Below are 230,686 nucleotides of genomic sequence, written 5' to 3' on the forward strand. Positions count from 1 at the left end.
AAGATTTTTCCGTTTACCTGGGACGCGGTGCGCTTTAACGGCAAGCTGATTGGTTATCCGATCTCGGTTGAGGCCCTGTCGCTGATTTATAACAAAGACCTGCTGCCAGAACCGCCGAAAACCTGGGAAGAGATCGCCGCGCTCGACCAGAAAATGCGCAAGCAGGGTAAAAGCGCCATCATGTTCAACTTGCAGGAACCCTACTTCACCTGGCCGCTGCTGGCCGCAGGGGGTGCCTATGCCTTTAAATACGCTGATGGTCACTACAACGTGAAGGACGTGGGCGTGGATAATGCCGGTGCCAAAGCCGGGATGCAGTTCCTGGTGGATCAGGTGAAAGCCAAGACCCTGAATGCCGATACCGATTATTCCATTGCCGAAGCCGCATTTAATAAAGGCCAGACCGCCATGACCATTAACGGTCCCTGGGCGTGGAGCAATATCGATAAAAGCGGCATTAATTACGGCATCACGCTGCTGCCAACGCTGAAGGGTAAACCGTCGAAAGCGTTTGTCGGCGTACTGAGCGCCGGTATTAACGCCGCCAGCCCGAACAAAGAACTGGCGAAAGAGTTTCTGGAAAACTACCTGCTGACCGACGCCGGTCTGGGTGCGGTGAATAAAGATAAGCCATTGGGTGCCGTCGCCCTCAAATCCTTCCAGCAACAGCTGGAGAAAGACCCGCGTATCGCCGCCACCATGAGCAACGCCCAGAACGGCGACATTATGCCTAACATCCCGCAAATGGCGGCCTTCTGGTATGCCATGCGTACTGCGACCCTCAACGCCCTGAGCGGTCGCCAGACCGTAGACGCCGCGTTAAAAGACGCCAAAGCACGTCTGACCAAGTAATTCCCACTACCAGAGCCGGAATGATCCGGCTCGTCACGGCTGTTAAGGAAAACCGAATCATGTCAGGAAAACCGCAATCGGGATGGCAAAGCGCAGTGTTGAAGAGCCTTCTCGTCGGGATCTGCTGTCTGCTGGTCGGCTATCTTCTGGTGCTGATGTATGCCCAGGGTGAGTACCTGTTTGCGCTGGTCACGTTGATTATCAGCGCGGTCGGCATCTGGATTTATGCCAATCGCCGCGCCTATGCCTGGCGCTATGTGTACCCCGGTATTGCCGGGATGGCGCTGTTTGTATTGTTCCCGCTGGCCTGTACCGTCGCCATTGCCTTCACCAACTACAGCAGCACCAACCAGCTGACGCTGGAACGGGCGCAGCAGGTGTTGCTCAGCCGAGAGTACCAGGATGGCGCGGGGTTAAATTTCTCACTGTTTTCGGCGGGTGAACGCTGGCAACTGGTGTTAACCGATGGGGAGAGCGGGCAAACTTTTGTCTCAGCGCCCTTCTCCTTTGGTGGTGAGCAGTCGCTTAAACTGACCAGCGCCCCTGCGCCTGGCGGTGAACGCGCGACGCTCAGGATCATCACGACCAACCGCCAGGCGTTGAGCCAAATTCATGCCGAACTGCCTGATGGTCGTCAGCTGGTGATGAGTTCTTTACGCCAGTTTTCCGGCACCCGCCCGCTTTACCAGTTGAATAACGATGGGGCGCTGAAAAATCAGCAAAGTGGCGTGCTTTACCGGGCAAACGGTACCAGTGGCTTCTATCAGGCCCGCAATATCGATGGCAGCTGGGGTAGTGAAAAACTCAGTCCAGGTTTTACGGTGAATACCGGCTGGAAAAACTTTATCCGTGTCTTTACTGACGCCGGGATTCAGAAGCCGTTTCTGGCGATCTTCGGCTGGACGCTGATCTTTTCGCTACTGACGGTAGTCCTGACGGTGGCAGTGGGCATGGTGCTGGCCTGCCTGGTGCAGTGGGAGGCACTGAAAGGCAAAGCCATCTATCGCGTGCTGTTGATCCTGCCCTACGCAGTGCCCGCGTTTATCTCGATCCTGATCTTCAAAGGGTTGTTTAACCAGAGCTTTGGCGAGATCAATGTGATGCTCAAGGCGCTGTTCGGCCTGCAACCGGCATGGTTCAGCGATCCTTTGCTGGCACGATCGATGCTGGTGATCGTTAACACCTGGCTGGGCTACCCCTACATGATGATTTTGTGCATGGGGTTACTGAAAGCGATCCCGGATGATCTTTATGAGGCCTCCGCGATGGACGGTGCCGGGCCGTTGCAGAACTTCTTTCTTATCACCCTGCCGCTGCTGCTGAAGCCGTTGATGCCACTGATGATCGCCAGCTTTGCCTTTAATTTTAATAACTTTGTGCTGGTACAGCTGCTGACCAATGGCGGCCCGGATCGGATTGGCACCACCACCCCGGCGGGCTACACCGACCTGCTGGTGAATTACACCTGGCGCATCGCTTTTGAAGGCGGCGGCGGGCAGGACTTTGGTCTGGCAGCGGCGATTGCCACCCTGATCTTCCTGCTGGTGGGTGCGCTGGCGGTGATCAACCTGAAAGCTGTGCGGATGAAATTCGACTAAGGAGACGTTATGGCTATGGTGCAACCCAAATCGCAGAAGCTGCGCCTGTTGCTGACGCATTTGCTGCTGCTGATCTTTATCGCAGCGATACTTTTCCCGCTGATGATGGTGCTGGCAATCTCACTGCGTGCCGGTAACTTTGCCACCGGCAGCCTGATTCCGGATCAGGTGTCGTGGGAACACTGGCGGCTGGCGCTCGGTTTTAGCATTACCCATGCGGATGGCAGCGTGACGCCACCGCCCTTTCCGGTGCTGTTGTGGTTGTGGAACTCGATAAAAATTGCGGCAATCAGCGCGCTCGGCATCGTGACGCTCTCCACCACCTGCGCTTATGCGTTTGCGCGCATGCGTTTTGCCGGACGCGCCAGTCTGCTAAAGGCCATGCTGATTTTCCAGATGTTCCCGGCGGTGCTGTCGCTGGTCGCGCTGTACGCGTTGTTTGATCGGCTGGGTCAGTATCTGCCGTTTATTGGTCTGAATACCCACGGCGGCGTGATCTTTGCTTATCTCGGTGGCATTGCGCTGCACGTCTGGACCATCAAAGGCTATTTCGAAACCATCGACGGCTCGCTGGAGGAAGCGGCAGCGCTGGACGGTGCAACGCCGTGGCAGGCTTTCCGGCTGGTGTTATTACCGCTGTCCGTGCCAATTCTGGCGGTGGTTTTTATCCTCGCCTTTATCGCGGCGGTTACCGAGGTGCCGGTTGCCTCGCTGCTGCTGCGCGATGTTAACAGCTACACGCTGGCGGTCGGCATGCAGCAATACCTCAACCCACAGAACTACCTGTGGGGTGACTTTGCCGCAGCGGCGGTGCTTTCTGCCATCCCGATTACGCTGGTGTTCCTGCTGGCTCAGCGCTGGCTGGTCAGCGGTCTCACGGCGGGAGGCGTCAAAGGATAAGTCTTCATCATTGCGTTGCCACTGCTTCCTCAATGTTCACTGCCATTGAGGGATTGAGCGTCTTTGGCGGCCTGCGGGCCGCCTCTTTTCTTTACGAACGCAAAAAATCCTGCCAGCGACGCGTCAGATAATTATGCTCATCCATCACCGAGTTCCACACGGCGATATGGCTCATCCGCTGTTCATAACTGCCACCATCGCGGCTTTCTCCCTGCGGAATCAGCGGAGCACCCCAGGCGTCATACAACATTTCTGCGGCGGGCTTGCCGCCATACCAGAAATCCCACTCGGCCGAAGAGAGATGCGCCTTGCTGCGCTGTGGATTGGAGATGTAATACCCCTGACGCGCCATCACCGCCCCCGGCCAGCCGGATTGCCACCAGTTAAGATACGCATAAGCGGCATCTTTAATTCTGCCGGTGGCGCAGCGAGACAAAGACATGCCGCCATACCAGGCGCGATAGCCTTCGCGCGGATGCGCCATTTTATAGCCACGCTGATGGAAATGATGACGAAAGTAGATCGGTGCCCACAGGCTTTGTACTTCCACCTGGCGGTTCTCAATTAAATCGCACGCCTGCTCCTGGCTGGCCCAGAACGCCGCAAAATGGCCCTGGCGATTCAGACGCGTCAGTTCCTGGGCGAGGGTATCAATTTCTTCCAGTGTCAGATTGCCGGTGTTGGCGAAACGCGCCAGTCCAGCCCCCTGCATCGCCAGCGCGGCATCCAGCCCCCCCATGGCGGCATCTTCCTGCAACGCTACCTGGCCGGTAAGTGCCGGATGCAATAACCAGCTCCAGCTCTCTTCCTCTTCGCGCAATGCGGTGGGCAGACGATCGACGTGATAAGCAAAGCTATCGGCGTTATGCGTCAGCGGCAGCATACTGATACGGTCGCTCGGCTGGCTGCCGAGATGCAAATCACGCTGCACATACAAACGCTGTGATGGCACGCTGCCATCTGCCAGTACACCATCATTTTGCAGGGTGCCGGTCTTGGCCAGCGCATTGACTTCGTCCCAGTACGTCAGCCGTTTAATCTCCAGCGGCTGGATGGCACGCGCTGGCCAGACGAAATCGATATTGTGGAACCATTGATCGTAGAGATCGTAACTTTCGGGATGCATGACGGCGATTCGCTGCGCATCTTCCACGCTACGCAACATATATTCGATTTTAATGCCGAGATCCTGTTCCGCACGCACGCGCAACATCTCCAGCAACGTGACGGAGGTTCCGAGCACACGTAAGGTCAGCTGGTCATTGACCACTGCCGCAGAATTCATACCGTTATGGCTCCTCAAACGCCCGCAGAGTGCGACTGAACGCCTGTTGCAGACGATCGGCCTCCAGACCGCGCAAAATAAATACCAGTTTTGAACTCTCCAGTTCACCGGGCCAGTCAGCCAGATGCACCGGCGGATGCAGCGTATGCTGCACGCCATGAATCACAATGGGCGCGCTGCTGTCGCTCACGCGTAAAATGCCTTTCATTCGCAACACCGTACGGCCATGGCAATGTAATAGCATTGACAGCCAGATAGCAAACGCTGGCCAGTTTATCGTCTGGTGCAGGGTGATCACGCAGGTTTGCGTAACCGGATGTGAAGTGCTGTGCGCAACCGGGGTCAACGTGACATTGTCACTGGCGCAAGTACCCAGCCAGCGGAAGCGTTGCTGCCGTGACCCGCGGGTAACTGTTTGACTAAACAGGCTGAGCGGATCGCGCAGTGCCTCTTCGGTATCGTTCAGTTGTGCCAGTGGGTTGAGCTGACGTAGCCAGGCCAGCATGTCTGTACGCGCCTCTTTCGTTACCCTGTCACCTTTACTCAGCAACAACTTATCTGCCGCGCTGACCTGAGCCAGCCACTCGGGCTGGGTATCAGCCTGCAGGGTTGCGTGTTCCGCATCCACCAGCGTGACCAGTGTCCCCTGGGTGAAATGATGTTGCAGCTGGCGATCATGCAGCAGCGTTGACAAAATCGGTGAAGGATCAGCCAGCCCGGTGGTTTCCAGAATCACCTGTTTGAACGGCGGGAGCTGCCCGCGCGCGCGACGTTCATAGAGATCGAGCAGCGCGGTTTTAAGTTCACCGCGAATCTGGCAGCAGACACAGCCACTGGGCAGCAGCACCGTATCGGGCGCAACTTCATTAAGCAAATGATGATCAATGCCCACCTCACCAAACTCATTCACCAGCAGCGCAATATCATTCAGATTCTGCTGCGCCAGCCAGCCTTTCAGCAGCGTGGTTTTGCCACTGCCGAGAAAACCGCTCAGTACATGCAGGGGTAACTTCTCTTCGTATTGCATCAGCCCTCCAGCGCCGCCAGCCAGTTTTCATCGAGTGGATCAATGGGCCGCCGCATCATCTTTTCCGCTTCTTTCCACAACACATCCAGCGAGTTGACCAGCGTTTGCTGACCGGTCGGGCTGGCCAGCAGCCAGCTGTTGTGAAACTCCGTCAGGGATAACCGCCAGGGTTTAAGCGCACGATTGAGCAGCGCCAATTGTTGCAGGCGTAGCTGGCGGGCGGGCAGATCCTGCCGCAGTGGATCGCTCCACTGCGGCCCGTTATCAAGCAGACCGCAGACTCCACACATCATTGCCTCCGTTACGGCATCACATCGCCGGAATTCGGTCCCAGCGTCTGGCCGACAAACAAATTGCCGCCCGGCTCACTTGCCAGCAGCAAGGCCACCGGTGCCACCTCTTCCGCCTGGCCAAAACGCCCCAGCGGCAGCTCTGCCGCCTTCGCCTGCTTCCACGCCTGATTGATGCCATCAATTAACGGGGTTTCAATCGGGCCGGGCGCGATGGCGTTGACCAGCACGTTATCGGCGGAAACCTCCAGCGCCAGAGATTTAGTAAAACCGATCACACCCGCTTTAGCTGCGGCGTAATGACACAATTCAGCACCGCCTTTAATGCCCAGCTGCGAAGCGATATTGATCACCCGCCCCCAGCGCTGGGCCAGCATCGCTGGTAGCGCGCGCTGTGTGGCTAAAAATACGCTGCGCAGATCGACAGCCATCATCTCTTCCCACATTGCCAGCGTGATCGCCGTACAACGTGCCTGGGTCAGCATACCGGCGTTATTCACCAGAACATCAATGCCGTCAAAGCGCGCAATACAGTCGTCCACGCCCGCGGTGGCTCCGGCGATCTCACCGACATCCGCCACCACGCCATGACAATCGGCACCGAGTTGCTGGCAGTGCGCCACCCTCAGCGCGAGTTTGTCGCTGTCGCGATCGGTCAGTACCAGCCGCGCACCTTCGCGCGCAAACAGCTCAGCAATGGCAGCACCAATGCCGCTGGCGGCACCGGTAATCACACAGCGTTTATTTTGCAGTTGCATCACGGCTCCTTAGTCCGGCCAACGCACAGTCAGCCCACCATCCACAATCAGGCTTTGCCCGGTGAGATAGCTGCTCTCTTCACTGGTCAGAAACGCGATCGCTTTGGCGATTTCTTCCGGGCGACCCACGCGTCCCAGCGGGATGGCTCCGGCAGCCTTTGCCAGCCCTTCCGGACCCAGTGAATTCTGCTTATCCAGCGACTGAGGCGTTTCGATCAATCCCGGAATAATGGCGTTGCAGCGTACCCCGCGCGCAGCCAGTTCTACAGCCAGAGAGCGGCAGATGCCTGGCACCGCAGCTTTCGCTGCGGCATAGTGGGCATGATCCTGCCAGCCGTAGACACCACCGGCGATGGAGGAAACGGCAACCAGGCTGGCTCCGGCGCGCAGATGGGGAGTGGCGGCGCGGAAGCAGCGCATCACCCCGGTCAGGTCAACATTAAGCATGTCGTCCCAGCGTGTATCGCTCATTTCTTCAATCGGCGCACGACGCAAGATTCCCGCATTCGCCACCATATAATCGAGGCGACCAAAGTGCGCCACACCCTGCGCGATAAAGGTATCCACCGAATCCGTTGTGGCGACGTCGAGCGGCAACCAGATGGCATCACCACCCGCGGCTTCCACCTGTGCCGCAGCGATCGCCGGATCGTGCGGATCGGCAGGGTAGTAACCGGCGATCACCCGTACACCACGTTGTGCATACAGCGTTGCCAGCGCCAGGCCAATCCCGCTGGCGGCACCGCTAATCGCGGCGACCGGTTGTGTTGAGACAGAATCTTGCATGGTTATTCCTTAAACTGAAGTCACAGCAGCGCGCGAGCCCGCACGCTGAGGCGCGTTAGCCCGCGCGAAGAACATGATGATGCCGGAGATAAAGCACGGCACAGCCCCGAACCACAGCGCAGCATCCTGCCAGTGGCCGCCGCTGCTCAGGACGCTGGTGGTACCGACGCCAGCGATAATCGCGCCGACCGGTCCCATCGCACCAATCAATGCCCCGGCGGTAGCGCGGATGGCGGTCGGGAAGCTTTCACTGATAAAGAACAGCGCCGCCGCGTAAGGACCGATAAGGAAAAACAGGCCAATGCTGTAGAGAGCGACGATAGTGGCGAAGTTGTCCGGGCAGTAGAGCATGGCGGCAAAGGAGACCCCACCCAGCATCCAGCCCACCGCGATGGTATTACGACGGCCGAAGCGATCACCAAGCCAGCCGTGTACCAGGTAGCCACAGTATCCGACGAGGTTGGACAGGATCAGAATCAGCAGCGAACTGTTAAAAGACACGTCGTGGGTTTTGGTGATCACGGTAGTACCCAGCACGCTGAAAATCTGAATGGCGAACCAGTTGATCAGAACCGCGCCGCCCAGCACCAGCGTGGCACGCAGCGAGGGACCACGAAACGCCGCCGCTATGCCCGCGTTATGCTGTTCGTCATAAGAAACCTGATAATCCGCCGCGACCTGACGCGCATCGCTATCGTGACCTGAAGCGCGTAGCTGCTGGATCTTTTTCTGTACCTGAAACTGCGGGGTTTCTTTCAGCTTCAGCGCCAATACGGCAATCACCAGCGACGGCAATGCGGCGAAGATAAAGCTGCCCTGCCAGCCGATAACGGGCATCAGAATCGCGGTCAGCGCTGAAGCCACCAGCGCCCCGACCGGCCAGCCGCCCTGCACCAGGCTATAAACGAAACCTTTGCGTTTGTTGAGTTTTGGATCATCCAGCGCGGTATACAACTCGGAGAGATAGGTCGCGTTAACGGTTTGCTCGGCATAGCCCAACCCGGCGACAGAGCGAATCGCAGTCAGTGCGCCTTTACCCCAGGCACCGCCCACCGCCGTCAGCAGTGAGCACAGCGCCGCACCGCCCACGGTGATGACAATCCCCATGCGACGACCGAGACGATCCACAAGCGGGCCAATCGCCAGGGCAATCACCGCTCCGCCAACGGCCACCCAGGTGGCGATTTCCGCCTGCTCGACCTCGCTCCAGCCAAAATGGCCGCCGATTTCCGGCAGCAGCGTGCCAAACAGGATGAAATCATAAACAGCAAAAACCCAGGCAAAAAAAGCAATCCAGGTGGCAAATTTTACATCCCTGATGGTCAACTGCTGCGGCTGCCAGCCATTTACGGAGATTTTTTTAAAGATGCTCATAGCGCTATCACTCTGTCAGGGGTCAGGTCACCCTAAATGGTGACCCTACGGGTTCTTGTAGGGAGCGCATTAATGCGCTCCGGGGTCAGCGTGGTTGGCGCTGTTTAAAGTCATCGGCGATTTCATCAAAGGTGACGAAACGCACTCCTTCATGGCTGCGGATGTACTGAATCAGACGCTCCAGCATCAGTAACACCTGCGGGCGGCCTGAAACATCGGGATGGATGGTCATGGTAAAGACGGCGTAGTCGTTTTCGCGGTAGACCCAGTCAAACTGGTCACGCCACATCTCTTCCAGATGACGCGGATTGACGAAACCGTGGCTGTTGGGCGATTTTTTGATAAACATCATTGGCGGCAGATCGTCGAGATACCAGTTGGCGGGGATCTCCACAAGGTCGGTTTCCGCGCCGCGTTCCAGCGGCTTCATCCAGGCATCGGGATGCTGGCTGTAATCGATTTTGGTCCAGCTATCCCCGACGCGAACGTAATAAGGATGGAAATCGTTATGCATCAGGCTGTGATCATATTTGATCCCTTTCTTCAGCAGTAACTCATTGGTGACATTGCTGAATTCCCACCAGGGCGCAACATAACCGGTAGGACGTTTACCCGCCAGCTGAGTGACCAGTTCGATGCTGCGATCCAGCACCGCTTCTTCCTGCGCCGGTGTCATGGCGATGGGGTTTTCATGGCTGTAACCGTGAATACCGATTTCGTGTCCGGCATCCACCACCGCTTTCATCTGTTCCGGGAAAGTTTCAATGGAATGTCCTGGAATAAACCAGGTGGTACGCAGGTTTTGCTCGGCAAACATCTTCAGCAAACGTGGTGCGCCCACTTCACCGGCAAACAGCCCGCGTGAAATATCATCCGGCGAATCTTCCCCGCCGTAGGAACCGAGCCAGCCTGCAACGGCATCAACATCCACACCAAATGCGCAAAGGATTTCTTTGGCCATATCTGCAACTCCATAAATGTACATTTAAATAAATATCCATTTAGTGTTTGCAATAGGGATGCCAGGATCTTTGTAACGGATGGGGGCTAGTATGATGACTGGAAATTAATATAATTTAATCAATGTCTTGAGTAATCTGTATAATGATAAATGCCAGGATAGTGGCGTTTTTGAGATGACATCTTAAAGATGTACATTTGTAGTTATGATCCATTACTGTGCGGATTGCACCAGAACTGTGCCTCAGCGCTCGCGGCTTTGCAGCCCGTCAGGATGTGATAATGTAGCGCGATGAAAACAGGACCGATGAAATGACAATGCGGACAAAAAGCTCCCCGGCAGCGACAGAAGAAACTGCCTCTGCGCGCTATGAAGTTATTCGCCAGCTTTTATATACCGTGCTGAAGCAGAAACGCGTGCCGCAAGGCCTGGTATTACTGGAAGGCCCGCTGGCGCAGCTGTTTGGCACCAGCCGCGTGCCGGTTCGCCGTGCGCTGAGTTTGTTACATGATGAGGGGCTGATTGCCCGTTTCGAAGGCCGTGGCTTTATCGTGGCGAAGGAAGCGCAGGAAGTGGAACCGCTGCGCATCGCCCTGACGCGCGAATTACTCGGGCTGGATGAGCAGGAAGCGCTGGTGGATACCCGCAGTACCGGGGAGAAAGTGCTGGAGAACCTCCAGGTCGTGCTTTCCACCGCCATGGTGTTTGGTTGTTATCAGGTGGATGAACAGCAAGCGGCGCAGCATTACAACATCAGCCGCGCGGTGATCCGCGAAAGCCTGATGCGTCTGCGTGATAAAGGCCTGGTGGAAAAAGAGCCCTATTCCCAGTGGCTGACCGGTCCGCTGACCGCGCGTGAAATTGCCGACCATTTTGAAATTCGCGCCAGCCTTGAACCTACGGCGTTGCGCAAAGCAGGCCGTCATCTGGCGGTGGATTGGCTGACGGCATCACTGGAAAAAGCGCAGAAATTCAAAGGCAAACAATTGACAGCCGCCGAGCTGGAATTGCTGGAGGAAGATCTGCACGTGCGCTGCCTCGAACCGGCAGGCAATAAGCTGATGATGCAGATTCTACGACAGAATCAATCCCCCTTTATTGTCACCCGTATCTTTTATGATTTACTCGCCATCCCGGTGGAAACCGCGATGCTGGAGGAGCACAGCCTGGTGTACGAAATGTTGCTGAAAGGCAACTGGGAGCTGGCCGCGGCTTGTCTGCGCGACCATCTTGAACGGGCGCAGGTACGTACCCTGCAACGCCTGAAGGTTCTCTCGGTGCTGCCGGTCCCTGCTCTGCCGTCATTTATGGAGCGTCGTTGAAAATATCCATTTTTGACGGCCCAATAGCGCAATAAATTGTGCCGCTACAACCTGGTGCGATATTGGGCTGTTTTTACTTAAGATGTGATCGTTTTCTCATCAGAGCGCATAACTATTCTTGTATGGTAGTAGAACAAAACTCACCTGCAGGTAATAATTATGTCTTCCTCTGCTGTAACTTCGACCCAGGCTTCTCAGACAACAGATACCTCATTAATTAAACGGGTTGCCGGGGCATCAGCCATAGGCACTGCGGCGGAATATTACGATTTCTTCGCTTACGGTACTGCTGCGGTACTGTTTTTCGGCCATCTGTTTTTCCCCAGCCACGATCCCCTCGTCAGTACTCTCGCCGCTTTCGCCACTTATGCGGTAGGTTTTCTGGCGCGTCCGATTGGCGGCATCGTGTTTGGTCATATCGGCGATAAAGTTGGTCGTAAAAAAGCGCTGGTGGCGACTATTCTGATCGTCGGCCTGGGGACTTTCTGTATCGGGCTGCTGCCAACCTACGAAAAAATTGGCCTATGGGCACCAGCGTTGCTGATTCTGATTCGTCTGTTGCAGGGATTTGGCGTGGGTGGTGAACAGGCCGGGGCCGTATTGATGACGGCAGAATATTCACAATCTTCACGCCGGGGTTTCTTTGCCAGCTGGGTGCAGATTGGCGCACCAGTCGGCTTTCTGCTGCCGCTGGCGTTGTTTGCCATCCTTAACGCTACGTTATCTGCCGATCAGATGATGGACTGGGGCTGGCGGGTACCTTTTCTGTTAAGCGCGCTGCTGGTGATCGTAGGGTTATTTATTCGCCTGCGCATTGATGAATCGCCGGTCTTTGCCGCCATTCGTGCCACTAAAGCAGCAGAGTCACGCCCACTGAAAGAAGTGATTCAGGGAAATCCGCGCCTGGTGATCAACGGCGTGGCGGCCAAATTGATCGAAGCCTGTGCTTTCGCCCTGTTCACGGTGATCATCCTCGCATGGGGTAAAGCCAACCAGATCGATGCCGGTATCCTGATGAATAGCATGATCGTTGCGGTGATTCTGGAAGTGTTCTCGATCCCGCTGATGGGAGCGTTGTCCGATAAAATCGGCCGCAAACCGGTGTATATGATTGGTGCGTTGCTCATCGTGTTATCTATCGTGCCGTTCTTCCTCGCACTGTCACAAAACAGTTACTGGCTGACGCAAATCGCCATGATTGTGGCGCTGACGCTGGGCCATAGCATGTGTTACGCCCCGCAGGCCTCCTGGTTCCCGGAACTGTTTCCCACACACATTCGCTGTAGCGGCATCGCGGTGATCTGGCAGGTCGGTTCTTTGATCGGCAGCGGCGTGCTGGGGCTGGTGGCGGTGAAGATTCTGCAGGCAACCGGTGGACACTGGTATGGTCTGGCGATTTATGTGGCGGTGCTTGGGGTGATTTCCGTGATTGGCCTGCTGCGACTGCCAGAAACCGCACCCGGTCGGCGCAATGGAGAATATCAGGAGTGGCAGCAACATTGATGTTGTCAGGGCGGCACGGCAGGCACCGCCATCGTGACAACGTCACATAATTACCAACCGATAATACGCGACCAGCTTAACGGCTGGTCATTTTCCGCCTGTAACACCTGATATTGCTGATGCATGGCGGCAGTGGCACAGGCGTGATCCGGCAAAATACGCACGCGTGAACCCACCGGGAAGTCCTGCACGCTCAGGCTCCCCCTTGCTGGTAAGGCGATGATGCCGTGTTCCTGATTGGTGGTGCTGAGGCAGACATCTAAAGGGTTTCCCTGCATATCACACACCAGCCCGTAACCATAATCCACCGGGCCCGCTGCGGTGCCACGATCGCGCGACATCGCCATCCAACCGGCATCGACAAAGACCCAGTTTTTCTCAGCGTTGTGACCAATCACCGTGCTCACCACCGACAGAGCAATGTCCTGCTTTTGGCAGACGCCGACGTTATGCATAACCAAATCAAAAGTGGTAAACACACCGGCGCGCACTTCGCTGATGCCCTCAAGTTCTTCAGCGTAATGCGCGGTGGGCGTTGCGCCGACGCTGAGAATCGGACAGGCAATGCCCGTATCGCGAACCCGGCGCGCGGCGAGACGAATGGCGTCGCACTCATTACGCGCAGCCGCACGAATCGCCTCTTCACTACGACAGTTGTAGGATTCACCGGCATGGGCCAGCAGTCCACGCACCACCGCGCCCTTGCCTTCCAGCTGCTGTGCTATTTGCAACAACACCTCGCTCTCTGGAGGAATGCCACCACGGTGACCATCGCAGTCGATTTCGATAAAAACTGAAAAAATGACGTCATGCTGGCGGGCGAACTCCGTCACCGCCTGCGCCTGTGCGGGCGTATCCAGCAGGATATGCAGATCCACGCCCTGCTGCATCAGGCGCGCCACGCGCGGCAGTTTATGCGGCGCGATACCAACCGCATACAACAGATTGCGATACCCCGCCGCCGCAAAACCCTCAGCTTCTGCCAGGGTGGATACAGTTGCTGGATGTTCATGATCCTTCAGGAGATAAGTGGCGGCAGCCACCGAGCGCAGCGTTTTCAGATGCGGGCGGACTACGCTGCCAAGGTTGGTGACACGCTGATATAACCGATCAATATTGCGCTGATAACGCGCTTCGTCGATCAGTAAAAAAGGCGTTTCAAGTTGATGAAGCCAGTCGGGGGTCAATTTCACGGACATCTCCTGCGGAATGAGTACGCTGAAGCAACCAGGTCAAGCGCCTGGCCCTGAAATGACAAAATATATAAAGTTAGACAAAAAGTCTATTCCATTCGGGCATCCACGATGCCCGCCTTGAGATTATTTTTTGCCTGGCAGGGAGACGCAAAGCAGACCGGCAACAATCAATCCGACGCCAGCCAGACTGCTCCAGCGGAAGGTTTCGCCAAACACCGGCAATGAGATCGCCGCCAGCCAAACCAGCACATAACTGATACTGAGCAATGGATAGACCCGGCTCAGTGCCAGATGACGCAAAGAAAGCATCCAGCACAGCATCGACAGTGCATAGGCGCTCAAACCAATAAACAGGAATACCAGCGGTTGCGGATGCTGCCAGAGTATCGGGGTGAAAACATCCGGCCAGGCCGGAAATTGCAGCATCGCGCTACGCATCAGCAATTGCGCCAGTGACACCAGCACCACACTACATAACGCCAGTCCATAGCCTTTCATAGATGACTTCCCATCAGCGCCACGCCTGCCACAATCAGCAAGGTGCCAAAAATCTGACGCGCGGTGAACGTTTCCCGCCAGATCAGACGGGCGGCGCAGGCGACCAGCACAAAGTTGAGGCTAAGCATCGGATAGGCCACCCCAACCGGAACCAGGCGCAGTACCGCCAGCCAGATCAGCATGGCCACGCCCAGCAGCAGCATGCTGAGCGCAATCCACATCAGTAAACGTGCCTTGCCGTAACGTCTGCCAATATATGCCGCCTGTTTCTGGCAAAGCTGCGCGATGCAGCTCAACAGGCTAACCACCAGGATCAATAAAAGGCTCATGGCAGCGAATTATACCCGTAATAAACCAGTCGCCCCTGGCGATAAACATAATCAGGTTTCGGCAAACCGGGATCCGGGTCAGCATTGACAGACGACATCATCAGCACCAGTGAAACTTTACCGTGCTGACGATGCTCGGCCAGCCAGTTAGCGAAGGCATCCGCTGATACATAACGTTGCTGTGCATCCGGATAGTGCAAGCCGTATTCCACTTCACCCTGCTGATCGTAGAGAAAAATATCGCTACGCTGCACTTGCCATGCCACCGCAGAAGCAACGCCTGGTCCATTAGCCAGAATGTAACGGCTGTCGGCCAGCTGCCCGGCAACCACATTCATAAAGCTCTGGGGTTGTTTGGAATCACGCACCTTGTCCGGGATGGCAAACCCAATCACCAGCGCCAGTACCAGTGGGCAAAACGCGGCCAGCTGCCAGTTGCGCCGACTCAACGCACCCGCCAGGCCCCAGCCACCAAAGGCCAGCACACCCAGCAACAGCTTATAATGCTCAGTCACACTGAAAGGAGGACGGTGTGCAACGCCCCACGGTGCCAGCACCACAACCAGTGCCAGGGCCGCGATGCCGCCAAACACTATGTTGATCCAGGCATTCGCTTTCAGCGCTTTGATCACCTGCGGCGTCATGCTATGTGCGTAGTGCGCCATCATTAGCGCCAGTGGCGCAAAGCACGAAAGAATGTAGGTTGGCAGTTTACCTTTGGCAATGCTGAAGAACAGCAGCGGCATCAGCACCCAGCTCAGCAGGTAACTTAACCCCGCCTGCTGACGACGTTGACGCCAGCCCTGAATCAGTGCGCCTGGCAGCAGCCCCAGCCACGGCAGTGAACCCGCCAGCAGCACCGGCAGGTAATACCAGAATGGTGCTTTATGCTGCGCATCAGATTCAGCAAAACGCTGGATGTGTTCAACCCAGAAAAAGTAATGCCAGAAATCACCTTGCTGACGATAAATCGCCAGTGACCAGGGGGCACTGACCAGCGCCGCGACCAGCACAGTCAGCGGGCCAAAGCGCAACAGCTCGCCAAACCGACGTTGCGCGATGGCCCAGGGCAGAATCGCCAGCACCGGCACCGCCAGCGCCAGAAATCCTTTGGTCATAAAACCCATGGCACAGGCGACACCCAGCAAAACATAGCCGACGAGCCGCTGCCGCGTGTCACTGGCCTGAGCTACCAGCCAGTAACTCGCCATGGCTGCTACCAGCCACAACGTCAGGATCGGATCGAGTACCGCATAGGTCCCGACACCGTAAACCAGCAGCGAGGTGAGGAAAATGATGCTGGCGCTCAATGCCACCGCTCGGTTGGCGAATAACCGGATGCCAAGCCAGAACACCAGCAGTGCCGAGAGCGTGGTGCTGATAATGGAGCCAGCACGGACGCCAAAATTCGTATGCCCAAATAGCAGTTGCCCAAGGTTATTCACCCAGTAGCCCGCTATCGGTTTTTCGAAATAGCGCAGGTCAAAAAAGTGCGGCGTCACCCAGTTACCGCTGACCAGCATTTCCCGGCTGATCTCCGCATAACGGGTTTCATCTGGTTGCCATAAGGCGCGGAATTCGATGGGGATAAGGTAATAAAGCGCAAATACAAACAGAAGCAGAGCCGTTTTGGTGCCAGTACGCATCCGTGGTTACCTGTATTGTTCTTGCTGGCAGCCGAGCCAGCCTTCGCGTCCGGGAATTTGTCCGCGCACGATGTTGCCAATTGGCAACGTGCTTAAATCGTCAGGTAGCAGTTCACTGAGCGGACAGAATTGAATGCCCAGCTTTTCCGCCCGGGTAAGTAATTCTGCAAACGCCTGATGTCCGACAATCCCTTCCACCTCTGCGTGGATAGTGTAAACCGCGGTATCTCCTGCCTCGCGCAGATGATCAAGCAGGTAGTCATTAAAATCAATCGCGCTGACTTTTGGACCAACCACTTCATCCCAGGTGGGTAACGTCACCGGAATCTGCACCGTACCCAGCGTACCGTCACTCAGACGCGGCAGGAACGGTCGGGTACCACGACAATCGCTGTTGTAACGAAAGCCAAATTGTTGTTTTGCTTCGACAACCCGGCTATCGGCACGCCAGCCAGCTACCGCCGAACAAGTGACATTGTCACCAATTATCGCTTCCAGTGCTTGCTTTCCACGGGCAATTTCTTCGACTAATCGCTGCTCCGGCCACACCCCTGCCCAGGTTTGCCAGGCAAAATGGTCCCAGGCGTGCAAGCCGACCTCATGATGATCCGCCGTCGCGCTGATGATTTCCTCCAGACCACGGCCAATTTGCTTCCCCGGCCAGGCGGTACCGGCCAGCAAAATGTCCCAGCCATACAACGATGCTGCGCGTGAACGCAGCATTTTCCATAAAAAGCGCGGCTTCATAAGACGCCACAAGTGGCGTCCCATGTTGTCCGGCCCGACGCTGAAAAAGAAACTGGCCTGCACCTGATGCAGACTAAACAGTTCCAGTAGCGCAGGTACACCCTGTTGTGTACCGCGCCAGGTATCGACATCAACGCGCAAGCCTACTTTTTTCATGACTTCTCAGCCTGCAACTCAACGGTGCGCAGGAAGAAGTCGAGGGTGTTGTCGATGGTGATATCCATCTGCACTTCTGGCTTCCAGCCCAGCAGACGACGGGCGTTTTTGATCGACGGCTTGCGATGTTCAACGTCCTGATAACCTTTACCGTAGTAGCTGCTGCTTTCCACTTCGCGGAAACCGGCAAACGGCGGGAACTGGCTGCGCAGCGGATGGCGTTCAAAGCTCGCCAGCAACTGCTCGGCCAGTTCTTTGATGCTGGCTTCGTTATCCGGGTTACCGATATTGATAATCTGTCCATCGCAATTATTTTGCTTGTTCTCGATAATACGGAACAACGCTTCCACGCCATCACGGATATCGGTAAAGCAACGTTTCTGCGCGCCGCCGTCAATCAGTTTGATCGGCGAACCTTCCACCAGATTAAGGATTAACTGGGTGATAGCGCGCGAGCTGCCGATACGTGCGGCATTGAGGTTATCCAGACGCGGACCCATCCAGTTAAACGGACGGAACAGGGTAAAACGCAGTCCCTCTTTCTCACCATAGGCCCAGATCACGCGGTCCAGCAGCTGTTTGGATACGGAATAGATCCAGCGCTGTTTGTTGATCGGTCCCACCACCAGATTGGAGTTATCCTCATCAAAATGACCATCGGTACACATGCCGTATACTTCTGAGGTGGACGGGAAAATGATGCGTTTTTTGTATTTCACGCAATCACGGATGATTTTCAGGTTTTCTTCAAAATCCAGTTCGAACACGCGCAGCGGATTGCGGGTGTACTCAATTGGCGTGGCGATCGCCACCAGCGGCAGCACCACGTCACATTTCTTGATGTGATACTCAATCCACTCTGAGTGAATGCTGATATCACCCTCAACAAAATGGAAGCTCGGGTGACCCAGGAAACGGCTGATCGCATCAGAGCTGATGTCCAGGCCGTAAACTTCGAAGTTGTCATCTTCCAGCAAACGTTCAGTCAGGTGGTTACCGATGAAACCATTCACACCGAGGATCAGCACGCGTGTGCGACGTTTCACCGCAGCAACCGGCTTAGAGTAGAGCAACGCACTCGGCACCATACCGAGGCTTTGCGCCAGCTGGCTGCCGTTCATATAGACGCCGTTCTCGCTCTGTCCGGTGATCACTTCCAGCGCACCCTCACCGCAGGCGATCAGGAAAGGTTCAACCGATAATACGGTGCCTGGTTTGGCACCGTGTGCAGCAGGATGAACGCGCCCTTTCCACACGATAAATTTCACTGTGCCGGCATAACCAAAAGCGCCAGGCCAGGGATCGGTCACAGCACGAATCAGGTTATTGATTTCCTGCGCAGGACGTGACCAGTCGATACGTCCATCTTCCGGCGTGCGGCGACCAACCACCGTGGCCTCGCTCTCATCCTGCGGTTGGGCGTTGATCTCGCCGCGTTTCATCGCTGGCAATACGCTTTCCAGCAGCTGGGTGGCGCTCAGCACCAGCTTGCGATGCAGCGTCAGCACATTGTCCTGCTCGTCAATCTGAACACGAACCTGAGACACGATATCCCCGGCATCGGCGCGTTTTACCATACGATGCAGGGTTACGCCGGTTTCGCTCTCGCCATTGACCAGTACCCAGTTCAGTGGCGCACGTCCACGGTATTTCGGCAGCAAAGAACCGTGCAGGTTATAAGCACCGAGACGGGCGCTGTTGAGAATTTCGTCGTTTAGCAGGTTACGGTAGTAAAACGAGAAAATGATTTCCGGCTCCATCGCTTTGATGCGATCAACCCATAACGGATGATTGACATCATCCGGGGCATAGACCGGGATGCCCTGTTCTGCGGCGATACGAGCAACCGAACCAAAGAAGTGGTTTTCATTAGCCGCGTCCGGATGAGTGAAGATAGCACTAATCTCGAAGCCAGATTGCAGCAGGGCATTAATACCTGCACAGCCCATGTCGTGATAGGCGAAGACGATGGTTTTCATTGCTCAATTTCCTGTACAGATGCATCTTTTTGCGGATGGATAACACGTTGAATAAAATAGCGCGGACGAGCGCGGACATCGTTGTAAATCCGGCCAATATATTCGCCGAGAAGTCCCATGCCGACGAACTGCGCGCCAACAAACATAAACAGCACGGCAAACAGCATAAAAACGCCATCGCCTGCCCAGGCTGCGCCGAGGAATAAGCGCAACACAATCAAAATTAAAGAAAAGGCAAAACCGGCCAGCGCAATTATGCTGCCCACCACACTCAACAGACGCAGCGGCGTGGTGGTCAGACAGGTCACCAGGTCGTACATCAGGTTAATCAAACGCATAAAGCTATATTTGGAATCACCAAATTCGCGTTCAGCATGTTTAACCGGTAACTCAATGGTGCGGCGGGCAAAGGTGTTTGCCAGGATAGGAATAAAGGTACTGCGCTCGTGGCAATTCAGCATGGCATCAATGATATGACGGCGATACGCGCGCAGCATACAACCGTAATCACCCATGGCTTTGCCCGTCACACGTTGAATTAAATGGTTAATGGTGCGGGATGCCCGGCGGCGAAACCAGCTGTCCTGCCGGTTCTGGCGGACGGTGCCTACCACGTCGTACCCTGGCAGGGCAGCGGCAACCAGATTCGGGATCTCTTCCGGTGGATTCTGTAAATCCGCGTCCAGGGTGATAATCAGATCGCCGCTGACATGGCTGAAACCCGCCATAATCGCGGAGTGTTGACCATAGTTGCGGTTGAGCAACACGCCAACTACGTGACTGCCAGGCATATCGGCAGCATCGGCGATCATTTCCCCGGAACGGTCACTGCTGCCGTCATCGACCAGCAGGATTTCATACTCCAGATTAATGGTGTCGCAGGCAGCGTGGGTGCGGCGTATCAGCTCCGGCAGGCTCTCTTGTTCGTTGTAGACCGGGATCACCACGGACACTTTACGAATCGGTTTTTCTTCCAGCATTTCAGACTCCGGCTAGCGTGCGCAGCGCTTTGATGACCCGCTCAACATCATCATCAGTCATATCAGGGAACAGCGGAATGGAGCAGATGCGGTCGCTGTTCCATTCAGTATTAGGCAAGGACAGTTGCGGATACTGCTCGCGATAATATTTGTGGGTATGGGCGGCACGGAAATGCAGGCCAGTGCCGATATCTACGGCTTTCAGCGCTTCCATCAAACCGTCACGGCTGATACCACAACGCGCCTCATCAACACGAATAATAAACAGATGCCAGGCGTGCTGATGTGACCATGTGGGTAATGCCAGCGGCAGGAACGGCGTATCAGCCAGTTCAGTCAGGTAGCGCTCTGCAATGGCTTTGCGACGGGCATTGATGTCAGCCAGTTTTTTCAGTTGTACCAACGCAATGGCGGCACTGATATCGGGCAAATTGTATTTAAAGCCAGGCATGATCACTTCAGCCTGCGGCCTGCGGCCGTGGGTATGGCGATCGTAAGCATCAACACCCAAACCATGAAATTTCAGGCTGCGAATGCGGTCTGCAAGGTCGGCATCATCCGTCACCACCACGCCACCTTCAGCGCAGGTAATATTTTTAATGGCATGAAGTGAAAAGATGGCTGTACCGACATGCCCGACATGACGCCCTTTGTAAAGGGTGCCAGCGGAATGGGCAGCATCTTCAATTACCGTAATGCCGTGACGCTCACCGATCGCGCGAATCGCATCGATATCGGCTGGGGCACCGGCGTAGTGCACGGGAATAATGGCGCGTGTGCGGGGTGTAATAGCCGCTTCAACCTGCTCAGGCGTTACCATCAGTGTGTCACGATCAATATCGATCATCACTGGCGTCGCACCCATCAGGGTGATGATGTTAAGGGTTGAAACCCAGGTCTGTGAGGGGGTAATAACTTCGTCGCCTGGCTTAATGCCCAGCCCCATCAGGGTTACGTGCATACCTGCTGTGGCGGAACAGACGGCGATCGCATGCTGGTTGCCGGTCAATTGGCAAAAGGCTTGCTCCAGGGCGGCACATTGTGGACCGGTGGTAATCCAGCCGGATTCAAACACCGCTTTAACCGCTGCTAATTCTTCTTCACCCAGCGAAGGGCGAGAGAATGGGAGAAAAGACATGGATTAGCTTCCTTAATGTGTAATGCCTTTCACTTCATAAGGGTAAAAAACATAGCCAGAATGATGATATGAAAATGTTATGTTTAACGGGCTATATCTCTATGAGTTCACCAGATAAACAATTAGTACAGCATGTTAGACTTCGCAAATAATTCTCACATTTTGAAAGCATTAGAGACATTAGGTTGTTTCTCTATAGACCAAAATACGATGGAAAACTTAACGGAACATTAAATAGAGTGCAGATGTAGTCACTTTTCAGACTAACGTTGAAGCTTTGTAGAAAAACCGGAGCCAGATCACGCTGTTTTCTGTTGGGAAAAAATGAGGTGCCATCGGGGTTTCACGACGATTCATCGCTGCGGCTTAGCGATTAAACCGGTATTGATGAAGCTGTGATGTTTCTGAAAACAACTGTTTAGGAGATTAACTATACTGTTCTTAAGGGAAAACTAAGGAAATTCTATTATGCTGATTTACTTAGCTTTTACTTAACCACAGGCACGGAGGTAGTTGCCGTGAAAACCGATACCGACCGTCTCTCACAAGCCGCGCTGCGTCGTCATCATATTGGCGTAAAAACAAAAGGATTGCGCTTCCGCGGTGCGCTTTATGTGTTTCGCTACAACGCCGGGCACTATGATGTATTTCTGGACAATGCGCGCGTAATGCAGCTGGAAACCAGCAATGTGCAGGAAGCGATCCAAATGTTTAAGCAACAGCAGTGACCCCGGCCACTGCTTGCTGAAGATTGTCGGACCCGGATCTGAAAACTCTATGTAACTTGCTGTATGCGTGATGTTGTCCTCGCCTTCGCTGCCCAGCTGGAATAGGGTTGAAAAAACAAGGTGAGGAGTTGCACATGGAATGGTGCTATGGATTGATCGCTGGACTGTGCGCTGGCAGCGTTATTAATGTTATTGCTTACCGATTACCACAACGTCTACTTAATCCGGACACAGGTCCTGACCCTTTCCCTTCCCGTTCGCATTGCCCCGGTTGTAAAAACATTTTGTACTGGTACGACAATATCCCCTTGTTAAGCTGGCTATTGTTACGCGGTAAATGTCGTCATTGTCACCAGTCAATCAGCATCCGTTACCCGGTGATTGAACTGATTACTGCTTTATTAAGCTTGGTGATGTGCAGCTTACTGCCGTTTACTCCGCTGCTTTTGGCAGCGTTGTTATTAAGCTGGACGCTACTGACGTTGTCGATCATTGATATCCGCGACTACTTATTGCCCGATGCACTTAGCCTGCCTTTATTATGGGGCGGTTTACTCCTGCATTGCTTCGCCCTCCTCCCTGGTACGTTGGACGCCGCCGTGTCCGGCGCAGTAGCGGGCTATACCAGCCTGGCATTACTGTCATTGGGTTATCGAAAGCTGCGCCATACCGATGCGCTGGGGATGGGAGATGCAAAATTACTGGCCGCACTAGGCGCATGGCTGGGCTGGGAGCCTTTATCGATTGTGCTTATTATCGCCTGTTGTGGCGGCCTTTTATTTGGCTTAATTTCCAGAATTTTGTGGCAGCGAAGTTTTTCTCGCCCCATCGCTTTCGGTCCGTGGCTATCTCTCGCTGGCATAAGTCTTTTTATTAACTCGATTATTTAATAAGCACGTCATACATCCATGATAAAATAATCGGCCATTTCTTCAGCAAATCCCTGATTCGTATATAGAAGTAATAAACAATTCTAAACAAAATTAATCATTGCCCCCCAGGGTAAAAGGCTCTATATTGGCCGCGTTTTTTTCACAGCTGATAGTTTTTTGTTCAATTAACCAACCGGTGCGCTTTTCCCGCCGTCGGTTGTAGGAGAGATATGATGACGGATAAAGTCCGTATTGATAATTTTGGTGCCAACTCATTCAACGGAAACAACGACGAGTTCTTAGCCCGTCAGGCTGAGTTCGAATCGAATGTCAGGAGTTACCCGCGCAAATTACCTTTAGCGATTGCCAAAGCGAATGGCGTATGGATTACCGATGTTGAGAATAAACAATATCTTGACTGCCTGGCTGGCGCAGGAACTTTGGCTCTGGGTCATAACCACCCGGAAGTTCTGCAAAGCATTCAAAATGTCATTACCAGCGGCTTGCCGTTACATACACTCGATCTGACGACTCCCTTAAAAGATCAGTTCTCTGAATCCCTGCTGTCACTGCTGCCGGGTCAGGGTAAAGAATATTGCCTGCAGTTCACCGGTCCTTCAGGGGCTGATGCTGTTGAAGCTGCACTGAAACTGGCTAAGAAAGTGACTGGCCGTAGCAGCGTGATCAGCTTCTCTGGTGGTTACCATGGTATGACCCACGGTGCGCTGTCGGTAACCGGTAACCTGTCACCGAAAGAAGCGGTTAACGGCATGATGCCGGAAGTCCAGTTCATGCCTTATCCGCATCAGTACCGTTGCCCGCTGGGTCTCGGTGGTGAAGCTGGCGTGAAAGCGCTGACCTACTACTTCGAAAACCTGATCAACGACGTTGAAAGCGGCGTGCGTAAACCTGCTGCTGTGATCCTGGAAGCCGTTCAGGGTGAAGGTGGTGTGAACCCGGCACCGGTTGAGTGGCTGCAACGTATCCGTAAAGTCACCCAGGAACACGGTATTCTGTTGATCCTTGACGAAGTCCAGGCGGGCTTTGCCCGTACCGGTAAATTCTTCGCCTTCGAACACGCTGGCATTGAGCCGGATATCATCGTGATGTCAAAAGCTGTGGGTGGCGGTCTGCCACTGGCGGTGCTGGGCATTAAGAAACAGTTCGACGCCTGGTCACCGGGTCACCACACTGGCACCTTCCGTGGCAACCAGCTGGCAATGGCTACCGGTCTGACCACCCTGAAAATCCTGAAAGAACAGGATATCGCTGGCAAAGTTGCCGCACAGGGCGAATGGCTGAAAGCGCAGCTGGCTGAAATGCAGAAGCGTTACCCGGTAATCGGCCATATCCGTGGCATGGGCATGATGATCGGTATTGAGATCGTTAAACCAAACGAAGCCGCTGACCACATGGGTGCTTACCCGGCTGATGGTGAGCTGTCTGCCCTGCTGCAGAAAAAATGCTTCGAGGCAGGTCTGATTCTGGAACGTGGTGGTCGTCATGGTGCGGTTCTGCGTCTGCTGCCGTCGCTGCTGATCACCAACGATGAGTTGGCGATTTTCCTTGATAAATTTGAGCAGGCGCTTCTGGGCGCAGGCATCAAACCTGTTTGATCCGGAAGAGTTAGATGACTGAAGTAAACCCGATTCTGGCCGCTTCTGCCCAAAGCATTGAAGCGTACCAGCAGGCGATTGCCCAGAGCAGCGCCGCGGTTGTGCAGTGGCTGAAGCAGCCTGAGATGTATCAGGGCAAAACGGTTGCCGAACTGCGCGAGCGTATCAAGCTCGACTTCAATCCGAATGGCCTGGGCAACCAGGCCGCGATTGAACGCGCGATTGAATACTTTCTGAAAGACAGCCTGTCGGTGCATCACCCACAGTGCGTGGCGCATCTGCACTGCCCAAGCCTGGTCGTTAGCCAGGCGGCAGAAGTGCTGATTAACGCGACTAACCAGAGTATGGATTCCTGGGACCAAAGCCCGTCAGCGACCGTCATCGAGATCAAACTGATCGAGTGGTTGCGTGCACAGGTTGGCTACCCGGCTGGCGATGCGGGTGTCTTCACCAGCGGCGGTACCCAGAGCAACCTGATGGGCCTGATGCTGGCGCGTGATGCGTTTTATGCGCGTCAGGGTCACTCCGTGCAGCAGGATGGCGTCACTGGTGATCTGCGTAAGATCAAAGTGCTGTGCTCCGAAAATGCCCACTTCTCGGTGCAGAAGAACATGGCTCTGCTCGGGCATGGCTACCAGTCGGTGGTTCAGGTGAAATCCGATCGTTTCGCCCGTATGGATGTTAACGACCTGCAAGCCAAGCTGGCGCTGGCGGACGCCAACGGTGAACAGATTCTGGCGATTGTAGCCACCGCAGGCACCACCGATGCCGGTGCGATTGACCCACTGCGTGAAATTGCCAGTATTGCGGCTGAACGCAACATCTGGGTGCACGTTGATGCAGCCTGGGGCGGCGCCCTGTTACTGTCAGAGAAGTATCGTGATTACCTCGATGGCCTGGAGCTGGTGGATTCCGTTACTCTCGACTTCCACAAGCAGTTCTTCCAGACCATCAGCTGCGGTGCGTTCCTGCTGAAAGATGAACGCCACTACGAGCTGATGCGTTATCAGGCAGCTTACCTGAACTCTGAATTCGACGAAGAGCAAGGTGTGCCGAATCTGGTATCCAAATCACTGCAAACCACGCGTCGCTTTGATGCGCTGAAACTGTGGATGGGCCTAGAAGCACTGGGTCAGAAACAATATGCAGCGATTATTGATCACGGCGTAACACTGGCGCAGGAAGTGGCAAAATATGTTACTGACCTGCCACGTTTCGAGCTGGTCATGCAGCCGCAACTGGCAAGCGTGCTGTTCCGCTTCCGTCCTGAGCAGCTGGCTGCCAGTGGTGATGCGGCAGTTGCGCTGTTCAACCAGCGTATCGGCGATGCCCTGCTGGAATCTGGCCGCGCCAACGTGGGTGTAACCGAAGCGGATGGCATCACCTGCCTGAAGCTGACGCTGCTTAACCCAACCGTTACGCTTGAGGATGTCAAAGTCCTGCTGGCGCTGGTGGAAAAGACTGCGGATCAGTTGCTGGACGCATAATTTTTGCGTGATACAAAAAGCCGGGAACGGATAACCGCTCCCGGTTTTTTATTGCCAGAAAAATGATATGACTATTTATGGCTGCGCGTTGCCAAATTTGATTTTAACACCTGCGGGAATTTCACCACCAGGTCCATATTTGACAATCATTGACTGATTTTTTAAATTAAATTCAAGCCTGGAGGCCTTAGGGTGGTGCTTCTTGAATTGTGCAAAAATACTGTCAAATGTTTCCTTCTTTTCTATCCCATTGAAAGTTATTTTTTGTCCCGTCGTAATATATTCCCCGTTTCCTGCAAATTTCCTCATCCAGTAAGGAACCGGCTGCTGGCGCAGACCGGGCCAAAAATTTATTCCCCTAACCCCGCTATTAGCCGGAGCTTCGTAAGAAACATAGGATGTGACAGGATGAAGGTTTAGTGCGGCCCTGACCTCATTATCATTGCGACTGTAACAAAATGCACCAATAACAACATCGTTTTCGCCCGCATTCGTTATGATATTACCAACCTTGCCATTTGCATATTTAGGACCTGAAATGTCATGAATTTCGATGCGATCTTTATATTCTGGGGCCAACGTCTGAGTCCATTCCCAGTCCTGCTGTGAAAAACGGGTTGCGCTATCGGAGCCACGCCCCCCATATGTCCGAATGCCATCCGCGTTGCCATGCGTCCCCGTTAATACATGAATCTTACCCTTTCCTGCAGGGTCATGTTTTAAAATATCAAGAATCTTATTCTGTGTAATAATACCATTGGTTTCATGATTTGTTAAAAATATTCTTGCATCGTTCTGATTGAGTTCTAATGAGAGGAACTGCGCATTAGTGCAATATTTCTCTGCCGCCGCAGCTTCATTAGGATACATTATAATGTCTATCCCATTCCTCGTCGTTTTCTTAGCAGTAAAGCTACGATTACTCCGTTGCACCATTTCATCAAGATAATTACTAAATGTTTCCACTTCCTGATGAGCAGTGGCTGGCCTGAGTTTTATATCAGCGACGGTTTTATTTATTTCTGCCTCCAGCTCACTTTTATTGAAATGTTCCAATGCGCTACCGCCACTGTGCATTACAGCTGCGAGGACCAACGACCATAAGGCTTCGCGGGTATAGGCCTCAGCCAAATCGGGATCTTCAGCCCATTTTGCCTGCACCAGCGGAATGAGAACCTGTGCTATAGAGGCAAATGCCGCTAATTCTGGCCCCATTTCCGCAGTAACAGCAGTCAGTAGAAACTTCGCTCCTTCTAGATAGTCCTGAACTTTTATCTCCATTGAAGATCTCGTCAAATCATCCATATTGATATAAAGACGTTCCTTCAAACCATTAAATAAAAAATCTTCTATTTTTGTTGTTTCAGCATTACTTTTAGTAAAAACGAATTTGGCTTCCTTTGGTTTGACAAATCTGGCAGCCGGGCTCAAGAACTTCAAGAGTTCTTGTATAAAACTGGGTTCAGCTGAGGGTCTGCCAACCAGTCCCGCCTCGATCTTTTTCTTTAATTCCGGATTATTTCGAAAAAATTGATTAACATCGACACCATACTCGATGTCCACTGCTTTGAAAGACGGATCGAGACTGTATAACCGTCCCTTATTTGCATTGGTTTTATCCGGAATAATAAACATCCCCGCCACAGTATGATCACCAAAAACAACCGGCCTTGCCCGTGACAGGTCACGATTAATTTCTGCGGATTTCAGCTCTGGATCATCCGAACGCCGGTTAAATGCAAACGCCAGTTTAGCTCGCGCATTTAAGTTTTTCTTATATTTGGTGACTTCCGTATAATTGTCCATCTTATCAATAAAGGCAATCTGAAAGTCGCTCCACATCCCATTTTCGAGTTCATCTTTTAAACCCTGAGGGTAGTCATCAGGGTAATGTACAGTATATTCATTAATACTGAATCCACTTATTTTATGTATTTTTTCATGAATATTGTTAGCAGCCAGATCACCTGGAGCGATCTGAAGTAAATCAACCCCATCACTTGTCTTTGAATTACGCAGACCACCCAGTGACCAGACTGCAATATAATCACATTTTATTCTTTCCGGATTAATGCCATGTTTCTGGTAAACCGAGACAAGCCATTTATTTCTCACAGCAGCTGCTCTATCAGTTAAATCAAGCTGAAATGGTTTTGGTGTCCCGGTGAATTTTTCGCTGTGATAGTGTTCGCCATGATGCTTAATCAGCATCTCAGCCCTTCCTTTATATATTTTCCTTCTCAAGATGCTTTCATAATCCGCGCCAAACAATTTTAACATTGGCTGATCTGATTTTAGCGCGTTCCCCCCAACATCACCATTTTTCTGCAAACGTTTTTTGACCTTATTTTTATCATCAAGAGATAATTCATTATTATTCCATTGCGTTTGCAGTTTCTGAAACCTTCAACAAGATTCTTGTAGTCTTCTAATTTAAAAAATCTGGCATTATTTAACCTATCATCATCATTAGCGTTTTTATTAATCAATTGCTCCGTGATGCCCATCTCTTTATCCAGATCATCGCGTAGTTTTTCCAGTTCACTTTGATTTTTGATATTGACTTTTTTAAAACCAGGGATTTTAAGTTCATCGTCATTAAGAACAGGTGCTGCATTTTGCACCGACGACTGATTGTTTAGGGCGCTGGGTAATACCCGGAAACCGGAGAAGTTGCTATCTGTTATCTCACTCCCGGTCCTTACATGCACATAAAAGCTTAACCCATCATGGGATAGATGCTTACCCGCATGATTAGCGGTATCCCGTTGGACATATGGAGTGCGTAGATGCAAACCCTCCACGAGGGCCAAATTTTTGCCAGTGTCATTCCATGCGTTTTCCTCATTATCCTCCGTCCCCTCCAGGTGCAGCATTTCATGAAGCAGCATAATGCTTACCTCGTGGTCGCTATTCGCTAAAGCATCGCGGCTGATAAAAATACGGTTGAGCGGATCACCTTTTACCACACAGGCGGCAAAATCATCTTTACCCGGATCTATTATCACCAGTTGGTTCTGATTAGCTCCTCCTGCCTGGTAGCTCTGGACTCGCTCGATCAGCGCATTCACTCTGTCGGCATAATCCTTTGGCTCTACCCCTAACTGACTGAAGTAGGCCGTTTCCGCCGGAGATAATCCTTTCTCCAGCTTATTTTTCACATTGTTTAACATGGCCAGCGCGCTTGACAGTCCGTTGTCAATTTTCGCGCTCTCACCAGACTGCATTGCCGCACGCCCACGGCTGATGATGCTGGCAACGTCATTGACTTTATCTTCGCCAGCGTCGCCCTCACCGATATATGACTCATTGTTCGTCTGTAGCTGTTCCAGCAATTCAACGCCACCAGTAAGAACATCTTTGCCAAACTCCGCTATCATAATGCTGGCGACCGACATCATTTCCTTATTAGCGAAATTGCGTGAAGCCGATTCCAGCGTATAAGCAAAACCGTTTTTGTTAATATCGGATAGCATATTGAACGCATGAACGAGGACTCTGGCTGTGGGGGGTAAAAATTGTTTGCCCTGAGACAGGAAAATAAATTTTGTGCCTTTAGCTATTTCTTTTATCTGAGTATTCGATGGTAACGCGTAGCACGGCATTACAGAGGTTTTCATTTCACAGTTACGCTGATATACCTTATTAATGAGTACCGCAGTGGACAAACAGCCCCGGACCAGAGTCCACGGGCTGCTGACTAAGCCCCCCATCAGACCGAAATTCATCCCCTCACCGAAGATTTCACGGGCAATAGCGCTAACCGCAGTGTCACCCAGCCCGGCAAGACCGGTATCGGCGAAGAGATTGGCCCATTCCAGCCCCGGTTCTTGCTGGATAGCCCGATAATCACGGGGCAGTATCTGTTTACCATCACGGTTCAGCTCGTATTCATGGTAAATCATTTTGGCATACGCTTTTTTGTCAAAGGTAGTGCCGTCATCTGCGGCAATGCGCTCCGCCTCCTTTCTTACCAGATCATCCCTTTGTTTCGGCTTCAGTCCCATCCCTTCGGTAAGGTTCGACAAAAACTTGCCATGGAATTTCGCCAGCCTTTGCTCAATACCAAAAACTTCAGGTTCCCGATGCGTGACCTTCCGTAGCGCCGACTTTACTGTTCGATTGGCTTTTTCGGCGAGTTGAGGGATTTTGAGCGTGTCTTCTTCGAGTCCGGATAATTTATCCATAGAAAAAGAGAGTGCAGCGGTTTCTGTTGCCACTTTTTCCGCGTCATCAAGTGCTTCTTTATTCTCTGCAAGACAGTGAGGGATATCTTTAGTAATGGTTTGCCACAGCGCGTCCAGTTTTTTATTGTGCTGTTTCCACTGTGCTCTGCCTTGCTCGGATGCGAGATTTTCCTCAGTGCCCTGTTCATTACGCAGTTGCAGCACGTCATCATATTCTTTTTTACATTCCTCCTTCATCGCATTCAGTTCAGCCTGAGTTTCTGCAAAATGGCTTTTGACGAGGGACACGGCATTTTGCACTGCAGCCTGGCGCAGCTTCATTTTGTTACAGGCTGCTGTGCGCTGATCGGATGGGGTACTAAGTGTGCAAACATTTTTTTTCTGCGTCTTTCGGCCGGCAATAGTCCCGGCTTTCTTAGCTTCCCCCTGCAGTATTCCCACATGCCTTTCCAGCTCGTATAAAGAAGTGAGTAGTCCGGCACTCTTTACCTCCATCAGGTCATTCAGTTTTTTCCCTTCCGATGCAGATGACTTCATCCGGTCATACAACCCCACCACCTTATTAGCACCTTTCAGCGTCAGGCCACTGATGGCCGTTCCGGCGGTCTTTAATTGTGACCTCACGTATCCGTCAAACTCGTACTGATCTCCGACATTCGCATCGCCACCCGGCTTGTATTCACCGAGTTTTGCAGAAGCGAGACTTAGCTGGCGCCATAATTGTTCCGTCAACGCAGCAACTTTATTCCCTTCAGCAAAAGTCACTTCGCAGGACTTAACGTTTTGCAGTTGCTCAATAGCCCTTTCCAGCACCGCGCGCTGGGTTTTTACCTCGTTAATTTTTCCCGGTACGACGCCGGCACCTTCCAGGGCGCGATAGGCGGTGATGGCTGCGGTAGCCACTGGTTTTAGATACTGCGCAAGGTCTTTTGCCTTAACACGTTCCTTCGGGTCGGGGTGCTTTTCCAGATCCTGGGCGAATTGAAGTTTTGGTTCCAGCAACTGGCAGAGTTGCCTGACCAATCCGATAATGGTACCCGCTTCGCCTTTAAGTATGTCAGGCTGAACCTTGGCCAATTCTTTAAATTTTTTATTTGCGTTGCGGATACAAATATGTTCCCGCAATGTTCCTTCTTTAAGTTCTTTTACTTCTTCTTTCAGGTCAGCCTGTATTGTCTTCCAGTCATTTTTGCAGAATGCGTCAAGCGCCATACGCAACTTTCCGAGTTGCATCGTGAGCCTGTCAGCAGGCCACAGCGCAGCCTGCCTGCTTCTTTTTTCCACTCCCTTCAGAGCGACCTTCAGGTTCTTTCTTGCGCCTTCAATTTTATCCAGCAACCAGATTGCATCGTTATCGGTCGCCGCTTCCCGGACAAATCTTTTCGCCTCGACGAGATTCTCAATAGCGTTAACAACGTCGGTGAGTGCCTCACAGGCGTTCAGTCGCTGCTTTTTCTCATCCCCGCTCATTTTACTGGCGACATCTTCCGAAACCTGAAGGGCATCAGAACATTTTTTTAGCAGATCTGTAGCAACAGCCACCATGCCGCGTGCCGCCAGCAACGGCGCCATCTTATCCACTCGCTGTTTAAGCCCGATACCGGCATCTACCAGATGCTGGTGATTTTTTCCACCCAGATTTCTGAATTCATTGGCTATATTGATGTGATGTGCATGTTCTTTTGTGCTCATTAAATGCTGGGGTATTTTATTTTTTAGTTGTGAGAATAAATCTGATAATTGGCTATCACTCAGACTGAGCTGGTTGAGTAATTCGTCCAGTTTATCCAGGACTTCATGCTGAAACGCGCTGTTTTTCTCAGAGGCAGGCTCCGTACGCTTAAATTCAAGTTCCTGGTGGCTATAATCTTTCAGTACGTCGCACAGCTTCTGCAATTGTTTATCAGTAAGGTGCGTATTTAATTCACCCTGGGTCAATAAACCGGCCTTACAGAGGCGCTGCTGCAATTCTTCATCATGATTCAGACATAAATTAAGTAAGTCGGCTGCTGCTGCTCCAGGCCAACTTTTTTGACTTGCGGCAAAATTGCTGAGAGACGCGCATACGAGGTTTGAAGTAAAGATATCCTGGGAACTGTTCGCGTTACTTTTACGATTACCCGAGACAGGGGTGATTGGGTTTACATTCAGTTCTGGCGAACTTGAGTGCACTAGGTGATTCATGGAGAGCATCGGTACGTTTCCATAGAAAGAAGTTATTAATACCTGGCAATTTATGCCAATGCATCTGAACTTTCTTTCGAAAAAGCACCGATATTTATATGTTTTGTCTTTAGAAAAAAACAGCGCGATAAATCACGCCGTTACACTACACCGCTCCTCTTAACGATTCCGCGCCAGTCCCTGCTGAAACGGGTGAAAAAGACGGTAGATCAGTTGCTGAGCACATAATATGGCGTGGTGCGCAAAGCTGGCGATAATATAAAAATGGTGTTTAAAAACATCCTTTTTTATTTCGTACAGACAATCAAAATATTAAAAGAAAAGAATTGGGTACATTGAGGCCAGCCGCAACAATATAAAGAGTGGCGGGGATCACTCCCCGCCGGTTGCTCTTACCTGGGTTCGTAATCCATGACTGCAGCAACCTCCATGTGGCTGGTTCGGATTCGTACCTCACAGAGGTCTTTCCTCGATACCAGTATGGCGGCTATGACCGCCCCTAATACGATGGTGGCGATGAGGATCGCCCTATGCTGCTTCATGGTTGCTTCTCCTTGCCTTTCGGCGCGTAAGAGGCTACCTTTATGTTGTCGAAGCATAAAGATGGGCCTCAAGTTGATTTATAGTCACTTGGGGCTTTTCTCTTTCTGCCGTCGGCAAATGCTTAAGGCAGAAAGCCTCAAGCACCCGGCGCGATTCTATGCCAACCATCTGACTTAACCAAAATTTTTCTTATATCCCGCTTCGGCAGTCCGTCCTTTTGTCATCGTTTTGCGATCCACGACCGACTTTTTTCCTGCGCTTTAACGATTCCGCGCCAGAAACTCACTCAACCGTGCCAGTCCCTGCTGCAACTTGTCCGTTGACGAAACCGCATGGCACCAGCGTAGCCAGCCGTTTCCTTCAGGACCAAACGCGGCACCCGGTGCCAGACCCAGAGCGCTCTCCCGTACCAGCCGTTTCGCCAGCGTGGTGGTATCGTCAAATCCTTCGATGCGGAAGAACGCATACATACCACCACCGCTTTCCGGCACGCTTACGCCCGGTAATTCCCGCAGGCCATTTACCAGAAACTGATAGCTGTGCGCCAGCTCGGCGCGCAGGCTGATGATTCCACTTTCACCGCCAAGTAGCGCCGCCTGGGCTGCACGCTGACAAGGTTCGAACAAACAACTGGTATTGAACTCAATCAGTTTACCCAGAGCATCAATGATGGATGGCGGAGCCACTACCCAGCCGACGCGAAAACCGGTCATCAGCCAGGCTTTGGAAAAGGTATTTACTGAAATCAATCGATCTTCCGGCGTCGCATAATCCAGAAATGAGGGCGCGTAATGGCGGTCGCTGGCATAGATCAAGCGCTGATAGGCGTCATCACTGAGGATCCAGATACCGTGTTTACGGCAATGCGCGAGTATCGTCTGAACTTCCTCATCGGTGATGGTCCAGCCGGTAGGGTTACCTGGTGAGTTGATAATCAGCATACGCACATCAGGCGTCAGCGCACTCAGCAACAGGTCCATATCCAGCGCCCACGCGCCATCTTGCACTGTCAACGCCACACGTTCGACAGAGGCCCCGAGGATCTGTGGGATCTCTACCACGTTCGGCCACACTGGCGTGATCGCCACCACCTTATCCCCCGGTGACAGCACCGTTTGCGCCACCAGCATCAGGCCGTTAATTCCGGCACTGGTAATCGCCAGCTGATCGCTGCTGATAGTATGACCATGCAGCTGGCTCAGATAATCGGACAACGCCTGGCGCAAATAGGGTCGCCCGAGATTCTGGATATAACGGGTCTCCCCCTGCTGAAGCGAGGTGATAGCCGCATCGGTAATAAACTGTGGCGTGGGTTTGTCGGATTCGCCAAACCAGAAGGCGAGCATATCGGGACGATCCATCCCTTCATTGGCAATTTCGCGGATGAGCGAGGGTGAAATCTGGCTGATAGTGTTGCGCGAGACGAGGGGAAAAGACGACTGCATGAAAAAACCTCCAACGATTATCCCTGTTTAACTGTTATTTCAATACATAGCACCCACCTGGTATACCACGCAGCGCAAAAGTTCAGGAATAGCAATTTTGTCTGGCTGAGTTGTCATTCAGTTCACGCACATAATCGATAAACGCCTGTAAGGGGGCGGGGATCAGGCGACGATCGTTATAGTAAAGCCATAACCCGGAAAAACTGAGCCACCAGTCGGCCAGAATCGGCTGTAGCTGCCCACAGGCGAACGCCGGTTGTAACCAATCTTCAAACAAATAAACGATGCCCACACCGGCGATGGCCGCCTGCACAGTTAAATCCATCGCCGCCCCAATGCTACAGGTTAAGGGACCATTGGGTTGCAGACGCAGGTTTTCACCGTCGCGGGCAAACTCCCATTCCGCCATCACGCCTGTGGCGTAACGACCGCGCAGGCAACGATGTTGCATCAGATCGCGGGGATGTTGCGGGATGCCATATTGCGCCAGATAACCAGCCGCCGCTGCGGCGGCAAAGCGCTGGGTGCGTGGTCCAATTGGCAGCGCCACCATATCCTGCTCCAGATGGTCGTCATAACGGATGCCAGCATCGCAGCCGTCGCGAAAAATATCCTGCACGTTACTTTCAGCGACGATTTCCAGCTGAATATCCGGATAGCGTTGCAGAAAACCAGGCACAATCCCTGGAAGCACCAGGCGTGCTGCACTAACGGGCACATTCAGGCGCAATGTGCCGCCCGGCGTGTTGCGAAAACGGTTCAATGCATCGAGCGCCGCATCCACCTCATTCATGGCCGGTAGCAGGCGAGCCATCAAGGCCCTGCCCGCTTCGGTCAGCGCGACGGTGCGAGTTGTGCGATTAAACAAACGCACGCCCAGTTGCTGCTCAGCACGTCGCACGGCATCACTCAAACGCGAAGGGTTGCTGCCGGTCATGCGAGCAGCTTCGCGAAAGCCTCCGGCTTTGGCTACCGCCACCACGGCGTGTAATAAGGCAATATCTAATGACATTGTGCGCCACTCCGTACATTGTGTCCTGATTTCACCGGATAGTTGCACAGCCCAACCCCCGTTACAATCTTCAGACACCCTATGACGGAGGTTCTTATGTCTCATCCCGTAATGACTTACCCACTCGGCGACCGCAGCGTGAATCGTCTCGGCTATGGTGCCATGCAGTTGGCCGGGCCGGGCGTGTTTGGTCCGCCACAAGATGAAGGGCGCGCCTTACAGGTGCTGCGAGAGGCGATTGATGCCGGTGTTAATCATATCGATACCAGCGATTTCTATGGTCCCCATGTCACCAATCAGCTCATCAGAAAAGCGCTCTATCCCTATGCCGGGGATCTGGTGATTGTGACTAAAGTCGGCGCGCGTCGTGACCAGCAAGGCGGCTGGTTACCGGCTTTTACCCCAGCGGAGCTGACACAGGCAGTGGAAGATAACCTGCGCAATCTGGGCCTTGAGGTGATGGATGTGGTGAATCTGCGCGCCATGTTTGATGTGCACGGTCCGGCTGAAGGTTCTTTGGAGGAACAACTCACTACACTTATCAAACTAAAAGAACGCGGGCTGATTCGACATATCGGTTTAAGCAATGTTACGGCGAAACAGGTGGCTGATGCCCAGGCCATGACTCCAATTGCCTGTGTACAGAACCTCTACAATCTGGCTAACCGCAAGGATGATGCGCTGGTGGATCACCTGGCAGCGCAGGGCATTGCTTATGTGCCCTTCTTCCCGCTTGGCGGCTTTTCGCCGTTGCAATCAGAACAGTTGACGGCGGTGGCAAACGAGCTGAGTGCAACGCCTTTGCAGGTCGCTCTGGCATGGTTGCTGCAACGATCGCCGAACATCTTGCTGATTCCGGGCACCTCTTCGCCAGAACATCTAAAACAGAATCTGGCAAGCGCCGGGCTGCAACTGTCGGACGACATCGTGGCAAGGCTGGAGGGACTGGCCGCAGCCTGATCCCTCGGTTTTTGTCTGGCTCTAAGATAAATAAATCTCTTTCAGCCGCTTTTTGAAGGTTTGAGGATCATGCTGCTGGCGGATCCTCAATATTGCCTGCGCTGAGCGCTGGTTGATACTTTCCGGGTCATGCAGGACATCAGCAATATATCCTTTTAGCTGGCTGACCACGCTATTCCTGATTGTCTGTTTAGCTTGCTCAGAATCGACAGTAAATTCATACATATCATTCAGTTTGTAATCAATAAGCCAGCCGGTGGTCGGTGGATTAATTTCTGGTAATGCACGCACATTGGTGGTTATTACCGGACAGCCACACGCTTGCATTTCCAGCACGGAAAATCCGTAAGTGTCCTGCCAGGTGGGAAGCAGGCCAACATCCGTCTCTTTTAATAATGCAATAACAGACGAATTGGGTAATGACCCGGAATGCTGGAAGAAAGGCCATTTTTTGATTAACCCTTCGATTTGACTGTAGAATTCCTCGCGATCCTGATATTGACGGTGGGCTATATTATGTTTGCGTGACAGATCACCAATGATATTCACCTTTATACGATCAACATTGATGATCCCCTCATTTGCCAGTTCAGAAAACGCCATCACCACTTCGGCCCCACCTTTGCGGTAAAACTCATTGCCGATAAAGGTAAAAGTGACCTTCTCTCCGGTGACTTCACGTCCTTTATCCGTCAGTAAAGGCTGGGGTGGGTGCATCACGCATAGCTTTGCCGCGATAACATCTTTTACCGCCGGGAAAGCGTCCAGCAGCTTCAGCTGGATATTGCTGGTGGCTTCAGAAATGGCAATCAATTGGATGCATTCTTTACGGGCCGCAAGCTGCATCAGATTATGAAGTTCGGGATTGTCTGTTTTGGCTACGCCTGCAACTGGCAGGACACGCGGAATTTCGGTTTCGAAGGTCGAGACCCAGCGGTCCGACGTTCGGGCAACTTCATTAAAAAGATGAATGATATCCGCATCATTCGCCGCCAGACCGGGAACAGGTTGAAAGACAAATATCTTATTTTTCTTCAAAAATTTCTGACGCAGGGCATTGATGTAAAGATATATGTTTTTCTTTTTCAAATTCACATAATTGTTTTCAGAATCCACCATTATGTTTCTTTTTTCCGGGTAACCATCACTACTCACTACAATTTTCATCAATCCTCCTTAACACTTGACGAGTTTATAAGAATTAAAAAATCGCCAGTAAGACAGTTATAAAATAATTTCGTCATGAGTAAAGGCGTTACGGGAAAATTAGGAAAAGTAGTAGTAATTTGCCTGAGAAGTATTAACAGGATGATAGAACCATGTGTAAATTATTTTTCCAACGATCAAACTGTGCCAGTAGATAATGTGGAATGTCAGCATGGGCTGACATTCCGACCGGCTTAGCGCCCTTTCTTTTTCCGTCCTGGCTGGGTAAAACGCTTGCGTGATGCCGGATGAGCTTCTGTTTTGTCGCCTTTCTTCGGGCCATTGCTCACGGGTTTGTTCGCGTTGCTGGTCTTTGCCGGGGCTTTTTTCGTTGCCTTATCTTCTGAAGACGAGTTTTCAATCAGCTTAAACAGGTCGATCAATTCATCATCGGTCAAATCGCGCCACTCACCGAGCGGCAATCCTTTCAGATTGACGTTCATGATGCGGGTGCGCTCCAGTTTGGTGACTTCAAAGCCGAAATGTTTACACATGCGGCGGATCTGACGATTAAGCCCCTGCACCAGCGTGATACGAAACACAAAGGTCGATTCCTTCTTCACTTTGCATTTTTTGGTCACGGTACCGAGCATGGGGACACCCGCGCCCATACCGACAACAAATTCGTCGGTGATCGGTTTATCAACCGTCACCACATATTCCTTTTCGTGGTTGTTGCCAGCACGCAGGATTTTGTTGACCAAATCACCATGGTTGGTGAGGAAAATCAGTCCCTGCGAATCTTTATCCAGTCGGCCAATCGGAAATACGCGTTTGCTATGGTTGACGAAATCACTGATGTTATCGCGCTCGCCTTCCTCCATAGTGGTGATGATGCCCACCGGTTTATTCAGCGCAATCAACACCAGATCGTCGGCGTCACGGGGTTCAATCAGCTGACCATTCACTTTAACTTCATCACCGGCAAACACCTGAGCACCCACAGTGGCACGTTTACCGTTGATAAAAACGTTGCCCTGCTCGATGTAACGATCGGCATCGCGACGCGAGCAAATGCCGCTTTCGCTGATGTATTTATTAAGGCGGGTGGATGAGTTGGTCAGCATGGTTCCTCCGAAAAAAGAAGCGGACTATACAACAACCTTTGGCTTTCTGTGAGTGCTTTACGCAAAAGATGTAACACAGACGCTAACGCTAATCTGTGGCCTGAATCGGCCAGGCGGACTGAGCTTTGATTTCCTTCAGCACAAATATACTTTGCATCTCTTTAATACCCGGCAAGCGCCGAATCACCGACATGGCAAAATCAGCATAGCGATCCATATCGGCAGCAACCACCTGCAATAAAAAGTCAGCATCGCCACCGATGCTGTAACAGGCAACGACGTTATCCAGTGCGGTCACTTCTGCCTCAAACTTTCGCGCCTCTGCCTCGCTGTGGCTGTCGATAGTGACGCAGACGAACACCATCATGCTAAGACCAATTTTCTTGCGGTTAAGTACAGCGCGATATCCCTGAATGACTTCATCCTCTTCCAGCTTGCGTACTTTGCGCCAGCACGGTGACGGGGACAGACCAAGGGTGTCGGCGAGAGTTTGATTGGTCATTCGCGCGTCGCGCTGTAACTGTTCGAGAATCCTGACATCTGTCTTGCTGAGAGCCATAAGAGAATTATCCTTTCTTTCTGTAATCATATAAGGGCAGATTTTGCCTTAATTTAGGAAAATCCAGGGTTATTCAGCAAGCACTTTTCCGGCCAGCTCACGCACAATATCGCCTTCAGCAAACGCAGGAGTAAAAAATGGAATTCGACGCAAATGTGCATCGTTGCACCCTGGTCATTGATCAACAGTTACCCGCCGGGCTGGCGATGAATGCTGCCAGCGTGATTGGCATCAGTTTTGGCAAATTAATCGGTAATCTGGTGGGGCCGGATATGCGCAGCCAGGATGGTTTCATTTACCCTGGGGTGATTTATGCCCCGCTGCCGGTGTTGCTGGCAGAGGGTAATTATCTGCGCGAACTACAGCAAATCAGTGGCACAGACCCGGAGATCTTCAGTATGCCCTTTAGTGCGCTGGCGCAATCCTGTAAAACTTATGATGAATATGGTGAACGCATCGCCACCGCGCATAGCGAGCAGATTGAGCTGGTGGCGATGGGATTAATCGGGCCAAAGAAAAAAATTACCCGTCTGACGGGAAATCTGAAACTTTATCGCTAACACGATAGCGGCGTTACGCTTGTAACGCCGCCAATCCGTCACGTTCGATCAGCGTACGCAGCGGCGCAAACAGCGGTTGCGGCAGTTGCTCCGGCGCGAACCAATGCCAGCCTTCGCATTTTTCCGGTTCAAGGCACTGCGGCTCGCCGTGGAGGCTGTGTGCCACCATAAACAGCGTGATGTAGTGTTTTTGCACTTCGGGGAAAACATCACTGACGAATGCGCCATTCTGCAAGTCATGCAACTGCAATCCGGTCTCTTCCTCAGTTTCACGGCGTGCACATTCTTCCGGGGTTTCACCAAATTCCAGATGCCCGCCCGGTGCGGACCAGTCACCCGCACCGTGGCTGCCTTTACGTCGTCCCAGCAACAGTTTCCCGTTACGGAAAATCAGCACACCGACACCAATTTTTGGCGACATCATTATTTCCTCATTAAACGCAGGTATTATTCCACCCCAATCGGTTGATAGCCCTGCCATTCAGGACGGAACGGCGTGCCATTGGCGTCCGGGGTCAGATGCACAAACAAGTTACCTACTTTATCCAGCAGCAGACAATCATCCACATCCTTAAGATTGTCTTTGTGCTGATGATCTGCCCCCTTCAGCAGGTTTTCCAGTCCTTTTGCTTTGGCCTCTGCGGCATCTTTAGCGACGAACAGGTCGAACGCGTGCAGCTCCGCGAGATTGGAAGGATGGTAAGCCCCGGCATTAACAAAGAACAGTCGCTGGCTATCGGTGGTGGGCTCCGGCGACAGGGAGATACGGTAACCATCCGCCCAGGTGATGCGGGCATAACCATCGATATGGATCTTATCTGCATCGCCAAACCAGGCTTCACGCAGTGCGGGCCAGGCCTCCTCAGGTTGTTCTGCAGCTACAAACTGGATGTCATGCACTTCAATGTTGGATTTTCCGGCATTGCCACCGACATAAAACATAAACAGATTCACGTAGTCATTTCCTTGTGCTGAATGTAAATGGAAAAGATGCGTTATAAAGCATGGTATATATCGATACAACTGTTTCGTGCCGATACCATGCCCGGCTATAGCCCAGGTCGAAAACGCAGCGCCATCCCCATCAGCAACACAATCCCCGCGCTCATAAGGATCCAGGCACTGTCCAGCGACGCTGCGTGGTCACGTACCACTCCGGCAATCAGCGGCATTAGTGCTGCGATCAGATATCCACCGCCCTGTACAAAAGAGAGCAATGCCCCAGCCTGTTCTGCTGTTTGCGCATGGTCAAGGGTGACAATCAGGGAAAGCGGGAACAGCGCGCCGATACCGAGTCCAAGCAGCAATGTGGGCAGCCAGGCCAGCGTACCACCGAACGTGATCAGGCAAATTAATCCACCCAGGATCAAGGCCAGAACCAGCAACAATGGACGGCGGCGATCGGGAAAACGATGGATTAACGCCGAAAGCACAAAGCCTGCAGCCACCTCAGTCAACGTTAACGCTCCCAGGACATAACCACTTTGCTCAGCGCTCCAGCCATGCTGCTGATAAAACGGCGGCAGCCAGGCCAGTACCAGCGTGTAGGCTGCGGTGCCGATGCCAAAAAACACCATCAACAGCCAGGCGCGCGCGGCATTGATCGCCTGTGGGTATTTTGCCGCCACGACCGGAACCGATAATGGCAACACTCTTCCCCACAACAATAAAGCGACCAATGCGGGCAGTGCCGGTAGCGCCAGCACCAGTGTTAAGCCCTGCCAGGATGCCAGCGGAACGGCACTGACGGCAGCCAGTGCCGCACCCGCCATAATCCCGGTGGTAAACAGCGCCATCAGCGTACTGGCTTTGGCGCTGAAGCAACGTTTAATCAACGCAGGCATCAGCGCCTGGATCATACCAATCCCTGCACCGGCCAGCAGCGCACTGGCAATCAATACAACAGATTGCAGGGCCAGACCGCGTACCAGACAAGCCAGCACCAGCAGAGTCAAACCGAGAGCGATACCTTTGCTCTCCCCGACGGTGCGCAGCAGGCGCGGCCCAGCCAGTGCAGCAACCCCCATCATAATCACCGGTAAAGTCGTCAGCAGGCTAATCTGTGTAGCACTAAGATGGGCATCCTGTTGCAGGTAAGAATAAAGCGGCCCCAGCGCCGCCATCACCGGTCTGAGATTCAGGCCGATGATAAAAACCACTAAAGCAAACAACCCGATTGCGGGTAAGGTACGTTTCACATTGCTTCTCCGTTGATGATTTATCTTAACGTTAAGATAAGTGGCGAAGAAGAAATAGCCCAACCGCACAAAGCAACACAGTAACCACAACAAGTGAGGGGAAAAGTGGCGGATCACGTCGATTTTGTGACACAACAATGGGCCAGCGCGATGCCTGAGCTGGATGCATCATCCATGGCGATATTCGGTCGTATGCTGCGCATCATGAAACATCTGGCGAAAACCCGTGCCGAGGCACTGTCCCACTTTGGTTTTCGTGATGGAGAGTTTGACGTGCTGGCCACACTACGCCGGGCGGGCTCCCCCTTTTGTTTATCGCCGACGCAGTTGTATAAATCGTTGCTGGTCACCTCCGGCGCGATGACGAATCGTCTGAATCACCTTGAAGAGGCGGGACTGATCGCCCGGGTCGCTGACCCGCAAGACAAACGCAGTACCCTGGTCGCACTAACAGTGGCCGGGCGGGAGAAAATCGAGCAGGCATTGCTGGTGCATACGCAAACGCAAAATACGCTACTGGCCGCACTGGAACCCGCGCAGCGGCAACAGTTGTCAGCCCTGCTCAGCCAGCTGCTGGTCGCCAGCGAGCATAAGACGTAACTAAACTGCTCAGTCATGTGTCAAAATATGAATTCATTCGCGCTTTTATACGGACAGGATATGCAGAATAAATTTGCTCCTTCACAGATTCTTCTCCACTGGCTGACATTTTTCCTGGTGGTCATTGCCTATTGCACCATGGAGTTTCGCGGGCTGGCAACGCGTGGGTCCTGGCAGGGTTTTACGATGATCATCGGTCATTTCAGTGCAGGAAGCTGTGTTCTGGTGCTGATGTTATCGCGCGTGATGCTACGTTTTCGTCATCAAAGCCCGGCCATCGTGCCAAAGCCAGAGGGCTGGCAAACCGGTCTGGCGCATTTGATGCATCTGGGGTTGTACCTGTTTTTTATCGCACTGCCGATTCTCGGTATTCTTTCACGCTTTTATCTGGGACGAACCTGGTGGTTGTTTGGTATTCCGATGCCGGTCAGCGCTGAGCCCGACCCGGATTTTGCCGATATCCTGACAGGATTGCATAAAACGCTGGCACCTTACGGTTACTGGCTGGTGGGAATCCATGCGGTGGCAGCGCTGACCCACCACTATCTGATGAAGGACAACACCTTGCTGCGCATGATGCCGTCCCGACGCTCACGCTGACCTTAGCTGGCTGGCCGGGCGGCCAAAGTAACGTTGGAACGCCACGCTAAAATTTCGGGGATGCTGATAACCGACCTGCCAGGCCGCCTGCGCTACCTGATACCCTTCCTCCAGCAGTCGATGTGCCTTCTGCATCCGCAGTGCCAGTAACTTCTCGCCGGGTGTGCAACCAAAGTGCTGCTGAAAGCCTTTTTTCAACTGGTATTCACTCAGGCCCGCGGCCAGCGCCAGCGTCGCCAGGGTAACAGGCTCCGCCAGATGCCTCTGCATCCAGTTATGCGCCTGCTCTAGCCGGTCGATATCCTGAGGATGGAGTTTCTTCGCCTGCGCTGCCGCCGGTTGCAGTTGATGGCGATGTAACGCCAACAGATTCAGCGCCTGAATCTCGCGCAGCAGTGGATCGGGCTGCACCTCGTTAAGTTGTGCGGTGGTGGCGTGACCAAACAGGCTGAACAGATGGCGTTTCAATTGCGGCTGATGCAACAAATTCTCTGCCGCATCCTCTCCGAGATAACGCTGCACGCTTTCAGCATTCAGCACCAGCCGCAGCTGTTGCACCCGCTCCCCCGCACGATATAACCGTTCGCCACTACTGTGCTGAAAACTGGTGACGGTAAGATGGCCCGCCTGGAACAACACTTCATAACCGGAATCGGCACGGAAACGTGAGCTGCCCAGCAAACCGAAGGTCAGTACCAGCTGCGGCGTGTTTCCGGCTGGCTGGGAGCTTTCTGCCAGCGCTTTTAACGGCTGATAATCAGACTGTACCAGCCGTATCCCACTGACCAGGCTGAACTGCCGCGAACGAAAAACCCCCGCGCCGGGCTGGTGTTCAATCCATGGCTCATCGCCACCTGGGTTCCGTTGCATCGTTTTCGCCTTCACGCAGAGTCAAATCGCCGTTTCGCAGACCAATGAGAATAAATTGCATTGGCATGAAACGCTAGTCTGTAGCCATCACCGTTGCTTTGGAGACAATCATGCCATCCCCGTTACCCTTTCTTGATAATCTGCTGGCGCAACACGCCCTGAGTGGCGCAGTGGCTCTGGCCTTTGAACACCAGCTGTTTGATTTTCTGACGCGGAGTGCCGATGCCACTGCCGTCGCGCAACATTTTGGCTGGCAGCCAGAGCCGGTCGGACACTGGCTGCGTTTGCTGTGGAGTGGTGAATTGTTGCAGCAACAGGCGGAGGGTTACCGTACCCACCCCGACGCCCAGGCATATCTGTGCCGCAGCGGTACGCGTTATATCGGCGATGCCTGGCGTTATCGTCAGCAGTTGTTGCAGCAGTTTGCCCGCCGACTGCCCGATCTGCTGAACCGCAGCACGCCACGCAGGCAGGACCCGCTGGAGATAGACACCGCCTGGGCCGATGCTGCCCTGAGCCAGATTGCGCAGGAACAACGCGCCCTGAGTGGCGACACCGCCTGTACCATCGCCAGCGATCTGGCTGATTTTCAGCGCCCGGCCCAGCTACTGGATATGGGCGGGGGCCCAGGATTGATTACGCTGGCGTTAGCAGAGCGTTTTCCGCAGCTCTCCGGGGTGGTGCTTGACCTGCCCAAAACCGCGACCGTGGCGCAACATAATATCGAACGCGCAGGTTTAAGCGCGCGCTTCCGCGCGCTTTCACAGCTGCCGGAAACGCAGCAGGTTGACATCATCTGGTGTTCATCATTGCTGTACTTTATGGAGGATAGTCAGGCGATGTTGCAGCAGTTGTTCCGCCGTCTGAAGCCGGGAGGTTTATTGATTAGTGCCCATGCAGAAGTGTCTTCCGACCCGGCTGAGGCGCGTCAGATATTGCCGTTTTTCACACCATTGATGATGCGTGGTTACAGTGTCACGAATGAAGGTGAGTTAACGCAGCAATTACAGCAGGTGGGATTTACCATCGAAGCGATTAAGCGGCTGCAACCCTTCCCGATGTCGCCGCTGAATGTCCATCTAGCGCGTAAGCCTAAAACGTCAGACTAAAACTGTCATCCAGCAGCGCGAAGATCTCTTCATCAGGCAGACCATTAGCCAGCGTCAGGCTGAGCCAGTGTTCTTTATTCATATGATAAGCCGGATAGATGCCCGCCTGCTGGCGCAGCGACCCGCTCAGTTCCGGGCGGGTTTTGATGTTCATCACCTGCACCACCGCGCCATCCGGCAGTCCCAGTTTGTGGCTCTCCAGTGGGAAAACCACGGCAAACCACTTACGATGACGCGGATGACGCAGCACCGCGTATTGCGGATTGGTTTTCCAGGGATAATCAGGTTCGACCTGGTATTGCTGGTTAACCCAGTCAAACAATTGCTGGCGATTCATGCTTCACTCCTGTGGGCAAAAAAAATCGTGGCGCGATGGCCACGACTTTACCCACTTCTGACTTATCAGGCCAGATGAAAGCGCCCTACCGTTTGCGCCAGCTGAGCAGCCTGATCTTCCAGCGAACTGGCCGCTGCTGACATCTGCTGCACCAGTGCAGCGTTCTGTTGTGTGGTGCCATCCATTTCGTTGACCGCAATGGTCACCTGGCTGATCCCCCGCGCCTGCTCATCTGAAGCAGTGACGATTTCGCCGATAATAGTGCGCACCGAGTGCACTGCCTGAGTCATCTCCTGCATGGTTTTACCGGCATCCTGTACCAGCTGAACACCGCTGCCCACCCGCTGGCTGGACTCTTCAATCAGCGCAGCAATTTCTTTCACCGCATTGGCACTGCGCTGTGCCAGGTTACGCACTTCTGAAGCCACCACGGCAAAACCACGGCCCTGTTCACCGGCACGCGCCGCTTCTACGGCAGCGTTAAGCGCCAGGATGTTGGTCTGGAAGGCAATGCTATTGATGATGGCGGTGATGTCGCCAATCTTTTTCGCGCTGTCGTCAATTTGCGCCATGGTTTGCACCACTTCACCCACCAGCGCTTCACCACGGCTGGCGATGTGCGTGGCATTGTCGGTGAGCGTGGTGGCCTGATGCGCATTAGCCGCGTTGTGTTTCACCGTAGCGGTGATCTGCTCCATGCTGGCGGCAGTCTGCTCCAGTGCGGCGGCCTGTTGTTCGGTGCGGGACGCGAGGTTAAGGTTACCGCTGGCGATTTCCCCCGCCCCCTGACGTACCGACGCGCTGGCATCCTGAATCTGTCCCACAATGTCACGCAGCTGGTTTTGCATGGTGTCGAGGGCATAGAACAGGCTGCTGGTATCGCGTGATTTCACTGCAATAGGGTTATCCAGCTTACCATCGGCAACCGCCAGCGCGATGGTGGCGGCTTCCAGCGGTTCACCACCAATTGGCTTCAGCACTTTACGGCTGAACAGCAGGCCGAGCAGCGCGCTCACCAACAGAATACTCAGCACCATCAGCACGATGGCGTTGATCAGCTGGCGATTGGCAGCGGCCATCACTTCACTGACCGGGGCGACGACACCGAGATACCATTTCTGGTCACTATTGCCGATGACAATGGGTTGCCAGGTCACCAGCGCATCGGCTCCGATGATATCGTCGTGACGCTCAATGACGTCATTACTGAAATTGTTGGTGTTACCTTTCCAGAGCTTGCTGGTGAGGTTTTTGTCTGGATAAGAAACCACGTTTCCGGCGCTGGAAAGCAGCATTGCGTAGCCAGTACCTTCCCAGGGTTTGATTTTATTGACCCGCTCCTGCAACGAGGCCAGCGAGATATCGGAGGTCACTACGCCCCACAATTTCCCCTGGCTGACAATCGGTGCCGCGACGGAGGTCAACAGCGTAGGCACACCATTGTAGGCATAGCTATAGGGTTCGATCAGCGTGTCCTTCTGGCTTTTCTGCGGTTGCAGATAATAATCACCCTGCCCTGGGGTCAGATAGGAAGCCAGTGGATGCATATTGAAGTTGCCAGATTGGTCACGATCAACGAACCAGGCATAACGCCCTTTCGGTGCCTGACCCGGTTTATCGGCAAACTCGGCATCGCGTCCATCAAAGGCGTTTTCTTCCATGATCACGGAGACGGAAAGGTAGCTGGGATTGTCGCGCAGCGTCGATTCCATCATCTTGTCGATGACTTTACGATCCTGCACACCTGCGCCGGGCAGCGCGATAATACTGTGCCCCAGGTTATGCGCCACATCACGCGCATAGCTGAGATCCTGCTGGATTTGCAGCGCCTGACTTTGCGCAATTTGTTGCAGATAATTTTCTGCCAGCGATTTTTGTTCGTGGCTGGATTGCCAGTTAAGCACACCGATCGTAACAGTAAAGCCGAGGGTAATGGTTAAGGCGCCCGTCAGCAGCATTTGCGTGCGGGTGCTCATTTTTTTCTTATCAGACAGTCGTTTGGCCATGCTGGCGCTCCTGGAGTTGACACTTTCCGGTAAAAAGAACCACTCCCTGTGCACACACATTCCTTCGAATAATCTATCGGCGGGGTCTGGGGGAACTTGATGGCCTGGCAGGTCTGATCAGTGGATGAGTTAAATATTCATGTATTCAAACAGGAGAAGTGCAGAATCTGTTTGCTCCATGTCAGGATCCCCTATGCAGTCCAATATTAGAAAAATTAACATCCCTCTCCTTTTTCGTTTTCTATCCCAAACTTGAAATGAAGAAAACCATGCAAGGTGCGTGAAGGGCAACAGCAAGAGGTTAACATGGGTTCATCACTGTTCAGCAACACCCCCTCACTCCAGGTCATTGACGGGCGTGGGCGCACGATATGTTGCGTTGAGTATTATCGCCATCCCGACACACCAGACCATACTGCGGTATATGTCACCCGCCACCTTCACAATACACGGGGCCTCGTGCAGAGCGCTGACCCGCGTCTGCATGAGATTGCTATGGCGAACATCGTGTGGCAGCGGAGCCTGACAGGCAACGTACTGCGCACACAAAGCGTCGATTCCGGTACTGGCGTAACCCTGAATGATGCAGCCGGAAGACCATTGATGCTGGTGGAATACATCAACACCGATGGGAACGGGCAGGCAGACCTGAAAGAGTCGGTCACACGTATTTTTACCTATGAGGGCAGCACCCTTCCGGGACGACTGCTCAGTGTGGCGGAGAGACTGTCGACAGGAACGACTCAGGTGACCGAACGCTTACTGTATGCTGGCAATACTGACGTGGAGAAGGGTCTGAACCTGGCCGGGCAGTGCATTAGACACTACACACCGTCCGGGCTGGAGCGGACGGAGAGTATGGCATTGGGCGGAGCCAGACTATCGATAGCGTACCAGCAACTAAAGAATGCTGATAACCCAGACAAGATCGCCGACTGGCAGGGAGAGGATGTCACGGTCTGGAACGAACAGCTAGCGGCAGAGACATATTTTACCCTCACCACAGTAGCAGCCACTGGCAACGTGCTGACCACCACCGATGCGGCGGGCAACCGTCAGCGCCTGGCGTATGACATAGCAGGTCGGATGTCGGGCAGTTGGCTAACATTAAAAAGCGGCATCGAGCAGATTATTAGCAAATCCATGGCCTACACCGCAGCGGGACTAATACAGCGTGAGGAACACGGCAATGGGGTGGTGACAACATACTCCTGGGAACCGCAGACACAACGCCTGACTGAGATGAAGACGGCGCGCCTGCAAGGTCATCCCGCCGGTGCGAAGCTGCTTCAGGATCTGAACTGGACTTATGATCCGGTCGGAAACGTGACACAGGTTACGGACGAGGCGGAAGAAACACAGTTCTGGCGCAACCAGAGGGCAGTACCAGAGAATACGTATACCTACGACACACTGTACCAACTGGTAAAGGCCACCGGACGTGAGATGGCGAATGCCGGTCAGCAGAGCAGTCAGTTACTTTCGACCAGCGCTCCATTTACGACAGATTATTCTGTTTATACGACTTACAATCGCATTTATACCTACGATAAAGCGGGCAACCTGACACAGATACAGCATGCCTCACCTGCTACCAATAATCGATATACCCTCACTATCACCATCAGCAACCGCAGCAACCGTGGCGTACTCAGCTCATTGACAAAAAATCCGGCGGACGTTGATAGCTTCTTCACGGCAGGCGGGCTGCAGATGCAACTACAGCCGGGACAAACATTGATCTGGACACCCCGTGGTGAACTGCAGAAAGCAACACCCGTGGTTCGTGATGGCGCAGCAGGTGACAGCGAGAGTTACCGCTACGATGCGAATCGCCAACGTACCCAGAAGGTGAGCATACAGAAAGCAGGCGATAGCATGCAGGTACAACGGGTGTTGTATCTGCCATTCCTGGATCTGCACACTACAAGGAATGGCAACAAGGAAAAAGAGAATCTTCAGGTCATCAAATTGGGAGAAGCGGGTCGTGCGCGGGTACAGGTACTGCACTGGGAGAGCGGACAGCCGATGGCCATCAGTAATGATCAATTTCGTTACAGCTATGGCAATCTCATCGGCAGCATCTGTCTGGAAGCAGACGGCGACGGCAATATCATCAGTCGCGAGGAGTATTATCCTTACGGTGGTACGGCTGTCCTGACAGCACGAAACCGGGTAGAAGCAGATTACAGGACAGTAAGGTACTCGGGCAGAGAACAGGATGCGACCGGACTGTACTACTACGGCCATCGCTATTATCAACCCTGGGCGGGACGCTGGCTGAGTGCCGACCCGTCGGGTGCCGTTGATGGACTTAATCTTTTCAGGATGGTCAGAGATAATCCGCTAACGTTGCTGGACAATGACGGGCTGGAATCAACAGCACCAGCTGAAACCGGAAAATATAAGATAAATGTTGGAATTAAAACAATCATCGCATCAAAATTAGCGCGGAGAAAAAGCAGGATAAGTGTTTATGATGAAGAGAAAAAAAACTATGTGTCATCGAAAGAGTTTAAAGTTGTTGAATTAAATGACCAGGATGCGGAGGGTTTTCTATTTGGTTCTGATGAGCTCGTGGACAACGTCACGAAATTTCATAAACAATATAAAGATATACAGAAAAATCGCAACGAATTAAGCGATGCACAAAAAACCAATATTGGTCTTGGCGTGGAGATCGCTAGCTATATGATAAAATCCACTGCCGGATTAGTGGATGATGAAAAGAACATCATGGAAAACAGGTTCTTATCAGGAACCCGCCTGAGTCCGGATTTTACAACAGGCAAAAAATACTTTGCATTGATGCGAAAAAAAGACAAAGACGTATTTGAAGGAAGAAAAATTTATGGCCTGGTTGAGGCTCAAACCTATACCTACCATAAAGAAGGCAATAAAACAGATATCATTGTTAACTTTGCGCTTGCTAACCCGAAAACACAGGTTCCAGCGGCTGCGGGTGAGATAATAGATCCTGAATTTCAGGTTAAAGGTGTTGGCTCCTACTTGTCACTGCGTAGCCTGGGCATATTAATGAAACAATATAAAGTCAGGAGCATTACGACCGAAGCAATTAATGTCAGATCAGCCTCCATTGTGAAAAAATTCGGGGGAATAAAAATTTCAGATTAATTTCACAGGCAACATAGTTTGAAACGCGCGAGAAATAGTTCTGCCGTATTGGCGCGGCAAACAACACCGCGCCAATTCATAAACCTGATTATTTAAAACTGTCACTCGCCGCTTTGGCGATGGCGATTTCATTCGGGTTGGCTGAGCCACTGACCCCCACCGCACCCAGCGTATTGCCCTTCCACACCACCGGGGAACCGCCGCCCAGCGGGATAACGCCCGGCAACGTGGCGATAGCGGGTTCTTTGCCATTGGCGCGATCCATATATTTGTCGGTTGGCGTGCGGTACAACGCCGCAGCACGCCCCTTCAGAATCGATGAATCAATACAGCCGACCGGGGCATTGTCCATACGCTGGAACGCCAGTAACTCACCTGACTGATCCAGTACCGCGATACAGACATTGGCATTCAACGCATGGGCTTTTTCCTGCGCTGCGGCAATCAGCTTCTGCGCGTCACTCTCTGTCAGAATGGTTTGCGTGGTAACGGCCTGTGCGCCCGCCGCACCGAACAGAGCGGCACTCAGCAGCGCCAGAGACAGGATCTTTTTCATTTTCAATCACTCCATAATAAGGGAGCCAGATCGCGGCTCCCGTGGATTACCCGCGCCGACGGCGCAGAAGATAAATTAACCACAGCAGTACCATCACCGCGACAACAGCGCCAGCGATAGTTAGAGGTTGGGCGTAACGAATCAGCCAACTGCCGCTCTCACCCTGCAATGTCTGGCTGACATCGGCGCTGGTGATCGCGTGCTGTGGATTGCCAAAGCTGGTGGAGACATAATTCGCCACTTTCGCCAGCTGTTCCTGACTAAACTGAGTACGGAATTCCGGCATAAAGGCGTGCCCGGCGGCAGTATTGCGATCCACCCCTTCGGCGATAGTCATGATCAGATTGGCCGGGTCAGCAGCCAGCACCGCCGAAGATCCCACCAGCGACGGGTAAAAGTGCTGCGCATCGTGCGTACCCCGACCATCGCTGGCGTGGCAGGTGGCACAGACTCCGTTATAAAGCTGCGCACCGCTCATGGCATCCGCTGAGACATAATCATTGATGTCATCTTTCATGCCGGTTTCAATTGCCGACAGCGGCGTACTGGCAGGGGCAACGGCTGGCGCTTTGCGATCGCCACCGCCAATGGCGGGCACCTGCTTCAGATAGCGCGCAATGGCTTGCAGATCACTGTCATCCATTTTTGAGAACGAATTCTGGACCGCCGTACCCATCTCTCCGGCTGCAATCGCTTTACCATGCAGCGCGCCGGTGCGCAGGTAGGTTTCGATTTCGGTTACGCTCCAGTCACCAATCCCGGCTTTAGCATCCGGCGTGATGTTCGGCGCACTCCAGCTACCCACTTTTCCGCCGGAGAGGAAACGATCACCCTGTTCCGCCATCATGCCGTTACGCGGCGTATGGCAGGTGGAGCAGTGTGCCAAAGTGCGCACCAGATATTCACCGCGTTCAGCACTGCCTGCTGCCGCATCGCTACCCGGCACGGCGCTTTTATCGAGGAACATCAGGTTCCACATCGCCATCACCGGGCGGAAAGAGAACGGGAATGGCAGATGGGTTTCCGGCGCCGGATGATCATCCGCAGGAACCCCCAGCATCAGGTAAGAATACAGCGCGTGGATATCCTCGTCTGACATGCCAGCAAACGCGGTATAAGGCATTGCCGGATAGAGATAATGATTACCCGGCGCTTTACCCTCACGCATCACCGCAGTGAAATCGGCGAGGCTGTAGTTACCAATACCGGCACTTTTGGATGGCGTGATATTCGAACCGTAAATCATACCCATCGGCGACTGGATGGCATAACCACCGGAAAAAGGCTGGCCGCTTTGTGGATTGCGATGGCAGGCGGAGCAGTCACCGGCGGTTGCCAGATATTCACCGCGTTTTACCAGATCTGGCGAGGCGTCCTGCGCCAGACTTACGCCGCTCAGCAGCAACAGGCTGGCGCTGGCGATGCGAAATAAACTATTTAAGCGCATCGGTCAGATCTCCCTGGCAATGGTATCGGCCATACGGATCGCCAGAGCGATACCGGTCAGCGTCGGGTTAACGGTTGCCGAAGTGGGCATTACGCCAGTGGTGGCGAGGAACAGATTCGGGTGATCCCAGCTGCGACAATGGGCATCGACCACCGAGTCCTGGCGGTTATCGCCCATAATGGTGGTGCCCATGATGTGGTACTGGTTACGCCAGCCAGTGGGAGCCTCAATCACTTCGCCGTTAAACGCCTGCAAAAAGTTGGCAAAGTCCTTGTATGCCTGCGGGCGCATGCCACGCACGTAACTGTCGAGATGATAATTCACCTTGAGCATCGGCAGGCCGATGGAATCTTTACGGTCGTAATTCGGCACCACGCGGTTGGTCGGGCTGGGCAGGGTTTCGCTCATGGTACTGATATTCATAATGCGCGAAGCACGATCGCGGATGGCATCATCCAGCGCCTGGCCCATCATGCCTTGCTTGAGTAACGGCACCGTCACATCAACGTTGGGTACCAGGTTACGCAGCGAATAACGAATGGCGGAATGCTGTGCACGGCTGGCCTCATCGCGACGATTGGCGATAGTGCCATGCTGGACCGAACCACGACCGGTCCACAGCGGTTCATCAGCCAGGAAAGTCAGGCTCAGCCCGGTGTGGTCCATCAGATTACGGCCCACCTGATCGGAACTGTTGGCGATGTCATTCATCAGCAGCAACTTCGGCGTTTCCAGCCCGTGTGCCGCCACCACAAACACCTTCGCGGTGAGACGGGTGTCTTTACCATCGGGCTTGCGATAGGTCAGTGCGACAATTTTATTGCCCGCGCCCTTCTCCAGCTTCCAGGCAACACATTCGGTTAGCAGCTTCACACCCAGCGCTACTGCCTTATCAACATGCATATCACCGGAGTACATCGCACCAATCGGGCAGATCGGCTCGCAGTTGTTATTTCCGGCACAGGCCGGGCGGCCATCGTAAGGACGAGAGACGCGTGCATGAGGTTCATGCACCACCTGATAGCCCATCGGGCCGAGTTTGGCCTGCATGCGCTGCACCATATAAGGTTTCGCTTCCGGCGGCAGCGGATACTCGGCAGATCGCGGGGGATAATGACCACGCCCCTGGCCGCTCTGATCCTCTTCACCGGTGCCCACTACGCCAATTTCACGTTCGGCTTTGACATACCAGGGTTCCAGCTCGCCATATTCAAACGGCCAGTCGCGCCCCACGCCATAGACGCTTTTTAGTTTGAAATCATTGGGTAACAGACGCCAGCAGGCGGATGCCCAGTGGCGGGTACTGCCCCCGGCCACGCGCAGGTAGCTGGTGACATACTCAAAATCCTCATCCCCTTTGGCATCGATATAGCCTTCGGTGTAGGAGTTGGGTGCCCAGGGCAGATTCGGGTACGGTGCGCACCAGTTACGTTTACTGGCACCGTTGCGGTAGTTTTCCACCACTTTCCAGCGTGGGATATAGGGTCCGGCTTCCAGCATAATCACCGACTTACCCGCTTTAGCCAGCTGGTAAGCCGCATTGGCGCCGAGTGCGCCGGAGCCGATGATCACCACATCAGCATCAAATTCGCTCATTTTGTTTTCCTGCTCACGTTTCTTGTTATGTGTTGTTGTGCTGCGCCAGCAACGCCTCGGCTTCCACGAGGGTTTTGGCTTTTCCCTGAATCATTAACAGCCACGGGGCATCCGGTTCTTTGATGGTGCTGGCAGCAACGGGCGAGCGATCGCCCCAGGCGCGGATTTCTGCCGGCATCGCGGGCGGATTAACACCCGGTGGCACTTCGGCCCAGTAATCACCACCGGCACGCGCGTAGGTAGGGCGGATGGTGTGATCGCGCGTGGGTTCGTACATCAGTGCGGACAGAAAGGTGACAAAATGCGCGTCATCCACCGCTTTGGTGGTAGAAGGATGACCGGTGTAGCCGAGATACCACGGTGAAATAATGGTCAGCGCGGTTTTAACCTCGTCATCGCTCAGCTGAGCGACAATCTGTTCACGATCTTCGCTGTGCAGCGCATTCAGCCGCGTCATCAGGCTGGCGAGCTGGACGGGGAATGTGCTGTCCTGCTGGCACAGTAAGGTCCACAGGCGTTCGGTGATACCGATATCCAGCCCGCGTCGCCCGGTGAGCAACTCACTGGCACGCAGCAGCAAGGCGGCACCACTGTCCGCCGGAGCCGCCAGCAAAGGCTGCATCGGAATAGCGACAATAACCGGTGTCGCCATCATCAGTTGTAAAAAGCGTCTTCTTTCCATTTTCAGCTTCTCACGCTAGCCAGCATTCAGGGCCGACAGCGCCCCTTTCGCAGCTTCGGCATCAACATTGCCATCCGGCGTACTGACGCCAATCGCCCCCACTACCACACCATTGAGTTTCACCGGCTCGCCGCCAGGCAACGGCACCACCGCCGGGTTACCCAGCATCCCGATATTCCCTGCCGCGATCTTCTGCTGGAAGCTGGCAGTCGGTACGCCGAACGCCGCTGCGGAATGGGCTTTTTTCGGTGCCAGCTCGCTGTTCGCCAGCGTCGCACCATCAAGACGGTCAAAGCTAATCAACTGACCAAAGGGATCAACCACTGCGACCACGCCACCAATCTGATGGCTACGGATGATTTGCTCAGCTTTTGCCACCAGCGACTGTGCCTGCTGATGCGTGAGTATGGAAACCTGGTTAACCGGTTGGGCAGCCTGCGCAGTGGCACAGATCAGTCCGCTGCACAGCAGCGCTGTCGGAATCAATTTCATGATGGGATCCTGAAATAATGGGTTAAGGGATGTTAAGTATTTTGCCCGGTCAGCTACGGACGAAGCGGCGTTGCAACAGATGGTCGAGGCTCCATTTGCCGCCACCATGCAGGCACAGCAGCAGGAAACCGGCGGCACAGGAGATGTTTTTCAGCCACACCATCAGGTGTGCATGGCTGTAGCCCTGGTAGAACAGGAAACCCGCAACCACGGAGAAAACCGCCATAAAAATCGCTGTGAAACGGGTGAGGAAACCAAGGGCAATCGCCAGTCCACCGCCGACTTCCAGCAGGATTACCAGTGGCAGGAAAAAGCCTGGCACGTTGTTACTGGCCATCAGTTGCAGGTTGTCGCTGTAGTGGGAAATTTTGTCGACGCCGGAGGTAAAAAACAGGCCGACGGCCATCACCCGACCGAGGACGGCAAGCAGATCTTTGGACTGATTCATAATGTAACCATTCTGATATGTAGTTGTTAATGAACCAGACAGTACATTTTAAATCTTTACTAACTTTTACCATTTCGTGCTGACACAAACGGGCTGTTTTTTTGCGCGGGCGCGCGAATGGCACAATTTTGTACCGGAAGAAGTAAGCAATTGTTTCTTTTGTAACAGGCGGTTGAGAGCAGAGTTTGAAGTCGATCACACTATAGGCTCGCGTCAAAACCTGATGATGCGCTGTCACACAATGCTGATTTCTGAAGCCTCACGGCCCGATTATTTAACAAAAAGCGTTAGCCAATATGCAGGTATTGATGTCATCAGAAAGTGAACAAGTTGTTAACGCAGTATGGCGCGCAGTTTGCCGTGATTTTGCCCACATTTCTCCCGCTAAAAATACCGATAAATTCCCGACAGGAATGAATTCATAACTAACACAGAATATTTTTTATCAGTCTCCGATGCCAGGATGACGCTAAACCCTATCGGAGAACCATCATGACTTATCGCTTTCTCGTGACGACCACGAGCCTCGGCCAGGGAGGCCGCAACTTACTCGCTGACGCCCATTGCGTCGTGGATTATCTGGACAACGCCAACGATGCGGCGGAAGTGGAACGTCGGATGAGCAGCGTGCCTTATGACGCGGTGATTTCACGTACGGTTGAGTTAAGTGCCAAAGCGATAGCAGCCTGTCCGACGTTAAAAATCATCTGCAAACACGGTGTTGGCGTAACCAATATCGATGTTGAAGCCGCGACCCAGCAGGGAATCCCGGTACTGACAACCCCGGCGACTAACGCGCAATCGGTCGCGGAACTGACGCTGGCGCTGATGCTGAACTGCGCGCGCCGTCTGCCATTCTTCCAGCATGAAGTGGCTGCCGGTCGCTGGACGCGCAGCGGTGACGGCGAAGAGTTGCAGGGGAAAACGCTCGGCCTGGTAGGCTTCGGTGAAATCGGCCGCCGCGTAGCGCGTGTTGCACACGCCATCGGCATGCAGGTGGTATTTTTCGATCCGGCCATTGCTGCCGATGCCGATTTTGCAGGCGCACAGCGCTGTGCATCACTGGACGATTTACTGCCGCTGGCTGATGTGCTGAGCCTGCATTGCCCGGTGACGCCGAAAACCCGCCAGATGATCAATGTGAACTCGCTCGCACTTCTGCCGCAAGGTTCCATCCTGATTAACACCGCACGCGGCGAGCTGGTGGATGAGGAAGCACTGGCAACGGCGCTGCAAAATGGGCAGCTGCGCGCGGCGGCGCTGGACACCGTGGCCCAGGAGCCGCTGGCCGCCGATCATCCCTTCCGCGCCCTGCCGAATCTGATCATCACCCCGCATATTGGCGGCTCCACTCCACAGGCGCTGGACGCTGTGGCGCAAAGCGCGGCTCGCCAGTGTCTGGACTGGCTTGATAACCAACACATTCACCTTCCTGCTTGCGTTAATCCGCAGGTGCTTAACCGGAGTTAACTTATGACGATGCGAAGTGACTGGCCGATTGGCTATTTTATTGGCGAACGTGGCCCACAAATTGATAATGCTCTGCTTGCAGCCTTCCGCCAGCTGCCGGTGCCCAATATTGGTGACTCAATGGGCCGTAGCGTCGGCGCATTAGGGCTGACGGCCTATCACAACGATCCGCAGCTGGTACTGTGTGGTCCGGCATTGACGGTGAAAGTTCGCCCCGGCGACAACCTGATGATCCATAAAGCGATCGAACTGGCACAACCGGGCGACGTGATCGTGGTGGATGGTTCAGGTGACCTGACCCAGGCGCTGATTGGCGGCCTGATGCGCACTTCAGCAATAGCGAAGAAGATTGCGGGTTTCGTCATTGACGGCGCAGTACGCGATCTTAACGAATGGGCCGAAGGTGGCGTGGCGGTCTGGGCGCGGGGTAACACGCTGCGCGGCCCCTCCAAAGACGGCCCGGGAGAAGTGAACACCACGGTGCACTGTGCCGGTCTGGTGATTTCCCCTGGTGACCTGATCGTCGCCGACGCTGATGGCGTGATCGCCATTCCGCATGACGAGCTGAGCGTACTGCTGCCGCGCGTACAACAACATGCACAGCGTGAAGAGAAAATCCGTGCCAGCAATCTCGCCGGAACCAACGATCCGGAGCGGTTTAACGCGATTCTGCGTGCCAAAGGTTGTCCGTTATAACGTATCAGAACCGTAGCGGCGCAATTTATCGCGCCGCTACAGGCTGTCCAGAACACCTGCGCGTTCATCATTATAAAAACAGTGGAGTACCCTACCGTGCTTAAGAAAATTTCACTGAGCGAGTCGTTACCGCCACCGATTACCTGGCGTGACAATTTCACACCAGAAGAAGGTAAAGCCTTTGGTGCGCAGCTTTCCGCGCGACTGGAACGATTACCGGCCGCCCGCCCATTATGGCTCATTATCTTTGCGCTGGCCCTTGGCGGCTGGTTCGAAGTTTATGATGTGTTTCTCACCGCCTATATCGGGCCAGGCATGGTACGTGAGGGAATATTCACCCACGGCAGCCATAGCTTCTTTGATCCCAGCAGCCTTGGGGCATTTGTGGCAGCCATGTTCCTCGGCGTTTTTCTCGGTACGTTATTGATTGCCAATCTTGCGGACCGGATGGGACGCCGCAAAGTCTTCATCATCGCCTTGCTGGTGTATGCCATCGCCAGCGGCATTATGGCCTTCCAGCATCATCCGTATGCCATTGTGTTCTGGCGAATTATCTCGGGGATTGGTGTCGGGGCTGAGCTGGTTACCATTGATGCTTACGTATCAGAATTCATTCCGGCACGTCTGCGTGGCCGTTCATACGCGTTTGTGCAGGCGATTCAATACACCTCGATTCCGACTATCGCCTTTTTGTCATGGCAACTGGTGCCACTGGCTCCATTTGGGCTGACCGGCTGGCGCTGGGTGGTGTTATTTGGTTGCATTGGCGCGGTGATTGTCTGGTTAATCCGTATGGGACTGCCGGAAAGCCCGCGCTGGCTGGTAGAGCAAGGTCGCTACAAAGAAGCTGAAGATATCGTACGCCGCCTCGAAGCAAAGGTCGCCAAATCGACCGGCGCGGTATTACCTCCCGTTAACATCGAAGCACTGAAACCAGTGGAGAATGTCCCCGCAGTGAAAAATGAGATGTGGCGTCCCCCCTACCGTCGCCGCACCATCATGCTGCTGGTGTTCAACTTCTTTCAGTCAATTGGCTACTACGGCTTTGCCAGTTGGATCCCGACCCTGCTGGCAGCGAAAGGTGTCACCTTCACCCATAGCCTGCTGTATTCGTTCCTGATTGCGTTTGCCAGTCCGCTGGGACCGCTACTGGCCATGACCTTTGCTGACCGTATCGAACGTAAATGGCTGGTGAGTGGATCCGCGCTGGCGATAGCGCTGGTGGGCACGGTGTTTTCCTGGCAATCGCAGCCAGTGATGCTGGTCACCCTCGGTCTGTTGCTGTCGCTGGCCAGCACCTGTATGACTTTCTCGTATCGCGCCTATCAGGCGGAATTGTTCCCGACTCGTTTCCGTGCCAAAGCGATTGGCATGGTCTACTCAGTAAGCCGCATCAGCGGCATGCTATCGGGCTTTACCATCGCCTGGGTGCTGCACGAGATGGGGGTGGGTTCCGTGTTTATGGTGATCTCCACCGCGATGGCGATTGTGGTATTCACCATCGGCATTTTTGGTCCGCGCACCCTGAATCGTCGTCTGGAGGAGATTGCCTCCTGATGTCAGGTTTGGCAAAAATTGCGCAAATTGCCTGATTTGATCGCAATTAAAACATCAAGGGGATGCTTGCATTCCCTTTTTTGATCCAGCGCAAAAACATTCAGCGCATCTCCTGTCAGCTTATTCCTCACAGGGTCTTCACACCCACATAACAAGAGGATACGAAGATGAGCACTAAAGTGACTTTGGCAGGCGTGTTATTGGTCTGGCTGGTGTATGTCGGCTGGATGGTGAATTACTATGCAGGTACTTTCTCGTTGTTTACCCATTGATTGGTGTAGTGGCGTAATTTATCGTGCGCGGTTCACCCCCGCGCGATAAATTGCATCGCGACAAAGCGTGGCAAAAAAACGCCTGCCATTACCCAATTTATCGCATGGTGTTCAGATAAAAAATCGCATCATCTCTCATTTTAAATTCAATTAAACGTGAAAATTTCAGGCTAAAATCGCCAGTAATGAGTAGCCCCATTCACCTGGCACGGCAGCAAAAAGCATATCAAATCGCAATAATTACAATGCCTTTCCCGGTAATTAAGCATCTGAAACACCCGGATTAACATACTGCGAAAATCAGGGAAAATTCATTACTGAAGCGCAGATGAGTGTGTTTACACTGCTTGAAGTTGAAGAGTTACCGCTCGTTCAACACCTCAGTCAGTGACCAATCAAACATTCATCTACCGAGAGGTTCGTTATCATGCGAATACAAACTCCCTATTCCCATCTGACAGCACATCTGGATAGCGTATTTTTTGATGAGACATCATCGAGATATAAAACAAATCAAACAATTAAGGACTTCTGTAAAAATCTAACAAAGGTTATGAACACTGGCGTAAGTTATAATAAATTATTATCAAATTCATCAAAAAGTCGTATTCGTGGTGATTTCTCGCATATTAAAAAGTTGTCAAAAAAGATTCCCGTGGCAGAAGAGGAAGTTATTGCCAATATAGAAAAAGCAAAGTCTCAGGGTGAGAACCTGACTTTCTTTACTAAAACACAGTCAAAAATATCTGATGATATTAATAAACTTCAGTGTCTAATTAAAATGGCGGATTTTTTGACCCTGGGATTACGTCATCCCGACCCATCCTCTGTTACTGCTCCTGATGGTAAACTTATTACTGCATTAGCTTATTTATACGAATTTATTGATGACAGAAAAGTTTTTAATTATTTCTCGATCCATGGGCATTATCAGCTTCATGCCCCTCGTCTTCCGCAAAATAATCAGGTTGTTAATCGTGTGCTGCCCTCTGCCCCTGCCGCTGACGATCATTATTTAATGGGTCATCACAGTGGAAGAACCCCTGGTGAAGCCCCTCCCACCTACGAGCAGGCTATGCAACAAGGGCAAAATCAACGCATGAATGCCTATGCAAGTAGCCATTATCCCCGACCCGGCTGGTCAATGAACCGAATATGATCTACTATTCGACTCATTATGTGAGCCGAATAACCATCCTTATCGGCTCGAATTCCGGGCCGAATAAACGTTCCATTCAGCTCAAACACCGTAAAATGTTCGTGACGTTACATCCCTTCGACGATGGTAATGGGCGCATCACGCGCGCATTGACCGACCTGGCTCTGGCGCAGGCTGACAGTCAAAGTATTCGATTATATGCCATGTCGGCATCTATTCTGGCTCGCCGGTCTGATTACTACCGCATTTTGCAGGAGACACAACGCGGGGAGATGGATGTGACAGCCTGGCTGGCATGGTTCCTGGAGGTGCTCAACGACAGTCTTGAACAAGCCCTGGTCGTGGTAACTCGTATCCAGCAAAAAGCCCGCTTCTGGCTGAATCATCAGGGAACCGCGCTCAGCATGGAACAAACGAAGGTGCTTAATCGCTTGCTGGATGGCGGTGAGCAGGGCTTCGTGGATGGCATTAGCACAGGTCAGTATCAAAAAGCGGCAAAAGTGAGCAAATCCACGGCAACACGCCATTTGAACGAGTTACTGGAGAAGGGCTACCTGGAGAAACTTCCGGGCGGTGGCCGCAGCACTCGCTATCACATCAAACATTAATGCAGAAACAACAACGCCGTCATAAACGACGGCGTTGTTTCATATCAGGCGACCTTTACGGCGCGAACTTTCTTTTCCGGTGCATCGGCTGCCACTTCTACGGCATCATCCGCTTCGGCTGTTTCAGCTGACGCAGATTCTTCGGCATTCACCGGTTCTGGCAACTTGCTGGTGCGCAGAATGTGTTGCACCGCGTCTTTCTGCTCAGCCAGCTGCAGGCCCAGAGCCTCCGCCTGGCTTTCATCCATCTCTGGATTATTTTGCAACAGCCAGTCAGTAAAGGCATCTGCCATATCGAGCATCTTGTCCCAGGCATCTGCGTCTTTTTTATTGGCAAACGTCATTTTCTCTTCACCCTTTCTGACCACAACATATTTGGTTTCGACTGCCATGATGCACCTCGTTAACTGTATTTATATACAGTATATTCCGAATTATCGTTGCAGGGCAATGGCTTTTTGCCCGTCAGGCGATCAATTCCTGCAAAAAATCCGCGAGTGCTTTACGCGGATCATCCTCTTCAGACACGATCATCTCAATCCCCCACTGCCCCAATACCTCTTTTGCCACCGGATTATTACGGTTGGTAAACAGGTAGGATTTGGGCCGTGCTGACGCCAGACCGGTTCGTCCCCACATTTTCGTCAGCCGATAAAATAACAGACGGATATTAAAATCACTGATGCTGTAACCGACAAACAGCACCGAATTCCCCATCACATCATGCGTCAGCTTAATATCCAGCGGGGAATCAAAATAGAGTCGTTCAAAGTAGCTGCTTTCGTCCAAAACAATCGAGGTATCATCATCGAAATCACCGTGTAATTTGATGATATGGCGCTTATCTTCCGTCAATGACACCAGGTCAGCCGCGTTAGCCACTTTGCTGTAAGGTACATTATGCGCTTCGTGCGCCATCTCCAGCCAGCGATCGTAATTGGTGGTGTAAATCCGCGAGAAATTACCCTGAGTGATCATGGTATGAATTTCTGAACTGCGCACATCAATATCCGGGCGATGCCACTCGCGATCCATCCAGCTACGCAGCGGACCCAGTGACCCTTTACGTTGTTTGTAATACTCCGCCAGCGAAAGATGGGTGCCGTAGGTATTGAAGATCTTAGGGTCATAACCGAGTTCATTGGCGAGATGCGCGATCAGCTCATGCCACTCTGGCAACCCCAGGTTACGAGAGATGCCCGCTCCGGCAAACAGGATTAGCTTACCGGCATCATAAGCACGTTTCAGTTCCGGTTTCATGCCAGTCCCCGCGACGTTTTCAGAAAAGTGGCAAAACGATCCAGCGCCAGTCGCCGCATGGAAACCTCATTTTTTAACTCGCCCATTTCAGCAAAAGTTTGTGTATGTCCTTCAGGGATAAATACGCAATCCCACTGGAATTCACGCGGTCCGGCCGCCTCAGCAGCAATGGTGCCACGGACTTCACCTTCAAACAGATACATCTTACGACCATCACAGTAGCCGAGCACAGTTTTGGCCGTCACGCTCTGACTCTCCAGCCCCTGTACCAGCTTGGTAAAGCGCTCCGCCTCCAGGCGGTTCCAGAAGATACGTGTCAACCCGGCAGGTAGGCCGTTTAACCCGTCGAGGTACAAACCGGTATGTTCAACAAACAGCGGGCGGCCAATAATCGAGAACGCCTTGGTGAGCTTATCGCGCACCAGCTCAACCTCGTTCTCTGTCTGGATTTCTTCAATACGGCGCGCGATGGGGAGCACCTCCACGCCCACCGGTTCGAGGATGGTACGCACCTCGGCCAGTTTATGCTCGTTTGCGGATAGAAAACGTATTTTCATTGCAACCAGTTGATTTCAAATGGGTGAATAGCAGCAGATTATAAGTTTATGCCGCAAGATAGCTGCTTTCGATGACAGTTTATTGTGACGATGCGACTTTAGTCCCACCGTGTTTGTGAGGATAGTGCAGTTTATTCTGAATGCAACCGATTGACGCACAAAGGAGAAAAAGGATGAGTGGCGTTAATTATCTCTGGTTTATCGGGGGCTTTGGCCGGGGCTGTCTGCCCCGGCGGTGACAATGAGGCTCATCACAACACCCGCGCCAGAAAACGTTTCGTTCGTTCGTGACGCGGCTGGTTCAACACCTGATGGCTGCTGCCCTGCTCAATGATGCGGCCATCGACCATAAACACCACGTTATCCGCCACCTCGCGCGCAAAGCCAATCTCGTGGGTGACGATCACCAGCGTGGTGCCAGATCGCGCCAGCTTTTTGATCACATCCAGCACTTCCCCCACCAGTTCCGGATCGAGCGCTGAGGTGGGTTCATCGAACAACATCACACGCGGATTAAGCATCAGTGCCCGGGCAATGGCGATACGCTGCTGCTGTCCACCGGAAAGATGACGAGGCCAGGCATCGGCCTTATGGCGTAAGCCAACAATATCCAACAGTTCACCCGCCCGGATGACCGCCTCCCTGCGGGAAAGCTGACGATGTGCCACCGGTGCTTCAATCAGGTTCTCCAGCACTGTCAGATGTGGGAACAGATTGAAGTTCTGAAACACGTAGCCCACGTTGATACGCTGACGCAGAATGGCGTTCTCTTTCAGTTCGTAAAGTTTATCGCCCCGTCGCTGATAACCGATGTACTCACCATCGATCTGGATAAACCCTTCATCCACCCGTTCCAGATGGTTGATGGTACGCAGCAGCGTCGATTTTCCTGAGCCGGAAGGGCCGAGGATCACCGTGACCGAACCCGGTGCCAGCTCCAGTGACACATCATCCAGCGCCTGATGGCTGCCAAAGAATTTGCTGACGCCGGTGATGCTGATGGCTCCGGTAGCGTGCAGATTGCGGTAATCAATGGCTTCGGACATGAGAAAGTTCCTCGTTGGCGGCATCTGTTGCCACGCGATTGCGCCACTGACGCCAGCGCGATGGTTGTGGTTCCCGGCTGACGCTACGTGCCAGCCAGCGTTCCACACTGTGTTGTAACAGCGACAATACGGTCGTGATGATCAGATACCAGGCGGCACCGACCATCAGCAGCGGGATGACCTGCTGAGTGCGGTTGTAGATCATCTGAATGGTATAAAACAGCTCCGGCATCGCCAGCACGTACACCATCGCCGTGCCTTTCGCGAGGCTGATTACTTCATTAAACGCGGTGGGAATAATGGCACGCAGTGCCTGCGGCAGAATGATGCGAAACGTACGACGCGAAGAGGATAAACCCAGCGCTGAAGCGGCCTCGAACTGACCATGATCGACGCCGAGAAAACCGCCGCGAATGATCTCCGCACTGTAAGCGCTTTGCACCAGGGTCAGGCCAATCACTGCCGCCGGAAACTGCCCCAGCACGTTGATGGTCTGGAAGTGCCCCCAGGATAATGTGGTAAACGGAACGCCGAAGGACAGCGTGTCGTACAAATAGGAGAAGTTATACAGAATGATCAGTACCACAATCAGCGGCAGCGATCGGAACAACCAGATATAGCCGAACGCCAGCGAACTTAACAACCAGGATGATGACAGGCGTGCCAACGCCAGCAGACCGCCAAATATCAGGCTGAAGAACGTGCCAAAAAGTGTCAGCAACAGAGTTTGCCCTAAGCCACTGAGGATCACCGGGTCGAAAAACCAGCGGGCAAACACGCCCCACTCCCAGCGTGGATTAAACGCTACCGAATCAATCACCCCTGCCAGGATAAACAGCGCGACAATGGCCCCGATAGTCCGAGCCGGATAGCGTGCAGGGACCACGGTTAAACGTTGTTCAGTTTTCATGCGGGTTCCTTAGCTGGCTTCGGCCACGCTATGCACATCAATCACTTTGAGAAAACGCAAACGCCCGTCATTGGGTGGCTGGCCATAGATCTCCATATCATCACGCAGTTCAAACTGCGGCTGATAACCATGGCCGATATACAACCGCACCGCTTCAGGCTGGCGAAAGCCGGTGGTGAGGTAGATACGCTGATAACCGGCGCGCTGCGCACGCCGCTCCAGCTCCTGTAAAATCAGCAACGCCAGCCCCTGGCGACGCAGATCCCCGCGTGTCCAGATACGTTTCAGCTCGGCGGTGTGCTCGTCATAAGGTTTGTAGGCTCCCATCGCAATGATTTCGCCCTCCCGCTCCAGCACGATAAACAGGCCGCGCGGCGGTAAGTACCATTCGGTCAGTTCCACTTCTTTGCTGTTGCGGAAAAAATCACCGTAGCGGGCCTCATATTCACCAAACAATCCGTTCAGGATAGGTTGGAGTTCCGGCGCTTCCGGCGAAACCTCGCGGAAAAAATGCTGGCTCATCTCGCCTCCTTAATCGCCCAGACCGGCCGGATTCACTTCAGAATGATCGATGTGTTCTACACCCTCACCCCAGCGATTCAGCACCCGGAGGTAATCACCGTTCTGCATTACGCCGTTAAGCGCGGTGCTGATCGGTTCTGCCAGGCCGCTACCCTTTTTCACCGTCACCGCGATGTGTGCCGCCTTTGGCCAGCCACCATCCACACTGCCGACCAGACGTGTCTGCCCGGTCAGCGCGGCTTTCCATGCACCAATCACATTCGGGCCGAAGTAAGCGTCAGCGCGACCGGATTGCAGCGCGAGGGTTTGTGCCGCGTCGTCTTTGGTATAAATCGGTGTGAACGGCTTCAGCCCTTTGGCCTGATTCTCTTTATCCCACGCCAGCAAAATCGCTTCCTGATTGGTACCGGATCCGACGATGATGCGCAGCCCGGCGATATCTGCGGCTTTGGTCAGGGATTTGATCGGGCTGCTGGTTTTGACATAGAAACCGAGGGAGTCCTTGCGGTAGGTGGCAAAATCAAAGCGTTCTTTGCGTTCTTTAGTCACGGTGATATTGCTGATGGCCGCGTCGTATTTACCGGATGCCACTCCCAGCGGCCAATCCTCCCAGGAGGTCGGTACGATGTTAAGTTTCAACCCGAGGCTATCCGCCACCAGCCGGGCGATATCCACTTCACTGCCGAGTAACGTTTTGTTGTCATCGCTGAATACCGTTAGCGGAGGGGAGTTCTGTGCGGCCACTGCCACGGTAAAGCTACCAGGCACGGCAAAATGGTGTCCGGCGGGGATTTGTGCCACCGCAGCGCTATTTTTCCCGGTGTTAATCGGGGTTTTGTTGGCTTCGAGACTGACCTGCTGACCATTCAGCGCCACCTCTTCGGCGAGGGCGGACATACTGCTGGTCACGAATAACAGGGCGATGAGGGCGATCTTCTTCTGCATAGCGGCTACTCGCTTTTATTGTTGTGTGAACTGGTTTTGCGGATCCGGCAGGGCAAAACTGGCGCGTAACGTGCTGCCCGGGTATTCACGACGCGATAAACCCCGCGCCTGTAAAATCGGTACCACGCGATCGACAAAACGTTCGAAGGTATCCGGCGTGCCGCCCTGAATGATGAAGCCGTCAGTGGCTGCGCTTTCGAACCACAGTTGCAGGCCGTCGGCAATCTGTTCCGGCGTACCGTGGAACAGCGGACGGGGCGTGGCTGCTTCCAGAGCAGCCTGAAGCAGCGTATGACCCTGCTCGCGTGCTTTGCGTTTGATCTCATCGGTGGTGCTGCGGAAGCTGTTCTGCCCGATATCACCAATATCGGGAAAGGGTTCATCTAGCGGATACTGCGAGAAATCGTGATGATCGAAGAAGCGTCCGAGATAATTCAGCGCATCGGTGATTGAGACCAGCGCTGCGGTGGTTTGATACTGGCGTTCCACATCGTCGGCATCATCCCCCACAATCACGCTGACGCCCTGGAAAATATGCAAATCCTCTGGCTGACGACCCTGCGCCACCAGCTGTGTTTTCACATCCCGATAGAATGCCTGGGCCTCTTCTCGTGTGGGCTGGTGAGTGAAAATGGCATCCGCATGGCGTGCGGCCAGCTTTTTACCATCTTCGGATGCGCCAGCCTGGAAGATAATCGGACGCCCCTGCGGCGTACGGGCGATGTTGAGTGGCCCCTGCACCTGGAAAAAATCACCATGATGATCCAGCGTGTGCAATTTGGTGGGATCGAAGAACTGGCCGCTCTCCTTGTTGCGTACAAAGGCATCGCCTTCCCAGGAATCCCACAACCCTTTCACCACCTGCAAATACTCATCGGCGATGCGATAGCGCAATGCGTGTTCCGGGTGTTGCTGACGCGAAAAGTTCTTCGCTGATCCTTCCAGCGGTGACGTCACCACGTTCCAGCCCGCACGCCCACCACTCAGATGGTCGAGACTGGCGAACTGACGCGCCACGGTAAAAGGTTCGCTGTACGAGGTGGATACGGTGCCCACTAATCCGAGATGCTGCGTCACGCCAGCCAATGCCGACAGCAGCGTCAGGGGTTCGAAACGGTTGAGGAAATGAGGAATCGACTTTTCATTAATAAACAGGCCATCGGCAACAAACAGGAAATCCAGCTTGCCCTGTTCTGCTTTGCGCGCGATATGTCTGGCGTAGTCAAAATTGATGCTGGCGTCCGCCTGTGCCGCCGGATGGCGCCAGGCAGACATATTACCGGATGCGCCGTGCAGAATAGTGCCCAGTCGCAGTTGTCTGGTAGTCATAATCGTTTCTCTCTGTCCATAGCACATGTCGATTAAAAGATGGGGTAATTTGTTAGCTCAGGATGACGTCACGACATCGTGCGTTGAGATGTTGCAACGCCTGCTGAGCCAGTTGTGCAAAGTAACTGGCAGCGGGTGCGATTAAGGCTTCATCCGGGTTAAATCCGCCATGATGCAGACCAAAATCACTGGCGCTGCCGATGCTGACAAATGCACCGGGGATCAGTTGCAGGTAAAAGGCGAAGTCCTCACCGCCAAGGTGCAGATCGGCGGTTTGCACCCGATATCCAGCCTGTTGCGCGATATCGCTGGCAAAAGCTGCCCATTGTGGGTCGTTCTCCAGCACCGGCGGACCGGCGTGCCAGCTCAGAGTGGCAGTGGCACCCTGCGCGCCGGCGACGCTTTCCACCAGACGTCGCACGCGTTGTTCCAGTTGTTGCCGGACCAGCAAATCGTGCGTACGTGCGGTGCCGCCAAACTCAACTTCTCCCGGCAGCACATTCCAGGTTTTGCCGCCGTCGATGCGGGTAATACTGAGCACCAGGCTGTCGAGGGTATTAAAACTGCGACTGGTCAGGGATTGCAGCGCCTGAATGATCTGGCTGGCGACCACGATGCTATCCACCCCCTGTTCCGGATGCGCCGCATGGGCCCCTTTACCGTTGACGCGAATCACAAAGCGATCGGCATTGGCATAAAAAGCGCCGCCGCGTGTGGCGAAGGTACCTGTCGGCAATCCTGGTTCGTTATGCATACCAAAAATCGCCTGCACATCCTGCAACACACCTGCGCGGATAAATTGCCGTGCGCCGGTGGCATTCTCTTCGCCAGGCTGAAACAGAATGCGAATGCGCCCTGGCAACTGTGCTTCCTGCGCTTTAAGTTGCAGTGCAGCACCCAGCATTACCGCGCTGTGCACATCGTGGCCGCAGGCGTGCATCACACCGGTATGACGCGATCGATAGGGCAAGCCAGTCGCTTCGTGGATCGGTAAAGCATCGATATCTGCGCGTAACGCAATGACGGTGTCGCCCTGGCCGATTTCTGCCACCACACCAGTTTCCAGCCCATAATCCAGCAAACGTATGCCTGCCGCCTGTAACCATCCTCGCAGGCGCGCGGTGGTCTCAACTTCGTGGCTGGAGAGTTCCGGCCAGCTATGCAGCTCACGCCGCCAGTCAATCAGCTGTTGTTGTGAAAATTGCGTCATGGTTGCCTCCGAAGTACGTCGTTCAGGCCGCAACCAGACGATGGGTTGCCAGTAGTTCGAGGGATTTCAGACGGGCATGCTCACCCACCACCGGTGAATCAATCACGAACTCGTCGATGCCGAAGTTTTGATGCAGTGCCTCAAGCTGCGCATGTACCTGGGCTGCTGTGCCTTTCAGCAAAGAAGGTGTTCGCGGTTCAATCACGTAATCGTGGTACCCGCCCTGGCGTACATAGCGTTCTGCCTGCTCAATGCTGCCAACATTGACGCTTTGCCCGTCTTTCACTGTGACGCGATAGAAGCGTAGATTGCTGACCAGCAGATCAGCTTCTGCCGGAGAATCCGCCACCACCACCTGCACTGCCACCAGCGCACGCTGGCCGTGACTGAGCTGGTGGTAACGTCCCAGCACCCTCTCCAGCAACTGGCGATCACCATTGAGATGGGCGGCGAACACCAGTTGCCAGCCGAGTTCTGCCGCCAGCTGCGCACTTTCTTCACTGGCTCCCAGCAGAAAACGATTAGCCGGACGGGCAGGCTGCGGGGTTGCGTTAAGGGTTTCCTCATCACTGTGTAACGCGGCGGGTTGTAACCAGCCATCCAGCAACGCCAGTTGCTCAGCAAAACTGCCTTTTTCATCCTGATGAACGCCCAGCTGGAGCGCCCGGGTGGACAGTGGCAACCCACCGGGAGCCTTGCCTACACCAAGATCGATACGACCCGGAGCCAGCGACGCCAGCAGATTAAAGTTTTCCGCCACTTTGTATGGGCTGTAATGCTGCAACATCACGCCACCCGAGCCAACGCGGATATGACGTGTCTGGCCAATAATCCAGGCAATCAGTAATTCCGGCGCCGGGCTGGCCAGCTGGGCCGAGTTATGGTGTTCAGCCAGCCAAAAGCGGTGATACCCCCATGCTTCCGCCTGTTGTGCCAGATGCAGGGTACGATGCAACGCATGAGTTGCACTCTCTCCTTCGGCAATCGGCGATTTATCCAGCAAACTCAGTCGGTATGACATACGCCTTATCCTTTCTGCAATGAATATGGCGGCTAGTGTGGAACGGGGCTTTTATTTCGCAAAACATGAAATAATCGCATTCATTTTTATTTTTGTTATATCAACAAGATATGATTTATTTAATGCAGAAAAATCCTTATAAAACACACAATTATGTACACTTTATATTTATGTGTTTATCTTACTGCGGTTGGTGGGATTGTTAGAAATGAGGTATTCAGAAAAGGTATGCAGAATTAAGCCTTAGAAAAGGTGCTCCCAATCCAAGGCTTTAATCATGAGAGGAAAAGTGGTTCAAGTCGTCGGCCCCGCACCATTCCGCGCACGCGTAACTACCCTTGTCAGCACGCCGATCACCGTTGCCTCTTTAAGTGACTCATCTTCTATCTTTTAGCCGTTATCACAAAATGCGATTGAAGCCAGGGCGCACGGCTATCTACTGGAAACACATGGTGAAATCTTAATTATAATTCAATCTTCTATCGCAGATATTATCTCGTCAAGTCCTTTTATTACTGTTCTCATTTCATCAAGGACAGCCTTATTAAATTTTTCCACATAACTATCTCTTTCAGTAGATGAGCCATTAAGTTGAGGGTGTAGTAATTCTTTACACCCATTGTTAGTAGTACATTTTTTTTGATTAAGAATATCTAGAAGCAGCCCTTCTAAACAAGGGGTAGAGCCTATAAGAATAAATCCTTTAGCTGTGGCTTCTTTGACTTTTTTAGTGGGCCAGACCAGATCGCAATCCATAAGAACCATCACCTTGTTAAAAGGTGTGCATCTGTAAGTTCCTAAAGCCTGCTCTATTACATTAGCAGGACCTTTGCCGTTAGCCGTTATAATGGTTATTTTTTTACCATTACAATACAGACTTTTAATATGATGTAAAAAAGCCTTTTCACTGTGTCCCTCACCAACAGCAAGAAGGGTTTCTTTTGCTAGTATTTTTCTTTTTCTGGGGGCCATAATTTAATCTCTAGAGTGAAATTTCCGGTACACCACCAATAGCACCAGTTATATACTTACTATAAAGATTATCCTGCGCCCTCAAGCCCTCTACCTGGTCAAGCCTCCAACAATCACTTACTGCATCGTTTTTCTCGACAACATAAACATTATGCTTCTTTAGTGCTTTCAACACTTCTGGAGAGTGACAGCTAAATATCAGTTGTGCATTTTGTTTATTAATACTTTCGTTAGCAAACATGTCTATGATTTCATTAACCATTAAAGGATGAAGATCACTATCCAATTCATCTATAAGTGCAACACCACCCCATTCAAACGCGCACACCAAATCGGACATTATATCGAAACAAGCTTGAGTTCCCGTGGACTCGAGATAGAATGGAATTTCATACTCATGCTCTCTGCATAGGTGCACTCCATATGGGTTCACAATATTATTCTTTTCTCCGGTTTTTTGATTTATAACCTCTTCTTCTTTAAGAACAATTGAATTCAAGCCAAAATCCATTCTTCTCAGGTATTTTAACGCAAGCTGAAATATATCGTCATTTTCTTTATAAAACTCAGTTGCATTTATCACCCTTGAATAGTCAAAATTATTCTTACCATGAATAGTAAGATTGTTATCTATTGATTTAAAGTTATGGATTATTAACTCAGCAAACTTGTTACCCTTCCGTTTGAAATATGACAAAGCAGATGCATTCTCAGGAACAGTCATTAGCTCTGACTCAGGAAATGCTAATTCTTTATCAATTTTTCTTGTGCTTTTAACTTTATATTCATCGCGGCCTTCATCATAAATCCTATAGAATACTGATGAGAATTGCCGACTCGTCTTCCACTTTAACTCTTCATGATATACTTTCTGCTTAGAAAGCTTGACATAATACTTAAACTCTATATAACCGCTATCTAATTGATCTATAAAACAAACCTCCAACTCTGATGGCTCATCTTTATTACTGAAATGAGTATAAAAAGGCAGGCTTTGTCTACTTTCAAGTTTAGTAAAAGAATGGTCACAAAACCAACGGAGAAAAGCGAGTGGTTTTAACAAATTAGACTTGCCTGCGCCATTTGCGCCTAAAATTGCTATTACTTTACTGATGCGAGTATTGCCTACGTTCACCTCAAAATGAGATTCACTTGAGTTTGCGTGCAATGTTAGGTCGACAGTTGTTTTATCTAAAAATGAATAGAAATTCTTAAAACTATACCACTTAACCATAACTCAACCCACTTAGACATTTTTTTGTTCATCTCTAACGAGTATTACATATCGACAGAAAATGTCTAATTTTTTCTTGTAAACGAAGCCCATTACCCGCGTCCACTACCCCGCAGCGTATACTTTTTTTATCCCCGCAGCATCGCCTGCTCTGCTGCCGGAATAAAGCGCTAGACTGTCTTTGGTTAAACCTCCAGAACAAGTGCAACCTGGGTCAGAGTCGCACCGTTCTCAACCATCCTTTTCGTCCTCTCCACAACTTCCGGCGTCATAATTCTCTGACGGCCACCAATCCGCCCTTTTGCCCGCGCTGCGACCAGACCAGCTGTCGTTCTTTCCACAATCAATTCACGTTCCATCTCTGCCGGAGCACCCATTACATGGAAAAAGAAACGGCCCATTGGCATTCCGTACAATTGCTAGCCTGAAAGCATATGGTATGTCGTAGTCGCGTGGCATGGTGATTAACTCCAATTAATACTGTGTTTGCATACAGTATTATTGTATCGGTAGGATCGATCAAGAGGATTGTCTCAGGTTTCTGAGAAGGGATTGAGGATGAAGGGAATTTAGTGAGAAACCCGCCGAAACGGGTTGTAATCAAATGACGACTAGCTTTATTTATCTGATTCCTCAAGGTCTTGATGGATACAGCAATATCACCAGATTGAATTATTCCTACTCCCTATGCAATTTTAGTCCATGTGAATGCAGTGTTTGAGGAACAATAAAATAGCTGCCCGACAGAACCGCTGTCATCGCCAAGTCTTTCAGTAATCATTCCTTTAGACCAGTAAATGACATTAGGATAGCCCCACGCAGTAACGAGTGCGCATTTACATTGCCTGGTTATATATCCACGATTATTCGTATCTGCATGATTGAACGTTCCAATCTTGACACCATAAAATTCTAACGCCGCACTTGAGGCAGCGTTAACAGTTGCAATGTGACCTCCGTTGAATATAGCCCTGCTTTGGTAAGCGCCAGTAACAGTACCCTTAAGATCGCAGTCATTAAAAGTTACAGGCGACATTGTCTCAGCCGTTGTATCCTGAATTGAATATCCTGATGGAGTCTGCGTTGAACTAAGTGTGAACGTGCTTGGAAAGATGCATTTTGTGAACCTGATATTCCCAAGTATTGTATTTGCGAAAGACATGCCTGTTATTTCACAATTATCAAAATCAAGCTCACTGGCGTTAAACGCGGGAATGATGTTTGAAATCACACCTCCTATAAACTTTGTCTTATATGATGGGTAAAGAACACCACTAACATATGGTGCGAGCACTACACAATTGTGATAATTTGATGAATCAAAGTACCAGTTAACACATCTTACCGTGCCATATTCAGAATATCTACCGAATGAACTCGTCACATATGATGTGGATAATGCACATGCTGAAATTTTTGATAAATCAAGATTAAATACCACAGATGGTATGATTGCAGCCAATTCCGTTCCGTCCGGTGCTGTTCCGCTTGTTATGCAATCATGAATGATCTGACTAAACGTGGTGTTACCAACATTGATGTAAAAATTAATATAATTAAGACCAGAAAGAATGCCACTCGTTCCATCTGAACTTGTTGTTATTGCTGTCCTTTCAGCATGAATTGGACCAAAGAATGAACGAATACAGGCAATATATAGGCATTTGTGATATGCCTGCTCTGACTGAATTCTACCAATATTAAGGCAGTTACTGGTATCGCCACCAGAAACAATAGAGAACTGATAACTAGATGTATTTCCGCAAAGCTCACATGACACACTGGCGACAACTGTATCCCATGTCGCAGAAAACTTAATTCCTTCACCGTTAAATCCTGAAACTCTGAATACATCAAATTTAGCTAGTGACGCCTTGATGAATGCGCCATTTAATTCAGTATCACGATTGACAGAGGAAATATTCAACATCCCAATCATAGAAATCGCAGAGCATCTATTTACGTTATACGCTACATCAGGATCCCCAAACACAACAGCATATTTAGCCGTAAATAAAGATGTGAAATTTGTTGGGTTTACCAAAATTTTGCTATCAGCATCAGCTATCAAAAAACGAAGGTTTGTAAAGTCAAGGGTGCCAGTAATTAACCACACGCCACCTCTGAGATCCAATCCAAGATTATATGTTGCAGCCAGGGTAATAGCTGAACGGATAGCTGTTGTGTCATCAGTCGTCCCGTCTCCAACGCCATTGAACATGAAAGGCGTTACCCATGTAATTGCATCCTGAACTGTACCTGTGCGATAAAGACCAATAAGACTTGCGCCCAGCCCTTCATCATTTGAGGACAGCTGTAGCGCAAGGTCGGTTGTATCCGTCATTGTAATAGCCCCGTTTAAATCGGACATTTCACAAGTAGACATAGGCATAGACCTATGTTTAAGGAGTGTCCAGTGCAAAGAATCGAAGTGATCACTGGCGAGCAAAAAACGTCGCAGCTATACTCCCGAAGATAAAACCTGTTTGGTTGCGATCGACATGCAGCCCGACTATACCTTCTCACTTGTTACCCTGCAATAATCTGATCTGTTGCTTAACTATATGGATGTTAACTATGATTAGCCTCTTTACTCATAGCATCCAGGATTTTCCTTATATCTATAAAAAATACTCATTGTAAAATATCATAAATTAATAATATTCTATTTCGTGTCAGAACACTTTATTTACATTAGCTGTTAAAAATTATCATTTAGATATATTTGTAAAAAACCACATTAAACAGATGCACACAACAAGGATTCTACGATGTTTAAAAAAAACAAAATAACAGAATCAATGGATATGAAACCAAAAACAAACACGATAATAATTAATCAGGGATGGAGCCATGCGGGCAATATTGGAAATATCCCAAACAAGATTTATAGATTTTTTGACAACGAAAACTTTGCTAATGACTTCGTGAAAGGAAACATGAGAATCTCTACATTGGGGGTTTGCCGAGCCAATGAAAATAAAGCTCAAGGCGATAGTAAAGAAGGAACTATGACTTATCACATAAATTATATTTCTTCAGAAGAAAAAAATTCAGAACAGATTTTAAAGCGAGCGGGATATCGAATGAAAGGATGCGTGGATTGCTATGTTATAGATTCATTCGGGGAACAGGAACAAAAAGATTCATATATATTATGCACAACAATGAAGTTCAATCCAGAAGACTTTAAACAGGATTTTGGTTCCTATTGCATAGAAATAACAAACCCAAAAAAGTTAATGGAAATAATAACAAGAACCCTCCACAAGACTAAAGGCATCACGATGTGCAATTATGGACGAGTGGTTTATAAGAATAGGCTCACATTTCAAAATGAATGCCTTGAAGTTCCTATAGAGTTGATTAAACCAGACACCGATATTTATAAAATGCAAAACGAATTTAGATTTACCTGGTACACTGCAGAATCAAACATCTCCCCTATCGATATTAAATGCGGGGATATTTCTGACATTTGCAAAAGGATAAAATAAACAGAAGGTAAATCACCACTCGTTATGTAAAATTTAAGAAGTGGTGGAGCATGGAACCACCATTTCTCATTCCCATACATTTTATAAAGATAACTTTTGGTTTTTTAATGATTTCTATATAAATTTCACCCAATCATATGATAGTCGATCTGAATTAGCTGGCGTCCATCCAACCAGGTCACCTTCAGATGCATGGAATGTCATAACTCCGGCAGAGTCCATATCAATGTACTCACCTTCACTAAAGCGGCCGGATATCTTTGATCCGGCCTTCATAGCGGTTACTGCTTCATCGTATGTCATAGATTACCCTTAATATGCTACTGTGACGGCTACTGAGCCAACGCCGGATGTTGAAACAACGGCACCCATGCCACCGGCTCCGGTCGGTGATGCTTTTTTGAATTGCTGACCAACATAGTAATACGTTTCGGCATATCCAGCGTTATCAGTGAGAGATGCGGGGAAAGGCACGAAAGCTGTAGTCAGCCCGTCAACGAAACCAATCGGATAAAGTGTTGACGTACTCATTAACACCGTTTTGTAGGCTTTAACTGAGAACATAAATTCATTTGCCCGGTATCGGGGAGAAATACCATTGTTAGAGCCAGCATTACCGAAAATGATGTCATATCCCCAGTAGGCTACTTTGGTTCCTCCACCGCGAATATTAATATGCTGGTTTGAGTTTGATCCGCGTCCCGCAATCAGTAACGCTACGGTTGTTCCGCTCAGACCAGTCCATGTAACATCACTGGAAAAATGGACATTCTGAATAACGACATTATTTCCATTAACCGCTAATGCAGCATAATAATCCACGCTGTTAAGCGTTATCGCAGTATCCGGCAGTGTATCAAAGGTAAACTGAAGCCCATCCAGAATAATTTCATCATTGTTCAGTGAATCAAGATGCAGGCATACATTCCTGAAGGTGCACTGGACTATGCTGAGGCGACCAATAGCCCCCTGCTGGCGCGTATAGGAAACCACACCCAGCCCAACAAACTTACAGTTCGTGAATGAAACCTCGCGGTTATTAACCGTCTGAGTCGAGTTATTAATGGTAAATACACGATGACCGGAAACGGTAACTTCTCCGGTGCAGCCTTCGAAGAAGACACCATCATTAAGGAAGAATGCCGCAAACTGACCATATCTGAACCCCTTCGCATAACATCCGATACCACCGGATTTCACACATCCCTCGAAGTCGATACCCACATCGCTGTTTGCCGGGCTACTCGCTTCTGCTCTGACGCCTGTTGCAATAACATCATAACCCATTGACCCCCAGCACCCGGCCATATACGCAGTAATAACGTCATTATTAAAGCGGCCATTTGTGCTTTTGCGCTCATTAACCAGCGCACCATTTACTGACGGGTTTGAGTCACCACCCCAGAACATAGTCCCGTAATAGAACCCGTCAATTATATTGTGCTCAGTAGCAAACCCGTCGCAGTACCTGAAACAGATAGCTGCACCGGAAGTGCTTATGGTTGCCGCCGTTACTCTGTTGAATCTGGCCGCAATATGCTTTGGTCGGGTGGCAGAACTTGATGAGGCATAGGCGTTAGTGCCGTCATAGACGCTAAGCAATCGCGGACCGTAAACACTGGTTCGCTCTAAATGAATTCTGCTCGTGTATGAACCGATTGCGCATATAACAACAGTGTCGTCTGAATAAGAGAACTGACCACCGCGAATAGTGATGTTCTGAACGATATTTGATGCTGACCCAACGCAACGGAATAAAGCAGCCTCAGAGCCTGCGCCTGAAACGCCAGCGGTGTTCTTTACCGTCACATTGGCATTCACATCGAATTCAATCGTGACATTCGATTTTGATAAATTTATCCGGTTGCAATCCAGTACGTAATTGCCCGCAGGAACACGAACCCAGCTGAATGCGTTAACCATTGCATTAATAAAATCGGTATCGTCGTCCGTCCCATTACATGGTGAACCCTGTGACTGAGGAGTTACCCAGTCAATATATTCGTCCAGCGTTCCGCCATATTTATGGGCGATTAAAGCCGTCCCCATACCCGCTTCACCAGAACCAAGGTTTGCGCGAAGAGAAGCATCACCTACAGACACCCAGGCACCAGTAGCAACACCACCTGCAGTGGCCGGTGTTGATCCAGCGGCAACAACCTTCGGGAATGCACCATCCCAGCGGTAATATTCCCCCGTGGAAGTATCACGCAGAACCTGATTTGGCAGAGTCAGCGTCGCACCAGCCTGAAAGCTGTCCATCGTGATATAGCCGAATTTTGAGATAGCCAGATCAGCGAAGTGCTTTATTCCCTCGATTGTTAAATGCTGGACCCCAAAACGGTCCGTATAGGTCAAACCTTTACCGGTTACAAACTCATCCAGCCGTGCACCTGCATACACGGCATCTCTGATGTCAGTGCTCGGCACCTGATTTTTCGTGGGGGTTGGTAACGGAATTGCCATTGTGCAGTTCGCCCTTTTACAGGCACACGAAACCCTCAGAAATTAATCTGACAGGGCGTGCGCGAAGAAAGTTATGGTTACGGGTATATGCTGGCTGAATATTCAGTCAGTGAGAGAGTTTGCGTTTCATCACCATTCGGCTTTGCGCTGTCCACGCGCCAAAGGGTGGAATTCAGCTCCGAATCCGTTGCGATGAAATAACGACTGGGTGACTGCACTGTGGTGCCATCGTATATGTTGAGGTCAAAAGCATCTGCTGCGGCCTGAAATGCCCTGTGGCTACCATCAACCGCATAAGCCCTCCACCGCCCCCGGAAACTCCCCAGGCTGTCAGTCATGACCACCCACATATCACCCGCGGTAAAATCGATGATTTCCGACGTATGGAAAATGTCGCCTTCCCGGCCTTTGATATAGCCGGTCTGCTGCGTGTTGTCATACATATCCGGACACTGGACAACCGTGCCGCGCACCACCTGGGTAGACTCCAGCACTTTCACCGTCATGGTTACGCGAGAAAAGAGGATTTTTCGGGCTTCCAGCCAGGCGCGATCATAAGCCTGCGTGCTGTTCCGGCTGCCCGACAGGCTTAACTGTTTGGCATTGACCGTAGCATCATCAGTCTCGGTAATTCCGGCATCTGTAATTGACAGATAGATATACGCTTTCTTGTTCGACGTGGGATCGATGTAATCCAGCGTGACACCGTCATATCCGCCAGGCAGCGACATAGCCCAGGCCATTTTATACTCATCCCAGAACATGTTTGAGCGCGCATAAACAGCATCGGGGAAATCTACCGCCTCATCTCGCCAGAACGTCAGCACATCACCAATCCAGTTGAAATCCACCCGGGCGGCGTTGCATGCAGTCTGAATACGCTCTCCAAGGGGTTGTGTCGCATCTGAGAATGTCCAGTCAAAATAGCCCAGTTGAACATCTGTCAGACTTTGCTCAATGGAATACAGCGACGCCAGATCCAGCCGTGCCGGGTCCTGTTTTCCTATCACCACCCATTCATGCAGAACTGCATCGGCAAATGACCGGCTGGAGCGCAATGTGTAATCGATCCCTCCGTCAGCTGACCATGAGATAACCTTTCGTTGCACCAGGCAGTTATATTTTCGCTCTGAAGCTACCGTCTGGGTTTCAGTCTGCCGGACCGTTACGCGCACCATGGTGTCATCAGGATAAACAACATTCTGGCGCAACGTGACCGCATGGGCACCGGACAGATACAGCACCGAGTTACTGGCAGAATTATTCGTGCGCTCGGCCTTAAAGGCATATCGCCCTGAGCCAGCCGCTGGCGCGATCTTGAAGGTGCGATAGATGTAATCCTGATTGCCCCCATCGTTATGGACGTTAACGTCCATGCTCTCTTCGGTTCCCGCGACCTGATCGTTATTATCATCTACCTGCCACCAGGTGAGCTTTGCCGGACCGTCATAGCCGCCTGCCTCGTTGGCATACAGGTGGATCCACAGCTGATCACCTTCCAGCGCGGCAAAGAACGGGCCTACGGCGATAGTGGCATACTGGGTGATAGTAAAGAGCGAGCTGTTTACCACCGTGTCAGCGGGCAGCGCATCATAATCAGTGCCTGACAGTGAACTGAACCAGAATTCGTAAAACTGCTGTGGGTCGATTAGCGCGCCATCATCAGTGATTTCAGACTGGAACAGGCTGGCAGAAACATTAACGTCCTTCGTTACAGAGCCGCTCGCCGTGTTATACGTAACGTTCACCGTGACCGTTACGGCGAACGGTTTTGGCGTATCGCTGAACACGTCGAAGTCAGTTAATTTATCAATCTTTGCGTAAAACTGACCACCCGCAAAGGTACCGGTAAGCAGATCATCCGTGGTGGCCTGATTGTTGATGTCGGTCGTCTGCTCGTTGGTTCCGGGCAATTCCTGCCCGTCTACATCATCAAATGCATACCCCTGGACGATTTCGCCGATCGCTTCACCCGGCTGGTATATCTGATAGCTGGCCCCTGCCAGCGCAATAAGTGATGATTCTGAATAGCGAACAGACGAAATTTCATACTGGCCGTAGCCAATTTCCATCCATTCCGTCACCATTTTATTGTTATCGACGTACTCAAACATCGATTCCTGAATCAGGTCAGGATAAGCACGCACCTGGCCGTAAATATTCGGACGCCCTTTGTAGAGGCGCGCCCTGTTGGTCTGCTGGGTGACGTCATTATTTGGCGAATCTCCGGTGGCAACGGACACGCTCCCGGCTTTCTGAGACAGGCCCAGTAGCTTCATTGCTCCGGTCAGTATTTTGGTGACCGGCCTCAAAATGGAGCTGATGAGTTTTCCCACTCCGCCTTCCGGCTGGTCAAACACAGCCACCAGGTCACCCGTCTTCATCAGATAACCGACATCAAAGTCGTCATCCAGCTGGCTACCATTGAGCCTGATCACGACACTCTTATGCAGCCTGAGAGTGTCCAGCAGAGTAATCAGCGGGGTTCCCGGCTTTGCCGTTCCGCGTTCTTTTGGTGCGCCCGGCAGGCGCTGTAACTCATAACGGACCATGCACCAGATACTCCACTTTTTCATACACTTTCAGAAGCGCCAGCGGGCTGTCCAGACGGACAAATCCAAACTCACCCCTGGCGTGCAGACATTTTACGGGGCTGACCATCACACCGATGTGAGCCGGGATCGCGCCACGGTAGAAAACGGCAACGGTTCCGGCGTCCGGGGATGCAGCCTGACTCCAGCCACTGATTTCCTGTTCATAGCAGGTGATGAAATCATCCTGCGCCTCATATCCCGCCATATGGTGCAGCTCAATATCGAGAACATGTCGGTAATACAGGACCACCAGCCCCCAGCAATCCATCTGCTCAAAACAGCAGGCACGGTTAGCCCATGGCTTGCCGTTCACAAGCCCGATAAATTCTCGCTGGATCATGACGTTTTCAGGCCCGGATAAAGTTGAGTGGTGTAAATAACGGGGTTGGCCAGTGTTAACGGGTTTGTCACGCTGACGTTCACCGTAACGTTACTGCCGTCTGCACTGATATCCTTCACATAAAGGGACCATGTCTTTACTGGATAAGCATCACCGATTGCGTCCCATTGCTGGTAGACACAGCTGATTGGACTCATACGGGCTGCACCGCGCCAGCTTTTGAGGGTTTGCCTGACATGTTCTGATGCGGCGACGAATGTGATCACCAGAGCAATCGTCGCGGTACCGTCCTGAGTGGGTTCCGTCACGCTGAAACGGGCCGGTTCAAAATCAACGCCACCAAACTGTGCTGACTGAAACAGGTTATTCACCACCCGGTAGTCACCGAATGCAGGATGGCTAAATACCACTGTCTGCTTCAGGTCGCTGGCCGGGCGGCGCTCCTTCCATTCTCTGAGCGTTGGCATCAGTCAGCCCCCGGCAGAATTTTCGTTACCAGAAGATCAAGCCAGTAGCCGTAGCGCGGCTGAGCCTGGACAATCCAGTCATCGTAATCCTCGGTCACATCACTAATACCGTTGCAGATTACCGTCGCCGACCAGGTCACAATATTGCCGTCTTTGCTGGTCTGCACCGGCATAGTGGTGAAATGCAGCGTCTGAAGTTGCGGACCTTGCATATCACCTAGATCAATCGTCATCTCAAACCAGGCGTTTCCCCGGTTGCAGTAATTCGGGGATCTCAACCAGGATTTAAACCGCTCAGCCTGCTGAAGGGTGAAAATCCACTTTAGTGTCCAGGTCGCTTTAAGATCGGTGGTAATGGGGGTGAAGATTGCCGGACCGACAGCTGGCTGTGTTGTCAGCCATGGCGTGTCCTGCGTCATGTTCTGATCTGCCCTCTGCGGGAGCGGCAGCCAGGACGGGTAACTCACTGTGGCCACATATCCTCCGGACAATAAAAAACCCGCCGAAGCGGGTCAGTCATTTAATAATCGCCAGTTGCTTTTCGATTGAGACCAAACGTCTGCTGCATCTGAGAGGACATTGGGCCACCATTTTCCATGTCAGTAATAAAGGTTTCTACAAGCAGCTGGCCGTTGCTGCTCTGGCTACTTTGAGTATCAACCTGTACACCGCTGGCATAGTTATAAACGTTATGGGTTACCTGCATCGAGCCGGTACCACCCTGCAAATCTTTATTGCTGATCACCGATCCGTTATCACCAGGGATCATGTACTGGCTGCCGTTACTCGCCTTGTATATTTCCGGCTTACCGTTTTCACCAACCTGGTAAAGCCCTCCGGCTGATACCGGGCCGCCGTTGTATCGTGCCCCAGCCAGCGCCAGACCATTTGCCAGACCAACAGTTGAAGTAATCCCGGCTGCTGCTGGGGCTGCGTTTGCCCCAAATGATGCCAGTGAGGCAAGCGCAGCGGCAGGTGCCCATGCGGCGGCTGTTGCTGTAGCCATACCCACACTCGCAGCGACTGAAGCCGCGCCTAATGTCTGCCCGAGGATATAGTTCTTCAGAGCCTCAACGCCCACCTGGACAATACTGTTGATTACACTGTTCAGGATGGTATTGCCGAGTGATCTCAATGCTTCCTGCGCCGACATGGTGCCAGTGATCAGCCCGGTAATCGCATTGGATGCGTTACCAGAAAATGCATCCACTGCACTGGTCAGCATGTTGTAGCCGAGACTCTGCTGGCTGAGTAGCTGCCATTGCGCGTCGGTGCGCTGCTTTTCATACTCCGTATCGGCAGCAGTTTTGAGTGCTATAGCATTTTCATGAGCAATAACTCCCTGCTGTTCGAACTGCTGGATTAATGCCAGCTCCTGAGCATGCTGATTTGCCAGTTGCTGAACCGGGTCAACCTCTCCCTGTGCCTGTTGAACAGGGCTGACAACTTGTTGCGCCCTTATTTTTGCCAGATTGATTTGATGCTGCTGCTCCAGCTGTTCACTGGTCTGGTTATACTGCTGCTGGGTTATTTTCTTCGCGTCATATGCCGTTTGCAGGTCTTTAACATCCTGCGCATAGCTGGCATTTTCCTTTGCTTCAGGAAGCAGCTTTTCAGCGGCAGCCTGTGCTTTGAGTGCGTTTGCCGTGTCCCATTTTTTAGCTGCATACTGCCCGGCTAGGGTGATCTGCTCCTGAGTTGCTCCTTTTCCAAGTGACAGCTGGGCCGTAAGGATCGCCTGTTCCCGGCTTAACTCAGTCGTTGAAGTTGCGGCCAGCTCAGACTGCTGTTTCAGGTTGGCAAGTTTTTGGGCAACAGATTCTTGAGCATTCGCCTGGCTTTTTGCTTCAGATTCAGCCTTCTTCCTTTTCTCTGCCTCATCTTCAAGAGCAGCTACAACCCTTGATTTAGCAATAAGCTCTTCTTTCTGTTTGCCCGTTAGATCCTGTTGCTCAATCCCATACTCAACAGCAGCTTGCTTTCCTTTTGTTAAAGCTATTCTCTGGGTTTCTAATTGTTTGCTTACACTATCAAAGTTGGCTTGTTGAGCTTCTGTCCTTAAGTCCTGCAGCTTTTTCGTCAAAGCATCGCTATCATCCTGTGCTTTCTGCATTGCAGCCCCTGCAGCCAAAACCTTTGTCTCAAGTACAACCATTGCATCCGCCCCATCTTTTGTCGCTGGGGTCAAATCTTTCATGTATTTGATCAGGTCACTAACAGCCTGCGGAGAAGGGTTTTTCGCTAAATCATTAAGTCGTTTTGCCAGGCCAAAAGCCGCGTCATCGCCAATCGAGAACTGGCTACCCAACATACTTACCGTTGCTGTAAGTGTGTTAGCCATATTGTTAACACCAATACCAGTCTTCGATGCTTCTGCAAAGGCATCACGGAAAGAATCAGTTTTGATATTGAGGGTATTGATGACTTCGCCAAGCGCAGCGACGCTTGCTGATCCACCCTGTAAGCTGTCGAACCATGATGATTGGTCTTTTACAATTGATTGAATAGCTTTCCCTGCATCACGAACAGCGATCTCATAATTAGCTATGGCATTGTCACGCAATTGAGCAGCCAATGTGGCGTTCGTTACTGCCAGCCTGGCATAATCATTTGATAAGGCTGCCACTCCCTGACTATTAATGACAACAACCTTATTTAAAGTATCAGCTGCCGTTGACAGCTTATCCATTTCATTACCAGTGCTTCCCAGAGCTGACATAAGAACACCTGTCAGAACAGAACCAAGAGCTATTACAGCTCCAACTACAGCACCGCCCGGACCAAACGCTCCAGCCAATTGTGAACCTTGCTGGCTGAATGCCACCAGCGCAGACTGGCCGCCCTGTACCTGGACAATAAAGTCCTGCACCTGATAACCCGCCTGCTGCATGCTGGACTTCCAGTTACCATGACTTTTAGTACCTTGATCCACACCGCTCTTCATATCGAAAAGTTGACCGGTAAGCTGGCCAATTCTCTGCTTTTCCTCATCGGTTGCAGCAGATCCAGCCCGCAACTGTGCAGCCAGAACAGCAGCGCTACGTGCTCCGTTCTCATTGGCTTCTTCCAGAATGGCGATCTGGTTGCCAAGTCCCTCGATGATTGATTCTGCACGGGAATATTCACTGGATGCCGCCGCCGTGCTGCTGGACGATTCCTTCATTGCGCTGGCCATAGAGTTCACCGATGAAATCAGTGTCTGCATGGCGGCATTCATCTGTGCCAGCGTCATGCTGGCGGCAGTGGAATTGGTGTTTGCCTGACTAATGGCGGTCGCTACGGCAGAGAAAGTGGTGTTCAGCGACTGAAGACTGCCATCCATTGATTTGGCATGACTGCTGATCTGGTCGAGTAAGGATGCAGTTGCCTTGGCATCCTTGCCCAGATTATCGACGCTTTTGCCAGTCGTTTTGGCAGCGGAATCCATCCCACCCATCGCCTCTTCCACCTGGCGAGCACCCATCAAAAGTTTGGCAGTTTCAATATCAACGTCGTAATAAATTTTGCCTACTTCTTCTGCCATTTATTTTCTCCGGGCATAAAAAACCCCGCCGGAGCGAGGTCCATTTATTTATTAAGTAATTAACTACAGTTTATTGGTCGTCCAACGAAAATTATCTGACCGAACTCTCCATTAGTATTAGTTACACGCAGGACTTCATTGTTTCGAATAAATACCCAATAAAGTTGCTTTCCGACGTAACCACCATATGAGTTTTTTGCATTAACAAATACGCAAGTTGAGTAGCCATATACAAACTGGCTATTTTGGACCATCACTTCTTTTCTTGGCTGTGTAAAGTCGGAGAATTTTGCTGAATCTGGATCTTTAAGTAAATCCTTAATGGCATTCTCTACAAGAGGTTTGTATTTTTTCGGCTCAATTCCTACATCTGCTGTTTCAAGATTGATATTGCGCACTTTTTCAGCAAACTCAGCATCCTTCCTTTTTGCTTCCTGCATCTTCAAATCATAATCAGATGTCATGCTCTGGTATTGCTGGTTAGGCGCACACGCCGATAATGCCAATGCTGACAAACCAATTGAAAACATGAAAAATTTTCTCATCTTCCTTCCCCAAAAGTAAATTATCAACCAATGCTATCGGGGATTAGCCGCAATTGAACGCAACACGGCAAGGATTTAGTCTGAAAAATGCATGAGATTTAACCTCAAACAGGACGACCACGATCAAATAAAATACTTAGTTAAATAAATCAAAGAATTAGATAGAATAATAGGTAAATTTGCTAAGATGTAAATCCATTCAAATCAACTTTCTAACAAAACACCTCATTTTGCTGCCATTTTTATGCCAGCTGTACTGATCAACCGGTACATAGTGATAGCGCCATTTTCGGCAGTATCAACTTAAAAGGTAAGAGCCATGCGTAAAAGCACTGAGCGTTTAAAGAAACTCACAGCTGACAAGAATTTTCATAGCTGTGGCTTAATTCTCACAAAAATGGTGGCTGCTATCAGCCTCGGAGCTGGTGCACCATTCCTATTCTCCGCAGTAGTGCTAGGTTTTGTGATCGTTACGCAACACATTGATTAAAGTAAGGGGCATGGAAGCCCCGTCATTTTGCACTGATCATCTATCAGGATGGGAGGAATAATAAAATAAGTTTAAAGTCTGTGCAGTTCACATATTTAGTTTCCATGGAGATGACTATGCTACCCCTTAACTTGTTAGATTTAGCTCGCACTGGTGTTCATATCGAACTCACCAAGGATCAATTTCTGCCGCTTAACCTGGTGGAGTTAATTCGGACGGTCGCTAACGCAGGCGGACATATCACAATAGATGTGCAAGGGAGATTGCCATTGAACTATATGGAACTGGCACAAGTAGGAAGAACGCACCTGACATTTCGCTGGTAACATTAAACCCACCTGATGGTGGGTTATGTTCTCTGCTCTCTCTCCACCATTTCAGCCCAGCGGCGATCATCATCATCCATCACTGCATCGTACTCTTCACGCGTGAATCCTTTCTGGTTAGGGTATTTCGCATTCAGCATGAGGATGAACTCTGTCATGGTCAGATTTTCCGCCTCATCCCGACTGATGCCGAAATGATTGCGGGCAGCCATGATGTAATCCGTGGCGCGAAATCCCGGGGTTGTGTCGTTCGATTCGTGACGCTGTAATTTGCGGATCTTCGCTTTACCGATGATGCCGTGTAGCATCAGTCCCTGAGCCAGCACGACTATATTCTGGAGCGGTATTGCGCCGGGTCGCCACACAAAAGCGCGTCTGCCAGTTCTCCCGGGTTTCATCCAGCCTATCAGCTCGCTGATGTCGTCATCACAGCAGGCACTCAGCACCAGATGTGCAGCCATAATAGCTTTTCTGGTAAGAATGCCGCTCATCAGATAGGTGAGCACGTATTCGGGAAGCCGGACCTTATTTCCCGCTGTGTAGGCCTTAATCGCGCGGTGCATCAATGTCGTTGCTTCGTCGTTAAACAGGTCATGAAAAGCACGCACAATTTCTTCAGGCTCACCAATCCGCGCCATATTCATGAATGATGGCCGGAAAAAATACTCCTTCACCTGGTCAGCCAGGACAAATTCGCCAATTTCTTTAATGGGCGTCATGATGCCTCCATAAGCAGTATCAAGGGCTGCCATGCAACCCTTTGTACTGATTACTCCGCGGTGACTTCGACGTTAGCGGTATCGGTAAAGTCACCATCCGCAGACGTTGCCGTGATGGTTGCGGTACCGACCGCAACGCCTGTAACCAGGCCTTCCTGACTGACGGTGGCGATGGCAGGCGCTGAACTCAACCACGTAATAGCGCGATTGGTTGCATTCGCCGGTGCCACCACGCCATTCAGTTGCACTGTATCGCCAACAACGATAGCAGCCGCCTCAGGCGTCACCGTAATACCTGTTGCGGCAATCGGGTCTGCCACTTCAAACACAACGGTATCAGCGTCATAAACCTTCCATTCACCGGAGAAGGTTGAGATATTACTGGTCCCGAAGTCACCAGACCATGAGGTGGTATTGAAATACCCCATGATATAGGTGCCAGCATCTTCACCTGCAAAGTCGAAGCGCACCCAGATAGTGGGCTGCCGGCCAGCCTGCACCTCGTCGAAAATGTATTTCGACATTCGCATAGCACCGACTTCGTTCGTTTTATCCTTTTTACGAAATTCCCCTTCACCGGAAACGGTAAGGTCCATGTTGTTGACCAGGTTCTCAACCAGACCTTTGGCATCATCAGCTTCAGAGTTGACCGTGTTCATCGAATAATCGAGGCCTTTCGTGGTCATGGCCCCAAGCCGCACCCATTCACTCAGTGCTGGCACCGTATCGGCACAACCGAAGGCCATGCGGAGCACAGCCACCTTACCGATCAGCTTGCCAGTGTCGTTTGCACAACCTTGCATGTTTACCTCTCAAATAAAAAAGGCCGCCTGAGGCAGCCTGTGGGATGGATTTTCGGGGGGATTATTCTCCCCAGGTGCAGGAAATATTGAGCTGCCAGACCAGGCGGTTTTCTTCGGTGGGGATCGGTCGCGGGAAGCCGCCAACCAGCTGGAGAGCGCCAACACAGTCATCTGCGCCGGTCTGCGCGGTGATGTACTCCACAATGGCAGTTACCGCATCCTCGGCAGCATCAGGCTTATCAACGGCACCCACGACAGACACCAGCACATAGTGATCACCACCCCTGTCATTGCTGATGCTGCTGCCACCGTTTGGCATGAACACAATGAATGCGGCTGATTTGTTGGTGTCACGCCACTGCCGCCATTGCACCGTCAGCCCTGCAGTAAGCCCCGCATCAATGAACAGGTCTTTAAGCCGCAGATACATAGGAGGATTCACAGAGATAACTCCTTGCGGATCACCGCATCAATCTGATCCCGGCTTTCTTCAAAGCCTCTGGTCAGGAATTGCGGCTCACCATGCGGATCCCAGTAATTACCAGTTCCGGTTCCGCCGCCAAACTCAGTCCCCTCTCTGGTTTTACCAAAATGGGCACGGGGCTGACCTTTCAGCTTTCCGGTCATCTGATGAACGTACAGCGCATATTCCGCCGAATACCCCACCCGCCCGGTTATTACCGTGCCGTTTACGATGATTTCCCGGAACTGACTATTGAGCAGTGTGGATGTATCGACAGGCGTGTATATTGCCGCCTGCGCCCCCCCAATCAGCATTGCAGACTGGAGCGCCCTGACAACTTTCCTGTCGGTAATATCATCGATGAGGCGGTCAAGGTTCCGTTTCGCCTCCTGCAACCCGCGAACTTTAATACCCATGTCAGACCCCGGTTATCAGCGCAAAATCATCTGCCAGCCGCTCAAACGTATCGGCGAACTGGACAATCTGTCGTATATCGTCGGCAGAATCGGGTGGCTCGGCTTCGGTAGAGACTCCCAGCAGGATTCGATCGCCCTCCTGCGCCAGCGCGTACTCGGTCCAGATGGTGTTTTTCACCACAATCTCTTTCCCGATACCCCGTAAAGCCGTCAGGAATGGATTTGTCAGGTGGAGATATGGCACCGAACCCACTTTGCCCGGTGCTGCGCGGAAGTTCCCACGCATCCTCAAAGTGCCGATCAGGCCCGAAAAATGTGACGGCCTGTTTGACGTACTGAGTCCCGGCGCTCCCTGTGGCACGCACAAACGCAGCGTACCGCTGAACACCGGCAATCATGTCGTCCGGTCTGGCCCCTTCCCGGATACGTGCCGACCAAGCTTTCCACGCTGACGGTTTCGGGTTGCCCCCGGCGCGTTTAGGGTAAGCCTGCCAAGCAATTTCGAATTCAGGTGAGTATTCCCGTTTAGCATTGCGTTTCGACTCAGCGGCCTCTGCCGATGGGTCAATATTCTTTTCTGGTTCTAATGATGGTTCTAATGATGGTTCTGGTGCCGCATGGCGGCATAGGGGGTGCCGCGTGGCGGCATAGGGGGTGCCATCAGGCGGCATAGCTATGCTTTTTGGCGGCACAGGGGGTATGCTTTCTGGTGGCACAGGGTTATCGAGCTTCAGGCGATAAACATTTGACTGATTACCCTTTCCTGAATTTCCACCGAGACGGTTCTCCTTCTCAAGAAGTCCCATCTGGATCAGTGCGTCAATATGCTCACGAACAGCACTTTTGCTGCACTCGCACTGATCCGCGAGGTAACCATGAGAGGGCCAGCATTCGCCCTGATCACTTGCATTATCAGCAATCTTGATCAGGATGAGTTTTCTTAGATGGCTTCCGACACGAATGCCAAAAGCCTGATTCATTAATTTGATACTCATTATTTTGGTCCTGGTATTGCCGCAAGGATCCACACCAGGAGAACCAGAACGAGCGAAAACCGGGCTATATACTTCCAGCCCAGGACTCTGAAACCGTTCTGCCACATGATGAACGACATGATGCCGACGAATGCAGGCATTGCAGCGATGGCCACAAGGGTTGCGATAATCGTTTTATACAAATCCATCAGCGCAGGCCCTCCCGGATTTCAGTGCTGTTTACATGACCAGTGATTCCTGGCATACTTAACCCCGTTGTTGTTGTGAAAAAAGTTCTTGGTTTGGAAAGATCCCCGGTAGCGGCCGGGGATTTTTTTCGCCCGAAATTCATGCTCTCCCCCGTTCATCCTCCGGCTTAACAGCATCAGATCGGATATGCTCAAGCATCCCGATCAGGCATTTAGCCAGCTCTGCGGTTTCATCACCTTTGAAGATCACCACCCCGGATGATTGCTGGAAATCCAGCGCAGCCAATAAACAACTGGCCTTCTCAATCATCCCGCCACGACTTTGCCAGCGGCTGACCTGCGATTTATCAACGCCGAGCTTCTTCGCAATCGTTGAAGACTACACCGACGAACTTAACGACTTCGACCAGCGCCGTCTTGAAGCGCTGCGCCTGGCATAAGGAGCTGAAAAGATGGCTACTGAAATTATTGCATCAGAAAACAAGAACCAGAAGATCGATAACATTTCCATTCTCACTAATGGAGAACTGTTTAATCGCCTGCAATCCCTGTCATCGGTGATGGCAAACAGCGGCGAGTTTGTGCCGGCGCATTTCAGGGGCAAGCCCGACGCCTGCATGGCGGTGGTGATGCAGGCTGCGCGCTGGGGGCTGGACCCCTTTGCCGTGGCACAGAAAACCCACATTGTCAGTGGCACTCTGGGTTATGAGGCTCAGCTGGTTAACGCTGTGATCAACACGATGGCCCCGACTAAGGACCGGCTGCATTACGAGTGGTTTGGCCCATGGGAAAACATCGTTGGCAAATTCATTGAGAAAACCAGCAGCAAGGGCAACAAGTACATTGCTCCCGACTGGGACCTGAAGGATGAGGCCGGTGTCGGCATCCGCGTTTGGGCAACGCTCAAAGGTGAAGGTGAACCGCGTGAACTGACCATCCTGCTATCTCAGGCCCAGGTGCGCAACTCCACCCTGTGGGCGAGTGATCCGCGTCAGCAGTTGGCATACCTCGCTACCAAGCGCTGGGCGCGTCTGTATTGCCCGGATGTGATCCTTGGCGTTTATACCCCCGATGAACAGGTGGATGAAAGCCGGACGGAAAAAGAGGTGTTTTCGTCTGAAAGTCGCGTCACCCTGGCCGGTCTTGATAGCAATGCAACCTCAGGTGAAACGCAACCTCAGCCTAATGGCAACAACAATAAGCCTGCCTCATCGACCGATGAACTGGCCGAGCACTACCGTACTGCGATCAACGATGCTGGCGAGGCGGCAGAGGCGCAGCACCTTCGCGCGGAGATTGAAGGGCGAAAAGCTGACCTGGGCACCACTCTGTACATGGAACTGAAGAACCGCTCTGTAGCCCGGTACCACCAGTTGAACGCCAGTGAAAAACTGAAAGCTGCCATCAATGACCTGCCACAGGCTGGCACTGATGGCGCAGCCGCCGCGTTCGCCGCCGTCGAAAAGCTCTACGCCACCAGTAAACGCCATCTTGGCCCTGACCTGACTGAACAATACAGCATCACGCTGACCGACATGAAGCCGGAATACACCACATAAACCATCGGCCCTTCGGGGCCGGATAAGGAAACAGCATGAGCGAAGAAGACGATTTCAGCGGCCTGTCTTACGGCAAACGCTACAAGCCTGACGACGGCTGCGACTGGACCGAGGTCATTATCTGGGAAATGCGAAAACAGGCCCGTATCCGTGCACGTATCAACGCGGTGCGCCCGGTTCCGGTCAGGGTTATTGAGGTGAATGGCAATGCAGAAAGAAAAACAGTTAAAAGCAAGCGCGCTAAAGCTGGCAGAAAACCTGCCAGCGTGGCAGGCCGAAACAGTGATACAGCTGCTGGAAGCACTGGAAGAAGCCGGGCGGCGTAATGCCGCCATGGTCGAGGCGATCAACTGGGTCGTCTCCCCGGGCCGCTGGATACAGCGTGAAGAGAATATCTGGGAATGGCGCGAGTCACCACGCGGTGACTTCCTGAAAGTGCTCTGTCAGGTGGTTACCGAACCTGACCAGCTTAGAGGTGATCGTCATGGTTTATAGCGAACGCGGCTGGTACTGGATTGCGTTCTTTGCGGGCTGCCTGGTTATCTGGGCGGCGTTGGTATCTCTGATTATCTGGTGATGACGATGGAAGAGAAAAAATACTGCTATCGCTACGTTGAAAGCAATGACAACGAAGGACGCGCGGTTGTGCAGCTATGGACGCGCGTCATTATTCGCGAGACGGAAAAAACGTTCTGGCATGTCTATGACCTCCCCAAAATGACGCTTGAGCAGATTCGCCACATGCATAAAACGCCCGGCGATAAATCTGTCAAACGCTGTCTTAAAAATGCGGCACGCTCCGGCTATCACCTGACCAGAGAAGAAGCGCTGAGGGCTTTCATCTACCGCAAAGCGTTTCAGTTCAACTGCATGCGCCTCACGATGGAGACCGTAGAGCTTTGCCTAAAAGGTTTGAATGATTCCGGCCACGCAAATATCGAAATTCACAAAGATGGCCGACAGATTAGCCGGTGGGCTGAAATTCTCAGCGTACCAGCGGATGAGAGCTTTTTGGCGTGCGAAACGCCGGGGCCTATAGCGTCAGGTTACAGCTGGGGGGAATGGTGATGTATCAACCAATCTTAGACATGTGCTGTGGCTCCCGGATGTTCTGGCTCGACAAGCAGGACTCACGCGCGGTATTCGCAGATATCCGAAGCGAGTCACACAAGCTGTGCGATGGTCGTTCTCTTCACATCGCGCCGGATATTGAGGCTGATTTCCGCGCCCTTCCGTTCCCGGATAATCACTTTGCTCAGGTTGAGTTTGACCCACCACACCTTGCGCGTGCAGGTGAGAATAGCTGGATGCGTAAGAAGTATGGCGCGCTGGATAAGAAAACGTGGCGTGATGATATCCGCGCAGGGTTCAGCGAAGCATTCAGGGTGCTGCGGCCACACGGCACCCTAATTTTCAAATGGAATGAAACTCAGATACCTGTCAGCGAGGTAATAGTCTTGACTGACCAGAAACCTACAATCTGGCAGCGTACCGGTAAAAACGACAAAACTCACTGGATTTTATTTCTGAAGGAGGGTTAGCAAATGGCCAGAAATGCACTCGCCCGACTTCAAAACCCGGCAGGGCATCATTACATATGGTACGCCGATGGAAACTGCCATGTATGTACCGACTGCGGAACAGCAGAGCATCGTAATGGGCGATTCTATTATTTGGGCCGCTGGTCGAAAGACGAGCCGCCCTGTGAAGGCAACCATGTTGCTCGCCAGTCATGGCTGGATACTTCAAATCCCGACGAAGATGAATTTAAACATGCTGAGGTAAATCATGCCTGATAAATTTTCCTTCAATCTGGCAGTACGTGAAATCGCGCGCGAGCGGAAATGGACCATCAAGAAAACAGCCTGGTTCTGCGGTGTCTCGATCAGCACGTTGCGTCAGCTGATGGAGAGCAAGCACACGTACATCAGCACCATCGAAAAGTATGCTGCCAAGTTCAACATGACCACCATCGTGTTTATCCAGAAAGGGCAGCCAGAAATCACTGAAGAAAATCGCCAAAAGTAAACGCTCGCGGCGAGGAGGGCGCAACAGATGCCAATGAAAAATAGCGGACATAGCGACAACCATGAACACAAAACACATCTAAATCAGGATACGCAAATGCAGGCTAAAGATGAGATTTACAGAACCAGAGATGTGATGGAGCGGTACAAAATTTCCCGGAGCACTCTGCAATTCTGGAGAACGCCGAAACGCATGCCAAAAAGTTTCAGCCGCCCATTTCCACAGCCAACTATTCCAGGTTCTCCAGACCGTTGGCGGCTCTCAGAGATTATGAAGTGGGAAGATGAGGTTAATTCTTCACCAGCGGACGACCAATCACCCTCTCCAGATGATCATGCCACACCTTAAGCCAATGCCGCTGATCATCAAGGTAATCGTGAAGGTTGTACCGAGCCATAACGCCGCCCATTTGGTGACCAAGTAACTTCTCTATTACGTGTGGCGGCGCGCCGAGTTCAGATAGGCGCGTTGCAACCGTTCTCCGTATATCATGAAGTGTCCAGGCTGCTATTCCGGTTCGATCAGAAATGAATTGTGCATACCCAGAAACCTGCGCCTGATTTAATGGCTCAGGAATTCGGGCGCGAGAAACAAGTTTAGTGAGAACAAGGTCAGTATTAGATAATTCATTCACTGATTTCATCATAGAAACAGCCACTTCGCTTAGCGCACGCCTGACTGTTTTCCCGGTTTTATATTCTTCGGCTGGCACCGTCCATGTCTTTTCTTTGAAATCGAACCAATCCCATTTTGCTTTCCGTATCTCCCCTGTCCTGCAACCAGTAAGTAGCAGGAATCTGACAATGACTTGTTGGGAAAGAGACATGGTATCCAACTCTTCCCAAATAATTTTAATTTCACTGTCAGATAACTTTCTATCCTGATAAGCCGGTGAGGTGCCTACATCTGAGCGCTTCAAAGATTCCAAAGGGTTATTAGAAATGACTCCTCGATTAGAGCAAAACCTAAATGCCCTCTTCATGATCGATAGCATTTCACCAGCCATCACGGTTCTTCCCATCAGGTCGAAAGCCGTGATCCAGTGACCTTTGCTGGTCTGTTCGACCACCATATCACCCAGCATCGGCTTAATGTGTTTTACATAGCTACTGCGATTAACAGGCAGGGCAACAATTCCCTCTGGGCGACAATAATATTCCTCCCAATAACTGTAAGCCTCATCAACCGTCAACGCCTCCGTTTTATTCTTCCTCTCAAGCTTTACCTGTCTGCGAGGATCTACACCTTCGGTAATCCATTTACGGAAAGTCTGGCGGCGCTCTCGGGCTTCGATGAGAGATAAGCCGGGATACTCTCCCAAAGTGATTTGGACAGGTTTACCATCCCATCTGTAACGATAAAAAAAAGTCACAGCACCAGCTACAGAAAGGCGTACATTAAGCCCATGAGCGTCGGATAAAACTTCTACCGAATCCCGGCGTTTTCCAAGCGATTTGCGTAGTTTAGTGTCGGTCAACATTGTGTACACCATCGTGATTACCTATACCCAATAGTGTACACAAAAACACTTATTTTAATCCACACACCTTAATGCAACTTGATGCTCTTTTATACACTAAAAACCAGTAACACAATGTATAGTATGAAAATAATAAAGCAACATAACGCAGCGTAATGCACATCCACTAAGATTGTTGTTTAGTAAAACAACAAATTCGACAAAGTGAATTAGAAAAATGGAAATGGTGCGGGAAAAGCTGGAGTTTAACGCCAGGTCTTAAGTGCTTCGTAGCGACACGATAACCCATGCCGCCAGACGCCAGAATGTTGACAGGTTACAGTTGTGTTGTTGTTGTCTGAATACTTCTGTTTTCAATTATTTTATAAATTTTCTCCAGCTCTGGCTTATATAAAGACAATGATTCGTCCAGACTACGCTCGGAAATTGCAAGATCAATTTTCCCCCAAACGGTTGTTATTTCTCTGAGAGTCGCATCTTCTTCATATTTTGAATAAGAGGACTCGGAAATCAGCAGACTCTTAGGATGGTCACGCAATGCGCGAGGACGTTCAATGAACTGATATCTTTCACCTTTTTCATCAGCACAATGACAAATCTTATGTACTCCGCCCATATTCCTCATTTCTCTTGTGCTCATGTCTTTAATCACATTAAAAACCGGAATTTCTCTACCCACTATTCTCGATGTGTACTCAACACCCGCATCTTCCAGAAAAACCACCAGTTCGTCCTGAAGTTTCATCTTATCAAAATAGAAAGTGATATGTTTTTCAAGATTTTCACTCCCTATGTCCGGGTGAATAATTTCAGTCTCAAGAAAAACCGGAGGCCTGCATTCAAATAACGCCTGAAACTTTTCTCCCAGCGATTTTATTTCAATACGTTGTGAGGCTTCGTAACTCAGCGGCGCAGGATAGGCCTGCGGTGGTCTAAAATCACTCGGCCCCGAATAGCCGTAATAGGATGGCGGCGCGACAGGCATCTGCGGATTATTCGATGCAGGTAATAGCGTTAACTGAGATAATCGCGCAATCGGCAGGCGTGGTGCCGGATGGTTGTTGCCCCGCGTGGCCGAAGAGGTTGCCATATGGACAGAAGGAAAACCGATATGATCGGACATATTTACACTCCCTGGTTTAGATGGTCTTTATTTCCAGCGCCGCTGCCATGAATTATGTGCTTAACAGTAAGCAATATTGATAAAAATAAAATATTATTGGTTATGATAATTCACTGAAGGTAACATCATAAATATCATGTCATCTTTAAAACTGATTTATCTCTGAAATAAATGGCATATCAATTATTTTATGATGCCCAAAAATATCATCTGTACAGCGCCATTGGAATAAACCATCATCGGGAACAGCTGAAACTATTCGCTTTTGCTAACCGGAGATTCTGTCTATGTCACAGCATGCTTATAAACCTCTCGAAACACGCCATCCGTTATCTGCCCATGATCGCACGCTTGAGCCACAAATCATCGCGGCTATGGACCAGTTGCGAGCGAACTTTTCCGGCACGATGCGGGAAATGTATGACCAGATGCTGGCCGGGACACCCATGGCTCCTGGTATAGTCACCGAACGCATCGATCAGGATGGGATACAGGGCTGGTGGGTGAAACCGGAGCAGCAAACTGATTCTCGAGCAGTGGTGTTTATTCATGGCGGTGGTTATACGCTGGGCAGTGCCATTGCCTATCGGGGTTTTGCCAGCCAGTTAGCGACACGCACCGGTATTGCCACATTTGTCCCGGACTATCCTTTAACCCCAGAACATCCATTCCCGGCAGCACCGAAGGCGCTTGCGCGAATTCCTGGCTGGCTGGCGACTCAGGGAATGACTCAGCTGACGTTAGTGGGGGATTCTGCCGGAGGTGCACTGGTGCTGGGATTGTTACAAAACCCGCAGGTGGCGGCTGATGTGGCTTCTGCTGTGGTTTTTTCGCCGTATCTCGACCTGGCTTTTACCGGGGACTCCTTTAATAATCCGGCGACTCACGACCCCATTTTCCATCCTGAAATACTGACCCAACTGGCAGGAATTTATCTCAATGGCACCCCCGCCACCAACGGCTTAGCATCGCCGTTGTACGACGTACCCGAACGCTTACCCCCGTTGGCAATTCAGGTAGGAACAGATGAATTGTTGCTGGATGACGCCACACGTTATGCCGCCGCTGCAGCAGTACGAGGCGATGAGGTGCGTCTGGATATTTATGAAGGTATGCATCATGTATTTCAGAGCGAAATCGAACTGGAAGCTGCGCGCCATGCGCTGGATGCCGCTGCAGAGTTTATTACCCGCCACTGGCGATAAATAGACATGCCTGCGTTCTGCCTGATGTGCCATTCGAAGTTAGGGCATTTCTGGTAAGAGGTTGTGAGGGAAGTAAATTTTCTAAATACATCAGAAATGTGAATGTGTAAGATGGACTTAGGTTGACTATGGAAACGGTCAACAGGCCGCAGCAACGAGTGCGCGGTGACTGTATCACATCACAAGTACAGGAGTTTTACTGATGCAGATTTGTATGATGGATTATGGGAGATTATCTCCAGATGGAAAGACGCTGAAGTTGATGTGTTACGGCGTAGGTTCTTTTGATGTCCTTTCTGGAATTGAAAAATACATAAACAATCCACACTGTTCCGACAGGGAGAAAGCTGCAATTCCACCCGGAACTTACTGGATAGTTGATCGACCACAGGGAAGTCTTTTTAATCAGATTCGGGCAGAGGCCATAGATATGGCACATCTGTACCGCAATCACCATTCTGAATGGTTTGGCTTGTACAGCAGCAACACTATGAGTGACCATGTCTTTGTTAATGGAATTCGTAGGGGCAGTTTCCGATTACACCCGCTCAATTCAGACGGTTCCGGTGTATCCTGGGGGTGTATTACTCTCTATCGATCAAACGAATTCCAGGTGTTGAGACGTGCGTTGCTCAACCGTCCCAAGGTTCGCGTTCCCGGTGGGAATGGATTAATGGCATACGGACGCATTGATGTTCGTGGCATCCCTGATTTCTCTAAATGCAGTGTGAAATGAAAATAATCATCTTTATCGTAATTGTCATTGCTGGAATCGTGTTTATACCTGACACAGTTGTCGGCCATGTTGTGGACAGTCTGGATTTAGCTCAAGGTGACGGCGAGGAGGGAATGAATAATTTCTTTTTTATCATTTTGTTAATCAAGACCGCTTTTTCAGCCGTCATTGCCCTGCTGATTCTACGCAGATATCGGAAGCCTCAATGAGGAATTAATTAATGAAATGGAGATTGAAGTGTACTCACCCTGTGACCTATCTGATTAAAGGACCACATTAAGCTCCAGGCTATGGAGCTTTTACCTTTTTCAGCAAAGCTTAGTGCATTTCCTTGGTTCAACTCCCCGACGCGGCGTTCGATGATAAAAACCGCCCGTCGGGTAATTGATAACAAAGGAATTCACCATCATGAAGCAACGTTTTCACTTGCAGGCATTAAGTTTTGCTCTGCTGACAGGGATATTCAGTGCGCACGCAGCGGACACGCCGGTTAAAGGCGGCACGCTTATTTATCTGGAACAACAACCACATACCAACCTTTATCCTCCGGCGGGTGGTTTTTACCCCAACGGTGGCATCCTGAATCAGATCACCGATAAACTCACCTGGCAAAACCCCAAAACCTTACAGGTTGAACCCTGGATTGCCGAAAGCTGGAGCAGTAACACCGACAAAACCGAATACACCTTTAAAATTCGTCCGGGTGTCACTTTCTCTGACGGCACACCGCTGGATGCTAACGCGGTGGCGAAAAACTTTGATACCTATGGTCTGGGCAATAAAGCGCTGCGTTTGCCGGTGTCTGAGGTGATTAATAATTACGATCATAGCGAAGTGATTGATCCGCTTACGGTGAAATTTTATTTCACCAAACCCTCACCGGGCTTTTTACAAGGTACCGCCACCATCGGCTCGGGACTGGTGTCCCTCAGCACTTTAAAACGCAGCTTCGATCAGTTGGGCGATGCGCGCCATATTATTGGCTCAGGCCCGTTTGTGGTCAGCAATGAACAACTGGGCCGTGAAGTCGATCTGGTGGCACGTAAGGATTACCACTGGGGGCCGAAAAATATTGCGCAGCAAGGCCCGGCCAATCTCGACGGCATCAAATTTATCGTCACCCCGGAAGACAGCGTCCGGATTGGCGCATTACTGGCAGGCCAGGCTGATTTTATTCGCCAGGTGCAGGCGTATGACGAAAAACAGGCCAAACAACAGAACTTCCCGATTTATGCCGCTCCGACGCGTGGCGTCAATGACAGTATCAGCTTCCGCCCGGATAACCCGCTGGTCAGCGACCTGAAAGTACGTCAGGCGCTGCTGCATGCCACCAACGCACAGCAGGTGGTACAAACCCTGTTCTCCCCCAACTATCCGCAAGCGACTTCGGTGATTGCCGCAAGCGCGGCGGGCTACGTCAATCTGAGCGACAAACTCAACTATGACCCGACGCTGGCGAAACAACTGCTGGACGAAGCAGGCTGGAAACCCGGTAGCGATGGGATCCGCGAGAAAGGTGGCGAGAAACTGGCGCTGACGGTGTATGAATCTCCGCCACAGCCGCAAAACAAAGAAGTGCTGCAACTGGTGGCGCAGCAGTGGCGTCAGGTGGGGGTTGCCCTGACGGTGAAAGCCGGTGATGCAGGCAGCAAAACGCTGGATAACCTGGATCCGCTGAAAACCCCACTGACGGTGTCCGAGGTGGGACGTGCCGACCCGGATGTGGTGAAAAGCATGTTCTATCCCACCAATCGCGATGCGTTGCTGCAAAAAGGCGGCTCCAGCGACAAAGTGAAAAGCTTCCGCGACGACAAACTGAATACGCTGCTGGTCAATATCTCGGCCGAAGTTGATGCGCAAAAGCGCCTGCAACTGACCGGTGATGCGCAGCGTTATCTGCTCGACAACGCCTATGTGATCCCGATCTTCGAGGAACCGCAGGTGTTTGCCGGTGCGCCCTGGTTAAAAGGCGTCAGTTTTGAAGCGGTGGGTCGCCCATCGTTCTACGGCGCGTGGCTGGAAAAACACTAAGGCAGGTTGATAATGCAACATTCTCTGCTGCACAGATTGGGGCAAAGCCTGCTGGTATTGTGGGCGGCGTTCACCCTGTCATTTTTGCTGCTGCAGGTGCTGCCGGGTGACGCGATTCTGATTAAGTTTCAGAACCCGGACCTCGGCCTTAGCCCGGCGCAAATTGCCGAGATGCGGCTGGCCTACGGTGCTGACAATCCAATCTGGCAGCAGTATGGGCATACCCTGTTTGCCATGCTGCGTGGCGATTTCGGTTACTCGGTGCAGGCGGGCGTTCCGGTCAGCGAACTGATCGCCAGCAATCTACCCGCCACGCTCAGCCTGGCGCTACCGGGATTTTTACTGGCGGCGTTGCTGGCGTTTGCCCTGGCGGCGTTATCGCGGCTGCCGGGATTACGCCTGCTGCGCACATTTTTGCAGTCCATTCCTGCGTTGTTTGTCTCCCTGCCGACCTTCTGGCTTGGCATCGCGCTCATCCAGGTTTTCTCGTTCCAGCTGCGCTGGATTCCGGTCATCAATCCTTCGGCGTTGCAGGGGCTGATTCTGCCAGTGATCACGGTAGCGGTGCCCATTTCCGCGCCACTGGCGCAGATCCTGCTGCGTAGCATTGATGACGTCTCGACCCAACCCTTCGTGGCGGTAGCGCGTGCCAAAGGCGCGAGTGAAAACCGGGTGTTATGGCGTCACGTATTGCGCAATGCACTGCTGCCGGTGCTGAACGTGGCCGGTTTACTGCTCGGCGAATTGATTGCCGGTGCGCTGATTACTGAAACGGTGTTTGGCCTGAGCGGGCTGGGACAGCTGACGCAACAGGCGGTCAACAATCAGGATGTCGCGGTACTTCAGGCGGTGGTGATGATCTCCGCGCTGGGGTTTGTGCTGATTAATTTGCTGGTCGATTTGTTGATGCCGTTGCTTGATCCCCGGCTACAACCGATCGCGGGAGGTCATTGATGAGTCTGGTGGATTACGCGGCGGGCCGTCTGAGTTCGCGCAGAAAACATCGCTGGCACGGCGTACAACTGCAACCCGGTCTGTGGCTGGCATGGGCGGTGATGATACTGGCGCTGCTGGCGGCTTTCGCACCCGGATTGTTTACCCACTTCAACCCCACGGAAGGCATTGCTGGTGCGCAGCGCCTGCCTCCACAGGCAACTTACTGGCTCGGTACCGACCAGCTGGGCCGCGATCTGTTCACCCGCATCGTTTATGGCGCGTCACAGTCGCTGGCGGCGGCATTTGCTGCGGTGGCGATGGGCCTGATTGTCGGCACTGCACTGGGCGTGATTGCCGGAGCGGTCGGGCAGCGCACGGAAACCTTGCTGATGCGGCTGGTGGATGTACTGCTCTCCATCCCGTCCCTGCTGCTCTCGCTGAGCATCCTGATTTTGCTGGGTTTTGGCACGGTACACGCTGCGCTGGCAGTGGGAATTGCCTCCATTGCCAGCTTCGCAAGGCTGGCACGCGGTGAAGTGGTACGCGTGCGGCGTAGCGAGTTTGTCGAGGCCGCTTATGGCAGTGGCGGCAGTTTCTGGACCGTGCTGTGGCGGCATATCCTGCCGAACTCGCTGACGGCAGTGATCGCCTACGCGGCATTGCAATTTGGTCAGGCGATTTTGGCGCTTTCAACCCTGAGTTTTCTCGGTTATGGCACACCACCACCGACCCCGGAATGGGGACTCCTGATTGCGGAAGGCCGTAACTACCTGGCGACCGCCTGGTGGCTGACGATCTTTCCCGGCATGGTGGTGGTGGCGGTGGTACTGGCAGCCAATCGTATTAGCCAGCAACTGGCCGGAGGGAAGAAATGAACACGATCCTGGCAATTGAAAACCTCACCCTGAGCTATCGCCAGCAAGGCGAATGGCGTCCGGTGGTGCATAACGTCAGTTTTAGTCTGCAGGCGGGTGAAATGGTGGCGCTGGTGGGTGAATCGGGTTCTGGTAAAACCACCACCGCGCAGGCGATCATCGGCCTGCTGGCGGAAAATGGCCGCCGCGACAGTGGTCGCATTGTGCTGAACGGTACTGATATCAGCGGCTGGTCCGCCAAACGGCTGGACAGCCTGCGCGGCGTGCGTATCAGCCTGGTGCCGCAGGACCCAGGCAATTCACTCAATCCGGTAAAAACCATCGGTGAACAGGTGGGTGAAATGCTGCAACTGCACCTGCGTATCAGCCGTAAAGAACGTCAGCAGCGGGTGATTGAGCTACTGAGCCGCGTGGGTTTGAGCCACCCTGAGCAACGCGTGGATCAGTACCCGCATCAACTCTCCGGCGGGATGAAACAACGCGTCCTGATCGCCATCGCCCTCGCCCTGCGTCCGCAAATCATCATTGCTGATGAGCCAACCAGCGCGCTGGATGTCACGGTGCAGAAACGCATTCTCGATTTGCTCGATATCCTGCGGCGCGAATCCGGCACGGCGGTGTTATTTGTCACCCACGATCTGGCGCTGGCGGCTGAACGCGCTGACCGGCTGCTGGTTTTTCGTCACGGCGAGATCCAGGAACAGGGCGATACTGGGCGGGTGATCAATGCCGCACAGCATCCCTACACCCGGCAGCTGTTGCAGGATGCGGCGCTGGATTCACTGGCTCTGCCACCGCCCCCCGCGACAGCGCTTGCCACCCCGGCAATTCAGCTTTCCGCCATCAATAAACGTTTCCGGCTTGGGCGTCAGCAGCAGTTTCAGGCTTTAAACGCCGTCAGCATCACCGTGCCGCGCGGCACCACCCATGCGCTGGTCGGTGAATCAGGATCGGGCAAAACCACGCTGGCGCGCATTCTGCTGGGCTTTGAGCAGGCCGACAGTGGCCGTGTGGTGATTGACGGTATTGATGCCCACGGTCTGAGTAACGAAGCGCGGCGTCAGCTGCGGCGCAAAATTCAGTTCGTGTATCAGAACCCCTATGCTTCGCTTGATCCACGTCAGACGTTGTTTGCCATCATCGAAGAACCGCTGCGCAATTTTGCCCGCCTGACAGCGGAACAACGTCGTCAGCGCGTTACTGCCGTCGCACAGCGGGTGGCGTTACCGCTTGAGCTGCTGACGCGTAAAGCGCGCGAGTTGTCCGGCGGTCAGCGTCAGCGCGTGGCTATTGCCAGGGCGTTAATTGTTGAACCGGCGATTCTGGTGCTGGATGAGGCCACCTCGGCACTGGATGTCACCGTGCAGGCGCAAATTCTGCAACTGCTACAACAGTTGCAGCACGACCTCGGCCTGACCTATCTGTTTATTACTCACGATCTCGCCACCGTACGGCGACTGGCGCATAGCGTCACGGTGTTACGCGCAGGGGAAGTGGTGGAACAGAGTGACGTTGTCACGCTATTTGCTGCCCCCCGCCATCCCTACACCCGGTCATTAATTGAGGCGATTCCCGCTTTCCGTCCGCTGATTAAGGAGTCTGCATGACGCGTAAACGCATTGGTTTTTTTACCCGCCTGCTCGATGAAGGTAGCGCACAGCTGCGTTACCGACTGGCAACCGAGCAGATCCAGCACGCGGAACGACTTGGCTTTGATAGTGCGTGGATTGCGCAGCACCATTTTCACGAGCATGAAGGTGGCCTGCCATCACCGCTGGTGTTTCTCGCGCATATCGCGGCGCATACCCGCACCATTCGCCTCGGCACCGGCATTATCACCCTGGCACTGGAAAATGCGCTGCGTGTCGCTGAAGACGCCGCAGTGCTGGATTTGCTCAGCAACGGACGCCTTGAGGTCGGTTTTGGTTCCGGCGGCACCGCCACCTCCTTCCTGCCGTTTGGCCTGACGATCGAGCAACGCGCGCCCTTCTTTGCGGAACAACTGCATAGCGTACTGAGCGCCTGGCGTGGCGATACCCTGGCGCATCCGGATAACCATCTTTATCCCGCCGCACCGACGTTATCGCAACGCGTCTGGATCGCCACGTTTTCCGTCGAAGGTGCTGCACGCGCCGGTCAGGCGGGCCACGGCCTGATGTTATCCCGCACCCAGCCACGGCCTGCCGGACAAGCGGACTTACCACTGGATGCGCTACAGAACCCGATGATCGACGCCTATCTGACTGCGCTGCCAGAAGGAATCGCGCCGCGAATTCTCGCCTCACGCACCGCCTTCGTCGCAGACTCCACCCACCATGCGCGTCGCCTGGCCGAACCGGGTCTGCAACGTCAGGCTGACCAGTTCCAGGCTAGCGGACATAGCATCCTGGGTGCGTCACTGGATGATCATATCCGCCAGTTTGACGCCCATCTCGGCGATCCTGACGCGGTGCTGGCCTCTCTGGCGCAGGATAGCGTGCTGGCACGCGCCACTGATATCACCTTCCAGGTGCATTCGATTGATCCTCCCCATGCCGATATTTTGCGTTCGATTGAACTGATTGCCGACCACATCGCGCCACCGCTGCGCAACGCATAACAGGAGAAATTCATGTCTCAACCCGATGATTTGCTGGCAGCGCTGGCCGATATTGATCCCACCTCAGCGCTGGCGCTGGCGCAGGCACGCACCCAACGCGATGCTGCCACCCGTCACACCCAGGGCAGCTATGAAGTCTTGTTTAGTCAGCATGATGACGATTTTCCGTTACCGGAACGCTTCACGCTGGCTGCCCAGGTCGCCGCCTGGCATGGCGAAGTGGCTTTACAGGCGCACTACCAACAGCAGGTACAGGATGTGCAGCACAGCGCACGCGAAGAGGCGGGACGCGCTTTCGCCGAGCGGCTGAGTTTCCATCCGGTAGAAGCAACACCGCAGCACATTGCCAATCTGCAAAGCGCGGGCTGGACAGCGCGCGGCATTGTCACACTGGCGCAGCTGATTGCGTTCGTCAGCTTCCAGAGCCGTCTGCTGGCCGGTTTCCGCCTGCTCAAGGGCGATGACTTAAACACACAGCAGCACGCCGTAGCCGGAAAATGGCATAGCGCGCCACTGACCTTGAGCGGCAAGACCGCCCTCACCGCCTTTACCCAGCAGGAACTGGGATGGGAACCCTGGCTGGCCGCCAAACCGCTTGAGGAATTCGACAACGAGGAAAAAGCCACGCTGGCGCGTTTTGGTCATAGTGATTCTGACTATTTCCGCCTGCTGGGACGCAACCTGCCGCTGCTGGAACAGCGTACCCTGACCGATAAAGGCATCTTTTATACCGCAGGTGGCTTGCCGCGCGCCGAGCGTGAACTGGCGGCCACGGTGGTCAGTAAGGTGAATGGCTGCATCTATTGCGCCTCAGTCCATGCGCGTAAAGCCAGTCAGCTGGCGAAACAGGAGGCTGCGGTGCAAAAGTTGCTCAATGTGGTGCCCGGTGCGGAACTGTCGCACGGACAGTCACCGCGCTGGCAGGCGCTTATCGATTTCAGCGCCGCGTTATCCGTCACCCCGGCCAGTGCCAGCCAGGCACAGTTGCAGGCACTACGCGCTCACGGGCTGGATACCTTGCAGTTGCTGGATCTGGTGCAGTCCACCGCCTTCTTTGCCTGGGCCAACCGCCTGATGCTGACGCTGGGCGAACCCTTCCTGCCTGACGACGCCAAAGGATAACTATGACAACCCTCTCTACCGAACAACTTATCCACTGGCGACGTGAACTGCATCAGCACCCTGAACTGTCTAATCAGGAACACGCCACCACCGCCCGCATCACCCGCTGGTTGCAACAGGCTCATATCCGTTTGTTACCGCTGGCACTGGAAACCGGAGTGGTGGCGGAGATTGGTCAGGGCGATACGGTAATTGCCCTGCGCGCCGATATTGATGCCTTGCCGATTGAAGAACTCACCGATCGTCCGTGGCAGTCGCAGCAGAAAGGCGTGATGCATGCCTGCGGTCATGATATGCACAGCAGCGTGATGCTCGGCGTGGCGCATCAGCTCAAACGGATTGAAGCGCAGTTGCCCGGCCGGGTGCGGATTCTGTTTCAACCCGCCGAGGAAACCTTTAATGGCGCACAGCAGCTGATTGATGCCGGGGCATTGCAAAATGTGCAGGCCATTTTTGGTTTGCACAATGCACCGGATTTGCCGGTGGGTACGCTGCGCACGCGCGGCGGTGCCTTCTATGCCAACGTTGATCGTTTTCAGATACACATTCACGGTAAAGGTGCGCATGCGGCGCGACCTCACGAAGGTGTTGATGCGATTGTCATCGCCAGCCATATCGTCACCGCGCTGCAAAACCTGCCTGCTCGCGTGTTTAGCGCGCTGGAATCGGTGGTGGTCAGCGTGACGCGATTTACTGCTGGGAATAGCTGGAATGTCCTGCCACATCAGGTGGAGCTGGAAGGCACGGTACGTACCCATAACGCACAGGTTCGTGAACAGGTAGTGCATAAAATACGCAATTTGATCGCGGGTATCGCGGCCGGGTTTAATGGCGAAGCTGAGCTACTGTGGCAGCCAGGCCCTCCTTCGCTGGTGAATACGCCCGCCTGGGCCGACTTCGCGCTGCGAGTGGCTCAGCAGCAGGGATACCAGACGGAAGTGGCAATCCCACAGATGGGCGGTGAGGACTTTGCGTTTTATCTGCACCATGTGCCCGGCACCTTTGTCAGTATCGGCAGTGCCAGCACACAGGGTTTGCATCATCCGGCATTCGACCCGGATGAAGCGATGCTTGCACCCGCAGTGGCGTACTTTACCGCTCTCGCACAACAGGCGCTGGCTGAGGTGCAGCAAACTCAGGAACTGACCTCGTGACCGTACGAACAAGGAGAAAACCAATGGCGATTATCGCTCCACTGCCGCAACTGGATCATGTGGTGATCAATGTGGCCGATCGACTGGATGAAGCGCGTACGCTGTATCAGAGGCTGGGTTTTCAACTCACCGAACGCGGCCATCATTCGCTTGGCTCCAGCAATCACCTGGCGGTTTTTGGCGAAAATTATCTGGAGCTGCTGGGTTATGAACCGCAACGCGGAAACCTGCGCAAGGATTTGTGGCAGTCCCCACTGGGCTTAAGCGGGCTGGTGTGGAAAAGCGACGATGCTGACGCGGTGTGGCGGTACCTGGAAAGCCAGGATATCGATGGCGAACCACCTGCCAGTTTTTATCGTCCGGTTATCCTGCCCGATGGATCACCACAGCAGGCGCGCTTTCGCACCGTGCGTTTACGCCCGGCGCTGGTGCCCAATGGTCGCAGTTTCTTCTGCCAGCATGAGACGCCACAGGCGGTGTGGCAAGCGGCCTGGCAACAACATCCCAATGGCGTCGGCAATATCGTGGAGTTTGTGGTGGTGGCGCAGGATCCGGCAGCCGCCGCGCTGGTGTACAGCCGCTTATTCGGTGCCGGAAGGTTACTGGCCTGTCAGGAAGGTGCTTTCGTGTTAAAAGCCGGGGCTGCAACGGTACGTTTCGCGGCAGCCGACTATGTGCTGCAACGCTTTAATAGCCTGCCAGCAGATTATGACGGCAGCGCGCGCATGGCAGCATTGAGCCTGCAAACTCGCGACCTCAGCAAAGTAAAAGCCAGCTTACTGCTGGGAGATGTGCCGTTTAGCGAGACGGAACACGCAGTGATTGTAGCGGCAGAACAGGCATTGGGTGTGGCGTTACGTTTTCAGCAGTAACCCATTCCTGAAATAAAAATTCCTGATATCTCATATCATGACTATCCATTTCATTTATATGAGAAATTCGCCCATGCTTGTTACATCAAATCAATGCGAGGTGACGAACATGAAAATGAATGCAATTGTATGGCCGAAAGGCTTTGTACCGGGTTTAACCGATAATTACTGTTCGAATGAAGTAATTGTCGCGGGTCTGACTGCGGCAGAAATCTGGCCATTGCTGGTAACGCCGTCGCTGTGGCCAACTTATTACAAAAACTCGGCCAATGCGCGCTTCTACGACAACAAAGGCCCGGTGCTGGCACAGGATGACCGTTTCTACTTTGAGACCTTTGGTTTCCCGGTTGAATCGCGTGTAACAGAGTACGTTGCACCCTCTGCTGGTGAGGCAGGTCGTGTTGCCTGGCATGGCTGGGCAGGCGAGGAAGGTGCCGATGATCGCCTTGACGTGCTGCATGCCTGGCTGGTGGAAGATCTGTCGGACAACCGCGTGCGTATTCTGACCCAGGAAACGCAGAACGGTAACCCGGCGAAAGAGCTGGCAAAAGCGCAGCCGAACCCGATGATTAATGGTCATCAGGAGTGGCTGGATGGTTTGGTGGCGGCAGCCAGAGCAAAAAAAGCGTAATCAAGTAAAAGCCAGTCAGTTTCATCTGACTGGTATAAATGATTGCCGGCAACAGATAGCCTGCCATAAAAACAGAATTACTTATCTAAAATCCCTCATCACGTCAGCAACCCTCCTCCCTTCATCCTTTATCACGTTGAATTAAGTATATTTTAGTAAAAAACTAAAGTTGAAGATTTTACGGACGATAACAACAGGTGAATTTTTTTTATTGATTTGGGGCTCACTCAAACCACGTACTGATGTTTTTTTAATCAAGGAACAGATGTGAATTCACCCTTTGTTAAGAAGGCTGCATCCGTGTTGGTCGCAGCTTCTCTCACCAGCAGTTGCTCATCCATGCATGATTTTGCCCGTGATTACGGCACAGCAGCCGGTTGTATAGGCGGTGCCGCATTAGGCGGTGGCATAACCTATCTCGTTACCCATGACGCTAAAAAAGCGCTGGTCGGTGGACTGGCAGGCGGGATAGCGGGATGCGCGGTGGGTAACGTCTGGCAGAGTCGCGAACAGGCGCTGGAAAAAATCGCCCAGGAAGAAAAAATCCGTATTAGTACTGAGGCTTTGAAGGCACAGGAAAATAGCAAACAGGATCAGGTGGGGTTCGTCGCTCAGGTTGAGGATGGTTCCATGTTTAACAGTGGAAGCGCTGACCTCACCAGCGCTGGACTGCGCCAGGTACAGAAAATTGCTGCCGTGATGAAAAGTGGTCAGCAGGATGACAAGGGTGTGCTATTAGTCGTGGGGCATACAGATGCTACCGGCAGCCCGGCGTATAATCAGCAACTTTCCGAAGCCCGGGCTCATAATGTGGGGCTGGTACTCGAACAAAGCGGTATCAGGGCCAGTCAGCTCTATTTCCAGGGCGTAGGTTCTTCCCGCCCATTGGCCGATAACGACTCAGCCAGCGGGCGAGCGCAGAATCGCCGGGTTGAAATGGTGGCACTGGCCAATGAAGGTCTGCTACGCCAGCGTCTGGCCCTGGAGGATAACAACCCACGTTATTTGCGTTACAGTTCAGCCGCAGAAAGCACAGCGGCTCGCCCGGCACCACCGAAAAAGTCTCAGGCTGCCACCAGAAAGCCGCAGATTGCCTCGACGCCAGTGATAGCGACGCCAATGGCAAGTTCCGTTGTGACCAATCCAGCCAACTTTATCGACTTTGGTGGTTCACCGGCATCGACACATTCGACAGGACTCGCCAGTAATCTGAAGCCGTTGTCTCAGGGCTTTAGCCTGATCAGCCAGGCACAGGCCAGCAGTGTCGCGGGGAGTTGTCTGACCGACCTGCCACGCGTCAGTGGAATGGCGAAAAATCTCGCCAGCGGCCAGCCGGTTGAGAAACACGAAACGCAGGAATTCCTGCCGAATATGAATGGCCGGGCCTGGGCCGGATTAGTTAATGGCAACCTCGTCACCCTCACTCCAGTTTCGGTGCTGAAAGACGGGGCAAAAGTGACCAAAAATCCGCAGATAATCATCACGCCTGGCTACGCACAAGGGAAACGCACCTCACTGACAGCCATGTCCGGCATCGCAAATAGCTGGGAAGGTGAGGACAGCATTCTTTACCGTGTCTACATCGAAAACGCCCAACAGCAACCCGTTTCCTGTCTTGACCTGTTGTTACCGAAATCCGGTCATCCGGCCCAGCAAGGCCAATTGTTCTACAGCAACCACCGCCAGCCCTGGCTGGCTGAATATGCTCCTCAGCGTGGATAACGGAAAATTATCGAATGGAAATTTTAAATACCTTATTTCAGACTATCGCGACGTATCGCTATATTTTTTGGCCACTTTTCGCTCTGCTGGCATTAACGATCACGGCAATTAAATGGTGGGAACAGGTACGCTACTTTTTCCTTAACCTGTTTTGTTCATTACCGGTGATTGGGACTATCAGCCGTCTCGCTCGCAGCCATGAATCACGCCGCCCTGGCACGGGCAAATTAATCTGGCATCCGGCAGAAGAAGCGCTGTGTGGTAAATTTTATCAGTTTCACAGTATTTCAAACCGCGACGCCGATTTTTATCTCCGCTGCGTCAATTATCTCAATAAAGTCGATGAGCGCGGACGTAAACCCACCAGCGTGGTGCTGTGGCTGTGCAGTATCGCCCTGGTAATCCTTGAAGCGTTCATCTTCGCACTGGTCCTGTCACCTTTTATTGCTAACAATATTTCAGCAAACCAGGCTGAATTGTCCGCTATTGTGGTTTCAGTGTTGATTGGCGTGATCCTCGTCCCCGCGACACATCTGATGGGGACACAACTGCACAAAAATACGCTGCTGAAAAAAATCCGCTACTGGCATAAAGAAGCGCATCTTGAAGGCAACGCTCAGGCGCTGAAGAAAGATCCAGAAGTTTCTCTGGAGAACACCCGCATCGATGATGATGCCCCCAGCTATCTGCAAATGCTTAACCGCGTTCAACACGGTATCGGCGCGAAACCTCAGTATGTTCAAACCGTTGTCACCCTGCTGCTGATTATCACCTTTGCCATTGGTGCCTATTTTATTCGCGCTGCCACCATCAACGCTGCTGAAACTCAGGCAGTGAATGGCACGCCTTTTAGCCAGACCAGCGCTGTCAGTACCAGCTCGCCATTTGAACTGCCACAGCAGGCCATTGAAGATAATCAGCAAGCCGATCAGCAGGCAGCAAAGGAAGTGACTGACAATCGCGTCTTTGCTTCAAAACTGACGTTTATTATCCTTTCGGTGATCTTTATTGGGGTGCAGCTTATTGGCATTCTGATTGGCTATTATCGCTCACTGGTGGGTATCGAATCCCGGCATGCTGCGAAATACGTCGGTAACTTCAGTGGCTCAGAAGAGTTCGCAGCATGGTATGCCATGCGTCGTGAGCGTGTCGAACGTGATGCCCAGGATAAACTGGCCAGTTTGCAAAATCGTATGGCCATGCAGCGAGCCAGCAGTGCCAGTAACGCCAGAAATGACGTTCGCACCTTTGATGAATATGTTCGTGGTAAACAACGCGACAAAATCGAGGCCGATGAGCATGCTGCATCGCGTCAGTCTTATGTTCCTTCCGCTCATGTTCGCGAGATGCATAAGCCAGAACCGGTATTAGTGGTTGAACCTGCACCTGCGGCCCTCACCCCGGTGGCTCTTGAGCCAAACAACGCAGATGATAAAGCCCGCATTGCGGAGCTGGGTGATTTGACCGTACTTAACGATGAGGAACTCCTGCTGGTTGCTGAAGACGCTGGTCTGCCTTTTGAGGCTTTGCAGCACCGTCGCAAAGTTCAGCTGGTGTTGCATAAAGCCAGAGGTGGGTAAGGTGAGGCTTATCACAGCATGTCTGTTGCTGCTGGCCGGGGCAAGCGCCCTGGCACAGGCAGCCGAACGCAATGATATTCCCGGCTGTTATGATTTCACGAAATTAACCCAATATCGCCCAGCCAGTAGTGGTCGTGAATTGGTGGTGATTATCGATCAGACGGTAAAAGTCCCTCTGGAGATCAAGAACGCCAGCTGGCAGCAAATTCTGCGTTTTAGCCAACCTGGCGATCGCGTGGTGCTGTATCAGTTCTCTGCATTGCTGCAAAATAATTTTATGCAGCGATTGTTTGATGGTCGCCTCGAGCCGCTGCTGGTGGATAAGAAAATCCGCGACAATCTGGGTATGGAAAGTCTGAAGCATCTCGACCAATGCCTGGCGGAACAAAAAAGTTTCTTTGCTAAAACCGTTGGCACGTTAATGGCGAAGAGTTTCGCCGAGAAAGGGGACAACATCGCAAAAAGCGAAATCCTCGACAGTCTTAAACGTATAAGCAGCGATCTGCAACAGGATTCGGTTCAATCACGAACGGTGTTCCTGATCTCGGACATGCTGGAAAACAGTGCATTCGATAGCTTTTATCGCAATAACGCGTTGCGTTTACTGTCACCCGAAAAAGAACTGGAACAGGTCAAAAGTCAAAACCTGTTGACCGATTTTTCCGGGGCAAAGGTTTTTGTCGCTGGAGCGGGTTTGATTGATACCGATGCGAAGAATAACTATCGTTCAGGAAAAGTTTTGCAGCAGTTAGAAGCGTTCTGGCGTGATTACTTCACTGCCTCAAACGCTGTGCTGGTCAGTTTTGGTGCTCCAGCATTAAATGTTGATCTCCAGTAAAAACAGAGGGGATGCCAAAACATCCCCTCCTTTTTTCACATCATCAGAAACGATAGTTTGCTGAGATGGAGACGTTACGCGGCGCACCGTACACCGTGTTTCTGCCCACATCAATGTTGTAGGTTTTGTCGAACAGGTTGTTCAGGTTCGCCTGGATTGACAGCTGTTTATTCACGCGATAGCGCGTAAATAGGTCAACCAACGCATAGCTGCCCTGATCGGCATACAGCGTGCTGGCGCCATCCGGACCGGCTACATGATCCCAGGTATGGGTCTGCCAGTTAACACCGCCACCTACCGTCAGATCCTGCAGCATCGGCAAGCGATAGCTGGTGAAGAACTTCAGTGAAGTACGCGGCTGGGTTGGATTCAGCGCTTCACCCTCACCGTCCTTCGCTACATAGCGGGTCGCGCCGAAGGTCATTTGCAGGTTGTCCGTCACCGCTCCATTGATTTCAAATTCAATACCCTTGCTGACCGTGCCGTTCTGCTCATAGTAGGCATAATCCGTACCACCATTAACCAGCGCGTAATCCGTTGCTCCCAGGTGATCCTGTTCGATACGGAAAACGGCCACTGAGGCGGTCAGTCGGCTATTCAGCCAGTCCCCCTTAATCCCGGTTTCATAACTTTTACCCGTGACCGGCGAAAGGTAAGCACCATTCACATCGCGGTAGGTCTGTGGTTTGAAAATTGAGGTGTAGCTGGCGTAGGCGGAATAGGTATCGTTGATGTCATACACCAGGCCCGCGTAAGGCGTGATGTTGTTCTTTTCCATATTCTGCGTCAGCGTATCGGCGGTGTACTTCGTATAACGCGCACCGAGGATCAGATGCAGCGGATCGGCCAGCGAAATGCGTGTCGCCAGATAGGCTGACTTCTGATTGATAGTATTGTCCTGTGCCAGCGACTGCGGATCCCAGTCTGGCTCCGGATAATTGCCCCACTCATTAAAATCACCGACATCAGCCGAGGTGAAACTGGTGGATGAACTGAAGTAGCGATCATTCTGGCGAATCCAGGTTACGCCAGCCATCATTTCATGTTGACGACCAAACAGTTCATACGGCCCACTGACGTAAGCATCAACAGAATTTTCCTTGCGCTTCGCGGTGTTATAACCAGTGCCGCCGAGCAGGTCATAACCCGCATAAGGCCCAATACCGATGCCGGTAGTTTTATCAAAGTAACCATCGATATACAGCAGCTTACTGTCCATGGTGGCTTCGGTATGCGTGCCACTCAGGGTGAACTGCCAGCCGTTGTTAAATTCCTGCTTCAGGCTGGCAAAGACGGATTTCGAGTCGCTATTGTTGTACGCCCAGTCAGGTGCCAGGTTGGTACTACGGGAATAATTGGTTTTACTGCCGTCAAGATAGAATGTGGGCAGGCCACCCCAGGTCGCGCCCGAGATGTTGGTTTCCTGATAATCGTATCCCACGGACAGCGTAGTGGAATCGGTCAGATCGGCATCAACCACGCCATACAGGAATTTCTTCTGGGTATGGTAACGATCCAGCCAGCTGTCGCCATCCTGATAACCGGCCACTACACGACCACGCACATTGCCTGACTCAGTCAGCGGTGCGGAGAGATCGGCAACATAACGCTGATTATCCCAGCTACCATAACTGGCTGAGACATCGGCTTTAAATTCTTTGCTGTCGGCACGTTTACGGACCATATTCACCGACGCCGCCGGACTACCTGCGCCGGTCATTAAGCCGGTGGCACCACGCACCACTTCGACCCGGTCATAAATGGCCGTATCAGACAGGGTGTCGCCAATATTCCACTGGGAATCAATCAACACCGGGACGCCATCGACCTGATAGTTATCGATCATAAAACCGCGTGAGTAGAAATTGCTGCGGTTAGCGCCGGAATTAAATTCGCTGATACCGGTGGTATTTTTTAAAACATCATTCAGCGTTTCCAGCTGTTGATCCTGCATACGCTGTTTGCTGATGACGCTGATGGACTGAGGCGTATCACGCGCAGTCAGGGCCATTTTGGTAGCCGCACGCGTGACCGGGACATTGTAATCGCTGGCGGCCTGCTGCTGCTGATCGTCGGTGCTGGCGTTTACCGTCAGTGTTTGTTCCTTGCTATCGGCTTCAGCCGCATGAGCAATTCCTGATGCAATCAATAACGCCAGCACAGAGAGGCGCAACGCTGGTTGCGATCCCCTGACCCGCTTAACTTCGAAAGACATAATATTCCTCAATCAACTTATTTTTATTTAGATGACGACACACCCGCTGTACGTCTGCTGGCATCTCGCCGCAAAAGGAGTTGAAGAATAAATGTCAGGTAAGAGGAAGCGCCTGACTGTGCCGTCCGGGCACTCACAGCGCGACAGTAAACATGTCGTTAAGAAAGCAAATGAGAAATATACGCATTAAGATTTCTATTGCAAGAAATTGTTACTTTGCGGCCAAAAGTTTCCTGCGGGAAATTCGTTTATTCTTCAATGAGTAATAATACGAAAGAGTTGAGAAAGGTGATTATTACAACTGTAAAACGGTGCGCATTGATGCCGACCAGGCCAATAACAGCACGGATCCGTTGCGGCGCGACTTATCGCGCGGGTGTATTCCGGCGATGCTGCCAAAGACGCGCAATAAATTGCGCCGCTACGTGACGTGCTGTTACCAGTGCCAGCGTTTTTCCGCTAACTCAACCAATAAACGCGATGCCGGGGACAACTCACTTAATGATCGGAACTGCCAGCCAAAAGTACGGGGCATGATGACCAGAGGTAACGGGATCTCCACCAGCATGGCGTCATCGCCCTCGCCTTTTAGCAAGCGGCGCGAGAGAAAACTCAGGAGCTGCGTACTGGCAATGACCTCACGCAATGGCGACAGGGTATTACTTTCCATTTGTACCCGTGGTGGCGCATACCCCCCGCTCCGCAGACGGTGCTCCAGCCACTGGCGCGTGGCAACATTCGACGATGGCAATAGCCAGCTGTATTGATCCAGTTGCTCCGGCGTGGGGTGTATATTCGCCAGCGGATGACGACGGCTGGCAGCGATTACCACCGGATCATCAATGAGCGGGCGGGTGACGAACTCACTGTTACCGTCCGGCAAAAAACCGAGGATCAGATCGATCTTGTTTTCACGCAGCAGTTTCTGTAACAGGTCGTTCATCCCTACCGTCACTTCAAGCCGGGCTGTCGGTGCCTTGTGCAGCAAATCACGGGTCAGCATAGGCAGCATAAACTCCGCTGCCGTAGCGGCCACGCCGAGCCGAATCACCCCTGCGGTGCCGGCCCCCAGCGCCTGCAAATCCTGGCGTGTCACCTGCATCATATGCACCACTTTTTGAGCACGTTCACAAAGTAGCAGTCCCGCTTCCGTCAGTTGCATACCCCGCCCGACCTTTAAAATCAGCCGTGTGGCATAGAACTTTTCCAGCCGCTGGAGACATTTGGTTAGCGCTGGCTGGGTGATACCAAGGGATTGTGCCGCTTTGCCGAGGTGTCCGGTTTCCTTCACCGCCAGCAAATAATGCAGGTCTTTTAGCTCCATTCATTCCCACCAGGAATTAATTGATAAAAATCAGAGAATATAATTTATCACTGCGGCCTGCCAGGATGAACAGACATTAACAACAGAGCAACAAATAACCTGCAATGTTAAGTAAAAGGGAGAGAAGGATGAAGCATTCACTCAAGGCGCTGGTAGCCGCGCTGACATTAACCGCCGCCGGACAGGTGCTGGCGCAGGACACGTTGCCGGCAAAATTGCCGACGCAACAGGACAGCCGCCTGCAACAGGTTACTACCTCGCCTCGCGTGTGGAATGGCATCACCGTGAGCCATGATGGCCGCATTTTCGCCTCACTGACCCAATCAGAAGGCAGTGGTTTGCAACTGGCTGAAGTGGTGAACGGTCAGCTTAAGGCTTATCCCGACGAAAGCTGGAATCAGTGGCAAAGCCAGGATCCGGAACACCATTTTTACCATGTGAATGCACTGCGGATTGGCCCGGATGGCGACCTCTGGGTAATGGATGCCGGTAATAAGGGCATTGGCACGGGCGATCAGGCGGTACCGGGTGCCGCCAAGCTGGTGCGCATCAACCTGCAAAGCGGCAAAGTGGTGGGCAGCTATGTGTTTAAAGCCCCCACCCTGAAGGCTACCAGCTACCTGGACGATGTGCGTTTCAACGGGGATTTCGCCTATCTGACCGACCCCGGTGCGGTTGGTCTGGTGGTGTTAAATATGAAAAGCGGCAAAAGCTGGCGTGTTCTGGACGACCATCCACTCTCCATCGATCATCAGCCAATTTATGCCGACGGCAAGAAATTGTACCTGCGCGACGGTCGTGAAAAACGTGTTGGTCTCGATCAGCTGGAAGTCTCACCGGACGGTAAATGGTTGTACTACCAGGCCATTCCCGGCCCACTGGCTCGCATTGAGACGCGTTATCTGAACGATGAGAAACGTTCAGCAGCCGAGGTAGCGAAACATGCTCATAAAGTCCGTGACACCTGGAGCACAGGCGGCACGGCGATTGATGCTGAAGGTAATATTTATGCTTCGGACATCAATACCCGCAGCATAAAACGTATTGCGCCTGATGGCACGGTCACGACCGTGATTCAGGATCCGCGCCTGGTATGGATTGATGCGATGTGGATCTCCCAAGGTGCGTTGTGGATGCCATCGGCACAAATCAACCGTACGCCTGCCACTACCGGCGGTAAACCTTCTACCGTGGAATACCCGGTAAAACTTTATCGTCTGCCTTTACCGATTGCGCCTTCACCGCGCGATCACGGATAAAAAGAATCGCCCGGCTTCACGCGTCGGGCGGTTTTATTTATCACAGGAATCATTAAGGAGCGGAAATAACACCAGGATAAATCATCACCTTAAGACAATTTATTTTTATTAAAAATAAGAAGTTGCACACATTTTTTACCCGCAATACATCTTGTTATGTCTGGAACACTCTTCAGATAATAGCGTATGACTGTCGAGGGCAAAGAAGGCACTTCTGCACATTAAATAATCATTTTGCTGTTTTTTATTTATACCCGAATATTTTCCTCTGAACAGGATACCTCGCCATGCTGCTAATTCTCAGTGTGCTTATGATCGGCTGTTTCATCGCCTTATTAATGAGCAAAAAACTCTCTGCCCTGACGGCATTGATTATTATCCCAACACTTTTCGCGCTATTTTCCGGGCATGGTGCGGAAATGGGCAGTATGGTGATTAAAGGATTGCGAACCGTCGCACCTACCGGGGTGATGCTGATTTTCGCCATGCTTTATTTTATGAGCGTAACCGATGCCGGGATGTTTGATCCGATAATTAAACGCATTGTCTCCGCTGTCGATGGTGACCCGGTGAAAATATTTATCGGCACGGCCCTGCTGGGGTTTATTGTGGCGCTGGATGGCGATGGCGCAACGGTATATATGATTGTCCTGTCAGCATTTATGCCGATATATGAACGCGTTGGTTTATCTAAATTGAGCGTTGCCTGCCTGTTATTGCAATGTACCGGGCTGGGTAATATGTTTCCCTGGGGTGGCCCCACCGCCCGTGCTGCTACGGCAGTCCATGCCGATGTCGCCACCTTATTTGTGCCCATGTTGTTACCGCTGCTGGCCTGCGTGGTGTGGACCTTCGTGATGGCGTGGCTGCTGGGCCGCAGTGAGCGCAAGCGAATAGGTTTTGATGGCGGGTCATCGGCGACGATTAGCGGCCTGCAGTTTGAAGAAAAACCCTGTGTAGCCTGGCGCTTCTGGTTTAACTGGGCGTTGACCATTGCGCTGATGACACTGCTGGTGCTGGATGTGGTGCCAATGGCGTACCTGTTTATGCTGGCAACGGCTTTCATGTTTGTCGTTAACTACCCACAGCTCAGTCAGCAACAGGAGCAGATGGCACGCCATGCGCCAGCCATCCTCGCCGTGGCCGGTTTAATCTTCGCCGCTGCGGTGTTTACCGGGATCTTCTCCGAAACCGGCATGGCAGATAGCCTGGCAACCGCGATTGTGAATGTAATTCCTCCGGCGCTCGGTCCTTATCTGGCCGTGATTACTGCGGTGATCAGTATTCCGGTGACCTGGATGGTCTCCAACGATGTGTTTTATTTCGGCATGCTGCCGGTGCTGGTTCAGGCAGCTGGACATTATGGTATCGAACCGATTGAAATGGCGCGCGCCGCGCTAGTGGGCCAGCCAGTACATATTCTCAGCCCGCTGGTGGCCTCAACTTATTTACTGATTGGTATGCTGAAGCTGGATTATGCTCAGGCGCAACGTTTCACTCTGCGCTGGTCATTTATTACCTGTCTGGTATTACTGCTGGTTGCACTGATTACCGGATGTTTCCCTTTTTATCGTGATGCTTAAATAATCCCCATGTAGCCCAACGAGATATCAGGTTATAATTTCATTGCCTGCTGTCTCGTTATTTTCAAGACAATTCTGCATACACGACAATATTTTCTTTTGTGTCATTTTCCCGTAGAATGCCCTTTTTTGCATGTGTAAGACAATAATCAAGGGTTTTTTATGAGCGATGCACTGAAGGCATTGAACAATCTTCGCACACTGCGTGCACAGGCACGAGATGTTGAGGTTGAAGTTTTAAACGAAATGCTGGAAAAGCTCAGCGCGATAATCGCCGAACGTCGTGATGAAGCGGCTGCGGAAAATGCCGCGCTGCGTGAGAAAGAAGAGAAGCTGGCGCTGTATAAAGAGATGCTGCTTAACGACGGTATCGATATTTCTGAACTGGCGCAATTAACCCAGGGCGAAAGCAAACCTAAAGCGAAACGCGCACCACGTCCGGCCAAATATAAATTCACTGATGAAAATGGTGAAGAAAAATTCTGGACGGGTCAGGGCCGTACGCCATCGCCAATCAAAAGCGTCATTGACGCTGGCGGTTCGCTGGATGATTTTCTGATTTAACAGTAAAGGAGAGTGTCCATGGCACTCTCCTTTATTAGTATTACCCGTTCCCTGTTGCAACCTTTTTGCTGGCGTTACCATCAAGCGGATAGCTGTTCGACACCTTCAGCAACATCAGCATCAGTCACTGCCTTATTTTAATGGGTTACTGACTCAATGCGTCCATCGGTTGTCAATTAATGGATCGGGGCGATGCTTTTACCCGGCGACGGTTTCAAACAGCAGACCGCGCAACCAGCGGTAACCTGCATCACGGTGAGTTCGTTCATGCCAGGCAACATTTTTGGTAAAACCTGGAATCGCCAGTGGCGGAGTAATCACCCGCAACCCTTCGGTATTCACCGCTAACCTGCGCGGCACCACAGCAATCAAATCGCTAACCCGCAGAATCTCCGGCAACACCAGAAAACTGCTGACCGATAATGAGACACGACGCTTTTTCCCCTGCGCTGCCAGCGCGTCATCGGTGACACCATGAAACTGCCCGCCGTGATAAGACACCAGAGCATGATCAAGAGAACAGAAATCGTCGAGAGTGATGCCGTTACCCTGCGCTGCCGGATGGTCACGGCGCAACAGGCAGACATACTCTTCATCATATAGCGCGCGGGCATGTAAATCTGGTGGTGTGGTGTCCGGTGTAATCAACGCGATGTCGATATCACCACGCTCGAATTGAAAAGTCAGTTGATCATTATTTACGGGCACGACTGCAACTCGAATACCAGGTGCGAGTTTACGTAATGCTTCCATATAGGGAACCACCACGGCACGAAGTGCGTAGTCGGTCGCGGCGATGGTAAAGGTCATCTCTGCACTGGCCGGATCAAACGCTTTAGGTTGTAGCAGCCCGTTAACTTCAGCAAGGATCTGTTTAACCGGCGCAGCCAGTTCCAGCGCCCGCAGCGTTGGCACAATGCCGCGTTGCGTACGGGTAAATAACGGGTCGTCAAAACACTCACGCAGTCGGGTTAGCATGCCGCTGACCGCAGGTTGTGTCAGCGCCAGCCTGTTGGCCGCACGCGTCACGTTACGTTCATCCAGCAATGCATCAAGTGCCTTAAGCAGGTTGAGGTCCATGGTTCTGATATCAATTGACATGATGGCTATCGCAAAGACTAATGGTGAAAATTATTTCAGCACGGACTGTAGTATTCGGCAAGCACAGCTGTTATCACCTGTGATGATAACTGAAATCATAAATGCCGATAATGCTGATGGGAGCCAATACCCCATACTAGCGAATCAGATACTTCAGTCGCTAAGGAACCATGATGTCTGCTAAAAAAATACTGTTCGTGCTCACCAGCCACAACAAACTGGGTTCGACCGATGGCGCAACGGGCTTCTATCTTCCCGAATTAACCCATCCTCTTGAACAGCTAGAAAAAGCCGGATTTAGCGTAGATTTTGCTTCAATTAAAGGTGGCAAGCCGCCGGTATATGGCGTTGAGCTGGATGATCCCGTCAATGCGCATTACTGGCGAGATGAGACCTTCCAGTACAAGCTGGCGCATACCGCAGCACTGGAGCACGTGGATGCAGCGCTATACGCTGGGGTGTTATACGTGGGTGGACATGGCACGATGTGGGATTTTCCTGAGAGTGCAGCGGTTCAACGCGTGACTCGCGAGATATGGCAGCACAATGGCGTGGTAGCAGCGGTGTGCCATGGCCCTTCCGCGCTGATCAATGTCACGCTTGATGGCGGCGAGCTGCTGGTCGCGGGCAAGCAAGTCAGTGCCTTTACCGATGAAGAAGAACATATTGTGCAGCTGGAAAACGTCGTACCGTTTTTACTGACCAGCAAATTACAGCAGCAGGGCGCGATTATTGCTGGTGCGGCTGCATGGCAGGATCAGGTTTCGGTGGATGGGCATTTAGTCACCGGGCAGAATCCACAGTCTGCTGCCAGTGTGGGTAAAGCAATAGTCAAAATATTGCAGGGATAATGTTCTTCTTATCCATCTCTGACGTCTTTAACGTCAATCCCGGTGCGCACGCCAATTCGCGCCCCGCAGTCCTTGGGTCGGCGTCATGCCGACCAGCTCAATGATAGCTGCTCTCGCCATCTGCTTAATCTAATACGAGCAGAGGAGCCTGGGTTGTGACGTCGTCACATTTAAGTATGTTGTAATTATATTAGCTATATTCCCTTCTCAGAAACCTTTAAGCATCAAGTCACCGCCAGATTAGGCTACTTATTAACCAAAAAAGGAGAAAAAAAGGAGATTCCTTATCATTGATATACAATGATAATCATTCTCATTATCATGCGTATTTACTTACAAGTGTTAACAAAACAGGGAGAACGATTAAGTGAATGCAACCAAATGTAACCAAAAGCATCCCATCGCATTGCTTTTGGCCGGGCTGTTGAGTACGTCAGCTTACGCCGCCAATGAGGAACCCACCGAAAAACTGGCTGACGATGAATCGATGATTGTCACAGCGGAAGAAGAACTGAAACAACAGCCGGGTGTTTCAACCATTACTGCGGAAGACATTCAAAAAAGCCCCCCTGTTAACGATTTATCCGACATCATTCGCAAAATGCCAGGTGTCAATCTCACCGGCAACAGCGCCAGTGGTAGCCGTGGTAATAATCGTCAAATCGATATTCGTGGGATGGGACCGGAAAATACATTGATCATGATAGATGGTGTCCCTGTCACCTCTCGCAACGCCGTTCGCTACAGCTGGCGCGGCGAGCGTGATACCCGTGGCGATACCAATTGGGTGCCAGCCGAAATGGTGGAACGTATTGAAGTGATTCGTGGACCGGCCGCTTCCCGTTATGGTTCGGGTGCCGCAGGGGGTGTGGTGAACATCATCACTAAACGCCCAACGAATGACTGGCATGGTTCACTGTCTCTGTTCACCAACCAGCCAGAAGATGATAAAGAAGGTGCCACTAAACGCGCCAACTTCAACCTCAGTGGCCCGCTGGCCGGTGATGCATTGACCATGCGCCTGTTCGGTAACATCAATAAAACCGATGCCGACGCTTATAACATCAATACCAATGAAAACGGATCCTATGCAGCAGGCCGTGAAGGCGTACGCAATAAAGACATCAACACGGTGTTCTCCTGGAAAATTACCCCATTGCAAGTTGTTGATTTCAGCTACGGCTACAGCCGCCAGGGTAATATTTATGCCGGGGACACCCAATACAGCAACGGCAATATCAGTCCGAATGGCCTGGTTGAATCGCTCTACGGTGATGAAACCAATCGCATGTACCGCCAGAGCTATGGTCTGGCCTGGAATGGCATCTGGGATTGGGGTACGTCAAAACTCAATTTCAATTATGAGAAAACCAACAACACACGCCTGCAAGAGGGTTCAACGGGTCGCGTTGAGGGGATGATCAACAGCGATAGCTACGCTACCAGTCGTCTTGAAAGCTATCGCGCTGGGGGAGAAATCAACTTCCCGGTGCAGTTGCTGGTCGATCAAACGGTCACATTAGGTGCAGAATGGAATCGTGACGAATTAAACGACCCTGCCTCAATGAGCGCAACCGATCAATCCGGTGTCATTATTGACGGCGTATCAGGCGACCCATCTGCACGCAGCAGTAAAAATAGCGCCACCATCAGCTCGCTGTTTTTTGAAGATAATATTGCCGCCACCGACAGTACCGAAGTTATCCCGGGCTTACGCTTTGATTATCACAATAAGTTCGGTGCTAACTGGAGCCCGAGTCTTAATATTTCGCAAGGTCTGGGCGATTACTTCACCTTAAAGGCGGGTATTGCGCGCGCATTTAAAGCACCGAATCTTTATCAGTCTACCGAGGGGTATCTGCTTTCCACGCGTGGCAATGGTTGTCCGGTAGGTCTCACCACTGGTAGCTGTTATTTATTAGGTAATGAAAACCTCGATCCGGAAATCAGCGTCAATAAAGAGATCGGTATCGAATTTAATCATGATGGTTATATCGCCGGGATTACCTGGTTCCGTAATGATTACAAAAACAAAATTGTCGCGGGTGATGACCTGGTGGGTTATGCCTCTAACGGCTATAACGTGTTACGCTGGGAAAATGGTGGTAAAGCGATTGTTGAAGGCCTGGAAGGAAATCTAACGATTCCGCTGGTGCGCGATACGCTGGAATGGCGCACCAACGCAACATATATGTTCCGTTCAGAAAGCAAGAAAACAGGTAATCCACTGTCTGTTATCCCGGAGTTTACCATTAACTCGCAGCTTGACTGGCAGGTTACAGAGAAACTGGATGCCAATATTAACTGGACCCAGTACGGCAGGCAGAAACCCCGTCAATATGCTGAAATACGTAATGAAGTCGGTGCAATTTCTAATCGGGAAATTAGTCCCTACTCCATCTTCGGTTTAAACATGAATTACGATATCACTAAAAACCTGCGCGCCAATGCAGGGATCAACAACCTGTTTGATAAACGTATTTATCGTGAAAATGATGGCGCATCGACCTATAACGAACCAGGTCGTGCTTATTATGCCGGATTAACCCTGTCGTTCTGATGTGATTCACCACCCTGCCAGCACTGCGCTGGCAGGATATTTCCCCAATCAGATTTATTTATCTGAAGGATGGGAGATGATGTTAAGCTCGATTGCCAGACTGATAGCATGTTTTGCATTCTTAACACCCAGCTTTCTGACAATATTTCCCATATGAAACTTCACCGTACTAACGGTGATATTAAGTATGCGGGCAATTTCAGGGTAAGTTTTACCGGTACTGCTCCAGTAAAGGATCGAGTTTTCACGGGATGATAAGGTACTCTCTGTATTTTGTTGCGGTTTGTTTTCATCACGATAGAGATGCAGCAAAAGTTCATGGGTGTCAATCAAAAGGCCCTGTAAATCATTCTTGTGCCTTTTAACTTCTGCATCCAGCTCCGCCATCAGAAACTTATTGATATATAATGAAAGGACAACGAGATTATTATTCTGATCATGTAAAACAAAAGTTTGACCACTGATGATGTTGTAAGACTTTACAGATTCAAAAATCTTATCAACAATCCATAAGTCGTTAACCTTTAGCGAATTATCCCAGATGAGAGGAGATACACGGTTTAATGCATTAACAATGATAGGGTCTATGCTTTGATATTTCTTTTCCTTATAATCATCAATGAAAATACCCGGTAAATTCGTGATGATTAGCATATCATCCATATTACGTTTATTCATTACGCCGTAGCCGTAATACATTTCACCATATTTTGCTAAGTTTTTCTCCAGATTCTCCTTTACAACTCCGTTTTTTTCTAAATCCGAAAAAAAAGTTCTACTCATGGACTTAATCCTCTACATGCAAACTTATACCACTTAACTATATAAACACAGAAATGGTAGCATCACTCTACTATAAAATACAGGCAGTTACTGCGATGACAGAAGAAGAATCGTCTCCTGATTGTATAGAAGTCGCCCATCCATATACGGCCTCCATACATTACCATTTAGGTGGATGTCACTGACTTATGAGATCGCCCATAAGCGATGAAGTTCAGTTTAAAACTGACGCTATTCATTCAGGCTCGCGCCAGATGGGATAGACTTCCGGAAATCCCTCAATATGCAGTGGCGCACCAACATCACGATAACCGAAACGCCTGACAAAAGTACGTACTCCTAAAGTAGTACATTCGGCATAACAAGGCAATTTTTCCCTGTCCAGCGTGGTATTTAGCTGGCGAAGCAACTTCTCCACAAGTACTCCCCCTCTCCGGCTATAACGCGACACTGCAATAAGAAAGACATAATAATGTGGTGGTGTTCGTGGATGATTACGATCGAGTCCGTCCATAAACGCCACCGCCGTCACATAATCGTCCCCACATACCTCACGTAACTGTCTATCAATGAGCTGGTTATCTTCCTCCTTCATTTCCATTAATTTCGGTCCAAAATAGACCAGAGTCCCTGCATTGTTCTCAGTGAGAACAACCCCTCCTAATTTTTGCGCAAGCTCAACATAAATCCGAAAAAAACCGCGCATTACCTTCATACGCTTTTCTTTATCAGTACCTGTAAAAGCATATTTAAGCACCGGATCGTCATAGAACTCTGATGTAAGAAGATCACAAACGGTGTCCAGTTCAGCATCGCTGGCAAATCGACATTCCATGTTTATGCTCCTGAATATTCGGCACTGGCATCGTTGATAAAGCGATCCTGCTCAGAAAAGGCATCATTTCGCTGTAACGCTTCAACCAGGCTATCAATCGCTGAGCGCGTAACGTGCGGCATCACCACAATATGCGCCAGATCTCCTCTGCCACTCAGATGGAATTTTTTGAATATCTCTTTTTCGGGGCGAGTAAAAATCACCACCAGCGACTGTGGACCCCGTTCCACGCGGAACGATGGGTGAATAACTTTGATGGTGGTTAACCGTTCATACGCATAGGCGGCTAATTGCTCGCACTGCGCAGCAATCCGACTCTGCATTGGCTGAGATACAGTATTCACCATATACCAGAGAAATAATGCGGACATGCCATTACGCGTCCCCCCCAGCGTAGTATCAGGAGAATGAATATATTCAGGCAATGTGGCGGGTTGCATCCGGTACTTTTCTTTCGTCATATACACGCCGGATGCAAAGGGAGCGCCGTACCACTTATGGGAACTCATCACTATTGAACTCACAAAGGGAAGACGAAAATCAAACTGAGGCCCCTTAACTTCGCTTATTTTTTTCTGATGGGCCATTTCGAGATAGGGCAAATACGCTGCGCCAAGCGCTCCGTCAATATGGATCCAAAAATCGGGTCTGCTATCACCTGTAGTCTGGACATTGAAATCATGCTGTTCAAGGATGGGCGATAACTGTTGCCAGACTGTCTGCGCATCATCAAATCCGCCCTGAAATGTGGTGCCCATATTCAGTACTATAATCGGCGGATGCCCATGAGCGGCGAAAAAACCAACCAAAGCAGACAACGATTCAGGATTCACCGCACCGTGTTGATCTACTGGCACCCCATGTGGCCATCGGCCATCTGCGGTGATCGGGCACTGACCGGGATAGCTTTTATCCCCCATCTCTTTAAAGGTGGAGATATCCAGAATACTTGCACACTTCTCAAATGAATAATGCGATTCCTGAGAATAATAAAGTACAGGGTGAGAGAAATTTTCCCTTTTTGCTTCAGCTTTGGCCTGCGTCTTCCGAAAATACTCTCGCGCACTCCACAGCGCATACATATTACCTTCAGTGGACCCCATAGCCAAAACGTAACCCCAGAATGACTCTGGCGTTAACGGCTCTCGTAATTCAGCATGCCAGAGCTTACGGAAATACTCGAGCACTTCCTGTTCAAGTTCACGCGTATGCAGCAGCATGGAATTGTTTTCAAAAGGATCGCCAACGTTATTCAGATGAATATTCATAAATGGAGCAATAGCTGAATAATCGAACTTTTGATTTAGTGGATATCCTAAAGATAATTCCTGTCGACTGACGAGATTAGTGTATATTTTATCAAGCCGCTTTCTCACCTTGTCGGGTACACAAAAGTTGGTAATAGTGAAAGTATGAGGACGTTTTACATGCTTGATAAAAGAATGCGGAATGGTCTTGCCAAACTTTGTCTTCGCGACTACAAATGTTTTGCTTACGCCCAAAGAATTTTCCATATAAACATCTCCATTGTGGGGTGCGGAACGTATTATGTTAGCCCCCATAACAAATCAACATGTTATGGAGGTCATGGCAAACGCGAGTCAGGTAATTTGCCATATTTATAAGACTTATGCTGTGCACTGGCTAACAAATTGACTGTCTAACGTCCGACAGCAAGCTAATGATATAAATCTGGTGTCTCATAAATAGGGGTAACAAAAAAATTTTTGTACCTTTAGTCAGCCTGCACCAGCACGCGACCCCAGCTCTCCTGCCGCATCAGGTCTAGCTCTGGCTGGCTTCGGCGGGGCAATTCTCACGGATAAACAGGTTAAACGGTGTGATGTTGTCATGCAGGGAAAACTCATCGCTGCGGTTGAAGTGACGTGCCAGTAACGCCAGCGCCCGACGAGCCTCCTCGCGCGGATTTTGATCGATAATCGCCGCCAGTGAGCCTTCCAGCAGTAACAGACGTCTTTCCGGAGTGAGCTCATGCGTAATCAGTTGCGCCTTTCGCCCCAGCGATTGCAGCGTGGCAACAATATTGCTGTTACCTGACGACGTATTGTAAATACCACAAATACGAGGATTCTCCAGCAACACCTGACGCACCACGTCACCTGCACGCTGTTGATTTTCTGAACTTTCCAGCGTTGCCGCCCAAATGCATGTCGGGAAACGCTCACGTAACACCGCACGGAAACCGCGTTCACGTTCCTCGTGACCAATCATGTTATGCATACCCAATACCACCACCACCTCACCACCGCGCTCACCGAGAAAACGCCCCATCAGCTCCCCTGCAGCCCGCCCCATTTGCCGGTTATCGGGTCCGACATAGGCCAGACGGCCACTGGCAGGAATATCGGTCGCCAGCGTTAAAATCGGTAGTTGCCCGGAAACACGCTTAAGTGCATCCGCCAGTTCAGGGTCATTCGGACACACCACAATCAAGGCATCATGACTGGCGGCGATGGTTTCCACCTGTTTTATGGTCGCGCGAATATTGCCAGGATTGTGGTAATGCATCACGCCATTAATACGCATCTCAGCCATTTCCGCACCGAGATCGGCAAACGCATTGCGTAATCCTTTGTAGAAAGGATTTTTGGGTGATTGCAGCAGAATCGCTACGCGTAACGCACGCAGGTAACCACGGAACAGTACCCGATCAACATTCAGTTTACTGGCCCATTCCAGCACCCGTGCTTCTTTAACCGGAGAGACTCCACCGCGTCGATTCATCACCCGATCCACGGTACTCAGACTGACGCCTGCGGCGCTAGCTATCTGTTCCAGCGTAGTTTTTTTGCGATTGATCACAGTAATTTCTGCCTGAAGATTTGACGTCAAATATTGAAGGTTTCCCTTCAAATTAGTCATAGCAGCCGAAAATTGCATCCGCTATTTTCGTTCTCATCGCAATCAAGGGTGGAGAAGAGAATGATTAAGGATGCGTTTTATCAGCCCGGACAACCAGCACCTAAACTCGGCGTCAGTCCGCTCTCATGGGTTAATGAGGTGCTGCAACATCTGGGAGCCGGCACCAGCGCGCAGCAATGCCTGGAAGAAGCTGCTCTGGCTGGCTATCAGGGTGTGGAGTTGAGTCGTATCTTCCCGCGTGAACCCGGGGCGTTGCGTGCTCTGCTGGCGCAGCACAAATTACATCTGGTCTCCGGCTGGCACGACGGTTTTCTCACCGAACGAAGCGTGCAACAGGAGCTGAAAGCGGTACATCACCATGCCACGCTATTACAGGAAAATGGTGCCCAGGTGATGGTATATGGCGAATGTGGCTGGATGACCGCCAACGCGCTCGATGTCCCGCTGGCCCAGCGTCGCCTGCTACCGGAAGATCAGGTCCAGGGCTATGCAGAGCGACTGTCTGCCTTTGCCGAGGCGTTGTATCAGCAATATGGCCTGCGCCTTGCTTATCACCATCACCTGATGATGGTGGCCGAAACCCTGCCAGAAATTCGCGTTTTGCTGGCTGCCTGTGCTCCGTCGGTAGGCCTGTTACTCGACACCGGACATGCCACCGCTGCTGGTTTTACTTATACCCAGCTGATCGATGAATTTGCCGATCGCATTTGCCATATCCACCTGAAAGACGTGCGACTGGATCGACTCCAGCAGGTGCGTCAGAGCGGGATGACATTTAACGAAGCCGTGCTGGCGGGCATGTTTACCGTGCCGGGGGACGGCAGTATTGATTATCGCCCGCTGGCACAGTTTATCACTCACAGCGGCTACCAGGGCTGGCTGGTGGTGGAAGCAGAACAGGATCCGGCAAAAGCCCCACCGCTTGCAACCGTCACGCGTGCGCAACGCTATGTTGCCGAACATATTTTACCTGCCGCCCAATAAAGGAAAGAGAACATGACCGGAAAAAAACTCAACGTTGGCCTGATCGGTTCAGGCTTTATGGGCCAGGCCCATGCCGACGCCTGGCGTCGTGCAGGCTTGCTGTATCGCAATCTGCCGTTGCAACCGGTGCTACATACGCTGGCCGATGCCACCCCGGCACTGGCGGAAGAAGCGGCGCGCCGTTTTGGTTTTCAGCACAGCACGGCGGACTGGCGGGTGATGATCGCTAATCCGGCAATTGATATTGTCGACATCACCACCCCAAATAACATGCATTACGACATGGCGCTGGCAGCGATTCGTGCAGGCAAACATGTCTACTGTGAAAAGCCGCTGACGGTTTCGTTACAGGAAGCACAAACCCTGACGCAGGAAGCAGAACGCGCCGGAGTTAAAACCATGGTAGCGTTTAATAACATCAAAACCCCGGCAGCCCAGCTGGCGAAACAGATGATTGACCGTGGCGATATCGGCACACCCACCCGCTTTCGCGGCTGGTTTGATCAGGGCTTTTTCAACGATCCTGAGCTGCCGTGGAGCTGGCGCTGCTCGCGTGAGCAGGCCGGTTCCGGCTCACTTGGCGATCTCGGCTCCCATGTGGTGAGTGTGGCGCAATATCTGATGGGGCCGATCACCAGCGTTATCGGCCAGGAGCAGCTGTTTATTGACTCGCGACCGGCTGCCGGTGCCGGTTCTGGCTATGGTGCGCAAGCCAGCAAGGACGCGGCACGGCTGAAGGTTGAAAACGATGATCAGTTTCAGTCGCTGATTACTTTTGCCAACCATGCCGGTGGCGTGATTGAAGCCTCAAGGATTTCGGCGGGAAAAGTGTTTGGTATCGCCTGGGAGGTGTCGGGCACCGAAGGGACCATCATCATGGACGGTGAACGTTTTAACGAATTGAAAATTGCCCGCTATCGCGATGAAAAACACGATCGCGGCTTCAAAACCCTTTACGCCGGTTCTCAGGTGGAGCAGTTTGGCGGTTTCTTTGGCTTCGACTTTGCGGGCGGTGGCCTCGGCTATTTTGACGTTAAAGTGATTGAAATCTATGACCTGATTAAAGGCCTGAGCGGAGCAAGCGGCTGTTTTCCGGATTTCCGCTTCGGCCTGGAAAATCAGCAGATTATCGAAGCAATGGTGCGCTCCTCTGCCAGCGGTACGCGCGTTGAGGTCGCCAGCCTGCGGGCTTAACGGGAAAACGAGGATGGGAGCGCGGTTATTTTTTACCGGGCTTCATGCTGCGATTCAGATCCTGAATACGCTTCATGGTTTTCACCGTACGCGACGCAGTGGCCGATGCTACCGACAAAATCAGCATCTCAAGGCACACCAGTACCGTGCCATGCAGCGGCATACGGCCATCCTCGCCACCGCGTGGCACATTGATCACCACGTCAGCCTCCTTCGCAAAAAACGAATCGGTGGCGTTGGTCAGCAGAATAATCGGGATACCGAGGCGTTTTGCCTCCTTAACCGTGGTGAGACCCTCCCGATGCGCCGACTTTTGCGCCATCATGATCAACACATCACCGCGCTGTAGCGCAATCAGTTGCTCAGCCAGCGCCACACCGGAGCGGTTAAGTGCCACCGCCGGGATACCGATACGCACAAATAAGCGGCGGCTGTAATCCGCCAGCACGCCTGACGCATTAATACCAAACAACCCCACCTGACGCGCTTCAATTAATAACGCCACTGCCGCAGAGATTGCCTGACGATTATGCGGTTCAGATAACGCATCACAGGCGCGTTTATGTCCGCCTAAGACAAAATCAATGCCGGAATTAATATCACAGGACAGTTCGCCGACCGTGGTAATCATTTTTTCTTCGGAATTCATCGCCGGTCCAAACCAGGCTACCAGCGTTTTTTTTAAATCACGTAATCCGGCAAAACCCAATGCCTGAACGGCACGAACCACGGTGGCATCTGAACTCTGCGTCGCGGCAGCAATTTCCATCGCTGTCGCTTCTACCACCGCCTCACGATTTTCATGGATATAGCGCACCACCGTTTGCAGCTGAGGAGAAAGTCCCGCAGCTCGTGCACGATAACGCTCACCCAACACATCGACCCGGTTTTTTATTTTATTGCCTGATGCCATTTTCTTATCCGAACTGATTGTTTTACCTAAGATTGTTGATAATTTCACCGCGGATTTTTATTTGACCGTAGTAACAACTATCCATTATTACTGTAAAAACTACATAAAATGAAGCGGAAAATCATTAAAAAAATCACGAACAATCCCTTTAAATAATATGTTATTCAAAATGTTATATCAATTCATGGTCTACTAACCCCTCCTGAAACACTGATGTAGTATTTCGATGATTTTTTGCATTTACTACTACATTCGTTCATGTTTGAATGATTCTCAATTACATTGATGTCGCCTCACAACGGCTTCCTGCGTTAAATAAAATAATAATACCCAGATAATTAGCAATGTTTATCAGAGCAACACATCTGGCCTGATTATTAAAAAGGCCGGCGATTTCTTCATGGATGAAAATAACCAGACAATGAATACCAGGTTTACATTAAATGAATAACAATCAGCCGTTCGCTTTTAAAAAGAAACCTCATCCGGCCATTATTGCGGCTATTTACGGGGTGGCGATTTTTACACCAGGAATCAGTTTTTCCGCTGAGGGAAATAATACTCTCACGGTAACAGCACAGGAAAACAACGACCAGGGTTATAACGCCACCAGCAGTTCGGTCGCCAGTAAAACCCCGACACCCCGCGTCAATGAAGCGCAATCCGTCAGCGTGGTGACGCAGCAACAGCTGGAAGATTATCAGGTCAGTAATCTGTCAGAAGCCATGCGTTTTGTCAGTGGCGTAACCGAGGGTAATACTCTCGCGGGCACCGAGGATGGTTTTGTGCGCCGCGGCTTTGGCAGTAACTCGGATGGTTCCATCTACCGTGATGGCGTCCGCAGCAGCCAGGGGCTGAACTTCGATGCCACCACCGAACGTGTGGAAGTGTTAAAGGGATCAGCCTCGCTACTGTACGGCATTCAGAATCCGGGTGGTGTGATCAACGTGATCAGTAAAAAGCCGCAATATGAATGGCACACCAAAGTCAGCGGACGCTATGCCAGCGAAGGCGGCGGTGCAGGCACGGTGGATGTCACTGGCCCGCTCGGCAATGGTTTTGCCTTCCGCTTGATCGCGGAAAAACAAAACCAGGATTACTGGCGCAACTTTGGCGTTGATAAACACACGCTGATCGCACCATCACTGCAATGGTATGGCGAAAAAGCCAGCTTCCTGATCAGTTATGAAGATTATCAGTACGATATCCCTTACGATCGCGGCACGGCATTTATCAACGGTAAGCCGGTAAATATCGGTTATAAGGATCGTCTGGATGATAAAGCCAACCACGCCTGGGGCCACAATAAGACCCTGAATGCCCATTATGACTGGCAGTTCAACGACGACTGGAGCACCCGTCTGACTTTCGGTATGAATCAGCGCCAGTATGACAACAACGAAGTCAGGGTCACGGCCATCAACACCACCACCGGAGCCGTGACGCGCCGTGCTGATGCCAACCGTGGTTTTAACCACAAAACTAAATATGTCTCCTGGGATGTGATGGGCACGCCGGAAATCTTCGGCATGACACACAATCTGGTGGTCGGTACCGATTATGAGATGAACCAGACCTACCGTGCGCATCAGTATCAGGGCAAATCCAACAGCGATTTCAATCTGTATGATCCACAGTACGATTTGCTGTCGCCGGTGACCGATAGCAGCACCGAGAAAACCGCCAACGCCAATCTGCTGAACCGTATTCACAGCCGCTCGGTGTATGCCAAGGACAGCATCTCGCTGACCTCCAACTGGATCGCCGTCGTCGGCGGGCGCTACCAGCATTATGAGCAACGCGTTTCACAAGGCTGGGATCCGGTGGTCGAAACCCTGAACGATGAAGGTAACAAGTTCCTGCCGCAGGCCGGGTTGATCTACAAACTGACGCCAGATGTGTCGCTGTACGGCAGCGTCAGCAAATCGTTCACCCCGTCAACCGATGTGGATGATGATGGTAACGTCGGTAAACCCGAACAGGGCACCACCTGGGAAGTGGGCAGCAAGTGGCAAATCTCGCCGCGTCTGTTCGCCAGCGTGGCACTGTATCGTATCGATGAGCGCGATATGTCGCTCAGCATCAATGGTGAAACCCGTGCCATCGATAAAGCACGTTCCAGCGGTGCCGAGTTTGAGTTGAACGGTGAAATCCTGCCAGGTTGGGATCTCAGCGCCAACTACAGTTATGACAAGGCGGAAATCGTCAACGATGGCGAGGATTCTGCCAATAACGGCAACCGCCTGCAAAATGCGCCGCGCCATTCTGGTGCGCTATACCTGAGCCATAACCTGACGTTTAACGCAATTCCGGGTGATTTCCGCGTCGGTGGCGGTGCACGTTATGTGGGCGCTCGTGCGGGCGATCCAGAAAACAGCTTCACCATGCCGGATTACATCGTGGCTGACAGCTTTATTGCCTGGAACAATCGTCTGCTGGGCAACAAAACCCAGCTGAAACTGAATCTGAATAACCTGTTTAATAAACACTACTACACCTCAAGCGGCGGTAATCTGCGTGTGCGTGAAGGTGCCACCCGAAACTTTATGCTAGAGGCCAGCGTTGAATTCTAAGGCGATCATTCTCAGGATGGTGGCGCTGTTGCTGATGATGCTGAGCAGCGCCGCGCTGGCAAAAACCATCACCGATATCGACGGCAACCCGGTGACGATTCCCGATAACCCCCAGCGCATCGTGCTGGGGGAAAGCCGCATGCTGTACACGCTGGCGATGCTCGAGCCTGGCGATCCTTTCCAGCGCATTATCGGCTGGCCGCAGGATTTGAAAAGATACGACAGCCAGATGTGGGACATTTTCGCCCGCAAGTTCCCGCAGATGCTGAAAATTCCGGTCCTGGGGGCGGGCGGCACCAATGACATCAACCCGGAACAGGTGCTGGCGCTCAAACCGGATGTGGTGATCCTGCCCAGCCTGGCACGTTACGACGATGGGGATTTACGTCTGCTGGCGATGCTGAAAGCAGCACACATCCCGGTGGTGAAGATCGATCTGCGTGTGCATTTGCTGAAGAACACCACGCGCAGCGTGCAGATCCTCGGTGAAGTATTGAACCAGACGGCGCGGGCCGAATCGTTCAACCGTTTCTATCAGGCGCATTTGCAGGTGATTCAGCAGCGGCTGGCAAGTTATCACGGACCAAAACCGACGGTACTGCTGCAACTGCACCTTGGACGACGCAACGAATGTTGCGTCACGGCCGTCAAAGGCAGCCTCGGCGAGTTACTCAATGCCGCCGGTGGCGACAACATTGCCAGCAAAACCGTGCCAGGGGTGTTTGGTCGTCTGAGCGAGGAAAGCGTGATTGCCGCACAGCCAGAATATTACTTCGCCACCGGCGCGGGTGATAACGATGCGCAGGGCGTGCTCAAGCTGGGTCCGGCAGTGGCACCTGATGCGGTACAAAGCAGCTTCAGCGCCATGACGGCAAAACAGAATGGTCTGCGCGAGTTGCAGGCATTGCATAACGGCCATGCGGCGGTGATCTGGATGAATTTCTATCTCAGCCCGTGGCACATCGCCGCGACCGAATTTATGGCGAAAACGCTCTATCCGCAGCTATTTAGCGATGTGCAGCCTGAAGAAACGCTAAAGCAAATCTTCCACGATTATCTGCCCATTCCCTACAGCGGCACCTGGTTTCTCCCCATGCGCCCGTAGCCCTGCCTGACCAGGTCACCATAAATGGTGACCTGGTTACATCCCCGCCGTGGTCTATGCTTGACTGTCACAGGTTATTTCCTGACCGGCGAGGCGATAAAATGGAGTCCTGTTTATTTCATAAAAGCTGGGGTGCTGAGTACGCGCCAGATGGCAGTGTACAATTCCGCCTCTGGGCTTCCGGCCAGCGCCAGGTGACATTACAGCTGGCAGGCGTTGACATCCCGATGCAACCCTGCGGCGATGGCTGGTTCGCATGGCGGGAAGCGCAGGTCGCACCCGGTACGCCCTATCAATATCTGCTTGCCGACGGCACTCTGGTGCCTGACCCCGCCTCACGCGCTCAGCAGGCCGGGGTGAATGGTCCCTCGCTGGTTATCGACCCGACCACCTATCCCTGGCAGCACCCTGACTGGGCCGGTCGTCCGTGGGAAGAAACCGTGGTGTATGAACTGCATATCGGCACCTTCACGCCACAAGGCACCTTCCAGGCGGCAATAGAAAAGTTGCCGCAGCTGGCTGCTCTGGGGATCACCATGATTGAGGTGCTGCCGGTCGCACAGTTTGGCGGCAACCGTGGCTGGGGTTATGACGGCGTGCTGCTGTACGCGCCGCACTCCGCCTATGGCACCCCGGATGATTTCCGCGCCTTCGTGGATACCGCGCACGGCTGTGGCCTGGCGGTGGTACTGGATATCGTGCTGAACCATTTTGGCCCGGAAGGTAATTATCTGCCGCTGCTGTCGCCGGACTTCTTTGATCAGCAAAGAATGACCCCATGGGGCGCAGGCATTGCTTACGATGTTGATGCTGCCCGCCGCTATATCACTGAAGTCCCGCTGTACTGGCTGACGGAATTTAATCTTGATGGCCTGCGTTTCGATGCCATTGACCAGATAAAGGATCAGGCCGAACCACACGTTCTGCTTGAAATTGCCGAACGCATTCGGCGCGAAATCCCTGACCGGCATATCCACCTCACCACTGAGGACAGCCGCAACGTCATTTTTCTCCATCCGCGTACCTCAGACGGTTCCGTACCGCTGTTCACCGCTGAGTGGAATGATGATTTCCACAACGCCATCCATGTCTGCGCGACAGGGGAAACCCATGCGTACTATCAGGATTTTGCCGATCAGCCAGAAAAACATCTGGCACGGATTCTCACTGAAGGCTTCGCTTACCAGGGGGAAGTCTCTCCCCACAGCGGCAAAAAGCGTGGCGTCGCCAGTACTGGCCAGCCACCCGTCGCTTTTGTCGATTTTATTCAGAACCATGATCAAGTCGGCAACCGTGCCCACGGCGAAAGATTGCTCACCCTTGCCGGGGCCGCACAAACCCAGGCATTGCTCGCCACCCTGCTGCTTTCCCCCCATATCCCGCTGCTATTTATGGGCGAAGAGTTTGGCGAGACGCAGCCATTTTTGTTCTTCACAGATTTTCACGGCGATCTCGCCAGAGCGGTGCGCGAGGGGCGCGCCCGCGAGTTTACCGGCCATGCCGGACACGAGGGGACCAGCGTGCCGGATCCCAATGCGCAGCACACCTTTGAGAAGTCAAAACTCGACTGGTCAAAACCCGGCAGCCCCGAGGGCAGGCAATGGCTGGCGTTGACCAGACAGTTGCTGGCGGTGCGTCAGCAACATATCGTGCCACTGATCCGTGACGCCGACGCCCATAACGGCCGCGTTATCGCCGCAGAGGATGGCTTTATCGCGGTCAGTTGGCGCTTCCCGGCAGGCACCCTGTCGCTGGCGCTGAATTTAAGCCATATCTCGCACCCCCTGACGGAGCTGCCAGGTGAAACCCTGTTTGCCTGGCCGCTGGCGGCAGACCCGCTGTCGCCCAATGGGATGACCGTACGTTTGTCTGCCGGAGATAAGCCATGATTTTGCCAACGGCAACTTACCGTATTCAGTTCCGCAACGGCATGACATTTGATCACGCTGCCGCCCTGGTGCCCTATTTAAAAAAACTCGGCATCAGCCATTTGTATGCCTCGCCCGTCTTTACCGCGACCCGTGATTCGACCCACGGCTATGACGTCACGCATGCCACACAAATCGATCCCTCGCTGGGTGGCCGCGCGGGTTTTGAGCGCATGGTGCAGGCACTGAAAAGCGCCGGTCTTGGCCTGATACTCGATATCGTCCCCAATCATATGGCAGCCTCGCTGGAAAATCCGTGGTGGCGCGATGTGATAGCCCACGGTGAACACAGTCGCTACGCCCACTATTTTGATATCGACTGGTCACGCCCGCTGACGCTGCCGTTTCTGGGCGACACCTTTGCTGAAGCACTGGAAAAAGGTGAGATCAGCGTCCGCGCCGATCCCCATAGCGGCTTACCGACGCTCGCGTATTTCGACAATTTTTACCCACTGGCGCTCGACAGCTGGCAGGGACTGAATCTCGAGGACAAGGTGGACATTGCCGCCTTGCACGAACGCCAGGCTTATCGGCTGATATGCTGGCGTGATGCCGCAACGGACCTTTCGTATCGTCGTTTCTTTGAAATCACCGGTCTGGTGGGGGTGCGGGTGGAAGATCCCGAGGTCTTTGCTGCCACACATCAGTTGATTCTGGCACTGGTGCACAGCGGAGCCGTTGCTGGCCTGCGCATCGACCACGTTGACGGACTTGCCGATCCACAGGGATATCTGGAACGTTTGCGCCAGCAGGCAGGGCCGGATTGCTATATCACGGTGGAAAAAATCCTCGGGGCAGAGGAAGCGCTGGCAGCCGACTGGCCCGTTGCGGGCACCACTGGCTACGAATTTATCACCGCGCTGGCTGATGCGCTGGTTGTCAGTGATGGCATCAAGGCCCTGCGCCAGGCCTATCCTGCCAGAAACGATATGGCCGCAGAATTACGTGCAGCAAAAGCGTTAATGGTTGATCGAAATTTTGCCGGAGAATTCAACCGTCTGCTGGCGCTGGCAAAGGATATTGCTCAGGACGCGTTCGCTGAAAACGCACTCCGCAACGCCCTGCGTGAACTGCTGCTGGCTTTTCCGGTTTACCGTACTTACGCCACTGCGGAAGGTTTACCCGCTGCCGATGAGGCGCTGCTGCAAACTGTGACGGCAAACATTGGCGCAGAGACATCCCCCGAGGCCCTTTCTTTTATCACCGGCCTGTTCCACGGCGAAGCCGCTGATAATCAGACCGCGCTATTTCGCACCCGCTTTCAGCAATTAAGCGGTCCTTTAATGGCAAAATCGGTGGAAGATACCCTGTTCTTCCGCCAGTGCACGGCGCTGGCGTTAAATGAAGTCGGCGGCGAACCGCTGCCGCAAGGCTTCACTCTGGCGCGTTTCCATGCTGCGATGCAGACACGACAGCAGCAGCAACCACAGGGACTTTCCAGCACGTCCACGCATGATACCAAGCGGGGCGAGGACACCCGGGCGCGGCTTTATACCCTGAGCGAAGCGCCAGAACGCTGGTCTGCCGCCGTCACCCGCTGGCGGCAGATGCATCAGGCGCATATCAAACCCCTGCCTGCAGGCCCGGCACCCGGACCTGCGGTGGAATGGATGATGTATCAGGCACTGGCTGGCGCCTGGCCGGTGTCGCTGAAGCTGGATGATGCTGCCGGATTGCAGGATCTGGAAACCCGGTTTGTGGCCTTTGTGGAAAAAGCGCTGCGTGAGGCAAAACAGCGCACCGATTGGGCTGAAAGCAATGAATCCTATGAAGAGGCGGTGCTGGCCTATGCCCGCCAGCTACTTTCCCCCGCCAGCCTGGTTTTTTTGCAGGATTTTACCGCCACGCTACAACCCTTTATCCACGCCGGGCTGGCAAACAGCCTGAGTCAGACCATCATCAAACTGCTGGCACCTGGCGTGCCGGATATTTATCAGGGCAGCGAGGCGCTGAACTTCAGCCTGGTCGATCCTGACAACCGGCAACCTGTGGATTTCGCGTTGCTGGAGCAGTGGCTGCACAGCCCCTCTTCGCAGCCCGACAGCTGGCTGAGTGGTCAGTTGAAGCAGCAGACCATCGCAACCCTGCTGCCGCTGCGTCAGCAGCATCCGGCGTTGTTTCGCGACGGTGATTATCTGCCGCTGACAGCCAGCAGTGACCATCTGATTGCCTTTGCGCGGGTGCACCCGCAAGCGACGTTAATCGTGGTGGTCCCACGCCTGCCATTAACCGCCTTTGCTGGTAACCTGCCGCAGCCGTTACCGACATGGCAAATTGCCCTGCCCGAATCACTTGCCCATCGTCGTTATTACAACGTGATAAGTCATAAAGAGGAAGCACTGGCCGATGTCCTGATTGGCGCCCAGCCGTACCTGGTGTTGCTCAGCAGCTAACGAAAAATGCGCAATGAATCGCGCGGATTTTTAAAAGGTGTTTATTTACAGGAGTGGGGAAAAAATGTCGCATGCTAAGCCTTTTGTAATTACCGCCGGTTACAGCTACCCGCTGGGTGCCAATTTCGACGGTGATGGAGTCAACTTCGCCTTGTTTTCCGCTCATGCCGAACGCGTTGAACTGTGCCTGTACGATGACAGTGGCCGTCATGAAATCGCCAGATTTGATTTGCCCGAATTTACCCACGAAGTCTGGCATGGCTATATTCCCGGCCTGCAACCCGGTGCGCTTTACGGCTACCGGGTGCATGGCCCCTTTGATCCGGAAAATGGTCATCGCTTTAATCCGCACAAACTGTTGCTCGACCCTTATGCGCGTGACCTCTCCGGGGACATCGCCTGGAACGAAGCGCATTTCGCTTACGATTTACAGCACGACGGCGAAGACAAAGATCTCACCTTTGATACCCACGACAGCGCCGATTTCACCCCCAAATGTCGGGTCATCGATGCCAACGAATTTGACTGGCACGACCAGAATCGCCCGGTTATCCCGTGGTCCAGCGCCATCATCTATGAAACCCATGTCAAAGGCTTTACCCAGCTTAATAGCGCAATCCCTCAGCCCCTGCGCGGCACCTATGAAGGCATGGCGCATAAAGCCACCGTCGATTACCTGAAAAGTTTAGGGATTACCTCAGTCGAGTTGTTGCCGGTGCACTGGTTCCCCGATGATCAGCATCTGCTGGATAAAGGGCTGAAAAACTTCTGGGGCTACAACACGCTCAACTTTTTCGCCCCTGCCGCGCGCTATTTCGGCCCGCGAGGTATTCAGGGCTTTCGTGACATGGTGCGCGCGCTGCATGATGCGGGGATCGAGGTGATTCTCGATGTGGTTTATAACCACACCGCAGAAGGCAATGAACTGGGACCGACGCTGTCGTTTAAAGGCATCGACAACTATTCCTACTATCGCACCCTGGCAGACCAGCATCGGTACTACGTTAACGACACTGGCACCGGTAACACCGTCAATACCTCACATCCCCGCGTGTTGCAGATGATTATGGATTCACTGCGCTACTGGGCAGAATCGATGCATATCGATGGTTTTCGTTTCGACCTTGGGACGATTCTTGGCCGTGAGCCTGGCGGCTTCGACCCGCGCGGCGGCTTCTTTGACGCCATGACCCAGGACCCGGTGCTGGGGAAACTGAAGTTGATCGGTGAACCCTGGGATATCGGTCCGGGCGGTTATCAGGTTGGCGCGTTCCCGCCGGGCTGGGCCGAATGGAACGACAAATATCGCGATACGGTACGTGAATACTGGAAAGGCGACAATGTCTCCAGTGATTTTGCTGCCCGCCTGCTCGGCTCCGGCGATCTCTACGATCAGCGCGGACGCCGCCCCTGGGCCAGTATCAACTTTATTACCGCCCATGACGGCTTCACCCTTAACGACCTGGTGTCGTACAACGAGAAACATAACGAGGCCAACGGCGAAGACAACAATGACGGGCACAACGACAATCGCTCCTGTAATTACGGCGCGGAAGGCCCGACCGATGACCCGCAAATCATTGAAGTCCGTGAACGGCAGAAACGTAATTTTCTTGCCACCCTGCTGTTTTCCCACGGCACGCCGATGCTGCTGGCCGGTGACGAGTTTGGTCGCAGCCAGATGGGCAACAATAACGGCTATTGTCAGGACAGCGAGATCTCGTGGTTCCACTGGGATGACCTGCCCGCCAGTGCCGAAGCGTTGCGCGAATTTACCCGTCAGATTATCCATTTGCGCGCCAGCCAGCCGTTGCTGCATCGGGAAAACTGGCGCGATGGTATGGAGATTGAATGGTTCAATGCGGGTGGCGGTCTGCAACAACCGGAGCATTGGGATGAAGGCACCACCCTGGGCATGTACATTGGCCGCCCGGATTTGCAGGACGCCGAGGGTATCTGGCATGACGTGCTGATGCTGTTTAATCCGTTTGAAGGTGAGGTGCCCTTCCGCATCCCGCAATTTGGCGAAGGTGGCTGGGTACTGGAACTCACCACCAGCGATTGCAGCAAAAAGGGGCTGGTGATCACCAAAGAAAAAGATTTCACGCTGGAGGGCCGTAGCATCGCCTTGTTCAGACGGCCCTGAGCCGTTGCGGGAATACCTCCATCAGCCAGCTAATAAACACCCGCAGCCGTTGCGTGACGTGGCGGTTCTGCGGGTATACCACATGAAACGGATAAGGTGCGGGACGCCACCCGGCGAGAATCTCCACCAGCGCCCCACGCTGCTGGGCTTCAAAGGTGGCATAGGTGAAAGTCTGAATAATCCCCAGTCCGGCCAGCGCCGCCGCCAGATGCGCGTTGCTCTCGTTCACCCCGATACGATGTTCGATTTTGATCTCGCTCTTTTCACCGTCACGTGCAAAGCGGAACGGGAACGGACGCCCGGTTTGTGGCGACAGATAACTCACCAGCCGATGGCCGTTTTTTAACTCATCAGGATAAGCAGGGACACCAAAAGCTTTCAGGTAACCCGGCGTTGCGCAGGTTATCAGGGTGGCATCGCCAATATGGCGCGCGATCAGGGAAGAATCGCTGAGTGGCCCACCACGAATCACGCAATCAACGTTGTCGCTGATCAGGTCAACCGGGCGGTCCGATACCCCAAGATCGAGACGAATATCCGGGTAGCGTGCCATAAAATCCGGCAGCGCCGGTATCAGCACATCCCGCGCCGTTGAGCCACCGACATCCACGCGCAGATAACCACGTAACCGGCCACTGACCACGTTAAACGAGGCGTCGATATCCTCCAGATCGCGCACGATACGCAACGCTTTCTCGTAGTAATCCCGCCCTTCTGCCGTCACCGTCACACGCCGGGTGGTGCGTTGCAGTAAACGAATCCCCAGATGGGCCTCCAGCTCCTGCACCATCTTGCTGAGCGTAGCATTGGGCATGTCGAGCGAATCCGCCGCGCGAGTGAAATTTCCGGCCTCCACCACGCGTGCAAATGCCTTGATTGCCATCAGCTGGTCCATCGTCTTTCACCTATTATCCACACACATGAATAGTCATTTTCATTTTACACGATTTATCGATAAACGTCGCCACGGTACATTGCCTCCATGCACTACGAAGCCGTTGAAAATCACTTAATCACTTATCTGGAGAGACAAACATGAACGCAACACTGAAAGGTAAAATTGCTCTGGTTACTGGCGGCACCACCGGTATTGGTCTGGCTGCAGCACAAACGCTGGCAGCACGCGGCGCACAGGTGTTTATCACCGGACGCCGTCAGGCAGAACTGGACGCAGCCGTCGCCAGTATTGGCGCAGCAGCAACCGGGATTCGCGCCGATGCGGCGATTCTCAGCGACCTCGACGCGGTTTACGCGCAGATTGCCCGTCAGGCGGGTCGCCTTGATGTCCTGTTTGCCAACGCCGGTGGCGGCGATATGCAGCCGCTGGGCAGCATCACTGAAGAACATTTTGACCGTATTTTTGGCACCAACGTACGTGGCGTGTTGTTCACCGTGCAAAAAGCGCTGCCGCTGCTGAGTGACAAGGCTTCGGTGATCCTCACCGCCTCTACCACCTCAGTGAAGGGCACTGCTGGCTTTAGCGTCTACAGCGCCAGTAAAGCGGCCGTACGTAACTTCGCCCGCTCCTGGGCGCTGGATGTGAAAGATCGCGGCATTCGTATCAACGTTGTCAGCCCTGGTCCGATTCGTACCCCTGGTTTAGGTGGCCTGGTCAGTGAAGAGCAACGTCAGGGATTGTTTGACGCGCTGGCATCCCAGGTACCCTTGGGTCGTCTGGGTGAACCTGAAGAGATTGGTAACGTGGTGGCGTTCCTTGCCTCTGATGATTCCAGCTTTATCAACGCCACCGAGTTGTTTGTTGATGGTGGTATGGCGCAGATTTAAGCAGGCAGACAACCGAGGGCCCGTAGCGTTGCCTCTACCGCGCGATCCAGTGGCGTATGCGGTTCGTGGCCCAGCAATGACAGCAGCCTGGTGTTCGACAAACGCACCGGCTGTTGCCAGAGATATTGCATCTCCCTGAGCTCGCGAAAGGTGGTCTGAAAGGGTGCCAGCAGATGAACCAGCCACCAGGGAAAGGTGGCGATGCGCGGTGACTGGCCGCTGTACCGGGCCACTACCCGACAAATCGTCGCTGCCATGGCACTCCCATCCTCGTCCCAGTGTCCCGCCAGATGCACCTTTTCCAGCGGGCGCAGTTGCGTTCGATGGCCGAGCAGCGCCACCATGGTCGCGGCGACATCCGGCAAGTATGCCCACTGATGTCCTACGCCAGCGCGCCCCGGATTACTCACCGTTGTGATGGTTTTTCCCGGTTTAATCAGCCCCTGGGCAAACCAGTTATTGCCCGCCGCAGGGCCAAAAAAGTCACCGGCGCGCACAATCAGCGCCCGCCCGCCTTCGCTGACGAATTCCTGCAAACGTTGTTCCATCGCCGCGCGAATACCACCCTTGCGCGTTTGCGGCTGCTGGGGAGCGTCTTCGGCAATAACCGGGAAAGTTTCTGCTCCAAAATTGTAAACCGTTCCCGGCAATACCACGGTGGCCCCGTGCTGCCGGGCAGCCGTGAGGGTATTCTCCAGCATCGGCATCACCTGGGTATCCCAGTGACGATATCCTGCCGGATTCACCGCATGCACAATCACCTCGCAATCGCGTGCCGCGTGAACAACCTCGGCGCGGGACAAGGCATCGGCCGTAATCCAGTGATAATCCTCTCCTGACGGAGTCCGGCGGGTTAACGCATTGATTTGCCAGCCAGCGGCACAGAGCTGACGTGCAACCTCGCCCCCTATGCCGCCGCTGGCCCCGAGTATTAACGCCCGTGATGGTGTGTTCATGTTTTAACCCCCGTTTGATTTTCCCTGAGTGTAAGTAAGGCCGGGGCTAAATAACATTGACTGGAATGATGGAGCAGGTATACATAAATGCATGGATAAAGATATCAGCTGGGAACTGTATCGTTCCTTCCTTGGCGTACTTAACGCCGGTTCACTCTCCGCTGCGGCACGCGCGTCGGGTTCGACACAGCCGACGCTGGGCAGGCATATCGCTGCGCTGGAGCAGGCACTGAACGTGACGCTGTTTATTCACGCCCCCCATGGCCTGATCCCCACCGAAGCCGCGCTGGCCCTGCAACCTTATGCTGCCAGCCTTGCCAGCACTGTTGCCGCATTGCAACGCGCCGTAAGCGGTCAAAACGATGTCACGCGTGGTGTGGTGCGGGTGGCCGCCAGTGAGATTATCGCGCTTGAGGTCCTGCCGCCGATCCTCGCACAATTACGGCAACGCCATCCGGGTCTGAACCTTGAGCTGGTGGTGTCTAACCAGATGCAGGATTTGCTGCAACACGAAGCGGATATTGCGGTACGTATGGTGCGACCGCATCAGAATCAGCTGGTGATCCGCGCGGTGGGTGAGATTGCACTGGGTATGTATGCCAGCCCTATCTATCTGGAAAAACATGGCACACCAGATTCGATTCAGGCGCTGCGCCAGCACAGCCTGATTGGGTTTGACCAGCCGGACGCCTTTGTGCGCAGCGTGGTGAAGGCGCATCCGTTACTGGCACGGGAACACTTTGCTTTTCGCACCGACAGCGACCCGGCGCAACTGGCGCTGATTCGCGCCGGAGCGGGTATTGGCTTTTGCCAGGTGGGGCTGGCACAGCGCGAACCCCAGTTGGTGCGCATCCTGCCCGAGGCGTTCACCTTGCATCTTTCCACCTGGATTACCATGCATGAAGATCTGCGCACCCGCCCGCTATGCCGCACGGTATTTGATGCGCTGGCCGAAGGGTTGCTGCAATACATTCACCAAACCGCACTATAATCGGTTTGGCATAAATGTTTGGCGGCACGCAGCGCGTACATCTGATATCGCTGTAAGGAGAGTTTACTTATTTATTTCCAGTATTTCCTGATAACAATAAAATCGATAATCGCGATGGCTACAATAAAAGAAGCGGTTGCCCCCCACTCGTAACCAGGCCAAAACTTGTTAATAAAAATACAAAACATGAATGTCAGAATTATTGGAACCCACACGGTCAAAGTAATCCAGACTAAATCTTTTATTCGTGCTTTTAAAAAGTCCTTCATCAATCCCCCATCAAGGAACGTAGTTCGTAAATAGCCCCATCTACATCACCAGGCCAAGGGTGGCGTATCCTTTTAAAAGCAGGTTCTATCAGAAAATACATCATTTCAAGCCGTTGCTGACGAAGCAACTCGTAATAAAAAGACGCTGTGTTTCTAAGCCTGGCAGCAGCATCTGCCGCTTCCTGAACCATGCCATAGTTGCTCAGCACAAAGGCAGCTGTCATGCTGGTCTTGCCAATGATTGGATTGCTGATATTGAAGCTAATGGATATCGCCCGGGAAATAGCCATGGCTAATGAAAATCTGGTGGCCTGATTTGAAGAAAAGCGCGAACCACCTTTTGACAGGACTTCAGCGATCTTTTTGAGATCCTGCTCAATGACGCCAAATAGCCGCCTATCCACATAAATCTTAATCATGTCGAATACGATATCTCGCCGCTTTATTAGCTCATATACTCCAAACCAAAACCGCACGTCTTCGTCCTTTAATTTCGAGCAGACATCCTGATAATTTTTGGTGACGCACGATGCATACCAGGTGAGACGAGTCAGTCCCTGATCCATCTGTTTTAGCTGTGTTTCCATGTTTTGAGCAACACTCGTGAGGGCGCTATCCAGACGCTGCGCTAACGCTTTATCAGACTGGACTTTGGTGATTATCCTGTTGTTATACATGCTGCATCCTTTTGCACGCTTGTGGGAATCAATCCATGTGACTTCGTTCATTATATTCCCTCATGACGATCCGGTGGTCAATCCTGACCGACAGCACCTTTCCCAGGTCTGCAGCAATACATTCACCAAACCGCACTATAATCGGTTCGGCATAAACATATAGCTACCGTCTTTGTCATCATGCAGGAGCAAAAAGATGCGTATTCCCGATTACCCATCCGCAGACGCTGAGAAATGGTCTGCCGTTGACGAATATTTCTCCCATTTGCTGGCCCCGGCAGATGCGGGGCTGGAGGCTGCTCTACAGGCAAATGCGCGTGCCGGTTTGCCTGCGCATGACGTGTCTGCCCCCCAGGGAAAGATGCTGGCTTTGTTTATCAGAATGCAGCAGGCCAAAAGGGTCCTGGAGATCGGTACGCTGGGTGGTTACCGCACCATCTGGATGGCCAGAGCGTTGCCAGCGGGAGGCCAGCTAATCTCCATTGAGGCCGAACCCCGGCATGCTGAAGTGGCGGTGAAGAACATCGCCAATGCAGGCGTGTCTGACCGTGTTGAGGTACATGTCGGCGCAGCACTGGATGTGTTACCCACCCTCAAGGCCCCATTCGACCTCATCTTTATTGATGCCGACAAAAAAAATAATCCCCACTATCTGCAATGGGCCTTGCGCCTCTCGCACACCGGAACGGTGATCATCGCCGACAATATCGTGCGCGGTGGAGCGGTAGCCGATGCCGATTCTGCCGATCCTAATGTCGCGGGAGTGCGCGAATTTCTGCGTATGGTGGCAGAGAATCCACGCCTCGATGCCACTGCCATTCAAACCACCGGTGAAAAAGGCTGGGATGGTTTTGCGATGGCAGTCGTCATTGCAGAGCACCCTCACATCAGTTAAAAATGCCAGGCAAGGAACAGCGCATAGCTTACCTGATCCTTCTGCTGGGTCAGGGGGCTGTCAGCAGCATCACTTTCCAGACGCTGGGCCATCACCCGCGCCCCCACCTGCCATGCCGCGGTCATGTCATAATCCATCCCCACTTCCCAGCCAATTTTTTCCAGGCCAGACCCGGCATCGTAGCGGGAAAAACCGCTGCGGGAGGATTGGTGCGCCGAAACGCCATAATGGGTCTGCATATAATCGCTATTCGCCCAGCTCAGGCTCGGGCCAGTGAACAGACGCAGGTCTTCATAGGGTCGCCATGACAGATTGGCATATGACGTCAGCCGAAACCCCTGCTGATTTCCGCCTATATCCTGAGTCAGGATCACCCCGGCATTAAACAGGTCATTGCGGTAAATCGCCGAGGTAAACGCGTGCGGTGAGCGTTTGATATCGCCCATGCCACGCAGGTAGTCATCATCTGACTCCTCGCGGGGGAAGAGATCCAACCCTGCGCCAACGGCAAAGGTCCAGTGCTCGGTTCGGGCGAACTGCCAGCCCAGCGCAGTCAGGGTATCGACACCACCGAAAAAAAATGGCCCATAGTTCAGCCTGGCCACTGGCAGGAATCGGGTCTCGTTGTGCTTCGAACCGGTGTATTTGGGTTGAACACTAACGCCAGCGCCGAGAAAACCATTGAAGTTTTGAGCAGATTCATCAGCAAAAGCAGGCAACGCGGCGGTGGAAAATAGCAATATCAGCGGAAGGGGTTTCGCTGGTGTGAAACGCATGTGACTTCATCCTTATGGTGACGGTTGACCGCCAGCCATTACACCAGCCTCCTGTAACGCCTCTTTTTACCTCAGGTAAAGTTATGTAACAGCGGGATGTGCACGGTAAAGCTGGCACCGCCACCAGAACGGTTATGTACGCTAACCTCGCCGCCATGATATTGGCTGATGGAACGTACCAGCGCCAGGCCAAGTCCGGAACCGTTACCGCTGCGCGCCAGACGATAAAAAGGCTCGAAAATACGCGCCATTTCCGTCTCGGGAATCCCCGGCCCACGGTCATTCACCGTCAGTGAAAAGCCCTGATCTGGCGTGCGTCTGAGATTGACCGTCACATCGCGGCCCGCGTAGCGCAGCGCGTTTTCAATCAGGTTTCTCATTAAACGGCGCATCAGACGGGCATCAACCTGCGCCACAATGTGCTCTGCATTCAGTTCCACTTCAACGCTGGCGCACTCCTCGGCGGCCAGTGCGGTGATGTCGGTAGGCAGTAACTCACCGACAATGACGTTATCCGCCATTTCCAGTCGGCTCAGGGTGAGGATTTCCTCCACCAGCGCGTCCAGTTCCTTTACGCTGCGTTGCAATTCATTGCTCGCCTGAGAATGTTCAGCACTTAACAATGCCGAGGCCATCTGAATACGCATCAGCGGTGATCGCAGCTCGTGCGAAGCATTGGCCAGCATGGTTTTCTGCGACTGAACCAGCGTTTCGATCTGCGTCGCAGAACGATTAAAACTGGCGGCCAGCTGTCCAACCTCATCGCTGCCCGTCACCCGCACCCGCGCCGCCAGGTTGCCTTTGCCCAACGATTCCACACTATGTTGCAGTGATTCCAGCCGCGCGGTGAGTCGACGAATCACCGGAAAAGAGATCACCACCACCGCCGCAGCCAGGGCCAGCAGCATCAGGATGAAGGTCCACGGACGTTCAATACGATCAACACTGAACTGGATCACCAGCAAACGTTTATCCTGCAATTGCCAGACAAAGCGCGAGCTGTACCAGTCATCAAAGTAACCCCCGGCTTTCACCTGATGTGGGAAAGGGATCGCTGGCGAGAGTGTGCGGCTCAGCAGCGCGCCGTTGGCTGCAAATAACGCGAAGCGGGCATTGGTACGCTGCATCCAGCTATCTATCGCCGCCGACTGCGCCTCAAGCGGAGCGGATGCAGCGGGTAACGTCTGTTCCACCATGCCGCTGAACGTGGCAAAGGCGTTGAGGTGGCGATTTTCATCATCGGTCCATAACCACAACGCAATGGTGCAGAGCACCACCAGCGAAATAGCGCTGATGACAGCGAGGAAAATCTGTAAATGCATTGGCAGGTCGGTGATACGTTTCATACGCTTAGCGATCCGCTAAGGCCGAGAAAACATAACCGACACCGCGTACCGTGATGATACGTTTCGGTGTGCGTGGATCATCTTCAATCACCTGACGGATACGCCCGATATGCACATCTATCGCCCGGTCAAAACTTTCATAACTTTCACCGCGCACCGTCTGCCAGATTTGCTCACGATTCAGAACGCGTCCGGCCTGCCGTGCCAGCGAAACCAGCAAATCGAATTGCAATGATGTCAGAGCACAGGGCTGCTGGTGTAAGGTGACCGTGCGCGCAGCAATATCAATCTCCAGTTCCCCTGAGCGAATCAGGCTGGCATCGCTGGCGCGCAAGCCAGGGCGCATGCGGCGTAGCACAGCGCGCATCCGTGCCAGCAGCTCACGCGGTTCAAACGGTTTTGGCAGGTAATCATCAGCGCCGACTTCCAGCCCAATAATTCGGTCTGCCGGGTCGCCACGTCCGGTGACCATAATGATGGCGGGATCGTCGTGGCTTTCAGCACGTATCTGCCGACACAGGGCCAGCCCATCGGCATCCCCCAGCATCAGGTCTAGCAGTACCACATCAAAGCTGCGCAGTTTCATGCGCGCCTGTGCATCCGTAGCACTGGCGCTATGCATCACCTCAAATTCGTGTTGTGCCAGATAAGGCGCAATCATCTGCGCCAGACGGACATCATCCTCAATCAGCAATACAGAGGTCATGACTTTTATCTTCCAAAACAATGATGAGTAACAGACAGCGGCGTCCGCTATTAAGTTTCGTCAACGCTGGAAGAGAAGATCAGATGATCAAAATCTCAGCTGTGATCGCTCATTATAAAAACGTCGATACGCCAGGTAGACCGCAATAATAGTGGACAGGCTGGCCGTGCCAATCAACATAAAGGTCACCATGATTTGATATTTGATGGCTTTAACCGGGTCAATTCCGGCAAAGATTAGCCCCGACATCATGCCCGGCAGGCTCACCAGCCCCACGGTTTTCGCCGCATCTATGGTTGGGATCATCGCGGCGCGAATACTGTCCCGAATCAGCGTGCCTGATGCCAGCTTGATGGACGCCCCCAGACTGAGCATTTCCTGAATTTTCTGGCGGTTATCCGCGAAGCGCTGGTTAAGATTGCTGTAACACAACCCCACCGCCACCATGGCATTCCCGGCAATCATCCCGGAAATCGGGATCACCTGCATCGGCATAAATTCGATCGCGCCACTCAGCACCAGAATCACCAACGTCAACGTAGTGCCGCTGGTAATGGCGATAAACGAAATCAGGAAAGCATGATCAATATTGCGGCTACGTTTACGGGCGTTCAGCGCGGCATTGACGCAGATAAACAACACCATCAACACCGTAAGCCAGTCATTATTGATGTCGAAAATCGACTTCAGCACATAGCCGACAATGACCAACTGTACAATAGCCCGACACACGCTCCAGATGATGTCTTTACCCAGTCCCAGTTTTTCTTTCTGGCTAATCAGCAGCGCGATCATCACCAGCACCAGTGCCAGGACCAGCGAGGTATTAGTGATATTATGCTGGCTCATGGTTTTTCCTCTCCGGGGTTTCCAGGTGCAATACCCGCTGCGCCTGACGAATTTCCGCCGGGTCATGGCTGATCCACACCACAGCCATACCCTTGTCGCTGACGATCCCTTTGATCAGGTTATTAATCAGGCCCTTGTTATCTTCATCCAGTGCGCTGGTCACTTCATCCAGCAGCAAGATGTCCGGCAGAAACTGCAAATTGCGTAATAAGCCGACGCGCTGTTTTTCACCGCCGGAAAGCTGGTCAATTTTTTTATCCAGCATGTCAGCAGGCAGGTTCACTTTGGTTAAATCGGCCTCCAGCTTGCTGCGCGTGGGTTTCTGCTGCCGGATTTGCCACGGCAGCGCCAGGTTATCGAATACCGTGTTGCCAAACAGCACCGGGGTTTGAAAGCAGTAGGAAACCCGCTGTCGATACTCTTCCGGCTTGAGTGTTGCTATGTCCTGGTGGCGAAAAAAGATGCGTCCCGCGCTGGGATCCAACAGTGAGGCCATAATCTTTAGCAACGTGCTTTTGCCACTGCCTGACGGACCGGAGAGCAAAACAAAATCACCCGGGTTAAGTGTTAATGAGACCGGAGCCAATAACTCGCGGTCCTCCAGTGAGAACGTCACCCCTTGCACATCCAGCAAAGGAAAATCGGCGGCCATAATTATTTATCCACAAAAATGAGCGATTGCGTTAACGGGCCGCATTGCGGCCCTGCGCATGTTAGCAGAATTGTGAAGCCTCTGAGCTTAGGGTTCAGGGCCGTATTGCAGTAAAAGCATGCGATCGTGGCGATACACCAGATCGGGAGGGGGAATGTCGGTTGGTGTCGTCTCACCACGACCCAGCATCAGCACCACTGAAACCGTTCCTTGCTTACGGTGCGTCGCCAGCCATTGAGGGAAGTCAGCTTTGCTGACGAAACGCGACTGAGAATCGGGATAGCTCAGGCCATAGCGGACTTCACCCTGTTTATCATAGAAATACATATCGCTACGTTGCAGTGTCCACGCAATGGTCGACGCGATGCCAGGGTCGTCACTCAGGATAAAGCGACTTTCCGCCAGTTTATCCGCAACGCTTGCTACAAAGACCTGGGGTTGTTTGGTGTTCTGTACGCTTTCCGGGATCGCATTACCGACACAGAGTGCCAGTGCCAGCGGGCAAAGCGCCGCAAGCTGCCAGCCTTGACCTTTCGCCCTGAGGCTGACAAAGCCAGCCAGTCCCCATCCGGCAAAAGTCACAGCCGCCATGATCAATGCGCCCACTTCATGCTGCTGATACAGCGGGCGATGGCTGATGCCCCAGGGCGCAAACACCACCAGTAAGGCGAACAGGCTCAGTGTGCCAAACAGGATATTAATCCAGGCATTCACCCGAAGAATGCGACTCGCCTTGCCCGCCAGCCGATGCCCATAGCAGGCCATCAAAATTGCCAGCGGCGCAAAGCATGGCAGGATGTAAGTCAGCAATTTGCCTTTGGCAATGCTGAAGAACACCAGGGGGATGAGGATCCAGCACAGTAAATAAAACCCACCGGGGGCGATTTTGCGCTCCGTCCAGCCCTGACGCAATGCGCCAGGCAGCAACGCCAGCCACGGCAGGGAACCGGCAATTAAGATCGGTATGTAATACCAGAATGGCGCTTTGTGCTGGGCATCGGAGTCGGCAAAGCGCTGAATATGCTCTATCCAGAAAAAGTAGTGCCAGAAATCCGGTTGTTGCTGATTAATTGCCAGCGCCCAGGGCGCACTAAGCAGTGCGGCGCACAGTACCGTAAGCGGACCAAAGGTCAGTAACTCACGGAAACGCTGGTTGCAGATGGCCCAGGGAACAATCACCAGTACCGGTACAGCCAGTGCCAGAAACCCTTTGGTCATAAATCCCATACCACAGGCCAGACCAAACAGGATATAGCCCACCAGCCGCTGGCGCAGAGTGTCCGCGCCGACGGCATACCAGTAACTGCACATAGCGGCGACCAGCCATAGCGACAGGATCGGGTCGAGAACGGCATAGGTGCCCACGCCATAGACTAGCAATGAGGTGAGAAAGATAACGCTGGCAGTAAGGGCGATCGCCCGGTCAGCATAAAGACGGCGGGCGAGCCAGAAAACCAGCACCGCGCTAACCAGCGTGGAAAAGACAGCGCCAATACGCACGGCGAAATTGTTATGCCCAAATAACCACTGGCCAATGTTGTTGAACCAGTAGCCGGCAATCGGTTTTTCGAAATAACGTAAGTCAAAGAAGTGTGGCGTGATCCAGTTGCCGTTTTGCAGCATCTCCCGGCTAATCTCCGCATAGCGCGTTTCATCAGGCTGCCAGAGATGGCGAAATTCAAGTGGCACCAAATAATAGAGGATCAGTAACGCCAGCAGTAGCAGCGTTTTTGTTGTTGCGGTCATACGCGATTCCCTGTGAGTTTTTCACACCACACCGAATTTTCCGGCCAGCACATGTTGCCAGGCCTGCTATGCAGTAGTTTCATTAAAGTATCCAGCAATAACAATTTAGCATAAAGTGCTATATATGAAACACCGGCACAGAGAAATTTAAGAATTTATTTCCCCGTTTAATTAACTTCGGGACGAAGAAAATTTCGCAGCCATTAATTTATAGCGATTGAGAGCATAACGCCTGATTCTTAACTGAACATTAAACGGCGAATTTTCATGTCCGTTCTGTGAGCGCAAGGCTGGCTTAAGGTTAACTTAATCTTTGGCGGTAAAAATTGTCGGGTCTGATAATGAGGTTCCCTATGCAATCCATGTTCTCCCGTCCAGCCAGCGAATATGCTGCTGTTATCCTCAGCGCTGTTAGCGTTATTAGTTTTTTGATCATCTGGTTTTCACTGTAATTCTGCGGGTATTACTGGCCGGTAAAGGTCACTCTGGCCCGGCAACCTGGCACACTGCCCCGATTCTCCAGTAAAAATTGCCCTTTATGCAGCTGAACAATACGGGTGACAATACTCAGCCCTAAGCCAATGCCACCAAAACGACGGTCCATCCGGACAAACGCCCGACTCAGTTCGCCAATTTTACTTTCATCAATCCCCACCCCCTCATCTTCTACCATCAGCACCGGAGATGGCTGCTTGCTGATCCGAATAGTGATGCAGGTATCGTGTGGACTGTAGCGATGGGCATTCTCCACCAGATTCCGCAGCATCACCTTCAGTAAAGTCACATCACCGCGAACGACGACCTCCTGCGGCATATTGAGAATTAAGACCTGCTGATGCAGCGCTAACATGGTTTCAAATTCATGTTTCATTGGCTCGACGACATCCCGCACCAGCCTGACATTCTGGTAGCTACCCGATGAAAAAGATTGCCCAGCGCGCGCCAGCTGTAGCAGTTGGGTCACGCTGCTGGTCATTTGGTCGAGGCGCTGCATCAGTGGCTTAACATCGCATTGATGTGTTCTTTCCAGCAGTTCCAGATGGAGTCTGAGACCGGCCAGCGGCGTGCGGAGTTCATGGGCAACGTCCGCGGTAAACATGCGCTCCCTTTCAAGGCTGGCGCTCAGACGTGATACCAGGCGATTGATAGCATGGGTCACTGCATCAATCTCCTGCAAAGAACTGTGATAGTCCACCGAGGTCAGCTTCTCCTCTCCACGATCCTCCAGGCATTTTTGCAGTTCTGATAAAGGGCGGGTCAGGCTGGTTATCGCCTGAAAACAGAGAAATAACGCCACCAGAATCATGACAATGCTGGGAAGCGCCAGGCTGATGATGGCTTCATGGATTTCTTTTTCCATATGCTGGTGTGGGTTGTGATTATCCAGTGCGGCATTCACCAGCAGCGCGATCTGTTCTTTGCTCTCATGCCATACCCCCCACACACTGATGGTCTGACAAACAATCAGAATTAAGCCAATCACCAGCAATAACCGCCAGCGCAGGGTGCTGTTTTTGCGGGGGCGTAACAGAGGCCAGAACATGGTCAGCCTCTCGCTTCTCTGGGTTTAGTTAAAATAGCTTTAATCCAGGGTGTGAATAATATTCTCATTACCCACTGAGAGAAAATTCGGGCAGAAGAAATCGAAAATTGAATTAATATTGATGGGGAAAGAACAAATAATAACGGATTCCTTACGATCCGCTGAAATAAAGAAAAGGGCATTCTCGACTGGCCTCCTCTAATGATGAAGAGACCAGTTTCTCACCGTTACATTAGGTGATCCTTAAGTTGCTATATGATAATTTTTATTTACGTATTTTGCGGTGTATTCTGACCGTTAATGTTCTCACCCACACGCAATCCTAACTTGCGCGCCAGTTCAGCGCCGTTCATCCGCACGCCCTCCCGGGCTTGTCCTGCCACCACTTCAAGCTGCCCTTCACCGCAGGCAATCACTAGCGGATCAAGGCTTAATACGGTACCGGGTTGGTCGAATAATTTATCCGCACTGACATGGCTTTGCCAGACAACAAAACGCTGCCCATAGGCCGCGCTGTACGCTCCTGGCCAGGGGCTGGCGAGTCCACGTATCAGATTGTGAATATCCTGCGCGGCGGCCTGCCAGTTGATCTCGCCATCCTCCGGTGTACGACGCCCGAAACAGCTTGCCTGAGACTCATCCTGTTCCCGCTCTTCCAGCTGACCAGCGCACAGCGCGGGTAGCCAGAGGGCCAGCATCTTTGCGCTGGTACTAACCAGCTTGTTATGCAGGCTATGGGCATCGTCCTCAGGCAATATTCTGACTTTTTCCTGTGCCAGAATCGGGCCACAATCAGGACGATCGATCATACGAAACAGCGTGACGCCGGTCTCCGCATCGCCCTTGATTAAGACCCAATTCAGATGTGCCCTGCCACGATGCGCAGGCAGCAAAGAAGCCTGCACACCAAACGCCCCACGACGAGGGATCGCCAGAATTTCACGGCTGAGTATCTGCCGAAATGACAGGCTGAACAACATATCGGGGACCAGCGTCTGCAACAGCGCTATCCATTGCGGCTGATTGACGTCATCCGGCATATACAGCGGAATATTGCGGGCCTGTGCCATCCGGGCCACCGAGCCATGAAAATGATTTTCGCCCGGTGCATCAGCATGCGTGAACACCGCGCAGATTTCAAAACCAGCGTTTTCCAGCGCTTCCAGGCCAGCACATCCCATATCGTGGTAGGCAAAAATGACAGCTTTCATTGATTTCCTTTGTATCGGTGGTAGCGGAGGGTAAGACGCATCTCATGATAGCGGGCGAAAATTAAAATATGCTTAAACACATTACTTTTCACAGATGTCAGGATAAATCCTGCGATTTCTCATAACTCATTCATTTTGCTTGCCGGTTATGCGGCCTAATCTGAGCGTTTAAAACCAGTTTTCACTTGCCGTAACGGCACGTGATTATTATCCTCTGGCAAAAAAAGGGACTCTCATGCCAACTTCAACGAAAAAATGGTTTTTTCCGGCGTTTGCTATTCTGCTTATCATCCTCGGTGTTTATAAATTCAATGCCTCCCGCAACAAACCTGACAACATCATCACCACCACCGTTCGTCAGGGCAACATCGAAAACGTCATCGCTGCGACGGGTAAAATGGATGCCATCGAACGCGTCAACGTTGGCGCTCAGGTTTCCGGTCAGCTCAAAAAATTGTATATCCGCACTGGTGATAATGTGCACAAAGGTGAACTCATCGCCGAAATCGATGACCAACCACAACGCAGTGACCTGCGCAATGCCGAAGCAGCGCTCAGTGTCGCCAAAGCGGATTTAGAAACCAAACAAGCCACCCTGGTGCGTCAGGAGGCGCAGTTCAAACGCCTGCAACAGATGCTGAAGATGAATTTAGTGTCCCGTCAGGATTTTGATACCGGCGCTGAAGCCTGGCGTATCGCGCGCGCTGAGCAAACTGCCCAGCAGGCGCGCGTGATTCAGGCGCAGATTGAGGTGGATAAAAAACAGCTCGACCTGAGTTACACCCGCATCATGGCACCGATGGATGGCACCGTTATCGCCATCATTACCAAACAAGGGCAGACGGTAAACGCAGCGCAAAGTGCCCCAACCATTGCCAAACTGGCGCAGCTGTCCACCATGACCATCAAGGTGCAGATATCTGAAGCGGACATCAACAATATCAGACCCGGGCAGCAAGCCTGGTTTACCACCTTCTCCGACCCGGATAAACGTTACAACGCCACTTTACGCAGTATTGAGCTGGCACCTGATACGGTGATGAAGGATGACGCGCTGCTGAATAACAGCGAGAGCAATCCCACCAGCGCCACCAATGCTGCGGTGTATTACAACGCGCTGCTTGATGTGCCTAACCCCGATAATTCCCTGCGCATCGCCATGACCGCTCAGGTCAATCTGCTGCGCGACTCCGCCAATAACGCACTACTGATCCCGGTTCAGGCGCGGAAAAAAGACGCTGACGGCAAAAGTTATGTTGAAGTCGCGGATGAAAATCAGCAGCCAGTTAAGCGCTACATCACTACCGGCATTTCTGACAACGTGGATATTCAGGTACTGAGCGGGCTTCAGGTCGGTGAAAAAGTCATTCTTGCCGCCCAGGCTGCTGGCGCAGAGAAGGTGGTGATGTGAATATCATCGAGCTGAAAAATATTACCCGCACTTACGCCTTTGGCTCGCAATCTCTGAATGTACTGAAAGATATCAATCTGAGCATTGCCGCAGGGGAAATGGTAGCGATTATCGGCCCGTCCGGCTCGGGCAAATCAACGCTGCTGAATATCCTCGGCTGTCTGGATGCCGCAGATAGCGGAGAGTATCACCTCAGCGGGCAGAACATCGCCAGTCTGTCTGCCGATGCGCTGGCAAAAGTCCGGCGCGAACATATCGGATTTATTTTCCAGCGTTATCATCTGATGCCGGATCTGAATGCCCTGAGTAACGTAGAGATTCCGGCCATTTACGCCAATGTCGCCGGGAATTCCCGTCGTGCACACGCCGCTCAATTGCTGGAACGCCTCGGGTTACATGGTCGTGCGCACCATAAGCCGGGGGAACTGTCCGGCGGGCAGCAACAACGCGTCAGCATCGCCCGTGCATTAATTAATGGTGCGGAAATTATCCTGGCAGATGAACCCACCGGCGCGCTGGATTCTCATTCTGGCGAGGAAGTGTTGCGCATACTCAGCGATCTTAACCGTGATGGGCACACGGTGATCATTGTGACGCATGATATGAACGTTGCTCAGCACGCGGATCGCATCATCGAAATCCAGGACGGCTCGATTGTCGCTGACAGTGGCCGGTCCGCAGAAACTGTACATTCCCGTTATCAGCCCACTGCGGCGAAAAGCCAGAGCAAATGGCGCGGCATCGGCGATCGATTACGCGAATCATTACGTATGGCACTGCATGCGATGAATGCCCATCGTCTGCGCACCTCGCTGACCATGACGGGCATCATTTTTGGTATCGCAGCCGTAGTGACGGTTGTCGCGCTGGGGCAAGGCGCGCGGCAAAGCACGCTGGAGAGTATTCAGGGTCTGGGCACCAATGTGGTGACCATTTATGCCGGGGGGGATTTCGTTGAGGATGAAACCCATCCCACGTTAACGCTAGTGATGTCAGATGTGCAGGCCATTGCCCGACAACAATTTGTTGCAGCCGTCAGCCCGGAAATGATGTCAACCCAGCCTATTCGTTACCTGTCAAATGCCTCCAAAACCACGGTTTACGGCGTAGGTAAGGATTATTTCCGCATTCAGGGTATTAAACTCACGGAAGGGACGAATTTTTCAGACGAACTCCACGCCACTCAGGAAATCATCATTGATGAAAATACCCGGAACAAACTGTTTGGTGATCAGCCGGGCAGCGTGACCGGCAAAATGATCATTCTCGGTTCCGTTCCGGTGCGGGTGGTTGGTGTAGCCAGGTTGAATGACGGTGCCAATCCTAATCGCCTTAATGTGTGGCTGCCATGGAGCACCATGATGTATCGCATCACCGGACAGACATCACTGACCAGCTTTAGTATCAAACTGAAAGATGATATCGCCAGTGGTCCGGCGGTCGCTGCGTTGAGTGAGATACTGACTGACCGCCACCGGGGCAAAGATTTCCTGGTGTTTAACCGCGATAAGTATCGCCAGGCTATCGAAAATGCCGCTGCCACCCTGACACTGCTGATTTTGATGGTTGCCGCTATCGCGCTGACCATCGGCAGCATTGGCGTGATGAATATCATGCTTGTGTCGGTTACCGAGCGCACTCATGAAATTGGTGTCCGTATGGCAGTCGGTGCCCGACGTGGAGACATCATGCAGCAATTTATGATCGAGGCCGTGCTGGTATGTCTGGTCGGCGGGGTTTTAGGGGTAGGACTTTCACTGGCAATTGGCCCGCTGGTCAGCCTGCTGGCGGGGGGGCTGCTGACGGCCATTTACTCCTGGGAATCCGCAGCCGCGGCATTTATCTGTTCAACCGTGATCGGGATGATCTTTGGTTACCTGCCCGCACGCAAAGCCGCACGCATGGACCCGGTGACAGCACTGGCAAGCGAATAAGCAATATCCCCGGGGCGGGTAACGCCCCTTTCACCACGCCATCGGTATAGTTCACCGATTAATTTCCCTTCAAAATTGTCACTCCCGTTTAACTTATACTAAGGTTTAGGTTGCATTCATCATGCGTCTTCTGCCAGGACGCTCACGATGACCATTCTGCGAATAAGGAAATTTGCCAATGCAATCTGAAATCAACATTTTCCCTGTATGCAACCGTGAAAGGGTGTTCACTTCTATTCTTAGCGGATATAACCAGGCAATGGGAGCTATAAGAAGAATAACCAATGCGCCCACTCTCCCCCTTTCCCGAATAATTTATCAATATTTGCCTGCAAGTGAGCCATTATTAGAAAAAAAACGGGAAGACTTTGAGAATGATTCATATCCTTATAAATACTATATTGATATATTTGTCGCAATGAAGATCATGAAGTCAAAAAAAGTTAAGCGACTTCTTGTTAAATTATACCAGGAAGATGGAGATAAAAAACCATCAATCAATGAGGTGACGAATGACTTTATCGAACTGACTGGAATAGCAAGGGGCATTCAGAAAAGAGTCAATCCGCGTATTTATAAAAAACTGGTGCAGGCTTTGAAAAAAAGTGGTGCACTACGTAAGCCTCCGGAAAATGTATTGCCCCCCCCCACGCCACGCGATACCGTGTTACTTAATTTTTTCTCCTCATTCATCGCTCCGAAATTCATTACACTCCCGGTAATTAATGAAGGGGTAAAAACATTAGTGATGTCAGGTATATCTCTATTCTCGCCCACGCTTGCTGGCGCGATTAGATATATCGATACGTTTAACCCAATCAAATTTCTATTCCCGGATGAAAACCCCCACAAATTTGCACGCCGTTTATGGCGTGAAGCGATGATGAAAGATCACTTACAACAACAAGACAGGCGTAACGAGGTCCACGCTTCAGCGACTTCCCCGCGATCGTCAGGCCGCGCTGTCGCACCCGACGCCCCGTTACTCGGTGCGACCGCCGCTGCCGCGCTGGCAGTTCGAGGCCCAGGGAATACCGCAGGTATCGCCGCCGCCGCCGCGGCACTGGTAACGGGTTCTTATCTGGCGTATCGGGTTTTTCCTTATCTGGTCAGTGAAAACAAAATAATCACTGAAGAGGATGTCCCTGTTGAAAATGAAATCATAGAAGCACAGCACGATGTGCTTTATGGTCCTTTACCACTCAGCCTGAACCTGACTAATAAGACAACGCCAGAAAACAGTACTTGTATTAATACTATCAGCATCGTCAGGGGGCTATTAAATTCAGCTCAGACCGGCATCAGACTGGTAGATGAATTCAGTCAATACATTCTTGATGAGCATAGTGATCTGAATATTAAACATACGGAGAATTTACTCAGGCAGATGGGTATTACTTATCTTACTCCTTATGACCGCGATGAGATAAATGCCATATTAATAGACGTTTTTTCTGTACTGCTGACACCGGTAGGCAGGAATAATATTCTTAATCTGAATGCGCTGGTCTTTTCCGTGGGTAAACTGGTGATTAAAATTTGGCGAGAGAATGCCAGTGGATTAGAAGACAACACCATTAGCTATGCGCTTAATAAACTTCACCTGCATATATCACGAATTCTTGTCAAGACCTTAGGGCTTATTGACGAAAGTAAAACCCGCCGATTCGCTAACTACATCATTACCCTTTCTGCACCAGACTTTATACAATTTGAAAACAATGGTCTTGGTTTGGAAAAAATCATCTCGAAAAAACTTAATAACTACTGGGCATGTATGGGGGAAGAATATCCACGCAACAAGGCTCTGCGTTTTGAAGATTTTTCCCGGGCGTTGCGCAAGGGGGAGCGTTTAGTCCATTTCCTGATCAGAGGAAGGTTTTATAAGGATATATTCTCACAAGATCCTGATGGTGCCAGGTTCGAAAATTATACACGAAGCGTTAATAAGGAGACAATGGAGTATCATGAAATAGATGTCGTACTTGAACGACAACTGTTCCTGACATTAAATGACATCATTATTTATCGATTCAGCCATCTGGGCGTTGACGTTACCCAACCAATGGATTTTGACCGGGCCACATTCAAAATACATCGTCATCCTGCCAGACATCTGGATTATCCTTACCTGCAAAACTGCAAAAATTTACTTTGTGCAATCCGGAGCTTCCCTGATGGCATAAAAGTGGTTTATGACAGCATGCCAAACTCTATTCCAGGACCATTGCGGAATCATAAGTATGACGGCACCACGGTTTTTACATTAAAACCTTACCCAAAGCGTCTTGAGTTACAAACGGAATATCAGGATATTTCAACAGAAATAGAAAAAGAACATATTGAACTCTATCGACAGGTTATTACACGATCATTTTCTCTGATAACTGAGGATGATAAAATATTCATTAACGATCCCAATGTCAGGCTTTCGGTTATCAACCTTGATAATCACCGCCTGCAACGCATCCGCTTTATGCTGACACATAAAGCCTTCAAACTCATCCCGGAAATAGCACAGCGGATGTCCTATAATGTGCGCCCACATTGTCAGACAGGTGTTCTTTTTTACGCAAAACATAGCCATAGCCAGGAAACCCGCATTTTCCAGTTAAATATAGAAGCCAGCCGCATTCAACTGCAATTGCCGATAACCCGCTTAGCCGTTAATAATACCCATGACATTACAAATTTAGGAGAGAGTTTCCTTAACCAACACTATGTCTTTATGGATGGACTTCTTTTCTGGGACCCTTGCGATGACATCATTGAACCAACTACATCATGGCTCGACCCGCCAGAAAAAGTGTGGAATTTCATTTCACAATACTACCAATATTATCGTGCTAAATGGTGCACATACAGCAGACCTGATCATTATATCGTTGCATTTTTTACTGAGAAGGAGCTAGGAACGTCCGATGTTGCCATACCATTGATAATTGATTTGGCTATCGAAAACCGCAAAAATTTACTTGAGTTGCAAAAAGAAAAAATCAACACGGCAACTGAAACTGAAAGCGAAAAAGATGAAAAGAGAGGAATGTGGGGGATTATTTCAGAATATTTTCCACTGAAAGAATGTTATGAACTCGGTAAAGATGTTTTTTATAATAGAGAAGATACCATTTATACTTCTGCGTCAATTGATTGGTTACGGGCCGGCATCTGTGCGCTTGATGCCCCCTTTCCTCCAGGGGTGACTAAATCGCTTAAAGTACTCGGCAATGGTGTCAGAGCACTCTATATACTGCGGATGCAAAAAAAACACCAGTTACGCATCCTGAATGAAAAAGTAACCCTTGCTCTGACAATGCCTCATACCAGCCAACAAGATCCTCTCGCAATTTTCGAACCAGCAAGAAAGTCTCTGGAGAATGAAATAAATGATATAACGCTATCACTCAAACAAACACAGGAAAAGGTTGCCCACACATTACTCCAGCTGGCTTCTATTCCTAGTAAAACAATGCTCCCTGAGTCTAATCTATCCCCTGATCGGTCCGCACCTCTGGCCATACTTCCGGGTATTTTTGGCCGGTTAAAAAAACATGCCCGGGCGCTGTACTCAGACATGGGTGAGTTGCCTTTTCAACGCTGGAATGCACCTGAATGGGAAAATAAATATAGCATTGAAAATTTTGCATTACCGATGCCTGCCCGAGTAAATATAACATGCTTTTCCGATGGTTCTCAGTCTAAAAATATCACCCTGAATGTTTTTGATATTCATCGTAAAAGCCCAGCGTTATATGTGGAGATGTTTTTCTCAGCTTTGAGGAATCCGGATGCGCAGGAAATTATCGAAACAGCAATGGATGGTGGATGGCGGATATCAAATGATTATGACCAGATGGCCATGTTTTGCTTTCGATCCTTTACCTTCCCGGTACGGTTATTTGTTAACAGAATTTTAGAACTCAATAGCTATTACAACCTCAATCAACACAGAACGGATATTGATGCGGATTTTTTCTATGATTATTTACAAAAAAATATTAACGATAATAAAACATTATCCATTCCAGATATTGTCCTGACCCCGGAGCAGAATCTTCTTATTGAACTATCCATGAATGTAATCAATAAGACATTCAAAAGTAATATTCAGGCTTTTGAAGCCAATTATCTGTTTATGCTCGATGATAGCCTGATGAGAAAAGGCACTGACTCGTTATTACGCCTTATCGGTGAAGGAGAGGATGCGCGGGCGGAAAAAACCCTGACACAACAGGACATACACTACGAAATGGGAAGGTTCACATTATATCTGACGCGTTCTTCCGCTCAGGAGAAGTTTCATCTGGCGGTTATAGATTTCCTGATTGATTTCATCCGGCAGGCAATAGAACAAAACCCGGCGGCTATTAATTTATTTAGTACCAGCATTGAAATTTTCAATAGCCGATGTAATGAATATCGTCTTAATCACCCAACGGCTGAAGTCCCTTCACTGGCTGAATTTATCCAGACCCGATTTCAGATAATGAAACGAATAGAAGTCATTTATGAAATATTTGCCCGTATTGAATACAGCGCCAAACTGCTGGCTGAATACCCTTCAGAAGAGTGGTCTGGCGCTCAAGTCCAGACTGACTGGCTGGCCGCTTTGCAGGAATACATGTCGCCGGATATGCGCTTTCAGAATATGAGGCCATTTCTTGCCGACGTCACCCAAAGATTGTTCGCCGACTGGCAAAAAATATTACACAATGCAACGCTGGCACGTGAAACTCAAATCATTAATGCTGATGAGATGAGACCAGAATTTATTGCGTTGGTCAGAAATGCTTTCAGAGAATCCTGTCTTATTCATCACCATTTGTTATTTTGCCAGTATTACCTGGTCGATGAGGGTTGCTGGTTTACATTCCTGACTAATGATTTTATCTCGGAAACCCATTTGCGTTCCCGCCGTCAGGTGTACAGTGAGCATCCTTTTGAACCTTTACCCGTTTTCCATGACGAGGAACTGATTGATTCATTTAATGCTCAGACAAACCCCTTATTATCAGTATTGAACCAAAACGGTACAGATGTTTACCAGGCAACGCTAAACAAGATCGTACAAAATTTTATCTTTTTTTCACTACTGCCCTTCCATGACAGATTATCTGGCCATCTTCTGACCATCCCGGCAGAGGAAAAGATCACGCAAAATGACATCGCATCCATGATCGAAAAACTTATTGATGAGGACGGTGAATTACAATCTGCCGAGATTTTGGTGTTACAGCGTTATCTCCCCGCCGGGACATTAATTGACAACGATCGCTTTCTCAAACTATGTAGTGATATTTTAAATCTGGCTGATCCGGCCATTCCGAATCTCTATCTTTATGTCTTTAACCAGCTGCAAAAGGTGATGAATTTACCCTGGATAACCCTGGAACAAATTACGGATGAAAGGTTCCTCAACCAGCAATCTATTAATTATATTCAGAATTATCAAAACATTCTGCCAGACAAACAGGGGCGAATAGTCCAGGCAATCACGCGTTTTATCAAAGCAAGCGTGCGCCATCATCTGGCATTTGCCAGCGTATTAAGCAACATCGACATCGGCCTGCAAAAACTGGTGATCAACGATGCGTCAGCACAACAGCTTTGTATTGGCGCAATCATCGCTCACCAGTTGAAGGCAGATATCCTTTCTCACAAACATTTACTGAAACTCTACAACGCCGCTATGCATGATGCGGGTTTCGTTCCAGTGATCCGCTTCCCTCAACTGGCACTGCTTAGCATGTATGGCAACCATTATGCCGGAGATGCATTGCATTCACTGGCCCGTTGCCTGTCCCATGCCGCTGAGGGGCAAACCCTGGTGCTTGCCTGTGTCACTGACAGCCAGAAACTAGCGCGCGAAATGATTGAATTCAGTTTCGACTCTGCCACTGCGGAAGAGCATCAACGTTTGCTGACTCTCGCTCTCACTACCCTCAGTGACCTGCATAAGCTACTGACTCACGCCCTGCCTGCGCAGTTCGATAAGGAATTGCGCCAGGCGCGCGATCGGGGAGAACTGCAGTTTAGCTGGTATTTGACACCGGAACAGGACGTCACCGTGGCGGGGATCGGCTTTACTACCATTGACCCAAACGATAGGTTGTTATTACCCCTCGGTCTGCCGCTGCCTGCCATTGGGCCGATGCGGCAGACGCCAGTTTCACGCGACGCTGAAGGCTTAACCCGCGTCTGCTTCGGGGATAAGCGTAAAACGAGCATGCCATTCACCTTTTACGAACTGACAGCAGAATCCCGTACCTATCCCGCGAACGAAACCGTAAGCACCACACTGGCAAGTCTGGTGGAATCGTCGCTGCGCCGCCAGTTTCAGCAACTTGCACAGGCTAAAAATGCCACCGAATTTACCGCACTGCATAATCAAACCAGAGAGTGGCTGGCACGGCATATTCCCTTTTACGCTGCTAAACGCAGCATTGCCGAAGAAGTGCAGTCTGCACGCATCATTCAGCTGGCCGCCCATCCCGACATCATTAAATGGAAAAACCGTAATCTGCATAAAGCAGCTAACCAATCATCGGTTGACTTTGTCGGTCAGGCTATTTCCGGGGTGATGGGTAAATTTACTGACTGGCCGATGATCGCGAAAGCATTAAGAACGCGCTGGACAATAGATGATACCTATTCTCCTGACGCCCTCCCCGCGACAGGATTTATGGGCATCTGGTGGGACCCGATAAGTTATGTCTGTTATCTCGGTTTTAGCACTGACAATCAACGTTCCCTGTATGCCAGCCTGGCAGGTAACCGTGAGGGGTTATACTTGTTGACAGATAATTATACCCATAGCCAAATCTGGCAATCGCTGAGCCTGCGTACAGAACTTCAGCAGGAATATCAGGCATTGCATAACGGAACGCTTACGGCGCAAATTTTCTTCGAGCACCATGTGCGTGCGGCATGGCAGCAGCAACACGCAACGTCCAGCGAAAACTGGCAGCTTATACCCGGACAAACTGCATCAGAGTTGATCCGGCATAGTGTGTTATATCCCGTATCCTATTTGCAACCAGAAATCCGGCAAAACGACACCTCGTTGAAACTCACCCCCTATATTCTGCAATTTCATACCGGGGATTTGGTTTTTATTTTCAGTGATAACAGTTACCGTGAAGTTAATTATCGTTTTCTTGATTCGCAAGGCAAGCTTCAGGTATTTCCCATCGGGAGACTTAACTGGCCACGCCAGATACGAGCCGCGAATGGGGCATCTTCTGAAGCGTTATTTGGCTCCACGATGGAAAGTTTTCTTGCACAGGAACAGAGACAAAAGTTACCCGATTTCCTGCCATTACTAACCCGTCAGCAACAACAGCAGATAAAAGCAACGCTGATGAATGGGCTGGGTGCGCAGCGGGAATACATTCATTCAATCAGTAATGCCACCTCAGGTATCCCGTTTCACTTTGAATTCAGTTTAGACGGACTCCTTGAGCTGGATCAGGCCCTTAAACGTAGCGGAACCAGCCTGAATACGGAGATTCACAAACATGGATTGAATGAACGTCCCTATGCAGAACTGGATCATGAAACCTGCAATATATTTTCCTGGCGCAACGCTGATCTTTATGATGTCGTGAAATGCAACCAGACCCTGGAAACTCTGCACAAAAAAAATGAAACCCTCACCAGACTGGTATTTATCCTGCAAAATCATACCGTGCTACAAAGACATCCGGAAATCAGCACCTATGGCTGGGTAGAACAAGGCAGTAAAATACTTTCCCACGCCATTACCGCCATCGAATGGTTCAAATCCCGCAAAACACGACCTGTTGATACTGACGAGGAACAAACACGATTGCACCAGAATTGCCTGGCGCCCAATAACTTCTTTAGTCATTACGACGAGCAACCTTTCGTGACACCGGAAATATTCATGGACGAGTGGCAATATCGCCTCATTCAATCCTGGCTGCCCCGCGATTATCAGGCGTGGATTCGGACTTTTACGCAACTCCGCATGCTGGTAATGGCCATCCCTGATGAGCGTCGTGCGAGTGATAATTTTCTGCAATTGAATGAACAAAGCTGGCAAGTGCAAAAGTTGCATAAGTACGCAGGCCAATTGCAGCAATGCATCAACGGTACGCGAAACTACTGGCAGCAAGTTCATATGCCTGAAAATCTGCTGTTAATCAGACCAGAAACCTCCCCTCTGGATATTAGTTTGTCTTCAACCAAAAATGGGCTGCCGGTACGTCTGATCGTATCTGCCAGGGTGGGCGATGTGACCACCGCAGGCAAGGCGCAACCATTACGGCTCAACCCTGAACATCACACGGATATATTAATGGCAAACTCCGCGCCTGCCACCACAACGAATTCAACGGTTCGTCTCGCAGGTCTTCATGGTGAGCCGCAGCTTTTACATGAATTCGCGGCCTGGGCGAAACATCGGCTGGCCGGGCCGATATTTATGTGTGAATTTTCCGGGGCGGGTTTTCTATTTCGTTTGCAAAACAGAATTCATCAGGTGATAGCAACCGAGTCTCAGGACTGGAATGCAGCTGAACAAAAATTTTATGCTGCGACAGAAACCACACAATTCCTGAAAATGATCGATTTTGGTGGTGCTGAATGCTTCCGTTATCTCGACTTTTTTAAAAATCTCTTTGCCAGCGAAATATTGGTGATGCGCCTGATCATGCCCGACCCTGAGATGGTCTTCGGGTTAATGTGTGACTATGTCAATAGGCAGCACCCGGAACGCGCTAACGAAGACTTTTCAATGGCATGGTTTATGTTCAAAGAAACGTTTGATATTACGGCAGGGGGTGAAGAACTACGGACTCCTTATTTAATTGGCGTGTAGCAGGTGAAGCGTAATGACTATGGCCAAGGTATCCGCACCTTCTGGCTGGATGAGGCTGAACCGGAGTATCGTGCCTACGATTTTGATAACTATCGCGACCATCTTGGCCCGGTACAGGAAGCGGGCAATATTTACCCCCAGCTGTTTGCCCGCGGCTTTTATGAAGAGCTGCAAAAACAAGGCGAAACGGGGATCGTCAATCTGGTGCGATGCTCCTGGGCAGGAAGCCAGCGTTATGGTGTGCTGGCCTGGTCGGGGGATGTCCACTCCTCATTTCATGCGCTGCGTAATCAGTTTATTGCCGGGCTGAATATGGCAATGGCCGGTATTCCCTGGTGGACCACCGATATCGGTGGTTTCCAGGGCGGGCAACGGCTCACCGTTACCGCTCCGCTGAATGCCATTCCGATATTCCTGCGTGAAGGGGGAAGTGCCGATGTGCTGGACAACAAATAAAGAACAGCATTAATTGCGAGGATTTGTAGCGGTGCGATTTATCGCGCCGTTACGAAGATGTTAGCATCAAGTCATCAGCTAAAAACAGTACAGCATTTTATCACCGCGTCAAAATGTACCTTCATCGGTAAAAATCTCTTGTTTTCAATTTAAGCGACTATAGTTATGGATAAGTTGTAAAGACTCTCCTTTTTTCCCCTGTCGCTAATACCCATAGCAAATAAGGCAATTTGCCCATGAAAACTGAGACCCAATCTCCTTTCGATTCAAATTATGGTTGCTGGTTAGAGAAAACCGTCACTGTCTGCAATTTTTCCATGAAAAAAATCAAAAAAATAACAAACATCCCTTCCATTCCGGTCTCGTGTAAAATTCATCAATATTTATTGCCTCTGGTTAAATCGCTGACACCAAAAATCAACAGAGATGCAACATATTTTCGTGATGACATATACCCTTATAAAAATCATCTTTATATTTCAATCGCAGTTAAAATAATGAAAAGGAGAGATAGCCAGCAACTACTGGAAAAACTGTATGATAAACCGAATCACTACATTAAAGATTTTTTATTACTTTCAGGCGTTGCCAGGGGCATTCCCGAAGAAATCAACCAGGATATTTTTCAACAGTTGGTTTCAGTTCTGCAAAATGGGAAGGCACTGAAACAAACAGAATCCGCGGATGAAAGCGTCTTCAGTAGCATACCGCGTGATATTGTCTTGCTTAATTTTTTTTCATCGTTTATTTCCCCTAAGATTTTCACTTTGTCGGTGGTTAATGAAGGTGTTAAAGGCCTGCTTACCTCAGCAATCACAATGGTATCTCCCGGGCTTGGCAGCGCGATTACAATTCTCGATAGCTTTACACCTCTGACAATACTCTTCCCACATCGTACAAATAATATGGATCGATTACTCCGGGAGGAGATAAACAGTTACGATTTAACGCAAAAACAACTACGTCTCAATATCACCTTACTTAGAAACCTGTTCTCTTTAACGCCTGCCGCTGTACGCGATAACGTAACTTCCTATCAATATGCACCAGCCAGCACAACCGCAGTGAATACACCGCTTTTGCTCGGAACCACTGCGATAGCGATTGCACATCAATCATCATCTCCAGCGAAAATTATTGCAGGAATAACCGCTTTTGGTATGGGAAGTTCCTACGCAATTTATCACTATTTGTCTCCTCCGCAGAATTCAGATGACATCGCCAGCGAAAACGCCATTATTATTAAGATTGAGAATACTAACACTACCCACAGCGTATCCTATGGCGAAAAACCACACGGCCTGAATCAATTGAATCCAGCAGGACAAAAAGAGACTTGCTATGATATTGAACAAGCCATAAAAGAACTGATTGTTTCGAATAAGGCAGGATTAAGATTGGTTGATGAATTCTGTCATTTTATCTTCGATGAACATGGAGACCTGAATGTCAGACATGCACAAAAGTTGCTAGAAAAATGGGACATCACAAACTTTAGCCCTTATGAACGTACTGAAGTGTCTGTTTTATTAACTTATATTCTATCAGTGCTACTTACCCCTGTTGGTAAAAAAGAAGTTTTTGATTTAAATGAACTTATTTTCTCAACCGGAGAGGAGGTTAATCAAATATGGCTGAGAAATATTAATAATAAACCCCAGGAAAGCATTAACGAAGCACTCAATCAGACTCGATTGTATGTTTCAGGACAACTGGTTAAAGCATTCGGTGCAATTGATTTGAGTAAAACAGAAAAACTAATCAACTTTATCGTAATGTTATGTGCACCTGATTTAATACAATTCAAAAACCATAATAAAGGTGACCTGGGCGTTGTCTCAAAAGAAACCTATTACTACTGGAATTATCTGGGTAAAGAATATTCTGAAAATCAATACGTCTTACATGATGACTTTGACTTCGCCATAGATGAGGGAAGAAAATATGGATTCTATTTGCGCAGAAGAAAATTCTATGATGATATGCCAAAACTATCACCTATAAGAGAATTATTTGAGAACTTCACCAGTAGTATCAACAGCGATTTTATTAATTATCATGAAAACGATGTTAAACTTGAAAGGCTCATTTTCCCAACTTTTGATGATGTGATCGAAGACGCTTACCTGGAGAAAAACATTAATGTGGTTGCGTCAGTAAATTTTGATAGGGAAAGCCTGAGAATCAATTTGCAACCTTATATCGATCCACAAGGTGAAATTGAGTATTTGCGCGGGTGCAAAAATATTCGTGATGTTATTCGTAGTTTTCCTGATGGTATAGATGTATTACGGCGCCGGCTGCCAAACCTGGTGCCTCACTCGTTACGAAGTTATGCTACAGATGGCACCAACTCCTTTGTTCTGCGGCCACATCCAAAGCGAGATGAATTGAAAGATAAACATGAGAAGATGTATCAACAAGTCTACAATGAACATATGGCGCTGTATAAAAAAGTCGTTCGTATCGCGTTCGAGATGGACCCGAATTATGAATTATTCAACAATCCCCTGGTTGAAATCAGCATCGTAGAACTCGATAACCGACGCATACAAAAAGTACGCACTATGTTGATGCCAAAATCATTTAGGTTTAAAGCCAGTGTTATGTATCAAGTCGGTTATAATTCCAGGAGGTATTATCAACGCGGAGTGATTTTTATTGCTGAAAATACACAAACTAAAGAAAGAAAATTTTTCGCAATAAATATCGAGGCCAGCCGCATTTATCGACAACTCCCAATTTCCACATTAGCCATAAATAAAACTGAAGATATTGCGGGTCTGCCGAATGATTTCCTGAACAGACACTACAAATTTCACGACGGGAAACCTTTTTGGGACCCCTGTGATGAGGAGAAAGCGTTTAAAGAATCATTACTTAGCCCTCCAGAGAAAGCGTGGGATTATATTACAGAGCGACTGCAATTTGTCAAAACTAAAGTATGTAAAGCAACACGGTCTGAAAAGGAGATCATTTCTTTATTCTACGAGAAAAAGCTGGGGCGATCGGCAAACGCGGTTAAGCTGCTGCAAAAAGAAATAGCAGACATTCGTGAAAAATACTTATCTTATGAAAATGAAGAAATTGAAAGCTCAAGAGAAACAGAAAGAGAACATGATGTTAAAAAGGGAAAATGGCAGATTTTTAAGGAAAAGTTACCTTTATATAGTTGTGTTGAAATGATTGATGATATGCTCATCCCTCATGAAGACATCGTTCTGACTTCATTATTAGAGAATGTTTTTCAGGGCGTGTTATGTGCTTCAGATGCTTATCTGTTATCATCAGTAGTCAAAAAAATAACAGGTCTTGAGCATCTGATTAAAAAGGCATCTATACAAAAAATTAAAAAGATGCTGCAACTTGATGCTTTAAGACAAAACTTAAAAATATCCATCGCAATCCAGAAACCCTCCCCTGCCCTTGAACAGAGCATAAACCAATTAAGAATGGAGATAATCCATCTTGATGAAGAATTGAAATCGACGTTTGAAAAAATATTTCTAACTGGGCTAAGTCTTGCTGCCAAACCTACTGAAATATTATACCCAATATTCAGTTTTGGTAGTGGCAAAACCTTTCTATTTCCATTGGCTGCGGGCATAGGAAAAAAACAACTGAAAGAATTAAAATCTGGACTAAAATCCTATATATTTTACCCCTGGCTTAAACCATCAGCAAAGGAACTGGTGGAAAAGGAACATCACATATTGTTAATACAACAGAAAAAGAACATTACATGTTATTCTGATGATTCACAGCCACTGAATGTTACGACCAACATTTTTAACATCCATACCAACAACCCGAAACTTTATCAGACAATATTCTTTGCCATGTTGAAAAATCCAGATATTCAGACGATTATTGATGTCGCAGATGCTGGTGGGTGGAAAATACCGAACGATCATGACGAAATGGCTATGTTTTGTTTTAGAAGTTTTATCGTTCCGGTTTGGCATTATGTTGGTGAAATTATAGATCTTGAAAAACATTACAATCTTAATTCCAATAGAGTAGAATTGAACGCAGGGATGTTTTTTGATTATCTCAGTGATAATTTAACCAAGAGAAATCCGATATCAAACATTATATTAACTGCCGATCAAGACCTTCTCATAAGCCAGTTATTTAAAGCGATAAACAGTACCTTTGAAAATGACTCAGAGGCTTTTCAGTTTAATTATCTATTTATGCTTAAGCAAGTCTTTCTTAGTGAAGATCTTGAGTCTTTATTACAAATGACTGAAAACGAAAAAAAGAGAAAACATAAAACGATAGTGCAAAACATTCATTATAAACTCGGAAAAACAACCTTATATTCCACACATTCAGCTATGCAGGAAAAATTCCACATTGCGATAATTAATCACTTTTTGCAAGCCATGAATCAGACAACAAGAGAACGTCCCGCTGCAATAACGTTATTTAGCGCAAGCATCGAAATATTTAATCATCGATGCCAACAATACCGTCAACATCATCCTGGTGAGGTTGTCCCCACACTGGCTGAATTTATCAGAAATCAAATCTGGATGGAAAATGAATTTGAACGAATTTATCAATCCTTCGCACGTATAGAATACAGTGCAAGGGTGCTGGAAAATTATACGGAAGAACAATGGCTCAACGCTAATGCGCAGGCTGACTGGTTGGCAAAATTCCAGGAATATCTTTCTCCTCAAATGCGCAGCCAAAATCTTGCACTCTATCTTAAAGATGTGACTAAAAAAATCCTAACCGGCTGGCAACATGAGCAACGTAGTGCCGTTATAAAAAATAGTTTAAAAATTATTATTACCGATGATGTCAACCCAATTTTTATATCATTAGTTAAATGTGCAATGCAACAGTGTTGCGACGCTTATCCCACACTTTTATTCTGTCAATACTACCAACTTGATAACGGTAGCAGATTTACCTTCCTGACTAACGATTTTATGTCTGAACCACAACAGCGCTCCAGACGTCAGCTGCTGAGTGGGCATCCTTTTTATCCATTACCTTCTCTTAATGATGATCAACTGATTGATGTGGTGATCTCCCCATTAAAGAGCAGGCTACCCAGCCAGAAAAAAAATGAAACGATCTTATATCAACAAGAATTAAGCAACATCCTGCAAAATTTTATCTATTTTTCAGCTCTACCCTTTCATGAGCGATTATATGGTCATATTATGAGCATGCTCACGCCAGAAAGAGTGGACCCGAGCGATGCTGCGACACTGATCAATACAATTCTTGATGAGAATGGTAACCTGATTAATTATCAGCTAAAAGTTTTACAACGCTACCTCCCTTCAGGGGCCGTTATTGATGAAGCTCGTTTGCTACAATTATTAAGCGATATTTTTAAAATAACCTCACCAGATGCGCCTGATTTATATGATTATGCGTTTCGACAGCTACAAATTGTTCTCAGCTCACCGTGGATGACATTGGCACACTTAACGAATGCGAATTTTATAAAAGTTCAATCACTGAGTTTAAGTCAACAATTTCAGCAACATTTAAAAATAAACTACGGTACAACACCGCAGGCCGTCCGGCGTTATATGACTGCCGCCATCAGTCATTTTCTCGATTTTGCAACATCATTAAAAAGCGTGGATGTGGGAATGGCGAGCGTCAGGTTGAAAGATGTCTCAGCGCAAAAACTTTGCCTCGGGGCGATCATCGCTCAGGACTTGCAGTTGGAATCGGTCAGTCAAGGCGGATTGCTGAAACTCTTTAGCGTTGCAATGCAGGACGCAGGCATCATTCCTGTCACCGCTCAACAACAAATAGCGTTGCTTACTCAGCCGGGTCGCCACACTGGTGAAGATGCGCTGCACTGCCTGGCCACCTGCCTGGAACATACAGCTACTATACAGACGTACATACTTGCCTGCGTTGATGACAGCCAGACACTGGCGGCATATCTGACTGAACTTCACTTTGCTACCTCATCATCTGAGCAACAACAGCGACTGCTTTCTCTATTCAATACCGCGATACAAAGCCACCAGCGGCTACTCACTATCACCATGCCCGTGAGCAAAGAGCAACAATTAAGACAAGCACACGCCCGGGGGGAACTGCAATTTACCTGGTATCAGACTGGCGGAAAGAATGAAGATTCTGATCTCACGGTGGTGGGTATCGGATTCGATATTATAAATAATAATGAGGGGATCTTATTCCCTTATTCTCTGTCCTTTGCCGCGACAGGAATGTTCCACCAGAAACCCGCACCACTCACAGATGAAGCGTTAACTGCCATCTGTTTCGATCCCGTTATCAAGGGTATTGCTCATTTTAACCGCACCACAGTAGTGCCCGCTCCTCTGGCCAATCGGCAGAATAATGACAGCGTAATAACGACCTTATTCAACTGGATAAAATTTGAAGTGCAGGATCAATTAAAACAGCTCGCTGCGGTACAAAATGAAGCAGATTTCATCACCAAAAAAAATCGGACAGTGGCATGGCTGATGAGATATTTCCCCTTTTATATCAAGGATGATGTACTTCCAGAGCAGTTAAAGTCTGAACGCATTATCAAACTGGCGGCGCATCCGGCAGTGAATAAATGGAAAACGCGTAACCTGACCATGCCGCAAAATATGTCCTCAGTTTATTACCTCGATCAGGCCATCACCGAGGTAATGGGAAAATATACCGACTGGCCCGCTGATGCTTCTGTATTAAGAACGCGCCGGGAGATAAATCGTACCCTCTCTGCCGGTGAACTTCCAATGACTGGCTTCAGGGGAATCTGGTGGGATCCGATGCGTTATGTCTGTTATGTGGGTTTTATCAATGAAAACGAGCGTGTGCTTTACGCAAGTCTTCCTGATAATCGTGGGGTTTTATATCCACTGACAGACAGGTTTGCACATGCCAAAATCTGGGAAAAACTCAGCTTGTATAGCGAATTGCAGGCTGATTTTTCCGTATTTCGCCGTGGCCAACTTTCCGCACAGGCGTTTTTTGAGCAGTCTATTCCTGTTGCCTGGCGACGTAATACCGGAAATGCAACGGAATCCTGGCATCTGGTGAAAAATGAGGTAGCCAGCCAACTTTTGCATCAGGGGGTTTTCACACCTCATTCTTATTTACAAGCTGACACCAGACAGAACGAGAGCAACACACAATTAACCCCTTACGTGTTGCAATATCATAGCGGTAATATCGTGTTTATTTTAAGTGAAGATAATTACCAGAAAGCCAGATATGGCATTATAGATTCGCAGGGAGTTGTTCAGTCGCTCCCTGAAGAATTCACTGACTGGCCGCATCTTATTCATACATCAGACCAGATTTCATCAAAAAAGCTATTTAATGCCACCATTGAAGACTTTATGGCCCGACAACAAAGAGAGTTGTTACCGGAATTTTTCCCATTACTCAATACCACTGAGCAGCAACAACATAAATCCCTGCTATTCAGCGCACAAGCCGCAAGACAGGAGCACATACGTTTGCTTAGCAATATCACGACAAATATTCCTTTTCGCATGGCAGTCATCACCGAAGGACTGGTTGATATTGATGTCTATTTGAAACGACATGGTCGTTCTCTAAATAATGAACTTCAGCAGCGTATCCATGCGGAAGTCGAACTCAGCGACAGAAACTGGAATGTCTTTACCTGGCGTGAAGATGACCTTTATGACGAGAGGGTTTGCAACAACAGTATTAAAATTCTGGAAAAAAAGCAGGCGGTCTTCACTGCCCTCAATGAATTAGTGACTGATAATCCCTTAATCGCACTGCAAAGAACACCTTCTCTGATTTTATGGATTGAGCACAGTCGGGCATATCTGTCTCGTGCCATTGACGCAATAGAGTGGTTTAAATCACGTGGAAACCGCCCGTCGTTTTCCGATACTGCTACTTCAGCTTTACATCTGGATTCTTTGGCGAAAAACTCCTTTTTTAGCTATTTCGGTGAGCAACCTTATGTGACGCCAGAATTATTCGCAGAACCCTGGGCATTTCGTTTTGACCAACATCGCTCAACCATTCAATACTACGCATGGCAGCAGGCACTGGATCAGCTGCATCTCCTCGTGATGGGGATACCCGATAACACTCAGGTATTAAATCAGTTTCTTTCCTTACCTGAACACTTATGGCAGGCAGGACATATGCAGACCTGTGCCCGTCAGGTTCACCAGATTATCAATGGCACTTTACATTACTGGCGACAGTCTCATCAGGCACAGCAATTAGTGTTAATCAGGCCGACAGCACTTATGTCCACCCAATATAATCATCCGATCAATATGATTCTTTCTGCGGTGATGGGTCATTTGACCAATGAGGAAAAGGCTCCGCCACTGTCGCTCAGCGCTGACCAGTTTACCGATTTATTACTCGTCAATCCCGCACCACAACCCTCCAATGGATCAGCAATTCGCCTGGCTGGCATTAATAGCGCCCCCCGTACTGCCGGGGATTTTGCAGCCTGGGCTAAAAATCGTCTTGCTGGCCCGGTATTTATGAATGAACTTTCTGGACCCGCATTTTTGTTTCGATTACAAAGCAGAATCGATGCAGAAATGGTAACCGACTCAAATCAATGGGGATATGAAGAACGCGACTTCTATGCGTTATCAGACACCACCCGATTTTTGCAACTTACCGATTTTGACGTTGCAGATAAGCGCTGTTTTCTGGACTTTTTTAAAGCCTTGTTCGCCAGTGACGTGCTGGTTGCACGCCTGATTTTGCCTGATGTAGAAATGGTCTTCGGTTTGCTATGCGAATATTTCAAAACACAACACCCGGAACGCGCGACAGAGGATTTTTCCATGGCATGGTTTCTTTTCAGCAATACCTTTGGTTTGTGTACTGATGAAGACGCTACACAGCCACTCTACCTGGTCGGCGTGTAAGTTAGTCTCATCCGTCATCAGGTGCGACTGCGGTGCGATAAATCGCACCGCTATTAACATTTGGGCGACAGTTTCGCCAGCACCGTACGCCAGCTAAACGGCACCAGATCCTGATATTGCAGCTGATGCGATTTAAGCTGAGCCGGTAATTCCGCCTGCACCTGACGAATAGCCCGGCTAAGCGGCGCTTCCAGCCCGACATCCTGTAAGGTCTTCACCACTTCCTGCATCTCTTCCGCGCGCCTGACACCGTGCTCCGCAACCCGACTGATAAGATAGTCAGGCAGCGCGTCATTCCAGCCCAGCGAGGGAAAGCTGGTATGCAGCGAATTCAGCACCGCCTCTTCAACACCGTAACGTTGTGCGGCAGCCAGACACTCGGTAGTTAACGCCTCCAGACCTTTGATCATCACGCTGCGACACATCTTGATCGCGGAAACCGTACCAATCTCCTCACTGGCGGCGTGGGCCTGGCAGCCAAGTGCGGTGAGTTGCGCCGCGATAATGAGCGCCTGGCCTCCGCCAATTAATAACGGCGTGCCCAGCCGTTTGGGCGGTACCGGAGCCATAACGGCGACATCAAGATAGCTTCCCTCGCCCTGGGCCACCGCCTGCGCCGCTGCGCGTTTGGTGTCAGGCGCGACAGAATTAAAATCCAGTAAAGTTTGTCCCTGTCGCAGCAGCGCTGCGGCCTGTTGCGCCACCTGCAAGGCGTTAGCGGCGGTCACCAGCGAGAAAACCAGCGTAGCCCCTTCCAGCGCCTGCGCCAGGCTGTGCGCAGCGCGCACCCGCCATTGTCCCGCCATAGCTTTAAGTTGATCTGCCTCGGCACTGAGGAATTTGTTATCCCACACCGTTACCTGCGCACCCTGCGACGCCAGATCCTCGGCGTAGATCCGTCCGGCTTCACCAAAACCAATAATGGCGATTTTAGTCATGTTTTTCTCCCTGCCACACTGAACCCGGTACCGCTACCGTTCCGATAAACAGCAGCCGTGCAGTGCGAATCAGGCCACTGCGGGTAACATTCCCAGCGCTATCGCGTTGTAACACCACACTGAACTCCCCGCTCGGATGTTCAACGGCCAGACGCTGCTCTGCGCCTGGATTGAGTTGCGCGATCCCTTCCGTCACTGAACCGGGAATCAGGCAGGCCGTTGCCACGCTGACCGCGCCCAGCACGCCAATCGAGGCATGGCAGCGATGTGGAATAAAAGTGCGGGTGGAGAGCATTCCGCCCTGAGTCGGTTCTGCAATCAGGGTCATTTTTGGCACGGTGCGTAGTGCCACATCGCCCAGATTCATCCGCGGCCCGGCCTGTAAACGAATCGATTCCAGCCGCGCTTTTAACTCGTCGTCATTATCCAGCTGTTCACGGCTCTCCAGCCCGGTACGGCCCAGGTCAGCGGCGCGCAGTAAAACCACCGGCATGCCATTATCGATGCAGGTCACCGCCACCCCATCAAACTGGTCCCTTGCCTGCCCGGTGGGCAGCAATGCGCCACAACTGGAACCGGCAATATCCGCAAAGTTCAGGACCTGTTGAGCCGCGTAGCCCGGTACCCCATCGATACGCACATCTCCTTCATACTCCACCGCGCCATCGGGTGTTGGCAGCTGCGCCTCGGCGATTTGCCCGGTGTTGACCATAAAGATACGCACCCGCGTCTCTGCGCCTTGTATCGCCACCAGCCCTTTTTCGATGGCAAAAGGGGCCACCGCCGCCAGAATATTGCCGCAGTTCTGACCGTAATCGACCACGGCTTTATCCACATTGACCTGAGCGAACAGATACTCAACGTCAGCATCGGGACGCGTCGAGGGAGAGATGATCGCCACTTTGCTGGTCAGCGGGTCAGCCCCCCCGATGCCATCGATTTGCCGCGCATCGGGCGACCCCATCACCGCCAGCAGCACCCGATCGCGCAGCGCCGGATTGGCAGGCAGATCCTGCGCCAGAAAACAGGCGGCTTTGGAGGTGCCACCACGCATAAGTACACAGGGGATCAGCGTCTGTTTCATCGTCAGAGATTCTTCAGTTCTGCCAGCGAATCGACATAACGCAATCCTTTCGCGGCCAGTTTTTGTCGCATCTGGTAAATATCCAGCCCCAGTTCCCCCGCCGCCAGACGCTGGCGCTTGCTTTCTTCGATCTCAACCCGCTGTGCTGCCGCCTGCGCCACCGTTTTGGCATCGGCACGCGGCACAATCACCACGCCGTCATCATCCGCCACCACCAGATCACCTGGATTGACTAACTGACCGGCGCAAATCACCGGCACATTCACCGACCCCAGCGTCTCTTTCACGGTGCCCTGTGCATACACCGCCCGCGACCACACCGGAAAATGCATCTCGCGCAGCGTCTGGCTATCACGAATGCCGATATCGCCCACCAGCGCCACCACACCACGCGCCTGTAGCGAGGTTGCCAGCAAATCGCCAAAGAAGCCGTCATGGCAATCTGAAGTGGGGGCCACCAGCAGCACATCACCCGGCTGGCATTGCTCAACTGCGACATGGAACATCCAGTTATCGCCGGGGGAAACCAGCACCGTCACTGCGCTGCCCGCGATGGTGGTGCCCTGCTGCACCGGGCGAATGCGCGCATCGAGTAATCCCTGACGCTGCTGCGCTTCATGCACCGTCGCCACACCGAAGGTGGCGAACTGCGCCACCAGATCCGCGTCTGCCCGCTCGATTTGGCGTACCACCACGCCTTTCTGATTGACATGACTCATGACAAATCCTCCGTCACACGCGGGAACAGGCTTTGGTAGCCTTCTCCGTGACTGATGACGCGTGACGAGGCGATCCCCACATTGCGTTTCGCCTGTACTCCACGTTGCAGAGCCACACGGGTGTAGTATTCCCACAAATGCTCCTGACCTGCCATGCACTGAATCGCCGCGTATTTCTTCTCCCACACCGATGTGATATCCAGCAGCACATCCGGTTTCCAGTTGCATTGTTCCGGCTGATGCGGTTCGAAGCAGTAAACCGGCGGTGCACCGATAATCGGCTCACCCGGACGGTAGCCTTCGGCCTGGGCGATAATGCGCGCTTCCTGAGTCAGATTGGCAGCCAGTGGATGATCGTAGTTGTAGGGATCGGCAACCGAATGGGTGAGCACAAAATGTGGCTGCACTTTGCGGAACACATCTGCCAGCCGGAAAAGGGTCTCTTTATCGGCACGTAGCGGGTAATCACCCAGGTCGAAAAATTCAATCGATGCGCCGAGGATTTCCGCCGCTGACTGAGCTTCGCTGCGGCGATTCGCTTTGACAATGTCTTCCGTCATATTGCCTTTGCGCCACAGTTTGGCGGATTCGCCCCGCTCACCAAATGACAGGCAAACCACATGGACGTCATAGCCACGCTCGGCATGTAAGGCGATAGCGCCACCCGCGCGCCAGACAAAATCGGCAGAGTGAGCACTGACAACGAGGGCACTTTTTTTAACGGTGTTTTCCATCTTTCTATCCTGCGGTGGCTGTTTTTTTCATCCTGACATGCCACTTGCTGGCCGGATAATGCCTTTCATTGCGCGAGCTATGATTTTTATTTATGTTGTGATTTCGATCGTCACAGCAACCGGGGAAACGTCAGCAATGAAAGCCGAAGATAATGAGATTAAAATCATGCAACTACGCGCTTTTTGCATGATCGCGGAACGCGGGACGGTATCGGAAGCGGCGGAGAAATTATTTCGCACGCAATCGGCGATCACCCGATCTATCCGTGATCTTGAGCACACTTTAGCCACACCGTTGTTTGAGCGTCATGCCAGCGGCATGTTGTTGACGGAGATGGGGAAATGCGTGCTGCCACGGGCGCAGCGCGCCATCAGCGAGTTGCAGCGTATCCCGGCGACCCTGAGTCGGCTCAAACAGCGCGATCATCACCGTGACGATGCCGAACCCATCTGGTTGTTCAATGTGCGTCGCCTGCAGGTCTTTCTGCGGTTATATCGCCTGCACCATACGCAAAGCGTGGCGAATTCACTCGGCATCAGCCAGCCTGCGGTCAGTGCTGCACTGAAGGTTCTGGAGAAAGGTGCCGGAATATCCCTGTTCCAGCGCACCCCTAAAGGGATGATGCCGTCCACCGCCGCGCGGGAAATGGCCCCCTTTATCAGCCGTGCATTGAATGAGATTCGTCATATCCCGGAAGACCTGGCAGCAGCGGCCGGTATTTTACGTGGCACGGTGCATGTGGGTGCCTTGCCGCTGTGCCGCAGCACCCTGCTGCCGCTGGCGATTACCCGGCTGGTGGCAACCCATCCTGGTATCAAAATCGTCACCAATGAAAGTGCCTTCGACGCGTTAGTGACCGAACTGCGCGCCGGGGATATTGATTTCATCCTCGGCGCATTGCGTCAGGATGAGAACGTGCTGGATATTCAAAACCAGGTGTTGTTTGCCGAATCGCTGGTCTTAGTGGTACGACCGCAACATCCGCTGGCCGGACGTCAACTCAGCGCAACGGATTTACCCCCTGTGCAGTGGATCTTACCGCGCGTAAACTCACCCGCGCGCCATCTGCTGGATAGCGCTTTTCAGGCATTGGGCATCAACGTACCCACCCCGATGGTTGAAAGTGGCGATCTCGCCATCGTGCGTGGTCTGTTGCTAAATTCCGATATGGTGGCGGCGGTGTCGTCCCATCAGCTTGAGTACGAACTCACTGCCGGGATCCTGCGCCCGTTAGAATTTTCCCTGCCCAATACCCGTCGCGAGATTGGTCTAACGCTGCGCCAGGGGGCTTTACACGCGCCAGCGGCCGAGGCGCTGATCCGCTGCATCACCGATGTCGCTACTGCGCAGAATTTGTAATACCAACCTCACTAAACACCCGCCAGAACCTCTCTCATTTGTTTCTTTTTGAACAAAAAATGCATTTTCCTGCCCGGTAACTGGCTGTATCGCCGAAAGCCCCTACATTTAACATTTGTACAATGTTAATCATACATAAACACAACACGCAGAATCTGTGACGATATTTTCGAAGCTGGAAACACCTTTGTTGCAAATTTGTTCAACTTACAATTAGGAAGCAAAATGAAAAAAAGAGCCAAAACGCTGCCGGGCGTCACGCGACGGCAGGTGTTGACGTGGACGACGCTGGGCGTCGCCGCCACCGTGACGCAAGCGGCTGATGCCGTCTCTCTCAAAGGTTCACCGGGCTGGACGCCCTTCTCCGACAATCCCCCCGAATCATTTGACCAGCAAGGCTGGCTGTTCTTTACCCCGGAAGAAGCCCAGACCGTTGAAGCCATTGTGGACCGCCTGATCCCTGCCGATGAGCTCAGCATCGGCGGCAAAGAGGCGGGTTGTGCGGTGTTTATCGATCGCCAGTTGCAGGGTTTTTACGGCACCTTTGAACGGCTGTATATGGAAGGCCCTTTCCAGCAGGGTACACCGGAGCAAGGCGACCAGTCGCCACTGGTGCCACAGCAGCGCTATCGCCATGGCATTGCAGCACTGAATCGCTACGTGCAGCAAACCACGAAAAAGAACTTTGCCGAGTTGACCACTGAACAGCAGGACCAGCTGCTGGAGGCGATGGAAGCAGGCAAGGTGCAGTTCGACGGCTACGACGCGAAATCGTTTTTCCTCGACGTGTTGAATAACACCATGGAAGGCTTCTTTGCCGATCCAATTTATGGCGGCAACAAAGAGATGGTCTCCTGGAAGATGCTGGGATTCCCCGGCGCGCGTTATGACTATCGCGACTATATCGAGCGCCATAACGAGAATCTGGGACTCGAGCCCATCAGCATTGCGCAATGGAAAGCCAGGGGATAACGCATGAAAAAATTACCAAAAACCGATGTCGTGGTCATTGGCCTCGGCTGGGCAGGGTCGATTATTGCCAAAGAACTGGCCGATGAGGGGCTGGAAGTCATCGGGATTGAACGTGGTCCCTGGCGCGATACTGCGCGTGACTTCAATGTCGCCACGGTGACCGATGAATTACGTTACGTGATGCGCGAAGAACTGATGCTGCGTACCCGGCAGAACACCTGCACCATGCGTAATAACCCCTCACAAACCGCGCTGCCAATGCGCACCTGGGGTTCTTTTCATCCCGGGAACGGCACCGGCGGCGCAGGTAACCACTGGGCTGGCATCACCTTCCGTTTCCAGCCAGAAGAGTTCCGCCTCAAAAGCCATCTCACCGAACGCTACGGTGCCATCCCTGACGAGCTGGTACTGCAGGACTGGGGCACCAGCTGGGAGGAGATGGAACCGCACTATATGCAGTTCGAGCGTGTAGCCGGGACTTCCGGTTATGCCGCTAACGTCAACGGTGAAAAACGTGAGGGCGGCAACCCGTTTGAAGGTATGCGTTCCGGCGATTACCCGACAGCTCCTTTGCGCCAGCCTTACGGACCAACCCTGTTTGCCGAAGCGGCGAAGAATATGGGGTATAAAGCGTTCCCGGTTCCTTCATCACTGGTTTCCGAAGCCTATACCAACCCGTATGGCGTCACTATGGGTCCCTGCACCTTCTGTGGCTTCTGCACCAACTACGGTTGCGCCAACTATTCCAAAGCCAGCGCCATTACCACGGTACTCCCGGCGTTAATGCGTAAAGATAATTTCACCGCCTATACCAACTGCGAAGTGCTGGAAGTGCTGACCGACTCGACCGGGAAAAAAGCCACTGGCGTAACCTATGTGGACTCCTCGGGTGACACATGGGAACAGCCCGCCGACCTGGTGATCGTCGCCGCTTTCACCTTCGAAAACGTGCGCCTGATGCTGCTTTCCAATATTGGGGAAGCCTACGATCCGGTAACCAATCGCGGCACCACCGGACGCAACTATGCCTATCAAACCGCAAACGGCGTGACGTTATTTTTCGATGGCAAAAACTTTAATCCCTTTATCGGCGCAGGCGCTGTCGGCATGGGTATTGATGAGTTTAATAACGACAACTTCGACCATAGCGGTCTTGGCTTCTTTGGCGGCGGCAGCATCCGTGTGACGCCAATCGGTTCTGCCCCGATTGGTTACCGACCGGTGCCGCCAAACACCCCGAAATGGGGCTCCAAATGGAAACGTGCCGTTAAAGATAATTACCTGAGCACCATGTCTATCGGCTGTGAAGCCAGTAGCTACACCACGCGCACCAACTATCTGTCGCTCGATCCTAATTACAAGGATCCGCATGGCCGCCCGCTGCTGCGCATCACCTTTGACTTCGCTGAGAATGACCTGAAGATGGCGCAATACTGTACCGGAAAGGTGGCAGAAATCGCTAAATCGATGAATCCACGCGAGATTGTTTCCAAGCCGATGACCGGCCACTGGAACAGCGTCCCTTACCAATCATCCCATGTGGTGGGTGGTTTTGTGATGGGTGCCGATCCCAGCACCAGCTCCGTCAATAAACATTTGCAGGTCTGGAACGTGCCGAATCTGTTTGTGGTTGGCGCTTCGGCTTTTCCGCAGAACCCGGGCTACAACCCAACCGGCACCGTCGGCGCGCTGGCCTTTAAGGCAGCACATGCCATCCGTACTTACTATCTGAAACGCCCTGGGGAGATGATCACCGCATGAAGACTCTCATTTCTCTCTCAGCTGCGGCATGGTTGGTCGCGGCCAGTTTTAGCGTGCAGGCACAGCCAGAATATGACCAATACAGCCGGGGCAGCTATATCGCTACCCTCGGTGACTGTACGGCATGTCACACCTCCGACCCAAAACAACCTTTTGCCGGTGGCGTAAAACTGCAGACACCTTTCGGTACCCTGGTGGGCGCTAACATCACGCCAGATCGCGAAACGGGTATCGGCAACTGGAGCTATGACGACTTCAAACGCGCCATGACAGAAGGGATTGGTCACGGCGGAAAACGCCTGTACGGCGCGATGCCGTTTACCGCCTATACCAAAATGTCTGACAAGGATTTGCAGGATCTGTGGGCCTGGATGCAGACATTGCAGCCGGTGCATAACGAAGTGGAAACCAATCAGCTGCCCTTCCCGTTCAATATCCGTACCAGCCTGATGGTGTGGAACTGGATCAACTTCGACAAAGGCGAATTCCAGCCCAATCCGCAAAAATCGGCGCAATGGAATCGCGGTGCTTATCTGGTTGAGGGCCTCGGCCACTGTGGGACCTGCCATACGCCGAAAAACCTGATCGGGGGCGATAAAAACGGTCAGTTCCTGGGAGGCGAAGTGGTGGAAGGCTGGTATGCCCCCAATCTGAGTGCCAGCGACCATACCGGGCTGGGCAAATGGACGAAGGAAGATATCGTCAGCTATCTGCGCACCGGCGTAAATCGCTTCGACATCGCCTCCGGGCCGATGGCGGATGCGGTGCGCCACTCCACGCAGCACTGGCGTGATGAGGATTTGCAGGCCGTCGCCACTTTCCTGAAAGAAGGAGACAAAACCAGTGAGAAAGTGCCGCAACCGCTGCCTGCCAGCGATGACCGCATGAAACTGGGTGCGCAGATCTATGAGTCAAAATGTTCGGCCTGCCACAGTCCAGGCGGGCGGGGTGAGCAGAACATCTTCCCGCAGCTGAAGGATAACCCGCTGCTCAACCAGCCAGATGCCACTTCATTGATTCGCGTGGTGGCGGCCGGTAGTCGCGGCGTAGATACCGATACGCGCCCCACCGCACCGGCAATGCCGTCGTTTGCCGGTACCCTCGGTGACGATCAGATCGCGGCGGTAGTGACCTATATCCGCAACAGCTGGGGTAACGCCGCAGCACCGGTGGATGCTGAAGCGGTGAAGAAGGTGAAAGAAAGCCTGCAGTAAGGGGGCGTCCGTGCGGTTATCAACCCTGATAACCGCACTGCCTGGAAAGCGCCAGCGCCGCACAACGCATCTTCTCCCCCAGCGTCTCAATCAGCCCCGTCTCCGCCTCGCTGCTGAGAAAACTGGTCGCAATCCCGGCGATGGCCCGGCCGGAATGGTCGTAAATCGCCGCCCCGACGCAGGTCATTGCCGCATGAATCTGCCCGTTATCAATGGAAAAATGCCGCTCACGAATGATCGCCAACTCCTGCTTAAGTTCAGCGAGATCCGGCACGCTGGTCGGGGTCATCGGTGCAGGAAAGTGCGTGGCAAAAAGCGCGGCCAGTTGATCATCGTTTAGCCGGGAAAGCAGCATCTTGCCCGTGGCGGTAAAAGGAGCAGGCAAACGCATACCAATGCGGAACGTATGCCCCAGGGGTTTATCTGAATTTCGGCAGCTGATGTAGACCACTTCATCACGGTCAAGCACAGTCAGCGTGATGGTATAGCCTTCCAGTGCCGAGTCACTGGCAAAATATTCACGAAAAAGCGAGACAATATCCATCTGTGACAGAAAACCGTCTGCCCAGCGCATCAGGTGCGGCCCGAGGCGAAATGTCCCGTCTGCGCTTCTGACCAGCAGCCCCAGCTCCGTCAGGACATTCAGTTGCCCATGCGCGGTGCTTTTCGGCAATGCCAGCTGACGCGTGATCTCTGCGGCAGTCAGCCCATCACCCGACGCCGCAACTAAATCCATTATCGTCACAGCACGACGCAGGGCGGGAACGGTGTCGATATTTTTGCGCGTTTGATCGCTTTTTGTTACGGATTCCCCTGACATACTGCGCCCTCACACTTAGTTCACTATAGTGATATTAGTTCAATATATTGAACTCATCTTATGGGGGAGTCCATGATCCAACTCAAAAATCCATCTCTGCTTCGTGACCGTTGTCTGATAAAGGGTGAATGGGTGAGCGCAGGCGATGGCGCGACCATTGACGTGAATAACCCGGCCACGGGTGAAATTATCGCCTCCGTTCCTGCGCTGGCGGCAGAGGATGCCAGCAACGCCATTGTCGCGGCTCAGGCAGCCTTTCGCAGCTGGAGCAAGCTGGCCGCCAAAGATCGCACAGCTCTGTTGCGCCGCTGGTTTGATCTGATTGTCGAAAATGCCGATGACCTCGCCGCATTGATGACCGCCGAGCAAGGCAAGCCGCTGGCGGAAGCCAAAGGCGAGGCGTTGTATGCCGCCTCGTTTGTTGAATGGTTCGCCGAAGAAGCCAAACGCGTATATGGCGAAACCATTCCGGCCCCGGCAACCAATAAACGTATTGTGGTGATCAAGCAGCCGATTGGCGTCTGTGCAGCCATTACCCCGTGGAACTTCCCGGCAGCGATGATCACGCGTAAAGCTGCGCCTGCGCTGGCAGCCGGATGCACTATGATCGTCAAACCCGCCGAACAAACGCCTCTGACGGCGCTGGCGCTGGGAGTACTTGCCCAGCAGGCGGGCATTCCGGACGGGGTTTTCCAGGTGATTACCGGGGATGCCCGTAAGCTGGGTGCGGTACTCACTGAAAGCGATACAGTGCGCAAGCTTTCCTTCACCGGCTCCACCGAAGTGGGCCGCATTCTGATGGCGCAATGTGCTCCCACCATCAAAAAACTCTCACTGGAACTTGGCGGCAATGCGCCTTTTATCGTGTTTGACGATGCCGATCTGGATGCCGCGGTGGAAGGTGCCATGGCCTCCAAATATCGCAATGCCGGGCAGACCTGTGTCTGCTCTAACCGCATTTATGTGCAGTCCGGGGTGTATGACGCCTTTGCGGAGAAGCTTGCCGCACGGGTTGCCGCTCTCAAAGTCGGCGAAGGTCATCAGGCGAATGTGATGATCGGGCCACTGATTGATGAAGCCGCCATCAGCAAGGTGACAGACCATATCGCAGATGCGCTGGCGAAGGGTGCCACCGTCATCACCGGCGGCAAACCTCATGCGCTTGGTGGCACCTTTTTCGAACCCACCGTGCTGGTCGGTGCCACGCAACAGATGAAGATTGCGCGCGAAGAGACCTTCGGACCGGTAGCCCCGCTATTCCGCTTTACTACCGAAGAAGAAGTGATTGCCATGGCTAACGACACCGAGTTTGGCCTCGCCGCTTACTTCTATACCGAAAATGTTCGCCGCACCTGGCGTGTCGCCGAAGCCCTTGAATACGGCATGGTTGGCCATAACAGTGGGCTGATTTCGAATGAAGTCGCCCCGTTCGGCGGCGTCAAGCAATCCGGCCTTGGCCGTGAAGGTTCCCATCACGGCATCGATGAATATCTGGAAATCAAATACCTGTGTTCTGAGATCGCCTGAATATCGCAACCTGGAAAAAGGAGATGAGATGACTATCAATCCATTCGAGTTTCGTACCGTACCCGCGATTGAAATGAAGTGGGGAGGCGCTCAGCAACTGGGCGCCAGCGTGGCGGCACGTTTTACCCAGCGGAATGTCGGGCTGATAACCGATGCCGGGCTGGTGAAAGCCGGACTGATCGCGCCCATCGTGGAAAATCTCACCACGGCGGGTTTTAACGTCACGGTGTTTGATGACGTGGTGGCGGATCCACCGGAAGCTATCGTGCATGCCTGTGCGGAAGTCATTAAACAGGCCGGGGCCGACATTATTATCGGCCTCGGCGGCGGTTCCTCGCTGGATATCGCCAAAATTGCCGCTGTGATGGCTGAAGGGGATCAGCCGCTGGCAGAGATGTATGGTATCGGCAAGGTGACAGGGTCACGCCTGCCGCTAGTGCTGATTCCCACTACCGCCGGAACCGGCTCCGAGGTCACCAATATCGCCATCATCACCACCGGCGAAACGACCAAAATGGGGGTGGTTGCGCCTCAACTGTATGCTGACTTTGTGTTGCTGGATGCCGAATTGACGGTGGGCCTGCCAAAAATTCATACCGCTGCTACCGGCATCGATGCCATGGTGCACGCTATCGAAGCCTATACCAGTAAGCACAAGAAAAACCCGCTGTCTGATGCGCTGGCGCGTGAGGCCCTGAGACTGCTGGGAGCCAATCTGATCAGCGCCTGTCAGGACGGCAGCAACCGCGCTGCGCGTGAAGGGATGTTGCTGGGTGCCACGTTAGCAGGCCAGGCGTTTGCCAATTCGCCGGTTGCCGCCGTGCATGCCCTCGCTTACCCGCTGGGCGGCCACTACCATGTCGCGCACGGCCTTTCCAATGCGCTGATGCTCGGACCGGTACTGCGCTACAACGCCAGTGCTGCGGCTCCGTTGTATGCCGAGTTGGCGGATGTGCTTGGCGTCGCGGGCAGTGGCGATGCGGATACCCGATCCAGTGCTTTCGTCGGGCATATGCTGCAACTGATGGAACAAAGCGGCGCACCGCGACGACTGCGCGATGTCGGCGTCACCGAGGAAAGCCTGCCCAGACTGGCTGCCGATGCCATGTTACAAACGCGCCTGCTCACCAATAACCCGGTAGAGGTTCTGGAGCAGGACGCCCTGAATCTGTATCGCGAAGCATTCTAAAAGCCTTACCCCACAACAATAAAGTACCCACGACGAACCAGAGGAATGCCCAGTATGAAAGATATACGACTCTACATGCTCCAGTCCGGCACCCTGAAATGTAAGGTGCACAATATCAAGATGAACCAGGGAGCCGGGGCAGATTATGAAATCCCCGTGCCCTTCTTTCTCATCACCCACCCTGATGGCCACACCATTATTGATGGTGGCAATGCCATCGAGGTGGCAACCGATCCCAAAGGTTACTGGGGCGGAATCTGCGATGTTTACTGGCCGGTACTTGGCGAGGATCAGGGATGTGTCGATCAGGTGAAGGCGCTGGGCATCGACCCAGCAGATGTGAAATATGTGGTGCAGTCGCACCTGCATCTCGACCATACCGGAGCTATTGGCCGCTTCCCGAACGCCCGTCATATCGTGCAGCGGGCGGAGTATGAGTATGCCTTTACGCCAGACTGGTTTGCAGCGGGTGGCTATATCCGTAATGACTTTGACCGTCCGGGGCTGAACTGGCAATTCCTCAACGGCACCGACGATGATTTTTATGACATCTACGGCGACGGCACCTTAACCACCATTTTTTCTCCCGGCCATGCCCCGGGTCATCAGTCGTTCCTGGTACGCCTGCCGAACAGCAAACCCCTGCTGTTGACTATCGATGCGGCTTATACCGTGGATCACTGGGAGCAAAAAGCACTGCCTGGCTTCCTCGCTTCAGCGGTCGATTCAGTCCGTTCCGTACAGAAGCTCAGAGCCGTTGCTGAGCGTGCTGATGCCATTGTAGTGACAGGCCATGACCCCGATGCCTGGGCTAATTTTAAAAAAGCACCGGAATACTATTCCTGAGTAAGCTGATGAAATGCAGAGGGGTGTCATACCCCTCTGCGAGTTGATTTTCATGTGCCTGCGGATAAATTAATTACCATAATATCCCCTTCTTTTTCGTCGAAACTTCCGGAATATTAACTTTAGTCCCCACCGGAAGGACGACGTTATCAGGGATCGTCTTCTTATCTGCCAGATGAGGATTGAGCTTTCTTAACGCATTAATACTTGTCTTATTTTTTGGGTATTGCGAGTTATATTCCATCATAAGATCCATCAGCGATTCGTTAGGTTTTGACACATATTCCTGGCCCGCCGTCACTTTAGTCGATGGAACCAGAAGTCTTGATGTCGCAGGACTCAGTTCACGCAGCGATGACGGTGTCTTGCGCTGGATATTTCTCAGCCAATCAGTACCATACGCGGGGACATGTGATTCTAACGGTGGGATGCCAAGTGCCTTGGTAATAGCTTTATCATTACGACTGTGACAGAAAGCGCCGATAACGGTATCACCTTTCTGCGCGCCCTTGATAATAGCTGCGATTTCCTCGTCAGTTTTCCCTGATATATCAATTACCTGCACATTTGAATTGAGCGCATTCGCTCTTACATCGCTACGATAAAAACCGCGCTCGGTAAATGTGTCATTTCTCACGCCATTGGGACTACCATGTGTTCCCGTTAAAACGATAATTTTTCCTTTTGGCGATGCGCCAGAAGTACGAATATTATAGTCGGCATCGGTAATTTCATTATGGATAATAGCGCCATTGGTCTCATGAGTGGTTAATCTAATTTCAGCACCATTTTGATTGGTCTGCGTGTAGAATTGCTGCGCATCATCGACATAGGACCGACGCGCTGCCGGGCTGTCAACATAGTGATTTATCGTCACGCCCTGATCTTTTGTCACACCGACCTGGAATGTGTCATTCATGCCTCGGCTGCTGATCGTACCGGGGGTATTAACAACAGGCGTCGCGGATGCCTGGCCATTGATTCTTGCCACATCTGACTCAGGCACCAGGTTCAGGCTTGCAGGTCTCGATGGTTTTTTAGCCAGGCTCAGTGCCATATCGGAGAAGTCATACAGAGGAAAGGCTTCGCGCAACGGTGCCTTCACCATGCCTTTAGCCGCACCTTTCATGAAAGGCGCCATACCTTTAAACATATGCAATTTAAATGCCTTCCCTTTCAGACCCAGCTCTCTGGCTTCTCTCACCAGTTGCAGTGCCTTTTTGATTCCCTTGATACTTTTAACCGTGGAGCCATAACCGAGCGTCGCGATGGCGATGCCTAAATCAACATAGGCTTCCGCTATGTCTTCGTCGGTTGGTTTATAACCGGCATCTTCCAGCCAGCGGACATAGATTTCCAGTGGTTTAAAAACAGCGAGGTTAAAATCCTTGGCCTGGCCCCAGGTGATACTCAGGGCACGATAAAATCTCTTTTGCAGTGAAAGGCTATCCCAGTCAGCAGGTTTAGTTCTACGATCAAACGAGGCGAAGTTTTTCTTCTCTTCTGCCACCTGCTTATTGGTTTCCGTTGCTTCATCAATCATCAACTGACGCATGCTTCTATTCGGATTGGTGCGCACCGGACCCGTTTCTTTGACTTTAAAATAGCGTTGATCAACATGCACCTTAATGACAGGCTTTGAGATGTCACGCCCTGCAATGGCTTGACCCAAACGATATGGTGCTAACAAGACGCTATCGACTCCACTCGCAAGAGTCGCATATGCCGAGGTTGTTTCCGGGCGTGGTAATAAATCTTCATCGACACCGGTATCTTTGAAAAATCTTTTGACCTGTTCTTCATTATCGAAAGAACTTAGATTCTCATAGCGGGAAAAAGTGTCAGCATTTATCTTTGCCAGCTTCTTGTTATTTCCCACTGTCGTCAAAGCCCAGTAATCACCGGACTTGGTCTGATACAACGATACTGTTCCCTTCTCTGTTTTATAATGGTTAAAATCTCCTTTAAGGGTTTTACCCTCGCTGAACCTGACTTCAGTAACCGGCACTTCCACCTGAAAAGTTTTGACAGCAACGGGGGAGGTCAATAAATCTGTCGGATAGACTCCCGAAGAGAGTTCCAGATAATGGATATCATCAGTAGCTTCATTTTTTGCATGATTATTTTTGTAGTCTTCAATATCAGCATAATATTCGCTATCTGTTTTATTCCAGTATTCTGAAATAGGCTGTAATTCATTCAATCCCTTATAAGAAGATGCCGGAGATGACAGGGTTTGACTAAAGGTATCAAATACATCTTCAGCTGACATTTTGACACTGACATCAGAAAGATTTTTATAAAAATCATTAGCATCCAATTTGATATGCCGATTTCCGGTCCATTCTGGCCGGTGATAGCCAATATAATTAATCAACATATGCGCATTCTCCAGATCCTGTGCTTTTTCTGGATCGGCATCTTTATTCGCTAATATCCGCAGTGCGTCCTGATAAATTTCTTTATCACGGAATCCTTCTGCCCCTTCCGGGTATTTCATCTTATAGGCGACAATAAGTGACTGCCGCATACGCTCTAATGGTTCCTCTGAGAAGGTGATGCGTTGCGATTTCAGAGCGTTAATGGCTTCATTGGTATCCTGTTCGAGAGCAGTATAAATATCGTACTCATTTTTGATCAGGTCGATTTTATTTTGTATAGCCTGGTTATACTCATAACCTTTACCAGGGTCTATCTGTTCATATTGTTTATAAAACATGTCCCGATGAGCTTGCCGGACCTCGGTGAAACTTTTTTTATCTGCAATCGCATGATTCAGCTCATTTTTAGTATCCTGTATCGTGTTCCATGCACCCCATGATGATGCAGATAGCTCACCCGATTGAATCAACTCAGGCAGTTTCTTAGGATCACCATTTGCCATATTATAATATGCAAGGGTGCGATCGAAATTTAACCTATCCTGTGTGATACGATCTTCAAGTGGAAGCGTTTTATTTGCCTGCACATAAAAATCCAAATCATCAACCACTCTTTTTGCCAGATAATCATCGCTTCTGATTATTTTGGAAACGTCACCATTGGTATTGTTTAACACGTCCTGTAATTCACCCGTACCTTCTGTACCGTCGGTTTTTACGTATACCAGGCGGGATTGTGATATGTTTGCACCATTATGTTTGAAATTCATATAGGCAACCCACTGCTCGGGTGTCATCTGCCTTGCGATAAATGTTATTTTATCGCGATGAAAATTACGCTTTGAATAACTATCGAACTCGTTTTGTACTGACGTTAATGTACCTGTTGGATAACGGACATTTAAAAATTTATTGTCTTTATTTTCCAGTGCTGTTTTAAGATCAACTGTTATCGTGTCATAGGTTGGATGCCCCTGATAAACCTCAACCTTGGTATTCACCGAGAAGGAGCCACGACTCCGGCTATTAACTGCCGCAATCTTGTCTTCGGCACTGACTTTCGTCCCCGTCCCCGTCTCCGTCGTAACACCTCTTTTACCTCTGAGTTTGCGGGGTGATGACACATCCGCCACAGCGGCATCCCCTTGCATCGCCTCGGTCTCTGCCACAGAGCGTGGCTGCTTCTGCCCCGCAGTGCGAGTATCACCCTGGGCTAAATCGGCTAATGCTTGCTTCTGCAACCTGGCGAGGTCCCATTCATACTGATCAAGCGCGACCTCTTTCGCACCTGCCGCAACGCCCTGAAGCAACATGGCTGATGGCAATTCGTTCTTGAATTCTTCCCCTATTTTTTTAAATGTCGGCATAATGCCGTCACGCTTCATCTTCGCCCCGGTCAATGCAACTTGCGCTACCGTCTTCGCACCCACGCTCACTCCCTCAGGCATCGGTACCAACGCACTGATAATCTCAGTCAACGCTGACTTAAGCAGCCAGTCATTCAGCGCATCCTTATGAATTTGCCTGACGCATTGCCCCGGCTTAACTGAGTTTTCAAGATTTTTTTTCTGGTCGTAATACTGAGCCGTGATAATGGCCAGTTTGACGACCGTCTTTATCGCCTTCGCAGTGTGTACCATCACTTCCCCACACATACTCGGCAACGTTGCACTAAACACGGCTTTAGCCGCCCCGTACGCTAAACCTGACACCATTTTACTGGGAGATTTTTCGATCAGTTGCTGTTCCCAACTCAGGAAGAATTTCATCACCTCTTCAGCCGTCTTCGGCACCACATGCATGTTTTCCCGTTGGCGATCCACTTCGGCCAGCACGCGTCGGGCAAAATCTTTTCCCTGCGGATCGGTGGGTTTGGCGAAGCAACGTCCCATCTTACGCGCCACGACGTTCACCAACGCTCGTCGATCTGCACGCTCATCTGCCGTGGCATCCGCAGGCATCATGGCTTCGAAGGCGAACAAACTTTCCGCCATCGGCCTGATAATGCGTGCGTCATTGGAAAACAGATCAAAACACTTCCCGGTAATCTTCGTCGTTGCCATTGCCACAACATTCATGGCTCCGCGCATCTCGGCCAGAGCCTGCTGAACAACACGCTGCGCATTTTTATAGTCCGCCTTATCACGCAGTGCAGCACCCGTCAGCTTCTCTCCTGCTTTTCCCCCAGGTTGAACCAATTCGTCCAAAGCCCCACTCGCCCGCGTTTGTGCTTTCTGAAAGGTTTTCACCGCCCTGGCACAACATCCACGCAGTTCATGAATATTCTTCTGCTGTGCATCCTTTGGAAAAGCATCCAGCATCCGGTCCAGATCCCTTTTCAGCCTGTCCAGCGACATCCCCAGTTTTTCCATCTCGGCGCTGGAGTTTTCCTGCTTCAGCTTCAGAGCCGCCATCTTTTCTTCCCGGTAGCCCTTTATCGTTTTCTCTGGCGCATCCTCGATTAACGGACGGTTTTTGTCGGTCGCCAGTCGCTTCACTTCGGTGTTTTTCGCTGCCGCCTCAACCGCCGCAGTCGACAAATCCTCAGTTGCATTACATACCCGGTACATAACGCTCATCGGACCGGTGATAGCCCCCCTGATTAGCTGATTAAAATCACTCTGCATCGCTTCAGTGGAATAATGAGCGCAAGCTTTCCGAACCCCCTGACAGCCTTTCACCCCCAGCCGCCACAGTGCTGACAACGAGTCTGCTGTTTTGTCATCGGTTTTACCCAGTTTGCGTGCCAGCCGGCTATGATCAAGACTGCGCAACAGGAAATCGTCCATACCTTTTGGCAGCGGTTCCTTCACGGCCTGCCGATTCACTTCCATTTGTTCCGTCAGAAGTTTTATTTCGCTGCTGAGTTTGTGGAACGCGCCACTAAATTCCCCTTTTTTCAGGCCGGGGACCTGCGCGCCAGCCAGTTTTTTTGGTGTTTCGTCAGCTTTTTTAGCGCTTTATTCAGTTCATTACTTACCGTATTTAGCGCCTTCTCTGCCAGCGCACGGACTCCTTTTTCTTCTCCTGCCGTTTGTCCCTTCTCCACCAATGACTGAATGGCATCGGCGTTTTGCAGCGCCGCTGATAGGTCACACAAGTCACCGGAAGATTGTCGCATTGCCAGTATCACGTCATCTTTGCATGCACCGGCTTCAGACAGCGCTACCGACATCTTCTGACACAGGCTATTCAGGGCCGCCGCCGACTGCGAAACCAATGGATTGCTACTGAACTGGCATGCTTTGATGACATCGTCCGCTTCCTGCTGCAGCCATTGCTGCTCGGTGCGTGTTGCCCGCAGATAATGCGGACGCTCGGCCTGAATCGCTTTTACCGTCAGGCTGCAACCTGCCTCTAAGGCATTGAAGGTGTCATCCAGTAACTTATGCAGCGACTTATCGAATGCAGCGATATTTATTGGGATATCCACTGCCCGCCACAGCGGTGCAAATTGCAACTCCGCCCACGCTCGCTGTAACTCTCTGATCGCGGTTTCTGCCCCAGCGGGCAGTACCTCCTGGTCTCCGGTGGCCTTGTACTCAGCTAACCCAATCAGTAGCGTGTCGGCCTTCTCCAGCGCCTGCGCCAGATTGCATAACGACAGTATCGAATCCCGCATAGCGACATTCTGATCGCCTATGTTCTGTGCTTTCATAAGCGCTTGCTGTTTCCCGTAATGGGTTAAAAGCTGCTTACAAATAAGATGCAGCGAAGCTCCCGCATGCTGGGCATCTGGCGTCCATTTCCGCTCTGCGAGATCCAGCGTCGTTTCCTCCAGACGCGGTACATCCACCTCCAGATAAACCCGGTTTTCCCCCAGGCGACGGAATTCCTTCAGTCGGGCGACACTCGCTTTCCAGTCCGGGAGTACCACCGGCTGTGCTACCGGCTCCTCCTCTTTAACGTGCGGGCAATTCTGTTCCAGCTTTTGCAATGCCTCAAGCAGCTTCGCCTTCTCCGGCCCGTCCAGCTGGGCGCCCGCGCCATAAAAAAGTGTCGTCAGCGGAGCAGGCATGCCATCCGGCTGAGGGACCGGGGGGAAATACCTCAGCCCGGTCTGCTCAAGCAGCCAATCGGCAACCTCTGGCGTACATAGCGCCTCGAAATGCGCACCAATGATGCGGTTTTTACACCAGTCCTCATTTCTTTTAGCGGTAAAGCCGGCGCAGTCGAGCAGCGTTGCCAATGCATTCTTATCGCATGCAGGGTAAGTCTGCTGGGTACTGTCACTTTGCGAGGAAGTGGGTTCCGTGGGGCTTATCTGATTGATTGGTTTAGTATATTGGTAAGAAACGAGCTGATTCATGGGATATCCTGAAATCGATAGTATTATTTTCAGGAAAGATTACCGGTAACATCCGATGCAAATTTTCGGAAAAATACCTGAACTATCGTCTTTAAACTTATAGAGGTGATGTGATTTCTACGATGATTCTGGTCCTGTGTTACCCATGTTGATCGCGTTGACTGTCTCAGCAGCCTGCTAAACGAAATTCATACTTAACCTTTACTTTCCCTGCGGACAACACCATCTGCGGGCTGTTTCTGCACGCGCTGAGTTTGTCAGCCAGCTCACAATATAAATTTAACTCATACCCTTAAAAGCCTTTTTTGACAGACACTGCCTGTCGCCATGCTTAAGGTGTGATCGGATTGTTAAATTTCTCTCATCATGACAATAGCCGTCTGACACGGCATAACAGAGAGCGTACCCATGAACACAAACAACCTGGTCGATATCAAAGCGTGGATCGACGCCCGGCCGATTTCGCCTTTCCAGTGGCGCGTATTATTCCTCTGTCTGGTCATTATCATGTTCGACGGTTACGATGCCGCCGCAATGGGGTTTATCGCTCCCGCGCTGATTGAACACTGGGGCATTTCCCGCGCGGCGATGGGGCCGATTCTCGGTGCTGCAATGTTTGGCGTTGCCATCGGCGCGTTAATTGCTGGCCCGCTCTCGGATCGTTTCGGTCGTAAACGCATTATTTTGTTATCGTTTCTGATGTTCTCCGCCTTCAGTCTGGTGTGCGCGTTTGCCACCACGCCACTGCAAATGGCGTTGCTGCGGTTCATCACCGGCCTCGGGCTGGGTGCGGTCATGCCTAACTGCGTGACGTTGCTGTCGGAATATATGCCGGAACGCCGCAAGGGGGTGATGATCACCCTGATGTTCAGTGGTTTTAATATCGGTTCGGGTCTGGGTGGGTTTATCGCCGCGGGTCTGCTCAGCCTGTATCACTGGCAGGCAGTGCTGATTTTTGGTGGGGTCGTTCCCCTGCTGATGCTGCCCTTCTTCGCCTGGCTGCTGCCGGAATCAGCACTGAATCTGCTGGTGCGCAAAGCACCGCGTCAGCAGATTGCCGCGCTGCTGAACCGCATGGGCGGCCATTTTAGCCACGAAAACAGCTTTGTACTGCACTCGCCACGCGTCAATGGCCATAGCCCGATTGCCCAGCTTTTCCGCCATGGTTTTGCCCGCGGCACCATCATCCTGTGGCTGACCTATTTTATGGGGCTGTTCGTGATTTACCTGCTGAACGGCTGGCTGCCGACCATTATGCGTTCTGGTGGTATTTCACTGGAGCAGGCCGCGATCCTCGCCGGGTTGTTCCAGCTCGGTGGCCCGTTAGGCGGTATCATTGTTGGCGCACTGATGGACAAACTGAACGCCAAATATGTCATTGGCGTGGTGTATCTGCTGGGCTGTCTCTGCCTGGCGGCGCAGGGCGTCTTTGGTTTCAGCGGCGTGGCGCTCGGAGCCTTCATCTTTATTATCGGCATGTGCATCAACGGTGCGCAGAACGGCTTGCAGGTCTACTCACCGGCTTACTACCCCACGGAAATTCGCGCCACCGGGGTGAGCTGGATGCATGGCATTGGCCGCACCGGGGCGATTCTCAGCTCCTCGGTGGGCGGGCTGTTGATGGGGGCGTTTCCTGACCAGTCATCCATTTTCTTCATCCTCGCCCTGCCTGCCTTGCTGGCAGCGCTGAGCATCGTTTTGCATCGCACAGTACCTCTGACCATGAAAATAAAAGGCGCCGGACTTGCCGACATCCCCGCGCTGTCACAAACCTTAAATAACCGATAAGTGGAGACATCCCATGGCGAACATCATTGGCGGCCTGGCCGTTTCTCATACCCCAACCATAGGTTTTGCTGTTGACCATGATAAACAGCATGAAGGTGCCTGGGAGCCGATTTTTGCCAGCTTCGCACCGATGCAGCAGTGGCTGGAAGAAAAGAAACCCGATGCGCTGGTCTATATCTTTAATGACCACGTCACTTCATTCTTCTTTGACCACTACTCTGCCTTTTCGCTGGGCATTGATAATCAGTATCGGGTGGCTGATGAAGGTGGCGGCCCACGCGATTTACCGCCGGTGAAAGGCGATGCCGCGCTGTCACGTCATATCGGCACCAGCCTGATGAGCGACGAATTTGATATGTCATTCTTTATGGATAAGCCACTGGATCATGGCCTGTTCTCCCCGCTTTCCGCGCTGCTGCCGTTTAAAGACGGCTGGCCGACAAAAGTGATTCCATTGCAGGTTGGCGTATTGCAATTCCCCATTCCTTCTGCACGCCGCTGTTACAAGCTGGGACAGGCATTGCGCCGGGCGATTGAAAGCTATCCCGAAGATATCAACGTCGCGATTGTCGCCACTGGCGGCCTTTCCCATCAGGTGCACGGGGAGCGCTGTGGTTTTAATAATGTGGAATGGGATCAGCAATTTATGGATTTGCTGGTTAACGATCCTGAGCGTCTGACGGAACTGACTATTGCGCAATACGCCGAACTGAGCGGTGTAGAAGGGACGGAGGAAATAATGTGGCTGGTGATGCGTGGTGCACTTTCCGCCAATGTGGTGAAAAAACATCAGGGTTACTACCTGCCCTCCATGACCGGCATCGCCACTCTGGTGCTGGAAAATCAGGCCGGTGACGCCCCGCTGGACACGATACAACAACATCGCGAAAAAATGGTGCGGGAACTGGCGGGCATCGAAAAATTGCCAGGCAGCTATCCCTTCACCCAGCAACGCAGTCTGGAGAGCCTGCGTCTCAACCGCTTCCTGCATCAGCTAATCCAGCCGGGTCCGCGCGAGCGTTTTCGTCACGATGCTGAAGCCATGTTCGATGCCGCGCAATTGAGCGCGCGCGAATGTGAAATGATTCGGCAGCGTGACTGGCGTAGCCTGATTCAATACGGTGCCAGCTTTTTCCTGCTGGAAAAAATGGGCGCGGTGATTGGGGCTTCCAATCTGGATATTTACGCGGCGATGCGGGGTATCTCACTGGAGGAATTTATGAAAACCCGCAATCAGCAGGTGACCTATTCGGTGGCGGGAAAAGAAGATCAAACCGCTAAGTAATCGCTGTGCGCGATAGAGCCGCCCCGCTTTGTCCACATTCCGGGTGCATATCCGTGGCAAAACCCTGTGGATAACCTTCTGCGGGCCACGCCCGGCGCACCTGGGCAAGAGCGCGGTCAATTATTGACCGCGCTCTGTGACATTTTTCCTTACGCAGAAAGGCTTCCGTTAGGCACGCCCAGTAAGTTGTCCCCAATGACAGGCTCATAAGCACATATATCGGGAAATGACTCCCCCTCTCTTCCTGTTTTCTCATAGTGGACCTAATGACAGTTCTTTACACTTCAGCGTCATTATTTAAATAAGAGAAGGACTCTCCTGAGGGACTCTATGATAACTAAAACCCGTATTGTTGCTGCCAGCGTGTTGGGGCTTCCGTTGATGGCATCCGCCCACATTAAATGGTTTGTTGACTATGACACCACCAAAGCTCCAGAGTCTCTTGCCCGGATTGCAGGAGCTCAGGACTTCTGGGCGCTACTCTTTCTTTCCATTGCTATCATTTTTGCTACTTCGGTACTGGATCGAAAAATCCCCTCTTTTACCGATCGCCCACAGCTCCATGGTTGGTTAGAAAAATCGCACAATGCAATACCGGAAATTATGCGCTGGGGGACCGGTGTATTTTTCCTGACTCTGGGAATATTTTACCCTCATGTTATTCTTACCCCGGAACTTATTATTGAGAATCCGTGGCTGAAATACCTGCATTTCGTCATCGCATTTACTGCCTTCTCAAAAAGATCAAGCTTTATTGCTGGTTTTGGCATCCTGTTCTTATACTGCTATGCCGTTCAGCTTTATGGCTTGTTCCATATGTTGGATTATTTTGTTTTTGTCGGTACGGGTGTTTATTTAATCACGCAGACAATATTGCCGCGAAGAGCTTACGGTACTGAGCTGGAATTGCTTCGTTTCGTACTTTGCTATTCTTTCCTCTGGGGAGGTATAGATAAATTTATGCAGCCGGCCCTTTTCTACCAGCTGCTGAACGACCATAGCTATCTGGCGATGGGGCTGAACTGGGCGTTTTTTGTTCGGGCCTGTGGTTTCGTTGAGTTATGCCTGGCATGGCATATCTATACAGGAAAAATGGCGGGCTATGCGAGCATTGGGGTGCTTGCCACCATCGTGGTGCTGGCGTTTATCCCATTTGGTTTGACGGATTTTATCGGCCACTTCCTGTTCATCATTCCACTGGTTGCCGTGTTACTGACACCGCGTAAGACCTTTATCTTCCGTTCAGCGATGACCAATACCGTTGGTTTTGTCATGATGTTGGTGGCTCTGACTCTCTTTGGTTACCTCAGTTACTACTTCCTGCATTTCCATTTATATACCCACCTCTGATTCGCTCCCTTTGCTCAAAACTCCATGGGCAGAGGGTAAGCATCATCTGGCGCTGCCGTGACTGTTTTCTGCTCATCCGTGGTGATTATCCAGGTTAGGTCAAAATATTGCGCATATAGTTATTGCAAGATCCAAAGCATTAACTTCAGGGAAATAACGAAATGAGCTGGTTTACGCCGTGGCCACAGTTATCGCGTGTACTGATTTTACTTGCCTGTCTGACATTGATTTTGTTCGGGCTGCATCTGTCCTCTCACCTTATTAACCAGGTTCTGTTGGCAATGCTGCTTTCCATCATGCTGGATCCGCTGGTCAGTTGGTTCGAGCATAAACGCATCCCGCGCATTCTCTCCTCGTTGCTGATTATCTCGGTATTGCTGCTGATCATCGTGGTGACCATTATCAAACTGACCGTGTTAACCCCGGATTTGATCCTGCTGAGCCGCCAGACGCCGCTGTTGCTGACGGCAAGATTGCAGGAGGTGACTCAGGCCCTGGATCACATCGGCATTGCCCTGGCACCGGACGAAATGCTGGCGTTTGTCGATGCCGGGGCTATCGTTCGCTGGATCACCGCTTTCCTGACTCAAATCCCCGGCGTCCTGTCATGGTGGGTGATGGTTTTTCTGATGCTGCTGTTTATGCTTTACGAGCTGCCGTTGCTGAAAAATGCGCTGCAAAAACGTGCGCAGGGCGACTCACCGGCGATTTATCTGGCGCTACAGGAAGGGATTCAGAGTGTCATTGTCTATGCCAGGGTTAAGACGCTGACAGGAATCTTCGGTGGTCTGATCGTCTGGGGTGGCGCGCAGTTACTGGGATTAAAATTCGCCTTTTTCTGGGGCGTATTGATGTTTGTTTTCAATTACGTGCCGGTGCTGGGTTCCTTTATGGCCGCCATTCCGCCCGTGGTACAAAGCTATCTCGCCTTCGATCTGGAAATTGCCCTGGTGATAGCGGGATTTTTTGTGGTGTTAAACCTGACACTCAGTTCCGTGCTGGAGCCGCTGATGGTGGGTAAGCGGCTGGATATGTCATTAACCAGCCAGCTGCTGGCTTTTTTGTTCTGGCAGGCCATGCTGGGCATTACCGGCGCTATCCTGGCGATCCCTTTGACCTACCTGATTAAAAAAGTCCTGCTGGCCAGTTTCCGGCAACAGCAGGACGTGGCATCCGCCACACAAGCCCGCGATTAACTGCTTCGCTTTACCCACAACTCCAGCAGAGCATTCAACTCCCGGACCTCCGCTGGGGTTGCCACTGCGGCCGGATGGCCGGTGCCCCTGATGTTGTTGATGGCATTTTTCACCAGGGGATAACAGGCATTATCTGCATATTGTTCCTGTTTGAAATCATCGCTCAGTCGGGTATTTACCTGCGTAGTTTTCCTGCCATCAAGGACATCCTGGCGGTTCACATCCTTATTGGCATCCCACCTTTTTTTCATTTCCGCCGCCACTTTCACCATACCAACACGCTCATCTCCTTTAGCTCCCTGTATCGCGATTAAATTATCCGTCCCCGCATTCCTGGAACGAAAGTCGTTAATTTCCTCTGCCAGAGAATCTAATTGCTCCAGCCTGATCTGTTCGTCTGCATTTACGGCCAGTTGCATAACATCTACGTTTTCGGGAAAGCGATAATCCTGCGGTATAAAGTTCTGGGGTTGAGCGACATACTCGATACCATGGTCTTGCAGAATTTGCTGCAAGGCCTGCGCCTGGTTACCCTTAGGGTGCCAGTTGCGGGTCATTTGCGCGTCAATAGAAATGACTTTGACCACTTTCTTGCTTTGCAGACCTTCCGCCACTCCCTTCCAGCTGGTCTGAATATCAGGACGATCCAGTGAGGCCATCTGCACCTTGTTTGAACCATGATAGTTAGGTACATGGCGAATAGCGCCCGTAGGAGGCGTGATGTTCTCCTCCACCAGACGCAGCCTGCCATCAGCACTTTTCACCGCGGATAACGGTGCAGGCAGATTCGGCTGGCTTAAATCCCTCACTTTACATCCATTCGTCCCAGGCAACTCGTACTCCGCTATCCGCGTGGTATTCAATTTCAACAGATCATACGCTGGCTCCGTATCTGGCGGTGCGAACAGATCCCCATCCTCAAGCGATTGCGTTTTGCCATCTGCATCCACCCACCTGGCCCCATAAGACTTTGCCACTGTTTCAGAAAAAATCGTTTGTCCCAACGCCGTACTCAGTGCCTCTGGTGTTGCATACTCTGCCATCCCCACTCGCGGATCGACCAGGTACCAGCTGGTCTCGCCGTCCTGGTCAGCATACTTACCGATCAGCAGCGAATGTTGTTCAGTTTTCAGCTGATAGGCGGTCGCACCCACGCTCGATCTGAGTGAATCCATCACCTCGCTTTGTTTCCATGCGGTACGGGCATGTGCATCCTTGCCAATAAACAGCATCTCTTTCATTCCCAGTGCATAGGGTGCATGTGAATTAAGCAACCTGATCCGCTTATTAAACAGCGCGCTCTGGACCTGGTCGGTTTTGCTTACCACCCGGCTGATATTATCCATCATCTGGGTACCCTTGTGCTGGTGAATGGCTACCGCGATCGTATCCGTCAATCCGTCACAGCTACCGGCTCCACTACAGGCCGCTTTCATCATGTGCTGGCGCAGCGCGACCCGTTTTGCCCCCGTCATCATATTCCGTGCCATATCCATCTCATCCGTATCCAGAGCCGGAACATCACCGAGGCCCAGCTCCTGGGCCAGTTTGCGATCGGCCAGAATGCGAATCAGAGTCTCCCCAACGGTAGCTTCATCGCTGAGCCAGGAGGGTAACTCGCTGACAATACGTTCAATTTTCGCTTTGGCGTCTGCTGGGATAGTCCCCATTCCTGTACTGGATAATGTCCCCGCTTCCCTTTTGGTACGAGAGGGTGCCCCCGCCTCCTTGCTCAGCTTATGCTTAACGTCCATTATTATTTTTGTTGTGCCACGCAACACTTGGTTAGACGTTTTCACCAGGGATTTTATGGCCGCATTTTCCATCGGTACAAAGATGACTTGAGTGTCGCCCTCGCTGGCCGCTTTCATGGATGCGGGCCCTTTATAGCCGATGACTTTCACACCTAATTCATTGGCCATCGACTGCCCCGTAGACGCGACACTGCCACCCACGGCGCTGTAACAGGACATAAAGTGCATCTCCTCCAGCCCTTGAATTTTGAAACCTCTCATTTTGACCATCGCCCTGATAATATTGGCATTTTCCGCGACTAACTGGTGGTCAAAAGTGGTTCCAGGGGCACCGTGCATTGAATAGGTTATTTTGATGGGTATTGGGTCCGGCTCTCGTTTCCCCGGGGCGACATTAAATTTCTTTTCTATCGAGAGAGATGCACCTTCACCCGCGAGTTGTACAATCCTGTCAGGTAACTGATTGGTCACAAACTGCGGATTTCTGTTGGTGGGCGTGTTGCCAAGACCTCCGCGCCGCAGCGTCAAATCACCCAGGTTGGTGTGTACCAGGCCATCAATGAAATCATCGAAATTCTCCGCCACAACCATCTGTACACCGGAACCCAGGGTTCCCTCTAACTTGTCCAGACCCGCGCCGGAAAAACGGCCATTGCCATGGCTGAGCATAATTCCTTCAACCATATTAAAGTTATTGGTAAATACCACCACCTCACCCGGCGGAGTATTAATCAGCTGCTCCCGCGTCTGAATTTCAACCGAGTCCGGCACCAGCTTTTCATAAGTCATATCTTTAGCCAGCGCCTGCTTGATTAGGTGTTTATTTCCCTTCCGTTCGGCCTCCGTTATCATTCCGGATTTCTTTAACAAACCCGTAATGAATTTCTGGGGGCTATCAGAAGAACCACTTAATATCATCGACCGTGAATTTTTCTGTAATAGCGAAAATTTCGCAAAATCTTCATCATTAAGTTTGGTAAGCAGCTGCGTTTTTTTTTCAAGGCTTGCCCGATGTTTGTTCAGAAGGTTGACCAGTTTAGCTGATAGGTTGGTCTTTAGATCTTCCGGTATGGTTTCGGCTATAGCAGGCGCTTGAGCATCAGGCTGTGGCGGGCCGTCCCCTTTTTTACGCAGATTTAATACAACTTCATCATTACTCCCTTTCTCATAATGAATGGCCAGTTCTTCATTATTATAATTATCACCATAGCGCTGCCGGTAACTGTCAATTAGTTCGTTGTATATTTCACCATCGATTTTCCCCTTTTGTATTTTGTCATAAACCTCTCTCATTTGTTTAATATTACCATACGTAGCCAGTAGCGACAGCGGCGGTGAATCATCCAAATCCATTATTCTGGTGGCGGAAAGAAGATCGTCAATAACACGCTGCTTAATTTCCATTGCCGAAGATAATGCCGTGCTGAGCTGCTGCTGCATCGTATTACGTTGTTCCACAGAGAGCGCACTCCCCTCTGGCAGCAACTGTGCCTGGTCGAAGTTTTCCAGCATCAGTTTTTTCTGCGCGAAATCATAATGCAGGTTATCCAGTGTGATATCAGGATGATAAATTCCCTTACTGCTTAATTCATCGACCAGCGCGGTGATCAACTCTGTTTGCCTGGCTGGATGCAGATCGTCCAGGGAAACGATGGTTTCCAGACTTACGCTTTTATCATTCAGCAAGCGGGTGAGAGATTCCCCCGGTAAATCAGGCAACTGTGCTGAGATACGTTGTTCCCAGTTATCATAATAACGATGCAGCTGCGCGGCATCTGTGCCATACAGGCGCTGGTAAGCCGCGACGTTATTTTCCGCCTGCTTATAATACTGCTCATAAATACCATTCGGCGGAACCGGGTAATCCTGCATTACGGTGTTTTCATTCAGGCGGTAACGTTCCCCGTAACCGATACGCGCTTCCGGCGTGCGGTATGCGGTAGAAGTCGGTGCCAGTGAGTGGTTGTCATACGCTACCAGCGGAGGATTTTCATCCAGTGCACGGTAACCCGCCATATACTCATCGTAGAAACTGCTTTCCTGTTTCGCACCACGCAGAAGCCGGTGCTCACTAATATTTTCGCTGATCTGCCCCACCAGGCCGCTACGTGATGACCCACCGGCCATCTTGGTATGTGCCGCCTCGGTTTCCATTAGCGCATCGACCACCAGGGAGGTTTTATGTGAGGGAGTGAGATTGCCCCATTGCCGTTCCAGCGCGACCAGTTCTGCCTTCATCTGCTTACTGTAATTTGCCAGAATACCTTTCAGGACATTGATATTTTTTGTGGTGCTCCAGGCATGTTTCAGTTGTTTTAACAACACGGGAGCGATTTTTTCTACAGCAACATCCGTCAGTATTGAAGTCAATATAGCCAATGGTATACCTGTGAATTCCGCCTGACGCTGCATTTCGTTGTTCTGGGCCAGCGCTTTCAGGGCTTGTTCTGCCCCTGCCACACCCGCCTGCATCGCCATATGCAGCAACCAGATGGCTTTGGGTCCCAGCTTAGCAATAACAGCGATACCGCTGGCAGCCCCCGCCGTGATTAGCGACAAACCAATAGAAATCGCTGTTAATAACGTTTCACGCCACTGTTCCTCGCTCAGTTCCGCAGCAGTGTTGGTCCTATGATCCAGCGTCCGGGCAAACGAAACCGCATCCCACATGACGTTATTTTTGCTGGTTTGCTCGAGTGTCTGCCTTTTCGCGTCGTTCTGTCCAAGTTCCAGTTTGATTTCATGACCTTCTTCCGAGTACATACTCATCCAGAAGGGCAAAACCCGCTCAAGCGCTTTCTCATCGCGCCACATATTATCCAGTGCCTGCTGTAACCCCATATCGCAGCGGACTCTGTCAGGAAATTTTCGTTTTATTTCTCCCGCCATGCGTTGAAGTTCATTTAATCCTTCATGCATCTTGTCAGGTTTGTCTCCAGTGCCCGTGCCAATGCTGTAACGCACCTTGCCATACGCTTCCTCCAGCCGGGTCTGCTTCTTGAGGGTGGCATCAAAAAGCTGCTTCGAATCCAGATGTGAAGTGATAAAACTGAACAATTCCGTGTTGACATTATTGATTTTCCCCACACGTAGATTGTCCAGATCTTGCTGGCTGGCAATCACAGTCTGCCCGGTACGCTGGGAAATGATGGCTTGCTGATGGTGGTTTAATTTTACCCATATCATGTCCCCTGCTGGATAGTTGCCACCGCGTGATTTGGCAAAAAAGGTACCGTGTTCTACCGCCTCACCATGACGTAACGCTTTCAATTTTTTTAGCGTCTGCGTAACGTCCCCCCTGATGACAACCTTGCGCTCCTTAATGTCATCGATTAGCCGATCAAGACCTTCCGCAGCAACCCGGACTTTGTCATTCGCCAGAATCGTTCTGGAATCTGGATTCATGATAAAACTCAGTTTGCTTAACGCGTATTTATTGATATCCACATCAGCGACCAGCGCTTCCCGGTTTTCGAAAAGCTGTTGAGCCAGGTCTGTTCCGTTACCCGATGCAGCGGTGGTAACGGGTTCACTGGTTTTACAGCTATCGCTGACCGGTTGTGTTGTGTCTGCGGAAAGTCTCACAGCCAGGATGGTGGGTTTATGGTGGGCAATGCTATCGATGAGCTGCCTGCGAAAACCAAGATTTGCCTTAAACGATTGCCGGTAGGTCCCCAGAATCAAGCCGCTTATCGTGGTCTCAACCTGCTGTAAGGAGCTGCCATACAGGAGATCGTTTTCCATGTTGTCCGGCAGCCAGGAGGTTGCGTCAATTTCCAGCGTAATTTTCGTGTTGGGATCGGCATCAATGCCAAGGCGCTGCAATGTATCACTGACGATCTTTTTCAGCACAGGGGTGGCAGAGATGGTGCTTTCTACTGCCACCATAACCAGTTGCTGATAATTATCCCGTGCATCTATCCGCTGTTTCAGACTAGCGGAAATATACTGGATAATTTTCTGCTGCAATTCCGGGTTCGCCGCCATCTCTGTCGGCCAGCTGCTGTTGTCCGGTTTTGCGTTCAGCAATGATTCAAGTGTGGTCCTGGTGAAATCCGGATAATCCGTTTGCAGAATGCCTGCCATCTCCCCCGGCGATAAATGCAACAGGTCTGGCATCATCAGACGGGAATTTAACCCCTGACATACCTCCTGAACAATTTTCCCTCCCATTTCCCTCACGAAATCGGGCATCGGGAAATTGAAGTTCAGCAACAGGTCATTCATCTCTTCATGGGATCGCTTCTCACCTCCCATTTTGTTGTCATAGAAATGGGAGAATCGATCTATCCACCCATCACCTAACTGACCAAATACCTCTAGCAATTCGGGTGAGGGAGTGAATTCCTGCGCCCATTGCAACGTTTCCTGACGGTTTTTGACCTGGGGAGAGTGGTTGTATATCGCCTGCGCAGCCTGCATGGTCTGTTGGTGGATATGTAATTCTTTTTCGCTTTGCACCCGGTTTGACTCTACTGCCGTCTCCCTTCGGTGGGCATTCGCTATGTCGTAAGCTTTAATTCCCTGTTTTAACTCTTCACTGTACGCCGTGTACCGGGTTCCATAACGAAACGATGACTCACTGGGGTATTTGTACCACTGTTTACCTGCGGGATTTTTCAGACGATCCACCAACGAGGTGAAAGCTTTATTCCTTGTGCCCTGCAGCTCCGCCATGGGTAGAACTTCAATATAGTCACTGCTGGGATCGCCAACCTCCCCAGGAAACTCCTGGGCTAAATATTCCGCAAAGGCTTCGGGTGGCATATCCAGAGGGAAAACGCGCGGGTAAACCTCGACCAGGGTTCTCGGCTCCGTAATCGGTAACGGGACACCCGGCGGAAAAGGTTTAGCCTGCGATACACGGTGATTAATCCCCGTCAGAAGTGGCCTGAGTATATTGTACGAACCGGTCAATTCTGCCCCGTTCAGTTTTATTGAACCGCTGGTGATCTCTCCCATCATCTGAGTGGCAAAACCCGGATTTTGCCACAGCTGATCGGTAGTCAGATTTTTGAGGGTTTCGTCATTTTTCTGAATGTTCGCAACCAACTTCTGCACTGCCGGTTCGCTTTCGCGCAGACGAAACAGCAGCTGGTAATCCTGTATATAGGAGGCAAAAAGCCCATACTTCCGTAGCTCAACAGCAGAAACAGCCGTGGTATCTGTCGGGAAGCTGTAGTAATTATTGGTTTTTATCGCAGTTTCTGCAGCTGCAGCGCGTTTTAACACATCCTCAGGGGTGCCATTGAGTCCGGGTAGCGGGTAGTCGGGATATTCTCCTTTTACCAGCTGCAAAGCGATATGCTGGCGGAATTCATCCCTTTTCCACAAATTTTCGTGTACCTCGGGCGCAGCAATACCGCTCTGGAGAGTCGCCATATGGATAATCTCGGTATAGTCGGGATTATTGGGATTTCGCTCTATTTGCTCGATATCACGTTGCACAAGCTCCAGCGCGTTCTGCTGCTGAAAACGACTGCCGACGCTTCTGCACAGCTCAGTGTCAGACATACAATTTGCCTGGAAGGTCGCAATTCCACGGTTGATCACCCCCTCCGGGGAGGTTGGTGAAGGTGCGGCCGGGGTATGGGTAGAGACGGTTGACGTTGATTGTGGCAGCCCCGCCATTCCCGCAGATTCTTTGCCATCCTGGGCCACTATGCTGGCAACGCTATTTTCCCCGGCATCCCTGGCGGGTACTGTGTCAACAGGCCTAGCGTCCGCACCGGGCATGAGTGCGTTGGCGATACCGGCAGCCATTCCTAAACTCATACCAATCGGCCCTCCTCCTATCGCGAAGCCAGTTAATCCGCCTGTAAAAGCACTGGCTGCGATTTTAATGGCCTTTTCCGGTAGGGACATGGGGGAGGAACTTGCGAATGAATTTTCCTGACGCACCGTTTTCACGTTATTCAGCGCTGAGTCTGGACTCCCACCGGGGTTGTTCACCCGGTGAAGCACTGCCTGCACCATTGGCTTCGCATAGATTATTTTGCTCTCAGCCTCCGCTGCCGCCTCATCGGGAGCCGAATTTCTGGTCGGGGCTCTGTGCAACGGCGTTGTTTTTTGCACTCCGGGGCCAGGTGTTCCAGCCGCTAGCTGGGTCTGTATATAACCGGCTCTCTCGTTATTATCATGCTTGAACACCCCGGCCCAGCCATGCACTTCCCCCCTAGTTCTGATTAAGGTCTGCCCATTTTGATCGGTGACCATATGTTGCGTCATATCAATGCTTTCATACGTTTTGCAGGGAGCTACGACTTCCCCTTCTGCCGCCAGGGTGTCATCGGACGCCGCAGAACACACCGTGTGGACCGGGCTTAGCGTTTCAAAACTCTGGTCCTTTAAAACAACTGGCTGACCATTGACTCTCTGACCATTGAGGGTCTGTCCTGACAGGTTAAGGACCATGATTGAGGAATCGGGCCTGGCGGGTGTCGGACACTCAGCCTCCCGTGTCTGGTTCAATGCCTGAGGTTGCTGCGGTACAGCTTGATCCACTGCCGGAATACCCTGCTGTGTCACCACGCCCACCATATAGTTAGCCAGCTCACAGACTTTCTGCCCGACACTGCCCAAAGCACTGTGTACGCCGCGAGTCAGCAGCATTTTCAGTGCTCCCTCCAGCCGCTGGGAAAGGTCGAGGTCAATGGCTTTCGATATGCCATGTTGTTTGATGTTGCACGCCGTCTGCGCGAGATACAGCGTATTGAATATCAGCGACGCCACCGGAACTGCACCACTCTGGCCGATCATCTGCAAAGCCGGAATATTGATAACCGGCCCATTGCTGGTTACCAGCTGCATTATTGATGTAGTGCCAACCGCATCAGCCGCCCACTTTGCCGCGTCAGGCCAGTGGCTGGCGAGCTGTGCCAGCTGGCCGCGCAGCCATTGACCATCACGGCTGCCAGTGTGTATGACTTTGGCATCACGCAGTGCCACATGCAGCGTATTTTCCAGCTCGCTTTTCGTTTCCCTCAGGTTCATACCCGCGATTTTATCCAGCACTTGCTTATCGCGCGGGTCGGCTCCGACAAGCAACGCCATCACTTTCGCCGTTAACTTGCTATCCCCGCCCGGTAAAAGATGGAGATCGTTTTCAGCCCAGTCATGGATAAGCTCCTGGGCATCCGGCTCTGCCAGTCGTTCACGCAGCAGATCCAGCAGATTTCCGTCTTTTTCCGCCAGTGATTTCTCCGGACCTTTCTGGCCGGTTATTGATATCTGCACCGCTTTCAACTGCTCACGTCTCAGCCGCTCACGTTTCTGCTGTCTGAGTTTCTGCTTTTCTGTGAATCCTTTATCACCGTTGTCTCTATACAGCTCTTTTTCATCAGCCAGCATCTCCTGGCCTGGCTCACTGAGCTTCCAGCTATCGTCCTCTCTGAAGCAGATGGCAAGAGAATCCATCAGGTCCTGAGTGCAGAATTGATGTGCGTTATTAAGGCTGCCCTTAAAGGAAAAGGAATGATCTGTTTTGGGTTGTTCAGCCCCCACACCCTGATTTGGATTCAATGGCAGAGAAGATTGGGAACTCGTCGAACTCGTAGCGCGATTAGAAGGAAGCATGGGAAGTGTTCTCAATCAAAAAGGGGCAAGAGGCGCTGTTTCAGCCGGCGGCTCAGGGCATAGAAGGCATCGAGCAATTCGCCAAATCGGCTATCGCTGGCAAAGCACTGCTCATCAATCAGCGCCTTTAGTTCAAATTGCTTATCTGTACGGCCCAGTACCGGTTGCCTGGTCACGACCCAGGGCAACGGGTGCTGTAACTCTTCCAGTAATAGGGCCGCACCGGATGAAACCTGGGATTCATCCAGCCATTGCAACGGCGTGTGCAGCCAGATCCGCCCCTCCTTGAGGACAAGGTTGATGACGGGGGCGTTGTGGAACTCGAATACCACACCCGAGTCTTTTTCTATAATGAGGTTTTCGTCAGCTAACGGAGTTCCGGCCAGGGTATAACTCAGGACATGATTGATGCGATGACAGAGTAATTCGCTGTTGTTAGTCGGGTTCATAAAGGCGTCACCTTATTCAGGGTTGAAAATGATGACGTGAAAATAACCAATGCGGCAGGATCTTAATTGTGGAATCTAACGGAAACTATCGGTTTCAATACAGGGGAAGGGATATATTACAATTGCTGACAACCAGCCGGGAGCAGCTCACCAGACTTTACTTTATTAAGCGCGATCCCCCTGACCAGGATCAAAAAGTCCTGCTGGCCGGTAACCGGCAACAGCAGGACTCCGCATTATCGAACTCAGGTCAGTGATTGGGTTTTCACCCCACGCCATGATCGTGTCAGACGTTTTTCTATCTCAACCACAATAAAGATAGCGATACTGACAATCAGTGAAATAAACCAGTAATTAATCGGTAACGGACGGGTGCCGAACAGCGTATTCATCAGTGGGATATAAATGATGATCGCCTGAAGCACGATCAGCACCACCGTCACCAGCCAGATACCCTTGTTCTTCATCAACCCGCTGTCGAGGGAGAAGCCTTCCGAATTACGGCAGTTGATCATATAGGCCCACTGCGCCGTCACCAGCATTTGCAGCAGCACGGTACGAATAAATTCCGGGCTGTAGCCACGCGGTTGTAGCCAGGCTTCCAGCACAAAGGCGCTGATGGAGATTAACAAGCCGACAAAAATGACACGCCAGATGGCATATCCATCCATCACATGCGCCTTCACATTACGTGGGGGACGGCGCATGGCATTGGCTTCTGCCGGTTCAAATGCCAGACCAAAAGACAGCGTGGCGGAGGTCGCCATGTTCATCCACAGAATCTGCACCGGGGTGAGCGGCAGCAGATTCCCCATCAGGATAGCGATAATAATCAGTAAGCCCTGCGCCAGGTTGGTCGGCATGATAAACAAGATGGTTTTCTTCAGGTTGTCATATACCCGCCGCCCTTCTTTGACCGCGGCGGCAATAGTGGCGAAGTTGTCATCCGCGAGGATCATATCCGCCGACTCTTTCGTCACCTCGGTACCTTTGATCCCCATGGCGATACCGACGTTGGCCTGCTTCAGCGCTGGTGCATCGTTCACACCGTCGCCGGTCATACCGACGATTTCGCCGCTCGATTCCAGCGCTTTTACCAGGCGTAATTTATGCTCCGGGCTGGTACGAGCAAAGATGTCATAGGTTTTCGCCGCCTGCGCCAGTTCCGCGTCGTTCATATGCTCAAGTTCATAGCCGGTGACCGCTGATTTGCTGTTGCCAATACCCAGCATCTGCCCGATAGCCATTGCGGTTTCCTGATGGTCGCCGGTGATCATTTTGACGCGAATCCCCGCCTGCTGGCAATCGTGAATGGCCGAGATGGCCTCCGGACGTGGTGGATCCATCATGCAACCCAGCCCCAGCAGTACCATGCCGTTATTCAGTTCATCATGATCAAGCGAAGTGACCGGCTCTAACATCGGTTTCCACGCAGCAGCGACAGTACGTAACCCCTCACTGGCGTAGGTGGTGATCGCCGCTTCCCAGTAAGCGAGGTCCAGCGGCTCCACGCCATTGGGTGTCTGTTGCTGCTGGCAAAGCTTCAGCAGCACATCAGGTGCGCCGGTCAACACAATGTAAGCTTGTCCGTCCGCAACACAACTCACTGACATGTATTTATACAGCGAATCAAAAGGTAGTTTGCTGATCACCTCAACGGATTTTTTCTGCGCAATGCCTTTTGCCGCCAGCACTTTCATCGCACCTTCGGTGGGGCCACCGACGATCACCCAGTGCCCACTGGCATCCTGTCGCAGCTGACTTTCGTTGCAGATATCAACCGCATGCAGAAATTGCTGGAACAACGGATCAGTTGCGGCATTCAGCCCACTGGCCCCTTCCTCTGCCACAATTTCGCCTTTCGGTTCATAGCTGTTGCCGCTGACGCGCCATTTGCTTTTTGCCAGCACCACCGCTTTGACCGTCATTTCATTCATCGTCAGGGTGCCGGTTTTGTCGGAGCAAATGACCGACATCGCACCCAGCGTCTCAACGGTAGGTAATTTACGGATAATCGCCTGTACGCGCGCCATTGACTGCACGCCGAGTGAAAGGATGATCGAGATAATGGCCGGTAAGCCCTCCGGCACCGCCGCCACCGCCAGGCTGATAACCGAGAGCGCCAGTTCAGGGAAGGGAATATCACGCAGGATGTAACCGAAGATAAACAACGCAACCATCATCAGCAGGATGATGAAAAATATCGCTTTGCCGAGTTTATCAATCTGGACCAGCAGCGGGGTTTTCACCTCTTTCACAGAGCTTATCATCTCGTTGATATGCCCCAGCTCGGTGTCGCCACCGCTGGCCACCACCACGCCCGCAGCGGTGCCGGAACTGACAGTGGTGCCTGAAAACGCGAGGTTAAGGCGGTCGCCCAATGATTTTTCACCGGACAACGCATCAACATTTTTAGACACCACGGTAGATTCGCCGGTGAGAATCGCCTCCTCCACCCGCAGGTTATGCACGTCAAACAAACGCAAATCTGCCGGGATTTTATCGCCAGGACGCAGCATCACCACATCGCCGGGCACAATATCCTGGGTAGGTACGGTGATTTGTTTGCCGTCGCGCACCAGGATGGCTTCGCTGGCTAACATATTCTGGATACTTTTCAGTGATTTTTCGGCATTACTTTCCTGAATAAAGCCAATTAACGCATTGATCACTGCCACACCGATAATAACAAATGTATCCACCCAATGGCCCATCACCGCCGTGATGAGCGCTGCGGCAAACAGGATATAAATCAATACATCTTTGAAATGCGCGATAAATTTCAGCAGTGCTGACTTCTCAGGTTTTTGTGGCAGCGCATTGGGGCCGTACTTTTCCAGGCGCTCATTGGCTGCAGAAGAAGATAAGCCAGACGGTGAACTTGCTAAGTTTTGGAAAGTTTCCTCTGTAGTGCACTGATACCAGGGCTGCCCAGCTAAAACAGCACCCTTATCCTGACCTTGAACATTTTCCATATGGACCCCTAGCTATTAAGCTATTGTTAAAATGAGTTTTTCAACAAAACACACACAAACTGAGGTAATTAGATTTTTAAGACACTGACCGACACTTTCGCCTGAAAAAAAATAATCCAGCTAATGATTTGAATGAGATAAATTAAATCTAATCTATATTATCAGAATGGCAATGTTAGCTTGCCTGTATGTTCCGATTCTGGCTTTACACGTCTCTTGTCACCATCAACGGCAGAGAGAAAGGGAAATAATAATGGAAATACAGATGGTTAAGTTGGTTTTTGGCTTCGTCATCATGGCAGTTGTCGCCACCACTCTGGTAGGGCTGCTAACCTGGTTCGTGGTATCAAATATCTCCTGATAGCTTTTCTGAACTGCAACGCAAATGTAGTAATGCTTAAAATTGTTCCTTGTTAACTGATTAATCCATGGCGCGGTATTTTCGGGATGAGGGAAAAATAATGATAAAATACAAGGCAATGCTTTTTCTGCTTTGCTGTGTTCTGCTTACCGGTTGTGATGAAAAAAAAGAATCCCCACCACCGCAACCTCGTGTAATTAAGGCGTTTACCATCGCCGCTGGCAATGCTTCCAATATCCGCATATTCCCGGCACGTATTCAGGCAGGTGATAACACCGACCTCGCTTTTAAACGTGCGGGGCAAATCACGCAGCTGGATTTACGTGATGGGATGGCGGTTAAAGCCAATCAAACCCTCGCGACGCTGAATGATACTGATGCACGTCTGCGCGTGAAGGATCGGCAAAATACGTTCCAACTGGCAGAGCGGCAATATCAGCGCTTCCGTTCACTTTCCAACCGCAGCGCCGTGTCGCAGGCTGATATGGATGTGCAGAAATCCAATCGTGATGCGGCCGCCACTGCGCTAAGAATTGCTCAGGAAGAGTTGCAATTTCTCACCCTGCGCGCCCCCTTTGATGGGGTGATTGCCAGAGTTCAGGTCCGTAATCATCAGGTGGTGGCCGCAGGACAACCCATTGCCTTGCTAACCCGCGCCGATGTGTTGGATGTGATCTTCACCGTGCCGGAAAGTTTGTTTACCAGTCTCGATATCCAGAACGTCAGCTACCAGCCGGAGGTGCAATTTAACGCCCTGCCCGGCAGAACCTTCACCGCCAGCTACAAAGAACACACCACGCAAACCGATGCCGCTACCATGACCTGGCAGGTGGTACTGACCATGCCGCGTCCGGCCGATTTACCCAATGTGGCAGGGCTAAGCGGGTCGGTACGGGTCCAGTTGCATAACCTGCCAAATGCGCCAGCGCAATCACGCGTGGTGGTACCCGGTGCTGCGGTGTTCAATCCCGATCGCAGTCCCACCAATCAGCCCCATGTCTGGTTGATTGTCGGCGAGGGCAATGATTTACACGTTAAAGATCAGCAGGTCGAAGTTGGCGATGTCAGTGCCGCAGGCGTTGAGATTATTTCCGGACTCAAACCTGGCGATCGTATTGTGTCAGCAGGAACCGGCGAGCTACGCAATGGCGAAGCGATCCGCATCTGGACCCGTGAGCGGGGGTTATAATGCGGATTTTAGACAACTTTATTAATAAACCCATCCGCATCTGGATGGTCATTCTGCTGCTTGGCGTTGGCGGTATTTATGCGCTGCTCAACATTGGCCGACTCGAAGATCCCCTGTTCACCATTAAAGCCGCGGTGATTGTCACGCAATATCCCGGCGCATCGGCACAGCAGGTGGAAGAGGAGGTGACGTTACCGCTGGAGAACGCGTTACAGCGGCTCCCTTCACTCGATAACGTCACGTCCATCTCCAGTAACGGCCTGTCGCAGATCACCGTTTCGATTCATACCAGCTACCTGGCAAATCAGCTGCCACAAATCTGGGACGAACTCCGGCGGCGCGTAGGTGATGCCGCGCTTCAGTTTCCGCCGGGGGCGCATACCCCGTTTGTGAATGACGATTTTGGCGACGTCTATGGCTATTTCTTTGTGATTTATGGCAAAGATTTCACTAACGACGAACTGCGTAACTACGCCGACCAACTGCGGCGTGACCTGGTGCTGGTGCCCGGCGTGGCCAAAGTGGCAGTGGCGGGTGTGCAGCAGGAGCAAATCCGTATCGCTCTCTCCAGTACGAAAATGAGCAGCTACGGTATTACCACAGCGCGGGTGGCTGATTTGCTCAGCCGAAGCAACGTCGTCTCAAACGCCGGAAGTATCCGTATTGATGGTGAATCCATCCGTTTTAACCCCACCGGTGAATTTCAGTCGCTGGAGGATTTAGCCAACCTGCCGATATCACGCCCCGGCACCACGCAAACCCTGCATCTGCACGATATCGCCACCCTGTCGCACGGCGTGACCGACACCCCGGATAATCTCTACCATGCCGATGGGCATGAGGCGCTGGCGATTGGCGTCTCCTTTGCGCCCGGCGTTAACGTGATTAACGTCGGTGATGCGCTGACGCAAAAGCTCGACGCTTATCAGCAGGACAAACCGGCAGGCATTTCACTGAAGGTGTTTTATAACCAGGCGCAGGAAGTGAAGCAGTCGGTCGATGGATTTATCCTTAACTTCCTGATGGCACTGGCGATTGTCGTCGGAACGTTGCTGATCTTTATGGGGGTACGCAGCGGCATCGTCATCGCCGCATCGCTGGCCTTCAACGTGCTGGGTACGTTGCTGGTGATGTATTTGTTCGGGCTGGAACTGCAACGCATCTCGCTGGGCGCACTGATCATCTCGCTCAGTATGCTGGTGGACAACGCCATTGTGGTGGTGGAAGGCATTAAGATCGACCAGCAGCGCGGGAAACCGTTGCAGCAGGCCACCACGCAAATGATTCAACGCACGGCGTTGCCGCTATTGGGCGCAACGGTGATTGCCATCATCGCTTTCGCCCCGATTGGCCTGTCCCAGGACTCAACCGGCGAATACTGTAAATCCCTGTTCCAGGTGCTGCTGATCTCCCTGCTACTCAGCTGGATTACTGCACTGACGCTGACGCCAGTGTTTATAAAATGGAGCGAAGCGCGGCGTAAAGAATTAAAAATGCCGCAACAGGACGATCAGTCCCCTTACCAGGGCATTGTGTTTCGCGTCTACCGCCGCACACTGACCGCATTGATTCGCGTGCGCTGGCTGACAATTACAGTGATGGTAGCTTGCCTGGCCGCATCCTTATATGGCTTCACCTTTGTTAAACAGAACTTCTTCCCCTCCTCCAACACGCCGATATTTTTCACCGATCTCTGGCTGCCGTATGGCACCGATATCAACCATACCGCCGCGACCGCCGCGCAAATCGAGCGTTTTATTAATCAGGAAGAGGGGGTAGCGGCTACCGTCACCACCATTGGTCAGGGCGCGATGCGTTTTACCCTGACTTATGATTCCACCCGACAGTACACCAATTACGCGCAAATCATGGTGCGGGTGAAGGATGGCCGCCAGCTGGAACGTATCGCCTTAGCGACTGAGCATTATATTCAGCAGCAATATCCGCAGGTAAATGAACGCATTAAACGTATTCAGTTCGGCAGCGCCAGCGACAGCGCGATCGCCCTGCGTGTTATCGGTCCGGATCCTGATACGCTGCGCCACATTGCCAGCCAGATCGATGGCATTTTCCAGGCCGATGGCACCACGTTCCCGGTGCGTAATGACTGGCAGGAGCGTAGCAAAGTTATCCGCCCACAATACTCGGCATTGCGCGGGCAGGAACTGGGTATCGATAAACGCGATATTGATCAGGCGTTACGCATGAATTTCAGCGGAGATGCGGTGGGTATCTTCCGCGATGGCTCGCGGCTGATCCCGGTGATGTTGTATCCGGCGGATGATGAACGCCAGAATATTGATCACATTGCCAACATTCAGTTGTGGAGCAACTCATTACAACACTTTGTTCCGCTCAGCAACGTGGTGTCGGATTTCCGTCTTGAGTGGGAAGACCCGTTGATTATGCGCCGGGATCGTATGCGCGTATTAACGGTGCAAACTGACCCGGACCCCGCCCTGGGGTTCACTGCGGCGCAGGTAGTGGCGCGGGTGCAGCCACAAATCGAACAGCTGAAGTTGCCGCCCGGTTATCGCCTCGAATGGGGAGGCGAGCTGGAAAGTTCACGTGAAGCGCAAAGTGGGTTGCTGAGTTCGCTGCCGATTGGCTTCCTGGTGATGTTTGTTATCACCATCCTGATGTTCAACTCGCTGCGCGATGCGGTGGCAATCTGGATCACCGTACCGCTGGCCTTAATCGGCGTCACCTGTGGCTTCCTGCTGACCGGTATTCCGTTTGGCTTTATGGCGCTGATTGGGTTGTTGAGTCTCTCGGGAATGCTGATCCGCAATGGCATTGTCTTGCTTGAAGAAACCCGTCAGTTCCGACAGCAGAAATCGCTGCAGGACGCGATTCTGGATGCGGCGACCTCGCGTTTGCGACCGATCCTGCTGACGGCATTTACCACCGTACTGGGTCTGTTGCCATTGTTGCGCGATGTCTTTTTCCAGAGCATGGCTGTGGTGATCATTTTCGGCTTAGGTTTCGCCACGGTGCTGACTTTGCTGGTGCTGCCGGTGCTGTATCGCTGTTTCCATGCAAAGGAAGCTGTTGATGAATAACACCGGGCTTAATCTGTTGAAGACGCTGGCCTGCATGACGGCAGTGTCTTTTTTCACCCTGTATCAGAGCTATGATCGCTATAACTACAATTACAGTCTGGCCCTCAACATCCTGAGTTTTATTTCCACTATTGCCACGCCGCTCTACTTTTTACTGAGCGGCTATATCGACAGCGGGCAGAAACACAGCCCCAGCTGGCAACTGGATAAGATTCGCCGCATTTTGTTGATTTTTCTCTTCTGGTTTACCTTTTTCTGGTTCGCCGGGGTGCAGAACAAAGGCTATCTGATTCAGCCGTGGTTTATGATTTCACTGATTTTAATTTACGTGTCACACCCCCTGATTGACCGGTTAATGTTGTTTCCCGGCAGAACGGCAGCGATTATTTTTATCCTGTTACTGGCAGCATTTTTGTATGACATTCTCGCGGTATTGTGGCCGGACAACCGGGCGTTCTCACTGCTACCGCAATACCGCATCTGGACCTGGGTGCTGTATTACCTCTCCGGCCGTCTGATGGCGTTGCCGATGGTGAAACAAACGCTACAATCGGTGCGGGTGGTGCGGCTCAGCCTGCTGTTGCTGCCCGCGGTGTATCTTTTTACCTGGCTGTATGAACGTTACTACTTCATCGCCCGCTTTATCTCTACCGGCAATGATTTCGTCCTGACAGGGTCGCAGGTCTATTTTCTGGTGATCTTGATAGCCATCAGCGTTAACGGCATCACGCTGCCTGCACACTGGAAAAAACTACCGACGGTCTTCGCCACTCTGGGTAAAACCATGACCGGCGTCTATATCCTGCATTATCTGGTTTTCAATATTCTGGCGTGGGCCATCAGCATCCGATCGGTGGTGGATAAGCTATTGGTCATTGCGCTGACGGTAGCACTGGCGATGCTGATTTCGCTGGCAATGCTGCAAATTCCGGGCGTCAAAAAGCTGATTAGTTTGTAACGGGGATGGCTGGCGGCACGCCGCACAGCCAGCAGGGCCTTGTCATTCATCGAGCAGCGGAGCGAAACCGCCATAAATCATGCGCTTGCCATCAAACGGCATATTTTCGCCCATCTCTTTCATCCGCGGATCGGCCATCAGTTTTTTATTAGCCTCATCACGCACTTCTTTCGAAGGGTATTCAATCCAGCTAAACACCACCGTTTCGTCCTCTTCCGCTTTTACCGCCATGCGGAAGTCGGTGGTTTTACCGTCCGGTACATCATCAGCCCAACATTCAACGATGCGCGTCGCGCCAAACTCCTTAAACAAAGGCGCGGCTTTCGCCGCCATCGCCAGATAAGCCTCCTTGTTGTCTACCGGAACCGCCACAACAAATCCATCAACATAGGACATAGGTGATCCTCCGTCGTCAACTGCGCGACCGGTGATGATCGCGAGGTTCAGTGTACGTGAGCCAGGTAAACTGGATTTGCGTGATGGGCCGCAAAACTTCTGAATGCCTTCAATGGCGGTGAAATTACCTCAGGCATTCCACGTTTATATTCACCAGTCCCTTTAACCTGCTCAATGCGTTAAACTTTCAGTCACCTTCGTTAAGTCACACGGAATTTTATGCGTATTACCATCGAACAGGCCGATCAGCCCTTTATCCATAGCTTTTTTGGCGAGAAAATTGACAGCATTGATGCGGATTCTGCGCAGGCAAACCCGCTACGGCAGGCGCTACAGGTGGCGCGTCAGCAGGTAAACCAGGAAGCAGAGCTGAACTGGAAACGCGGTGCGATATTTCTCGTGCTGTTTATATTTCTCTACGCGGCGCTGGGTGCATCGCTCACGCTCGACCTTAGCACCAAAGACACCAGCCATAAAAGCATCGCGTACGCACTGGAAGCGGTGCCAGTCTTAATCGCTTTCTCTGGCTTTTTCCTCTCGCTGCTGTTTCTGTTCTTTACCCGCAGCAGCGCACGCCGCGCGCGCAATTGGGAACGCAGCATTGTGTTGCTGGAAAAATATACCGGCACCAATCTGAGCCAGCAGATTAATGCGATGGGTGCGCGCACCACACATTATTCCTTCTCAGCGATCATGACTTCCCTGGCGCTTTTTATCAGCCTGACCTGGGTGGTGATGTATAACTTCTTCACCTTTACCACCAGTGGCGTGATCGGCAGCGTTATCTCGCTGTTTATTACCACCATGACCTATGTGATCCTGGATATTCAGCTGTTGAAATCCGGTAAGCAGAGCGAGATTGATGAACCTCTCGTCCCTGCTGACGATGATAAAGAACAGCCGTAAGCATGAATCGCCCTTTTAGATTCAGCACGCTTCCGCTATCACCTCCACCAGGATTAAGGGACAACGCTTCACCCGGCACGCCTGGGAATACGCCAGTGAACATACCGAACACAGGTCCCGCACCTCAGACTGGTATTGATATTCGGTGAAGTAACGGAAGCGTCCACTGTCAGGCTCAGTACGCCAGAAACGTTGTGGTTCGAGAATTTCATCAAGCTGCCTGAAAGTCAGGGCTGAGGGGTTATGAAACCCCACTCTTACGCGATAGATAGTCATAAGCTGATTATTCGCACCCTGCCCGCTACCAGCCAGACGTTATTGGTTTTCAATGCGATAGACTTTGCTTATCAGCTTTCCTGTGGTGCAGGTGACATCCCGCACCACGGGCGCTAAAGTGGTTCTTTTGTTTGATTTTACGAGGGAAAATGAAACCTTTATTTGTCTACGGCACGCTATGCCCGGGCCGTTCCAATGCGCATATTCTGGAAAACATCGGCGGCGACTGGCTGGCGGGTTACGTGACTGGCACCTTCTTCGAACGTGGCTGGGGCGCGGCGGCAGATTTCCCGGGTATCGTGCTGGATAAAAACGGCCCGCGCGTGGCGGGTTATTTGTTTTTGTCAGATCAGCTGGATGTCCACTGGCCGATGCTGGATGAATTTGAAGATGGCTATGACCGGGTGGAGGTTGATGTCACGACCTCACAAGGCCAGCAGGTGACCGCGTGGGTGTATCAGTTGCAGCCGCGTAGTGAGTAACATTTTGCATGGGTCGTAAAAATTACGGTTGACGAAAATATAGACCTTATTGATAATAAAAAACGGCGGCACAGTGGGTATGACCGTGCCGCCGGAAAAACTACTTTTTACGTTTGTGGTTTATCCTGGGGGGCCGACGTTGCAGCGTTTGCCCCCTTAGTTTTTTCCACAACCGCCGGACCATAAGTCCGATCAAAACAACAACCACAATAACGGTATATTTCCCCGCCTGTGTTGCCGCCCCTGTCCAGCAGTGCTGGATCAGCGCTTCCGCATCACCCGCAAAGCCAGCCAGTTCCAGCAGTTTTAATACTAAATCGCACATCATTGTGCCCTCTTTAAAGCCGGGAAGCCCCCGACAGGGAGAGAGCGGCACAAATTTAGCGCAAATATCTTATGTTGAATGATAACGTCACGCAACTATCGATAACCTCTTAATATGTAAGTTGACTCCACTGTTGATCATCTGCTGAGGTAAGTGCCATGACCGATGAAGATAGCCGTCTGCATCCGCTGCTGCGCCACCGTGACGGGCACCATGCCCGTGTCACCTGGGAAGAACTGTTTTTCGATCTGGTTTACGTCTTTGCGGTAACGCAGCTCAGTCATTCCCTGCTGCACGACCTTAGCGCCAGCGGCATGCTGCATACGCTGATTCTGTGGTTTGCCGTCTGGCTCGGCTGGCAATACACCTGTTGGGTCACCAACTGGTTCAGCCCGGAAACCCCGCAGATCCGCGCGCTGTTATTTGTGGTGATGGCGGCGGCGCTGATCATGGCCGCCGCCCTGCCGCAAGCCTTCGGTGATAAGGCGGGTTATTTCGTTGCTGCTTACGTGATTATTCAGGCGGGACGTACGGCCTGGATTGTCTGCCTGCTTGGTCAGCACCATGCGCTGACCGCCAACTATCGTCGCATGCTGGTCTGGTTGCTTATCTCGGCGTCGTTATGGTGTGCCGGGGCGCGCAGCAATGACGGTCTGCGTACCGCATTGTGGGGATTAGCCGTGTTATGTGAGTACCTTTCACCCATGAGCGGATTTGCCTTTCCCGGCATGGGGCGATCCTCCACACGCGACTGGACCATTGAGGGAGGGCATCTCACCGAACGTTGTCAGCTGTTTGTCATCGTGGCATTGGGAGAAACGCTGCTGGCAACCGGCGGCAGCCTTGCCGCCAGTGATGAATGGACGTTTCCGGTGTTGTCGGCAATGGCGGCGACCTTTCTGTCGGCTATGGCAGTGTGGTGGCTCTACTTTGGCACCTCCGGCGAACAGGCGACTCAGGCCATCACCCATTCCACCGATCCGGGCAGGATGGGCGCGATGTTTCATTACGTCCATGTGATCCTGGTGGGCGGCATTATCGTCATGGCGGTGGGCAATGATCTGATCCAGGAAGACCCGGAACAAAGCGTCACGTTCCTGCACGGCGCGCTGATCTGCGCCGGTTCGATCATATTCCTGATTGGCAGCGCCATTTATAAACGGGTGGTCTACGGCGCCATCCCGCTGACGCATATTGTCGGGGCACTGGTGCTGTGTCTGGCTGTGGGGATTGTGCAACAACTGACGCTGGAACAGGCAGGCTGGCTCACCACCGTCATTATGCTGGTTTCCGCGTTTGCCGAATCCCGGGTACATCGCAGCCGCATGATTAAAATGAAAGGTGTATCATAGCCAGCGAATTCATTTTTAAGCCTTTATCCATGAAACTCAATTTCGATAACGACCTGACGGTGCGTAAGCTTTTTATCTTCTGCACCTATATGGAAAGCGAGAATCTGGCCCGCACGGCAGAAACTCTCGGCATTAGCACCGTCAGCGTGCATCGTGCGTTACATACGCTGGAGGAGAGTCTGCGCTGTCCGTTGTTTGCCCACAAGGGGCGCAATCTGGTGGCGTTACCTGCCGCCTGGACGTTGCTGGAATACAGCAATGAAGCGTTGCAAACTCTGAGCCAGGGGCTGGAAGAGACGCGACGCACGGCGGGTATCGGGCTGGGTCATCTGCGGATCGGCACCCTCTATTCATTGTCGCTGGATACCGTGCCGCGCCTGATTATGAATATGAAGCTGCGCCGCCCCGAGCTGGAGCTGAACCTGACGATGGGGTCGAATCAGGTGCTGACGGGCATGCTGCAAAACAATCAGCTGGACGCGATGATCATCTCGGTGACGGCAACCGAAATCGACCAGAGGGTGTTTGAGCAGGTGGGTTTGTTTCAGGATGATATCTATCTGGCGGTGCCCACTGCCGAGCAGTGCGATTCAACAGCTGATATTGATCTGCGCAACTACAGTGATAAGCCGTTTGTCTCGCTGGATGAAGGATTCGCCACCTTTACCGGCTTCCAGGAAGCTTGTCATGTCGCCGGTTTCGAACCCAATATTGTCACGCGGGTGAATGACATCTTTTCCATGCTGAGTCTGGTGCAGGCCGGGATGGGCTATTCGCTGGTGCCGGGCCGCATGCGCAAACAATACGAACACGATTTGCAGTTTCTTAAACTGGCCGAGCCGTATCAGATGCGCCAGCAAATCGCCATCGTCTTTGCCCGCAACCGCGAGCACGATCCCAACCTGCTGGCGCTGGTGGCAGAAGGTCGAATGTATGCCTTAAGCCTGCAACATAAGGCTCAGCGTCCCTCGTCCTGATGCAGGCGGGCATAGAGATGATGCACCAGTTCCATGCTGCTGCGTTCCAGCGCCAGACACTCACCCTGCGGCTGCGCGCTGCGGGTGAGCCCGGTCAGCACGCCGCCTGGCGGCATTTCAAGCACCAGCCGCACTTCGCGCTCCTCAGCCGCGACCATCGCCTCATGCCAGCGTACCTGGCGCGCCATATTCAGCGCCAGATCATCCGCAATACGTTCCGGCTGCCACAGCACACGAGCGCTGTTGCCACTCAGGTAAGCACAACGCGGACGTTGCAGGGTCACCCGTTGCATCGACGCCACCAGCTTACTCGCCGGTTCAGCCAGTAATGCGCAGTGGGAGGGTACGCTTACCGCCAGACGTCGGACACAACGCGCCCCGCGCGCGCGCGCCGCATCACCGGCGGATTGCATCGCCTGCTCGCTACCGGCGATCACAATTTGTGTTTCCGAGTTGATGTTGGCGATAAAACTGTGCTGGTTATCCACCAGCGGTTCAACCTGCTCCAGTGGCAAACCGTTGATCGCCGTCAGCCCATAGCCGTGAGGATATGCGCTTTCCATTACGTCACCACGCAGGGCAACCAGCCGCAGGGCATCAGCAAAATCCAGCGACCCAGCAATCACCGCCGCCGGATAAGCGCCAATCGACAGACCACATACCATATCCGGCTCGATGCCCTGGGCTACCAACCGTCGTGCGGCTGACACCCCGGCAATCAATAACGCCAGCTGCACTGCACGGGTGTGCTGCAACGCTTCGTGGCTATCCAGCGTCGCCAGTTCATCACCCAGTATCTCCTGCGCCAGCTGCCAGGTTTCATCGCGCGGCAACTCAGCTAACATGCCCGGCCTTTGTGCACCCTGGCCGGGGAAAGTAAATAAGGTTTTCATGGCGTCTCCTCCGCCCAGGGGTTATCCGTCAGGCGCGGCCCGCGCGCGGTTTTCAGCAATACCCGTCCGCTACGCAACCACTCATTCAGGGCAAAACCACCCTGCGGCGTTTCAATCTGGGTATCAGCGCGACAGGGCAACGCCGCCAGCGCCTGTTGCCAGCGGGCAAAATCTACGGGCTGCCGGGGTTGTGGTGCACGAATCAGCAGATCTAAATCACTGTCCCGATGCAACACCGGCAAAGTGGTTGCCAGTGCGAAGCCGGTACTGCCGGTGACGCCCCATTCCCACGACCAGGGCTGCTGGCGCAACATCACCAGCGCCTGCACCGTCGGATGGTCATTTAACTTCGCCGGGACGACCAGCATTTCGGGTGAGATGATGTGAGTGACATCATGCAGCGCGACCCAACCCGCAGCCCGCTGATGGCGTGCCTGACCACGCACGCCAACCGGAATCAGGCCATCCTTCCTCACATCACGCCGCACCACCACCGGTTGCTGGTGGTTCCACAGTTCCGCCACCCAGGGTTCTGTCACCCCAAGTAGCGCTGCATCATGGCGCAGCCAGAGGAGGTCATGTGGACGTGCGGCGAAGTTCATTTTCAGATTCCTGCGGTTAAAGAGATAAACAGCGGCAGCGACAGAATCGACAGCAGCGAGCTAAGCAACAGCACAGCTTCCGCATCCGGTGACTGCACGCCAAAACGGTTGCCAAATACCACGCCAAAGAAACCAGCAGACAGTGCAATCATCAGAATAGCAGTGACCGCGACGGTGCCGTGTAAACCGAACACCAACACAATCCCCCAGGCTATCGCTGGTTGAATCAGCAACTTAGTGACGGTAGAGCTAATCACCATCGTGTTGATTTTCAGTTTACGCGCCGAGAGGATCACCCCGGTCAGGAACAAGGCGGCAGCGGTGGCTGACAGGCCCAGCGGCTTAATCGACGCCAGCAGCAGGTCAGGCATTTTCACACCAAATGCTGACAGCACCACACCCAGCAAAGGTCCCCAGACAATCGGCTTTTTCACTGAACGCCACATCAGTACCGGCAGCATCGCCAGCGTTGAACGTTGTGTTTCACCGGCAGCACGCGCTTTCTCACGTTCGAGGATCAGCAGGCAGAACGGCGTCATCAGCACGGAGCCGCAGGCGATGGAAACCGCCACCGATAGCGAGGTAGCAGAACCTTCACCCACCACGCTGCCGAGAATCGGCAGCCCGAGCGCGGCATAGTTGGGCAGTGCGACGGTCAGCGTCAGCACGGCCGCATCCTGCGGAGACTTTTTAAACACAGCGACAGCAATGAAATACAGTGCGGCATAGGCAATCCACATCGCCAGGGTCAGCACCACAATCAGCGGCATCTGCGCAACAATACCGCTCCAGGGAGTTTGCACCGTGGCACTGAACAGCGCCGCCGGTAAGGCAAAATCCATCACAAAAATATTGAGTAACGAGACGTTCTTGTTATCGACCATCCCGGCCTTGCCAGCCCAGAAACCCAACAGCATGATGACAAAAATGGGTGCAAGGGCATGAAGAATCACGTAAGTCATAAATCACCTGTTATTAGAAGAGTGAATACTGACGCGATGGTGTTCATTTAACAGATGCTTCAGGTCACCGGGCGTGAGTCACACACCCGGTCCTGTCGCTATCCGGCAGGTAAGTCTTTGTTATTTTTTTATTACCAGGCGGCACGCATACGTTCGCGTACCTGCGCAGAAGCCTGGCGATTGGCAGCTACCTCACCGGAACCACGGCGTGGATCACGGCGCGCATCCTCAATCGCGGCAGCCAGCGTGTCACGCACCCGCTGGAGGTCGCTCGCGCCCGGCGCATCCGGGTCGGCAATATTCAGCAGCGAAGAAAGCAGGCCCAGGGTGGCGTAATTACTGATGTCGTAGGCCATCGGCGGCACGGTCGCCGCCAGTTTTTCCAGCGCTTCCACGGTACGCAGCGTGATGCGGGCGGCAGATTCTTTACCCATTGCGTGCACCAGCACACCGGCATCATTAAAGGCAATCAGACGATTGGCCTGATACCCGTGCGCCAGAAACGCCCCGGACATTGCCTTACCGACAATCAACCCGATGACCGGGTGTCCGGCCAGCCGGGCCTGGGCATAGGCACCCGCTGCGCCCGCCAGTGCCTGGTGAATACCAAAGGCTTCTTCACGGCGGCCATACGCCTGGCTGGGGACATCAATCACCGCAACAATCGGGCGTTTGGTCGGTTTATCGGCATCGGCGGCGATGGTCTGGTGCACCACTTTCGCCAGCGTCCAGCCTTCCAGTAACCCCACTTCCCCTTTGGCGGCTCGCGGGTAGCGATTGTGTGCATCCGGGATCACGGCGATATAGCGGACACCGGCGGCATCAGCTGCCAGCACCGAGGGGCACAGGCCCGACATTCTTTCTGCTCCGGCGGTCAGCTGGTTAAACCACAGTTCACCACGGCTGTTAATTGCGCTCATTTGTTCACCTCCGGTGCAAAGACCTGTTGAATCACGGCCGTACTGGCCTGTTGCTGCGTATCAAAGCGGGATAAACGATCCAGATAGAAGGCATAGTTATCGCTGCGATGCTGCGCCGGTACGCCCTGCGTAATCGCCGTGTCCACCGCTGCCTGCACCGCATTGATGCCATCACCCACCAGCGCTTCCACCAGCCCGCTTCGATAACGAATTTCACCGCCGGTCATGCTCCAGATAAACGGACGGTCGCGCGAGTCGTACTCTTCAATGCCGGCTTCCTGTTCGATAACCTGCGGACCGTTCAAACCCAGACGTGCTTCGCGGGTGACGATCAAATAGCTGCACAGCGCTGCGGCAATCGACATACCACCAAAACAACCCACCGTACCGGCGACGATGCCGATCACCGGGGTGTAACGCCGCAGGTCAACGATGGCCGCATGGATATCGGCAATCGCAGCCAGGCCGAGGTTGGCTTCCTGCAAGCGCACACCGCCAGTTTCGAGGCACAGAATTGCCTGAGTCGGAATGCCTTTACGGTTGTCTTCGGCAGCCAGTTCCAGTGCAGCGGCCATTTTGGCCCCGGACACTTCGCCCATGCTGCCGCCCTGGAAAGTGCCTTCGATAGCGACCACCACGGTAGGTTTACCGTTGCGGGTACCTTTCATTACCACCATGCCATCATCGGCCTGCGGTACGATGCCCTGCTTTTCCAGCCACGGCGACATCACGCCTTCGAAAGGATCGAGCAACTCGC

Annotated in this window: 182 protein-coding genes and 4 pseudogenes (2 of these 186 cut by a window edge); 83 read left to right on the plus strand and 103 right to left on the minus strand. The window is 51.8% G+C overall.

Features of this window, described 5'->3' with window-relative positions; genetic code table 11:
- The 3 genes in view from malE to malG are tightly spaced (at most 59 nt apart) and all read left to right on the plus strand, a layout consistent with a single transcriptional unit that may run on beyond the window.
- Positions 1-852, plus strand: partial view of a maltose/maltodextrin ABC transporter substrate-binding protein MalE gene (gene malE, locus RCF31_RS20940; RefSeq protein WP_313689686.1) — the 3' portion only. It extends 339 nt beyond the left edge of the window; the window shows 852 of its 1,191 coding nt (coding positions 340-1,191); its start codon lies beyond the left edge, outside the window; it ends in the stop codon at positions 850-852.
- Between the two features lie 59 nt (positions 853-911).
- Positions 912-2,450: a maltose ABC transporter permease MalF gene (gene malF, locus RCF31_RS20945; protein ID WP_416413704.1), complete on the plus strand. Its 1,539-nt coding sequence runs from the start codon at positions 912-914 to the stop codon at positions 2,448-2,450.
- A 9-nt stretch (positions 2,451-2,459) separates the two neighbouring features.
- On the plus strand, positions 2,460-3,350 hold the full coding sequence (gene malG, locus RCF31_RS20950; protein ID WP_299449936.1) for a maltose ABC transporter permease MalG: 891 nt from the start codon (positions 2,460-2,462) through the stop codon (positions 3,348-3,350).
- Between the two features lie 91 nt (positions 3,351-3,441).
- Here the strand turns inward: malG and RCF31_RS20955 are convergent, their stop codons facing one another.
- The 7 genes from RCF31_RS20955 to RCF31_RS20985 form a co-directional block, all read right to left on the minus strand.
- The gene (locus RCF31_RS20955; protein WP_416413705.1) at positions 3,442-4,635 is read right to left on the minus strand and encodes an ABC transporter substrate-binding protein; all 1,194 of its coding nucleotides are present in this window, start codon (positions 4,633-4,635) and stop codon (positions 3,442-3,444) included.
- A gap of 4 nt (positions 4,636-4,639) precedes the next feature.
- Positions 4,640-5,662 carry a CobW family GTP-binding protein gene (locus tag RCF31_RS20960; protein WP_416413706.1) on the minus strand — a complete coding sequence of 341 codons (1,023 nt, stop codon included), beginning with the start codon at positions 5,660-5,662 and terminating at the stop codon, positions 4,640-4,642.
- Positions 5,662-5,952, minus strand: coding sequence for a hypothetical protein (locus RCF31_RS20965; protein WP_299451075.1), 291 nt, complete (start codon positions 5,950-5,952; stop codon positions 5,662-5,664). The genes RCF31_RS20960 and RCF31_RS20965 overlap by 1 nt, the downstream gene beginning before the upstream one ends.
- A gap of 11 nt (positions 5,953-5,963) precedes the next feature.
- Positions 5,964-6,713, minus strand: coding sequence for an SDR family NAD(P)-dependent oxidoreductase (locus RCF31_RS20970; protein WP_416413707.1), 750 nt, complete (start codon positions 6,711-6,713; stop codon positions 5,964-5,966).
- Between the two features lie 6 nt (positions 6,714-6,719).
- The gene (locus RCF31_RS20975) at positions 6,720-7,496 is read right to left on the minus strand and encodes an SDR family NAD(P)-dependent oxidoreductase (RefSeq protein WP_416413708.1); all 777 of its coding nucleotides are present in this window, start codon (positions 7,494-7,496) and stop codon (positions 6,720-6,722) included.
- 9 nt (positions 7,497-7,505) lie between these two features.
- Positions 7,506-8,870 carry an MFS transporter gene (locus RCF31_RS20980; protein ID WP_416413709.1) on the minus strand — a complete coding sequence of 455 codons (1,365 nt, stop codon included), beginning with the start codon at positions 8,868-8,870 and terminating at the stop codon, positions 7,506-7,508.
- A gap of 85 nt (positions 8,871-8,955) precedes the next feature.
- Positions 8,956-9,831, minus strand: coding sequence for a polysaccharide deacetylase family protein (locus RCF31_RS20985; RefSeq protein WP_299449948.1), 876 nt, complete (start codon positions 9,829-9,831; stop codon positions 8,956-8,958).
- Between the two features lie 311 nt (positions 9,832-10,142).
- Here RCF31_RS20985 and RCF31_RS20990 point away from each other — a divergent pair, with 311 nt between their 5' ends.
- Together RCF31_RS20990 and RCF31_RS20995 are read left to right on the plus strand one after the other, a co-directional pair.
- On the plus strand, positions 10,143-11,153 hold the full coding sequence (locus tag RCF31_RS20990) for a GntR family transcriptional regulator (RefSeq protein ID WP_084880960.1): 1,011 nt from the start codon (positions 10,143-10,145) through the stop codon (positions 11,151-11,153).
- A 159-nt stretch (positions 11,154-11,312) separates the two neighbouring features.
- Positions 11,313-12,656 (plus strand): MFS transporter, encoded by a 1,344-nt coding sequence (locus RCF31_RS20995; RefSeq protein WP_416413710.1) that lies wholly within the window; start codon positions 11,313-11,315, stop codon positions 12,654-12,656.
- 50 nt (positions 12,657-12,706) lie between these two features.
- Here RCF31_RS20995 and RCF31_RS21000 read toward each other — a convergent pair whose 3' ends face one another.
- The 8 genes from RCF31_RS21000 to arnB form a co-directional block, all read right to left on the minus strand.
- Positions 12,707-13,849, minus strand: a complete 1,143-nt coding sequence (locus tag RCF31_RS21000) for a DSD1 family PLP-dependent enzyme (RefSeq protein WP_416413711.1) — start codon at positions 13,847-13,849, stop codon at positions 12,707-12,709.
- 126 nt (positions 13,850-13,975) lie between these two features.
- Positions 13,976-14,350, minus strand: coding sequence for a 4-amino-4-deoxy-L-arabinose-phosphoundecaprenol flippase subunit ArnF (gene arnF, locus RCF31_RS21005; RefSeq protein ID WP_416413712.1), 375 nt, complete (start codon positions 14,348-14,350; stop codon positions 13,976-13,978).
- Complete coding sequence (gene arnE / locus RCF31_RS21010; RefSeq protein WP_299449956.1) at positions 14,347-14,679, minus strand: 4-amino-4-deoxy-L-arabinose-phosphoundecaprenol flippase subunit ArnE; 333 nt, start codon at positions 14,677-14,679, stop codon at positions 14,347-14,349. The genes arnF and arnE overlap by 4 nt, the downstream gene beginning before the upstream one ends.
- On the minus strand, positions 14,676-16,325 hold the full coding sequence (arnT, locus tag RCF31_RS21015; protein WP_299449957.1) for a lipid IV(A) 4-amino-4-deoxy-L-arabinosyltransferase: 1,650 nt from the start codon (positions 16,323-16,325) through the stop codon (positions 14,676-14,678). Before arnT (RCF31_RS21015) ends, arnE begins: the two co-directional genes overlap by 4 nt.
- Before the next feature lie 6 nt (positions 16,326-16,331).
- Entirely contained in the window at positions 16,332-17,228 is an 897-nt protein-coding gene (arnD, locus tag RCF31_RS21020) for a 4-deoxy-4-formamido-L-arabinose-phosphoundecaprenol deformylase (protein ID WP_416413713.1), read from the minus strand.
- Positions 17,225-19,207: a bifunctional UDP-4-amino-4-deoxy-L-arabinose formyltransferase/UDP-glucuronic acid oxidase ArnA gene (gene arnA, locus RCF31_RS21025; RefSeq protein ID WP_299449960.1), complete on the minus strand. Its 1,983-nt coding sequence runs from the start codon at positions 19,205-19,207 to the stop codon at positions 17,225-17,227. Before arnA ends, arnD begins: the two co-directional genes overlap by 4 nt.
- Complete coding sequence (arnC, locus tag RCF31_RS21030; RefSeq protein ID WP_416413714.1) at positions 19,204-20,187, minus strand: undecaprenyl-phosphate 4-deoxy-4-formamido-L-arabinose transferase; 984 nt, start codon at positions 20,185-20,187, stop codon at positions 19,204-19,206. Before arnC ends, arnA begins: the two co-directional genes overlap by 4 nt.
- 1 nt (position 20,188) lies before the next feature.
- On the minus strand, positions 20,189-21,325 hold the full coding sequence (gene arnB / locus RCF31_RS21035) for a UDP-4-amino-4-deoxy-L-arabinose aminotransferase (protein ID WP_416413715.1): 1,137 nt from the start codon (positions 21,323-21,325) through the stop codon (positions 20,189-20,191).
- A gap of 518 nt (positions 21,326-21,843) precedes the next feature.
- Here arnB and RCF31_RS21040 point away from each other — a divergent pair.
- The 4 genes from RCF31_RS21040 to RCF31_RS21055 all read left to right on the plus strand — a co-directional run bounded on the left by RCF31_RS21040 (position 21,844) and on the right by RCF31_RS21055 (position 26,028).
- Positions 21,844-22,053: a hypothetical protein gene (locus tag RCF31_RS21040; RefSeq protein WP_084880970.1), complete on the plus strand. Its 210-nt coding sequence runs from the start codon at positions 21,844-21,846 to the stop codon at positions 22,051-22,053.
- 107 nt (positions 22,054-22,160) lie between these two features.
- A complete protein-coding gene (locus tag RCF31_RS21045) occupies positions 22,161-22,943 on the plus strand; it encodes a prepilin peptidase (protein ID WP_416413716.1) in 783 nt (260 codons plus the stop codon).
- Positions 22,944-23,155: 212 nt separating this feature from the next.
- Complete coding sequence (locus RCF31_RS21050; RefSeq protein ID WP_299449969.1) at positions 23,156-24,541, plus strand: diaminobutyrate--2-oxoglutarate transaminase; 1,386 nt, start codon at positions 23,156-23,158, stop codon at positions 24,539-24,541.
- A gap of 14 nt (positions 24,542-24,555) precedes the next feature.
- Positions 24,556-26,028 carry a pyridoxal phosphate-dependent decarboxylase family protein gene (locus RCF31_RS21055; RefSeq protein WP_416413717.1) on the plus strand — a complete coding sequence of 491 codons (1,473 nt, stop codon included), beginning with the start codon at positions 24,556-24,558 and terminating at the stop codon, positions 26,026-26,028.
- A 75-nt stretch (positions 26,029-26,103) separates the two neighbouring features.
- Here the strand turns inward: RCF31_RS21055 and RCF31_RS21060 are convergent, their stop codons facing one another.
- From RCF31_RS21060 to RCF31_RS21080, 5 genes are all read right to left on the minus strand, one after another.
- Complete coding sequence (locus RCF31_RS21060) at positions 26,104-28,239, minus strand: hypothetical protein (RefSeq protein ID WP_416413718.1); 2,136 nt, start codon at positions 28,237-28,239, stop codon at positions 26,104-26,106.
- Between the two features lie 83 nt (positions 28,240-28,322).
- On the minus strand, positions 28,323-32,408 hold the full coding sequence (locus tag RCF31_RS21065; protein ID WP_416413719.1) for a hypothetical protein: 4,086 nt from the start codon (positions 32,406-32,408) through the stop codon (positions 28,323-28,325).
- A 383-nt stretch (positions 32,409-32,791) separates the two neighbouring features.
- Positions 32,792-32,941, minus strand: a complete 150-nt coding sequence (locus tag RCF31_RS21070) for a Hok/Gef family protein (protein WP_416413722.1) — start codon at positions 32,939-32,941, stop codon at positions 32,792-32,794.
- Between the two features lie 261 nt (positions 32,942-33,202).
- Entirely contained in the window at positions 33,203-34,387 is a 1,185-nt protein-coding gene (locus tag RCF31_RS21075; protein WP_416413724.1) for a pyridoxal phosphate-dependent aminotransferase, read from the minus strand.
- 82 nt (positions 34,388-34,469) lie between these two features.
- The gene (locus RCF31_RS21080; RefSeq protein ID WP_299449979.1) at positions 34,470-35,399 is read right to left on the minus strand and encodes a LysR substrate-binding domain-containing protein; all 930 of its coding nucleotides are present in this window, start codon (positions 35,397-35,399) and stop codon (positions 34,470-34,472) included.
- Between the two features lie 96 nt (positions 35,400-35,495).
- Here RCF31_RS21080 and RCF31_RS21085 point away from each other — a divergent pair, with 96 nt between their 5' ends.
- A complete protein-coding gene (locus RCF31_RS21085) occupies positions 35,496-36,359 on the plus strand; it encodes an aldo/keto reductase family oxidoreductase (RefSeq protein WP_416413725.1) in 864 nt (287 codons plus the stop codon).
- Between the two features lie 21 nt (positions 36,360-36,380).
- On the opposite strand, the gene RCF31_RS21090 is transcribed toward RCF31_RS21085, so the two are convergent.
- From RCF31_RS21090 to RCF31_RS21100, 3 genes are all read right to left on the minus strand, one after another.
- Positions 36,381-37,526: a glycosyltransferase family 4 protein gene (locus RCF31_RS21090; RefSeq protein WP_416413726.1), complete on the minus strand. Its 1,146-nt coding sequence runs from the start codon at positions 37,524-37,526 to the stop codon at positions 36,381-36,383.
- Between the two features lie 233 nt (positions 37,527-37,759).
- Entirely contained in the window at positions 37,760-38,632 is an 873-nt protein-coding gene (gene rluF, locus RCF31_RS21095; protein ID WP_416413727.1) for a 23S rRNA pseudouridine(2604) synthase RluF, read from the minus strand.
- Between the two features lie 88 nt (positions 38,633-38,720).
- Positions 38,721-39,191 (minus strand): Lrp/AsnC family transcriptional regulator, encoded by a 471-nt coding sequence (locus RCF31_RS21100; RefSeq protein ID WP_416413728.1) that lies wholly within the window; start codon positions 39,189-39,191, stop codon positions 38,721-38,723.
- A gap of 137 nt (positions 39,192-39,328) precedes the next feature.
- Between RCF31_RS21100 and RCF31_RS21105 the strand changes: the two genes are divergently transcribed.
- Positions 39,329-39,751 carry a DUF2000 domain-containing protein gene (locus RCF31_RS21105; RefSeq protein ID WP_299449993.1) on the plus strand — a complete coding sequence of 141 codons (423 nt, stop codon included), beginning with the start codon at positions 39,329-39,331 and terminating at the stop codon, positions 39,749-39,751.
- A 13-nt stretch (positions 39,752-39,764) separates the two neighbouring features.
- On the opposite strand, the gene RCF31_RS21110 is transcribed toward RCF31_RS21105, so the two are convergent.
- The 3 genes from RCF31_RS21110 to RCF31_RS21120 form a co-directional block, all read right to left on the minus strand.
- The gene (locus tag RCF31_RS21110) at positions 39,765-40,172 is read right to left on the minus strand and encodes a nucleotide triphosphate diphosphatase NUDT15 (RefSeq protein WP_299451080.1); all 408 of its coding nucleotides are present in this window, start codon (positions 40,170-40,172) and stop codon (positions 39,765-39,767) included.
- A 26-nt stretch (positions 40,173-40,198) separates the two neighbouring features.
- The gene (locus RCF31_RS21115; RefSeq protein WP_416413729.1) at positions 40,199-40,705 is read right to left on the minus strand and encodes a DUF1543 domain-containing protein; all 507 of its coding nucleotides are present in this window, start codon (positions 40,703-40,705) and stop codon (positions 40,199-40,201) included.
- Positions 40,706-40,800: 95 nt separating this feature from the next.
- A complete protein-coding gene (locus RCF31_RS21120) occupies positions 40,801-41,949 on the minus strand; it encodes an MFS transporter (protein ID WP_416413730.1) in 1,149 nt (382 codons plus the stop codon).
- A 105-nt stretch (positions 41,950-42,054) separates the two neighbouring features.
- Between RCF31_RS21120 and RCF31_RS21125 the strand changes: the two genes are divergently transcribed.
- Together RCF31_RS21125 and cybB are read left to right on the plus strand one after the other, a co-directional pair.
- Complete coding sequence (locus tag RCF31_RS21125) at positions 42,055-42,549, plus strand: MarR family winged helix-turn-helix transcriptional regulator (protein WP_416413731.1); 495 nt, start codon at positions 42,055-42,057, stop codon at positions 42,547-42,549.
- 60 nt (positions 42,550-42,609) lie between these two features.
- A complete protein-coding gene (gene cybB, locus RCF31_RS21130; protein WP_416413733.1) occupies positions 42,610-43,149 on the plus strand; it encodes a cytochrome b561 in 540 nt (179 codons plus the stop codon).
- Here the strand turns inward: cybB and RCF31_RS21135 are convergent.
- On the minus strand, positions 43,141-44,019 hold the full coding sequence (locus RCF31_RS21135; RefSeq protein WP_416413734.1) for a helix-turn-helix transcriptional regulator: 879 nt from the start codon (positions 44,017-44,019) through the stop codon (positions 43,141-43,143). The two genes, cybB and RCF31_RS21135, sit on opposite strands and share 9 nt — an antisense overlap.
- A 110-nt stretch (positions 44,020-44,129) precedes the next feature.
- On the opposite strand from RCF31_RS21135, the gene RCF31_RS21140 reads away from it, so the two are divergent.
- Positions 44,130-45,128, plus strand: a complete 999-nt coding sequence (locus tag RCF31_RS21140; RefSeq protein WP_416413735.1) for a class I SAM-dependent methyltransferase — start codon at positions 44,130-44,132, stop codon at positions 45,126-45,128.
- Here the strand turns inward: RCF31_RS21140 and RCF31_RS21145 are convergent.
- Together RCF31_RS21145 and RCF31_RS21150 are read right to left on the minus strand one after the other, a co-directional pair.
- Positions 45,112-45,465 carry an MmcQ/YjbR family DNA-binding protein gene (locus RCF31_RS21145; RefSeq protein ID WP_299450012.1) on the minus strand — a complete coding sequence of 118 codons (354 nt, stop codon included), beginning with the start codon at positions 45,463-45,465 and terminating at the stop codon, positions 45,112-45,114. The two genes, RCF31_RS21140 and RCF31_RS21145, sit on opposite strands and share 17 nt — an antisense overlap.
- A gap of 65 nt (positions 45,466-45,530) precedes the next feature.
- A complete protein-coding gene (locus RCF31_RS21150) occupies positions 45,531-47,471 on the minus strand; it encodes a methyl-accepting chemotaxis protein (RefSeq protein ID WP_416413736.1) in 1,941 nt (646 codons plus the stop codon).
- Between the two features lie 306 nt (positions 47,472-47,777).
- Between RCF31_RS21150 and RCF31_RS21155 the strand changes: the two genes are divergently transcribed.
- Positions 47,778-50,606 (plus strand): RHS repeat protein, encoded by a 2,829-nt coding sequence (locus RCF31_RS21155; RefSeq protein ID WP_416413737.1) that lies wholly within the window; start codon positions 47,778-47,780, stop codon positions 50,604-50,606.
- Positions 50,607-50,694: 88 nt separating this feature from the next.
- Here RCF31_RS21155 and RCF31_RS21160 read toward each other — a convergent pair whose 3' ends face one another.
- The 6 genes from RCF31_RS21160 to RCF31_RS21185 are packed head-to-tail and all read right to left on the minus strand — an operon-like array spanning position 50,695 to position 55,827.
- Entirely contained in the window at positions 50,695-51,162 is a 468-nt protein-coding gene (locus tag RCF31_RS21160; protein ID WP_084880987.1) for a GlcG/HbpS family heme-binding protein, read from the minus strand.
- Between the two features lie 46 nt (positions 51,163-51,208).
- Positions 51,209-52,609, minus strand: a complete 1,401-nt coding sequence (locus tag RCF31_RS21165) for a c-type cytochrome (protein ID WP_416413738.1) — start codon at positions 52,607-52,609, stop codon at positions 51,209-51,211.
- Between the two features lie 3 nt (positions 52,610-52,612).
- On the minus strand, positions 52,613-54,205 hold the full coding sequence (locus RCF31_RS21170; protein ID WP_416413739.1) for a GMC family oxidoreductase: 1,593 nt from the start codon (positions 54,203-54,205) through the stop codon (positions 52,613-52,615).
- A gap of 25 nt (positions 54,206-54,230) precedes the next feature.
- Complete coding sequence (locus RCF31_RS21175; RefSeq protein ID WP_416413740.1) at positions 54,231-54,887, minus strand: sugar dehydrogenase complex small subunit; 657 nt, start codon at positions 54,885-54,887, stop codon at positions 54,231-54,233.
- Between the two features lie 15 nt (positions 54,888-54,902).
- Positions 54,903-55,379 (minus strand): GlcG/HbpS family heme-binding protein, encoded by a 477-nt coding sequence (locus RCF31_RS21180; protein ID WP_299450035.1) that lies wholly within the window; start codon positions 55,377-55,379, stop codon positions 54,903-54,905.
- A 49-nt stretch (positions 55,380-55,428) separates the two neighbouring features.
- Complete coding sequence (locus RCF31_RS21185; RefSeq protein ID WP_416413741.1) at positions 55,429-55,827, minus strand: DoxX family protein; 399 nt, start codon at positions 55,825-55,827, stop codon at positions 55,429-55,431.
- 492 nt (positions 55,828-56,319) lie between these two features.
- On the opposite strand from RCF31_RS21185, the gene RCF31_RS21190 reads away from it, so the two are divergent.
- The 5 genes and pseudogenes from RCF31_RS21190 to RCF31_RS21210 form a co-directional block, all read left to right on the plus strand.
- Positions 56,320-57,297 (plus strand): hydroxyacid dehydrogenase, encoded by a 978-nt coding sequence (locus RCF31_RS21190; protein WP_416413742.1) that lies wholly within the window; start codon positions 56,320-56,322, stop codon positions 57,295-57,297.
- A 3-nt stretch (positions 57,298-57,300) separates the two neighbouring features.
- Positions 57,301-57,993, plus strand: a complete 693-nt coding sequence (locus tag RCF31_RS21195; RefSeq protein ID WP_416413743.1) for an RraA family protein — start codon at positions 57,301-57,303, stop codon at positions 57,991-57,993.
- Between the two features lie 96 nt (positions 57,994-58,089).
- Positions 58,090-59,550: an MFS transporter gene (locus RCF31_RS21200; RefSeq protein WP_299450046.1), complete on the plus strand. Its 1,461-nt coding sequence runs from the start codon at positions 58,090-58,092 to the stop codon at positions 59,548-59,550.
- A 699-nt stretch (positions 59,551-60,249) separates the two neighbouring features.
- Entirely contained in the window at positions 60,250-60,981 is a 732-nt protein-coding gene (locus RCF31_RS21205) for a hypothetical protein (protein WP_416413744.1), read from the plus strand.
- 98 nt (positions 60,982-61,079) lie between these two features.
- Positions 61,080-61,589: pseudogene (locus RCF31_RS21210) on the plus strand (Fic family protein); the annotation flags it as partial.
- Positions 61,590-61,633: 44 nt separating this feature from the next.
- Here the strand turns inward: RCF31_RS21210 and RCF31_RS21215 are convergent.
- The 14 genes and pseudogenes from RCF31_RS21215 to RCF31_RS21280 form a co-directional block, all read right to left on the minus strand.
- Positions 61,634-61,981, minus strand: coding sequence for a YebG family protein (locus RCF31_RS21215; RefSeq protein ID WP_416413745.1), 348 nt, complete (start codon positions 61,979-61,981; stop codon positions 61,634-61,636).
- A gap of 73 nt (positions 61,982-62,054) precedes the next feature.
- Positions 62,055-62,849 (minus strand): SIR2 family protein, encoded by a 795-nt coding sequence (locus RCF31_RS21220; protein WP_084880999.1) that lies wholly within the window; start codon positions 62,847-62,849, stop codon positions 62,055-62,057.
- Positions 62,846-63,406 (minus strand): non-canonical purine NTP pyrophosphatase, encoded by a 561-nt coding sequence (locus RCF31_RS21225; protein WP_084881000.1) that lies wholly within the window; start codon positions 63,404-63,406, stop codon positions 62,846-62,848. Before RCF31_RS21225 ends, RCF31_RS21220 begins: the two co-directional genes overlap by 4 nt.
- A gap of 251 nt (positions 63,407-63,657) precedes the next feature.
- Positions 63,658-64,452 carry an amino acid ABC transporter ATP-binding protein gene (locus RCF31_RS21230; RefSeq protein WP_416413746.1) on the minus strand — a complete coding sequence of 265 codons (795 nt, stop codon included), beginning with the start codon at positions 64,450-64,452 and terminating at the stop codon, positions 63,658-63,660.
- Positions 64,436-65,362, minus strand: coding sequence for an amino acid ABC transporter permease (locus RCF31_RS21235; RefSeq protein WP_416413747.1), 927 nt, complete (start codon positions 65,360-65,362; stop codon positions 64,436-64,438). Before RCF31_RS21235 ends, RCF31_RS21230 begins: the two co-directional genes overlap by 17 nt.
- 9 nt (positions 65,363-65,371) lie before the next feature.
- Positions 65,372-65,884 (minus strand): GNAT family N-acetyltransferase, encoded by a 513-nt coding sequence (locus RCF31_RS21240; protein ID WP_299450075.1) that lies wholly within the window; start codon positions 65,882-65,884, stop codon positions 65,372-65,374.
- A gap of 9 nt (positions 65,885-65,893) precedes the next feature.
- Positions 65,894-66,829, minus strand: a complete 936-nt coding sequence (locus RCF31_RS21245; protein ID WP_299450077.1) for an ABC transporter substrate-binding protein — start codon at positions 66,827-66,829, stop codon at positions 65,894-65,896.
- 15 nt (positions 66,830-66,844) lie between these two features.
- Positions 66,845-68,158 (minus strand): LLM class flavin-dependent oxidoreductase, encoded by a 1,314-nt coding sequence (locus tag RCF31_RS21250; protein WP_416413748.1) that lies wholly within the window; start codon positions 68,156-68,158, stop codon positions 66,845-66,847.
- 52 nt (positions 68,159-68,210) lie between these two features.
- Complete coding sequence (locus RCF31_RS21255) at positions 68,211-69,368, minus strand: amidohydrolase (protein WP_416413749.1); 1,158 nt, start codon at positions 69,366-69,368, stop codon at positions 68,211-68,213.
- Positions 69,369-69,390: 22 nt separating this feature from the next.
- Positions 69,391-70,389 carry an MsnO8 family LLM class oxidoreductase gene (locus RCF31_RS21260; RefSeq protein WP_416413750.1) on the minus strand — a complete coding sequence of 333 codons (999 nt, stop codon included), beginning with the start codon at positions 70,387-70,389 and terminating at the stop codon, positions 69,391-69,393.
- Positions 70,390-70,860: 471 nt separating this feature from the next.
- Positions 70,861-71,361: an RloB domain-containing protein gene (locus RCF31_RS21265; RefSeq protein ID WP_416413751.1), complete on the minus strand. Its 501-nt coding sequence runs from the start codon at positions 71,359-71,361 to the stop codon at positions 70,861-70,863.
- Between the two features lie 10 nt (positions 71,362-71,371).
- The gene (locus RCF31_RS21270; RefSeq protein ID WP_416413752.1) at positions 71,372-72,595 is read right to left on the minus strand and encodes an AAA family ATPase; all 1,224 of its coding nucleotides are present in this window, start codon (positions 72,593-72,595) and stop codon (positions 71,372-71,374) included.
- 185 nt (positions 72,596-72,780) lie between these two features.
- Positions 72,781-72,999 (minus strand): annotated as a pseudogene (locus RCF31_RS21275) (recombinase family protein); the annotation flags it as partial.
- Positions 73,000-73,280: 281 nt separating this feature from the next.
- Positions 73,281-74,939 carry a hypothetical protein gene (locus tag RCF31_RS21280; protein WP_416413753.1) on the minus strand — a complete coding sequence of 553 codons (1,659 nt, stop codon included), beginning with the start codon at positions 74,937-74,939 and terminating at the stop codon, positions 73,281-73,283.
- A 427-nt stretch (positions 74,940-75,366) separates the two neighbouring features.
- Here RCF31_RS21280 and RCF31_RS21285 point away from each other — a divergent pair, with 427 nt between their 5' ends.
- Positions 75,367-76,092 (plus strand): hypothetical protein, encoded by a 726-nt coding sequence (locus RCF31_RS21285; protein WP_416413754.1) that lies wholly within the window; start codon positions 75,367-75,369, stop codon positions 76,090-76,092.
- Positions 76,093-76,404: 312 nt separating this feature from the next.
- Here the strand turns inward: RCF31_RS21285 and RCF31_RS21290 are convergent, their stop codons facing one another.
- The 7 genes from RCF31_RS21290 to RCF31_RS21320 form a co-directional block, all read right to left on the minus strand.
- Entirely contained in the window at positions 76,405-78,558 is a 2,154-nt protein-coding gene (locus RCF31_RS21290) for a hypothetical protein (protein WP_416413755.1), read from the minus strand.
- A gap of 77 nt (positions 78,559-78,635) precedes the next feature.
- Positions 78,636-81,110: a host specificity factor TipJ family phage tail protein gene (locus RCF31_RS21295; RefSeq protein ID WP_416413790.1), complete on the minus strand. Its 2,475-nt coding sequence runs from the start codon at positions 81,108-81,110 to the stop codon at positions 78,636-78,638.
- Positions 81,097-81,492: an NlpC/P60 family protein gene (locus tag RCF31_RS21300; protein WP_416413756.1), complete on the minus strand. Its 396-nt coding sequence runs from the start codon at positions 81,490-81,492 to the stop codon at positions 81,097-81,099. Before RCF31_RS21300 ends, RCF31_RS21295 begins: the two co-directional genes overlap by 14 nt.
- Positions 81,489-81,959: a hypothetical protein gene (locus tag RCF31_RS21305; RefSeq protein WP_416413757.1), complete on the minus strand. Its 471-nt coding sequence runs from the start codon at positions 81,957-81,959 to the stop codon at positions 81,489-81,491. Before RCF31_RS21305 ends, RCF31_RS21300 begins: the two co-directional genes overlap by 4 nt.
- Complete coding sequence (locus tag RCF31_RS21310) at positions 81,959-82,435, minus strand: hypothetical protein (protein WP_416413758.1); 477 nt, start codon at positions 82,433-82,435, stop codon at positions 81,959-81,961. The genes RCF31_RS21305 and RCF31_RS21310 overlap by 1 nt, the downstream gene beginning before the upstream one ends.
- 44 nt (positions 82,436-82,479) lie before the next feature.
- A complete protein-coding gene (locus RCF31_RS21315) occupies positions 82,480-85,482 on the minus strand; it encodes a tail protein (tape measure) (RefSeq protein WP_416413759.1) in 3,003 nt (1,000 codons plus the stop codon).
- Between the two features lie 59 nt (positions 85,483-85,541).
- Positions 85,542-86,027 carry a hypothetical protein gene (locus tag RCF31_RS21320; protein ID WP_416413760.1) on the minus strand — a complete coding sequence of 162 codons (486 nt, stop codon included), beginning with the start codon at positions 86,025-86,027 and terminating at the stop codon, positions 85,542-85,544.
- Positions 86,028-86,346: 319 nt separating this feature from the next.
- Between RCF31_RS21320 and RCF31_RS21325 the strand changes: the two genes are divergently transcribed.
- Entirely contained in the window at positions 86,347-86,517 is a 171-nt protein-coding gene (locus RCF31_RS21325; protein WP_416413761.1) for a hypothetical protein, read from the plus strand.
- A 349-nt stretch (positions 86,518-86,866) separates the two neighbouring features.
- Here RCF31_RS21325 and RCF31_RS21330 read toward each other — a convergent pair whose 3' ends face one another.
- The 8 genes and pseudogenes from RCF31_RS21330 to RCF31_RS21365 all read right to left on the minus strand — a co-directional run bounded on the left by RCF31_RS21330 (position 86,867) and on the right by RCF31_RS21365 (position 90,797).
- The gene (locus RCF31_RS21330; RefSeq protein WP_416413762.1) at positions 86,867-87,562 is read right to left on the minus strand and encodes a DUF6246 family protein; all 696 of its coding nucleotides are present in this window, start codon (positions 87,560-87,562) and stop codon (positions 86,867-86,869) included.
- A 50-nt stretch (positions 87,563-87,612) separates the two neighbouring features.
- Positions 87,613-88,365 (minus strand): Ig-like domain-containing protein, encoded by a 753-nt coding sequence (locus RCF31_RS21335; protein WP_416413763.1) that lies wholly within the window; start codon positions 88,363-88,365, stop codon positions 87,613-87,615.
- Positions 88,366-88,426: 61 nt separating this feature from the next.
- On the minus strand, positions 88,427-88,807 hold the full coding sequence (locus tag RCF31_RS21340) for a hypothetical protein (RefSeq protein ID WP_416413764.1): 381 nt from the start codon (positions 88,805-88,807) through the stop codon (positions 88,427-88,429).
- On the minus strand, positions 88,804-89,244 hold the full coding sequence (locus RCF31_RS21345) for an HK97 gp10 family phage protein (RefSeq protein WP_416413765.1): 441 nt from the start codon (positions 89,242-89,244) through the stop codon (positions 88,804-88,806). Before RCF31_RS21345 ends, RCF31_RS21340 begins: the two co-directional genes overlap by 4 nt.
- Before the next feature lies 1 nt (position 89,245).
- Positions 89,246-89,530, minus strand: a complete 285-nt coding sequence (locus tag RCF31_RS21350) for a hypothetical protein (RefSeq protein WP_416413766.1) — start codon at positions 89,528-89,530, stop codon at positions 89,246-89,248.
- Between the two features lie 568 nt (positions 89,531-90,098).
- Positions 90,099-90,239: pseudogene (locus RCF31_RS21355) on the minus strand (helix-turn-helix domain-containing protein); the annotation flags it as partial.
- Positions 90,239-90,427: a hypothetical protein gene (locus RCF31_RS21360; protein ID WP_416413767.1), complete on the minus strand. Its 189-nt coding sequence runs from the start codon at positions 90,425-90,427 to the stop codon at positions 90,239-90,241. The gene RCF31_RS21360 and the pseudogene RCF31_RS21355, both read right to left, overlap by 1 nt.
- 139 nt (positions 90,428-90,566) lie before the next feature.
- The gene (locus RCF31_RS21365) at positions 90,567-90,797 is read right to left on the minus strand and encodes a CII family transcriptional regulator (RefSeq protein WP_416413791.1); all 231 of its coding nucleotides are present in this window, start codon (positions 90,795-90,797) and stop codon (positions 90,567-90,569) included.
- Positions 90,798-90,879: 82 nt separating this feature from the next.
- Here RCF31_RS21365 and RCF31_RS21370 point away from each other — a divergent pair, with 82 nt between their 5' ends.
- From RCF31_RS21370 to RCF31_RS21400, 7 genes are all read left to right on the plus strand, one after another.
- Positions 90,880-91,986, plus strand: coding sequence for a RecT family recombinase (locus RCF31_RS21370; protein ID WP_416413768.1), 1,107 nt, complete (start codon positions 90,880-90,882; stop codon positions 91,984-91,986).
- Positions 91,987-92,021: 35 nt separating this feature from the next.
- Complete coding sequence (locus RCF31_RS21375; protein ID WP_416413769.1) at positions 92,022-92,312, plus strand: hypothetical protein; 291 nt, start codon at positions 92,022-92,024, stop codon at positions 92,310-92,312.
- A complete protein-coding gene (locus RCF31_RS21380) occupies positions 92,269-92,481 on the plus strand; it encodes a hypothetical protein (RefSeq protein WP_416413770.1) in 213 nt (70 codons plus the stop codon). Before RCF31_RS21375 ends, RCF31_RS21380 begins: the two co-directional genes overlap by 44 nt.
- A gap of 87 nt (positions 92,482-92,568) precedes the next feature.
- Positions 92,569-93,054, plus strand: a complete 486-nt coding sequence (locus tag RCF31_RS21385) for a hypothetical protein (protein WP_416413771.1) — start codon at positions 92,569-92,571, stop codon at positions 93,052-93,054.
- Positions 93,054-93,527: a class I SAM-dependent methyltransferase gene (locus RCF31_RS21390; protein WP_416413772.1), complete on the plus strand. Its 474-nt coding sequence runs from the start codon at positions 93,054-93,056 to the stop codon at positions 93,525-93,527. The genes RCF31_RS21385 and RCF31_RS21390 overlap by 1 nt, the downstream gene beginning before the upstream one ends.
- A 3-nt stretch (positions 93,528-93,530) precedes the next feature.
- Positions 93,531-93,782 (plus strand): hypothetical protein, encoded by a 252-nt coding sequence (locus tag RCF31_RS21395; protein ID WP_416413773.1) that lies wholly within the window; start codon positions 93,531-93,533, stop codon positions 93,780-93,782.
- Positions 93,775-94,014 (plus strand): hypothetical protein, encoded by a 240-nt coding sequence (locus RCF31_RS21400; RefSeq protein WP_416413774.1) that lies wholly within the window; start codon positions 93,775-93,777, stop codon positions 94,012-94,014. Before RCF31_RS21395 ends, RCF31_RS21400 begins: the two co-directional genes overlap by 8 nt.
- A gap of 289 nt (positions 94,015-94,303) precedes the next feature.
- Here the strand turns inward: RCF31_RS21400 and RCF31_RS21405 are convergent, their stop codons facing one another.
- Positions 94,304-95,494 carry a tyrosine-type recombinase/integrase gene (locus tag RCF31_RS21405; protein ID WP_416413775.1) on the minus strand — a complete coding sequence of 397 codons (1,191 nt, stop codon included), beginning with the start codon at positions 95,492-95,494 and terminating at the stop codon, positions 94,304-94,306.
- 316 nt (positions 95,495-95,810) lie between these two features.
- Positions 95,811-96,617, minus strand: coding sequence for a hypothetical protein (locus tag RCF31_RS21410; RefSeq protein ID WP_416413776.1), 807 nt, complete (start codon positions 96,615-96,617; stop codon positions 95,811-95,813).
- A 287-nt stretch (positions 96,618-96,904) separates the two neighbouring features.
- On the opposite strand from RCF31_RS21410, the gene RCF31_RS21415 reads away from it, so the two are divergent.
- From RCF31_RS21415 to RCF31_RS21485, 15 genes are all read left to right on the plus strand, one after another.
- Positions 96,905-97,822, plus strand: coding sequence for an alpha/beta hydrolase fold domain-containing protein (locus tag RCF31_RS21415; RefSeq protein WP_416413777.1), 918 nt, complete (start codon positions 96,905-96,907; stop codon positions 97,820-97,822).
- 202 nt (positions 97,823-98,024) lie between these two features.
- Positions 98,025-98,558 (plus strand): DUF2778 domain-containing protein, encoded by a 534-nt coding sequence (locus tag RCF31_RS21420; RefSeq protein ID WP_416413778.1) that lies wholly within the window; start codon positions 98,025-98,027, stop codon positions 98,556-98,558.
- Positions 98,555-98,767, plus strand: coding sequence for a hypothetical protein (locus RCF31_RS21425; protein WP_299450097.1), 213 nt, complete (start codon positions 98,555-98,557; stop codon positions 98,765-98,767). The genes RCF31_RS21420 and RCF31_RS21425 overlap by 4 nt, the downstream gene beginning before the upstream one ends.
- Before the next feature lie 199 nt (positions 98,768-98,966).
- On the plus strand, positions 98,967-100,589 hold the full coding sequence (locus RCF31_RS21430) for a TIGR04028 family ABC transporter substrate-binding protein (protein ID WP_416413779.1): 1,623 nt from the start codon (positions 98,967-98,969) through the stop codon (positions 100,587-100,589).
- A 12-nt stretch (positions 100,590-100,601) separates the two neighbouring features.
- The gene (locus RCF31_RS21435; protein ID WP_208617362.1) at positions 100,602-101,543 is read left to right on the plus strand and encodes an ABC transporter permease; all 942 of its coding nucleotides are present in this window, start codon (positions 100,602-100,604) and stop codon (positions 101,541-101,543) included.
- Positions 101,543-102,400: an ABC transporter permease gene (locus tag RCF31_RS21440; protein ID WP_416413780.1), complete on the plus strand. Its 858-nt coding sequence runs from the start codon at positions 101,543-101,545 to the stop codon at positions 102,398-102,400. The genes RCF31_RS21435 and RCF31_RS21440 overlap by 1 nt, the downstream gene beginning before the upstream one ends.
- Entirely contained in the window at positions 102,397-104,007 is a 1,611-nt protein-coding gene (locus tag RCF31_RS21445; RefSeq protein ID WP_416413781.1) for a dipeptide ABC transporter ATP-binding protein, read from the plus strand. Before RCF31_RS21440 ends, RCF31_RS21445 begins: the two co-directional genes overlap by 4 nt.
- Complete coding sequence (locus RCF31_RS21450; protein WP_416413300.1) at positions 104,004-104,999, plus strand: putative FMN-dependent luciferase-like monooxygenase; 996 nt, start codon at positions 104,004-104,006, stop codon at positions 104,997-104,999. The genes RCF31_RS21445 and RCF31_RS21450 overlap by 4 nt, the downstream gene beginning before the upstream one ends.
- A 12-nt stretch (positions 105,000-105,011) precedes the next feature.
- Positions 105,012-106,121, plus strand: coding sequence for an alkylhydroperoxidase domain protein (locus tag RCF31_RS21455; protein WP_416413301.1), 1,110 nt, complete (start codon positions 105,012-105,014; stop codon positions 106,119-106,121).
- 2 nt (positions 106,122-106,123) lie between these two features.
- The gene (locus tag RCF31_RS21460) at positions 106,124-107,275 is read left to right on the plus strand and encodes an amidohydrolase (RefSeq protein WP_416413302.1); all 1,152 of its coding nucleotides are present in this window, start codon (positions 106,124-106,126) and stop codon (positions 107,273-107,275) included.
- A gap of 23 nt (positions 107,276-107,298) precedes the next feature.
- The gene (locus RCF31_RS21465) at positions 107,299-108,147 is read left to right on the plus strand and encodes a VOC family protein (protein ID WP_416413303.1); all 849 of its coding nucleotides are present in this window, start codon (positions 107,299-107,301) and stop codon (positions 108,145-108,147) included.
- A gap of 115 nt (positions 108,148-108,262) precedes the next feature.
- Positions 108,263-108,778 (plus strand): SRPBCC domain-containing protein, encoded by a 516-nt coding sequence (locus RCF31_RS21470; protein ID WP_416413792.1) that lies wholly within the window; start codon positions 108,263-108,265, stop codon positions 108,776-108,778.
- 267 nt (positions 108,779-109,045) lie between these two features.
- Positions 109,046-110,500 carry an OmpA family protein gene (locus tag RCF31_RS21475; protein WP_416413304.1) on the plus strand — a complete coding sequence of 485 codons (1,455 nt, stop codon included), beginning with the start codon at positions 109,046-109,048 and terminating at the stop codon, positions 110,498-110,500.
- Between the two features lie 14 nt (positions 110,501-110,514).
- On the plus strand, positions 110,515-112,080 hold the full coding sequence (locus RCF31_RS21480) for a hypothetical protein (RefSeq protein ID WP_416413305.1): 1,566 nt from the start codon (positions 110,515-110,517) through the stop codon (positions 112,078-112,080).
- A 1-nt stretch (position 112,081) separates the two neighbouring features.
- Positions 112,082-112,918, plus strand: a complete 837-nt coding sequence (locus tag RCF31_RS21485) for a hypothetical protein (protein WP_416413306.1) — start codon at positions 112,082-112,084, stop codon at positions 112,916-112,918.
- Positions 112,919-112,961: 43 nt separating this feature from the next.
- Here the strand turns inward: RCF31_RS21485 and fhuE are convergent, their stop codons facing one another.
- The gene (gene fhuE, locus RCF31_RS21490) at positions 112,962-115,133 is read right to left on the minus strand and encodes a ferric-rhodotorulic acid/ferric-coprogen receptor FhuE (RefSeq protein ID WP_416413308.1); all 2,172 of its coding nucleotides are present in this window, start codon (positions 115,131-115,133) and stop codon (positions 112,962-112,964) included.
- Positions 115,134-115,569: 436 nt separating this feature from the next.
- Complete coding sequence (locus tag RCF31_RS21495) at positions 115,570-116,457, minus strand: LysR family transcriptional regulator (RefSeq protein WP_299450129.1); 888 nt, start codon at positions 116,455-116,457, stop codon at positions 115,570-115,572.
- 128 nt (positions 116,458-116,585) lie between these two features.
- Here RCF31_RS21495 and RCF31_RS21500 point away from each other — a divergent pair, with 128 nt between their 5' ends.
- From RCF31_RS21500 to RCF31_RS21510, 3 genes are all read left to right on the plus strand, one after another.
- Positions 116,586-117,716 (plus strand): L-dopachrome tautomerase-related protein, encoded by a 1,131-nt coding sequence (locus tag RCF31_RS21500; protein ID WP_416413309.1) that lies wholly within the window; start codon positions 116,586-116,588, stop codon positions 117,714-117,716.
- A 287-nt stretch (positions 117,717-118,003) separates the two neighbouring features.
- Positions 118,004-119,299 carry a CitMHS family transporter gene (locus RCF31_RS21505; RefSeq protein WP_299450134.1) on the plus strand — a complete coding sequence of 432 codons (1,296 nt, stop codon included), beginning with the start codon at positions 118,004-118,006 and terminating at the stop codon, positions 119,297-119,299.
- Between the two features lie 162 nt (positions 119,300-119,461).
- Complete coding sequence (locus tag RCF31_RS21510; protein ID WP_299450137.1) at positions 119,462-119,863, plus strand: H-NS family nucleoid-associated regulatory protein; 402 nt, start codon at positions 119,462-119,464, stop codon at positions 119,861-119,863.
- A 198-nt stretch (positions 119,864-120,061) separates the two neighbouring features.
- Here the strand turns inward: RCF31_RS21510 and RCF31_RS21515 are convergent, their stop codons facing one another.
- The gene (locus RCF31_RS21515) at positions 120,062-120,964 is read right to left on the minus strand and encodes a LysR family transcriptional regulator (RefSeq protein WP_299450140.1); all 903 of its coding nucleotides are present in this window, start codon (positions 120,962-120,964) and stop codon (positions 120,062-120,064) included.
- A gap of 173 nt (positions 120,965-121,137) precedes the next feature.
- On the opposite strand from RCF31_RS21515, the gene RCF31_RS21520 reads away from it, so the two are divergent.
- Positions 121,138-121,815, plus strand: coding sequence for a type 1 glutamine amidotransferase domain-containing protein (locus RCF31_RS21520; protein ID WP_416413793.1), 678 nt, complete (start codon positions 121,138-121,140; stop codon positions 121,813-121,815).
- 367 nt (positions 121,816-122,182) lie between these two features.
- Positions 122,183-124,375, plus strand: coding sequence for a TonB-dependent siderophore receptor (locus tag RCF31_RS21525; RefSeq protein WP_416413310.1), 2,193 nt, complete (start codon positions 122,183-122,185; stop codon positions 124,373-124,375).
- A 54-nt stretch (positions 124,376-124,429) separates the two neighbouring features.
- On the opposite strand, the gene RCF31_RS21530 is transcribed toward RCF31_RS21525, so the two are convergent.
- The 4 genes from RCF31_RS21530 to RCF31_RS21545 form a co-directional block, all read right to left on the minus strand.
- Positions 124,430-125,158: a helix-turn-helix transcriptional regulator gene (locus RCF31_RS21530; RefSeq protein ID WP_299450145.1), complete on the minus strand. Its 729-nt coding sequence runs from the start codon at positions 125,156-125,158 to the stop codon at positions 124,430-124,432.
- Positions 125,159-125,393: 235 nt separating this feature from the next.
- Positions 125,394-125,993 (minus strand): N-acetyltransferase, encoded by a 600-nt coding sequence (locus RCF31_RS21535; protein WP_416413311.1) that lies wholly within the window; start codon positions 125,991-125,993, stop codon positions 125,394-125,396.
- 2 nt (positions 125,994-125,995) lie between these two features.
- Positions 125,996-127,507 (minus strand): pyridoxal-dependent decarboxylase, encoded by a 1,512-nt coding sequence (locus RCF31_RS21540; protein WP_416413312.1) that lies wholly within the window; start codon positions 127,505-127,507, stop codon positions 125,996-125,998.
- 271 nt (positions 127,508-127,778) lie between these two features.
- Complete coding sequence (locus RCF31_RS21545; RefSeq protein WP_416413313.1) at positions 127,779-128,816, minus strand: LacI family DNA-binding transcriptional regulator; 1,038 nt, start codon at positions 128,814-128,816, stop codon at positions 127,779-127,781.
- A gap of 120 nt (positions 128,817-128,936) precedes the next feature.
- On the opposite strand from RCF31_RS21545, the gene iolE reads away from it, so the two are divergent.
- Both iolE and RCF31_RS21555 read left to right on the plus strand, forming a co-directional pair.
- The gene (gene iolE / locus RCF31_RS21550) at positions 128,937-129,860 is read left to right on the plus strand and encodes a myo-inosose-2 dehydratase (RefSeq protein WP_416413314.1); all 924 of its coding nucleotides are present in this window, start codon (positions 128,937-128,939) and stop codon (positions 129,858-129,860) included.
- Between the two features lie 12 nt (positions 129,861-129,872).
- Entirely contained in the window at positions 129,873-131,054 is a 1,182-nt protein-coding gene (locus RCF31_RS21555) for a Gfo/Idh/MocA family protein (RefSeq protein ID WP_416413315.1), read from the plus strand.
- 25 nt (positions 131,055-131,079) lie between these two features.
- Here the strand turns inward: RCF31_RS21555 and RCF31_RS21560 are convergent, their stop codons facing one another.
- Positions 131,080-131,967, minus strand: a complete 888-nt coding sequence (locus RCF31_RS21560; protein ID WP_416413316.1) for a MurR/RpiR family transcriptional regulator — start codon at positions 131,965-131,967, stop codon at positions 131,080-131,082.
- A gap of 443 nt (positions 131,968-132,410) precedes the next feature.
- Here RCF31_RS21560 and RCF31_RS21565 point away from each other — a divergent pair, with 443 nt between their 5' ends.
- The 5 genes from RCF31_RS21565 (at position 132,411) to glgX (ending at position 142,112) form a co-directional block, all read left to right on the plus strand.
- A complete protein-coding gene (locus RCF31_RS21565) occupies positions 132,411-134,540 on the plus strand; it encodes a TonB-dependent siderophore receptor (protein WP_416413317.1) in 2,130 nt (709 codons plus the stop codon).
- A 16-nt stretch (positions 134,541-134,556) separates the two neighbouring features.
- A complete protein-coding gene (locus tag RCF31_RS21570) occupies positions 134,557-135,645 on the plus strand; it encodes an ABC transporter substrate-binding protein (protein WP_416413794.1) in 1,089 nt (362 codons plus the stop codon).
- Between the two features lie 101 nt (positions 135,646-135,746).
- Positions 135,747-137,534, plus strand: coding sequence for a malto-oligosyltrehalose trehalohydrolase (treZ, locus tag RCF31_RS21575; protein WP_416413318.1), 1,788 nt, complete (start codon positions 135,747-135,749; stop codon positions 137,532-137,534).
- Complete coding sequence (gene treY / locus RCF31_RS21580) at positions 137,531-139,966, plus strand: malto-oligosyltrehalose synthase (RefSeq protein ID WP_416413319.1); 2,436 nt, start codon at positions 137,531-137,533, stop codon at positions 139,964-139,966. Before treZ ends, treY begins: the two co-directional genes overlap by 4 nt.
- A gap of 64 nt (positions 139,967-140,030) precedes the next feature.
- A complete protein-coding gene (gene glgX, locus RCF31_RS21585; protein WP_416413320.1) occupies positions 140,031-142,112 on the plus strand; it encodes a glycogen debranching protein GlgX in 2,082 nt (693 codons plus the stop codon).
- On the opposite strand, the gene RCF31_RS21590 is transcribed toward glgX, so the two are convergent.
- Positions 142,099-143,007 (minus strand): LysR family transcriptional regulator, encoded by a 909-nt coding sequence (locus tag RCF31_RS21590; protein WP_416413321.1) that lies wholly within the window; start codon positions 143,005-143,007, stop codon positions 142,099-142,101. The genes glgX and RCF31_RS21590 overlap by 14 nt on opposite strands.
- A gap of 140 nt (positions 143,008-143,147) precedes the next feature.
- Between RCF31_RS21590 and RCF31_RS21595 the strand changes: the two genes are divergently transcribed.
- Positions 143,148-143,897, plus strand: coding sequence for an SDR family NAD(P)-dependent oxidoreductase (locus RCF31_RS21595; RefSeq protein ID WP_416413323.1), 750 nt, complete (start codon positions 143,148-143,150; stop codon positions 143,895-143,897).
- On the opposite strand, the gene RCF31_RS21600 is transcribed toward RCF31_RS21595, so the two are convergent.
- The gene (locus RCF31_RS21600; protein WP_416413324.1) at positions 143,894-144,853 is read right to left on the minus strand and encodes an NAD-dependent epimerase/dehydratase family protein; all 960 of its coding nucleotides are present in this window, start codon (positions 144,851-144,853) and stop codon (positions 143,894-143,896) included. The genes RCF31_RS21595 and RCF31_RS21600 overlap by 4 nt on opposite strands.
- 91 nt (positions 144,854-144,944) lie before the next feature.
- On the opposite strand from RCF31_RS21600, the gene RCF31_RS21605 reads away from it, so the two are divergent.
- Entirely contained in the window at positions 144,945-145,844 is a 900-nt protein-coding gene (locus tag RCF31_RS21605) for a LysR family transcriptional regulator (protein WP_416413325.1), read from the plus strand.
- Positions 145,845-146,112: 268 nt separating this feature from the next.
- Here the strand turns inward: RCF31_RS21605 and RCF31_RS21610 are convergent, their stop codons facing one another.
- Positions 146,113-146,841: a hypothetical protein gene (locus RCF31_RS21610; protein WP_416413326.1), complete on the minus strand. Its 729-nt coding sequence runs from the start codon at positions 146,839-146,841 to the stop codon at positions 146,113-146,115.
- A gap of 145 nt (positions 146,842-146,986) precedes the next feature.
- Between RCF31_RS21610 and RCF31_RS21615 the strand changes: the two genes are divergently transcribed.
- Positions 146,987-147,685 carry an O-methyltransferase gene (locus RCF31_RS21615; RefSeq protein ID WP_416413327.1) on the plus strand — a complete coding sequence of 233 codons (699 nt, stop codon included), beginning with the start codon at positions 146,987-146,989 and terminating at the stop codon, positions 147,683-147,685.
- Here RCF31_RS21615 and RCF31_RS21620 read toward each other — a convergent pair.
- The 8 genes from RCF31_RS21620 to RCF31_RS21655 all read right to left on the minus strand — a co-directional run bounded on the left by RCF31_RS21620 (position 147,682) and on the right by RCF31_RS21655 (position 156,514).
- On the minus strand, positions 147,682-148,461 hold the full coding sequence (locus RCF31_RS21620; protein WP_416413328.1) for a MipA/OmpV family protein: 780 nt from the start codon (positions 148,459-148,461) through the stop codon (positions 147,682-147,684). The two genes, RCF31_RS21615 and RCF31_RS21620, sit on opposite strands and share 4 nt — an antisense overlap.
- Before the next feature lie 71 nt (positions 148,462-148,532).
- Positions 148,533-149,807 carry a HAMP domain-containing sensor histidine kinase gene (locus RCF31_RS21625; RefSeq protein ID WP_299450191.1) on the minus strand — a complete coding sequence of 425 codons (1,275 nt, stop codon included), beginning with the start codon at positions 149,805-149,807 and terminating at the stop codon, positions 148,533-148,535.
- A gap of 4 nt (positions 149,808-149,811) precedes the next feature.
- Positions 149,812-150,513, minus strand: a complete 702-nt coding sequence (locus RCF31_RS21630) for a response regulator (RefSeq protein ID WP_299450194.1) — start codon at positions 150,511-150,513, stop codon at positions 149,812-149,814.
- An 87-nt stretch (positions 150,514-150,600) separates the two neighbouring features.
- Positions 150,601-151,362, minus strand: a complete 762-nt coding sequence (fetB, locus tag RCF31_RS21635) for an iron efflux ABC transporter permease subunit FetB (protein WP_084881055.1) — start codon at positions 151,360-151,362, stop codon at positions 150,601-150,603.
- Complete coding sequence (gene fetA, locus RCF31_RS21640) at positions 151,349-152,014, minus strand: iron efflux ABC transporter ATP-binding subunit FetA (protein WP_299450208.1); 666 nt, start codon at positions 152,012-152,014, stop codon at positions 151,349-151,351. The genes fetB and fetA overlap by 14 nt, the downstream gene beginning before the upstream one ends.
- 87 nt (positions 152,015-152,101) lie before the next feature.
- A complete protein-coding gene (arnT, locus tag RCF31_RS21645; protein ID WP_416413331.1) occupies positions 152,102-153,760 on the minus strand; it encodes a lipid IV(A) 4-amino-4-deoxy-L-arabinosyltransferase in 1,659 nt (552 codons plus the stop codon).
- 463 nt (positions 153,761-154,223) lie between these two features.
- Positions 154,224-155,303 (minus strand): two-component system sensor histidine kinase PmrB, encoded by a 1,080-nt coding sequence (pmrB, locus tag RCF31_RS21650; RefSeq protein WP_416413332.1) that lies wholly within the window; start codon positions 155,301-155,303, stop codon positions 154,224-154,226.
- A 269-nt stretch (positions 155,304-155,572) separates the two neighbouring features.
- Positions 155,573-156,514, minus strand: coding sequence for a formyltransferase family protein (locus RCF31_RS21655; protein ID WP_416413334.1), 942 nt, complete (start codon positions 156,512-156,514; stop codon positions 155,573-155,575).
- A 235-nt stretch (positions 156,515-156,749) separates the two neighbouring features.
- Here RCF31_RS21655 and RCF31_RS21660 point away from each other — a divergent pair, with 235 nt between their 5' ends.
- The 5 genes and pseudogenes from RCF31_RS21660 to RCF31_RS21680 all read left to right on the plus strand — a co-directional run bounded on the left by RCF31_RS21660 (position 156,750) and on the right by RCF31_RS21680 (position 178,042).
- Entirely contained in the window at positions 156,750-157,925 is a 1,176-nt protein-coding gene (locus tag RCF31_RS21660) for an efflux RND transporter periplasmic adaptor subunit (protein ID WP_416413336.1), read from the plus strand.
- Positions 157,922-159,859, plus strand: a complete 1,938-nt coding sequence (locus RCF31_RS21665) for a MacB family efflux pump subunit (protein WP_416413337.1) — start codon at positions 157,922-157,924, stop codon at positions 159,857-159,859. Before RCF31_RS21660 ends, RCF31_RS21665 begins: the two co-directional genes overlap by 4 nt.
- Positions 159,860-160,037: 178 nt before the next feature.
- Positions 160,038-168,701: a hypothetical protein gene (locus RCF31_RS21670; protein WP_416413338.1), complete on the plus strand. Its 8,664-nt coding sequence runs from the start codon at positions 160,038-160,040 to the stop codon at positions 168,699-168,701.
- A gap of 3 nt (positions 168,702-168,704) precedes the next feature.
- Positions 168,705-169,070 (plus strand): annotated as a pseudogene (locus RCF31_RS21675) (TIM-barrel domain-containing protein); the annotation flags it as partial.
- A gap of 323 nt (positions 169,071-169,393) precedes the next feature.
- The gene (locus RCF31_RS21680; protein WP_416413339.1) at positions 169,394-178,042 is read left to right on the plus strand and encodes a hypothetical protein; all 8,649 of its coding nucleotides are present in this window, start codon (positions 169,394-169,396) and stop codon (positions 178,040-178,042) included.
- Between the two features lie 53 nt (positions 178,043-178,095).
- On the opposite strand, the gene RCF31_RS21685 is transcribed toward RCF31_RS21680, so the two are convergent.
- From RCF31_RS21685 to galB, 4 genes are read right to left on the minus strand one after another with little or no spacing between them, the layout of a single operon-like run.
- Positions 178,096-178,980: a DUF1932 domain-containing protein gene (locus RCF31_RS21685; RefSeq protein WP_416413340.1), complete on the minus strand. Its 885-nt coding sequence runs from the start codon at positions 178,978-178,980 to the stop codon at positions 178,096-178,098.
- Positions 178,973-180,064 (minus strand): 4-oxalomesaconate tautomerase, encoded by a 1,092-nt coding sequence (locus tag RCF31_RS21690; protein WP_416413341.1) that lies wholly within the window; start codon positions 180,062-180,064, stop codon positions 178,973-178,975. Before RCF31_RS21690 ends, RCF31_RS21685 begins: the two co-directional genes overlap by 8 nt.
- 2 nt (positions 180,065-180,066) lie before the next feature.
- Positions 180,067-180,783: a 4-carboxy-4-hydroxy-2-oxoadipate aldolase/oxaloacetate decarboxylase gene (locus tag RCF31_RS21695; protein WP_416413342.1), complete on the minus strand. Its 717-nt coding sequence runs from the start codon at positions 180,781-180,783 to the stop codon at positions 180,067-180,069.
- The gene (galB, locus tag RCF31_RS21700; RefSeq protein WP_299450238.1) at positions 180,780-181,517 is read right to left on the minus strand and encodes a 4-oxalmesaconate hydratase; all 738 of its coding nucleotides are present in this window, start codon (positions 181,515-181,517) and stop codon (positions 180,780-180,782) included. The genes RCF31_RS21695 and galB overlap by 4 nt, the downstream gene beginning before the upstream one ends.
- 136 nt (positions 181,518-181,653) lie before the next feature.
- Here galB and RCF31_RS21705 point away from each other — a divergent pair, with 136 nt between their 5' ends.
- From RCF31_RS21705 to RCF31_RS21720, 4 genes are all read left to right on the plus strand, one after another.
- A complete protein-coding gene (locus RCF31_RS21705; RefSeq protein ID WP_416413343.1) occupies positions 181,654-182,877 on the plus strand; it encodes a LysR family transcriptional regulator in 1,224 nt (407 codons plus the stop codon).
- Positions 182,878-183,102: 225 nt separating this feature from the next.
- Positions 183,103-183,849 (plus strand): gluconate 2-dehydrogenase subunit 3 family protein, encoded by a 747-nt coding sequence (locus RCF31_RS21710; protein WP_299450242.1) that lies wholly within the window; start codon positions 183,103-183,105, stop codon positions 183,847-183,849.
- A gap of 3 nt (positions 183,850-183,852) precedes the next feature.
- Positions 183,853-185,610 carry a GMC family oxidoreductase gene (locus RCF31_RS21715; RefSeq protein ID WP_299450243.1) on the plus strand — a complete coding sequence of 586 codons (1,758 nt, stop codon included), beginning with the start codon at positions 183,853-183,855 and terminating at the stop codon, positions 185,608-185,610.
- The gene (locus RCF31_RS21720) at positions 185,607-186,824 is read left to right on the plus strand and encodes a cytochrome c (protein ID WP_416413344.1); all 1,218 of its coding nucleotides are present in this window, start codon (positions 185,607-185,609) and stop codon (positions 186,822-186,824) included. The genes RCF31_RS21715 and RCF31_RS21720 overlap by 4 nt, the downstream gene beginning before the upstream one ends.
- Positions 186,825-186,843: 19 nt before the next feature.
- Here RCF31_RS21720 and RCF31_RS21725 read toward each other — a convergent pair whose 3' ends face one another.
- Complete coding sequence (locus RCF31_RS21725; RefSeq protein WP_299450246.1) at positions 186,844-187,644, minus strand: IclR family transcriptional regulator; 801 nt, start codon at positions 187,642-187,644, stop codon at positions 186,844-186,846.
- A gap of 72 nt (positions 187,645-187,716) precedes the next feature.
- Here RCF31_RS21725 and RCF31_RS21730 point away from each other — a divergent pair, with 72 nt between their 5' ends.
- From RCF31_RS21730 to attM, 3 genes are read left to right on the plus strand one after another with little or no spacing between them, the layout of a single operon-like run.
- Positions 187,717-189,171 (plus strand): NAD-dependent succinate-semialdehyde dehydrogenase, encoded by a 1,455-nt coding sequence (locus RCF31_RS21730; protein WP_416413346.1) that lies wholly within the window; start codon positions 187,717-187,719, stop codon positions 189,169-189,171.
- 28 nt (positions 189,172-189,199) lie between these two features.
- On the plus strand, positions 189,200-190,360 hold the full coding sequence (locus RCF31_RS21735; RefSeq protein ID WP_416413347.1) for an iron-containing alcohol dehydrogenase: 1,161 nt from the start codon (positions 189,200-189,202) through the stop codon (positions 190,358-190,360).
- Positions 190,361-190,414: 54 nt separating this feature from the next.
- Positions 190,415-191,206 carry an AttM family quorum-quenching N-acyl homoserine lactonase gene (gene attM / locus RCF31_RS21740; protein ID WP_084881079.1) on the plus strand — a complete coding sequence of 264 codons (792 nt, stop codon included), beginning with the start codon at positions 190,415-190,417 and terminating at the stop codon, positions 191,204-191,206.
- A gap of 73 nt (positions 191,207-191,279) precedes the next feature.
- Here the strand turns inward: attM and RCF31_RS21745 are convergent, their stop codons facing one another.
- Together RCF31_RS21745 and RCF31_RS21750 are read right to left on the minus strand one after the other, a co-directional pair.
- Entirely contained in the window at positions 191,280-196,421 is a 5,142-nt protein-coding gene (locus RCF31_RS21745) for a hypothetical protein (RefSeq protein ID WP_416413348.1), read from the minus strand.
- A 65-nt stretch (positions 196,422-196,486) separates the two neighbouring features.
- Positions 196,487-197,896, minus strand: coding sequence for a hypothetical protein (locus RCF31_RS21750; RefSeq protein WP_416413349.1), 1,410 nt, complete (start codon positions 197,894-197,896; stop codon positions 196,487-196,489).
- A 408-nt stretch (positions 197,897-198,304) separates the two neighbouring features.
- Here RCF31_RS21750 and RCF31_RS21755 point away from each other — a divergent pair, with 408 nt between their 5' ends.
- The 4 genes from RCF31_RS21755 to RCF31_RS21770 all read left to right on the plus strand — a co-directional run bounded on the left by RCF31_RS21755 (position 198,305) and on the right by RCF31_RS21770 (position 203,515).
- Positions 198,305-199,684 (plus strand): MFS transporter, encoded by a 1,380-nt coding sequence (locus RCF31_RS21755; RefSeq protein WP_416413350.1) that lies wholly within the window; start codon positions 198,305-198,307, stop codon positions 199,682-199,684.
- A 13-nt stretch (positions 199,685-199,697) separates the two neighbouring features.
- Complete coding sequence (locus RCF31_RS21760) at positions 199,698-200,969, plus strand: gallate dioxygenase (protein ID WP_416413351.1); 1,272 nt, start codon at positions 199,698-199,700, stop codon at positions 200,967-200,969.
- A 330-nt stretch (positions 200,970-201,299) separates the two neighbouring features.
- A complete protein-coding gene (locus tag RCF31_RS21765; RefSeq protein ID WP_416413352.1) occupies positions 201,300-202,319 on the plus strand; it encodes a hypothetical protein in 1,020 nt (339 codons plus the stop codon).
- 161 nt (positions 202,320-202,480) lie between these two features.
- Positions 202,481-203,515 (plus strand): AI-2E family transporter, encoded by a 1,035-nt coding sequence (locus RCF31_RS21770; protein ID WP_416413353.1) that lies wholly within the window; start codon positions 202,481-202,483, stop codon positions 203,513-203,515.
- Here RCF31_RS21770 and RCF31_RS21775 read toward each other — a convergent pair.
- The 3 genes from RCF31_RS21775 to RCF31_RS21785 all read right to left on the minus strand — a co-directional run bounded on the left by RCF31_RS21775 (position 203,512) and on the right by RCF31_RS21785 (position 216,268).
- Entirely contained in the window at positions 203,512-212,685 is a 9,174-nt protein-coding gene (locus tag RCF31_RS21775) for a hypothetical protein (protein WP_416413354.1), read from the minus strand. The genes RCF31_RS21770 and RCF31_RS21775 overlap by 4 nt on opposite strands.
- Before the next feature lie 170 nt (positions 212,686-212,855).
- A complete protein-coding gene (locus RCF31_RS21780; protein ID WP_416413355.1) occupies positions 212,856-213,293 on the minus strand; it encodes a type III secretion apparatus InvB in 438 nt (145 codons plus the stop codon).
- Positions 213,294-213,538: 245 nt separating this feature from the next.
- Positions 213,539-216,268, minus strand: coding sequence for a cation-transporting P-type ATPase (locus tag RCF31_RS21785; protein ID WP_299450261.1), 2,730 nt, complete (start codon positions 216,266-216,268; stop codon positions 213,539-213,541).
- A 461-nt stretch (positions 216,269-216,729) separates the two neighbouring features.
- On the opposite strand from RCF31_RS21785, the gene RCF31_RS21790 reads away from it, so the two are divergent.
- Genes RCF31_RS21790 through RCF31_RS21800 form a run of 3 tightly spaced genes read left to right on the plus strand, consistent with a single transcriptional unit; the run spans position 216,730 to position 221,838 of the window.
- Complete coding sequence (locus RCF31_RS21790) at positions 216,730-217,818, plus strand: efflux RND transporter periplasmic adaptor subunit (RefSeq protein ID WP_416413356.1); 1,089 nt, start codon at positions 216,730-216,732, stop codon at positions 217,816-217,818.
- The gene (locus RCF31_RS21795) at positions 217,818-220,880 is read left to right on the plus strand and encodes an efflux RND transporter permease subunit (RefSeq protein WP_416413357.1); all 3,063 of its coding nucleotides are present in this window, start codon (positions 217,818-217,820) and stop codon (positions 220,878-220,880) included. Before RCF31_RS21790 ends, RCF31_RS21795 begins: the two co-directional genes overlap by 1 nt.
- On the plus strand, positions 220,873-221,838 hold the full coding sequence (locus tag RCF31_RS21800; protein WP_416413358.1) for an acyltransferase family protein: 966 nt from the start codon (positions 220,873-220,875) through the stop codon (positions 221,836-221,838). The genes RCF31_RS21795 and RCF31_RS21800 overlap by 8 nt, the downstream gene beginning before the upstream one ends.
- Before the next feature lie 42 nt (positions 221,839-221,880).
- Here RCF31_RS21800 and RCF31_RS21805 read toward each other — a convergent pair whose 3' ends face one another.
- The gene (locus RCF31_RS21805) at positions 221,881-222,234 is read right to left on the minus strand and encodes a DUF1428 domain-containing protein (RefSeq protein ID WP_208717807.1); all 354 of its coding nucleotides are present in this window, start codon (positions 222,232-222,234) and stop codon (positions 221,881-221,883) included.
- Between the two features lie 219 nt (positions 222,235-222,453).
- On the opposite strand from RCF31_RS21805, the gene RCF31_RS21810 reads away from it, so the two are divergent.
- Positions 222,454-223,140, plus strand: coding sequence for a hypothetical protein (locus RCF31_RS21810; RefSeq protein ID WP_416413359.1), 687 nt, complete (start codon positions 222,454-222,456; stop codon positions 223,138-223,140).
- Positions 223,141-223,161: 21 nt separating this feature from the next.
- Here the strand turns inward: RCF31_RS21810 and RCF31_RS21815 are convergent, their stop codons facing one another.
- Positions 223,162-223,416 (minus strand): hypothetical protein, encoded by a 255-nt coding sequence (locus RCF31_RS21815; RefSeq protein ID WP_299450270.1) that lies wholly within the window; start codon positions 223,414-223,416, stop codon positions 223,162-223,164.
- On the opposite strand from RCF31_RS21815, the gene RCF31_RS21820 reads away from it, so the two are divergent.
- Positions 223,384-223,533, plus strand: a complete 150-nt coding sequence (locus RCF31_RS21820; RefSeq protein WP_416413803.1) for a hypothetical protein — start codon at positions 223,384-223,386, stop codon at positions 223,531-223,533. The two genes, RCF31_RS21815 and RCF31_RS21820, sit on opposite strands and share 33 nt — an antisense overlap.
- A 32-nt stretch (positions 223,534-223,565) precedes the next feature.
- Positions 223,566-223,898, plus strand: a complete 333-nt coding sequence (locus tag RCF31_RS21825) for a gamma-glutamylcyclotransferase family protein (RefSeq protein WP_416413360.1) — start codon at positions 223,566-223,568, stop codon at positions 223,896-223,898.
- Between the two features lie 100 nt (positions 223,899-223,998).
- Here the strand turns inward: RCF31_RS21825 and RCF31_RS21830 are convergent, their stop codons facing one another.
- Positions 223,999-224,226 (minus strand): hypothetical protein, encoded by a 228-nt coding sequence (locus tag RCF31_RS21830; protein ID WP_299450272.1) that lies wholly within the window; start codon positions 224,224-224,226, stop codon positions 223,999-224,001.
- Between the two features lie 155 nt (positions 224,227-224,381).
- Here RCF31_RS21830 and RCF31_RS21835 point away from each other — a divergent pair, with 155 nt between their 5' ends.
- Both RCF31_RS21835 and RCF31_RS21840 read left to right on the plus strand, forming a co-directional pair.
- The gene (locus RCF31_RS21835) at positions 224,382-225,575 is read left to right on the plus strand and encodes a low temperature requirement protein A (RefSeq protein ID WP_416413361.1); all 1,194 of its coding nucleotides are present in this window, start codon (positions 224,382-224,384) and stop codon (positions 225,573-225,575) included.
- A gap of 29 nt (positions 225,576-225,604) precedes the next feature.
- Positions 225,605-226,552, plus strand: a complete 948-nt coding sequence (locus tag RCF31_RS21840; protein WP_416413363.1) for a LysR family transcriptional regulator — start codon at positions 225,605-225,607, stop codon at positions 226,550-226,552.
- Here RCF31_RS21840 and mdcH read toward each other — a convergent pair.
- The 5 genes from mdcH to RCF31_RS21865 all read right to left on the minus strand — a co-directional run.
- On the minus strand, positions 226,534-227,445 hold the full coding sequence (gene mdcH / locus RCF31_RS21845) for a malonate decarboxylase subunit epsilon (protein ID WP_416413364.1): 912 nt from the start codon (positions 227,443-227,445) through the stop codon (positions 226,534-226,536). The genes RCF31_RS21840 and mdcH overlap by 19 nt on opposite strands.
- On the minus strand, positions 227,442-228,047 hold the full coding sequence (locus RCF31_RS21850) for a malonate decarboxylase holo-ACP synthase (protein ID WP_416413365.1): 606 nt from the start codon (positions 228,045-228,047) through the stop codon (positions 227,442-227,444). The genes mdcH and RCF31_RS21850 overlap by 4 nt, the downstream gene beginning before the upstream one ends.
- Before the next feature lie 2 nt (positions 228,048-228,049).
- Positions 228,050-229,009 (minus strand): AEC family transporter, encoded by a 960-nt coding sequence (locus tag RCF31_RS21855; protein WP_416413366.1) that lies wholly within the window; start codon positions 229,007-229,009, stop codon positions 228,050-228,052.
- Between the two features lie 131 nt (positions 229,010-229,140).
- On the minus strand, positions 229,141-229,929 hold the full coding sequence (gene mdcE, locus RCF31_RS21860) for a biotin-independent malonate decarboxylase subunit gamma (protein ID WP_416413367.1): 789 nt from the start codon (positions 229,927-229,929) through the stop codon (positions 229,141-229,143).
- On the minus strand, positions 229,926-230,686 hold the 3' portion of the coding sequence (locus tag RCF31_RS21865; protein WP_416413368.1) for a biotin-independent malonate decarboxylase subunit beta. The gene runs 76 nt beyond the window's last position; 761 of the gene's 837 nt are visible here — the last part of the coding sequence; the start codon falls outside the window, past its right edge — the gene reads right to left on this strand; its stop codon occupies positions 229,926-229,928. Before RCF31_RS21865 ends, mdcE begins: the two co-directional genes overlap by 4 nt.

The organism is Pantoea sp. App145, assembly GCF_047947045.1.
GTDB lineage: Bacteria > Pseudomonadota > Gammaproteobacteria > Enterobacterales > Enterobacteriaceae > Pantoea.

What these genes read in the sequence shown, in the direction of transcription:
- malF (WP_416413704.1), top strand. Translation starts at nt 912, where the DNA reads ATGTCAGGAAAACCGCAATCGGGATGGCAAAGCGCAGTGTTGAAGAGC.
- malG (WP_299449936.1), top strand. Translation starts at nt 2,460, where the DNA reads ATGGCTATGGTGCAACCCAAATCGCAGAAGCTGCGCCTGTTGCTGACG.
- RCF31_RS20955 (WP_416413705.1), bottom strand. Translation starts at nt 4,635, where the DNA reads ATGAATTCTGCGGCAGTGGTCAATGACCAGCTGACCTTACGTGTGCTC.
- RCF31_RS20960 (WP_416413706.1), bottom strand. Translation starts at nt 5,662, where the DNA reads ATGCAATACGAAGAGAAGTTACCCCTGCATGTACTGAGCGGTTTTCTC.
- RCF31_RS20965 (WP_299451075.1), bottom strand. Translation starts at nt 5,952, where the DNA reads ATGTGTGGAGTCTGCGGTCTGCTTGATAACGGGCCGCAGTGGAGCGAT.
- RCF31_RS20975 (WP_416413708.1), bottom strand. Translation starts at nt 7,496, where the DNA reads ATGCAAGATTCTGTCTCAACACAACCGGTCGCCGCGATTAGCGGTGCC.
- RCF31_RS20980 (WP_416413709.1), bottom strand. Translation starts at nt 8,870, where the DNA reads ATGAGCATCTTTAAAAAAATCTCCGTAAATGGCTGGCAGCCGCAGCAG.
- RCF31_RS20985 (WP_299449948.1), bottom strand. Translation starts at nt 9,831, where the DNA reads ATGGCCAAAGAAATCCTTTGCGCATTTGGTGTGGATGTTGATGCCGTT.
- RCF31_RS20990 (WP_084880960.1), top strand. Translation starts at nt 10,143, where the DNA reads ATGACAATGCGGACAAAAAGCTCCCCGGCAGCGACAGAAGAAACTGCC.
- RCF31_RS20995 (WP_416413710.1), top strand. Translation starts at nt 11,313, where the DNA reads ATGTCTTCCTCTGCTGTAACTTCGACCCAGGCTTCTCAGACAACAGAT.
- arnF (WP_416413712.1), bottom strand. Translation starts at nt 14,350, where the DNA reads ATGAAAGGCTATGGACTGGCGTTATGTAGTGTGGTGCTGGTGTCACTG.
- arnE (WP_299449956.1), bottom strand. Translation starts at nt 14,679, where the DNA reads ATGAGCCTTTTATTGATCCTGGTGGTTAGCCTGTTGAGCTGCATCGCG.
- arnT (WP_299449957.1), bottom strand. Translation starts at nt 16,325, where the DNA reads ATGCGTACTGGCACCAAAACGGCTCTGCTTCTGTTTGTATTTGCGCTT.
- arnD (WP_416413713.1), bottom strand. Translation starts at nt 17,228, where the DNA reads ATGAAAAAAGTAGGCTTGCGCGTTGATGTCGATACCTGGCGCGGTACA.
- arnA (WP_299449960.1), bottom strand. Translation starts at nt 19,207, where the DNA reads ATGAAAACCATCGTCTTCGCCTATCACGACATGGGCTGTGCAGGTATT.
- arnC (WP_416413714.1), bottom strand. Translation starts at nt 20,187, where the DNA reads ATGCTGGAAGAAAAACCGATTCGTAAAGTGTCCGTGGTGATCCCGGTC.
- arnB (WP_416413715.1), bottom strand. Translation starts at nt 21,325, where the DNA reads ATGTCTTTTCTCCCATTCTCTCGCCCTTCGCTGGGTGAAGAAGAATTA.
- RCF31_RS21050 (WP_299449969.1), top strand. Translation starts at nt 23,156, where the DNA reads ATGATGACGGATAAAGTCCGTATTGATAATTTTGGTGCCAACTCATTC.
- RCF31_RS21055 (WP_416413717.1), top strand. Translation starts at nt 24,556, where the DNA reads ATGACTGAAGTAAACCCGATTCTGGCCGCTTCTGCCCAAAGCATTGAA.
- RCF31_RS21060 (WP_416413718.1), bottom strand. Translation starts at nt 28,239, where the DNA reads ATGCTGATTAAGCATCATGGCGAACACTATCACAGCGAAAAATTCACC.
- RCF31_RS21065 (WP_416413719.1), bottom strand. Translation starts at nt 32,408, where the DNA reads ATGCTCTCCATGAATCACCTAGTGCACTCAAGTTCGCCAGAACTGAAT.
- RCF31_RS21070 (WP_416413722.1), bottom strand. Translation starts at nt 32,941, where the DNA reads ATGAAGCAGCATAGGGCGATCCTCATCGCCACCATCGTATTAGGGGCG.
- RCF31_RS21075 (WP_416413724.1), bottom strand. Translation starts at nt 34,387, where the DNA reads ATGCAGTCGTCTTTTCCCCTCGTCTCGCGCAACACTATCAGCCAGATT.
- RCF31_RS21080 (WP_299449979.1), bottom strand. Translation starts at nt 35,399, where the DNA reads ATGTCATTAGATATTGCCTTATTACACGCCGTGGTGGCGGTAGCCAAA.
- RCF31_RS21085 (WP_416413725.1), top strand. Translation starts at nt 35,496, where the DNA reads ATGTCTCATCCCGTAATGACTTACCCACTCGGCGACCGCAGCGTGAAT.
- RCF31_RS21090 (WP_416413726.1), bottom strand. Translation starts at nt 37,526, where the DNA reads ATGAAAATTGTAGTGAGTAGTGATGGTTACCCGGAAAAAAGAAACATA.
- rluF (WP_416413727.1), bottom strand. Translation starts at nt 38,632, where the DNA reads ATGCTGACCAACTCATCCACCCGCCTTAATAAATACATCAGCGAAAGC.
- RCF31_RS21100 (WP_416413728.1), bottom strand. Translation starts at nt 39,191, where the DNA reads ATGGCTCTCAGCAAGACAGATGTCAGGATTCTCGAACAGTTACAGCGC.
- RCF31_RS21105 (WP_299449993.1), top strand. Translation starts at nt 39,329, where the DNA reads ATGGAATTCGACGCAAATGTGCATCGTTGCACCCTGGTCATTGATCAA.
- RCF31_RS21110 (WP_299451080.1), bottom strand. Translation starts at nt 40,172, where the DNA reads ATGTCGCCAAAAATTGGTGTCGGTGTGCTGATTTTCCGTAACGGGAAA.
- cybB (WP_416413733.1), top strand. Translation starts at nt 42,610, where the DNA reads ATGCAGAATAAATTTGCTCCTTCACAGATTCTTCTCCACTGGCTGACA.
- RCF31_RS21135 (WP_416413734.1), bottom strand. Translation starts at nt 44,019, where the DNA reads ATGCAACGGAACCCAGGTGGCGATGAGCCATGGATTGAACACCAGCCC.
- RCF31_RS21140 (WP_416413735.1), top strand. Translation starts at nt 44,130, where the DNA reads ATGCCATCCCCGTTACCCTTTCTTGATAATCTGCTGGCGCAACACGCC.
- RCF31_RS21145 (WP_299450012.1), bottom strand. Translation starts at nt 45,465, where the DNA reads ATGAATCGCCAGCAATTGTTTGACTGGGTTAACCAGCAATACCAGGTC.
- RCF31_RS21150 (WP_416413736.1), bottom strand. Translation starts at nt 47,471, where the DNA reads ATGGCCAAACGACTGTCTGATAAGAAAAAAATGAGCACCCGCACGCAA.
- RCF31_RS21155 (WP_416413737.1), top strand. Translation starts at nt 47,778, where the DNA reads ATGGGTTCATCACTGTTCAGCAACACCCCCTCACTCCAGGTCATTGAC.
- RCF31_RS21160 (WP_084880987.1), bottom strand. Translation starts at nt 51,162, where the DNA reads ATGAAAAAGATCCTGTCTCTGGCGCTGCTGAGTGCCGCTCTGTTCGGT.
- RCF31_RS21165 (WP_416413738.1), bottom strand. Translation starts at nt 52,609, where the DNA reads ATGCGCTTAAATAGTTTATTTCGCATCGCCAGCGCCAGCCTGTTGCTG.
- RCF31_RS21170 (WP_416413739.1), bottom strand. Translation starts at nt 54,205, where the DNA reads ATGAGCGAATTTGATGCTGATGTGGTGATCATCGGCTCCGGCGCACTC.
- RCF31_RS21175 (WP_416413740.1), bottom strand. Translation starts at nt 54,887, where the DNA reads ATGGAAAGAAGACGCTTTTTACAACTGATGATGGCGACACCGGTTATT.
- RCF31_RS21180 (WP_299450035.1), bottom strand. Translation starts at nt 55,379, where the DNA reads ATGAAATTGATTCCGACAGCGCTGCTGTGCAGCGGACTGATCTGTGCC.
- RCF31_RS21185 (WP_416413741.1), bottom strand. Translation starts at nt 55,827, where the DNA reads ATGAATCAGTCCAAAGATCTGCTTGCCGTCCTCGGTCGGGTGATGGCC.
- RCF31_RS21190 (WP_416413742.1), top strand. Translation starts at nt 56,320, where the DNA reads ATGACTTATCGCTTTCTCGTGACGACCACGAGCCTCGGCCAGGGAGGC.
- RCF31_RS21195 (WP_416413743.1), top strand. Translation starts at nt 57,301, where the DNA reads ATGACGATGCGAAGTGACTGGCCGATTGGCTATTTTATTGGCGAACGT.
- RCF31_RS21205 (WP_416413744.1), top strand. Translation starts at nt 60,250, where the DNA reads ATGCGAATACAAACTCCCTATTCCCATCTGACAGCACATCTGGATAGC.
- RCF31_RS21215 (WP_416413745.1), bottom strand. Translation starts at nt 61,981, where the DNA reads ATGGCAGTCGAAACCAAATATGTTGTGGTCAGAAAGGGTGAAGAGAAA.
- RCF31_RS21220 (WP_084880999.1), bottom strand. Translation starts at nt 62,849, where the DNA reads ATGAAACCGGAACTGAAACGTGCTTATGATGCCGGTAAGCTAATCCTG.
- RCF31_RS21225 (WP_084881000.1), bottom strand. Translation starts at nt 63,406, where the DNA reads ATGAAAATACGTTTTCTATCCGCAAACGAGCATAAACTGGCCGAGGTG.
- RCF31_RS21230 (WP_416413746.1), bottom strand. Translation starts at nt 64,452, where the DNA reads ATGTCCGAAGCCATTGATTACCGCAATCTGCACGCTACCGGAGCCATC.
- RCF31_RS21235 (WP_416413747.1), bottom strand. Translation starts at nt 65,362, where the DNA reads ATGAAAACTGAACAACGTTTAACCGTGGTCCCTGCACGCTATCCGGCT.
- RCF31_RS21240 (WP_299450075.1), bottom strand. Translation starts at nt 65,884, where the DNA reads ATGAGCCAGCATTTTTTCCGCGAGGTTTCGCCGGAAGCGCCGGAACTC.
- RCF31_RS21245 (WP_299450077.1), bottom strand. Translation starts at nt 66,829, where the DNA reads ATGCAGAAGAAGATCGCCCTCATCGCCCTGTTATTCGTGACCAGCAGT.
- RCF31_RS21250 (WP_416413748.1), bottom strand. Translation starts at nt 68,158, where the DNA reads ATGACTACCAGACAACTGCGACTGGGCACTATTCTGCACGGCGCATCC.
- RCF31_RS21255 (WP_416413749.1), bottom strand. Translation starts at nt 69,368, where the DNA reads ATGACGCAATTTTCACAACAACAGCTGATTGACTGGCGGCGTGAGCTG.
- RCF31_RS21260 (WP_416413750.1), bottom strand. Translation starts at nt 70,389, where the DNA reads ATGTCATACCGACTGAGTTTGCTGGATAAATCGCCGATTGCCGAAGGA.
- RCF31_RS21265 (WP_416413751.1), bottom strand. Translation starts at nt 71,361, where the DNA reads ATGGCCCCCAGAAAAAGAAAAATACTAGCAAAAGAAACCCTTCTTGCT.
- RCF31_RS21270 (WP_416413752.1), bottom strand. Translation starts at nt 72,595, where the DNA reads ATGGTTAAGTGGTATAGTTTTAAGAATTTCTATTCATTTTTAGATAAA.
- RCF31_RS21280 (WP_416413753.1), bottom strand. Translation starts at nt 74,939, where the DNA reads ATGACGGATACAACCGACCTTGCGCTACAGCTGTCCTCAAATGATGAA.
- RCF31_RS21285 (WP_416413754.1), top strand. Translation starts at nt 75,367, where the DNA reads ATGTTTAAAAAAAACAAAATAACAGAATCAATGGATATGAAACCAAAA.
- RCF31_RS21290 (WP_416413755.1), bottom strand. Translation starts at nt 78,558, where the DNA reads ATGGCAATTCCGTTACCAACCCCCACGAAAAATCAGGTGCCGAGCACT.
- RCF31_RS21295 (WP_416413790.1), bottom strand. Translation starts at nt 81,110, where the DNA reads ATGGTCCGTTATGAGTTACAGCGCCTGCCGGGCGCACCAAAAGAACGC.
- RCF31_RS21300 (WP_416413756.1), bottom strand. Translation starts at nt 81,492, where the DNA reads ATGATCCAGCGAGAATTTATCGGGCTTGTGAACGGCAAGCCATGGGCT.
- RCF31_RS21305 (WP_416413757.1), bottom strand. Translation starts at nt 81,959, where the DNA reads ATGCCAACGCTCAGAGAATGGAAGGAGCGCCGCCCGGCCAGCGACCTG.
- RCF31_RS21315 (WP_416413759.1), bottom strand. Translation starts at nt 85,482, where the DNA reads ATGGCAGAAGAAGTAGGCAAAATTTATTACGACGTTGATATTGAAACT.
- RCF31_RS21320 (WP_416413760.1), bottom strand. Translation starts at nt 86,027, where the DNA reads ATGAGAAAATTTTTCATGTTTTCAATTGGTTTGTCAGCATTGGCATTA.
- RCF31_RS21325 (WP_416413761.1), top strand. Translation starts at nt 86,347, where the DNA reads ATGCGTAAAAGCACTGAGCGTTTAAAGAAACTCACAGCTGACAAGAAT.
- RCF31_RS21330 (WP_416413762.1), bottom strand. Translation starts at nt 87,562, where the DNA reads ATGACGCCCATTAAAGAAATTGGCGAATTTGTCCTGGCTGACCAGGTG.
- RCF31_RS21335 (WP_416413763.1), bottom strand. Translation starts at nt 88,365, where the DNA reads ATGCAAGGTTGTGCAAACGACACTGGCAAGCTGATCGGTAAGGTGGCT.
- RCF31_RS21345 (WP_416413765.1), bottom strand. Translation starts at nt 89,244, where the DNA reads ATGGGTATTAAAGTTCGCGGGTTGCAGGAGGCGAAACGGAACCTTGAC.
- RCF31_RS21350 (WP_416413766.1), bottom strand. Translation starts at nt 89,530, where the DNA reads ATGCGTGGGAACTTCCGCGCAGCACCGGGCAAAGTGGGTTCGGTGCCA.
- RCF31_RS21360 (WP_416413767.1), bottom strand. Translation starts at nt 90,427, where the DNA reads ATGGATTTGTATAAAACGATTATCGCAACCCTTGTGGCCATCGCTGCA.
- RCF31_RS21370 (WP_416413768.1), top strand. Translation starts at nt 90,880, where the DNA reads ATGGCTACTGAAATTATTGCATCAGAAAACAAGAACCAGAAGATCGAT.
- RCF31_RS21375 (WP_416413769.1), top strand. Translation starts at nt 92,022, where the DNA reads ATGAGCGAAGAAGACGATTTCAGCGGCCTGTCTTACGGCAAACGCTAC.
- RCF31_RS21385 (WP_416413771.1), top strand. Translation starts at nt 92,569, where the DNA reads ATGGAAGAGAAAAAATACTGCTATCGCTACGTTGAAAGCAATGACAAC.
- RCF31_RS21390 (WP_416413772.1), top strand. Translation starts at nt 93,054, where the DNA reads ATGTATCAACCAATCTTAGACATGTGCTGTGGCTCCCGGATGTTCTGG.
- RCF31_RS21395 (WP_416413773.1), top strand. Translation starts at nt 93,531, where the DNA reads ATGGCCAGAAATGCACTCGCCCGACTTCAAAACCCGGCAGGGCATCAT.
- RCF31_RS21400 (WP_416413774.1), top strand. Translation starts at nt 93,775, where the DNA reads ATGCCTGATAAATTTTCCTTCAATCTGGCAGTACGTGAAATCGCGCGC.
- RCF31_RS21405 (WP_416413775.1), bottom strand. Translation starts at nt 95,494, where the DNA reads ATGTTGACCGACACTAAACTACGCAAATCGCTTGGAAAACGCCGGGAT.
- RCF31_RS21410 (WP_416413776.1), bottom strand. Translation starts at nt 96,617, where the DNA reads ATGTCCGATCATATCGGTTTTCCTTCTGTCCATATGGCAACCTCTTCG.
- RCF31_RS21415 (WP_416413777.1), top strand. Translation starts at nt 96,905, where the DNA reads ATGTCACAGCATGCTTATAAACCTCTCGAAACACGCCATCCGTTATCT.
- RCF31_RS21420 (WP_416413778.1), top strand. Translation starts at nt 98,025, where the DNA reads ATGCAGATTTGTATGATGGATTATGGGAGATTATCTCCAGATGGAAAG.
- RCF31_RS21425 (WP_299450097.1), top strand. Translation starts at nt 98,555, where the DNA reads ATGAAAATAATCATCTTTATCGTAATTGTCATTGCTGGAATCGTGTTT.
- RCF31_RS21430 (WP_416413779.1), top strand. Translation starts at nt 98,967, where the DNA reads ATGAAGCAACGTTTTCACTTGCAGGCATTAAGTTTTGCTCTGCTGACA.
- RCF31_RS21435 (WP_208617362.1), top strand. Translation starts at nt 100,602, where the DNA reads ATGCAACATTCTCTGCTGCACAGATTGGGGCAAAGCCTGCTGGTATTG.
- RCF31_RS21440 (WP_416413780.1), top strand. Translation starts at nt 101,543, where the DNA reads ATGAGTCTGGTGGATTACGCGGCGGGCCGTCTGAGTTCGCGCAGAAAA.
- RCF31_RS21445 (WP_416413781.1), top strand. Translation starts at nt 102,397, where the DNA reads ATGAACACGATCCTGGCAATTGAAAACCTCACCCTGAGCTATCGCCAG.
- RCF31_RS21450 (WP_416413300.1), top strand. Translation starts at nt 104,004, where the DNA reads ATGACGCGTAAACGCATTGGTTTTTTTACCCGCCTGCTCGATGAAGGT.
- RCF31_RS21455 (WP_416413301.1), top strand. Translation starts at nt 105,012, where the DNA reads ATGTCTCAACCCGATGATTTGCTGGCAGCGCTGGCCGATATTGATCCC.
- RCF31_RS21460 (WP_416413302.1), top strand. Translation starts at nt 106,124, where the DNA reads ATGACAACCCTCTCTACCGAACAACTTATCCACTGGCGACGTGAACTG.
- RCF31_RS21465 (WP_416413303.1), top strand. Translation starts at nt 107,299, where the DNA reads ATGGCGATTATCGCTCCACTGCCGCAACTGGATCATGTGGTGATCAAT.
- RCF31_RS21470 (WP_416413792.1), top strand. Translation starts at nt 108,263, where the DNA reads ATGAATGCAATTGTATGGCCGAAAGGCTTTGTACCGGGTTTAACCGAT.
- RCF31_RS21480 (WP_416413305.1), top strand. Translation starts at nt 110,515, where the DNA reads ATGGAAATTTTAAATACCTTATTTCAGACTATCGCGACGTATCGCTAT.
- fhuE (WP_416413308.1), bottom strand. Translation starts at nt 115,133, where the DNA reads ATGTCTTTCGAAGTTAAGCGGGTCAGGGGATCGCAACCAGCGTTGCGC.
- RCF31_RS21495 (WP_299450129.1), bottom strand. Translation starts at nt 116,457, where the DNA reads ATGGAGCTAAAAGACCTGCATTATTTGCTGGCGGTGAAGGAAACCGGA.
- RCF31_RS21500 (WP_416413309.1), top strand. Translation starts at nt 116,586, where the DNA reads ATGAAGCATTCACTCAAGGCGCTGGTAGCCGCGCTGACATTAACCGCC.
- RCF31_RS21505 (WP_299450134.1), top strand. Translation starts at nt 118,004, where the DNA reads ATGCTGCTAATTCTCAGTGTGCTTATGATCGGCTGTTTCATCGCCTTA.
- RCF31_RS21510 (WP_299450137.1), top strand. Translation starts at nt 119,462, where the DNA reads ATGAGCGATGCACTGAAGGCATTGAACAATCTTCGCACACTGCGTGCA.
- RCF31_RS21515 (WP_299450140.1), bottom strand. Translation starts at nt 120,964, where the DNA reads ATGTCAATTGATATCAGAACCATGGACCTCAACCTGCTTAAGGCACTT.
- RCF31_RS21520 (WP_416413793.1), top strand. Translation starts at nt 121,138, where the DNA reads ATGTCTGCTAAAAAAATACTGTTCGTGCTCACCAGCCACAACAAACTG.
- RCF31_RS21530 (WP_299450145.1), bottom strand. Translation starts at nt 125,158, where the DNA reads ATGAGTAGAACTTTTTTTTCGGATTTAGAAAAAAACGGAGTTGTAAAG.
- RCF31_RS21535 (WP_416413311.1), bottom strand. Translation starts at nt 125,993, where the DNA reads ATGGAATGTCGATTTGCCAGCGATGCTGAACTGGACACCGTTTGTGAT.
- RCF31_RS21540 (WP_416413312.1), bottom strand. Translation starts at nt 127,507, where the DNA reads ATGGAAAATTCTTTGGGCGTAAGCAAAACATTTGTAGTCGCGAAGACA.
- iolE (WP_416413314.1), top strand. Translation starts at nt 128,937, where the DNA reads ATGATTAAGGATGCGTTTTATCAGCCCGGACAACCAGCACCTAAACTC.
- RCF31_RS21555 (WP_416413315.1), top strand. Translation starts at nt 129,873, where the DNA reads ATGACCGGAAAAAAACTCAACGTTGGCCTGATCGGTTCAGGCTTTATG.
- RCF31_RS21560 (WP_416413316.1), bottom strand. Translation starts at nt 131,967, where the DNA reads ATGGCATCAGGCAATAAAATAAAAAACCGGGTCGATGTGTTGGGTGAG.
- RCF31_RS21565 (WP_416413317.1), top strand. Translation starts at nt 132,411, where the DNA reads ATGAATAACAATCAGCCGTTCGCTTTTAAAAAGAAACCTCATCCGGCC.
- RCF31_RS21570 (WP_416413794.1), top strand. Translation starts at nt 134,557, where the DNA reads ATGGTGGCGCTGTTGCTGATGATGCTGAGCAGCGCCGCGCTGGCAAAA.
- treZ (WP_416413318.1), top strand. Translation starts at nt 135,747, where the DNA reads ATGGAGTCCTGTTTATTTCATAAAAGCTGGGGTGCTGAGTACGCGCCA.
- treY (WP_416413319.1), top strand. Translation starts at nt 137,531, where the DNA reads ATGATTTTGCCAACGGCAACTTACCGTATTCAGTTCCGCAACGGCATG.
- glgX (WP_416413320.1), top strand. Translation starts at nt 140,031, where the DNA reads ATGTCGCATGCTAAGCCTTTTGTAATTACCGCCGGTTACAGCTACCCG.
- RCF31_RS21590 (WP_416413321.1), bottom strand. Translation starts at nt 143,007, where the DNA reads ATGGACCAGCTGATGGCAATCAAGGCATTTGCACGCGTGGTGGAGGCC.
- RCF31_RS21595 (WP_416413323.1), top strand. Translation starts at nt 143,148, where the DNA reads ATGAACGCAACACTGAAAGGTAAAATTGCTCTGGTTACTGGCGGCACC.
- RCF31_RS21600 (WP_416413324.1), bottom strand. Translation starts at nt 144,853, where the DNA reads ATGAACACACCATCACGGGCGTTAATACTCGGGGCCAGCGGCGGCATA.
- RCF31_RS21605 (WP_416413325.1), top strand. Translation starts at nt 144,945, where the DNA reads ATGGATAAAGATATCAGCTGGGAACTGTATCGTTCCTTCCTTGGCGTA.
- RCF31_RS21610 (WP_416413326.1), bottom strand. Translation starts at nt 146,841, where the DNA reads ATGAACGAAGTCACATGGATTGATTCCCACAAGCGTGCAAAAGGATGC.
- RCF31_RS21615 (WP_416413327.1), top strand. Translation starts at nt 146,987, where the DNA reads ATGCGTATTCCCGATTACCCATCCGCAGACGCTGAGAAATGGTCTGCC.
- RCF31_RS21620 (WP_416413328.1), bottom strand. Translation starts at nt 148,461, where the DNA reads ATGCGTTTCACACCAGCGAAACCCCTTCCGCTGATATTGCTATTTTCC.
- RCF31_RS21625 (WP_299450191.1), bottom strand. Translation starts at nt 149,807, where the DNA reads ATGAAACGTATCACCGACCTGCCAATGCATTTACAGATTTTCCTCGCT.
- RCF31_RS21630 (WP_299450194.1), bottom strand. Translation starts at nt 150,513, where the DNA reads ATGACCTCTGTATTGCTGATTGAGGATGATGTCCGTCTGGCGCAGATG.
- fetB (WP_084881055.1), bottom strand. Translation starts at nt 151,362, where the DNA reads ATGAGCCAGCATAATATCACTAATACCTCGCTGGTCCTGGCACTGGTG.
- fetA (WP_299450208.1), bottom strand. Translation starts at nt 152,014, where the DNA reads ATGGCCGCCGATTTTCCTTTGCTGGATGTGCAAGGGGTGACGTTCTCA.
- arnT (WP_416413331.1), bottom strand. Translation starts at nt 153,760, where the DNA reads ATGACCGCAACAACAAAAACGCTGCTACTGCTGGCGTTACTGATCCTC.
- pmrB (WP_416413332.1), bottom strand. Translation starts at nt 155,303, where the DNA reads ATGTTCTGGCCTCTGTTACGCCCCCGCAAAAACAGCACCCTGCGCTGG.
- RCF31_RS21655 (WP_416413334.1), bottom strand. Translation starts at nt 156,514, where the DNA reads ATGAAAGCTGTCATTTTTGCCTACCACGATATGGGATGTGCTGGCCTG.
- RCF31_RS21660 (WP_416413336.1), top strand. Translation starts at nt 156,750, where the DNA reads ATGCCAACTTCAACGAAAAAATGGTTTTTTCCGGCGTTTGCTATTCTG.
- RCF31_RS21670 (WP_416413338.1), top strand. Translation starts at nt 160,038, where the DNA reads ATGCAATCTGAAATCAACATTTTCCCTGTATGCAACCGTGAAAGGGTG.
- RCF31_RS21680 (WP_416413339.1), top strand. Translation starts at nt 169,394, where the DNA reads ATGAAAACTGAGACCCAATCTCCTTTCGATTCAAATTATGGTTGCTGG.
- RCF31_RS21685 (WP_416413340.1), bottom strand. Translation starts at nt 178,980, where the DNA reads ATGACTAAAATCGCCATTATTGGTTTTGGTGAAGCCGGACGGATCTAC.
- RCF31_RS21690 (WP_416413341.1), bottom strand. Translation starts at nt 180,064, where the DNA reads ATGAAACAGACGCTGATCCCCTGTGTACTTATGCGTGGTGGCACCTCC.
- RCF31_RS21695 (WP_416413342.1), bottom strand. Translation starts at nt 180,783, where the DNA reads ATGAGTCATGTCAATCAGAAAGGCGTGGTGGTACGCCAAATCGAGCGG.
- galB (WP_299450238.1), bottom strand. Translation starts at nt 181,517, where the DNA reads ATGGAAAACACCGTTAAAAAAAGTGCCCTCGTTGTCAGTGCTCACTCT.
- RCF31_RS21705 (WP_416413343.1), top strand. Translation starts at nt 181,654, where the DNA reads ATGAAAGCCGAAGATAATGAGATTAAAATCATGCAACTACGCGCTTTT.
- RCF31_RS21710 (WP_299450242.1), top strand. Translation starts at nt 183,103, where the DNA reads ATGAAAAAAAGAGCCAAAACGCTGCCGGGCGTCACGCGACGGCAGGTG.
- RCF31_RS21715 (WP_299450243.1), top strand. Translation starts at nt 183,853, where the DNA reads ATGAAAAAATTACCAAAAACCGATGTCGTGGTCATTGGCCTCGGCTGG.
- RCF31_RS21720 (WP_416413344.1), top strand. Translation starts at nt 185,607, where the DNA reads ATGAAGACTCTCATTTCTCTCTCAGCTGCGGCATGGTTGGTCGCGGCC.
- RCF31_RS21725 (WP_299450246.1), bottom strand. Translation starts at nt 187,644, where the DNA reads ATGTCAGGGGAATCCGTAACAAAAAGCGATCAAACGCGCAAAAATATC.
- RCF31_RS21730 (WP_416413346.1), top strand. Translation starts at nt 187,717, where the DNA reads ATGATCCAACTCAAAAATCCATCTCTGCTTCGTGACCGTTGTCTGATA.
- RCF31_RS21735 (WP_416413347.1), top strand. Translation starts at nt 189,200, where the DNA reads ATGACTATCAATCCATTCGAGTTTCGTACCGTACCCGCGATTGAAATG.
- attM (WP_084881079.1), top strand. Translation starts at nt 190,415, where the DNA reads ATGAAAGATATACGACTCTACATGCTCCAGTCCGGCACCCTGAAATGT.
- RCF31_RS21745 (WP_416413348.1), bottom strand. Translation starts at nt 196,421, where the DNA reads ATGGAAGTGAATCGGCAGGCCGTGAAGGAACCGCTGCCAAAAGGTATG.
- RCF31_RS21750 (WP_416413349.1), bottom strand. Translation starts at nt 197,896, where the DNA reads ATGAATCAGCTCGTTTCTTACCAATATACTAAACCAATCAATCAGATA.
- RCF31_RS21755 (WP_416413350.1), top strand. Translation starts at nt 198,305, where the DNA reads ATGAACACAAACAACCTGGTCGATATCAAAGCGTGGATCGACGCCCGG.
- RCF31_RS21760 (WP_416413351.1), top strand. Translation starts at nt 199,698, where the DNA reads ATGGCGAACATCATTGGCGGCCTGGCCGTTTCTCATACCCCAACCATA.
- RCF31_RS21765 (WP_416413352.1), top strand. Translation starts at nt 201,300, where the DNA reads ATGATAACTAAAACCCGTATTGTTGCTGCCAGCGTGTTGGGGCTTCCG.
- RCF31_RS21770 (WP_416413353.1), top strand. Translation starts at nt 202,481, where the DNA reads ATGAGCTGGTTTACGCCGTGGCCACAGTTATCGCGTGTACTGATTTTA.
- RCF31_RS21775 (WP_416413354.1), bottom strand. Translation starts at nt 212,685, where the DNA reads ATGGATTCTCTTGCCATCTGCTTCAGAGAGGACGATAGCTGGAAGCTC.
- RCF31_RS21780 (WP_416413355.1), bottom strand. Translation starts at nt 213,293, where the DNA reads ATGAACCCGACTAACAACAGCGAATTACTCTGTCATCGCATCAATCAT.
- RCF31_RS21785 (WP_299450261.1), bottom strand. Translation starts at nt 216,268, where the DNA reads ATGGAAAATGTTCAAGGTCAGGATAAGGGTGCTGTTTTAGCTGGGCAG.
- RCF31_RS21790 (WP_416413356.1), top strand. Translation starts at nt 216,730, where the DNA reads ATGATAAAATACAAGGCAATGCTTTTTCTGCTTTGCTGTGTTCTGCTT.
- RCF31_RS21795 (WP_416413357.1), top strand. Translation starts at nt 217,818, where the DNA reads ATGCGGATTTTAGACAACTTTATTAATAAACCCATCCGCATCTGGATG.
- RCF31_RS21800 (WP_416413358.1), top strand. Translation starts at nt 220,873, where the DNA reads ATGAATAACACCGGGCTTAATCTGTTGAAGACGCTGGCCTGCATGACG.
- RCF31_RS21805 (WP_208717807.1), bottom strand. Translation starts at nt 222,234, where the DNA reads ATGTCCTATGTTGATGGATTTGTTGTGGCGGTTCCGGTAGACAACAAG.
- RCF31_RS21810 (WP_416413359.1), top strand. Translation starts at nt 222,454, where the DNA reads ATGCGTATTACCATCGAACAGGCCGATCAGCCCTTTATCCATAGCTTT.
- RCF31_RS21820 (WP_416413803.1), top strand. Translation starts at nt 223,384, where the DNA reads ATGAAACCCCACTCTTACGCGATAGATAGTCATAAGCTGATTATTCGC.
- RCF31_RS21815 (WP_299450270.1), bottom strand. Translation starts at nt 223,416, where the DNA reads ATGACTATCTATCGCGTAAGAGTGGGGTTTCATAACCCCTCAGCCCTG.
- RCF31_RS21825 (WP_416413360.1), top strand. Translation starts at nt 223,566, where the DNA reads ATGAAACCTTTATTTGTCTACGGCACGCTATGCCCGGGCCGTTCCAAT.
- RCF31_RS21830 (WP_299450272.1), bottom strand. Translation starts at nt 224,226, where the DNA reads ATGATGTGCGATTTAGTATTAAAACTGCTGGAACTGGCTGGCTTTGCG.
- RCF31_RS21835 (WP_416413361.1), top strand. Translation starts at nt 224,382, where the DNA reads ATGACCGATGAAGATAGCCGTCTGCATCCGCTGCTGCGCCACCGTGAC.
- RCF31_RS21840 (WP_416413363.1), top strand. Translation starts at nt 225,605, where the DNA reads ATGAAACTCAATTTCGATAACGACCTGACGGTGCGTAAGCTTTTTATC.
- mdcH (WP_416413364.1), bottom strand. Translation starts at nt 227,445, where the DNA reads ATGAAAACCTTATTTACTTTCCCCGGCCAGGGTGCACAAAGGCCGGGC.
- RCF31_RS21850 (WP_416413365.1), bottom strand. Translation starts at nt 228,047, where the DNA reads ATGAACTTCGCCGCACGTCCACATGACCTCCTCTGGCTGCGCCATGAT.
- RCF31_RS21855 (WP_416413366.1), bottom strand. Translation starts at nt 229,009, where the DNA reads ATGACTTACGTGATTCTTCATGCCCTTGCACCCATTTTTGTCATCATG.
- mdcE (WP_416413367.1), bottom strand. Translation starts at nt 229,929, where the DNA reads ATGAGCGCAATTAACAGCCGTGGTGAACTGTGGTTTAACCAGCTGACC.